The organism is Rhizobium sp. AP16 (genome assembly GCF_000281735.1).
Lineage (GTDB): Bacteria > Pseudomonadota > Alphaproteobacteria > Rhizobiales > Rhizobiaceae > Rhizobium > Rhizobium rhizogenes.
In genome coordinates this window covers 54,335-216,352 of sequence record NZ_AJVM01000008.1, presented here as the reverse complement: position 1 = coordinate 216,352, position 162,018 = coordinate 54,335, and the positions used below count along the sequence as shown (strand labels likewise).

157 protein-coding genes, 10 tRNA genes and 3 pseudogenes (1 of these 170 running past the window's edge) are annotated in these 162,018 nt (G+C 56.9%); 77 read left to right on the top strand and 93 right to left on the bottom strand.

The genetic code is table 11. From position 1 onward, the window contains the following. Nucleotides 1-1,825 precede the first annotated feature (1,825 nt). Entirely contained in the window at nucleotides 1,826-2,344 is a 519-nt protein-coding gene (locus tag PMI03_RS06710; RefSeq protein WP_039973659.1) for a helix-turn-helix domain-containing protein, read from the bottom strand. 154 nt (nucleotides 2,345-2,498) lie between these two features. Between PMI03_RS06710 and PMI03_RS06705 the strand changes: the two genes are divergently transcribed. The 3 genes from PMI03_RS06705 to PMI03_RS06695 all read left to right on the top strand — a co-directional run bounded on the left by PMI03_RS06705 (nucleotide 2,499) and on the right by PMI03_RS06695 (nucleotide 5,848). Beyond that, nucleotides 2,499-2,804, top strand: a complete 306-nt coding sequence (locus tag PMI03_RS06705) for a hypothetical protein (RefSeq protein WP_007691160.1) — start codon at nucleotides 2,499-2,501, stop codon at nucleotides 2,802-2,804. A gap of 20 nt (nucleotides 2,805-2,824) precedes the next feature. After that, nucleotides 2,825-4,813, top strand: coding sequence for an AAA family ATPase (locus PMI03_RS06700; RefSeq protein ID WP_007691159.1), 1,989 nt, complete (start codon nucleotides 2,825-2,827; stop codon nucleotides 4,811-4,813). A gap of 222 nt (nucleotides 4,814-5,035) precedes the next feature. Next, nucleotides 5,036-5,848 (top strand): metallophosphoesterase, encoded by an 813-nt coding sequence (locus PMI03_RS06695; RefSeq protein ID WP_007691157.1) that lies wholly within the window; start codon nucleotides 5,036-5,038, stop codon nucleotides 5,846-5,848. A gap of 202 nt (nucleotides 5,849-6,050) precedes the next feature. Here PMI03_RS06695 and PMI03_RS31545 read toward each other — a convergent pair whose 3' ends face one another. Further along, entirely contained in the window at nucleotides 6,051-6,326 is a 276-nt protein-coding gene (locus PMI03_RS31545; RefSeq protein ID WP_141685870.1) for a hypothetical protein, read from the bottom strand. A 262-nt stretch (nucleotides 6,327-6,588) separates the two neighbouring features. On the opposite strand from PMI03_RS31545, the gene PMI03_RS06685 reads away from it, so the two are divergent. Continuing rightward, nucleotides 6,589-8,028 carry a reverse transcriptase domain-containing protein gene (locus PMI03_RS06685; protein WP_141685872.1) on the top strand — a complete coding sequence of 480 codons (1,440 nt, stop codon included), beginning with the start codon at nucleotides 6,589-6,591 and terminating at the stop codon, nucleotides 8,026-8,028. A gap of 291 nt (nucleotides 8,029-8,319) precedes the next feature. Here the strand turns inward: PMI03_RS06685 and PMI03_RS06680 are convergent, their stop codons facing one another. The 3 genes from PMI03_RS06680 to PMI03_RS06670 form a co-directional block, all read right to left on the bottom strand. Beyond that, nucleotides 8,320-8,997 carry a hypothetical protein gene (locus PMI03_RS06680; RefSeq protein ID WP_007691152.1) on the bottom strand — a complete coding sequence of 226 codons (678 nt, stop codon included), beginning with the start codon at nucleotides 8,995-8,997 and terminating at the stop codon, nucleotides 8,320-8,322. Further along, nucleotides 8,994-9,989, bottom strand: a complete 996-nt coding sequence (locus tag PMI03_RS06675) for a hypothetical protein (RefSeq protein WP_234906977.1) — start codon at nucleotides 9,987-9,989, stop codon at nucleotides 8,994-8,996. Before PMI03_RS06675 ends, PMI03_RS06680 begins: the two co-directional genes overlap by 4 nt. Nucleotides 9,990-10,068: 79 nt before the next feature. After that, nucleotides 10,069-11,055, bottom strand: a complete 987-nt coding sequence (locus tag PMI03_RS06670; RefSeq protein ID WP_007691149.1) for a hypothetical protein — start codon at nucleotides 11,053-11,055, stop codon at nucleotides 10,069-10,071. A gap of 361 nt (nucleotides 11,056-11,416) precedes the next feature. Here PMI03_RS06670 and PMI03_RS06665 point away from each other — a divergent pair, with 361 nt between their 5' ends. Then, a complete protein-coding gene (locus PMI03_RS06665) occupies nucleotides 11,417-13,279 on the top strand; it encodes an SH3 domain-containing protein (RefSeq protein ID WP_007691148.1) in 1,863 nt (620 codons plus the stop codon). Here the strand turns inward: PMI03_RS06665 and PMI03_RS06660 are convergent, their stop codons facing one another. The 9 genes from PMI03_RS06660 to PMI03_RS06610 form a co-directional block, all read right to left on the bottom strand. Further along, complete coding sequence (locus PMI03_RS06660; protein ID WP_007691147.1) at nucleotides 13,280-14,440, bottom strand: hypothetical protein; 1,161 nt, start codon at nucleotides 14,438-14,440, stop codon at nucleotides 13,280-13,282. Nucleotides 14,441-14,463: 23 nt separating this feature from the next. Beyond that, nucleotides 14,464-15,111, bottom strand: coding sequence for a His-Xaa-Ser repeat protein HxsA (gene hxsA, locus PMI03_RS06655; RefSeq protein WP_007691146.1), 648 nt, complete (start codon nucleotides 15,109-15,111; stop codon nucleotides 14,464-14,466). Then, nucleotides 15,108-16,190 (bottom strand): His-Xaa-Ser system radical SAM maturase HxsC, encoded by a 1,083-nt coding sequence (gene hxsC / locus PMI03_RS06650; RefSeq protein ID WP_007691145.1) that lies wholly within the window; start codon nucleotides 16,188-16,190, stop codon nucleotides 15,108-15,110. The genes hxsA and hxsC overlap by 4 nt, the downstream gene beginning before the upstream one ends. Beyond that, nucleotides 16,187-17,593: a His-Xaa-Ser system radical SAM maturase HxsB gene (hxsB, locus tag PMI03_RS06645; protein ID WP_007691140.1), complete on the bottom strand. Its 1,407-nt coding sequence runs from the start codon at nucleotides 17,591-17,593 to the stop codon at nucleotides 16,187-16,189. The genes hxsC and hxsB overlap by 4 nt, the downstream gene beginning before the upstream one ends. A 970-nt stretch (nucleotides 17,594-18,563) precedes the next feature. Continuing rightward, on the bottom strand, nucleotides 18,564-19,079 hold the full coding sequence (locus PMI03_RS06630) for a hypothetical protein (RefSeq protein WP_007691137.1): 516 nt from the start codon (nucleotides 19,077-19,079) through the stop codon (nucleotides 18,564-18,566). A 212-nt stretch (nucleotides 19,080-19,291) separates the two neighbouring features. After that, complete coding sequence (locus tag PMI03_RS06625; protein ID WP_052034261.1) at nucleotides 19,292-19,843, bottom strand: phospholipase D family protein; 552 nt, start codon at nucleotides 19,841-19,843, stop codon at nucleotides 19,292-19,294. Continuing rightward, nucleotides 19,840-20,439: a hypothetical protein gene (locus PMI03_RS31540; RefSeq protein ID WP_309574331.1), complete on the bottom strand. Its 600-nt coding sequence runs from the start codon at nucleotides 20,437-20,439 to the stop codon at nucleotides 19,840-19,842. The genes PMI03_RS06625 and PMI03_RS31540 overlap by 4 nt, the downstream gene beginning before the upstream one ends. Then, nucleotides 20,406-20,708 (bottom strand): transposase, encoded by a 303-nt coding sequence (locus PMI03_RS06615; protein ID WP_081500794.1) that lies wholly within the window; start codon nucleotides 20,706-20,708, stop codon nucleotides 20,406-20,408. Before PMI03_RS06615 ends, PMI03_RS31540 begins: the two co-directional genes overlap by 34 nt. Before the next feature lie 23 nt (nucleotides 20,709-20,731). Continuing rightward, nucleotides 20,732-21,940 (bottom strand): trypsin-like peptidase domain-containing protein, encoded by a 1,209-nt coding sequence (locus tag PMI03_RS06610; protein ID WP_007691130.1) that lies wholly within the window; start codon nucleotides 21,938-21,940, stop codon nucleotides 20,732-20,734. Nucleotides 21,941-23,071: 1,131 nt separating this feature from the next. Between PMI03_RS06610 and PMI03_RS06605 the strand changes: the two genes are divergently transcribed. Then, complete coding sequence (locus PMI03_RS06605; protein ID WP_007691128.1) at nucleotides 23,072-23,326, top strand: hypothetical protein; 255 nt, start codon at nucleotides 23,072-23,074, stop codon at nucleotides 23,324-23,326. Nucleotides 23,327-23,428: 102 nt separating this feature from the next. Here PMI03_RS06605 and PMI03_RS06600 read toward each other — a convergent pair whose 3' ends face one another. Further along, on the bottom strand, nucleotides 23,429-24,181 hold the full coding sequence (locus PMI03_RS06600; RefSeq protein WP_007691125.1) for a hypothetical protein: 753 nt from the start codon (nucleotides 24,179-24,181) through the stop codon (nucleotides 23,429-23,431). Between the two features lie 245 nt (nucleotides 24,182-24,426). On the opposite strand from PMI03_RS06600, the gene PMI03_RS06595 reads away from it, so the two are divergent. After that, nucleotides 24,427-25,371 (top strand): aminoglycoside phosphotransferase family protein, encoded by a 945-nt coding sequence (locus PMI03_RS06595; protein WP_039973656.1) that lies wholly within the window; start codon nucleotides 24,427-24,429, stop codon nucleotides 25,369-25,371. 210 nt (nucleotides 25,372-25,581) lie between these two features. After that, complete coding sequence (locus tag PMI03_RS06590) at nucleotides 25,582-26,799, top strand: S41 family peptidase (protein ID WP_007691120.1); 1,218 nt, start codon at nucleotides 25,582-25,584, stop codon at nucleotides 26,797-26,799. 65 nt (nucleotides 26,800-26,864) lie between these two features. Here the strand turns inward: PMI03_RS06590 and PMI03_RS06585 are convergent, their stop codons facing one another. Continuing rightward, on the bottom strand, nucleotides 26,865-27,839 hold the full coding sequence (locus tag PMI03_RS06585) for an alpha/beta fold hydrolase (protein ID WP_174032226.1): 975 nt from the start codon (nucleotides 27,837-27,839) through the stop codon (nucleotides 26,865-26,867). A gap of 371 nt (nucleotides 27,840-28,210) precedes the next feature. Between PMI03_RS06585 and PMI03_RS06580 the strand changes: the two genes are divergently transcribed. From PMI03_RS06580 to PMI03_RS06570, 3 genes are all read left to right on the top strand, one after another. Next, nucleotides 28,211-28,741 (top strand): GNAT family N-acetyltransferase, encoded by a 531-nt coding sequence (locus PMI03_RS06580; protein ID WP_039973655.1) that lies wholly within the window; start codon nucleotides 28,211-28,213, stop codon nucleotides 28,739-28,741. Nucleotides 28,742-28,771: 30 nt separating this feature from the next. Further along, complete coding sequence (locus PMI03_RS06575; RefSeq protein WP_007691113.1) at nucleotides 28,772-29,179, top strand: hypothetical protein; 408 nt, start codon at nucleotides 28,772-28,774, stop codon at nucleotides 29,177-29,179. Between the two features lie 232 nt (nucleotides 29,180-29,411). Further along, nucleotides 29,412-30,233, top strand: coding sequence for a hypothetical protein (locus tag PMI03_RS06570; RefSeq protein ID WP_007691112.1), 822 nt, complete (start codon nucleotides 29,412-29,414; stop codon nucleotides 30,231-30,233). Between the two features lie 908 nt (nucleotides 30,234-31,141). Here PMI03_RS06570 and PMI03_RS06560 read toward each other — a convergent pair. The 5 genes from PMI03_RS06560 to PMI03_RS06540 form a co-directional block, all read right to left on the bottom strand. After that, a complete protein-coding gene (locus tag PMI03_RS06560) occupies nucleotides 31,142-32,257 on the bottom strand; it encodes a DUF4419 domain-containing protein (RefSeq protein WP_007691108.1) in 1,116 nt (371 codons plus the stop codon). A 192-nt stretch (nucleotides 32,258-32,449) separates the two neighbouring features. Next, nucleotides 32,450-32,896: a hypothetical protein gene (locus PMI03_RS06555; protein WP_007691107.1), complete on the bottom strand. Its 447-nt coding sequence runs from the start codon at nucleotides 32,894-32,896 to the stop codon at nucleotides 32,450-32,452. Further along, complete coding sequence (locus PMI03_RS06550; protein ID WP_007691105.1) at nucleotides 32,896-33,117, bottom strand: hypothetical protein; 222 nt, start codon at nucleotides 33,115-33,117, stop codon at nucleotides 32,896-32,898. The genes PMI03_RS06555 and PMI03_RS06550 overlap by 1 nt, the downstream gene beginning before the upstream one ends. 350 nt (nucleotides 33,118-33,467) lie before the next feature. Further along, complete coding sequence (locus PMI03_RS06545; protein WP_007691098.1) at nucleotides 33,468-34,505, bottom strand: low specificity L-threonine aldolase; 1,038 nt, start codon at nucleotides 34,503-34,505, stop codon at nucleotides 33,468-33,470. Nucleotides 34,506-34,673: 168 nt separating this feature from the next. Continuing rightward, complete coding sequence (locus tag PMI03_RS06540) at nucleotides 34,674-35,423, bottom strand: nucleotidyltransferase domain-containing protein (protein WP_007691091.1); 750 nt, start codon at nucleotides 35,421-35,423, stop codon at nucleotides 34,674-34,676. 36 nt (nucleotides 35,424-35,459) lie between these two features. On the opposite strand from PMI03_RS06540, the gene PMI03_RS31535 reads away from it, so the two are divergent. The 3 genes from PMI03_RS31535 to PMI03_RS31530 all read left to right on the top strand — a co-directional run bounded on the left by PMI03_RS31535 (nucleotide 35,460) and on the right by PMI03_RS31530 (nucleotide 37,162). Beyond that, nucleotides 35,460-35,960, top strand: a complete 501-nt coding sequence (locus PMI03_RS31535) for a hypothetical protein (protein WP_007691089.1) — start codon at nucleotides 35,460-35,462, stop codon at nucleotides 35,958-35,960. Nucleotides 35,961-36,149: 189 nt separating this feature from the next. Beyond that, nucleotides 36,150-36,653, top strand: coding sequence for a GrpB family protein (locus tag PMI03_RS06530; RefSeq protein WP_039973654.1), 504 nt, complete (start codon nucleotides 36,150-36,152; stop codon nucleotides 36,651-36,653). 86 nt (nucleotides 36,654-36,739) lie between these two features. Next, the gene (locus tag PMI03_RS31530) at nucleotides 36,740-37,162 is read left to right on the top strand and encodes a hypothetical protein (protein WP_065695752.1); all 423 of its coding nucleotides are present in this window, start codon (nucleotides 36,740-36,742) and stop codon (nucleotides 37,160-37,162) included. Nucleotides 37,163-37,205: 43 nt separating this feature from the next. Here PMI03_RS31530 and tnpC read toward each other — a convergent pair whose 3' ends face one another. The 3 genes from tnpC to PMI03_RS31520 form a co-directional block, all read right to left on the bottom strand. Beyond that, nucleotides 37,206-38,768, bottom strand: coding sequence for an IS66 family transposase (tnpC, locus tag PMI03_RS06520; RefSeq protein ID WP_007691087.1), 1,563 nt, complete (start codon nucleotides 38,766-38,768; stop codon nucleotides 37,206-37,208). Nucleotides 38,769-38,836: 68 nt separating this feature from the next. Next, the gene (gene tnpB / locus PMI03_RS31525; RefSeq protein ID WP_007691085.1) at nucleotides 38,837-39,190 is read right to left on the bottom strand and encodes an IS66 family insertion sequence element accessory protein TnpB; all 354 of its coding nucleotides are present in this window, start codon (nucleotides 39,188-39,190) and stop codon (nucleotides 38,837-38,839) included. After that, entirely contained in the window at nucleotides 39,187-39,573 is a 387-nt protein-coding gene (locus PMI03_RS31520; protein WP_007691083.1) for a transposase, read from the bottom strand. Before PMI03_RS31520 ends, tnpB begins: the two co-directional genes overlap by 4 nt. A 238-nt stretch (nucleotides 39,574-39,811) precedes the next feature. Here PMI03_RS31520 and PMI03_RS06505 point away from each other — a divergent pair, with 238 nt between their 5' ends. After that, nucleotides 39,812-40,714 (top strand): alanine--tRNA ligase-related protein, encoded by a 903-nt coding sequence (locus PMI03_RS06505; protein WP_007691082.1) that lies wholly within the window; start codon nucleotides 39,812-39,814, stop codon nucleotides 40,712-40,714. A 114-nt stretch (nucleotides 40,715-40,828) separates the two neighbouring features. Here the strand turns inward: PMI03_RS06505 and PMI03_RS06500 are convergent, their stop codons facing one another. After that, complete coding sequence (locus PMI03_RS06500) at nucleotides 40,829-41,821, bottom strand: carbon-nitrogen hydrolase family protein (RefSeq protein WP_007691081.1); 993 nt, start codon at nucleotides 41,819-41,821, stop codon at nucleotides 40,829-40,831. Nucleotides 41,822-42,036: 215 nt separating this feature from the next. On the opposite strand from PMI03_RS06500, the gene PMI03_RS06495 reads away from it, so the two are divergent. Continuing rightward, nucleotides 42,037-42,576 (top strand): hypothetical protein, encoded by a 540-nt coding sequence (locus PMI03_RS06495; RefSeq protein WP_007691079.1) that lies wholly within the window; start codon nucleotides 42,037-42,039, stop codon nucleotides 42,574-42,576. A 63-nt stretch (nucleotides 42,577-42,639) separates the two neighbouring features. Beyond that, a complete protein-coding gene (locus tag PMI03_RS06490; protein ID WP_007691077.1) occupies nucleotides 42,640-43,494 on the top strand; it encodes a patatin-like phospholipase family protein in 855 nt (284 codons plus the stop codon). On the opposite strand, the gene PMI03_RS31515 is transcribed toward PMI03_RS06490, so the two are convergent. Beyond that, nucleotides 43,491-43,859: a hypothetical protein gene (locus PMI03_RS31515; protein ID WP_174032218.1), complete on the bottom strand. Its 369-nt coding sequence runs from the start codon at nucleotides 43,857-43,859 to the stop codon at nucleotides 43,491-43,493. The genes PMI03_RS06490 and PMI03_RS31515 overlap by 4 nt on opposite strands. A 197-nt stretch (nucleotides 43,860-44,056) precedes the next feature. On the opposite strand from PMI03_RS31515, the gene PMI03_RS06480 reads away from it, so the two are divergent. Both PMI03_RS06480 and PMI03_RS06475 read left to right on the top strand, forming a co-directional pair. Continuing rightward, entirely contained in the window at nucleotides 44,057-44,908 is an 852-nt protein-coding gene (locus PMI03_RS06480) for a hypothetical protein (RefSeq protein ID WP_007691073.1), read from the top strand. 223 nt (nucleotides 44,909-45,131) lie between these two features. After that, nucleotides 45,132-45,482: a hypothetical protein gene (locus tag PMI03_RS06475; RefSeq protein WP_007691071.1), complete on the top strand. Its 351-nt coding sequence runs from the start codon at nucleotides 45,132-45,134 to the stop codon at nucleotides 45,480-45,482. A gap of 211 nt (nucleotides 45,483-45,693) precedes the next feature. Here PMI03_RS06475 and PMI03_RS06470 read toward each other — a convergent pair whose 3' ends face one another. Both PMI03_RS06470 and PMI03_RS31510 read right to left on the bottom strand, forming a co-directional pair. Then, entirely contained in the window at nucleotides 45,694-46,161 is a 468-nt protein-coding gene (locus PMI03_RS06470; RefSeq protein WP_174032216.1) for a hypothetical protein, read from the bottom strand. Nucleotides 46,162-46,344: 183 nt separating this feature from the next. After that, nucleotides 46,345-47,070 (bottom strand): hypothetical protein, encoded by a 726-nt coding sequence (locus tag PMI03_RS31510; protein ID WP_007691061.1) that lies wholly within the window; start codon nucleotides 47,068-47,070, stop codon nucleotides 46,345-46,347. A gap of 149 nt (nucleotides 47,071-47,219) precedes the next feature. Between PMI03_RS31510 and PMI03_RS30920 the strand changes: the two genes are divergently transcribed. From PMI03_RS30920 to PMI03_RS06440, 5 genes are all read left to right on the top strand, one after another. Further along, nucleotides 47,220-47,738: a GNAT family N-acetyltransferase gene (locus PMI03_RS30920; RefSeq protein ID WP_007691059.1), complete on the top strand. Its 519-nt coding sequence runs from the start codon at nucleotides 47,220-47,222 to the stop codon at nucleotides 47,736-47,738. 14 nt (nucleotides 47,739-47,752) lie between these two features. After that, a complete protein-coding gene (locus tag PMI03_RS06455) occupies nucleotides 47,753-48,415 on the top strand; it encodes a hypothetical protein (protein WP_007691057.1) in 663 nt (220 codons plus the stop codon). A 3-nt stretch (nucleotides 48,416-48,418) separates the two neighbouring features. Next, nucleotides 48,419-48,922, top strand: a complete 504-nt coding sequence (locus PMI03_RS06450; RefSeq protein WP_039973650.1) for an NUDIX hydrolase — start codon at nucleotides 48,419-48,421, stop codon at nucleotides 48,920-48,922. 248 nt (nucleotides 48,923-49,170) lie between these two features. Further along, the gene (locus tag PMI03_RS30700) at nucleotides 49,171-49,632 is read left to right on the top strand and encodes an N-acetyltransferase (protein WP_007691054.1); all 462 of its coding nucleotides are present in this window, start codon (nucleotides 49,171-49,173) and stop codon (nucleotides 49,630-49,632) included. 177 nt (nucleotides 49,633-49,809) lie between these two features. Beyond that, nucleotides 49,810-50,910: a lysozyme inhibitor LprI family protein gene (locus PMI03_RS06440; RefSeq protein ID WP_007691053.1), complete on the top strand. Its 1,101-nt coding sequence runs from the start codon at nucleotides 49,810-49,812 to the stop codon at nucleotides 50,908-50,910. A gap of 155 nt (nucleotides 50,911-51,065) precedes the next feature. Here the strand turns inward: PMI03_RS06440 and PMI03_RS06435 are convergent, their stop codons facing one another. Further along, a complete protein-coding gene (locus tag PMI03_RS06435; protein ID WP_007691052.1) occupies nucleotides 51,066-51,941 on the bottom strand; it encodes a hypothetical protein in 876 nt (291 codons plus the stop codon). A gap of 405 nt (nucleotides 51,942-52,346) precedes the next feature. Here PMI03_RS06435 and PMI03_RS06425 point away from each other — a divergent pair, with 405 nt between their 5' ends. Continuing rightward, nucleotides 52,347-53,318, top strand: a complete 972-nt coding sequence (locus PMI03_RS06425) for a site-specific DNA-methyltransferase (protein ID WP_007691051.1) — start codon at nucleotides 52,347-52,349, stop codon at nucleotides 53,316-53,318. 281 nt (nucleotides 53,319-53,599) lie between these two features. Then, nucleotides 53,600-53,905 (top strand): annotated as a pseudogene (locus PMI03_RS31505) (hypothetical protein); the annotation flags it as partial. Nucleotides 53,906-54,304: 399 nt separating this feature from the next. Here PMI03_RS31505 and PMI03_RS31500 read toward each other — a convergent pair. Continuing rightward, nucleotides 54,305-54,682: a hypothetical protein gene (locus PMI03_RS31500; protein WP_007691048.1), complete on the bottom strand. Its 378-nt coding sequence runs from the start codon at nucleotides 54,680-54,682 to the stop codon at nucleotides 54,305-54,307. Between the two features lie 122 nt (nucleotides 54,683-54,804). After that, the gene (locus PMI03_RS06415) at nucleotides 54,805-55,749 is read right to left on the bottom strand and encodes an aminoglycoside phosphotransferase family protein (protein WP_007691042.1); all 945 of its coding nucleotides are present in this window, start codon (nucleotides 55,747-55,749) and stop codon (nucleotides 54,805-54,807) included. 425 nt (nucleotides 55,750-56,174) lie between these two features. On the opposite strand from PMI03_RS06415, the gene PMI03_RS06410 reads away from it, so the two are divergent. Beyond that, a complete protein-coding gene (locus tag PMI03_RS06410; protein WP_007691040.1) occupies nucleotides 56,175-57,107 on the top strand; it encodes a ribose-phosphate pyrophosphokinase in 933 nt (310 codons plus the stop codon). Nucleotides 57,108-57,306: 199 nt separating this feature from the next. On the opposite strand, the gene PMI03_RS06405 is transcribed toward PMI03_RS06410, so the two are convergent. The 3 genes from PMI03_RS06405 to PMI03_RS06395 form a co-directional block, all read right to left on the bottom strand. Beyond that, nucleotides 57,307-57,774, bottom strand: a complete 468-nt coding sequence (locus PMI03_RS06405; RefSeq protein ID WP_007691033.1) for a hypothetical protein — start codon at nucleotides 57,772-57,774, stop codon at nucleotides 57,307-57,309. 263 nt (nucleotides 57,775-58,037) lie between these two features. Next, nucleotides 58,038-58,583 (bottom strand): hypothetical protein, encoded by a 546-nt coding sequence (locus PMI03_RS06400; protein WP_309574330.1) that lies wholly within the window; start codon nucleotides 58,581-58,583, stop codon nucleotides 58,038-58,040. 51 nt (nucleotides 58,584-58,634) lie between these two features. Beyond that, nucleotides 58,635-59,618 carry a phosphotransferase enzyme family protein gene (locus PMI03_RS06395; protein WP_007691028.1) on the bottom strand — a complete coding sequence of 328 codons (984 nt, stop codon included), beginning with the start codon at nucleotides 59,616-59,618 and terminating at the stop codon, nucleotides 58,635-58,637. A 929-nt stretch (nucleotides 59,619-60,547) separates the two neighbouring features. Between PMI03_RS06395 and PMI03_RS06385 the strand changes: the two genes are divergently transcribed. Further along, nucleotides 60,548-60,991, top strand: coding sequence for a hypothetical protein (locus tag PMI03_RS06385; protein WP_007691027.1), 444 nt, complete (start codon nucleotides 60,548-60,550; stop codon nucleotides 60,989-60,991). Nucleotides 60,992-61,084: 93 nt separating this feature from the next. Further along, nucleotides 61,085-62,137 (top strand): hypothetical protein, encoded by a 1,053-nt coding sequence (locus PMI03_RS06380; protein WP_007691026.1) that lies wholly within the window; start codon nucleotides 61,085-61,087, stop codon nucleotides 62,135-62,137. A gap of 275 nt (nucleotides 62,138-62,412) precedes the next feature. Here PMI03_RS06380 and PMI03_RS06375 read toward each other — a convergent pair whose 3' ends face one another. The 3 genes from PMI03_RS06375 to PMI03_RS06365 all read right to left on the bottom strand — a co-directional run bounded on the left by PMI03_RS06375 (nucleotide 62,413) and on the right by PMI03_RS06365 (nucleotide 64,104). Continuing rightward, nucleotides 62,413-62,766, bottom strand: a complete 354-nt coding sequence (locus PMI03_RS06375) for a hypothetical protein (protein ID WP_007691024.1) — start codon at nucleotides 62,764-62,766, stop codon at nucleotides 62,413-62,415. 298 nt (nucleotides 62,767-63,064) lie between these two features. Further along, nucleotides 63,065-63,463, bottom strand: coding sequence for a hypothetical protein (locus PMI03_RS06370; protein WP_007691023.1), 399 nt, complete (start codon nucleotides 63,461-63,463; stop codon nucleotides 63,065-63,067). Nucleotides 63,464-63,543: 80 nt separating this feature from the next. After that, nucleotides 63,544-64,104, bottom strand: coding sequence for an AAA family ATPase (locus PMI03_RS06365; RefSeq protein WP_007691022.1), 561 nt, complete (start codon nucleotides 64,102-64,104; stop codon nucleotides 63,544-63,546). A 697-nt stretch (nucleotides 64,105-64,801) separates the two neighbouring features. Between PMI03_RS06365 and PMI03_RS06355 the strand changes: the two genes are divergently transcribed. The 3 genes from PMI03_RS06355 (at nucleotide 64,802) to PMI03_RS32015 (ending at nucleotide 68,456) form a co-directional block, all read left to right on the top strand. Next, on the top strand, nucleotides 64,802-65,095 hold the full coding sequence (locus PMI03_RS06355; RefSeq protein WP_007691020.1) for a hypothetical protein: 294 nt from the start codon (nucleotides 64,802-64,804) through the stop codon (nucleotides 65,093-65,095). Between the two features lie 40 nt (nucleotides 65,096-65,135). Continuing rightward, on the top strand, nucleotides 65,136-65,930 hold the full coding sequence (locus tag PMI03_RS06350) for a class I SAM-dependent methyltransferase (RefSeq protein ID WP_039973663.1): 795 nt from the start codon (nucleotides 65,136-65,138) through the stop codon (nucleotides 65,928-65,930). Nucleotides 65,931-66,794: 864 nt separating this feature from the next. Continuing rightward, nucleotides 66,795-68,456, top strand: a complete 1,662-nt coding sequence (locus PMI03_RS32015) for a recombinase family protein (RefSeq protein WP_081500797.1) — start codon at nucleotides 66,795-66,797, stop codon at nucleotides 68,454-68,456. Here PMI03_RS32015 and PMI03_RS06345 read toward each other — a convergent pair. The 5 genes from PMI03_RS06345 to PMI03_RS06325 all read right to left on the bottom strand — a co-directional run bounded on the left by PMI03_RS06345 (nucleotide 68,415) and on the right by PMI03_RS06325 (nucleotide 70,364). Beyond that, nucleotides 68,415-68,491: transfer RNA gene (locus PMI03_RS06345), tRNA-Arg, on the bottom strand. The two genes, PMI03_RS32015 and PMI03_RS06345, sit on opposite strands and share 42 nt — an antisense overlap. A 95-nt stretch (nucleotides 68,492-68,586) precedes the next feature. Further along, nucleotides 68,587-68,892 carry an ETC complex I subunit gene (locus PMI03_RS06340; RefSeq protein WP_007691017.1) on the bottom strand — a complete coding sequence of 102 codons (306 nt, stop codon included), beginning with the start codon at nucleotides 68,890-68,892 and terminating at the stop codon, nucleotides 68,587-68,589. A gap of 177 nt (nucleotides 68,893-69,069) precedes the next feature. After that, a tRNA-Pro gene (locus tag PMI03_RS06335) sits at nucleotides 69,070-69,146 on the bottom strand. Nucleotides 69,147-69,271: 125 nt separating this feature from the next. Beyond that, complete coding sequence (locus PMI03_RS06330; protein ID WP_007691015.1) at nucleotides 69,272-69,784, bottom strand: DUF192 domain-containing protein; 513 nt, start codon at nucleotides 69,782-69,784, stop codon at nucleotides 69,272-69,274. A gap of 1 nt (nucleotide 69,785) precedes the next feature. After that, a complete protein-coding gene (locus tag PMI03_RS06325) occupies nucleotides 69,786-70,364 on the bottom strand; it encodes a cold-shock protein (protein WP_007691013.1) in 579 nt (192 codons plus the stop codon). 195 nt (nucleotides 70,365-70,559) lie between these two features. On the opposite strand from PMI03_RS06325, the gene PMI03_RS06320 reads away from it, so the two are divergent. From PMI03_RS06320 to PMI03_RS06305, 4 genes are all read left to right on the top strand, one after another. Further along, on the top strand, nucleotides 70,560-71,000 hold the full coding sequence (locus PMI03_RS06320) for a VOC family protein (protein ID WP_007691012.1): 441 nt from the start codon (nucleotides 70,560-70,562) through the stop codon (nucleotides 70,998-71,000). A 208-nt stretch (nucleotides 71,001-71,208) separates the two neighbouring features. Next, nucleotides 71,209-71,997 (top strand): hypothetical protein, encoded by a 789-nt coding sequence (locus tag PMI03_RS06315; protein WP_007691011.1) that lies wholly within the window; start codon nucleotides 71,209-71,211, stop codon nucleotides 71,995-71,997. Nucleotides 71,998-72,152: 155 nt separating this feature from the next. Continuing rightward, nucleotides 72,153-72,227, top strand: a tRNA-Glu gene (locus tag PMI03_RS06310). A gap of 83 nt (nucleotides 72,228-72,310) precedes the next feature. Next, nucleotides 72,311-72,385, top strand: a tRNA-Glu gene (locus PMI03_RS06305). 83 nt (nucleotides 72,386-72,468) lie between these two features. Here the strand turns inward: PMI03_RS06305 and PMI03_RS06300 are convergent. The 4 genes from PMI03_RS06300 to PMI03_RS06285 form a co-directional block, all read right to left on the bottom strand. After that, on the bottom strand, nucleotides 72,469-72,687 hold the full coding sequence (locus PMI03_RS06300; RefSeq protein ID WP_007691010.1) for a hypothetical protein: 219 nt from the start codon (nucleotides 72,685-72,687) through the stop codon (nucleotides 72,469-72,471). Between the two features lie 1,397 nt (nucleotides 72,688-74,084). Next, a complete protein-coding gene (locus PMI03_RS06295; RefSeq protein WP_085997436.1) occupies nucleotides 74,085-74,321 on the bottom strand; it encodes a hypothetical protein in 237 nt (78 codons plus the stop codon). A gap of 592 nt (nucleotides 74,322-74,913) precedes the next feature. Continuing rightward, nucleotides 74,914-75,459 carry an SMI1/KNR4 family protein gene (locus tag PMI03_RS06290; protein ID WP_007691004.1) on the bottom strand — a complete coding sequence of 182 codons (546 nt, stop codon included), beginning with the start codon at nucleotides 75,457-75,459 and terminating at the stop codon, nucleotides 74,914-74,916. 117 nt (nucleotides 75,460-75,576) lie between these two features. After that, nucleotides 75,577-76,074: a ribonuclease H gene (locus PMI03_RS06285; protein WP_034518344.1), complete on the bottom strand. Its 498-nt coding sequence runs from the start codon at nucleotides 76,072-76,074 to the stop codon at nucleotides 75,577-75,579. A gap of 319 nt (nucleotides 76,075-76,393) precedes the next feature. Between PMI03_RS06285 and PMI03_RS32010 the strand changes: the two are divergent. Further along, nucleotides 76,394-76,510, top strand: a pseudogene (locus tag PMI03_RS32010) (GntR family transcriptional regulator); the annotation flags it as partial. A 303-nt stretch (nucleotides 76,511-76,813) separates the two neighbouring features. On the opposite strand, the pseudogene PMI03_RS06280 reads toward PMI03_RS32010, so the two are convergent. After that, nucleotides 76,814-77,116, bottom strand: a pseudogene (locus PMI03_RS06280) (tyrosine-type recombinase/integrase); the annotation flags it as partial. Nucleotides 77,117-77,125: 9 nt separating this feature from the next. Between PMI03_RS06280 and PMI03_RS06275 the strand changes: the two are divergent. After that, a tRNA-Glu gene (locus PMI03_RS06275) sits at nucleotides 77,126-77,201 on the top strand. Nucleotides 77,202-77,320: 119 nt separating this feature from the next. Continuing rightward, a tRNA-Glu gene (locus tag PMI03_RS06270) sits at nucleotides 77,321-77,395 on the top strand. 59 nt (nucleotides 77,396-77,454) lie between these two features. On the opposite strand, the gene recJ is transcribed toward PMI03_RS06270, so the two are convergent. From recJ to PMI03_RS06250, 4 genes are all read right to left on the bottom strand, one after another. After that, complete coding sequence (gene recJ, locus PMI03_RS06265) at nucleotides 77,455-79,260, bottom strand: single-stranded-DNA-specific exonuclease RecJ (protein WP_085997435.1); 1,806 nt, start codon at nucleotides 79,258-79,260, stop codon at nucleotides 77,455-77,457. 56 nt (nucleotides 79,261-79,316) lie between these two features. Next, entirely contained in the window at nucleotides 79,317-80,636 is a 1,320-nt protein-coding gene (locus PMI03_RS06260) for a homoserine dehydrogenase (RefSeq protein WP_007690998.1), read from the bottom strand. A 63-nt stretch (nucleotides 80,637-80,699) separates the two neighbouring features. After that, the gene (locus tag PMI03_RS06255; protein ID WP_007690997.1) at nucleotides 80,700-81,920 is read right to left on the bottom strand and encodes an LL-diaminopimelate aminotransferase; all 1,221 of its coding nucleotides are present in this window, start codon (nucleotides 81,918-81,920) and stop codon (nucleotides 80,700-80,702) included. A gap of 222 nt (nucleotides 81,921-82,142) precedes the next feature. Then, nucleotides 82,143-82,592 carry a hypothetical protein gene (locus tag PMI03_RS06250; protein ID WP_007690996.1) on the bottom strand — a complete coding sequence of 150 codons (450 nt, stop codon included), beginning with the start codon at nucleotides 82,590-82,592 and terminating at the stop codon, nucleotides 82,143-82,145. Between the two features lie 159 nt (nucleotides 82,593-82,751). Between PMI03_RS06250 and phaC the strand changes: the two genes are divergently transcribed. From phaC to PMI03_RS31495, 7 genes are all read left to right on the top strand, one after another. Next, nucleotides 82,752-84,599 (top strand): class I poly(R)-hydroxyalkanoic acid synthase, encoded by a 1,848-nt coding sequence (gene phaC / locus PMI03_RS06245; protein ID WP_007690995.1) that lies wholly within the window; start codon nucleotides 82,752-82,754, stop codon nucleotides 84,597-84,599. Nucleotides 84,600-84,611: 12 nt separating this feature from the next. After that, a complete protein-coding gene (gene sfsA, locus PMI03_RS06240) occupies nucleotides 84,612-85,361 on the top strand; it encodes a DNA/RNA nuclease SfsA (RefSeq protein WP_007690994.1) in 750 nt (249 codons plus the stop codon). Between the two features lie 2 nt (nucleotides 85,362-85,363). Continuing rightward, nucleotides 85,364-86,200, top strand: coding sequence for a type I methionyl aminopeptidase (gene map / locus PMI03_RS06235; RefSeq protein WP_007690993.1), 837 nt, complete (start codon nucleotides 85,364-85,366; stop codon nucleotides 86,198-86,200). Nucleotides 86,201-86,203: 3 nt separating this feature from the next. Beyond that, nucleotides 86,204-87,055 (top strand): RadC family protein, encoded by an 852-nt coding sequence (radC, locus tag PMI03_RS06230; protein ID WP_034518348.1) that lies wholly within the window; start codon nucleotides 86,204-86,206, stop codon nucleotides 87,053-87,055. A gap of 260 nt (nucleotides 87,056-87,315) precedes the next feature. Then, nucleotides 87,316-87,912 carry a dual specificity protein phosphatase family protein gene (locus tag PMI03_RS06225; RefSeq protein ID WP_007690991.1) on the top strand — a complete coding sequence of 199 codons (597 nt, stop codon included), beginning with the start codon at nucleotides 87,316-87,318 and terminating at the stop codon, nucleotides 87,910-87,912. A 110-nt stretch (nucleotides 87,913-88,022) separates the two neighbouring features. After that, nucleotides 88,023-89,426, top strand: coding sequence for a Si-specific NAD(P)(+) transhydrogenase (sthA, locus tag PMI03_RS06220; RefSeq protein WP_007690990.1), 1,404 nt, complete (start codon nucleotides 88,023-88,025; stop codon nucleotides 89,424-89,426). 152 nt (nucleotides 89,427-89,578) lie between these two features. Continuing rightward, on the top strand, nucleotides 89,579-89,956 hold the full coding sequence (locus PMI03_RS31495) for a hypothetical protein (RefSeq protein WP_141684328.1): 378 nt from the start codon (nucleotides 89,579-89,581) through the stop codon (nucleotides 89,954-89,956). Between the two features lie 150 nt (nucleotides 89,957-90,106). Here PMI03_RS31495 and tig read toward each other — a convergent pair whose 3' ends face one another. The 4 genes from tig to PMI03_RS06195 all read right to left on the bottom strand — a co-directional run bounded on the left by tig (nucleotide 90,107) and on the right by PMI03_RS06195 (nucleotide 93,858). Further along, nucleotides 90,107-91,594: a trigger factor gene (gene tig / locus PMI03_RS06210; protein WP_007690986.1), complete on the bottom strand. Its 1,488-nt coding sequence runs from the start codon at nucleotides 91,592-91,594 to the stop codon at nucleotides 90,107-90,109. A 275-nt stretch (nucleotides 91,595-91,869) separates the two neighbouring features. After that, nucleotides 91,870-91,954: transfer RNA gene (locus PMI03_RS06205), tRNA-Leu, on the bottom strand. Nucleotides 91,955-92,098: 144 nt separating this feature from the next. Beyond that, complete coding sequence (locus tag PMI03_RS06200) at nucleotides 92,099-92,722, bottom strand: GDYXXLXY domain-containing protein (RefSeq protein WP_007690985.1); 624 nt, start codon at nucleotides 92,720-92,722, stop codon at nucleotides 92,099-92,101. Then, nucleotides 92,719-93,858: a DUF2157 domain-containing protein gene (locus PMI03_RS06195; protein ID WP_007690984.1), complete on the bottom strand. Its 1,140-nt coding sequence runs from the start codon at nucleotides 93,856-93,858 to the stop codon at nucleotides 92,719-92,721. The genes PMI03_RS06200 and PMI03_RS06195 overlap by 4 nt, the downstream gene beginning before the upstream one ends. Before the next feature lie 907 nt (nucleotides 93,859-94,765). Between PMI03_RS06195 and PMI03_RS30900 the strand changes: the two genes are divergently transcribed. From PMI03_RS30900 to trmFO, 3 genes are all read left to right on the top strand, one after another. Further along, nucleotides 94,766-94,912: a DUF1127 domain-containing protein gene (locus PMI03_RS30900; protein ID WP_007690983.1), complete on the top strand. Its 147-nt coding sequence runs from the start codon at nucleotides 94,766-94,768 to the stop codon at nucleotides 94,910-94,912. Between the two features lie 301 nt (nucleotides 94,913-95,213). Beyond that, entirely contained in the window at nucleotides 95,214-95,357 is a 144-nt protein-coding gene (locus PMI03_RS30895) for a DUF1127 domain-containing protein (protein WP_007690982.1), read from the top strand. A gap of 113 nt (nucleotides 95,358-95,470) precedes the next feature. After that, complete coding sequence (gene trmFO / locus PMI03_RS06190) at nucleotides 95,471-96,922, top strand: methylenetetrahydrofolate--tRNA-(uracil(54)-C(5))-methyltransferase (FADH(2)-oxidizing) TrmFO (RefSeq protein ID WP_007690981.1); 1,452 nt, start codon at nucleotides 95,471-95,473, stop codon at nucleotides 96,920-96,922. Nucleotides 96,923-96,929: 7 nt separating this feature from the next. Here trmFO and PMI03_RS06185 read toward each other — a convergent pair whose 3' ends face one another. The 5 genes from PMI03_RS06185 to yajC form a co-directional block, all read right to left on the bottom strand. After that, the gene (locus PMI03_RS06185) at nucleotides 96,930-97,391 is read right to left on the bottom strand and encodes a hypothetical protein (RefSeq protein ID WP_007690980.1); all 462 of its coding nucleotides are present in this window, start codon (nucleotides 97,389-97,391) and stop codon (nucleotides 96,930-96,932) included. Between the two features lie 76 nt (nucleotides 97,392-97,467). Continuing rightward, nucleotides 97,468-98,328 (bottom strand): phytoene/squalene synthase family protein, encoded by an 861-nt coding sequence (locus PMI03_RS06180; RefSeq protein WP_007690978.1) that lies wholly within the window; start codon nucleotides 98,326-98,328, stop codon nucleotides 97,468-97,470. 18 nt (nucleotides 98,329-98,346) lie between these two features. Next, nucleotides 98,347-98,733 (bottom strand): Mth938-like domain-containing protein, encoded by a 387-nt coding sequence (locus PMI03_RS06175; protein ID WP_012651316.1) that lies wholly within the window; start codon nucleotides 98,731-98,733, stop codon nucleotides 98,347-98,349. 4 nt (nucleotides 98,734-98,737) lie between these two features. After that, on the bottom strand, nucleotides 98,738-101,284 hold the full coding sequence (gene secDF, locus PMI03_RS06170) for a protein translocase subunit SecDF (protein WP_007690973.1): 2,547 nt from the start codon (nucleotides 101,282-101,284) through the stop codon (nucleotides 98,738-98,740). A gap of 169 nt (nucleotides 101,285-101,453) precedes the next feature. Further along, on the bottom strand, nucleotides 101,454-101,804 hold the full coding sequence (yajC, locus tag PMI03_RS06165; protein ID WP_007690971.1) for a preprotein translocase subunit YajC: 351 nt from the start codon (nucleotides 101,802-101,804) through the stop codon (nucleotides 101,454-101,456). A gap of 203 nt (nucleotides 101,805-102,007) precedes the next feature. Between yajC and PMI03_RS06160 the strand changes: the two genes are divergently transcribed. Continuing rightward, nucleotides 102,008-102,883 (top strand): ATP-binding protein, encoded by an 876-nt coding sequence (locus tag PMI03_RS06160; RefSeq protein ID WP_007690969.1) that lies wholly within the window; start codon nucleotides 102,008-102,010, stop codon nucleotides 102,881-102,883. A gap of 78 nt (nucleotides 102,884-102,961) precedes the next feature. On the opposite strand, the gene PMI03_RS06155 is transcribed toward PMI03_RS06160, so the two are convergent. The 13 genes from PMI03_RS06155 to PMI03_RS06095 all read right to left on the bottom strand — a co-directional run bounded on the left by PMI03_RS06155 (nucleotide 102,962) and on the right by PMI03_RS06095 (nucleotide 118,331). Next, on the bottom strand, nucleotides 102,962-104,680 hold the full coding sequence (locus PMI03_RS06155; protein ID WP_007690966.1) for a peptidoglycan DD-metalloendopeptidase family protein: 1,719 nt from the start codon (nucleotides 104,678-104,680) through the stop codon (nucleotides 102,962-102,964). 170 nt (nucleotides 104,681-104,850) lie between these two features. Further along, nucleotides 104,851-105,504 (bottom strand): protein-L-isoaspartate(D-aspartate) O-methyltransferase, encoded by a 654-nt coding sequence (locus tag PMI03_RS06150; RefSeq protein ID WP_007690964.1) that lies wholly within the window; start codon nucleotides 105,502-105,504, stop codon nucleotides 104,851-104,853. Then, nucleotides 105,501-106,274, bottom strand: coding sequence for a 5'/3'-nucleotidase SurE (surE, locus tag PMI03_RS06145; protein WP_007690962.1), 774 nt, complete (start codon nucleotides 106,272-106,274; stop codon nucleotides 105,501-105,503). Before surE ends, PMI03_RS06150 begins: the two co-directional genes overlap by 4 nt. A gap of 16 nt (nucleotides 106,275-106,290) precedes the next feature. Next, nucleotides 106,291-107,574: a serine--tRNA ligase gene (gene serS, locus PMI03_RS06140; RefSeq protein ID WP_007690960.1), complete on the bottom strand. Its 1,284-nt coding sequence runs from the start codon at nucleotides 107,572-107,574 to the stop codon at nucleotides 106,291-106,293. A gap of 100 nt (nucleotides 107,575-107,674) precedes the next feature. Then, entirely contained in the window at nucleotides 107,675-108,502 is an 828-nt protein-coding gene (gene tatC / locus PMI03_RS06135; RefSeq protein WP_007690958.1) for a twin-arginine translocase subunit TatC, read from the bottom strand. Continuing rightward, entirely contained in the window at nucleotides 108,499-109,185 is a 687-nt protein-coding gene (tatB, locus tag PMI03_RS06130) for a Sec-independent protein translocase protein TatB (RefSeq protein WP_007690956.1), read from the bottom strand. The genes tatC and tatB overlap by 4 nt, the downstream gene beginning before the upstream one ends. 55 nt (nucleotides 109,186-109,240) lie before the next feature. Then, complete coding sequence (locus PMI03_RS06125) at nucleotides 109,241-109,450, bottom strand: twin-arginine translocase TatA/TatE family subunit (protein WP_007690954.1); 210 nt, start codon at nucleotides 109,448-109,450, stop codon at nucleotides 109,241-109,243. Between the two features lie 251 nt (nucleotides 109,451-109,701). Next, nucleotides 109,702-110,391 carry an SMC-Scp complex subunit ScpB gene (gene scpB, locus PMI03_RS06120; protein WP_012651309.1) on the bottom strand — a complete coding sequence of 230 codons (690 nt, stop codon included), beginning with the start codon at nucleotides 110,389-110,391 and terminating at the stop codon, nucleotides 109,702-109,704. Between the two features lie 35 nt (nucleotides 110,392-110,426). Further along, nucleotides 110,427-111,278, bottom strand: coding sequence for a ScpA family protein (locus tag PMI03_RS06115; RefSeq protein WP_007690950.1), 852 nt, complete (start codon nucleotides 111,276-111,278; stop codon nucleotides 110,427-110,429). Between the two features lie 24 nt (nucleotides 111,279-111,302). Further along, a complete protein-coding gene (gene nagZ / locus PMI03_RS06110) occupies nucleotides 111,303-112,316 on the bottom strand; it encodes a beta-N-acetylhexosaminidase (RefSeq protein WP_007690947.1) in 1,014 nt (337 codons plus the stop codon). Nucleotides 112,317-112,447: 131 nt separating this feature from the next. Next, nucleotides 112,448-115,237: an SPOR domain-containing protein gene (locus tag PMI03_RS06105; RefSeq protein ID WP_007690945.1), complete on the bottom strand. Its 2,790-nt coding sequence runs from the start codon at nucleotides 115,235-115,237 to the stop codon at nucleotides 112,448-112,450. Nucleotides 115,238-115,299: 62 nt separating this feature from the next. Continuing rightward, nucleotides 115,300-117,060, bottom strand: coding sequence for an arginine--tRNA ligase (gene argS, locus PMI03_RS06100; RefSeq protein WP_007690943.1), 1,761 nt, complete (start codon nucleotides 117,058-117,060; stop codon nucleotides 115,300-115,302). 53 nt (nucleotides 117,061-117,113) lie between these two features. After that, nucleotides 117,114-118,331 (bottom strand): deoxyguanosinetriphosphate triphosphohydrolase, encoded by a 1,218-nt coding sequence (locus PMI03_RS06095; RefSeq protein ID WP_012651305.1) that lies wholly within the window; start codon nucleotides 118,329-118,331, stop codon nucleotides 117,114-117,116. A 210-nt stretch (nucleotides 118,332-118,541) separates the two neighbouring features. On the opposite strand from PMI03_RS06095, the gene erpA reads away from it, so the two are divergent. Together erpA and xth are read left to right on the top strand one after the other, a co-directional pair. Beyond that, nucleotides 118,542-118,874, top strand: a complete 333-nt coding sequence (erpA, locus tag PMI03_RS06090; RefSeq protein ID WP_007690938.1) for an iron-sulfur cluster insertion protein ErpA — start codon at nucleotides 118,542-118,544, stop codon at nucleotides 118,872-118,874. Between the two features lie 125 nt (nucleotides 118,875-118,999). Further along, nucleotides 119,000-119,791 (top strand): exodeoxyribonuclease III, encoded by a 792-nt coding sequence (gene xth, locus PMI03_RS06085; RefSeq protein WP_007690936.1) that lies wholly within the window; start codon nucleotides 119,000-119,002, stop codon nucleotides 119,789-119,791. Between the two features lie 51 nt (nucleotides 119,792-119,842). Here the strand turns inward: xth and exoR are convergent, their stop codons facing one another. The 6 genes from exoR to PMI03_RS06055 form a co-directional block, all read right to left on the bottom strand. Further along, nucleotides 119,843-120,646, bottom strand: coding sequence for an exopolysaccharide production regulator ExoR (exoR, locus tag PMI03_RS06080; RefSeq protein ID WP_007690934.1), 804 nt, complete (start codon nucleotides 120,644-120,646; stop codon nucleotides 119,843-119,845). A gap of 706 nt (nucleotides 120,647-121,352) precedes the next feature. Next, nucleotides 121,353-122,606 (bottom strand): OmpP1/FadL family transporter, encoded by a 1,254-nt coding sequence (locus PMI03_RS06075; protein ID WP_007690932.1) that lies wholly within the window; start codon nucleotides 122,604-122,606, stop codon nucleotides 121,353-121,355. 403 nt (nucleotides 122,607-123,009) lie between these two features. After that, entirely contained in the window at nucleotides 123,010-125,853 is a 2,844-nt protein-coding gene (locus PMI03_RS06070) for a valine--tRNA ligase (protein ID WP_012651301.1), read from the bottom strand. Between the two features lie 121 nt (nucleotides 125,854-125,974). After that, nucleotides 125,975-126,877 (bottom strand): PopZ family protein, encoded by a 903-nt coding sequence (locus tag PMI03_RS06065; protein ID WP_039973661.1) that lies wholly within the window; start codon nucleotides 126,875-126,877, stop codon nucleotides 125,975-125,977. A gap of 244 nt (nucleotides 126,878-127,121) precedes the next feature. Continuing rightward, on the bottom strand, nucleotides 127,122-127,793 hold the full coding sequence (locus tag PMI03_RS06060; RefSeq protein ID WP_174015610.1) for a protein-L-isoaspartate O-methyltransferase: 672 nt from the start codon (nucleotides 127,791-127,793) through the stop codon (nucleotides 127,122-127,124). A 154-nt stretch (nucleotides 127,794-127,947) separates the two neighbouring features. Continuing rightward, on the bottom strand, nucleotides 127,948-129,090 hold the full coding sequence (locus PMI03_RS06055) for an acyltransferase (RefSeq protein ID WP_007690923.1): 1,143 nt from the start codon (nucleotides 129,088-129,090) through the stop codon (nucleotides 127,948-127,950). 226 nt (nucleotides 129,091-129,316) lie between these two features. Between PMI03_RS06055 and PMI03_RS06050 the strand changes: the two genes are divergently transcribed. From PMI03_RS06050 to PMI03_RS06025, 5 genes are all read left to right on the top strand, one after another. Beyond that, a tRNA-Cys gene (locus tag PMI03_RS06050) sits at nucleotides 129,317-129,390 on the top strand. 316 nt (nucleotides 129,391-129,706) lie between these two features. Next, the gene (locus tag PMI03_RS06040) at nucleotides 129,707-129,958 is read left to right on the top strand and encodes a DUF982 domain-containing protein (protein ID WP_007690922.1); all 252 of its coding nucleotides are present in this window, start codon (nucleotides 129,707-129,709) and stop codon (nucleotides 129,956-129,958) included. Between the two features lie 164 nt (nucleotides 129,959-130,122). Beyond that, complete coding sequence (locus PMI03_RS06035) at nucleotides 130,123-130,386, top strand: hypothetical protein (protein ID WP_007690920.1); 264 nt, start codon at nucleotides 130,123-130,125, stop codon at nucleotides 130,384-130,386. A 520-nt stretch (nucleotides 130,387-130,906) separates the two neighbouring features. Beyond that, entirely contained in the window at nucleotides 130,907-132,010 is a 1,104-nt protein-coding gene (locus PMI03_RS06030) for a porin (protein ID WP_007690918.1), read from the top strand. A gap of 252 nt (nucleotides 132,011-132,262) precedes the next feature. Continuing rightward, complete coding sequence (locus tag PMI03_RS06025) at nucleotides 132,263-132,610, top strand: hypothetical protein (RefSeq protein ID WP_007690916.1); 348 nt, start codon at nucleotides 132,263-132,265, stop codon at nucleotides 132,608-132,610. A 174-nt stretch (nucleotides 132,611-132,784) separates the two neighbouring features. Here PMI03_RS06025 and PMI03_RS31490 read toward each other — a convergent pair whose 3' ends face one another. The 3 genes from PMI03_RS31490 to PMI03_RS06015 form a co-directional block, all read right to left on the bottom strand. Further along, nucleotides 132,785-132,955: a hypothetical protein gene (locus tag PMI03_RS31490; RefSeq protein WP_007690915.1), complete on the bottom strand. Its 171-nt coding sequence runs from the start codon at nucleotides 132,953-132,955 to the stop codon at nucleotides 132,785-132,787. Between the two features lie 225 nt (nucleotides 132,956-133,180). Then, nucleotides 133,181-133,429 (bottom strand): hypothetical protein, encoded by a 249-nt coding sequence (locus PMI03_RS06020; RefSeq protein WP_034518371.1) that lies wholly within the window; start codon nucleotides 133,427-133,429, stop codon nucleotides 133,181-133,183. A gap of 211 nt (nucleotides 133,430-133,640) precedes the next feature. Continuing rightward, nucleotides 133,641-133,715, bottom strand: a tRNA-Asn gene (locus tag PMI03_RS06015). 117 nt (nucleotides 133,716-133,832) lie between these two features. Here PMI03_RS06015 and PMI03_RS06010 point away from each other — a divergent pair. Further along, entirely contained in the window at nucleotides 133,833-134,147 is a 315-nt protein-coding gene (locus tag PMI03_RS06010) for a hypothetical protein (protein WP_007690914.1), read from the top strand. A 12-nt stretch (nucleotides 134,148-134,159) separates the two neighbouring features. Here the strand turns inward: PMI03_RS06010 and PMI03_RS06005 are convergent, their stop codons facing one another. Continuing rightward, nucleotides 134,160-134,717, bottom strand: coding sequence for a sugar O-acetyltransferase (locus tag PMI03_RS06005; protein WP_007690913.1), 558 nt, complete (start codon nucleotides 134,715-134,717; stop codon nucleotides 134,160-134,162). Between the two features lie 455 nt (nucleotides 134,718-135,172). Here PMI03_RS06005 and PMI03_RS06000 point away from each other — a divergent pair, with 455 nt between their 5' ends. The 4 genes from PMI03_RS06000 (at nucleotide 135,173) to PMI03_RS05985 (ending at nucleotide 140,541) form a co-directional block, all read left to right on the top strand. Then, complete coding sequence (locus tag PMI03_RS06000) at nucleotides 135,173-136,525, top strand: extracellular solute-binding protein (protein WP_007690912.1); 1,353 nt, start codon at nucleotides 135,173-135,175, stop codon at nucleotides 136,523-136,525. 93 nt (nucleotides 136,526-136,618) lie between these two features. Next, nucleotides 136,619-137,503 (top strand): carbohydrate ABC transporter permease, encoded by an 885-nt coding sequence (locus PMI03_RS05995; RefSeq protein ID WP_012651293.1) that lies wholly within the window; start codon nucleotides 136,619-136,621, stop codon nucleotides 137,501-137,503. 7 nt (nucleotides 137,504-137,510) lie between these two features. Beyond that, nucleotides 137,511-138,425, top strand: coding sequence for an ABC transporter permease subunit (locus PMI03_RS05990; RefSeq protein WP_007690909.1), 915 nt, complete (start codon nucleotides 137,511-137,513; stop codon nucleotides 138,423-138,425). 499 nt (nucleotides 138,426-138,924) lie between these two features. After that, nucleotides 138,925-140,541 (top strand): tannase/feruloyl esterase family alpha/beta hydrolase, encoded by a 1,617-nt coding sequence (locus tag PMI03_RS05985; protein ID WP_007690908.1) that lies wholly within the window; start codon nucleotides 138,925-138,927, stop codon nucleotides 140,539-140,541. A 120-nt stretch (nucleotides 140,542-140,661) separates the two neighbouring features. Here PMI03_RS05985 and PMI03_RS05980 read toward each other — a convergent pair whose 3' ends face one another. Together PMI03_RS05980 and PMI03_RS05975 are read right to left on the bottom strand one after the other, a co-directional pair. Continuing rightward, the gene (locus PMI03_RS05980; protein ID WP_007690906.1) at nucleotides 140,662-141,774 is read right to left on the bottom strand and encodes a sn-glycerol-3-phosphate import ATP-binding protein UgpC; all 1,113 of its coding nucleotides are present in this window, start codon (nucleotides 141,772-141,774) and stop codon (nucleotides 140,662-140,664) included. 133 nt (nucleotides 141,775-141,907) lie between these two features. Continuing rightward, entirely contained in the window at nucleotides 141,908-142,738 is an 831-nt protein-coding gene (locus PMI03_RS05975) for an SDR family oxidoreductase (RefSeq protein WP_007690903.1), read from the bottom strand. Nucleotides 142,739-143,036: 298 nt separating this feature from the next. Here PMI03_RS05975 and PMI03_RS05970 point away from each other — a divergent pair, with 298 nt between their 5' ends. From PMI03_RS05970 to PMI03_RS05950, 5 genes are all read left to right on the top strand, one after another. Continuing rightward, on the top strand, nucleotides 143,037-144,077 hold the full coding sequence (locus tag PMI03_RS05970; RefSeq protein WP_007690901.1) for a cysteine synthase A: 1,041 nt from the start codon (nucleotides 143,037-143,039) through the stop codon (nucleotides 144,075-144,077). Nucleotides 144,078-144,081: 4 nt separating this feature from the next. Further along, complete coding sequence (locus tag PMI03_RS05965; RefSeq protein WP_007690899.1) at nucleotides 144,082-144,819, top strand: alanyl-tRNA editing protein; 738 nt, start codon at nucleotides 144,082-144,084, stop codon at nucleotides 144,817-144,819. Nucleotides 144,820-144,883: 64 nt separating this feature from the next. After that, a complete protein-coding gene (sseA, locus tag PMI03_RS05960) occupies nucleotides 144,884-145,741 on the top strand; it encodes a 3-mercaptopyruvate sulfurtransferase (RefSeq protein WP_007690896.1) in 858 nt (285 codons plus the stop codon). Between the two features lie 57 nt (nucleotides 145,742-145,798). Further along, on the top strand, nucleotides 145,799-146,311 hold the full coding sequence (locus PMI03_RS05955; protein WP_042477387.1) for a GNAT family N-acetyltransferase: 513 nt from the start codon (nucleotides 145,799-145,801) through the stop codon (nucleotides 146,309-146,311). Nucleotides 146,312-146,382: 71 nt separating this feature from the next. Then, nucleotides 146,383-146,892, top strand: coding sequence for a DUF1203 domain-containing protein (locus PMI03_RS05950; protein WP_007690892.1), 510 nt, complete (start codon nucleotides 146,383-146,385; stop codon nucleotides 146,890-146,892). A gap of 16 nt (nucleotides 146,893-146,908) precedes the next feature. On the opposite strand, the gene ald is transcribed toward PMI03_RS05950, so the two are convergent. Then, entirely contained in the window at nucleotides 146,909-148,027 is a 1,119-nt protein-coding gene (ald, locus tag PMI03_RS05945; RefSeq protein WP_007690891.1) for an alanine dehydrogenase, read from the bottom strand. Nucleotides 148,028-148,159: 132 nt separating this feature from the next. Here ald and PMI03_RS05940 point away from each other — a divergent pair, with 132 nt between their 5' ends. Then, a complete protein-coding gene (locus tag PMI03_RS05940) occupies nucleotides 148,160-148,621 on the top strand; it encodes an Lrp/AsnC family transcriptional regulator (RefSeq protein WP_039973643.1) in 462 nt (153 codons plus the stop codon). A gap of 6 nt (nucleotides 148,622-148,627) precedes the next feature. Here PMI03_RS05940 and PMI03_RS05935 read toward each other — a convergent pair whose 3' ends face one another. Next, the gene (locus PMI03_RS05935) at nucleotides 148,628-149,437 is read right to left on the bottom strand and encodes an endonuclease/exonuclease/phosphatase family protein (RefSeq protein ID WP_007690887.1); all 810 of its coding nucleotides are present in this window, start codon (nucleotides 149,435-149,437) and stop codon (nucleotides 148,628-148,630) included. Nucleotides 149,438-149,680: 243 nt separating this feature from the next. Here PMI03_RS05935 and PMI03_RS05930 point away from each other — a divergent pair, with 243 nt between their 5' ends. Then, nucleotides 149,681-150,040 (top strand): PilZ domain-containing protein, encoded by a 360-nt coding sequence (locus tag PMI03_RS05930; protein WP_007690885.1) that lies wholly within the window; start codon nucleotides 149,681-149,683, stop codon nucleotides 150,038-150,040. A gap of 135 nt (nucleotides 150,041-150,175) precedes the next feature. Then, the gene (locus PMI03_RS05925; RefSeq protein ID WP_007690883.1) at nucleotides 150,176-152,164 is read left to right on the top strand and encodes a bifunctional 2',3'-cyclic-nucleotide 2'-phosphodiesterase/3'-nucleotidase; all 1,989 of its coding nucleotides are present in this window, start codon (nucleotides 150,176-150,178) and stop codon (nucleotides 152,162-152,164) included. A 51-nt stretch (nucleotides 152,165-152,215) separates the two neighbouring features. Here PMI03_RS05925 and PMI03_RS05920 read toward each other — a convergent pair whose 3' ends face one another. Further along, a complete protein-coding gene (locus PMI03_RS05920; protein ID WP_007690881.1) occupies nucleotides 152,216-153,184 on the bottom strand; it encodes a LysR family transcriptional regulator in 969 nt (322 codons plus the stop codon). Between the two features lie 135 nt (nucleotides 153,185-153,319). Here PMI03_RS05920 and PMI03_RS05915 point away from each other — a divergent pair, with 135 nt between their 5' ends. Further along, nucleotides 153,320-153,934 carry an FMN-dependent NADH-azoreductase gene (locus PMI03_RS05915; RefSeq protein WP_007690880.1) on the top strand — a complete coding sequence of 205 codons (615 nt, stop codon included), beginning with the start codon at nucleotides 153,320-153,322 and terminating at the stop codon, nucleotides 153,932-153,934. Between the two features lie 51 nt (nucleotides 153,935-153,985). Here the strand turns inward: PMI03_RS05915 and PMI03_RS05910 are convergent, their stop codons facing one another. Next, complete coding sequence (locus tag PMI03_RS05910) at nucleotides 153,986-154,573, bottom strand: TetR/AcrR family transcriptional regulator (RefSeq protein ID WP_007690878.1); 588 nt, start codon at nucleotides 154,571-154,573, stop codon at nucleotides 153,986-153,988. Nucleotides 154,574-154,679: 106 nt separating this feature from the next. Between PMI03_RS05910 and PMI03_RS05905 the strand changes: the two genes are divergently transcribed. Both PMI03_RS05905 and PMI03_RS05900 read left to right on the top strand, forming a co-directional pair. Continuing rightward, entirely contained in the window at nucleotides 154,680-155,456 is a 777-nt protein-coding gene (locus PMI03_RS05905; protein WP_007690876.1) for an SDR family NAD(P)-dependent oxidoreductase, read from the top strand. 218 nt (nucleotides 155,457-155,674) lie between these two features. Beyond that, nucleotides 155,675-156,151 (top strand): OsmC family protein, encoded by a 477-nt coding sequence (locus tag PMI03_RS05900; protein ID WP_007690874.1) that lies wholly within the window; start codon nucleotides 155,675-155,677, stop codon nucleotides 156,149-156,151. Between the two features lie 81 nt (nucleotides 156,152-156,232). On the opposite strand, the gene PMI03_RS05895 is transcribed toward PMI03_RS05900, so the two are convergent. Together PMI03_RS05895 and ilvA are read right to left on the bottom strand one after the other, a co-directional pair. Continuing rightward, a complete protein-coding gene (locus PMI03_RS05895) occupies nucleotides 156,233-156,574 on the bottom strand; it encodes an HlyU family transcriptional regulator (RefSeq protein WP_007690872.1) in 342 nt (113 codons plus the stop codon). A gap of 37 nt (nucleotides 156,575-156,611) precedes the next feature. After that, nucleotides 156,612-157,862: a threonine ammonia-lyase gene (gene ilvA / locus PMI03_RS05890; protein WP_007690869.1), complete on the bottom strand. Its 1,251-nt coding sequence runs from the start codon at nucleotides 157,860-157,862 to the stop codon at nucleotides 156,612-156,614. Nucleotides 157,863-158,269: 407 nt separating this feature from the next. On the opposite strand from ilvA, the gene PMI03_RS05885 reads away from it, so the two are divergent. The 3 genes from PMI03_RS05885 (at nucleotide 158,270) to rpe (ending at nucleotide 159,814) form a co-directional block, all read left to right on the top strand. Then, entirely contained in the window at nucleotides 158,270-158,620 is a 351-nt protein-coding gene (locus PMI03_RS05885) for a hypothetical protein (protein WP_007690867.1), read from the top strand. A 414-nt stretch (nucleotides 158,621-159,034) separates the two neighbouring features. Further along, a tRNA-Leu gene (locus PMI03_RS05880) sits at nucleotides 159,035-159,119 on the top strand. A gap of 29 nt (nucleotides 159,120-159,148) precedes the next feature. After that, nucleotides 159,149-159,814, top strand: coding sequence for a ribulose-phosphate 3-epimerase (gene rpe / locus PMI03_RS05875; RefSeq protein ID WP_007690862.1), 666 nt, complete (start codon nucleotides 159,149-159,151; stop codon nucleotides 159,812-159,814). 70 nt (nucleotides 159,815-159,884) lie between these two features. Here rpe and PMI03_RS05870 read toward each other — a convergent pair whose 3' ends face one another. Next, nucleotides 159,885-160,202: a hypothetical protein gene (locus PMI03_RS05870; RefSeq protein ID WP_007690861.1), complete on the bottom strand. Its 318-nt coding sequence runs from the start codon at nucleotides 160,200-160,202 to the stop codon at nucleotides 159,885-159,887. Between the two features lie 223 nt (nucleotides 160,203-160,425). After that, complete coding sequence (gene wrbA / locus PMI03_RS05865; RefSeq protein WP_007690860.1) at nucleotides 160,426-161,025, bottom strand: NAD(P)H:quinone oxidoreductase type IV; 600 nt, start codon at nucleotides 161,023-161,025, stop codon at nucleotides 160,426-160,428. A gap of 240 nt (nucleotides 161,026-161,265) precedes the next feature. Here wrbA and PMI03_RS05860 point away from each other — a divergent pair, with 240 nt between their 5' ends. Beyond that, nucleotides 161,266-162,018, top strand: partial view of a competence/damage-inducible protein A gene (locus tag PMI03_RS05860; protein ID WP_007690859.1) — the 5' portion only. Its footprint extends 21 nt past the window's final position; 753 of the gene's 774 nt are visible here — the first part of the coding sequence; it begins with the start codon at nucleotides 161,266-161,268; its stop codon lies off the right edge, out of view.

Below are 162,018 nucleotides of genomic sequence, written 5' to 3'. Positions count from 1 at the left end.
CATGTGTCCAGAACGGACCAAAATTGCAATGGCGACCCACTAGAGACGAAAATCTGAACCCGGCTAACTATTGGATTCTATTGATAGATCGCTAACTCAAGGCCGGTGAAAAAAATCCAGTTTTCGAAGCTTGGTCGATTAATTGCCGAAATTCAGAAAAAAAAGAAAATCTTTGGCTTCTGAAGTCACCCCTGAGGGTCGTACTAAAGCGACCTAACCAAGAGCAAGTATGCACTCTCTGGTGGTTCCGATCTCGGCTCGCCGTTTCCGTAAAGAGGTATACGGCGGCCGAGTTTCGACGATGCCTAATCGAGGTGGTAGAGCGCAGTGCACCTCAATTCCGGCATCGCGACTTTCCGGGACTATCATGGCTCCGCAGGCAGCAAGCGTTTTGCGGATGCGTAACGCTGATTGTTCTGGTATCCATTTGATACCGCTACCTTCTATCCGAAGGATAGTACACTTGTTTACCCCAGACTTCTCCGCCAGTTCCTTAAGCGTGATGCCCAACATCCGACGAGCGTGTCTCAGTTGACCGATCCAATTTTCGCCGCTTGGGCTATGCCCGGCGGTATCGAGCCGTCCTCTCGGAGACCTCTTTACTAACCTGTCTTTCAATGGGCTGTAGACCGGCTCGCAACTGATTTCGCAATACCTTGGGGAAGTCCATGCCGAAGAAAGCGTCAAAGGCCGCCACCTCCCTGCTTATCGGATGAAGAAACGTGCGACTGTGTTGGAGTGTCCGGTTCCTCCAGACTCCTTTGACCCTTTCACCGATCTCGATGCCCCCTTGAGGCCAGCTCCTAACGCCGCTGGTCGCCTCGTGAAGGCTTGCAGGCGACACGCTAGCGCCTGGAGTTTTGTTAGCCAGCCCGTCGAGAAGCCTAGCGATCAGAACAATAGATTCGAAAACCTGACCCCGCTGAAGAATTCGCAGGTCAGTATGCAGGCTCCGCACTACCTCGCGCCCATGTTCCAACTCCGGGTCGATAAGGGAGCACGCAAACTCGATGTTCTCAAAGCTTTCCAGTTCCACCTGAGACTGCGGAAAATCCCTAAGGTCAACCCTGTCACGCTCGACGTCATTGGGGTCGCCACAAGCATGGCAGAAATAGATGCCGCGTGTTTGGGCGAACGTCAGTTGGTCATTGCATACGGGACACGTCTCCAGCAAATATTCTCGATTGGCGGGATCAAAGCCGAGAGGCGAGACTGCCCAGATTGCTTTCTGATAGCCATACGATGCTAAGAACCTCGGCGACACCCGTCGATGCTTTGATAGTGACGATAGCTTTATTGAGGTCCCAAAGAAACCAATGCTGCCGTGCCGTGTTTTTGGTAGCTAAGTGCAGATACATCATTCGCACCGACAGGGGTTCCGAGAAACGCGCTGATCGCTTCGTCATCAACCTCCAAGTCTACGAAGTTGTAATGACCGAAGGCGTATCTGCGTGTCCCCACAACTTTAGGCCATAGCGTAGAAGAAAATCGTACTCCGTTCCTGGAAATCGCTCGAAAGTACAGATCTGGCAAGCCCTCGCCAGGTTGCGCGATACAGGAATCGCCAGCCGTCTACCCAATAGGCGAAAGCGCCTCGTTGCGGATTCGGCAGTCAGTTCTACCGGATGGCCGGATAGATCTGCTGCCATCAATTTTCTGTGCTCAATAGATTTCGTATCATGATCCTCAGGCAAATTTCTCACCTAATAAATAGTTGATCAGAGTCTGCTACCACATCCATGTGCTTGCCGAAGGCGCACCCAAATGCAGATATTCTCCTTTTCGCAATACGAAATTGCCGCGCAAGGTCTCTGGCACACCGAGTTCACGCATCCAGCAACGCCGGGTCAACAATCCACCGCACCCCAGCGCCTTTTGACAGGGTTTCCGGTGTCATCTCTACGTTGTGCGCTCTGAGACCAGCTTCGACCTTCCGAAGCGTGACCTCGTTAATCGCACCGTATCTGTTCTTCTCCAAGCGAGCGATGAAACTGGGATCAACATCTGCGGCCTCGGCCAGCTGTCGTTGCGAAAGGTTGGCCAAACCACGGGCGGCTCGCATTATTCGGCTCCCGAAGAAGTCCAGGGTATCGTCATCAAGTACGTTGCCTGGCTTGTTCCAACGAACTCCCGCCCCATACCCGTCAGTTGCTTCAGTAAATTCGACGCCAGCGTCTTGATAACGGCTTCTTAACACCAGGGCCTCGCGCGGCAGAAGCTTGTAATTTCCGGCCTCCAAGAGATGTATCGTCTTGGCCTTTATGTCGAACTCTTTGGCGGCCTCAACTTGGCTCAAACCAAGCAGGCACCGCGCAGCTCGCAATAGAGGAAAGACCTGATTCATAGCCCGAGAAAACGGCGACAGCCGAAAATGTCAACATTATTCCTTCCGCATCTAAAATTGGAATTTTGCGTCATTTTCCTTTGATTTTGAGTCGCGACTCAGTCTTCTATGCCGACGGCTACTTTCCGGCCTACGAATCAGAAGGAACCACTCAATGAACGACAGATGGCTCGGAACCCCACCCTCCGTGATCATTCCCAGGCTTCAAACACTGCTGGCCGATCTCGAACAGCTTGCCGCGCCCGGAGGTCACGCAGCACCGAATGACGTCGTCACAATCCGGAACTGCATGCTTGCGAGCCGGTCGGTCCCGTGTCTGATCGGAGAGTTTTCGGGACACCCATCGATCAAGGACGGCCCGGCGATTACGTCCGAACTCTTCTATCTCGACCGAAAGCGAAAGCTCGCGAGGACGCTCAGCCGCTGGTACCGTTTCGACCAAGGCCTTTTGGACATCTGACCCCTGCGCGGAGAACATCGATGGACAAGTCTTTGGCCAACCAACTTGATAATTACATCTATAAACTTCAGGAGGTATCACGGCAGCTGAAAGGCTCCCGATCTGCGAGCTTCTTGAGAACAGAGCACAGCGGCGCGGCAATCGCACGTGGTTCTGCGCGGGAGTTCCTTGCCTATTGTGCCCTGATAAGCCTTCTTCGGCGAAATATAGGTCCGATCTCGGAGCCCTCTTGCGTGGCATTAATTGCTGTACCCAGCCATTGGCGACTGGCGGACGTGAACGAAGCGGTCAAGATTATCTTTAAAGATGAGAATGTTCGCTATTTGATGCATCCAACTACCCAAAGACGGGGCAGTTGGGAAGTCGACGCAACCGACTACCTAAAGTCTGGTAAACTGATCGTATTTTTCATTGAAGGCTCGCCTATTCATGAGGATTTCGAGCTTGCAGCGACGATGCTCGACCGACTTAAGTTATGTGACATTCGGCATCTCCAGGCGCTCGGACGACTGCGAGGCTGCGGTAGTATTACTGACGACCAAGCTGCGATCATCGCGACGCAACCCTCGGAGAGAATGGAAGCGATCTTTCGGATAGGTCAGCCTGTCAGAAGGATCGCCGTCCGGCTTGCAGAGGAAAATTACCAGCGTTCGGGCTCCAACGATACCAAGCAACTCGATGTCTCCAAGGGCTTTGGAGAAGCCAGCGTTTGGGCGCGGGAGCTAAAGACCGACATCCATGAATGGCGCGATGGCAAACTACCTTGGTCCGAGGTCGACAAAGGATGCTTGCTATACGGCCCGCCAGGCACAGGAAAGACGCGCTTCGCGGCAGCCCTTGCAGCAGAATGCGGGATGCATTTGGAAGCGACGTCGATTGCAAAATGGCAAAGCAGCAAGGATGGGCATCTCGGCGATCTGCTCAAGCAAATGTACAAATGCTTTGCGGCTGCCAAGGAAAATGCGCCGAGTTTGCTATTTATCGATGAATTCGACTCGATTGGCGACCGGGCGAAATTTCCATCAAGGCATGCAGATTATTCCACCCAAGTCGTCAATGGGCTCTTGGAATGCCTCGATGGCGTTGAGGGACGTGAAGGCGTGATCGTCGTCGGCGCATGCAATCACCCAGAAAAGATCGATCCCGCACTGATCAGGAGCGGCCGTCTGGAAAAACACGTTTATTTCCCGATGCCGGACGCGAATGCTCGTGCTGAAATCCTTGCATTTCACTTGCCATCGCTAGTGGAAGACCCTGCCCTCAAGAAAATCGCGGCTAGACTTCCTGGAAAAAGCGGAGCGGATTTAGAGCGCCTGGCAAGAGAGGCCCGCCGGGTCGCCCGAAGGGAGCACCGGCCTGTAACAATAGACGACATCCGGAGTAAAATCGCGCCGCTGCCCGCACTGAACTTTGACCACCTACTGCGGATTGCCACCCACGAGGCCGGACATGCGCTCGTGGCGCACATGCTGAAGGTCGGTCGCGTCGAGAGGGTCGAAATTTTTGATAATATCGAGACCTTTTCAACTGAGCTTGACGCTCACGGCATTACCGTCATCGAGCTTCCTGAGCGACCGTTCTGGACGCGATGGGAGATGATGAAAATGATCACCTTTCATCTTGCTGGCGCTGCGGCAGAGGAGGTGTTTTTCAAGGATACCTCGACAATGTCTTCAGGAAGCAAAGACAGTGACTTCGCAAAGGCGACGTCGCTCGCTGTAAAAATGGTGACCGAGCACGGCTTTGGGAGTTCGCGCTACTATCTTCCTGGATCGGTCGATACCAACAGTCCTCTTGACCTTTGGCAGGACCAGCGTCTGGAAGCTGAGGTCAACGAACTGCTTCAACAACAGTACGACCGAGCTTTTGACATGCTCAGCGGCCTGGAAACGAGCCTGGTTCAGGTTGCCGTAAAGCTAGCCGAAATGAAAACCCTTCAAGGAAACGATCTGAAAATGCTCTGGCCGGGAGCAGACATTTCGGATGGGAACGAGGCAAGGAAATGTTGAGCACTATTTCTCGCTGCGTTTCCTTTGTCGAAACCCAAAGAGAGCCTTCTCAGGTCGTTGTCGTGATCCATGGTGCCGAACCTGAATTCCAGGCACATGGCGGACACGATGTGAAATCCGGCTGACGTAACCGGGGCCCCGAAAACTCAAAACTAAAGAGACAGCGGCGGAAATCCCGGCGCGTCACCACTCCCCCTTTGTCTTCATGAAAGGAACGGCCGAATGCGAGCATGGATCGTCAGCGACATCCACACCTCCCCTATGGACACTCTTTTGGGTACGTCCCTTCATATCCCGGACGCAGATATCTGCATCTGTGCCGGTGATATCTCGAACGATATCTCGACGAGCATCGCTTACCTGCAGCGGAATATCGAGCCGCATATGCCTGTCGTCTTAACGCTTGGAAATCATGATTTTTACGGTTCAAGTATCGATTTCGCGCTGGAAAGAGCCCGCCACCTTGTCCGGGGCAGCCGCATCCATCTCCTTGAAAATGAAAGCATTGAGATCGCGGGATGCCGGTTTGTCGGCGCTACCCTTTGGACGGATTTCTCTGTCCCGATTGGCGGCGACGAGCACATTCCGCCAGAGGAGCGGCGGGCGAAAGCCTTTGAACTCGTGCCATGGCAGATGGCAGATTTCCACGCGATATTCCGATCCGACGAACGCCAATCGGGTGAAATCGGGCTGGTAACTGTGCACGAGATTCTCAATCGCCACATCGCAAGCCGATCATATATCGATCAGCAATTGTCGAAGCCGTTCGACGGTCGGACGGTCGTCGTCACGCATCATGCACCGCTGATTGAAAGCTTCGATCCCCGGTTCTACGGCCACGCCACCAACGCTGCGTTTGCCAGTGATCTATCTGACCTGATTGCGCGGCGACGGCCGTCGGTCTGGATTCATGGTCATATCCATTCGGCCCGCGACTATATGGCGGACAAGACCAGGGTAATCTGCAATCCACGAGGATATAGTCGCGAGCGGGATACGTCAGGATTTCGCTCCGACTTAGCCATCGATTTATAGAAATTGTTTCGACGCGGCTGCTTCGCTTGCGCGACGACTCAAGCTTGATCAATAATCGGTCGACATAGCTCAGAGCAAACACTTCTACGTCTATCCGATAGTCCTCGGATGACTGAGGCAACTCCAACCTAATGATATTGGATGACTAGCTTAAGCGCCTTGCGATGAAGAGGCCTAAGGGCAGGCATGCGGACCAACCACCCTAAAAACGAGGATCGCGCTCCAGCCGCACAATGCCGTGCCGCTCATGCAAATCTGCTATTTCGCCGGAGGCAAGACCGGGAACGCAGGGCCGCTCTGTTCGGATGGCAACGATAACGCCTGCCGCCATCGCCCATTTGTCTCTCTCCGGGACTTTCAGCATACAAAAATCAACAGGCAGATTATTTGTCGCGGATCGCAAATTTAAGCTGAAAAATAACATATCGTTCACTTGAACGCCGGTTTGTTGATACTTATGTGCAACCAATCTGATCACGATGGGCAACCGGGGGGAGCAGAGTTTTGCTTGAAGCTGTCAAGCCCGAAAGCTGCCAGCAGTAGTGCGATGATGTCCATCCGGACCTCCGTGTGAAGCTGTATGCTGAAGGCCAGCGAAGACAATATCTTCGTCCAGCTATCATAGTATATATTCTCGATAATTGTGCCCAAGGGTAGGATAGACCCGTTATAAACAGTTGGGGGCAAGGGCATAACCGATGCACACGGTGCTCTTGCCGCCTCTCGCATCATCACAGGAGATGTTGGTGAAGCCTTGGACCGCTGTGATCAGGTTTTATCCACATTTTGATCCTGTAGTAACACCTGAAGCCGCTGGGCAGTTCGTAATGCAAGCGGCAAATGTGGCAACACACACATTTTACCCATTTCTCAAATATGATGAAGGCTGGACGCGTTTTGCCCGAAAGGGCTTCCACGGCGAGAGGAAAGATCGACCGATCAGATTTGCGGCACGGCTCGATAGCTGCATATTTTCATACTATAGATATCTGCTCTCTCAGCCTTACGAAGATCAACTGAATGCAGAGCGTCTCACGGATTCGGTCATAGCGTACCGGCGAATTCCCAAATCGACCGGAATCGGTGGAAAGAGCAATATAGAATTTGCTCTTGCTGCTACCGAGTGTGTACAGAATCTCAAAAATTGCTGTTCGGTCGCTCTAGATATTAGTAGCTTCTTCGAAAATCTCGATCACAGTCACCTGAGAGCGACTTGGGCAGGCTTAATTGGCCAATCGAGACTTCCCCCCGACCACTTCAAAGTCTTCCAATCCATAACTCAGTACGCTTTCATCAATGTTCAGGATGCGTACGAGCGATTAGGCTTTTACGGTATTAAGAAGGACCGGCACGGAAAGGAGCGCCCGGGCTATCTTTGTGCCCGCGATGAAATTCCAATCAAGCTTTGTGACGGTAAGACTTTCCGTGAGAAGATTGCATGGCCAACGCCGGATATTATACATGTCAACAAAACCGGCATAGGCGTTCCCCAAGGGGCACCGCTCTCAGACCTTCTAGCGAACGCCTATCTCCTGGAATTCGACAAATATGTCCGGGACATTTGTGAAAAAATAGGCGGCACCTATTTCAGGTATTCGGACGATATTCTTATTATTGCTCCTATTTCCAGCGATGAGGCTATTGCGCTAGAGGCCGACGTGCGCTCAGCGATCACCGACCTTGGTCACGGATTGATAATAAAGGAGAAAAAGTCCGCAATTCATCAGTTCGTGCAGGATGGTACCCGGCAAATCGTGACGGTGATTAAGGCGACAGGAAACGATGATAAGCCGACGTTTAATAAGCCATTCGAGTACCTTGGATTTCGCTACGACGGTCGTCAACTTTACATCCGCGACAAAACGATGAGCAACTTGCACCGCAAGATTGCCTCAGTAAGTCAGGCAGCTGCGATACGCTTTGTGAAACGCTACAGCGGCAAAACGGCAACCGACATTCTGGGCCGCGTCAACGTTGAGGAGCTGATCCAGGCTTTTGGCCCAGTCGAAGATTTCAAAAGTAAATCAGATGACTATCGTTCCTGGACATTCACCACCTACGCGAAACGGGCGTCAAAAGCGATGGGACCTCTGGGAAAGCCAATTCTGCGTCAGGTGTCTGGGCTACGGCATTCAATAATGGAACGCCTTGAAAGAGAGTTGGTGAAATTGGCGGGTTGAGAAAACATCCTTCGCATCAGCACAAAACCTGAAGCCAAACTAGTCGGCCAGCCGCCAACGAGGGAGCGTCGTATCTCTGTGAAGAAGGATCGTACACCGAGCGCCCCTGGCGCAAACAAAACCTTCGGTCATGTGTTTCCCTCCTTGATGTTCGAGAAGCTGCGATACGACATTTTCAGGCTAACTGACGCCAAGGATATGCTACGCGCATCAAATCTACCGATGATTTCCGTCAAGGTACGGGCGGCACGCCGCTTACGGATGATGCCAGGGCCGAAGCATCTCTTCGATTTATATTTTAAGCGCAATATCAAGAGTCTTCCTCGCAACCTCGATAAAAGGCAGCGTGTCTCGCGCTTTGACATCAATTACTGCGGAAGAAGCGAAGGTTACAGTGCCAAGTCTATCTTGCATACGAAGCCGGACCTTGTCAGGCACGAGATCACTCCGTCCGCTATATTCTATGAGTGCGGCGGTCAGGTCGGACGTACCTTCAATCTGCAGATGTGCGACGGCCCCCTCTCCGATTCGGATGTTTCTCGTATGGATGCTGTCCACTTTGGTTTTGATATCAATGGCCGCTTGAAACGCCTTGGCCCAGGCCTGAGGGTTAAGTGAGATAGGCGTAATGGTCAGATCGAAATTTGAAGCCTCTAACAACTGCGTTATCAAACGGTTCTGTTGGCGGCCGCTATCCCAGAACTCTATGCGATTCATCCCATCATTGACGGCAAACCGCATGCGCCGATATTCAAATCTTTCGAAGGTTTCCCGCTGACCGGCGGGGTCGATGACTTCTTCTGCATAATGAACACGCTGGATGTACTCGCCGGAAATGCTGTTGGCCCGAATTTTGTCGATCTGAAAGCCATCTCCAATGTCGCGATTATACTTCCGTTCACCAAGCCGCTCAGCGAGGGTCCGCATATGCATTTTTGTCTTCAAGTCGAACCAGCGAACCTTGGTCATTTCGCGTCATCCAGTTCGGCACGTAATGCTGCCACAACAGAATGGGCGGTGCTTTCAACCAAGCTGAATAGATGCCGTTTCCGCCCGTCGCTCGGAGCGCTAAAATTCTGCGGATAGGTGTGTCTCGATGATCTCTCTGCTATCCGCATGAGATAGCGAAAACCGGTGCCCGCACGACCATTTTCGAACGACACGTCGAACTGCACCCGATCCTGCGGCTCGTCCAATTGCGTTGCTCGCCAAGTCATAGATGTGACAAAGAAGCCGCTTTCGGTCAGTTGCCGATACTGGGGAGAAACGAGCAGGTTTTCGCCAGTCAGGGCAACATTCTGGACGAGATGAAGCATCTTTGATTCAGCCTCGTCGGTAGCATCGTCGTCGTCGTCTTCCGGCGCGGGATTTTTCGCGGCGACCTTGAGCTTCGTGACAGTATCCGTGCGATAGCCAGGCATCTTCGTCGTAAGATGTAGGAAAAACCGCGTGCGGTACTCCGGTGGCAGATCGTCGACAGTTACCTGCGTTTGCGGCAAGGTCGTCTTCTTGTCGCGTTCCACAAGATCAATAATCTTGGCGACAATATCCTTTGCCTTATCGGTAGACGGCAAACGAACACGGACCTGTCCATCGCTCATGCTGAACTCGATATCAGCCACCTTTGTCTGTCGCTGAAGAAGGTTGGTGCGGGAGTAATCAAACTCGTCGTATTGAATGCTAGTGCTAACCTTTGTTGCGCCCGATACGGGTTGCGCGACTATTTCGGTCCCCGCCGCCTTTGCGTATTCGTTGACGGCCCGTCGTATGCTTGCCGCGTCAATCTCCGCGCCAATTGTCAGGAATGTCGTTTTTTCCCCTCTTGTGCCGGACTCCCCCTGCTTGATGAGGCCTTCAACATCATTGAGGTCGTGGGTTAAGCCCGAAAGGTAGCTTGCCAACTCCTCTCTTGAAGCCTTGTGCGAGCAGAAAATACCCCTGTCACGGGCGAGTTCAAGCATCACACGTTCAGTGATCCTCTGCTTCGGAGAGATAAGTAGATCGAAAAGGTCTTTGTCGGTTGCATACAGCTGAGTTCTCTTATCTCGCATAATCCATACCTATCTGTATTTCAGAAAATGAACTTTTATTTTCAGGAACGAAATCCAGTTTAATTTTTTTCAGTAATGCTGCGATATCAGAGTCGGCATTCGAACCGCTTATATTGTCAATATAGCTGTTGATCGCCTTCTGAAGAATGATGGAGGCGTCTTTATCGGCTTCTGGAACCTTGATTAGCACTTCCAATTGGGGAATTAATAGTTCGTGTTGTCTGAGGTAATCTAGGAGATAGACCAAACCGTCCTGCGAGGTTGGCCTCTTGTGAAAAATTACCACACCCTTCCTTCCCGTCTTCTTGCTTTCGTGACGAAGCACGATCCACGGGGACGTCAGCATTTCAAGGGTCGCAGATCGAGCCTGCACGATTTGAACGTAAGGAGTTCGAACCAGCTGGGGATAATAAAAATACGTCGCCTCTCTATCCGGAAGCTCCGCCTTGCCGCGCATCATCTTGATTTCAGTGGCGACCCTGTTCAGCCAATTGATAAGCTCTGGTCCCATAATGAAAAGTCGCGACTCTTCATTTAGATTGAGTTCTTCGTTCTTAATATCGGCAAGAAGTCGGTCGAAATCCTTGTCAAACTCATCGTCATGATTATAGACAAAGAGCAGGCCCGCGATTGCTGCAGTAACATCCTTGTCGACGTACAGCTGTTGCCACCGCTCACTCGTCTCGGCACAGGTGACTTGCATCGCCAAGCTTAATGCTGCGGCCTTCATGCTAGATTTAGTGATCGAGGCCTTGGCGTAGCTCTTAAGATCGCACTGAATGTGACGACGAGCTTCTGAATAAGGTTCGTCATAGAAGAAAACCACGTCGGTTGGATGTTGAGACACGCCATGTGCCTCTTCATGTTCGCACGGCCAGTTTTGATTCATTGGCCCGGCCTTGCGCCACATGAACTCCTCGAAAATTTCGTCCGAAAGCTTTTCCGCCATGCGGGCTATATTAGCAGTCTCAGCCATTCATTTATGCCTTGCGAGAATCATTAGTGGTAATGAGCAACAGTGGCAGCGCAATTTCAAGTTGAATAGCCACGGTTTCCGTTAGCAAGCAAGCTGTCCACAAGATGACAATAGATTTTCGGCCTCCACGGCGCTTCGTTCCATCCGACATCCGGTCCCTGATGCAATTCCCCCAGGCGCAGGCCACACTCCAGATGGGAGCCCTTCACCTCTCGGAGGAGGGCTCGATTCCGATTATGGTACTGGTATGGTTTTCGAACCTGACCTACCTCGCCCAAAAAACTATTTCTTTGATCACAAAGCCATTCGTTGCAACGAGGAAACCATGTAACATCCATCCGTTGCAGTGCTGGGGGCGAGCGTGCCATTTTACATTCGAAAATCGGTCAAGGCGGGGCCATTTCGGTTTAATTTTTCCAAAGGTGGCGTCGGCGTCTCCGTCGGCGTGAAAGGGCTTCGCGTCGGTACCGGACCACGAGGTCATTATGTCCATGCCGGACGCGGCGGCCTTTACTATCGTGCGTCACTTGGCTCTGCGGGCAAGCGTCATCATGTAGCGCGACACCCCCCTCCTTCGGTGCAGGTCACTTTCGAAGAATCCACCGTGAACATGATGGAGATCGAGTCCGGCGACGTCATGGAGATGCGCGACGAGAAATTCAGCGATCTGCTCGACGAAATCAATGCGAAGGCCAGTCAATGGCGTTTGTCTGCACTTTTCGGATGGATTTTTGCTCTGCTCGGCATTTTGCTGGTTGTGAGAGCATCACCGGTAGGAATTTGGGTCCTAATCGCCGCCCTACCCGCCTGGGCTATCGGATCATGGCTAGACTCCTACCGTCGGTCGACTGTCCTATTTTACGATATCGATGGCCCTGTTGAGCAAGCCTACAAGGACATTGTCGCAGCGTTCGATGGCCTAAACGGCTGTGCCGGGAAATGGCATATTGAGGCTGGCGGTGCGATCAATGATCTTACGACTTGGAAACGGAATGCGGGTGCTTCCCATCTGGTCAAACGCACAGCGACGAAGCTCGGCTACGCTTTGCCGAAGGTCATCAAAAGTAACATCACGCCACCTTCGATGCAGGTCGGCAAGCAGGTCATATACTTTATGCCCGACGTTGCCCTGATCGCCCATAATTCACGCTTCGGAGCGGTATCGTACTCCGACCTTCGCGTTCGTTGGCAAGAATCGCGATTTATTGAAGATGGCCACGTCCCACGCGACGCAAAAATCGTCGATCACACCTGGCAGCATCCGAACAAGAGCGGTGGACCTGATCGACGCTTTCGAAATAACCGCCAACTGCCCGTTTGTCTCTACGACACCCTCCATTTACAAAGCGACAGCGGTCTGAACGAGGTGCTGGAATTTTCACAAGTTGGCAAGCTGTCCGGCTTTGTTGACGGCTGCCGGGCATTGGCGAGGGCAAAAACCGAAGCCTCGGAGGCTCTGAAAGCAATCCCGGCGATGGCGACACCGTCGTCGCAGCAATCCGCACCAGGTTCCGTTTTACCTACCGTGTCTCAGCCAAAGAATAGCGTTCGCGCTACAGCACTTATTGTCGCCGGTATCTTTGGTCTCCCTGTTGCAATTGCCCTGTTCCAAAACGCTGGGCATTCGACGAAGCCAAGTACAACACAGGCCGTTTTCGGCAACGGCGCAGGGCAAGTTCCACCGCAATCGTCCGCAGCGATGTCGACAACCTCTTCATCCAGCCCCGATCAAACTGTGCAACCCGCCAAAGCGTCGAGTACTCAAGCTTCAAGTACTCAAGCCTCGGCACCGACGGTTGATCAGGCGTCCTCCAGCCGCCTTCAACCAGAGCAGGAGCCAACTCCCGATCCTGCTGCCTTTGAAACGCTTGCGGCTGCCGCGACCGCACCCGACACGTCACCCGCAGTTGCATCAATCGAACCGCCTGCCTTGCCCTATGTCGTCCCGTCGGAGCCGAAATTCGCCTATCTCAAGCTACCCATCCAGCTGCGGGAAGGTCCGGGATCAAAATACGTTCCTGTCGGAGTGGTTGGGCAAAATGCTTTGCTCGCCGTCCTTGAGACAGAAGGCGGATGGGTCCACGTCTCGGGTGGTCCGTCAGCAATTGGATGGGTGCCGAAGGAAGTCCTTAGCCAACGTCCGGTCTCGCTTCAAACGGCCGCACCCGCGCAAAAAAAGACGCAGAACACGTACACGCCACCACCACGTCAAGGCGGTCGATAGCTACTGAAGGGTGCATTGACCCCAGGTCGCATCTGATTTTCGGCACCAACCGCCATTGGCCAGTTGAGTCAGTAGCAGCGATTGCGAGCTGCATGCATCCTGCGAGAAAGACAGCGAGCACGCAGCGCTGTCAGTCAACCATCGACGAATAATTCGATCAGGGCCAACCACGGACTTGTCGCTGGTCGTGACCTTACCGTTCTCTGCCAAAATCTTATGCGTCGTCGGATCCCAGGTCATCACGGCATTTACCGCGCCTGCGGACGATTTCTTACGAGATGGGCTGTAGGTGTACCAGTCGATAACCGCGAAGACAGCACAGGTATCAAAACACGATGCCTGCGCCGTACCGGGCCGAATTGCATATATACGAACCGGCCAGCGGGTCGCGAACTGCTGTTTCTCTTTCAGAACATCCGCCTTCAAGCGCAGAGAGCCATAATAGACAACGGAATCAGCGTAATTGTTTGTGAGGAACGACATTCCCTCATTGGTCGACCAAGTCCGCTGCATTTCCTGAAAGAACTGGAGTGCAGCCACATTTGATGATGCCGAAGGGGCTTCGTCGGAAACGGCGGTCTCCTCCATTGTCGGTGCCACATAGGGCGTAGGCTGCCCAGTTACGATACCGAAGCCAGCCATGTCGATCAGCGACAGCACCCACCGATCACCATCGGCAAGACCAGTAACGAATGTGAAAAATGTTGGGTCGAGGCCCATCTCTGTGAAATAGGTTTTCAATTTGTCCGCGTTTGCCTGCTGACCAGTAGGTCCAGGCGACAGAAGATTGCGGTTCACGATCACTGAACCGTCTTCAGCAAAACGCCGAACGCCACCGACGAACGCGAACAAGCATGCTGCATTGCATTTTGACCCTGAGACCTGAAGCGTCGAGAGTTTCAGGCGACGAATTGCCCGGCCGTATCCCATTGCGGCGTCGACGTCGCCGCCGGGTGAACTGAAAGCGATAAACTTCGGAGGGCTGCTCTTGACCTCGGCTTCGAGCTTGTCAGGGAGATCACTCGTTTCAAACGTTCCCTGGATCAGCAAGATATCGTTATTTGCGGCTCTTAAGTGGGCAAATGTGATGGCAGCGTGGCCAAGGCTTGGCACCAAGGTGATCGATGTGACGATAACGGAAAAGAACACAAACCACCGCATCGCGTCCGTCCTGATCCATCCGATCAATTTGTTGCAATCCCAAAAGCTGTCAGGACCTGCGGCGTGATTGTTCCCGTCATCTTCAGGCCATAGGCCGCTTGCATTTTATTTAGCCCGCCCCTTGTAGCCGCGTCGACCTGTCCTGTGATTGGGCCACCGAAATAGCCAAATGCGATCAGCGCGGTTTGCACCTGGATGACGATCCGACGGAACTTGCCGGAATTGCCAGGTAAAGTCTTCAAAGGCGCGGGATCATCGCTCGCTGAGGACGACTGAGGGGCCGTCTGTACTGGATAGGTGCCAGTTGAAGTCGTCGCTGGTATATTGGGTATAGAGGTTGGACTTCTGACCACTGGCCCTGGATTGGGCGTGTAGCGCGGCGTTGGGTCCGGCGGCGTATAGGTAGTGCCGCCACTGCCATAGTCGCCACGTGGTAAACTATAACCACCGCCGGAAGCGGAAGCATGGCTTGCGTGACTGGCATGACTTGCGTGGCTCGAATGCGAACTGTGACCCGCCAAAGTGTAGACCTGTTTGACCCGCAGCCGCTCGAAGAGAGTGTTCACGGGTTTCTTTTCGGTGAGGCCGGTAATGGGCGCTGCATCGCTTTTCGACGGCATGAACCCGGCCGCGATCAAGGACGACACTAGGTAAACCTTACGCTTCTTCATTGCGGAGAGAGTCCCCTAAACCCCTGATCAGTATCATACCACTCAAAAAATCCACCACAAGTAGATCGCAGCGAGCATCCGGCGCACTGATCCAGGAATTTGTTCTTCCAGTCTGAAATCGTACTCGGTGCCAGGTACCGGTACTGTGAAGGGACTGTGCAAAGCGGGAAATTATAAAGCAACGTTTGTACGCCACGCCCCATCGCGAGATTGATCGCCCGACGAATCTGATCGAAATCCAACGATGTATCCTTGAAAGAATGCGCCCAGTTCATCCGGCCGTAGCCAATATTTTCAAGCTGCATGATCGCCCAAACATCGATAAATGGCAGCCGCGTTGACACATAGTTCGCAAGCTCAGGCAATGCATCCCAGTTCTGCTGAAGGACAACTGTGCGAAGCTCAACGGCCGCTCCTGCCTTCATCAACGTCGCAAAACTCTGCTGCAACCTTTTGAAGGCACCTGACTTTCCAACGATACTGTCGTGAAGATCAGCCTGAGGTGCATAGAGCGGAATACCCCATAAAATGCGATCTCGCCCAACCTCGTCCAATACGGAAACATCATCCGGCTCGAAAAACTGACCATTCGTCAGAACGTGGAAAGAAATATCCGGCCGAGCTTTGGCGGCAACCATCAGGAACTGAAACAGCCTCTTTTTGTGCAGTAGCGGCTCGCCGCCCGATATCGTGATCCGCGTGTCTTGAGGAGCCAGTGTTGCAGCAACGATGAATTGGTCGAAGAGGTCGGCGTGGTGTTTCTTGGGAGGCTGCGAGCACATGACACAGAGTTGATCACACTGCTCCGTGACCAGGAAAGTGTTGTGCCGGGACCGTGATCGCACCAATCGATGAGCGGACTTTCGTCCTGGAATTAGGAGGAGAACGTCGCCGTCCAAATCGGTGCCGGGATCACATTGGACGCGAAGCGAATAGCCTGCGAGATCGAAGGTCTGACCCTCCTCATCACTTTCGATCAGGATTGCATCATGTTCGCTCTCGACAGCCTCCGTGCGTAAACGAACGATACACGGGTGGTCGATTGGGACGTCATCGATCCTGAGGCGCAAATCAATCATACGAGCACCGGGGCCAATGACGGCTCAAACTTCGGAAACCCAGCCCATATCGCGAGGCTCTTATGAACCTTTTCGTCATCCGAATAGAGAAGCTTAAAAATCCTCTCAAAGATCGCGGTGTGACGTCGGCAGAACGCGGTATCATGCTTCGGCATGTCGATGCGCCCGTATCGGGACAGGTCGTCAATCACATCGATGCCACAGGCCGCCTGGTATGGACAGTGGATGCAATCCGGATGGAAGGTGTTCGTCGCCTCCTCGTTCAGCACATCCAACTTTGATTGATCAATGCCGTCCCAGATGGTGCCAACGCTCAGATCAATTTGCCCGACCCGCGTGACCATCCGTGCTTCATCGGTCGGATAGAGGGTCCCGTCGAAATCGATGACCAGATAATCCATGCCAAGTACGTTTGGATTGCGAAGGTCCACATGATTATTGTGGCCGCCGCGCAGAACCCGTCGAAGACAATGCGTGAAATAGAATTCCTCTACTGGGACGGCCGCTGTCCAATTATGCTCGATCAACGCGTCGACGAAACGGCCGTGGTAGTCGTTCCATCGCTCCTCCTGGCCAATCGTCTGGTATCGTTTCCGGGCGAAACCTTGGTGGTTGATGGGGCGCAAGAAGACAGAGCGAAAGCCAAAGCTGCCGAAGGTTTCAATGATTTCCTTCGGTGCGGGCAGATTGTTGATGTCGAGCGTGGGCAACGCGGACACCCTGCTCTGCCCAAGGCGGGCAATGGCGTTTGTAAGGTTCGAAACAAATTGCTCCGTCTTAGCGGACGTGACCGTCCGCTGCCGTTGGTGGACGGAAAGGTCTCCATCCAGTGACGTACTCACAAACGTGTCTGGTGCATCGAGAAACGCCCAGGCTTCGTCGGAAACGGACTGCAAGTTGCTGCACACCGTGAAGGTGACATCCCTGAACTTGCTACGAGCAAACTCTCGAACCTTCTGCAGCAGGTCCAATCGCAACAACGGCTCCCCGCCCTGAAACTCGATCTTCGCATCTGTACAGTCCATGCCGTCGAGGAAGCGAAGAACTTGGGCCAGCATGTCGTCGGTCCAGTCGAAGCCGCTGGTCTTCTCGTTCACGCGGGACACCTGGCAGTAACCGCATGCCAAGTTGCAACGAAGTGTCGGCACGAGGATGACGTAGTTCAGCCCTTGGGGACGATGAAGCCTCTGCGCCCATCGATAGGAGAATCCCTGGTAGGCGGCGTCATCTACTTCTTCGAAGGCGTGTCCATTCTTCAGGAGAAAGTCGGCATCCGACCCTGTCAAATTGTCAGTGGCGTATCGGTCAAGGAAGTGGTGATCCGCGCGAAAATAGCCACCAGCATCGTCCACGAACAAATAATCAGCGGCCAATCGCGTGAACTTGAGAGGGAAGATGGTCATCGCCCAAGGACACCACTGATCAGCGCCCGTCGAAGGGGAAGCGTCTCGCTATAGACTTTTTCCCGGTAGAGACAGTGGTAGAAGTCCGCAATCAACGCGTCGACCAATGACGTGCCGTCATCAAAAAGCGTAATTTGGTCTGACACGGTAACGCTCGTCCCAGCATGCAACGCGTTGAAACGGATTATGGCGGCCGCGAGGTAACACCGATGTACTTCATCGATCTCGATTACCGTGCATCGACATTGTTGGCTCGGAGTGCTGAGTTCTGTTGATTCCATGGTCATACCGCAATCGATTCCCTCGGCTGTTCGATTGTAGTCATGCCGCCCAATAATCACCAGAGGGTTGTATCGTAGGTCGCTGGAACGGTCCACCCGACGCTCCCACCATCCGATAGATAGCACCGTTCTCAACCGGACGCGTAGGCTTTGAGCAAGACGGACGTGCGGCACGTTCGATGTCACTCGGCTGAACCAGGAGTTGGATAGGCTGAAACTTCGACCTGTGGAATTGGGTGCACGTCACGCGAGGACCTGGGCAAAGCTCTGGTCAGCGAGGTGTTCTCATACACAAGACACAATTTCAAACTTGTTCTCACGGGAGCAGACCCCCAACAGTGATGAGCTTTCGAAGGCGTTTGCTTTGCTAAACTTCTACCGATAGCAGAAAGCAATCCTCAGTTGTTTTCCGCTATCTTCTTCTCATGAGCAAGTTTGCGTTATTTGTCATTAGCAGTTCGGCAGCCATATTCCTGGCTTCTGGCGGATACACGCTCGTCCCGCGCGAGCTTTATAATTCAGCATGCAATATTAAAGGAAACATCTCGTACAACAGTGGCGAGAAAATCTACCACATGCCAGGACAAGAATATTACGTCGAAACCTTGATCACCTATAGCAAAGGCGAGCGTTGGTTCTGCTCGGAGAGCGAGGCAAGAGCCGCCGGATGGCGAAAGGCTGGGAAATAACTATTCTAAGCCAGGGCAGGCTTTACTCATGGCCATCAGCGCAGACGTAAACCCATCGGCCATAACCTTTTTGACTCCTGTGTCATCGGTAAGCTCTGGATGTATCAATTCGACGTCCAGACGCCTGCCGCGCCCGATTGAATTGTAGAGTGCTGACGACTGCTCAGCGGTCAGCTTTGCTCGGATGGCTACACCATCACCCGCCGACAAGACCGGCTCACCATTCAGGCCCATTTTCTTCGCTTCACCGTCTTTGGTTTTATACCCCAAAACGATTTTGGTACCGTGGTAGTCCGCAATATCAATCGCCGAAGCATTCATCTCGGTTAAGACCTCAACGCTCACAATACTGCCTTCGCAAGTAAGATAAACGGATGCAACCGACTGGTCTGGATTTTCAGCCACACCGGTCACGAGAAGCTTGCCTCCACTGTCAGTCCTGGCAAACCAGGTGGCTGAAGCTTCAGACGAAAACAAACAACTCGAAATTAGAGCTGCTAGAATTGCGCTCTTCATAAAAAAACTCCCCGGACATCACTTTCGTTCTGCAATCGATAATTGAGTAAAATAAAAGCAAAACAAACGGAGATAGTTAAAAACTGGCTTACTCCCTTGTTCCAAGTCCGCCGACGACGAGCAGTTTTAGGAAGACGAGGCATGACCGAAGACACGAACAGCCACGGTCATAAGCCGCAAATATGTAGTGTCTCATAAGCGTGATTGAATTGTCATTTGTCCGCAGCCTTCCCTTCGAAGGGTCGTGAGTCCTTCAGCCTGCTGTCCCAATTTCTGAGAAACTCCCTAGCAATCTCTCGGCTCACCGTGAAGGTGACATTCTCGGCATTCCGTTTTTGCGCCGAGGCCGTGTAATTATACGAGCCGCCCATGACAAGATGCTCATCAATGACAATGACTTTGTTGTGGGCGATAGTCGGTTCAAAATCGATCCAGACCGGTATTCCAGCAGCCTCCAGGAGTGTGGCACCGGAATATTTTCGTTCGTTGACCTTATCGAGAATGGCCAGCACCTCCACCCCACGCTCCGCCGCCTTTTGAAGAGCATGGATAATCGGCAATGACGTGAAAGCGTAAGCCTGCACTCGAATTGACGTTTTCGCCTTGTCTATTGTGTCGACTATGCGGCTCTCGCATCGCTCCGCTGGGGTGAAGCAGACGCTGACTTGAGCGGTCGTAGGCTGGCCCGAAAACGCGGGATTTATACTTAGCAATAAGACTGACAGGACTGCGGAAGATATGATGCGCCGAAGGTTCAAGCTCAAGGTCCCATCCTGCGGAAATCGCTTGCATAAACACCGTAGCTCGTACCGCGCCCCTCCACGATAATCGGCATGCCTGGCCTCAGGCTCTCTCTGAATTCTTCGGAAACCCCGCAAAGGCTGCTGAAAAAGAAAGGGAGATCCTGGAGATCCACCGGTGACCTGCACCCCTTGCGATCCTTTCCATTAGCTTGCGCCACCTTATAAGGAAGCTCAACATGATGGCCCGCGAATATAGCTAATATGATTGGAGCGCCAACAATAGACGCGCTTGCGAACGCGTAACCTATGAATGGCGCGATCAGAACTGCGCCGACCTTCTTTAACTCGCCTTCGTTGCTCTCGAACAAAAACTTCAGAGCCGCACCTAGTGCCAGCACTACTGAGATCAAGACAACAGCGAAGCGTAAGGAATTTGTGGCTTTCATCCAGTCTGTCGATGGGACAAAACCATGCGCGAATCCGCCTGCAAGAAAGGCCGTCACGGAAAGAAACGCTAAAATGAAGGCCACGAGTTTAGCGACCCCAATGCTCCAGCGTACAGCTTTTATTTTTAATGCGTCGTTCATAAAGCGATCTTTGCGTTCTTCTGAAGCCACACGGCAAACTGCGTTATCCTGTTGAACACACGCTCGATGCCGTTACGATCCTTATAAGCTGTGTAATCGCGAGGTGGCGGCTTTTTTCTAGTTGATCGCGATGGAATGACCGGACACGTGCCGTGCAGAAGCAACGCCTTGCGAATGGCGTCTGCGTCGTATCCTTTGTCGGCGAGCAAACGTCGTGGCTTATTGGCAAATCCGGCCAACAATTCGGGTACCGCCGTGTAATCAGAGGCTTCAACACCTGTTGGGATAAAGCAAAGCATGACTACCGACCATTCGCATCGCGCTATTTCACGCCTAGCTCAACACCCTTCGTGATGCGTGGATGGCCAAGCGAATCCTTGAGCCAGCATTCCGACTTCTTGGGGATGTAGGAGAACGCCTTGCAAGCGTTGTCACCGATACAGGCCGTGAAGCATTCCAGGTAGTTTGTGTCCCGCAACCGCTTATAGTCTCCGCCAGGAGTGTCCATGCCCGAATAGCTGCTGAAATCGGACAGTATGACACTGGCCGCCTTCGTAGAGGAGTAAGCCGCAATGGCATCGCTATTTCTGATCAAGGCGACGACGTTGTCTTTTAGAAAGCAGACGCCGTATTTTGTGTTGTAGGTAACCGCCTTGCAACGGTCCTCGCCTTCGCAAATTTGGTGGCAATCGGCATAGGTGACGTCCTTTACGGTCCTGTAGTCGAAGCCAATCGCATCATAACCACGGGCGTCGATAAGTGCAGCGACGGCGGGCGGAACAGGGAGACTTGTCGAAGCTTCGGGAGGTTTGGCGGACGCCTGTCCCTCCGGTTTGCCATAGCAGAGGATCTGAAACACAGAGGGCGTCAGTTTTTCGGCAAGATCGGCCGTGGAGATCGGCTGCAGATCTGCAGCTTTGTCGCCGAACTGGCTTACAATACTCTGCGACTGCATGAATAGGTCCGCGACCGAAGCCCGTATCGCAAAGTTCACATTCTGTGCGGTTATACCGATTTGGTCGGCAGTCTCCTTTGAAAGCGTCGCTGTGGTGATCCCCATTAGAAACCCGTCGTGATCAACTATCGGGCCGCCAGAATTCCCTGGCTGGATCGGCGTCGATATCTGGATGTACCTCGTATCGTTTCGCAGCCCGGCGAGCGCGTTGACGTTCCCGGTTGTTACCTTCACTGAGTCAGCCAGCAGGGTGGCAAGCGGGTAGCCGATGGCGACCAGATCCTCACCAAGTCTCGTCGGGGCGCGTCGAAAGACGATGGGCTTAAGCGGTTCCGGGGCGGCGATCTTGATCAGCGCGAGGTCATTGTTCGAGTCGATACGGGGATCGGTCGCATCGCCCTTCCCCTTCACTTCGATCCGCGTACATCCTTCGACGACGTGGGCATTCGTGAGCAGCCATCCGTCGCTGGTGACAGCAAAGCCAGTGCCAGAAAAGGTCGGGGTGTCGGCCAAGCAATTCGACGCGATGCTGGCGCACGAAATAAAAGCCAAAAAGACGCGAGACAAAAGCGACATACGAAGTTCCCCAGAGCACCAGGACACTAGAACTCAGCGGCGCGACAATGCAACCGTCTATTGTAGGCAGAGTTAAGTTTTTGGGGTTCGGAGTTCACCTTGGATAATAGCCCGACGCGCGGCGATAGCAGCTATTTGAACGAATGCAGCCATTACACTATTCGGAATAACCGAAGAATGATCGGACAACACACCATTTAGTTCGGATTTGTCGAATAAATCCCAAATAGCTATGCTGGGAAGATGCACGACAGACCTGGTCTCAGATCGTCTCGGCCGTAAGCGTTATTTCGGCATTTCCGGATAATCTGCGATTTTTTCCGCACTTGTTCGGCTTTAACGAATTCTGAGTGACACCGCCCGCCTCGGATTCTCTTGGAGACTTAAGGCCCGAGGTCTCCGCTTCGATTGTTCGAACCACCCGGAAAGTGCATCGACCCCTAACCTGTTAACCGTTGCGCTGTGCTGACGGTCTGGAACCGCGATTGTGCGAGATTGTCGATTAATCCAGCTGCGTGCTTTCGCGACTTCCCTGGGCACTTGGCGCATCTCATGGCTCGTCCAACCATTGCTTTCAGCATGGAAGCCCGGCCACATCGAGACCAAATTTTTTAGATTAGCCTTTTCGGAGGCTTAAGTTTGAACGGAATAGCCGAACAATAGGACATCGTCTGCAGATATAATTCGGATTCTTCGAAAAGAAGCTTCCGTAGGGTTCGGCTCTATTCTGTGTCAAAAGTTAGTGGATTGGCGTGAAATCTTAGTGGATTGCGCGAAAGCGACCTCCCGATCTCTGTGAAAAATCAGATATTTGACCCCCCTCCCGAATTTCTGGAATCTATAGAAATAGCGAAGATGCTGAGTTGGGCGTTTGCCGTAAGGGCTGTTGGCCCGCCGAATTCTTGCTACCCTGCCGACCATTGATGGCTGCGTAACTCCAATTCGGCCAGTGGCCATACCTTGCAGATGATTGTTGGCTCGGTAGCGACGGATATCGGCTTCCCACGAGCGTAAATTGGCGCATGCGGAGAACCCTCCGTTAACCAACGAATCCCTACCCTGCTATGGTGATTCCAAAGCCCGACGCTTGGCTCCAGGAGTCGGTCGTGCTCAACTTCGAAGGATTTCCCCATGGCTGACGATACCGCACAGATAGCACGCTCCGCCGACGAAATGGCGCAGGCGGATCACTTCTGCGAATTCCCAGGATGTGTGAAATGGGGCGGACTAGGATACGACGTTGGCCACGATGAAGCTCAATGGTTTTGTGTCGTGCACAGATGGAATGACTATCGTCTAGGGAAAGCACGCCGTTCCTTCTTCGAAGACGAGGCAGCCGGGATCGAGGCGATCATGATGGAACCTCGTACCGCTGCCGTTGGATGATATGTGGTCTCAAATCAGTCATCCGAATAGCCATCATCGTGATCGTCTCACGACGAGCTATCGATTCAGATTAGCGTTTCAAAAGATAACATGCCGAACGACTCACATTTTTATTGCGCCACTCACACGCGTCGGAGGCACATCGCGATATTTGACGGCTACTTCCTCATGTAGCTTGACAACATCATCGACTGCGACGTCCGGAAGCCTGCATTGGGTTTTAACTTCGAAGAGGAATGGCTCTCGGCAATCTGCGGATATCGGATAGTAGCGTTCGTAGATAACTTCAACAAAGGGTTCGCCGGTCTGAGAGTGGAGACCAAAGATCAAGCGCGAGCGCCCCTCTCGGACATCAGAAGGCACGCTTTCGAATGCTCCGATCCAATTCTCGTTACCTGATGCCTGTGCTTCGGGGAGCAAGAGGTCGCAGGCGTCATAAACCGTCATACCCTTCCAAGGCTCGCTGCTGCGGACCTCCATATGTGCGCGGTCTCCGTCTTGTAAACGTGCGCGTATCGCGTCGGTCTCGAAATTGCGTTCGGCTCGGATTTCCAACGGAGCGGTGCCGAAACGCAGAAGTCCCTTCTCATTTTTCTGAAACGCGCCAGCCAGATAATAGAGGTATTCCCCCCATGGTTCGATCTCCCAGAAAACTCCGTCATAAGTGGCAGGTTTGCTGTGATGCGCTGGGAAGTTGAACCAGACGGGAAGTGCCACCGGAACTTCCATGATGGATTTTGGTTGAAGATTGACCTGGGAGTGTGCGGCAAGGTTGGCTCTCGCATCACTAGGCAGTTCAACTAATTTCGCCTTCGATGAAGGGCCACGCAAAAGCCTCTTTATCCAACCAGGCATTCCACACCTCCAGTCCCCGTAAACTCGGCGCTCACTTTTTCTACTCCTTGCGGTATTAGCGCGAAGTAAAATATCAGTTCGCGCAAAATCCCCGATCCTGCTATCACGAAAACGCAGAGTGCCAGCGGTATATACTCCGCGAGGTTATCCAACTGGAGGGATCACGACTTCCATGGACGGCGGATTTTGCAGACCGCAAAGATGTCCGATAACGTGGATTTGACGCAATGGCACCGACACGACGGATGGATTTCGAACTGGACGCTGCAACGGTTTTGCGGCTGATCCGGCAACTTGACCCTGATCTCAAGCTCAACGGTTTCTCCCGACTGGAGGGCGGCAGCACGGAGGTCTATAAGATCGATCTTGCGGATCCCGGTCGTGGGTCACTGATCCTTAAAATTTATCCGGACAAGCCCGAATGGGCTCCCATGAAGGAAGCACTTGTGGCGGCCTGGCTCAAAGATTTGACGGTGCCAGTCCCTACCTGGCTGCGCGTCGATGAATCGAGGTCCTTCCTCCCATTGCGCTATTCTTTGCTGACGCATCTTCCCGGCTGCTCGCTCCGTCACTGGATGGCCGAGCCCGATATCAAGCAAGCCTATCGTCAGATGGGGAAGCTTCTGAGAAGCATTCATGCGATTCCGATGCCTGCATATGGCTATCTACATGACGACGGTATCGACAAACCGATATCCACGAACGAAGATTATATGACCACAGCGTTCGAGGATGTCTTTCGGCGGTTTCGCGACCTTAGCGGTGACTCCGAGTTGGTGCGCTGTCTGCAAGAGGCTGCCAAAGGTAGCTTCGATCTTCTCAGTGCGAGCGATGGTTCAGTCCTTGCCCACGATGATTTTCATCAGGGCAATGTGCTGGCGTTGCGTGGCAAGAGTGGCAAGCTGGAATTGAGTGGGCTTGTCGATTTTGGAAATGCACGCGCTGCCGATAGGCTATTCGACCTTGCCAAGGCTCTTTTCTGCTCTGCGCATGAAGACCCGCGCAGCTGTCAGCCTATTCTAGACGGCTACGGTCCGGTCGATCACCTTGATACCGAAAGGGCACTTTGGCTCTACACCCTTTTCCACAAGGTCAGCATGTGGTGTTGGCTAACGGAGCTTGGTGTTAATGCAGCCGCCGAGGACGGTCCCGGCGGACTCATCCGCGATCTGCGCGAGATGATTGTTTGAGGATAGACGCAGCAAAATAATGGCTTTCAAACAGGAGCAGTGTTTTGAAGCAATTGCATCTCGGCAAACACCAAGGATCAGGATCGCTGGCATTGTTGTCGCGGACGACGCTGCCGCTCGAAGCACACCGTTGATTAAATCTTCCTGAACCCTGTTGTGTCATGACCTAGCAAAAGGTGACATGCCGTAGCTGATGGCGAGACAGCCCATATGATCCAGTTTCGTGACCCGGATATCACAGATCGCGCCTATATCGCCGCAACGACCTACCATGCGATCAGGCGCTACTTTGCGCATGCGGAAGGATTACCTCCCGGTTATGACTTCGAGGCGCGTTACCGTTCCTATCTTGGAGAGGCATTGGAAGCGCCAGATCGGAAGTCTTTTTCCCTGGCTACCATGCGCTTCTTCGCAAGTCTGCGGAACGGCCATACCTCCTTTTGGGACGAAGAATTGAGGCAGCAGGCCGGATCGATACCGTTCAGGATGAGGCGGATCGACGGTCAGTGGACGCTTGTCCGATCAAAGATAGCTGAACTATACCCTGGTGACGTGGTGACCATGGTTGACGGCAAACCTATCGACGAATGGCTTGAGGCGGTGCGCGAACACATCGGTCAATCCAGCCTGGCGGCGCTTGATTGGATGACATGGCTCCGCCCGTTTCTGCTGCCGCAACGTTTTACACTCGGCACGGATGACGGCCGCCAGGTGCCAATCGATTTGACCGCATCACCGACTGGACCGGAAAGCGGCCTTGCGCTCGCAAACGAAGTCGAAACGGTTGAGCGCTCGGACGGACTTGTGGTGATCCGCATTCCAAGCTTTGACGATCCAAAATATGAGGAAGCTGCGATTGCAGCCATTCGAAGCGTGGAAAATGCTCGTGCCATCCTCCTCGATCTGCGCGACAACGGCGGTGGCAGCTCACCCGGCAACTTGCTGTCCGCCATTATGACCAAGCCCTGTCGCGGCACATTGGTATCCACGCCCATGACGATTGCCAAGTCCGATGCTTCCAACTCCTTCTACGGTAGCATCCCTGCATTGCCGACAACGATGATGCAGAGCGGCCCAGACGTAACGCTGCCTTGCCCCCACGCATGGAAGGGAAAGATAGCGCTGCTGATCAATGGTGGCAGCGCTTCAGCTTGCGAAGATTTCGCCTTGCGCTTCAAGGATGGCGAGCGAGGCCTTGTGCTCGGCGAACCTAGTTTTGGATCGACGGGACAACCATACTTTGTCAATTTCACGGAGTTCGGTATGTCGTTCAGAGTATCCTCCAAACGCGAATATTTTCCCGATGGTCGTCAATTCGAAGGCGTAGGCGTAAAACCTGACAAGTCAATTCCCCTGACGCGAGATGAGTTGAGGAGCGACGTCGACACTCAGCTCGAACTTGCAGCAAAAACGGCACTAGCCCAATAGCCCGCTGATCGGCGGAAATCTCTCCAACACAATGAGGACGGATCGCTTGGCTGACAGGGCGACTGTTAATTTGTGATCCTATTTGACTGCGGAGGCATTGCTCGTAAGGTCCGAAAGATTGCATCCGTCTCCGTCCCGTTGGCGCACATTCCGGTCGCTGCCTCTCCAAAATCGACGAGGCTGTGATATTTGGGGGCAGCAGCTTTTTTGAGCGCCAGCATGAATGCGGTGTGCCCTCGCAATTTCAGACCATCGAAATAGAGCTTCTGGGTGGAAAAAGGAATATTCGTCTCGCGTGGATCGGCCAGCATGAACACCCGCCGATCCGGCTGTTTAGGGATTTGATCGAGCGCATCGTAAGGATCGAAAAATACTTCCGTTTTCAAACGGCCTGCAAACCCGCGCTGCTTTAATCGTTCGCGATATGCAGCGGCAGCTGAGGACAAAATTACGCACTGAAGATCAATGCGCCGGGCAAGAAATTCGGCGGCAAGCGTGCCACCTCCGCTGTGGCCTCCCAATGCCCAGCGACCAATATGATAGCGGGCTTTCAGCGCGTCGATCTGAGCAGCCACCAGCTTTGCTTCCAGAGGTTTGTGCCTGATCGTGAAGTGCTTGCCACTGCTGCCGTAGCTGCCCGGCCGAGCGAGGAATATCCAAGGCACGCTATAGCGGTCGGACAGTGATCTTGACTGCTCAATCATCGTGGCAACGCCGATCCCCTCTTGATGACCGACGCTTTTCGGACCACCCATGACATCGCCAGGCATCCACGCGGCAACCACGGGATTTTCACCTTTTTGGTTGAGCCCGGCTGCGTAGTATCTGAGGCAATATCCTTTACCTTCGACATTTACCCAAACGGCAGTCTGCCGTGCTTCCATTTCCTGACACCCTGAACGATCTATCTGAATTCCGGCGATGACCTTAGCCGGGTCAAACATTTCATCATCCGGCATGGATTGTGCCATGACCAAGGTCGGCAAGGAGAATGTGAACACCATTACAAGCCCGAGCAGGGTGTTTTTGACGCTCTCCATCTCAATATTCGGCATGAACTGGGGGAGCAGAACGCGTGTCTGCTGGAAAATTCCGTCGTAGGCTGCGAGATAAGTTGGGCATTGTTCGCCACCCTGATGCTGATTTCATAGTGGCAAAATTATTAGTGCCGCAATTGCACAACAAGAAAGCTAAAATTCTACCAATTGGATTCATATTTAAGAAAGAGTTGATCCCTCACCTCTCGCAAAAGTCAGAGCTTCGTGACCGAAATTTGCGACACGCCGAACGACCGCATTGGGCCGAGGGCGGGAATGTCTAGGCGGCTTCGCGCCACCCCCTGACATTGCCAGATGCGATTGAGTTTGCCTAAAGTGGGGCCTATGGACCAATTCTGGTATCGGGTGGCGCTGTGGTTATTCTGAAGGGTGCAAACGTACTGCTAAGGCCTGCCTCTCTCAATGATGCCGAGGCCCGACTGGCCTTAGGGACGGACGTCGATATCGTTGAGATGTTTGGGATAAGTCGTTCGGACGCGAAGCCAATGACAAGAGAAGCAGCCCACAATTGGGCTCAAGGGCAAGCAGAAAATCCCCACGCCTGGATCATCGAAATCGAAGGACGTCTTATCGGGGAAATCAAGCTTCATAGCTTTAATGTCCAAGATCGCCGAGCATCCATGGCAGTGGGTATCTACGATCCTGCGCTCCTTGGAAAAGGAATTGGAAGTGAGGCGGTCCGTCTGCTGATACGGCATGCTTTTATGGAAATGAAACTGCACCGCATCGGGATAAGGGTGCTCGCCTACAACACACGTGCGATCCGAGCCTATGAAAAGTGCGGTTTCGTGGTTGAAGGACGTGAACGGGAAACCGCCTTCGTGAATGGCATGTGGCATGACGACCTCATGATGGGTCTACTTGCGACGGAGTATCGGACATAACCCAATGACCACTTAGGGCTGAGGGCGGTCATGGCGCAGATGAGCCAAACCCGGATAAAGCGGTCACGGGCGGTTTCTATTCTCAATTTCCCGAATTTGCTAAATGAATATCGTGCTCCAATGGAGGTATTGATGCTGATCGTGAAAGAATTGGATATTGTTGAGATCGGTGCCGCCATTCATCCGAGACGTCGCATAGTTATCCTCCAGCGAAAAGACGGCTTTTATGCCTATGCTGAGCAGTATTATTTTGTGTCGCAGTACGAGGGCGAGATCATATCGGAAGGTTGGTGCATGCTTCCCGCTGACGGCATCTATGCAAACTCGCAAATCGCCGAAATTGAGGGGCGAGCCGCTTTTTCGCGTTGGCATGGAGTGACTTATACACCGCAGGATCACGCTTGGTGGGCTCGCCGCTCCGCCCGATTAGGCGGCTAAAATAAACCTCCAGTAAATTCTCACCGGCTCGCACGCCACCCCGAACCGGGCAGCACAGCGTCCCCCGGCGGCCCGCAACCAGGCTGTCGGACGTGTCTCCATCATCTCGGCCACCTATTCAATGTAAGCTGGATTCTCCCGCCCCAATCGATACGATCAGTCAGCGTCCCTGACCAATCCTGTTCCCAGGGATGGCCGAGGGCTTCTACCTGAAAGGATAGGAGGAGCGAACATGCGCCTCATACAACGACATCTGCTGGTATATCGACTGACTCTTGTGGGTTTGACGTCACTCGGCCTGCATCTCTATTCCGATGTTTTCACAATCATACCGCTTATGCTGGTCCCGGCTGTTCCTGGTGCCCTCTTCAGTCCGTGGCGGGAAAAATATAAGAATAACTCACGGGTACGAGCAGCTATAGATTGGTACGACGGCGTGGTTTGGATTTGGCGCGGCTTTCCGGCGAAAGATGATAGTCCGCACTGGGCGCTCAAGCCCAGGATGGGCCTCGGTGGCATGTCCTTCGGCATGGATCGCGATACCGTAAATGCTCTAGCCGTTTACGGCCCGGCAACGAGCTTTCGCGATAGCAAGTCCCTCCCCGACGATGATGCAGCTTCCTTTCTCAAAGATATCGGGTTCCAGGATAGCGACATCGAGGGGGCGCTGGCAAAGGAGGCGACCCTAGCTCAGCCAGATGTTTTGACCGAAACACGTGCTGGCTTGGTATTGGCATATGACAATGCCGGACTGTTCGAGATACTGGGTGACGTTAAAGCCGATGGACTAAACTACGATGGTCGGTATATTTTTCGTGAGCCGCCGATGGAAGTGATCAAACACCTTGCAACGTCTTTGGGCGAGCGACCGATCATATTCGAAAACGAGGTCGTGTTCGCCAGCAACCTGATATTCTTGTTCGAATTCGTGACGGTTATGAACGATGGCCGATCCTATAAGGAAGGGAACTCAAGCGAAAGGTCGATTATCTGGCGTGCGAAGCCAAGATATATGGGCGAAGATCTATCGAAATATAGGCTAATGGATCTTTAAAACCTTCGAGGGCAGACAGGCTGGACACAAATCTGATCTGCCGACGAGGGTCTACGATCTCTCGTGTGCCACCAGGATCGCGCACCAATGTGTGGAAGTCAGCAACAGAGGAAGCAGCATCCCACTCCCAACGCCTTGTTAACTCGTGGTTCGTTCGTCAGTCCGATGTCCATCAGTTCGAATAGACAGGTACGTTTCTGGAGCGTCAGAAGCATATCGGCAGCCCGTTAGTCTTATCCGCATTCCTTTTTTATGCGGTGCACGAATATCGCTGCCTTGCCTTCTACAAATTCACGCCTCTCTTTTCTGTTTGTAAAATTGTGATTATTGTACACATCTGCGTCCAATATACCTTTATAAACCGCACTAAAGCTGTCTCTGTTCTTTGCATATTCAATGAAGATAAAAAGTACCGGGTCGTTTTCTGTCATTTTATTGGATGTTGTGATTATGCAATTGCAAAGATCCGTCGAAAATCCCTTGATGGAAACGCATTCGCCCATCGCACCCTTTATATATTCCCTTGAATATGTGGGATAGCTCGTCGTATCTCCCGCCGATGCTCCATCAAATGAAAGCATCAAGGTAGACAAGATCAATGTCAGCAATAACTTATGCTTCGCAACGCCCATCTCATATAAATACACCATTTTAAGTTTACTCAAGGAATGAGTGCAAAATATCGATTTGATAGAGGCGAGCACGACCAACTTTCGGGCTTCGTTACTGAACCCAGACAGGATCAGAAGCCTTGATTGGCGGCGTGGGATTTGAACCCATCGCATGAATCCGGTTTACATCGGCACGGGCCGCGTTCCGGGCATCCTCCCTCCAGGCTTATCCCGCTTTGCCTATCCGCACCGCTGCTGTGGTTCTAACAAGCGTCCTTCAAGCATTCAAGCACAGGGCTAGAATGTTACCTCCACGAACTGTCGGCGAGACCGGACTTCAGCATCATCATAGACCACGGACCAGCCGAAAGAGGCAGACAACGCATTGTTCTCAGGTGCTTGGGCAACACCGAACATCCCCGCCACAAGCCTCAAATTCGTTTTGCTTTCATCACGAACGTCGACGAACCGCAGCGGAGCGCTCGCAAGCGACTGCGGAAGAGCATCAAGACCTGGCCCCTCCGTTTCCATCATCCAGTCGCCAACGGGGCCGCTGCGTGCCAACGACCGTTCGAGACGGTCGCGCCACGCCGACAAGTATTCGTTCGGCCCCAATGCCCCCGTGCGCCAGTCAACGATCAGGTAAGGGAATAGCGTGACGATCCAGCCCGTGAGTTCGGCGGGACCGGAACCTGCGAGGTAACGGAAGAACGATAACCAGAATTCACGATCAAAGTTGCCCGCTGCCGTGTCGGCAATTTTCTCCAGAACGGGAACCAGGGTTGCGCACCATTCTTCCAATCCGTACTGCGCCATTTGCTGCAAACGAGGAATCATCGACCGCCAATCTTCCGCCGTTCCGTGCAGGATAATCTGTGGAATGCCGCAACCACATCGCGCTTCGTATTCGAAGTAGTCCTTGAACGCATCCATCCAGCACAGATCAAACGCCGCCGTCTCCATGGCTGTCGTCGTAGAAAAACGCACTCCCAGGACATCCCTCAACTGCGGAATGTTTTGAGCGATCTGCTCGGAAAACGCCGAAAACATTTCCGGCCACGGATTATCCTGTCCAAGAAAGAAATCCGGGCGCGAGACCAGAAATTTCTTTCGACCTTCATGTGCGACGAACCTGGACCGTAGCGCCTCGCTGTTTAGCGAAACATGCGTAGCCAGGCCTTGAGCGATACAGAACCAGATATCGTCTGGTCGAATGACCAAAGGATGATGATCGTAAAAGGCACGGCGAGCAGCTTCGGCAAATGCATGATTGGGTTCGCAGGAAACCAATGTGGGTGTGGCGCAACCGACGGCCTCAACGCGTTTGGTGCTGAGACCTCGCATGGCTTCGTGAGCATCGAACTGCTTGTATGGGCTGCCGGGAGCGACGTCTGATAAGTCAAAAACTCGCATGAATACAACGATCTCCTGAGTCAGCGATCAGGTAACGACGCTCCAACATCCACCGTGCCGATACCTGCGGTAAGCTGCATTGCTTATGGCGACAATCGTATCAACGCGTCAAGCGCTGGGGACGAAAGCTATCGAGCAACAGAAAGCAGACCTTTGCTTTGGAAGGGAAGCCGCGCTACGCCTTGGTGAGCCTTACCAGAATTTCCACCATGACCGCTTTGAAACAGACGCACCCGCATTGACGGGAGACGATGGACCATTGGTCGTCGTTTCGATCATCCCGCCATCCTGGCCATAATGCTCTCCCTCGTCTCCCTGAACTTTGGCACCAAGAGATTGCGCGATGTGCCACATTTTTTGACGGACATCCTCGTCTGGGTTCTTCGCAACAATGTTGCCTGCGTTCCACGAAAGCCAGACCATGGCTTCAGGATTTGCCTCACCTGAATAACCTTTCCAGATGCATATCCCCTGGCTCTCGATGCGCAACACGTCTCCCTTGGCGACGGGAGTTTCGGCAAAGCCATCATGCTGAAGATCGGGATCGCTGGCCACATATTCCAGCCACTCGTGAAGATCGATTGCTGGAGAGGCGTCAAACCAGTTTGTCTTTCGTGTGATGTGAAGATCGTATCCCATTATTGCGCCTCGCCTGAGTTGGGCGAAACGGGTGGTGCAGATCTCTCGACGCCGAACCTCTTCAACACCATGCTGGCGCTTTCACCGGAACCCCCGTCCAGCAAGCGTCCGTCGGCCAATACAATCGTCGGCCCCTGCCCGATAATCTTATACTCATCGTGCTTGGTTTCGAGCCATTTGAGCGTATTGAAGTAAAAGAGCCATCCTTCCGGATCGACCATTTCTTCCCGCGAAGGTGATCGCCAGAGGGCCAAGTTCAACCGGAATGCGGGTAATCTCCGCCTCTCTTAGAAACGCGTTCATGATTTTCAGGGCGTCCGATTTCTTCAATTGAATCCTCGTCTTCTAACCAAGGCTGCCTGCGGGGTAGCGAACGTACATCGGCATCGTTTTGCAATAGGCACGTATCCTACGTACAAAGACAACTTACAAGGGCACCTTACAAGGCGAGCTGAGTACGGCCTGTTTCGATTTTCCCTGGGGCCGGGGCTTCGGCCTTGCATTCGAAGATGAAGGCCGAAGTATACACTTCTGGGCACTCCCCCAAGGATCCGTTTCGCCAACGTAGAGGTCAGGTTGTGAACTCTTCAAGCTTGGCAGCAAACGCATCCACTTGCTCTTCCTGAGTTGCCCAAGATGTGACCAGACGTATAACGGACGAGGACCCGTCGTGGGGCTCCCAGATGTAGAAATCAAAGTGATCCTTCAGCTTTTCGATAAGAACGTTGGGCAGGATCGGGAAAAGCTGGTTCGTTTCGGTTTCCGCAGCAAAGCAGTAGCCTGCCGATGAAATCTTGGCGGACAAGCGTTGCGCCATGTCGTTGGCGTGCTGAGCAATATCGAAATACAGCCCATCCCGGAACAACTCCCTGAATTGGAGGCCGAGCACACGCCCCTTCGCAAGGAGTGCGCCGCGCTGTTTGATGTGGAACTTGAACCCGTCGCGCAGCTCGGGATTGGAAATAACGATGGCCTCCCCCAGAAGGGCACCGACCTTCGTGCCGCCTATCCAGAAGATGTCGGTCAGCTCAGCAATGTCCTTCAAACTGAGGTTATTCTTTTTCGCGGAAAGAGCCGCGCCAAGCCTTGCGCCATCCAGCAGGAGAAGAAGGCCACGCTCCTTGCAGAGCGTCGAAATCGCCTCAAGCTCCTCCTTCGTGTAAAGCGTGCCTACCTCTGTCGCATTGGAAAGATAGACCAGTCTAGGCTTCGTGATGTGCGGAAAGTGGGCGTTGGCCTTCAGGGCGGCCACAATGCTTTCCGGCATCAGTTTTCCATCAACCGGAGGCACAGTAATGATTTTGTGGCCCGTAGCCTCGATTGCGCCGGTCTCACGGACAACGATATGACCGCTTGCAGGAGCGATCACGGCTTCATGAGGCCGCAATGCGCTGGAGATGGTCAGGATGTTTGCAACCGTTCCGTTAGCAACGAACCAGATATCCGGTTCGACGCCACCCATATGCCTGCCGATCAGGGCTCGTGCTTCCTGCGAGTACGCGTCGTCACCGTATGCCGTTTGCTGAACCAGGTTGGTTTCGGCCAAGGCTTTGATTATCTCGGGATGCGCACCTTCGCTGTAGTCGTCTAGGAAGCTGTGTCGGTTCATCCTGATCTCCTTCTCTGTGTAAGATTTGCATATCGAATGCCAAGAGTTCATTGGGTCAACCGGTTCGGCTAGCCTCCTCCCATTTGCTATCCGGAAACATTATGCTGCTCATGAGGTCTCCTCGTCAGCATGAAGACTGAGGCTTTCGCCTTTGCGCGAAGGCAACAATCAGCCCAGATCCACAAAACTCGTTCGTCTCGCCTGTTGCGACGCCATGCGCTTGTCTCCGGCGAAGAACGGGCCGCCATGCCGGTCCAATTCGGCATGCGTCTGGTTGCACAACACTTCGACATTTCCACGCGAGACCTGCCGAAAGGCATCATCGAACCTATTGGCAAGCTCCTGGTCCGTCTCTCGAAGCAGGCGTGGAATCCATTCCCCCCTGCCCGACCATGCCCCTCGCCCCAGCAACATGAGGTCGGCTAGGGGCTGATAGAGTTGAGCGGCAATCGCGCGTATCTCTGGACCCACCCTGTCTCCATGCAGGTCATCAAGAAGATCAGTAATTTGGTATTTCAAAGCGTCCAGCTTCTCGCCTACCAGCTCTAGTGGACCGGCCCGGAGAACGCTGGCTGCATGGTCCTTCCAGACCTGCCCCTTGTCGCGATTAGGGCCGAGTACGTGGCCTGTAGCGACCATATGAATGATGACTGGGTAACCACGAGCAATATCGCTTTCGAAAAACCAGCTGAGCGTCTCGGGGTCCTGAACGAACACTTCGAATGGAAAGTCGCCCTCGATAAAGGTCTCGCGCCAAGCGGTTTCGAGCCGATCAAAGACCACAACGACATCGATATCAGAGCCTTTTGTCCCTTCGCCGCGTATGATCGAGCCGGAGGCGAATGCAAAGGAATAGCCTGGAAATCGGCTTGCCAGGACGGAGTTTGTTGCCTGTATTGCCGTTTCGAATACGCTCATCTGGCTCTCCAAACATCAACTTTGTGCTGGTTCGATATGTCCGCGCTGGTATTTGGCGGCCTGGAATCGAACGGCACTTCGCTCTCACGATACACGGTGGTGTACGTTTCATTGAAGGGCAAAATCGCGACATCAGCAGGGCCAAGCGGGACAACTCAGCTTGACTCGGTTCGGCTGCTGTCCAACTTTAACCTGACGAATTCTTTCGATTCTAGGATGACCGTGAGCGCCACGACAGATTTTATCGCCGAGCTGGTGCGGGCCGCTAATGAGGTCGAAAAGTTGTCACCGAACGAGGTCAGCAACATGCTGGATAGATCGGTGAGCACAATCAGAGAGCTTCGGCAAGAACTTGGGATCGTTCCGGTACCGGGAAAAGATGCGCTGATTTATATCCGCACCGTTTCGGCGGGAGCCGCGAGATTGCCACATGAAGAATGGCAACATGGGCTTTTGCATGCCGCCGAGATGATCCGCGACCTGCATATCGTTCACGATACTGGTACGGAGTTTCGAATTTCCGAAATTGAACTCTGAGCCGTTTCGTGTCTGGAACGTTCGTAAAGTCAATCGACTATGCTTATGCTCGTAACGAGCCGGTGGCTGAAGGTCGATGGTGGGTTCAAAAGTGCCATTAGCCGTCATCAGGACCTTCAGATAGCATGTAGATCGTAGCGCCTTCGTACGCTGCTGTGCGAAGACAATAGTTCGGATGGTGAAGTCCGTATGCCGACCCTAGTCGAAATCGTTCCTTACGATCCGAATTGGCCGAGAGATTTTTCGAGTGCCGACACTGTGCTGAGAAAGATTCTTGGGACAAGTGTTGTGGCTGTTGACCATGTCGGAAGCACCGCTATTCCACGAATGTCTGCCAAGCCAATCATTGACATCGACATTACGTTGTCGAGTCTGGCAGCAGTTCCCAGCGCCAGCAGGAAACTTATTGATGCAGGCTATGAGCCTCGTGGAAATCGGTACGACGACGTCTGGGCATTCATATTGAAAAGCTCCGCACCTAAGCTCCGCGTCTATCTTTGCCCACCACAAAATCGCACTCATGAGCGCCGAGTGATGTTTCGCGATTATCTCCGTCACCATGACGAAGCCGCTGAAGCGTATTCGACTTTAAAGAAGCAACTCGCGGAGCAGTTTCCATATGATGGAGATCGTTACACGGCAGAGAAGAGTAAGCGATGTTTTCAGGCCACCGCTATGAGATTGCGGCAGTAGCTTTCAATTCTGTGGACATGCTGATTGCCTTGACCCACCTCGTTTCATAAATTGAGATTTTTCCACCGGAAATGTATTGAACGTCAATGAGCTATCCAGGACGGAGACTTCCTTTCGCGGTTGAATTTGGGGCTCATGCAGAGCCTCCTCCGCTCAATGTCTCTCATCTATCAGAGGGTCGCATCGTTCTCACGGGGGGTAGACGGATATCGGGCACGCATGAACTCCGGCAAGAAATTGCCTTTGTTGACGAAGGCAAGCTCTGGGAGAACGCGGACCTGTATTCCAAGCTGATTGATCTCAATTCGAGGGGAGTTCCGTTTCAATATCAACCAAAAGAAATGGAATCTCCTGATATCCTGATGGTCTGGTGGCAAGACATCGGAAGGCTCAAAGTAAGCTTCAAGGAGATTTCTTGGCGTAATCCAGATGAATGGCTCATCACAACAATCGAACCTCCGGTCATCGGGACCCATGGTTGGGCCGGTCCCAAACCTTTTGGATGTTGATTTAATCAATCGCCTCGCCAGCAAAGCCGACGACCCGTGCAACCTACTTTCGGGCCATGACCTTGGAGTTATGCATTACGGGGTAGTTCCAGGGAAGCAGATCATCGATCCGCCTCTGTTTATGGCCATTGACGATGGCAGTGAGCGTGCTGGTCATGTAGGTTAGCGGATCGACGGCATTGAGCTTACACGTCTCGATCAGCGAGGCGATGGTCGCCCAGTTCTCCGCTCCCGCGTCATGCCCGGCGAAGAGAGCATTCTTGCGGTTGAGGGCTATCGGCCGGATGGTTCTCTCGACGGTGTTGTTGTCGATCTCGATGCGACCGTCGGTCAGGAAGAGTTGGAGACCATCCCAATATTTGGCGATATAGGCAAGCGCTTCGCCGAGCGGCGATTTGCCAGCGACGCGGGCGCGATGGTGCGTCAGCCAGGTACGCATGTCGGCGATTAATGGGGCTGATCGTTCCTGCCGCCCGGCGAGGCGAGCTTCTGGGGAAAGACCGCGCAGCTTGTCTTCGATGCGATAGAGTTCGCCGATCCGCTTCACGCCTTCCTCGGCAATCGGCGTCGAACCAGTGCGGGTGATCTCGACCAGCTTGCGCCGAGCATGGGCCCAACAATAGGCGAGCTGAATGTCCGGGCCCACGCGATCCGGTGCGATCAACCGGTTATATCCCGCGTAGCCATCGACCTGAAGCACGCCCGTGAACCCTTGCAATATCCGTTCGGCATGTAACCCGCCGCGACCTGGAGCATAAGTGAAGGCTACCCCCGGCGGCGTGCCGCCGCCCCACGGTCGGTCATCACGGGCCAGCGCCCAGAAGTATCCGGTCTTGGTTTTGCGGGAACCGGGATCAAGCACTGGCGCACGGGTCTCGTCCATGAACAGCTTCGTCGAGCGCTTCAGATCGGCAATCAAAGCGACGAAGACCGGGCGCAATTCAAATGCTGCTCGACCAACCCAGTCGGCCAATGTGGAGCGGTCGAGATCGATGCCCTGGCGGCTCATGATCTGGGCCTGTCGGTAAAGCGGCAGATGATCGGCGTATTTGGACACCAGCACATGCGCGATGGTTGCCTCGGTGGGCAATCCGGCGTGGATCAGTCGAGAGGGTGCTGGAGCCTGAGCGACGCCGTCGGTGCAAGCACGGCAGGCATATTTGGGACGCCGGGTGACAATGACACGGAACTGTGCCGGGACGACATCCAGGCGCTCGGACACATCTTCGCCGATGCAATGCAGACCTCCACCACATGCGCAGATCAGGCTTTCCGGCTCGATGATCTCTTCGATACGAGGAAGATGGGCGGGAAGAGAGCCGCGATTGGCGGCGCGTGGTTTGGCCTGCTGCTTACCCGAGGGGCCATCCGCCTCGTCTTCGGCATGGACGGCAGCGATGGCTGTCTCAAGGTCCTCCAGTGCGAGATCGAACTGCTCGGGATCAGCTTTCTCGGATTTGCGGCCGAAGGCGGCTTGCTTGAAAGCGGCAACAAGCTTCTCCAGCCGCTCGATCCGCTCATCCTTGCGGACTTCACGTGCTTGCGCCGCGATCAGCATCGCCTTCAAAGCTGCAATATCGTCGGGAAGATCGGCGGCGTCCAACATGGTGAAAGTCTATCAAAACCAACGCCGCTTCGCCGTTGGAATTTACCGCCCGAGTCATCGTGCCGCATCTATTCGATGGCGTCCGGCGGTCTCGCCTCCACGGAACGGACTCGACGCCAGTCGAGGCCTGCAAACAGCGCCTCGAACTGTGCGTGGCCCAAGGTCATCAGACCATCCTTGATACCCGGCCAGGTGAAGGTGTGTTCCTCCAGCCGCTTGTAGGCCATTACCAGACCGCTGCCATCCCAGTAGATCAGCTTCAATCGGTCTGCTTTGCGCGACCGGAATACGAAGATCGTGCCGGTGAATGGGTCTTTGCGCAGCTCATTCTTGACCAATGCCGCCAATCCATCATGACCTTTACGGAAGTCGACCGGCTTGGTCGCGACCATGATCCGTACACGGTTCGACGGAAAGATCATGCCGGAACCGCGCAGGCACGCGCAATAGCGGCAATGCGGGCGGCAGACGCACCTTCTTCCAGGCGGATGGTGACAGCGCCGACGATGATCTCAGGGCGGCTAGTTTTATTGATCAGCGGCTCCGCAACGGGTGGATCGATGACTACCGCTGCGAACTCCACTGGGTCATCGGGTGCAGGCAGAACAAGCTTGCCCTGCCGCGCCATCGTTCGCCAAGTCGAAAGGCGGTTCGCCCGCAATCCATAGCGCTCGGCGACCTCATTCACCATCGAGCCAGGTCTCAAGCTTTCCGAAACGATCTGCGCCTTGACCTCGTCCGGCCAATGCCGGTGAACCTCACGTCCAGACTTCCTGGTTGTGAGAAACTCCAATGTACTCTCCATGGAGAAACTCCCGTTGCTCGTCCATGGAAAGCCGATCACAGATTAGGGCGGCGAGAACAACGTGGGGGTAGGACATCGGTTACAGAGAAGAGCATGTTCGTGCAGGAGATCTTGGTCAGGGCTCAGTCTGAACGCTCATGGCCGCATTGAGCCGACGTTACCGCTGGTGGCATTTGCGACGTAACACCGGAAATATCTGCTCCAAAGTAGCGGATTGCCGTTTGCGACAGATGACATTATGTTTGTCGAAGGCACACGAACAACGAAGGAGGTTGCCTATGTCATCGCGGGACGCCTGATCCAGCAATACCAAGACTTCTGCCTTTCCAAGGGCATCAATTTTACGCGCATTGAATCCGTACGGCCACATGACGATACCACGCTCTTCTGCAGCGCTGGCATGCAGCAGTACAAGCCCCTATTCTCCGATCCTTCCTACATTGGGACAGTCGCAAACAGCCAGGCCTGCCTGCGCATGGGCGACCTCGACGAGATCGGCGACGGAACGCACTTTCTCCACTTCACGATGATCGGTCTTTTCTCCTTCAGGGAGATGAGCGTCGGCGACGCTATCGACTTCTGGATCGAGTTTCTCGGAACGCTCGGTCTCGTACCCGATCATGTCACCATCCATCCCGACCGGCTGGACGAATGGACGCCGCTTTATCGTGGGCGTTTGCCCGTCGTTTCAGATGCGGAATGCATATGGAGTGATGGCAGCATCAGCGGATACTGCACCGAGTTCTACAAAAACGGCATTGAGATCGGAAACATCGTCAATCCGCTCGGGACTTGCATCGATGTCGGTTTCGGTGCCGAACGTCTGGACATGATCGTCAACGGCACCCCACCAGACGACGCACTGCGGACGCTGCGTGACACTGTCATGAAGGTCGTGGAGAGCGGCTACCGACCGGGCAACAAGGAACAAGGATACGTTCTGCGAAAGTTGCTTCGTCGCATCCATATGATGGGCGGCACGCTCAATCACCCCTATTTCGAGCAGGAGGTCGAACGTCAGGAGCGGTTACGCTCCAAGTATTTGCGTCTTCGCGACAAACATCCTGACATGAGTGCGGAATGGTGGTTCGACACTCATGGTATCGACGTCGCCGATATGCGGGAGATCGTGGATCAGTAGCAACGGACAGGGCCTCCCGGAGTGACCATTGGGAGGCCCTGTCCTTGTTCTTAAAGCCGAACGTTATAGCGATGTCAGTGGGACGAAGTCGCCCCACTGAGCATTGATGCTTCCTCAGAAGAGATTGCGACCGTCGCTGCGGGGATCGTCATTCACCTGATGGGGAATGTAGAGATCGGAACGGGCCTTTCGTCTCCACGGTCGGGACAGATTCTCCGGATCGGTTTTGATATCCGCAAAGGCGATACCCGGCATTGCAGTCGCTGAACATTGAGCGGCCCAACGGCCATCTGGAGCGGCAATTCCGGAAGGCATTGTGACGCTTTGCGGCGCATGCGCTGCATAGCTTACCCAGAATGCATTGCTGGCAGCATGCCCCAATGCCTCTGCTGCGAACGCAGGGGCGGCTTTTGGAAGTTCACCTGTCGTAGAAAACAGGACGCAATCGACACCGAGCCGTTCGTATTCGATGAAAATCTCCGGGTAATGGGACTCCATCCCCAACGCGCAGCCAAAACGAAGGCCGTCAAGTTCGAAGGTGATTGGTAGTTTGCCGGGCGAATACATGAAGGAAATCTTCGTGTGCGACAGCAATCGCTCGTCGTAGCGGGTTGCGATCTCACCCTTGTCGGAAACGACGTAAAGACTGTTATGCGGCCGATGCGGTGACGTGAGCTGATGAACGGAACCGAACACCGTCCAAAGCTTGAGGCGCTTTGCGAGTTTGATCGTCTCTTTCAACTCTTCCCGCAGGACATCCCATTCGACACGGCTCCAGTCGGAAGGACCGATTTCCCTCGTGCCGAGTTCCGACATGACGCGCTTGTTCGGCGAGCATGTCGTACCTTCAGGAAAATGAATAAGCCGCGCACCCGCAGCCTTTGCCTCGTGCATGAGACGTCGCATTTCCATTCCGCTGGCGCGAAGTGCGTCGACATCACGAGGGTCATCGACCAGGGAGGTTTGAGCTACCGCCAGCCGTAGTGTTTTGGCGACAGGGATATCCGTTTCAGTCCGGCGGATATGCATGAGTGCCGTGGTGTAGGACTCGCCAGTTTTGGTCGCGCGAGCACGGACGCGACGTTTGAGGTTTCCATTCTCAGTCATTGTCAGGCCTTTCACGTTCGAACGAAAGCTCCCCAGCAACAACGCTCAAACGATAGGACCAAGACAACAACCTGAGACGAAAGTCCCTTTGCCTCCGTTGAAGACCATGCTGGGGAAGGCCTTGAGAGGTTGGGCGCAGGTCACGCCGAAACAGAGATTGTTTTGTTGACGCCGATTCGTCAAGTTGCCGCAGCGCCAGCATTTGAGAGAAGAGAATGAACGGATATTTTAGAGATTTGGTCGGCAACTTTACGGCGATAACTCGGTTCGCGCCATCCGACACCAGATTGGAGAAATTGCTCCGTCTCATTCTTTCAGGTGCCGTCATCGTCCTTGGCCTGTACTCCCTCAACCAAGGTTACGAGGTGGCTTATGGCGACGGTGACAATGTATTCCTTCGTCCCGACGGCAACGCTGATCACTATTTTTTCGACATGATGGGCGCTCTCGCCTGGATCATGTGTCTTCTTGGCAATCGCCTGAGAATTTGGTCCTGGGCATTCGCAATATTTCTCGCCTGGTGGTGCTATACGGCGACCGGCTACTATCTCGCAAATCGCTACTATGTGATGGGCCAAGATGGCTGCCTTCCTTGTGGGGAAAGAGCTGCAGAGCTTCATTTGGGCAGCGGGGCCTTCGGTGTCGCCGCAATCTTGATTTCAGCATTTTTTATCAAGCAGACCAGCGCCTGGCGTTTTATTGTGGGAGCGGCTGTAGCATTCATTTGGTTTTTCTTGCTCGCAGAGTTTGCCTAACGGCGCAATTCTGTCCGCAAGCCCAGTTTTCTTTCCGTGGTGTTGTCAGTTCGAAGGTCGACCATGTCGAAAGCATTGGTACTAAGTGGCGGCGGCCCGCTTGCTGTCGCCTGGGAGTGCGGCGTTCTCAGCGGACTGGCACAGTCAGGACTTACCATGTCGTCGGCCGATTTCATTCTCGGAACGTCGGCCGGGGCAATCGTCGGAGCCCAGATCGCATCGGGCCGTGACCCCACGATGATGGCGAAGACGCTTATCGCAGAAGGAGAAAAGGCCTCAACTGGGAAGGCCGGATCAGTTTATCCTCCCGAGGCGGTTGGCAAGCTGCCAGAACTCTTCGCAAAGTCGCAGACTGGTGACACGGGGCGCGTCGAAGTTGGTGCTTATGCCCTGGCAGCGTCCACTCCGGACAGTCCAGCGGCCTACATTGAACACATGAGTTCAATCGTCGGCTTCGACACCTGGCCCGAAAAAGTCGGACTTGTTGTCGTCGACATTGCCGTCGGAAAACCTCGGGTGCTGCGTCGAGATTGCGGGGCCACGCTCGGAACAGGGGTCGCAGCAAGTTGTTGCCTGCCAGGTCTTCACCCGCCCGTCTTGATCAACGGAAAACACTACATGGATGGCGGCCTACGTTCCCCTGCCAATGCCGATCTTGTCGGACGGTTCGACACCATTCTGGTTTTAAGCTTCAATCCACCCGGTCCCGTCGGGCAGCGAATGATATCTCGCGTAACGGCACAGGTTGATGAACTCATCGCCTCGGGCGCAAGGACTTCGGTGACTACCCCGGATGAGGCATGCCTCGAAGCGATTGGACCAAACACGATGGACTTTGCTCGACGCCCAGAAGTGGTGCGGCAGGCAATGGCGCAGGGCATCGCGATTGCAGGCCGCATTTCAGAGGTATGGCTTTAGGGACCGCCGCACACATCACCTCGCTCGTCTTTCAGAAGAAGCGAAAAGGGAATACGAGACCAGTCGCCTACCCGGAGGGAAAAGAACGCATCTTTTTTCTGAAGGTATTTTAGACAAGGTAACTTGGCTGGAATTCCGTGCCCATAACCGATTGCAATAAAAATCGGTTGGCTTGGATGTGGACGAACTGGGAGAACGGTGAGTGCGAAAAGTTTTGGGAGCATTTCGTGTCGAAATGCCACAATGGGACGATGATCATCCTTGAAGGAACGTCCGACCTTCCATTCGACTGTAGGCTCATCGCGAACGTGCACACTCCCGGCAAAGAAGTGCGAGAGGCTACCGCCATCAAGGATCGGCTTCATTCACGTCCCCTCGCGCCCATGTTAAACGAGGGCTTTCTTTTAATTGGGGTAGATAAGTCCGATCTCGAAGACGGAACGCAGATCGAGATTTGATGCGATGCCAGCTAGCCCCCCATCGCTTGCCGAGCGGTTCGAAGCCAGAGTGACAAATCCGATAGCATGCCGGAGCGTTTAGCGGTCCAAAGGAAGATATGAAGATGCCTATATTTGATCCGATAGCTCTGCGACACAATTGCCTCCGCGAAGAAGTCCCTCTCCGCTTCTATCTGGATACGCAGTATGACGAAACGAAGCCGATGGGTAATTATGCTGTCTGGCACGTGGAGGAGGTCATCAAATGTTGGTTGCTGTGGCTGGAGACGGAGATTGCGCCCGTTCTTCCGCGTGCGCTTCAATGGTTGGATAGGGCCATCGAAGGGGGAGAAGAGCAAAGGTTCGGAACCCCTTGTTCCCACCGAAGGACTTTGCACTGGGCCAAAGCCCTTGGCCAATGGATGTACACCAAAGAAAATGACGAAGCGACGTGGGAGGTCGCCCAAGACGCGCAAATTGAACACATGCGGACGGGCTTTACGAAGGTACTCGGTCCCGACAAGTTTGATTATAAGCTGCAGCGCTTCATTCCTCAGGAAGTCAAAGGACTGCCATTCACTTCCAGGAAGCTCATAATCGACGGAATTCTCGATGATTTCATGGCGCTCAGCTTCCAGGCTGGCCAGTACGAAACCGCCGTTGAGGAATATGAGCGACATCTGGTGCCGAAAACTCCGTCGCTCAAAAAGACGTTAAAACCACGTGAGTTTGCTTATGCCATCTGCCTGCAAAAACTGGGGCGAGCGCAATTCGACAAAGATGACCTCTTGGATGCTGGGCGGCGGATGCTGCAGGCAAATCTGCAGGACATATGGATCGGTCGCGGACAATATACCCGGGCGGCCACCTGGCTAAAAATCGTGTACTGGCATCATGATCAGAACCTGATGCCGCTAAAGGTGGTTCTCCGCGCCTACGACAACATGCCAGACGTGCCACGTCCCTATTTTCTGTGAGCCCAAAGGCCATGTTTCTACCAGCTCCTCTGAGACAACGAATGTTGCTGGGGCTGCGGAACTCACTGGCGGTTCAACAAAGGGAGTTGTCATGCTGATTGAACCGAATGGGTGTCCCTATATCGCTTGTCAAAAATACAGGTAGAACATCGTCTAGTCTGAAGACCTGTCACCCGGCTGGTCGCGGCGGGTCCGATAACATTGCCAGGGGAAAGGCTCGGGAATGAAGGTTTGGAAAATCGCGAGTGTAACTGTCCTGTTTGCGTTGGTCTCGGTCTATGCCTACCAAGAAATCCAGGTCAACCAAGAAATCCAGTTCAGAAAGCCGCTAACCACAGCCGAAGTCGACGGACTTGCAGCGATTACTGCAGGGCAGATGGACTGCAACTGGAGCTATGAATCGACCGACGAAGGCGAGTGGCTGAGGCTAAGATCAGTCGCCGAACGAAAAGTAGACGTGACATTCCAAGCAAGGTTCATGGCAGCGATGGGAAAATATCAGGGGCTCGACCCAGACAAGCAATGCGACTTGTTGGATAAGTATCCCAATCTCGTTCGACGGTGGCATGATTAGGTTCTGCAGGCGGATCGATCTAACCAAATTACCGATCATCCGATCAACATGATCGATGAGATATTGCCTTGGAATAAAACGAAGGCCGACGATAAAGCCTGACTGGACGCTTACGAAGGAGTAGCCATGCTGATTGAACCGAATGGGCGTCCCTATATCGCTTGTCCAAAATGCAAGTAGAACGTCGTCTGGCCTGAAGGCTTGTCGCTGTCTACCTCACAACGCCCAGCGTTACGACAAACCAGATCGGAATGAGTGCACCGCTGGTGAAGAATTTCCAAAGCGATGGCGAGATCGCGTTTGGCCTTCTGGATCGGATGAACACCAGAATTGCGGCGGTAAACCCAAACAGCGCCAGCACAAAACTTAAATTTAGCATCCAATTGCCATAAGAAACGCGCGTCCAGAAGAGACCTTGGTCCGCCAGTGCCTGGCTTATAATCCACCAGCTGCCCCCAGCGCAGAAGACAACAAAGCTCCATGACCAAATCCGAAGCCTTAGTCCCATATAACCGACGACACACGTCAGCACTGGAAGAGCCGCGAAGAAAAGTAGGTCACGCATTTCCGGCAGCGGTCCGCCGTTTTGAGGCCGCGCCCACCGATAGCGAACATTAACGACATAGGCCTGAACTGCCATAGAGAGCAAAATAGCGCAGAGCCGGATGGTCTGCTCCATGGGACTATCGGAAAAAGGTATTCGCACATGGTTTTTGAACCGCAGCGCTATCTGGCGAACGAGATCCAAAGCTGAAATTGGCTTAAACTGCCTCGAAGGCATGGTCGACATTTCCGTTCATATCTTTGGCAAGCTGCCCATTCCTGTCTGGTGCCTGATGTGCTCCGAAGACGGCAGTGGAGATCACGTGACATTAACAGCGCCCGCCGGGGCAAGTTGCTGTACTCGCCTTTCACGTCGGCGCAGTGTCGCGAGTTCATCCACGACGCAAAATCCGCCCATGATCAACAACAAACCATGGATCGATTTCATCGTGTAAAAATAGCCGACCGGACCCAACGCTTCGTAAAGGCTACGATAGGAAGCACCCGGATTTTCGGCGCGATTGAACATGAACACCAGCATCAGCACGGCAAAGACGCCGACATAAAACTGAAGCGACCGATAGCGTCGCAACATGCCAAAGGTGGTGGCAGAGGAATATCTGACATCCAAAGTCGACGGTGTCTCAACAGCGGAAGCGCCGGTCCAAGCGGCCTCGTCGTGACCGTATCGCCAGACGGCGATCCATTTGAAGAAAAGCACGCTCACTATCGTTGCAAACCGCACACACGTGCCCACAGGGTCGTCACCATCGGGAAAACGATAAAACCATCCACGCGCGTCGTGTCCCAACTTAAGAGCTAAAGCGATTGAGTAGGCAGAGTAAAACCAAGAAAAGATATGCCAGTGATTGCGTTTTCCCACCGGGAACTTGAACACGTAGCAACAGACTGCGACAACCACCGGAAACGACAATACCCAGTTGATCAAACCGAACGGAGTCGCTGCCTGCAATCCGCTATAGGCAGTGACGATGGCATCCAGTTGGGCATAGACAATGCAAATCGCAAACAACTTCCAGAACATCTATTCACCCCTTTGTCTTGCGCTTTGTAGCGGCGAGCCATTTAAGGAGCGTCAAAATCTATCGTTAAAATTGCATCAGTGGCAGGATCGCGATAGCGATGTCTACTAGATGGGTCTCGCAGATTGCAGAGGAGCCACCAGGGGCGTAAATGGCAGACATTGAAATCTCATCGACCCGAACTGTCGCCAGACCTTTTACCCCGGAGGACGCCATCGAGGTTTTCTCTTGCATATCGCCCGAAATAACTCGGTTCATGGCTTGGGAACCTCCGGCTTCATTGGCCGAATTCGCTAAAGTTTGGCAAACTTGGCTTCCCTTGATCAAGAGCCAGTCCGATCTTCATCTGGTCGCCCGCGAAAAAAGAGACGGTCGCTGCCTCGGCATTGTAGGCCTACATGCTCTGCAATCCAGTACTCCAGAGCTTGGGATATGGCTTCGATACGATGTTCACGGGATGGGGTTTGGCCGCGAGCTGATTGACGCAGTCTTGATATGGGCAAGCAAAACCACTGCCATTGACTATTTCGAATATCCGGTTGCAGAGGATAACATTGCCAGCAGGTGTATTGCTGAAGCATACGGTGGCCGTATAACAGAGCGACGCACGAATCCAAAATACAGATCGATTGTCTACCGCATTCCCCCCATTTGCTCGCAACGGATATAACTTGGTTCATCTTCATGACGCATGTTGCCGGTATTGAAGGTCCAATTCCACATCGGGACGCATTTAAATTTTCATATACGTTGTGGGCCGCCCTTCTCTGCATCTACCTGGAGGCCATGTCGGGTATCGCCCTGGCGTACGAACTCTATTGGCGTGGTGATATGTTATCGCTGCTCCCTGCGCTCATTGCCTTCGTCGCATGGTCCTTTCTTATCGTATTTAACCTCGTCAAGTGGCGTTGGCGGCGGGCATTGTCTCTAGTCGTTGCACCGTTCATAGCCGTCGCGCTGGTGTCGATGCTTAGCTACCTTGGTCTCAACTCAGACAAGCTTCGGTTCGAATATCGAAAGTCTGACCTTCTGAAAGACGTTGCGGAGAGCGCCACAGCCCACGGCCATCCAGTTCTGATTAATTGGGGGTGGGGAGACATGGGCGGCGGGTTTGGAGGCGCAAGTACCGAAATCGGCTTGGTCTATGATGAGACCGATCAGATAATGTCGCCACCATCGACTTGGTCCGCTGAGTTTCGAAACAGGTTATTCGACCAATCGCCCCGCGAACCTGGAAGGGACTATAACCAGCTCGGCGGCCGAATTCCGCCGAACGATTACACAACAGAACCCGACATCAGAAAGCTGGGCGATCATTTCTATCTCGTTTCACAGACAGTAGGTTAATCGATGACACAAGGCGCACGAACAATGATCGTTATGGACGCGGGGGATTCCCGCTTCCAGTTCCGGGCCGGTGCCTTGATCCATTCTAACGGACATATTCTCATTCATCGCGCCGTCACAGACCCGTTCTGGGTCCTGCCGGGTGGACGTGTGGAGTTTCACGAGGCGGGAGCGGAAACACTCGCACGCGAAATTGAAGAGGAAATTGGCAGCTCGGCAGTGATCGGACCCTTGCGTTTCGTCGTCGAGAACTTTTTCGAACTGGCGGGACGAAAGGTTCACGAGGTCGGGTTCTATTATGAAGCCGAGCTTGCCAGACCCCTGCCCTTCCACGAGAGTGACATCGTGCACCGTGTCCGGGATGGCAGCGCGGACCTCGAATTTCGCTGGGCGCTCCCAAGTAAGGCTGTGCTAGATCAATTCGATTTAATGCCTCTGCCACTGCGTGGATTGATCGAGACTATGCCCTCTGGCGTCCAGCACATGGTGCGTCGAGGTACGACATGATCATCAGCTTCTTTGGTCCGTCGTTCATCCCATGTCGCGCATCGTCATCCTGGGTAATACCAGAGGGGAATTCACGCTCGCTCGCAAGCTGAGCAAACGGCGGGGCCTCGCCCATTTCGGAATCAACAAGTTCCTTTGGTAGGAAGGCTGGGTTCCTGCGCCAATTGATCTCTGTTCTACACAATACGAACAGATCATATCCGGCGAAAACTGAGTCATCGACGAGTTCCTGCAGGAGTTAAGCTGAAATGGAATTCCAGATCGATCTGGCCCAACACGCTGACATAGCGCCGTGGGTGGAGCTTTCGGAAGAGGTTGCTGACCTTTTCGGCCCGATGCCTGGCTTCACTTCCATCCTGACGCGAAAGATCAATCAAAAGCAGGCGTTCTGTGCTCGGATCGCCGGGAGGAAATCGCTCCTGGGCGGCATGCTAATGGGAGGTTCAGGCGACACCTTTTGGATAAGGTGGCTGGCCGTCGCGCACGAGTATCGACGGTTTGGCGTTGGCCGGGCGCTGGTGGAGAGGGCAATCGCTTTTGCTCCCCCTCAGTCTATTCTTCAGGTGGATACGTTCACTGAAGGTAGTGCTGGAGGAGCAGCGGCTCGGCGGCTCTATGAAAGTTCTGGATTTGCGCCGGGAGAGGTATGGCAGAACGAGGGCGCGATCAGGCAACGGTACGTTCGGGCAGTTGAACATTTGAAGTCCTGATGGCCGCAGCGTCCCCACATACGGCAAGACGATGGCCGTGGTTTGCAACCACGCTTGGCTCATTTGAGATCTATCGTCCGAACAAATTTAAGCCGTTCAGTAGCAAGCTTGGTAAATCTTCGCGCAAGGCATGCGGTTTACCTGATCGTTGCCGGGAGCAATGTAGAAGGTGAAGACATGAAATGGCTGATCTTACTTGCCACCCTGTTTGGCGCAATGAGTTGTGCGGGTGCCGCGAACGCCCTCGACTGCTCGGAGGAGAGTGCGAAAGACTATCGCGTCGCCGCGATTTGCCATTCGCCAAAGCTGCTGCAGGCTGACCGCGATCTCAACGACGCCTATCAGAAGCTTTACAACGGCCGTCCGAAGGACGAGCAAGTCGTTCTGGTCCACATGCAGCGCGAATGGTTGCTCGGTGATCGCGAAGCAGGATGTTCGGCTACCAAAGACCATTCGGTAGATGAGGAATGCCTCTACAATAACATGCAACGGCGGATCGATTTCTTCCGCAGCGCCGACGGGACTGGTCCCTCGACGCAGGGTCGACTGGTTTTCAAGGGTTATTACCTACCGAAGAAGAAGGATTCCGATATCAGCATCGAGGTGTCGGTGTTCGAATTCGCCGAACCGGACTCCGTGGGAAAGAAGGCGTTCAACAAATATTCAGAAGATCTGCTGGGCGACGGAAACAAACACGGAACTGACGACAATCAAGGGGACGAATCTTGCACTGGCTCCTGCGAAGAGACGATAATGATGTCACAGCCATTCCAAAGCGGAGGGTTCATCTCTACCCCTATCGACAGCTCGGAATATACAGGTGGCGCTCACGGGCTTGGAGGCACATCCTATGAAAATCGCCGCCTGAACAAGCAGGAACTACTTTCCTTCGCGGATATGTTTCCAGAATATTATGCCGCCGAGGTAGCCAAGTTATGCTGGGAGCAAGTGGCTCCCGATGGCAATGGCCCCAGCCTCGCAACCGACGGAAATTACACTCTTGACGGAAAGGAATACCCGCCGTTTCCGTCTGACAATTTCATGAAAGCATTCAAAGATCCTGCTGGTTGGTCCTTTGACGGCAAAGCCATCACCGTCATCTTCGGGGAACAGGAACTTGGCGCATACCAGGAAGGAGTACAGTCCTGCGTCCTGCCTTATGACACCATTTCGCAGTTTTCCAGGCTGTCCCCCCTGCCCGGATCACCCGAAGATTTGGCTCTACAGGCACGTATGCGCGAAAGGACCGAACACGCAAAGGCTCCAGGCGCAAAATAGTGGGGTTCCGATATCCTCTCTGATCCCAAATTTGAGTATCCCCCTTGCTGAAAGGGCTGTTAACCGCTCGAAGCCAGCAAGTAAGCATGGGTAAAAAGATGCCTGCCGCTGAAGTCTCGCAGCACCCATCACGCCTTCGTGGGCAGATATGATGCTCACAGCCGACGATCTGGCTCAGATATTGAAGGGCTGGCCCCGTCACAAGGGTCCCCATACGGCCCAGAAGGGGCGACTGGGTCTTTCAGCTTGCAAATCGCCGACAGCAATCTGGGAAAATCCTCGATTGGACCAAGCCCGTGGAGGACGAATTGCCTGATCGCGTGCCCTTCACGTTCTGCCTGCCGCGCATGTGGCTCACCCGGACCGTCCCAAACCGTCCACACCGCAATCAAATGCTCTTTGATACTTATCGCCGCCGTGCAGAACTTTCTATTCAACGAACTTTTGGCATCACAGACAGTCGGCGCCTCCTCGTTATTCAACCGCATCTCATCAAGGTGGTCCCCAACCCTCTCTTTGCCTACAGTCCAGTGGTTGTTGAACGCATCCAGTTTTCGGTCATCGGCAAGAAAGAAATGATTATTGCCGCGTGGCATGGCCTGCTGAAACGGGGACCATGGATCGTCGCATACGGACCGCGACCATTGCCGGGTCAGGCGAGAGCAAACACGTATGATTGATATATCAAAATCGTTCCACCCATAGGTTCTCAGCGAGATTTCCAGGGTATCAATTGTTGGTGCTGTTTCCGGGCTACCGGTAGATTCGCGAAACGCGGCCAGCCGCTCCGTCGCTGCTTCCCGATCCTTCTGCTTGTGCAGAGAGAACGATTGTGTCTGATTTAGCAGACCCGGCAATGCGATCATCGGCACTGTCAGCGGTACATCGCCGACGACCACATGCGCGTCAGAGGCGAGGAACGTGATATCAGCGTCCGAATAGCCCTTTTTCGTGGGCCAGCACGCTACGACGATGGCAGCGACTATCGGGAACACAATCAAAATCGAGATGATAGGGCGGCGCGACTGCATGCGCTCAGTGCTATCGCATACAGATTGCAGGACGGTTACCACAAAGCTTATAATTGTGGCGATGGCCGACTATTTGAATGCCTCGTTCAATAAGTTAGCCAGACGATAACCACCCAGCGCAATCTGAGATTCCGCTACCTTTCGCGCAGCCGTTTCGTAGTCCCGGGTCAATAGCACGGCTTGCGGCGCACCCAAATCCTGAAAGTAGGGTTGGCCACTGGAGCCTCTCGTGGTTTGGCCCACAGCGACCGCGCGGCCATTATCGTTGCATGGCGTGCCGAGCCGGTCACGATCCATGATGATGACAAGCCGTTCTTTGAGGGCCCTGTCTTCCGGCTCGATGATCTCGGCTGGGGATGCGGGGGCGCACCGGAGACGCGATGAAGAGCTAGGAGACATGGCTCCTTGGAAATCGTTGCTTCTCTCCGTAGGACGCCTGCCACCGATTTTCCGCTTGCGCATCTCCTGGATTTAAATGACGATTCTTTTAACGCAACGTTTTCATCACCAATGTTCATATCGAAAGCATCCGGGAATCCAGAGGCCGCCCGTCTCTGCACCCTTTACAACGGCGACTGCGCCGAAATCCTTCCCACTTTGCCCGACGCCTCCGTCAACCTCATTGTTACGTCACCCCCGTATAACATCGGAAAGGCTTACGAACGGCGGGCTCGCCTCGACGATTACGTAGCGTTCCAGCGCTCGGTTATTACCGACTGCCACCGCGTACTCAGAGCAAACGGCTCCATCTGCTGGCAGGTCGGCAACTATGTCGATGACGGCGAAATCGTGCCGATAGACAGTCTGGTCATACCGATCTTCCGGGAACTCGGCATGAAAATTCGAAGCCGCATCATCTGGACTTTTGGCCACGGAATGCATTGCACTCGTAGGCTATCCGGCCGACACGAGACGGTCGTCTGGGCAACGATGTCCGACGACTATCTGTTCGATCTCGATGCCATCCGGGTACCGCAAAAGTATCCGCAGAAGCGCCACTACAAGGGACCCAAAAAGGGCGAACTCAGCGGGAACCCACTTGGAAAGAACCCCGGTGACGTCTGGGAGATTTCCAACGTCAAGAACCGCCATCCCGAAAAGACAGCTCACCCCTGTCAGTTTCCGGAGGAGCTGGTCCAGCGGCTAGTACTCTCGCTTACAGCGCCGGGCGAAATCGTTCTCGATCCTTTTGCGGGCTCTGGAACTGTCGGCAAGGTTTGCAGTCGGCTTGGCCGTCCTTCGATATTGATTGAACGCGACGAAGCCTACTGCGACCTTATCCGCGAGCGGCTTGCGGAGGGCAATGACCATGCCAGTAAAAGAATGAGAACGGCTGCTCCGGCACATGCTCCAGACTTAACCGCGTTCACGGCGTAGGCGGTGGCGGAAACCTTGATGCCGTACGACCAAATTGCGGATCGTCGTCAGTTCGTCGCGGATTTGGCTCGTTCCGTTATCCAATCCTGCAGGCTATCTTATGACACCATCTCGCAGTTTTCCAGGCTTCCCCCCTGCCCGGATCACCCGAAGACTTGGCCTTGCAGACATGCAGGCGCGAAAGGAAGGAACATGCAGAAGCTCCAGTCGTAAAACAGGCAAGTCGTGGGCATACTTCTCCTCTGGCGGCACACCCTAGCGTCAGCTTTATTGAGGTCTTCATGAAGGTTGGATTCAGAACAGGCCGCAGCTTTGACGCGTTGCGATCAAATTGGGACGGAACTGACTATCGCCCCCTGGCATGGACCGTTTGGTATCCGGCTGACGAAAGTTCCGTTGTTGGAGTTCCCGTTGAGAGATCGTGGTTCAAGAAGGAGCCCGTCGCGGTTAATGCACCAGTCGCTCGCAGTGCTCGCGCCCTACCCCTGGTACTCCTATCCCACGGCACGGGCGCTACGGCAGCAGCATTGGAATGGCTTGGTTTTCGATTGGCTCAGCGGGGCTTTGTCGCTTTGGCCGTGAACCACCATGGTCACACTGGCTCCGAGCCACATCGTCCCGAGGGTTTCCTGTGCTTGTGGGAGCGAGCGGCTGACCTAACGGCAATCCTCGATGACAGGACTTGGCGACGTGAGCTTGGGACCGAGATCGATGATAGCGCCTCAGTTGCTGGTTTTTCGGCAGGAGCTTACACGGCTCTTTTACTAGCAGGGGCACGTGTCGCCTTTTCGCAGTTTGAGCCAGGTAATCCAGTAAAGAGCCCGATCCGGGGACCACGTGAGTTTCCCAACCTCGCCGATGAACTGCCGAAACTCAGCAAAAACCCGGCGTTCAAAGTTGCTTGGGAGCGAAGACGCGCCGATTTCTCCGACGAAAGGATACGAAGCGCATTCGCGATAGCTCCGGGCCGATCTGTGCTTGGTTTCTCACAGGATAGCCTTCGCGCCATTGAGAAGTCCGTTCAAATTGTCGGAGGGGATGCAGACATCGTCGCCCCGCCGAGCGATTGCTGTCGATGGCTGTACGAAAACATCCCAGACTGTAAGCAGGAAATTCTGACTGGTGGCGTCGGCCACTACACCTTTCTTCCCGAAGGATCGGAAGTCGGGTTCGATGCGGCCCCTGAACTCTTTATCGATCCTGAAGGACTGCGGCGAGGTATGATCCACGATTACACCGCTGAACGGGCTGTAGGGTTTTTCCAGGGCGGGCCCTGAGACTCCGGAAAAATCGTTTTTGTTGATGATACCCTCACCAATGTCGAAGCCGCTCGCTCTGCAGGATGGGGGCATTGCATCCACCATCAATGGCCTCCCGAAACCATAGCGCAGATCGCGACGATCCTTGCATGACAGGTCAAGGGCTCAGGCATCGCCCTTTTTGATAACCGTGCAATAGCCCATTGCACGCTGGTCAGCGGCCAAGTCTACCGAATTTTCAAAAGGAAACGGCGCAGAGCTTCGCCAATATAACCACGGCAAGGCTCGAACTCCTTCGCGGTTGTCATTCGAACGACGCGCCTGAAATTGAAGGCAAATTCTATGGGACGGAGAACCCGCGCGATCTCGAAAACGTGCTCTTGTCGTTCCAAGCTTTCGAGGTCAAGCCAGACATCGAAATAGGTGCGCTTGAGGCCAGTATAGACCGGCGAACCGACATCCATTCCATGATTTCGCGTTGCACTGTCCAGAAAACCAACCAAGGAAAAGAACGGATGGGAGATGACCGCATCACCCCAGTCGTTGATAAGGAAGCCCTCTGCATCCACCAGGACGTTGTTGTCGTGAAAATCGCAATGTTCAAGCGTTTCCGGAATTTTGAATTCAGCCAAGGCGCGGCATAGGCGGCGAACGTCGTCTCCGCTCCGTTGTAACTGCTTGATCTCGGCCGTTTCCAGACCTTCCCGCCCCAGCAGCCCTTCGTCATGAACCAGCTCATCATACAGAGTGGGAAAGACAACCATGCGCCAGTCGTCAATTCCCAACGCGAGAAGCGCATCTACATTAGAAGCTGTGGCGCTCTGAATGCGGGCATATTGGCCGATGACTATGCCGACGAGTTGCTGATCATAGGATTCTTTGAGCTTGACACGTAGTGGCTCACCACCATCAGGCATAAGAAATGCGTCAATGGCCTGGTTCCAGGCAAGGACCGGGAGAATGGCGGCTGGGAAGCGTTCGGCCAGATGCTCCATCAATGCCGCCTCGCGTGCGTAAGCGGACGCACTCCATTTCAGGTAGATGTTTCCCCGACTGGTGGCGAAACGGTAGATCTTTGACCATGGTACGGCACGGATAAGTTCCGGCCCGTTAAATACCTGATAGTTATGGGCCGTGAGCCAGCTTTCAGCCCAATTAATCACTGTATCCATGGTGCTCTAGTGCTCCTGAGGCCGCCGCTTGTGGGCGTACACGAGGGTCAGAATTCGATATCGCGCCCGACACCAACGCAGTAGGGAATATCTGCCAGCCCGACCCCACTCTCGACAGCAAGTACAGTCAATCCCACAGCTGCAAGGACTCCATCTGTCATTCGAACAAACATCGCCGGACAAGCGGGATCGCTCCATCCAGTCATGACGGCCTTCGGCCCAACCTGATAGTTAGGCTACCGCAAAGGTCAGTCCTGAAACGCCGCTTTCTGCGACGGATGAATCTTGGTCGTTCCATGATTTTCTTGCCTCATTCGCAAGTAATGCAAGTTGCTCCGTTGCAAGTCCAGTGGCAAGGCTCTAAAGGTGCCCGCGAAACTGGAAGGTTTTTCCTCTCGTAGGCTCCTTGAAACAGGATCGCGCTAATGAAGCTGGTGACCGGTAACTCCAACCGCGCCCTCTCACGAGCCATTGCAAGCTACCTAGAACTTCCCCTCGCAGACTGTACGGTCAAGCGCTTCGCCGACCAGGAAATCTACGTTGAGATCCATGAGAATGTACGCGGCGAGGACGTGTTCATTCTCCAGTCAACGAGTTCACCCGCCGACGGCAATCTGATGGAGTTGCTGATCCTGACAGATGCGCTGCGCCGCTCATCGGCCCGCCGGATCACTGCCGTGATCCCTTATTTCGGCTATGCTCGGCAGGATCGCCGCGTCATCGGTCGCACTCCGATCTCGGCCAAGCTGGTGGCCAATCTGATTACCGGCGCGGGTGTTAACCGGGTCATGACAGTCGATCTCCATACCGACCAGATTCAGGGCTTTTTTGATATTCCAACCGATAATCTCTATTCAGCACCAGCGATCACCCGCGATATTGAAGAGCGCTACGACACCAAGAGCTTGATGATCGTCTCGCCCGACGTGGGCGGCGTGGCGCGGGCTCGCGCCATTGCCAAACGCATTGGTGCCGATCTTGCCATCGTCGATAAACGGCGACCCCGCGCAGGAGTCTCGGAAGTGATGAACATCATTGGCGATGTATCTGGGAAAAGTTGTCTTCTGATCGACGATATCGTGGATAGCGGTGGCACGCTGATCAACGCGGCCGAAGCCCTGCTGGAAGCCGGTGCAAAGGAGGTTTCCGCTTATATTACCCATGGCGTACTGTCCGACGGTGCCTGCGGACGCATTGGAGGCAGCAATCTCAAGGAATTGGTGGTGACTGATTCTATTGAAGAAACCGACGCTCACCGTCAGACCGCCAATATCCGACGCGTCACTATCGCGCCGCTGATCGGCGAAGCGCTCATCCGCACCTCCAAGGAGCAAAGCGTCTCAAGCCTTTTCTACTGATCCGGCTCATGGCGCAATACTAACCGCAAGCCAGATCACAATCGTTGTCCTGATTTCCGTGACATCGCAGAATAGGCTGTTTCGCGACAACCGCGCTGGCGGTTAGTGGGGCGTTCCAGCCGACGGCCCGAGTCCCCTGTCTGCACACTGCGGAAATGCAGCCGTCCGTCAACGATCAGAAAGACAAATAGTTCGGCAGCTAGTAAAACCCGTTTGGAAGCATGTCACCGAGGTAATCTTCCTTGGATTTGCCGGACATTACCGTCGAAACCCAGGCGCGGCGCTCGAAATCAATGGCGACAAGTTCGTAGGCACAAGCCATTAGGTCTTGATTTGCAGGCTTAAACTCCACCGGCCCTGTATATTCGGACTGAGCAACGTGTTGCAGACAAACGCATTCGTTCGCCCACCACTGTGTCAAAAGAGACTTCGCGCCGCTACCGTGATGAAGAATAGCGAAACCAAGAGAGTAATGCGGCGTTTCATCCATTCTTCCAAGGTTTTCCGATAGATAGGCCTGTGCTTCCTCTATCAAGGACGCATCAAGAAAGGGGCCCTCTGTTTCAGGAGAATGAACTGAAATACCGTACGCCTTGATAGCCCAATCCCCGAAACGCCAAATCCCCAGCTGACCAAAATGCCGCCTGCTATAGTTTGGAATAATCATTTCTTACCCCCACTGGAAAAAGATATCCGTCGGACGATTGGTCGGGATCTCTGACGATAGGAGGTCTTCGGCTGGGTGATATCAGGGATCATTACCACGTCCATGAAACTGCTCGAATACGCATCAGATCGCAGAATTGCCGGTTCATGCGGCACTTACTATCCCAATTTTTGCAGCCATCGAAAATAGCGAGCTTCGCTATCGCTGTAACGGCCGCCCTCAAGCTATTCCAGTCGAGAACCTGTTTATCGAACGGTCCTTTATTATTGCGGCCATGCCTTCAATACTTGCACGCTTTCCAATTCGACCCCAGGCCAAAGCTGCACGAGGTAGTGGTCATCCCCTTCGAGCCCGTTTTCTCTTAGAGTGTCGAGACCCGAAAAACTCGCACGGACGCCGAGTGGCCCTGCCCTCACCGCAAGTCGCAGAGCAGTAGGATCGTAGTCCGTCAGACCGGCCAGAACGAGTTGGCCTGAAGGGCAATTGAAACCCGCCTCGACCACGTGCTGGTAAGCATCGAGGTCGGGCGAAGGACGCCTATCGTGCCATTCGACACGGACCGGCACGGTCGTATTGCGCACCGCGTGTAGGATGATGGCATACGGCCCAGCCGCCAGACGTCGTGCAATCGTTTGATCCGTGTAGTTGTCGGGTAGATCAGGATGGCCCTCGTCACGCAGGTAGATTTGAAAGTAGTCGGCAAAAAGATTGCCCTGATACAGGACTTTAAACTTGGAAGCCCCAAAGGCCGCCGAACCGATCATTGAAACTCCTCCGGTTGCCAAAAATGTGCGGCGAGTTATCGTCATGCTTTGCCCCTTTCACCGTTTTCCTTCGGCGGACCAAGCTGAAATCAGGATTTAAAGCAGACGATCACCGAATTGCTCGGATTCCCAGGTTTTCAGAAAATTCGTTTCGGTCGCAACCCAACCGACAGCGTTGCTTCCCCACTCTTGTGCCCGGCTTGCATACTCGCCCATGAGCCAAAAGTGCCGGACGATCACAAACCGATGCGCTGCCTCGAAGTCGTCTGGATTGATTGGTCGGACTGTTCGGTACCCTTCGATGAAGGCGTCCCACATGCCGGTCAACCTCCGCCCAAAAGATACCTTCGCCCAAAGGAATACCGACAAATCGTAAGCGAGGTATCCCGGACCTCCGTCATCAAAGTCGAAAAATACAGCTTCACCGGCGTCGTTGATGCGTGAATTGAAGCCGTGGCAGTCTCCATGACAATAAGTCCACGATAGATTAGGGAAGGCTTTAATCGCTTTACCGGTCCGAGCAGCGATGCTTTCGAGATCGCTGCGGACTTCCGGGTCACCCACGATTCCACTGTCGAATATTCGCTCCAGGGGCCGGTGCAGCAAGTGTTCGAGGTCAAGCCGATAGCCCGCTCCGTGAGATGAGAATGTCTCGGCAGCATTGTGCATCAGCGCAAGGGTCTTCCCGTTGGCCCAGGCATCGCGAGCGCCCGTCGCTTGCGGTTCTCGGCCATCTAGCGCCTGGAAGAGCACTCCCTCACGCCAGCCCTCCGGCGCATACCCCCCGGTGAACAAGGTGCCATCGCGTGTCGGAATGGGTGCGGCGACCGGAACTCCTGATTGCGAAAGATGAGCCAGGAAATCTGTTTCGGCTTTTACGTTAGCAGAACCACGCGCACGGCGGTGGGAAAGGCGAAATACATAACGCTCGCCGTAACTCCCCACGACAAGATAGACATCATTCAAGCCGCGCTGAAGCATTCGGCAGGAAATCGGGGCCAGAATCGCATAATGCCTATCGATGAATTTCTCGATTGCCTCGATCTGAGGGGTCGAATATCGCGGTTCAAAATCGAGCATAGTCGATGTTCCATTGACGAAGCCATGAGAGACCGTTCTGGCCTGTTGCAGTCGCTTTTTACAGCGTTGCAGAATAAGGAGTTCTGAGAAGGCTGCAATGACTACACCAGCGAGTTGTAGCGAAGAGCGTGCCTAAATGCCACGTGGAGCGACATTAGAGGATGCTTCAGCTGGCACGTCCTATTCGCGAGCTGAAGCACCACAGAGGCTGGTGGAAGCCTTACAGTAATGGATGAAGAAGCAAGCTAGAGATCGCGGCCTTTATGTTGGCCGACCGTCAAAAATGGCTCTGGAGAGTCGGTCAACGGTGCGTCTGAGAAAACTTACTGTAGATCGCAGCAAGCGGCATCACCCGGATCCGGCCGCTACCTGGGGACGAACGGAACCTAACTGCCAATAGCTTCCGAAGTCCCGAATTCGGCATTTCGGCCTCTGAGGTCCGATAACATTCATTATCGGACATTTGCGCCGTTCGCTGCGAGGCAGGCGTTTGCGACCCAGCCTCTTCTTTAAGAACAATCAACCTTCGCGCCCGTACGCCGATCACCGCACGCTTATTTGTAAGAGCAATTTCGGCTTAGCCTATGCCCTGCGAAGATAGCATTCAGGAAAAAATCGAACGCGCGGAGCATATTGATCGGCAATGGGATAGATATTTCGGGCGATACCTAGACAAACCGATAAGTTCGGCAGACGAGGCATGGGATATCCTCGCCAAACAAGTTCGACAACAGAGGCTGACCGAGCGTCTCTCTCGCGTCGAAGATATCTTCCATCCGGACTTGATGTAGATGTAACGGCAAAAGACGGTGGCGCTGTGAGTTATCCCGTCGATCCGGACGCCGGACCCTGGGATACTCTTGACGATACGTAGAGCGGCTGCACTTTATCCTCTGTCTGCAGAGGTTCGTCGCCTGGTGAGGTCCCCTATGCCGAAAAGCACGCAAGAGAAGCTGCCGAAATTCGCCTGGCCGGAGGTGGAATTAGGAAATTGGGCTGGAGAATTCGCCCAGCGCCCATCAGGCTCCATCGGCCAGCACATCCAGCCCGGACCTCCGGAGATGTCAGTAGAATTCACGTACCTCATCGTAGGCGCGGCGGTGATCTCGCCTAGCTCAAAAATGCGCTGGCCCGCAGTCGTATCGTTTTGGGTACGAACGCCTTTTACCCCGGAGCGGATTGAAGCTGGCTTTATGTTCAAGTCGGAAAACATGCCATCTTTCAATCTGGGCCTGGAGGTTACACGGCAGCAATTTACTGAGGTGGCTTGGCTCTTCAGAGAGAAACTGCTGAACAACTTCCATTTCATTTTAGGCCCAGGGCGTGGCAACCATTGGCCAATTACCAGCTGGGGTGCCAGCTTTGAGCTGTAGCCTGTTCGTATTCTAAAGGATCGCATGCCGAGTTGGTTCACTCGGCATTGCTGCCTCGCGCCATACGATTAAAATCACCGCTTTGGAGCTGCGATGTTCAAAATCTACTCACAGGCCTTCGACGGCAGCATTTACGATGAGACCAACAAAACCATTTTTTTCTCCTTCGAGAAATTCCAGAGTGAAATCTGCAAAGAGGGACATTGTTTTGTCTGCGGCGCGAAACCCGACAGAGCTTTCAACGACGAACATGTCTTCCCGAACTGGCTCCAGAGATACTGCAACATTCAAAAGGAAGGGCTCGATCTCCCGAATGGCCAACAGGCGACGTACGCCACGTATAAGATTGCCTGCTGCAGCGGATGCAACTCTCTGCTGGGCGACGTGTACGAGACGCCGATCAGTGAAATCATAAAGGGCGGCCAAGCGGCGGTTGTCGATTTCGTCCAGAATGGTGGAATGTCACTGTTTTGTGGATGGCTCAGCCTCATTTTCCTAAAGGTTCACCTTCGCGACTTCAGAAATCGCGTGTCGCTGGACTTGCGAGCCCCCGCCGAGACTATCGGCGACAGCTATGAGCTTCACGAGCTTCATCATGTCCACGCAGTCGCGCGAGCTGTCACCGCTGGCGTCGAAATAGATCCGGACGTCCTGGGCACGCTGATGATACTAGACGTTGGATCCCATGCCGGTCTCTTCGATTATTGTGACAATCTCGCAGGAAGAACCCTACTTCTCCAGGTCAATAATATGGCTTTCGTCTACGTGATTGACGACTGTGGAGCGACGTCCACCATGTTGCGCGACCAGATGAAGGTCCTCCCCCATCCTCTTAATCGAATCCAGGTGCGTGAGGTTTACGCTCGACACCTCACTGCCAATATGCATATTGCGTCAAGCCCAACGTTCGGTACTGTCATCTCAACGAAAACAGGGAAACCTCGCATTACCGTCGATCTTCCTGAGTTCAAAGCCCACGATTTCGAGCCCAAGGTCTTCGGCGAGATGTTTCGTGGCTCGATGGGAAACCTGGCTTCCGAGATCGAAGTCGACGGAAAACGAGGGGAAGCCGCAATCGAAATCATCGCAACCGGCCGCATATCATCTCTCGTTGATGACCAGGGGAATCCCAGAAACTCGACTTGAGGTATCCTCCAATGCCCGATCTATGAGGACGAAGCCAACACATTTGCGCGGTTCTTCGTAGTCATCGGTTCCGAAGAACAGGGCCACGATCACGGTCGCGATAGACATATTGATCTCGTCACCCCGCGAACGGACCTCTTTGGTCAGTTGCTTTGCCAGCTGGCGGACGAACTTCGTATCATTGAAGTAGATGCGCTTGGCGCTCCGCTTTGGGTGACCGCCGACATCGATGCAATCTCAGCGACATGAAGAAGGGAACTTCGCGGGCGATGCCTCTAGTTCCGGGTGATATCAGTCGGCGGGATGTCTTTAACGATCAGGAGATGAATGCGCTTGGCTCCTATCACACCGGAAGTGACGTCTGGGGTCCCTGTGCTCATGCCCATCCGAGCACCGACACTCATGCAGCCTCCGATAACACCTGCCATCCACGAGCTGCAGAGGTCGTGAGTGTCGAAATCCAGGTAGCTGCGGGTGACAAGCGCGTACTCGCCGTCAAAAAGCGCATACCCTTCCGCAAGAGCGCCTTCATGGGGTCCGAAGTCGTATTCTTGATATTCCATATTGGAATTCCCCGCGCGAACGCCCTCTTCGTAGCCAATCGCGTACCAGTCTTCAGTTGTCTTCAATGTCGTGCTCCCTGTTCAACTCGCATGAAGTAGGGCACGCCTGGCGCGGTCGCAATACTTAGTCGACCTTCGTTTGCCGCAACAGATCAGTCAGCGCGAGCAAGAAGTCCTGCACCATGGAGACGGGCGCTGTCGGGCGTTTGGCGTCACCTACCGGCGACATGCGGCCAACGACAAAGAACAGTTGCTCCCGTAGGATGGGTCTTATTGCACCGAACCGCGCGGTGGACGCTATTGCCTCACGGATAACGGCTCGAAAAGCTAATTGCGGAACTAAGAGCTGATCTCGGCACTCTCCTCAGTCGGGTTTACCGGGTGCCAGGTTGATCCGTGCGTGCTTGGCGATGACCAAGCCGGTCACACCGTAGCTTGCACTCCACTCGACATGGAAACGCTGATCCACCTTGGTGATCTCCAAATCGAAGATGATGCCCGGTACCATGTCGAAATCGGTACAGTTGATTGCACTCACTCCCTCAAGCGCAAGAGTGACTATCGCATGTTTGTCGAGGACGAAGTAACCCTTGGCGTCCAGCTCATCCGTCATGTTCCACGCATGGATGCGTAACAGGCCCGCTCCGTTGCCGGGGAAGCTGATCTCAAGCAGTTTGGCATCATGGAAGCGGGGTTCCCGCCCAAACCACTCAAGCAGCGACTTGCCGCCGGGAATATCGCTCATTACGGACGCGGAAGACATTGTGGCTCCCCAGTGATTTGGGATGAAGCTGATAAAAGCTACCTTTGAAACTAGGGAATCTATGAGGTTCCTCAATTTGCCTAAAGAGAATTCGTCATGGTGATCCCCTGGAGCCAGGCAATAACGGTGTCGGCGCATCTATCCGGCGAAAGGTTGGTATTATCGATTTCCACAGAAGCGGTTGCTCCCTCGTTGAACAGTTTTCGTGTCCGAAGCAATTCCGCCAGCAGATCGGGATTGCGCTTCTTCCGATGCGCCTCGCGGTCTTCATTGCTCATGCGCCGGGCGTTTTCCTCCTCCGAGCATGACAGCGTGACGGAATAGACTGCACAGTCTCGATATTTGGCCAATGACAAGATCGCTCGCCAATTGTCGATGAGGAAATTATTGGTACCACCGGAAGCCACAACGCCGGTCATCACCACCGGTTCACTTGACGGCAACCTCGATATTGCTTCGAACGCCAAGTCTCGCGTTTTCGTCGCCAGCTCGTAATAGGCTGGCGTGCCTCGATCCGTCAGTGCGATGGCGATATTCAGCAGGGTGTGATTGTCGAGAAATCGAGCATCCAGCCGCTCAGCAACAATCTTGCCGACGGTATATTTGCCAACCCCAGGCCACCCATTGAAATGAATGATCATATTACGCTCCGTTCGGAGGCAAGGAAGATATTAGCCGCCGTCGTTCATGATGTGGGGCAAGGAGGGATCACAACAAGAACCGCTGGGACGATGTGCCGGAAAGTCAGGTATCTATGAAAGCTGGCTGTGCGATATCGGGCAGGTGACGCAAAACCAATACCTGCCCGGCTGTCCGGCAGGTTGGCTGCGCGACGCCACAAGATCTCAACTCATAGTAAATATTCGATTACCTCCGCTCAGTATCTGCGATCCCTTTGAAATTCCCCGCGACGGCTCCCATGTCTATGCCGCCTGCTTTGGGAGGGAAAATGCGACACTTTGTGAATGCAACGTTCGGTTCGGTTGAACTCGATATTATCAGCCAAGCGCTGGAAGAGTGGCGGGATACAACAGGCATTAGCCGGGACGCACCCGAGTATGAACTCGCGGCGGCCGCAATCGTCTCCCTGTTCAGAGAAGGCAATCGCACACTTCCAGAGCTTCGAGCCGCAATTTCGGCCCACCAGTGGCTCTCTCGGGATGCTGTAGAATTGGAGCGGACCTCGCCGCGTTCCGAAAACAAAACTTCATAGGCAGACGGGCTCCCCGCAGCCAATAAATTGAACTTTCGGGGTTGGCATGTCCTTAGATGCCGATACATATCGGGGCGAATTGCTTCACCAAATGCACCGAGATCAGGTTTGAATTCGAGGCCTCAATGGACAGCGATAGCAAAGGCAGAAAGATTTTCGAAGGATTGAATGAGGCCCGACGGCTCAACCTGATAGATCGCTTCATCGTCCAACTCCGCTCTGCTTCGAAAACGATGGCTGCGAATGGACGTCTCGATTTCGTTGAAATGCTGGACGAGGTTGTCAACGATTTGACGGCCAACGCCCGCGAGATCGCTTCGACCATGATTGGTATCGAAATCCTGGTTCACGCGGCAGGGCTTTTGGAGATGGCCAAGGTGTTGGCGTCAGGTAGCGATGAGCCGGTTACGCTGCATTGACCGCAGCGAACGTCTCAATGAAATCCAGAAGGAGCAAGACGTGACCACACTTTCCGAAGAGGATGTCGCTAGCCACTGGAACAAGAATGCCGATCAATGGGCTCGTGACGTCCGCAGTGGTTACGACGTCTATCGCGAGCATTTCACCCTCCCCGCCTTCCTTGACTTTCTACCTTCGATCAGCGGTTTGGACGTGATCGATTTTGGCTGCGGCGAAGGATCCAACACCAGGCGGTTCGCATCGATGGGAGCCCGGGTGACGGGAATCGATCTGTCTGAACGGATGATCGGTCACGCGCAGGAAGCGGAAGCCCGTCAGCCTCTCGGTGTCCAGTACAGAGTTTCCTCCTATGGCCAGCATACCGGATTCGCTGACGCCTCCTTCGATGCCGTTGTCTCGACCATGGCCTTGATGGACGGGCCTGATTTCCCCGCTGCAATGCGAGAAGCATTCCGGCTACTGCGTCCCGGCGGCTTCATCGCCTTCAGTATCCTGCACCCATGTTTCATCACTCCTGGCCTGCAATGGCAGAAGGATGCCAACGGCAAAACAACGGGATTGGTATCGTCACACTATTTCGATCAGACCAATTTCGTCGAAAATTGGCGTTTCGGCGCAGGCGTGAACAGTGAGGACGTCGTTCCCTTCGCAATCCCTCGATTTCCGCGAACAATCGGAGACTATTTAAACGGACTCAGCGACGCCGGATTTCGGATCCGCGAAGTCCGTGAGCCACGCCCGACACCGCAAGCCTGCGAGGCAATACCTCGTTTCACGAGGTGGCGCGATCTAGGGGCGTTCCTTCTGATGGTCCGCGCAGAACGCGTTCTATAAGTGACAGCACAAGCCATTATATGGGACGTGGCTGCAGGTAGGCATCCCATCGCCTATTGCGACGAATTCTAAGACGCGCTTGCCACCGCTTCGCTTGTCGGACGGCTGCCTCTGGGTGAGAGTACCCGCGACAAGCGGCCGATTTCTTATAAGCTCTACATAATCATTGAGATCGCTGTGCCTTAACCGACGCCCGCGCGATTGAACCCGGTCAGCCAGTTGAAGCGCTGTTGCGTCTCTGCCCGGCTGAGGTCCATCGGAGAAAGGTTGAGAGCGCTGCAGCTTCCGAGAAACAAACCTCGAAAAGCGGAAATCTGACGGCTGCCAGGCTAAAACTGATCACGTTCTCGTGATCATCTGGTTTTGATATTTAAGGAGAAAATTAGCTTCTATGCGCGTTAGCAAGCGCTCAAAATGAAGTTAAGTAGGACATTAACTTCACTTAACCAAGGAAATTTGCAGATGAATGCCGACTCTAATTTTCTGATATTTCCTTGAACATCAATAACTTGAGTGTCAGTGGTGATCCGTTCGAGCGTTTGACTCGAACCGCTTAATGAATAAGCATGCCCTCATCAATCAATACTGTCGTGAGTTTGAATGATGAAAAACTATAGAGAACAATACGAGGGACAGATCGCAATAAGGTCCCGGTCACCGAAGAGCGCCTCCCGACATATTGGGCGCAAGCATTCGACCGTGACGGACGTTAGTATGTACATAATATCTGCGGAGTGGCCCGAGGGATCACCGGTCTATGCGCAGGAGATTCAGGTCGTTCAAGATTATCTAAGTATCGAGATTGACGGTATCTTGCCGTCCTCGTCCATAACTTGCCGCTCGCGCTAGACGAAAGTGGAAAAAATGGAAAAAGTTGAGTCACGAGAAAGCTCGGCAATCAAACGAGCCGTTGGCTATTTCAGAGTATCTACAGGCAGACAAGCAGAGAGCGACTTGTCTATTCCGGACCAGCGAAAGCAAGTGATTGAATATTGCAACCGAAAAGGATGGGAACTCGTTCAAGAGTTTGTTGAACCTGGTCAATCGGCAACAGACGACAATCGTCCAGCTTTGCAGGAAATGATCGCACAGGCCACCACCCATGGAAGCCCGTATGATGTCATATTAGTTCACTCATACTCACGTTTCTTCCGCGATAGCTTCGCGATGGAATATTACATTCGAAAACTCGCTAAGGCTGAAGTTGAAGTCGTTTCGATCACCCAGGAACTTGGCAATGACCCCGCACAGATAATGATGCGACATATAATTGGACTTTTTGACGAGTACCAATCCAGGGAGACGGCAAAACACACCCTGCGGTCGATGAAAGAAAATGCTCGCCAAGGATTCTACAATGGTGCTCCGCTGCCGCTTGGTTACAAAGCAGTCGAAGTTGAAGTGCGCGGCCAGCGAGTAAAGAAAAAAATCGTTGTCGACCTGACAGAAGCGGAAACAGTACGACTGATTTTTCAGCTTTATCTTCGCGGCGACGGCACGAGTGGTGCGCTCGGGTGCAAGGCGCTTGTCAGTTGGTTGAATGAGCGAGGCTATCGAACAAAGACGAGCGCAAGATTTGGTGTCGGGTCAGTAGCTTTCATATTGAAGAACCGCAGCTACACAGGTGAATTCCTGTTCAACCGGATGGAGGCAAAGACCCGCAAATTGAAGCCCGCCTCCGAGCAAGTAAGCGTAGGCGTCCCTCCGATAGTCTCGCTTGAGGAGTTTGAGGCCGTTCAGGCCACCTTACATGCAAGAAATCCCAGGGTGACAGCACCGCGAACCGTCACAGCACCAACGCTTTTGTCAGGCTTGGCATTTTGCTCACAGTGTAACAGCAGCTTGATTCTGCGAACAGGAACCTCGCACACCGGCAAAGTGCACAGATACTACTCATGCCGCGCGAATTTGCGGTCGGGCAAAGTTGCCTGTGAAGGGGTTTCAATAAAAATGGAAACACTGGACACTGAAGTAGTTCAACATCTGTCCGAGCAAATGCTAACTGTTGGAAGGCTAACAGAGCTGATTTCATCCATATCTCTGGCCAGAAACGAGAACAACGCAGGCGCTAGCAGGCGGCTGTCGGACTTATCATCAGAGCTTGGCGACACAGAAGCTCGGTTAAAGCGAATTTATCTTTCTATTGAGAATGGAACAGCCGAGGTAGACGATCTATTCCGATCTAGAATTGCCCAACTGCAGACCGAACGCCAACGGACTGTAGACGCACTCGCTCGATTGAGAGCTACCACTAAAATCGTCGAGGTGGTGACGCCTGAAGCAATTGTAAAATTTTCCGGCGTGATGCGAGAGAACATTGCAGATGGCGAACCGAGTTTCCGTCGAGCCTACATGCGATCTGTGATTGAGCGAATTATGGTCGGATCAGACACAATCAAAATCATCGGCCTGAAATCCACACTCGAAAACGCGGTGGGAACTGACTCGCTGCCATACATTCCGGTTCGCAGTTTTGAACGTAAATGGCGACCCCTGCAGGATTCGAACCTGCGACCACCTGCTTAGAAGGCAGGTGCTCTATCCAGCTGAGCTAAGGGGCCTTGAAGCCAAATCGCCGCGAGCTGGTCGCGGCGGGCATTACATGCCTGAAACTGCCACCAAACTCAATGGGCGGCGAATTTAATCAGCGCCGGCCTCAGTGAGTCCAGGGCTGGATGCGGCTGAAGCGGAAATTATCGGTGTAGGAGACCACTTGGCGGTTGGCGTCCTTCGGAGCGATGACACGGTATTCGATGCCCTCGCGCTGGGCATAGGCTTCAGCCTGTTCCTGCGTGTCGAAGGTCAGCTTGAGCTGCTGGCGCGTATCGGCCGAGGAGGTGTAGCCCATGATCGGATCTATCTTGCGCGGGATTTCCTGGTCGAATTCCAGAACCCAGAGGTGGGTCTTGGCCTTGCCGGACTGCATGGCGGTCTTTGCGGGACGGTAAATCTTGGCAGGCATCGCTGCAGCGCCTCCGAATAAGCGGGACAGCCCGCATCCTTGCTTCTCTTGTCTTCGCCCGGCCCTTTCGGGTAGAGCGAATATGGGATTCTGCTTAGCCGCGAATCCCTTGGTTATCAAGCGAAAAGGCGGCACAGCCTCATCTCAATCCATCGATAGTTTTGGGGGATTTTAAAATGGTCGGAGTGGAGAGATTCGAACTCCCGACCCTCTGGTCCCAAACCAGATGCGCTACCAGACTGCGCTACACTCCGTACCCTTCCGCAATCTTCCGAAGATCGCGTCGCTCTGCTTGGCAGAACGAGTGGGGAGATACACGGTTCGCCCCGATGCTGCAACAGCTAAAATGGCGTTGAAGCAACGATCACCGGGGATAAAGTTATTTGCCGTGCTTGGCGGAAAGGGCGGCGCTCGTTGCTTTATCGCCAACGGCAAGGCCAAGTTTCTTCACGACGCCGCCATTCAATTCGATGACGTAATCCACCGGACCGCCGGAACCGATGATCGCTTCCGAATAGGGTACGGCATTTTCCTGGATATGGGTGATGACACCGTTCCTGTCCAGGAAGAGCATGTCCAGCGCCAGCTTGGTGTTTTTCATCCACATCATCACGGGACGTGTTGTGCCGAAATCGAACAGCATGCCGTGATCGGCCGGCATCGTGTCGCGATACATCAGGCCATATTCCAGCTGCGGTTCGGTCAGCGCCAATTCCACCGTGAACTTGAGCGTCTCACCCTTCGCGGTCTTGATCGACAAGGGTTCGGATTCAAACTTGACCGTTTGCTCACTCGCAGTCTGCGCGGCAAAGGTGGTCGGGACGGCGCCGCAAACAAGAAAAAGCGCCAAAGCGGCGCTTTTCAAAACGGTAAAAGACAGTCTTCCGGTCATCTCAATGCGGCCGCGTTGCCGGGCTCGGCGCATCCGGATGGATTTCCGCCGCCATCAAGCCCTTTTCGCCCGGTCCGAAGCGAACAAGAACCACCTGCCCCGGCCGCAGTTCTGCCAGGCCGAAACGACGCAGCGTTTCCATATGCACGAAGATATCCTCGGTGCCCTCGCCGCGCGTCAGGAAGCCGAAACCCTTGGTGCGGTTGAACCACTTAACCAAGGCGCGCTCAAGGCCGCTCGTCGCGGTCACCTGGACATGCGTGCGTACCGGCGGCATCTGCGACGGGTGCACGGCGGTCGACTGATCCATGGAGAGGATCTTGAAAGCCTGATAACCACGCTCGCGGCGCTGGATCAGCGCGACGATGCGCGTTCCCTCGAGAATGGTCTGATAACCGTCGCGACGCAGGCAGGTCACATGCAACAAAACGTCCTGCATGCCGTTATCCGGTACGATGAAGCCAAAACCCTTGGCAACGTCGAACCATTTTACGACGCCCGAGATCTCAATGAGATCGACGGCTTCGCCCGATAACTCTCCGAAGTCGGCTATTCCCTTCGATGAAATTCTGTCACTCATCCTGGCCAGCCCTCGATTACGCGTCACACTGTTACGGTTAACTGATTCCTTGAAATCAAGTTTAACATCTTGGTAACGGAAATGCGCAAGTCCTAGTTTTGTTTATTCCCACTCTTGATTATCAAGCCAAAGTCTTGCCTGAAGCTGGTGTCCCGTTTCATGATCGGTCCAGCACAACATTAGAGAGGAAATAGAATGCGTTATCTCCACACCATGGTCCGCGTGACGGATCTCGAGGCGTCACTGCATTTTTATAGCACTCTATTCGGCCTCACAGAAACCCGCCGCTATGAAAACGAGAAAGGCCGATTCACGCTCGTTTTCCTCGCCGCCAGCGACGATGTCGAATCATCACGCAACAGCGGCGCGCCCAGTCTCGAGCTGACTTACAACTGGGATCCGGAGGAGTATACCGGAGGACGCAACTTCGGTCACCTCGCCTATGAGGTCGACGACATCTACGCGACCTGTCAGAAGCTCCAGGACAACGGCATCACGATCAACCGGCCGCCGCGCGACGGTCACATGGCCTTCGTGCGCTCGCCGGACGGCATTTCCATCGAGATTCTCCAGAAAGGCGCCAACCTTGCGCCTGCCGAGCCCTGGGCTTCGATGCAAAATACCGGCGCCTGGTAAAAGCAAGCTTTCGCGAGGCTTGCGGCACGCGCGGAACCATCGGTTTCGCGCTTGCCGGCCATACCCGCTCTCCTGCATGCTTGGACGACTCGAAGCATCATGCATCGGATTTCGCGGGGTCCCATCGTTCCCAGTCAGCGTCGCGCGACATCATCGTCCCTCGCAAGAGGCCGTTCCGGTGCACACTCTTTAAAGCGGGGAACGTCCTTTGTGCGATCGGCAGATTCTATCCGGCAATGAGACGCGCGCAAGCGCTATTGCAATCGCCCTATCGTTTCTGATGCTCTCCGGCTGCGCGACGACAGCCGACAAGCCAAAGCTGGCGGCGGAGACCGCACCACCACCAAGCGCCGCCGAGCAGCTTGCCGATTCTCTCAACAGCAGCGCCGAGGCCAAGCGGCTGAAAGGCGACGCCGCCTATCGTGATCCGCTGGTTCGCAGCGTGCATGATGTGCGCCGGCAGATCGTCACCGAACAGGCAAACAATCAATCCGGCTACCCGCCAGCTCCCGCCACCGACGCGCCAGCCGGCATTGCCGGGCTGGTGACGCAGCCGACGGCGGTAAACGCCAGCAGGAGCAGCATCTATGCAGCCCCCGCCCCCATCGCCGTCAATCCGGACGGAACACTCGCTAAGTCGCAGCCGGACGCCGCGCAGCAGGGAATCACGCCATTCATGCGCAGCGTCTATACCTTGCCGCCGGGTGCCGCACAGAATGTCGCACCGCCGCAGAATGATGGTGGCATGCCGGTAGGCCGGACCTCCGAATCCGTGCTTCCCCCACCCGTTATCCGCAATGCCGCTCCCCCATCGACAAGCCCGATGAAGCCGACAGCGGACGCCACCCCCTCGAAAATCATGCCCGCCCCCGGCTCTTCGGCCCACACGATCGACAGCAAGGAAGCGCTGATGCTCGCGCATATCGCCGCGTCGAAGGGCCAAGGCCCGGGCGCCAAGTCGCTGATCACGCCAACGCAAGGCGCATCGGGGCTTTGAGCCGCCCCTCCGCAGATCTCCACAACGTCCTGTTAAGGCAGGCTTATTCAAATTTCGCTGTCGCTTCATGCACCTGTCATTTTTTCGAAGAAAAAGCGAAATAGGCGCTTGCGGGAATGAAATCACCCCGCTATAAGCGCGCCACACAACAGCACGCGCCCTTCGTCTATCGGTTAGGACGACAGATTTTCATTCTGTAAAGAGGGGTTCGACTCCCCTAGGGCGTGCCACTGTTGCTCTCTCCTCTTCACAAGAATGCTTGTTCCGCTTGCGACGGCTTTGCGCTATTCCTATATGCGAACGAGCGCATCATGCGCCCTTCGTCTATCGGTTAGGACAACAGATTCTCATTCTGTAAAGAGGGGTTCGACTCCCCTAGGGCGTACCACTTAGGTTCAAAACTATGAACCGGAGAGGCTGGTCTTTTTGGGCTGCTTATGACCCTCTCGATTGTGCTTTTTTCCAACGATCCTAATAGCTGCGCCACCCCCGCTCGATCGAGTCGTACAATCGTTTAAGATGCCCCTCGTATTCGGTTACCTGTTTGAGCAATCCGCTCGCTCTAACGTCAACCTCCTTCGCTTTGATTGCCCTCTTACTCGACACCTCAGCAATAATTTTCTGCAAACGCTCGCCGGTAAACAGGCGCTGGGTCAAGTAGTCGGTCACCAATTCATCAAGGCTGTCCATCGGTATTTTTTGACGCCCACAAGCAACAGGTCCTTTTTTTCATAAACAAGACGCAACAGTAGTAGCGATGCACTTTGCCGGTGTGCGAAGTACCTGTGCGAATAGTCATAGCGCCGCCGCATCTGTTGCATCGCGTCAGTTCGGTTAGAAATATAGGCCCGTTGACGATGCGCGGCGGCGTGTTTGCTGGCGCTCGAGATTTCAGCAGGCCTGGACCTCATTAAACTCCGAGCGGTCAATGATCGCCTCGACTTGCACAATGATGCGGTCCCCTGGCGTCGGGCATCGGCGGTTACCCTCATACAGTAAGCAGCCACCAAAGCAGCCCGGTCAAATTCCACTGTATTTCGACCAGGACGCGCTACGCTTGAGCGACGCACCGTGTTCTATGCTGCATCTTGTCGGTTCGTCGGCACGGAAAGGAACCGATCAGCGCGCTTACCTTCGCACAATTTTAAGCTGTTTAGTATACGGATATATTAGAATGCTTTTTGCTGCCGTTGACCTGTAGAAATTTTCGAAAATAGTTTACAATAATAGACAGTTATCGTCTTATACTAAGGCGAAATCAAAGACTCTGAATCAAAATTTATTTTCAAATGAAGACTTCAACCTTAAGAAGAATTCACGTAAGCGTGAATGCGTTGCATCCGCTGTTAGTTTCGATTCCAAAGATTTTTCTCAGGTCAGCGCTGCGCTTCGAGAAGCCGATATAGAAGCCGCCTCACGTCCGGCGATCCAGCGCCCTCAAACTCCCTGGGGATTTCCGTATTGAACGAGGGCGTGGAAAACATGGCGGTGATCTACAAGTAACTGGCCTGTCATGGAAAGGCGACCATAGATTAGGGCGGCGAGGACAACGTGGGGCCAGAGCACCGGTGACTGTCCATCACTCGGAAATCCGAATACCCTCTAGTTTCCACTCGATGAGAAATCGAATAACATCTCTACTCTATTACAGATGATCAAAGAGAGCATTAGAGATGTCTATGCAACCGATCTACTACGGGCTTACGAGGGCGGTTGCCTTAAGCATTCTGATTATTTTTCCCGCTGTTTTCTTTGTTTCCTGCTCGACGGTCGGCGGAACTCGCGGTCAATCTGGTCCCGCAACCGCGAGCAAATCGGCAGATTCCGCCAACGCCAAAGAAAAAGCGGCCGAGCGTCGGCGATGGTCTGAGAGAGTCGAACGCGATAATCAGCTAGATCCAAGCGGGTCGGCACCGGGTTCCTATGGCTCTTTCGGTCCTCGTTTCACTTGGTGAGCGATAGGTTTTTCAAACTGCTCTGTTGATGTCCAAACCCGATTGAACGGATTTCGTTCAACAATGAGTGGATACTTGTGCCGTGGTGGATAGACTTCGCGCAGCACGGGCGAAGAACCGTAATGGGAGGCGTCACGAGGCGTTGAATTTCACCGTCACGCCACGCTGCCGAAAGTAAGCCTGCAGTAGCTTCCTGCCAGAACGATTGTTATGCGCGAGCCTAGCCGGGTCGAATACGGCTTCCTTCAAACCTGCCCGCGTCAAGGCTGCCTTGAGATTCGTGATATATAAGTCGATGTCGGCATTGTCCGCCTGGAGCGATTCATAAATGCGGTTGATTGCATCTGCTACGGTCGGCTCGCTCACTATTACACTCCTGTTGTTGTTTCGGTGGCGCTTACCACATTTTTCGGCTTGACCTTATTGTGGTTAAGCATGTCCACGTCAATGAGTGACGATGGCGTGAACGCCGCATTCGCTGTAGGAGGTGGGACACCACAAGCCGACGAGCGGCCTGGCCTGCCCCCCGCGTTTCACACGTCACGACTGCTTCGCGCCAGAAGCGGTCACCAGCTTGCTAGGTTAAACAACCTGTCCGGAAACATGGGGCAAGCCCACTCATGCCGTGTGATGGGAATGTTATGATCTCATCTGCGTCAACATGGCTGATGTTGTATGCAGCAGTTTTGAGGTAGTGCTCCCTCACGATAGATAGTGTCAATTAATAGCCTGGAAATATCCGAAATGTGGGATTGGTTCCCTATAGTCTTCTTTCCGCTCAAGCTTCTCGTGTTAGGCACGGGGATGTTCTTCGCCATCAAGTGGCATCGCGATCAAGAGAAGAAGAAATAACGAAACCAGCGGACCGTAAGCGCCCGCCGATTAGAGAAGCGCCGCCCATTTGGTCCGCTTAGGGCCAAGGGCGGCCGAACGTCTTGGCGGCGGCGGACGGCAACTGCCATCAGACCAGTTTGCCATACATCTCCAGCAAAGCGTTGAACGAGGGAGCAATCGGCATGAAGAAGCCATGCTCGATGAACGTGCTAATCAGCGCATCGGGCGTATTGGTCCAATCGGTATCGGCCTCTTCGAAATAGCCCCAATACATCTCGCCGTCCATGTACATGATCTCGCCAACCCGTGAACCCTCCGTGATTTCTACAAAGGTACAAAAGTCGCCTCCGACGGCGATGGGCGGCGCGAAGCCGAGCAATTCTCTTCCGGATGCATCCATCTTCGGAATAATGGTCAGAAGATCAGCGTAGTCGCGCCCATTTTCGACGCCATAGAAGGTATTGATGTCCGCCAAGGCCATACTCAGGCCAACCCGCTTTACCTCATCGAAGTCGAACGTCGTGCGCAAACCGTTGCAGCGGGTCAGAAAGTGTATGTAGTCCTGTGAAAGATATACGCCGTGTTCATTCACCAAGCGTTCCAGAGCTGCTGAGGTTGCTTTCCCGAAAGATTCGACCCTGCCGGATCGGAGAATTGCATCCAGTGTTGTCATAAGCTCTCCTTTGGGCGGTTATCTCGAATTTTGTCAGACTTTTGCACTTGATCAAAGCACCGACGCAAAATCAGGAGCGTTATGATTGCATCCTGTGCCGTACCCAGATGGCGCTCTTCATTCACCGATCAACCGCCCACGCTGAGCCAATCCATCCGCTACTTCGTTGCCCTCAACACCGACGTGACCCTTGCACCACTTAACTTTGATAGTCGGGTTCTGATTGAGTAATACGTCAATCGCTCGCCAGTATGCAGCATCTGCGACAGATCGACTGCGACCCTGCCCGTTCGGCGTCCGCTTTCGCCATTTGTTTGAACGCCAGATGTGCCGCCATCGAACGCAGCCGTTCACGGCATATGCGGAGTCGGTGTGAATGACTGCCTCCTCCCCCGCCGAATTATCGGCAAGCCACTCACACGCCTGCAAGATCGCCAGAAGCTCCATTGCATTGTTTGCCGTTCGCGCCTCGCCTCCAAACGCCGCAAAGACCTGAGCGGATCCGCGAAAAACCGCAAATGCCCAGCCACCAGTTTTGGACACGGGATCGAACGAGCCATCAGTAAATACGTGGAGGAGTAACCCGACATCGGTGTAATCCAGGGTATCGCTCATAGCTGCTTCCGCATTCGTCAAAATTGTATAAATCTCGCTCAGGTGATGTAAAGAACGTTTGATGCACCGCGAGACGCCTCGTGGACTGCAAGTTGACGTCATCACGGCTGAACTCTGCAAGCCAAATCGAGATTGTATTCGAGTGCGAGCAGCATGGTTGCCCGAACTGCTGGGGCCGATGGCGTCTCGTTGCCGTTGAAAACGTTGCCGTGCTCTCCCATGAGGTCCAACAGGAGGACACTTGTGTAAAGCCGGAAAAGCCGGTCGTTGGCAAGCCCAGCATGTCGAAGCCATGCAGAGACGTAGCTCACGGGGCCACGCGAAGGCGCAGCAACTGATGGATCACCACTTGGTTGATATCGAGGGCCGCGTGCGGCTGACTGAAGGGCAAGGCGATCGGCATACCTTCCTTGCGGTGTTGGAGAGCTTCTCCTGATCACACAAAGGTGGCATCCAACGTTGCGCACGATGGGAAAACATAGGGAATTTCAAGGGCATTTTGTTAAGTCATTGCAGTCATGTGAGAGTCTATGATCTGCTGGGCATCGACGCTGATATTAACAATCGAGATAGGACGGGATCCATGGCGAGGCGTGGAACCGATCGCCTGGCAAGTGACCGCTTTGGGTGACACACGCGTCCCGCTTAGTGGCAGCCATGAGGGCGCATAGCTGCTAGATCGAACTGCTAAAACTGGAAACCTTTTCCCCGATAGGTGCGGTCGCGGGGTCGCACTCGGTCAAATCTCTACATGCTCCGCTAGTTCCAGCGCATCCTCGATGTCCACACCAAGGTACCTGACCGTGTTCTCGATCTTGGTATGTCCGAGCAGGATCTGGACCGCACGAAGATTGCCCGTCGCTTTGTAGATCATCGCGGCCTTCGTGCGTCGAAGCGAGTGTGTGCCGTAGTCTTCGCGTCTTAGCCCGATTGCAGTCACCCACTCATCGACCAATCGGGCATACTGGCGAGTGCTGAGATGATCGACTCGACTGGGAAAGGCGTAGTCATCAATTGTTCCGCCTCTTCGCTCAAGCCATGAGCGCATCACGCGCCCTTCGTCTATCCGCTAGGACAACAGATTCTCATTCTGTAAAGAGGGGTTCGACTTCCCCTAGGGCGTACCAAACGGAACTGCCTCGAACTTTTCCACAATCGCATCGAAAAATCTGCCTCTAGCCGTGGATTTTTCTCGATTTTCCGCTTGCGGGATCAAAAGGTGCTGACTATAAGGGCGCCACAGCACGCGCCCTTCGTCTATCGGTTAGGACGACAGATTTTCATTCTGTAAAGAGGGGTTCGACTCCCCTAGGGCGTGCCACTGTCTTTCCCCTGAAATCATTGAATTCGCATCGCTATCGCGGCGATACCGCTTTGCGCTCAAGGTGCCTTTGCCGCGTCCGTGACACGCAGCTGAACGCGGCGGTTGCCCTGCCAGTGGTCGGCGCCGAGCGTGCCGGCGACGTGGATCTGCGATCCGCGGGACGACATCAGAAGTTCGCCGAGCGGCGTCTCGGCGGCGCGGAAGGCGATGCCGTCGAGGCGGCCGCCGTCCTGTGCTTCCAGCGTGATCTTGATGTGGGACTGGCCGACCAGGCGCGAATCGCGCAGGCGGTGGCTCGGCAGGGCGAAGATCGGCTGCGGATGGCCGGAGCCATAGGGGCCGGCAGTTTCGAGCTGGTCGATCAGATCCACGGTCGCGCCGCTGGCGCCGAGCGCGCCGTCGATCTTCAGCGTTTCGTTGGCGACGAGGCCTGGTACTTGCCTCTCGGCCTTCTCGGTGAAGAAGGCGCGCAGTTTCCCGAGATTGCCGCGCTCCACCGTCAGGCCCGCCGCCATGGCGTGGCCGCCACCTTTGACCAGCAGACCAGCATCGACGGCGGCACGCACCATGCGGCCCATGTCGAAGCCATTGATGGAGCGTCCGGAACCCGTGCCCTTGCCGTTGGGATCGAAGGCGATCGCGAAGGCCGGGCGGCGGAACTTGTCCTTCAGCCGCGATGCGATCAGGCCGACGATACCCGGATGCCAATTTTCCCGTGCGGTGACGATGACGGAAGCGCCATCACCATTGCCGTATTCCGCCAGCGCCTCAGCTTCCGCCTCCTGCAGCATGGCGGCTTCCATGGCCTGGCGCTCGCGGTTCAGCTCGTCCAACTTCTCGGCGATGATCTCAGCTTCGTTGGTATCCTCGAGCGTCAGCAGGCGCGCGCCGAGTGCTGCATCGCCGATTCGGCCGCCGGCATTGATGCGCGGGCCGATCAAGAAGCCGAAATGATAGGGCGATACCGGCCCGCCGAGCCCCGCCTTGCGGAACAGCGCCGCAAGGCCTGGATTGCCCTGATGGCGCGCGGCGATCAGGCCCTTGACGACATAAGCGCGGTTGAGCCCCTTCAGCGGCACGACATCACAGACCGTCGCCAAGGCGACGATATCGAGCCAGGCAAGCAGATCAATGGAACGGACACGAGCATCGCCCGCCTCGCGCAGCTGCCGCAAGGCCGCGACCAGAACGAGGAAGACGACGCCTGCAGCGCAGAGATGCCCCTGCCCCGACAGATCGTCCTCGCGATTCGGATTGACCAGCGCATGGCAGTGCGGCAGCTCGTGCGCGACCTGATGGTGGTCGATGACGACGACGCCGATATTTCGGGCCTTTGCCGCCCCCAGCGATTCAAAGCTGGTGGAGCCGCAGTCGACGGTGACGATCAGCGTCGCGCCGTTGTCGATGAGCTGATTGATGGCGGCAGGGTTGGGGCCGTAGCCTTCGAAGATGCGGTCGGGAATATAGATGCTGGCCGGCACGCCGAAATGGGTGAGAAAGCGGTAGAGCAGCGCGGAAGACGCGGCACCGTCGACGTCGTAGTCGCCGAAGATCGCGACGGTCTCTCCAGTCTTGACTGCGCGCAGCAGGCGCCCGGCTGCTTTTTCGCAGTCGGTCAGCAGATAGGGATCCGGCATCAGGCTGCGGATGGTCGGATCGAGAAACGCCATGGCCTCATCGACGCCGACGCCGCGGCCGGCAAGGACGCGGGCGATCAGATCCGGTAGACCGTGGGTCTGGGCCATGGCCAGCGCCCGGTTCTGGCCGGCCTGGTCGAGCCGGGAGACCCAGCGATTGCCGGAAACGGAGCGTTCGACGCCCAGAAATGCCCGCTGCACAGGATCTGCCGGTTGTTCCACCATGTCTCCCAGAATTGAGCGGTCCCGCTCCGCTTTACCGGAACTGGCCGCGTGTCTGATTATTCCTTTGGCCGCTCGATGCGGATGACCTGCGGCTCGCCGACGAGATAGCCCTCGTTCTTGATCGCGGCGACCGCCTTGCGCACCGAATCCTCCATCGTCGCATGGGTGACGAGGATGATCGTCTGGTGATGGGACGGCGACAGGTGCTGTGTCGAGCGCTGCACGATCGATTCCAGCGAAATGTTGTTTTCCGCCATGCGGGTCGCGACGCTGGCAAAAACGCCGGTACGGTCAAGAACGGTCAGGCGGATGAAATAGCCGCCCTCATGGCTCTGCATCTGCGCCTTGCGATAGGGCTCCAGCGCCTTGGCAGGGTGGCCGAGCACCGGCACGCGCTGCGCACCCGGCTGGCTCTTGGCGATATCGGCGATATCACCGAGCACGGAGGAAGCTGTCGCATTGCCGCCGGCGCCTGGGCCGACCATCAGCAGTTCGCCGAGGATGTCGGATTCGATCGCCACGGCATTGGTGACTCCATCGACCTGGGCGATGACCGAATCGAGCGGCACCATCGTCGGATGCACGCGCTGTTCAATGCCGGTTTCGGTGCGCTGGGCGACGCCGAGCAGCTTGATGCGGTAGCCGAGGTCGGCCGCGGCACGAATATCCTCGATGGAGATATTGGTGATCCCCTCGAGATAGATATCGTCGGCCGCGATGCGGTTGCCAAAGGCCAGCGTCGTCAGGATGGCGAGCTTGTGCGCCGTATCGTTGCCCTCGATGTCGAAGGCCGGATCGGCTTCGGCATAGCCGAGACGCTGGGCTTCCTTCAGGCAATCGGCAAAGGGCAGGCCCTCCTTCTCCATCCGGGTCAGGATGTAGTTGCAGGTGCCGTTCATGATGCCGTAGACGCGCGAAATCGTGTTGCCGGTCAGGGATTCCCGCAGCGCCTTGATGACGGGAATGCCGCCGGCAACCGCCGCTTCGAAGTTGAGCAGCGCGCCCTTCTCCTCGGCAATCTCGGCAAGCTCGACGCCGTGATAGGCGAGCAGCGCCTTGTTGGCGGTGACCACATGCAGGCCACGCGCAAGTGCCGCGCGCACGGCAGCGTTGGCCGCCCCTTCGGAGCCGCCAATCAGCTCAACGAACACATCGATATCGGCCTTCTGCGCCAGATCAACCGGGCCACCGAACCATTCGATATCGGTGAGGTCGATGCCGCGATCCTTGGTGCGATCGCGCGCCGTGACGGCGACGATCTTGATCGGGCGGCCGCAGGTGACGGCAAGCTCGTTGGCGCGGCTCTGAATGATACGAACGAGCGAGGCACCAACGGTGCCCAAGCCCGCAACGCCGATTTTGAGGGCATCTGCCATGGATAGTTCCTGATCAATATCTTGGGGCACGGCAGCCGCGGGAACGGCTGCCGCGAAAAAAAATTAAGAACGATGAGCGTTCAGCGAAACCACATTATGCATGGTCTCATCCGCAGTCGAGAGGAAGCGCTTCAGATTGCGCGCCGCCTGACGGATGCGATGCTCGTTCTCAACGAGCGCGATACGAACGTAATCGTCGCCCATTTCGCCGAAGCCGATGCCCGGAGCCACTGCAATATCGGCCTTTTCGACCAGCAGCTTGGAGAATTCCAGCGAGCCGAGATGGCGGAATTTCTCAGGGATCTTGGCCCAGGCGAACATGGTCGCGGCCGGCGGCGGCACCTCGAAGCCAGCCTTGCCGAAGCTGTCGACCAGCACGTCGCGACGACGCTTGTAGATGCTGCGCACTTCCGCGATGTCGGAACCGTCACCGTTCAGCGCATGGGTTGCCGCCACCTGGATCGGCGTGAAGGCGCCGTAATCGAGGTAGGACTTCACGCGCGTCAAGGCGGCGATCAGGCGCTCATTGCCAACGGCGAAGCCCATGCGCCAGCCGGGCATAGAGAAAGTCTTCGACATTGAGGTGAACTCGACGGTGACGTCCATAGCGCCCGGCACTTCAAGAACCGACGGCGGCGGGGTGTCGTCGAAATAGATTTCCGAATAGGCGAGATCCGACAGCACGATGATGTCGTGCTTCTTGGCGAAGGCAACGACTTCCTTGTAGAAATCGAGCGTCGCGACATAGGCCGTCGGGTTGGAAGGATAGTTGATGATCAGCGCCAGCGGCTTCGGAATCGAGTGGCGCACGGCGCGCTCGAGCGGCGGGAAGAAGCTGTCGTCCGGCTCAACCTGCATGGAACGAATGACGCCGCCCGCCATAAGGAAGCCGAAGGCGTGGATCGGATAGGTCGGGTTCGGGCAGAGGATGACATCGCCGGGCGCCGTGATCGCCTGCGCCATATTGGCGAAGCCTTCCTTGGAGCCGAGGGTGGCGACCACCTGCGTATCCGGATTGAGCTTCACGCCGAAACGGCGGGCATAATAGGCGGCCTGCGCGCGGCGCAGACCGGGAATGCCCTTGGAGGAGGAATAGCGATGCGTGCGCGGGTCCTGGACCACTTCGCACAGCTTGTCGACGATAGCCTTGGGGGTCGGAAGGTCCGGATTGCCCATGCCGAGGTCGATGATGTCGGCCCCGCCCGCTCGCGCGCTGGCCTTCAAACGGTTGACCTGTTCGAAGACGTAAGGCGGCAAACGCCGGACTTTATGAAACTCTTCCATTTATTTCCCCATGGGACAGCGGCCCTTGCAACCGCAATGAAGTTCGTCGATCTCCCGGTGACCCGCGATACGAACTCCGGAATCGCGGCACCGCACTCAAGCTGACACGAAGGATACGGTGAATCTTGGGCGGCTGGGGACGCAAAGCGTTCTCAACCAGGAAGAAACATCGAAATTCGGCCTATCCGAACGCTTTGCGTCCAAATTGCTTGAAACGCAAGGCTAATTCTGCGTCTGACCGGGCTGTGCGCCCCCTTGCTGAATTTCCGACAGCGTATCCTGGCCGTGCTCGGCGGCAAGCTTGCGCATGTCGGCAACGCGCTTCTGGTATTCGGCTTCCGAAATCGTGCCGGCCTTGCGCTGTGCGCCGAGCGACGTCAGCTGCTTGCCGATATCGGATGCCTGCTGGTCGTTGATCTGGACATTCGCCGCAGTCGGCGGAGCGTTGAAGGAGGGATAGCCGTCCTTGTAATGCTGCTGCGTGCTGCCCTCGTCGACGGGCTTGCCATCGACGGACCTGACCACCACGGCCTGCGGCGCCTGCTTGCGCTTGGCAAAGGCGGCCTTTTCCTCAGGGGTCGAGCAACCGGCGAGCGCCAGCGCGAGAATGCCGAAGAAAGCACCGCTAAGTACGGAATACCGGTTTAGTCTTGCCACCATGCCGCCGCCCATATTGTCGTCCTGCCCTATTCCCTTGCTGTGGGATGCGACTGTTAAATTTGTCGCAGCGGCAAAGCAAGAGCAGGGTTGCGTTTCATTCGACTTGTATTCCTTTTCCCGCAAGATGTACAAATGGAAAACAAAAGAGATTTGCCGCCGGGAGGATGATGCGTGACCGACAGCAAGCGGGACAAAAGTGAAGGCAACGGCGCCTTTCCCGGTTTCGATCCGAAATCGGTCGAACCCTATATCGTCAGGGATCCTGAGGCGATGGCCGTGAACTTTGCCCGCGCGCTTGAAAACCTCGGCAAGGCCGCTTCCGCTTGGCTTGCGCCGCGAGAACGCGGCGAAAAGGTCGACACCGTCGCCGACCCGGTCACCGATATGGTTAAGACGCTCTCCAAGATCGGCGAATACTGGCTTTCCGATCCGCGCCGGACGCTGGAGGCGCAAACCTATCTGCTGTCTGGCTATTTCGGCCTGTGGACGAAAACCATGCAGCGCCTCAGCAGCGATTCGCCCGCCGTGGCTGAAGCCGAGCCGATCAAGGACAAGCGTTTTGCCGATGAGGACTGGCAGAAGAACCCCTTCTTCGATTTTCTGCGCCAGACTTATCTGTTGACTGCGGGCTGGGCGGAGAAGCTGGTCACCGACGCCGAGGGGCTGGACGAGCATACGCGTCACAAGGCTGCTTTCTACACCAAGCAGATCACTGCGGCGCTGTCGCCGGCTAATTTCATTGCCACCAATCCACAGCTCTACCGCGAAACGGTCGCCTCCAATGCGGAAAACCTGGTGCGCGGCATGAAGATGTTTGCCGAGGACATCAGCGCCGGGCAAGGCGAACTGCGCGTGCGCCAAACCGACATGACGAAATTCGTCGTCGGACGGGACATGGCGCTGACGCCGGGCAAGGTGATCGCGCAAAGCGATGTCTGCCAGGTCATCCAATATGATGCGGCAACGGATAAGGTGCTGAAACGGCCCCTGTTGATCTGCCCGCCCTGGATCAACAAATTCTATATTCTCGATCTCAACCCGCAGAAATCCTTCATCAAATGGTGTGTCGAACAGGGGCACACCGTCTTCGTCATCTCCTGGGTGAACCCGGATCGCCGTCACGCGGCCAAGGACTGGACGTCCTATGCACGCGAGGGCATCGATTTCGCGCTGGAGACGATCGAGAAGGCGACCGGGGAGACGGAAGTCAATGCTGTGGGATATTGCGTCGGCGGCACGCTGCTCGCTGCCACGCTCGCCTTGCACGCCAAGGAAAAGAACAAGCGTATCCGCACGGTGACCTTCCTGACGACTCAGGTCGATTTCACCTTTGCCGGCGACCTTAAGATCTTCGTCGACGAGGAGCAGATCGAGGCGCTGGAAGAGCAGATGAACGCGATCGGCTACCTCGAAGGCTCAAAGATGGCCGCCGCCTTCAACATGCTGCGCGCCTCGGAGCTGATCTGGCCCTATTTCGTCAACAGCTATCTGAAGGGCCTGGATCCCCTGCCCTTCGATCTCCTGTTCTGGAACGCGGATTCCACACGAATGGCTGCCGCCAACCATTCGTTTTATCTACGCAATTGCTATCTCGACAATGCGCTCAGCCAGGGCAAAATGGTCCTCGACGGCAAGAAGCTGTCGCTGAAGGACGTCAAGATCCCCGTCTATAATCTGGCGACGCGCGAGGATCATATCGCGCCGGCCAAATCCGTCTTCGTCGGCAGCGGATTCTTCGGCGGGCCGGTGGAATTCGTCGTGACGGGCTCCGGCCATATTGCCGGCGTCGTCAACCCTCCGGACAAGCACAAATATCAGTTCTGGACCGGTGGCCCCATCAAGGGCGAATATGATCAATGGCTGACCGAAGCCAGCGAAACGCCCGGTTCCTGGTGGCCGCACTGGCATGCCTGGATCCTCAAGCAGGACAGCCGCATGGCCGAGGCCCGTAAGCCAGGTGGTGCTGCCCTCAATGCTCTCGAGGAAGCACCCGGCAGCTTCGTGATGGAGCGCGCCTGACCGGCAGTACCCATGCTCTTCAACCCGCCCCTCGTTCCCGCGCGGCTGATCGCCCGCTACAAGCGCTTTCTCTTCGACGCTGAGCTGGAGAGCGGTGAGATCATCACCGGTTCCTGCCCGAATACCGGCTCGATGCAGGGCCTGACGACGCCTGGGTCCCGCATCTGGCTGTCGGAGCACGAGGGTGCGAAGCGGAAATATCGCCATGTCTTCGAATTGATCGAAGCCGACGGTACCACGGTCGGGGTCAACACCGCGATGCCGAACCGAACGGCGGCGGAAGCCATCGCGCTTGGCCAAATCTCCGATCTCGGCGACTATACGACGGTTCGGCGCGAACAGAATTACGGCCGCAACTCCCGCATCGACCTGCTCTTGACCGACCCGCTCAGGACAACCACCTATGTCGAAGTCAAGAATGTGCATTTCATGCGCGAGCCGGGTCTTGCCGAGTTTCCCGATACGGTCACGGCGCGTGGCGCCAAGCACCTCGAAGAACTGGGCGATATGGCGGATGCGGGGCACCGCGCCGTCATGCTGTTCGTGATCCAACGGCACGATTGCGACCGCTTTCGGGTCTGTGGCGATCTCGATGTGGTCTACGCCACAGCGTTCCAACGGGCCTTGAAGCGCGGTGTCGAAGTCTACGCGCTGAAATGCAGGGTTTCGCCCACGGAAATAACGCCCGCAGGGTTGATCCCGATAGACGAACCCGGCATAGCTGCATTAAATACCAAGTATAAAATTTCTGCTGAAGGCTGATCATGGTGAACTACATTGAGGCGGCGACCGCGCCGGCGAAGAATACGGGCGCAATCCGCCTCTACGGCCCGGATGCCTTCGCGGGGATGCGCAAGGCGTGCCAGCTCACCGCCCGCTGCCTCGACGAACTCGCCGCGATCGTCGCGCCCGGCGTGCCGACCGATGTTATCGATCGCTTCGTTTTTGAATTCGGCATGGATCACGGCGCCTATCCGGCGACGCTGAATTATCGCGGTTATACGAAATCATCCTGCACCTCGATCAACCACGTCGTTTGCCACGGTATCCCCAACGACAAGCCGCTGCGCGACGGCGATATCGTTAACATCGACGTGACCTATGTGCTCGATGGTTGGCATGGCGATTCCAGCCGCATGTATCCGGTCGGCGAAATCAAGCGTTCGGCGGAGCGGCTGCTGGAAGTCACCTACGAATCGCTGATGCGCGGCATCGCGGCCGTACGTCCCGGCGCCCGGACCGGCGCCATCGGCGAGGCGATCCAGACCTTTGCCGAAGCGGAGCGCTGCTCTGTCGTTCGCGACTTCTGCGGCCACGGCGTCGGCAGCCTCTTCCACGATTCTCCGAACATTCTGCATTACGGCCGCGCCAGCGAAGGCCCGGAAATGCGCGAAGGCATGATCTTCACCATCGAGCCGATGATCAATCTCGGCCGGCCGCATGTGAAGGTGCTTGGCGACGGTTGGACCGCCGTCACCCGTGACCGCTCGCTCTCAGCGCAATACGAACACACCATCGGCATCACGGCCACCGGCTGCGAGATCTTCACCCTGTCGCCCGGTGGTCTCGACCGTCCCGGCCTGCCGCCGCTGCAGGCATAATTCATGGCGAAACGCCTCGCTCCTTCCTCCGGACATGGTGACATGCCCTTCGATGGCGGCGGGGTGACGGATGGGCTTGAGGATGCGTCGCTTTTCGACGAGCGGCTGTTCTTTGCCCCTCAGGCCGCCAAGCCCACCCAACGCAACAAACCGGCGAAGCCGCCGAGCACGCCGGTAACGCCCGAGGCCCATTATCACGGCCACCGCGAGCGCCTGCGCAATCGCTATCGCGACAGCGGCGATACGGCGCTCGCCGATTACGAGATCCTCGAGCTGCTGCTCTTCAGGCTCATTCCGCGCCGCGATACCAAGCCGATCGCCAAGGCGCTGCTTGCGCGCTTCGGCACGCTCGGTGGCGTCTTCGGTGCGTCGACCAATCTGCTGCAAGAGGTGAACGGCGTCGGCGAAGCGGTGGCGCTGGATCTGAAGCTGGTGGCAAGCGTTGCGCAGCGCATGCTGAAGAGCGAGCTGACGGGCAAACCGGTGCTCTCCTCCTGGAAGGCGCTGATCGATTATTGTCACACCGCGATGGCGCACGAGACGCGCGAGCAATTCCGCATTCTGTTTCTCGACAAGCGCAACGCCCTGATCGCCGATGAGATACAGGGCCTGGGCACGGTCGACCATACACCGGTCTATCCGCGCGAAGTGGTCCGACGGGCGCTCGAACTCTCGGCCACCGCCGTCATTCTCGTCCACAACCATCCTTCGGGAGACCCCACGCCCTCGCGCGCCGACATCGACATGACGAAGACGATTGTCGAGACCGCCCGCCCCTTGGGCATCGCCGTTCACGATCATATTATCATCGGCAAGAACGGCCATGTCAGCTTCAAGGCGCTCAGATTGTTCTAAATCGCTTTCATCAGCATAAGAAGTTACATTAGAATATATTCATATCATTTTATTTCTAATGATCTTTTTCCAGGTAGATGGCACCGCCGGCTGCCGGCGGCACCTTCCATCTCCACTCCACGATCTCCATCGGCATTTTTCAGGTAGGCGTCAGGATGATCTGGCAAAAGGACGATGCTTCTACATCGGCGGGCCTGCCGAAGGAAGCCGTTGTTTTGATTGCGCCTTGTCGTTCCTGGTTCGACGCTCACGGAGATCACATGCCGAAGACCCCATCGCCGCTTTTTCGTCGCTTGCGCCGTATCGGCCGCGGTGTGCTTCTCGCACTCTCCCCCTTCGCGCTGATCGCCACCGGCTTCTACGCGCATATGCTCTGGACGACGAACTTTCATCCGGTCATCGCGGGCGAGGTCTACCGCTCATCGCAGCCGTCAGCATCGACAATTGCGGAATTGCAGAAGCAATATGGCATCAAGACCATCATCAACCTGCGCGGCAACAATACCGGCCACGCCTGGTATGACAGCGAAGTCGCCCAGGCCAAGGAACTGAATATCGATCATATCGATTTCCGCATGTCCTCCGCCCACGAACTGACCCAGGCCCAGGCCGCCCAGCTGGTCGAGATCATGCGCGATGCGCCCAAGCCGTTATTGATCCACTGCCAGGCGGGTTCAGACCGCACCGGACTGGCTTCGGCCCTCTATCTCGCCGCGATTGCCAAGACCGGCGAAGCGACCGCGGAGAGCCAGATGTCGATCATTTACGGGCACCTGCCGTTTTCCTTCACCCGTGCCTATGCGATGGATCGGACGTTTGAAAAGCTGGAGCCGTGGCTCGGCCTTTCAAACTCCTGAGTATCGGACCTTTCCCGTTAGATAATCTGTAACATTGAGCAGCTACCGGTTGACGGACAGCATGTTGCATTGCGACATTGATTCCGTAATCAAACATCCGAGGCTTCCCGATGGACCAATTCGATCTCCTCGTCGTGGGTAGCGGCCCTGCCGGCCGCAGAGGCGCCATTCAGGCTGCCAAGCTTGGCAAGAAGGTGCTTGTGATCGAACAGGGCAAGCGTGTAGGCGGCGTTTCCGTTCACACCGGCACTATTCCTTCAAAGACGCTGCGCGAGACCGCACTCAACCTCTCCGGCTGGCGTGAGCGCGGCTTCTATGGCCGCGCCTATCGGGTCAAGCAGGAGATCAGCGCCGAGGACCTGCGCCGCCGCCTGCTGATCACGCTGGATCATGAAGTCGAAGTGCTGGAGCATCAGTTCGCCCGCAACCGTGTCCAGCACATTCGCGGCAAGGCGAGCTTCATCGATCCCCAGACCATGCAGGTGGTCAAGGACGATGGCGAAGTCATTCATGTCACCGGCACCAGCATCCTGCTTGCGGTCGGCACCAAGCCTTTCCGTCCGGACTACATGCCCTTCGACAACAAGACCGTTCTCGACAGCGACGAACTGCTGGAGATCGAGACACTGCCCCGCTCGATGGTCGTCATCGGTGCCGGCGTCATCGGCATCGAATATGCGACCATCTTCAGCGCCCTCGACACGCAGGTGACGCTGATCGATCCAAAGTCGACCATGCTCGACTTCATCGACAAGGAAATCGTCGAGGATTTCATCTACCAGCTTCGCGACCGCAACATGAAGCTGCTGCTGGGGCAGAAGGCCGAGAAGGTCGTCCGCCAGGACGGCAAGGTGGAGCTGACACTCGACAATGGCCGCCGCATCGTCACCGACATGGTGCTGTTTGCCGCCGGCCGCATGGGCGCCACCGACACGCTGAACCTTGCCGCTGCCGGGCTCGAGGCCGACAATCGCGGCCGTCTCAGCGTCAACCCCGAAACCTTTGCCACCAAGGTTCCCCATATCTTCGCCGCCGGCGACGTCGTCGGCTTCCCGAGCCTTGCGTCCACCTCGATGGAACAGGGCCGCATCGCCGCCCGCGTCGCCGTCGGCGCCATCGCCAAGGAACCGCCGAAATACTTCCCTTACGGCATCTACGCCGTGCCGGAAATCTCTACCTGCGGCCTCTCCGAAGAAGAGGTCAAGGAACGCCACATCCCCTATGAATGCGGCATCGCCCGTTTCCGTGAGACATCGCGCGGTCATATCATGGGCCTCGATACCGGCCTCCTGAAGATGATCTTCTCGCTGAAGACCCGCCGTCTCCTCGGCGTCCACATCGTCGGCGAAGGGGCGACCGAACTCGTCCATATCGGCCAGGCGGTCCTGAACCTCAAAGGCACGGTCGAATATTTCGTCGAGAACACCTTCAATTACCCGACACTCGCCGAAGCCTACAAGATCGCCGGCCTGGATGCATGGAACCGTATGGGTGATATCAAGTCGGAGCTTTGAGAGGGGGCGTAAATAGTCTCCTCTCCCCGTCCAGACGGTGAGCGAAAGCCCAATTCGGCGAAGTTTTGAAGCAAATGCCGCCTATGGCCACCTTCGGTCCAAAGCGGACGATCACGTTTTTAGAGCATTATCAAAGCAGCTCGGGGTAGCTGGTGGCAAAATTGCGTAGAAAACTCTTTGGCCGAGGATGGGAGCTCAGTGTCTTTGAGGATGACATTGGCTTGGTTCTCTCGATCCCGGTCGATTCAGGCTTTTTGGCACATAGCTTTGAATTTTACATCAAGAAGCCCGATCTCGAGGCTCTTCAGGGCAGTCAACTGCGGCACAAAGTATTGGAATTCATTCTGCATGAGCGTCTTCAATGTCGAATGAATGAAGAAGCCCTTCGGAGCGTTGAAGAAGAAATAGGCCCAGTGATCCAAGCCGTTCTGCATGGAAATATAGGCCATCTTATTGAGGCGGTATCAGCCTCTCCGAATTCAGAGCATATTCGGTATCGATTGAACGGGGCTGGATTAACTCTGGAATGAACGGCAGCAATTGGCCCAATGCCGCCATTGGCACTACCGCCACTGCCAAGACATCTGCTTCCGAATTTTGCAATCCCCATCACCCGACACCAACGAAAAAAGGCCCCGCCGCGAACGGCAGGGCCTGATTTCATTGCAAAATAGAACCGATTACTCGGCGCTGTCTTCAGCGGCCTTCTTCTTCGGAGCAGCCTTCTTCTTCGGAGCGGCAGCTTCTTCGCCTTCGGCAGCGGCTTCCGTTGCTTCGGCCTTGGCAGCCTTCTTCTTCGGAGCAGCCTTCTTTGCAGCCGGCTTGTCTTCGGATTCGTCGTCAGCCAGTAGCGCTTCCTTGGAAACGGTCTTGTCGGTGACGTCGACTTCGGTCAGCAGGTGGTCGATGACCTTTTCTTCGAAGATCGGCGCGCGCAGGTTGGCGGAAGCGCCTGGCGTGTTGCGGAAGAAGTCCAGGATTTCCTTTTCCTGGCCCGGGAACTGCTGGAGCTGCGAGTAAAGCGCGCGCTGCAGTTCGTCTTCGCTGACTTCGACGCCCGCCTTTTCGCCGATTTCGGAGAGAACGAGGCCGAGGCGGACGCGGCGTTCAGCCAGCTTGCGGTACTCTTCGCGAGCCTTTTCTTCCGTCGTGTCTTCGTCTTCGAAGGTTTTGCCGGATTCGGCAAGATCGGTCTGGATCTGGCGCCAGATGCTGGCGAATTCAGCGTCGACCAGCTTCTGCGGGGTGTCGAACTGGTACATCTCGTCGAGCTGGTCGAGGATCTGACGCTTGACCTTCTGGCGGGTAACCGAGCCGTACTGGCTTTCGATCTGGCCGCGAACGATTTCCTTCAGGCGGTCAGCCGATTCGAGGCCGAGCTTGGAGGCGAGTTCGTCGTTGATTTCGACTTCGCCCGGAGCTGCGACTTCCTTGACGGTAATGTCGAAGGTGGCTTCCTTGCCGGCGAGGTTCTTGGCCGGGTATTCAGCCGGGAACGTCACGGTGATGGTCTTCTCGTCGCCAGCCTTGACGCCGACGAGCTGCTCTTCGAAGCCCGGGATGAAGCGGTTGGAGCCGATGACCAGCTGGGAATCTTCGTCCTTGCCGCCGTCGAAGGCTACGCCGTCGACCTTGCCGAGGTAATCGATGGTAACGCGGTCGCCGTCGGCGGCCTTGCCCTTCTTGGCTTCGTAGCTGCGAGCGCTTTCAGCGATCTTCAAGATCTGCTCGGTCACTTCGTCTTCGCCGATCTCGGCGACTTCGCGGGTAACCTTGACGCCCTTGACCGACTTCAGTTCGATCGCCGGGATGACTTCATAGGAAAGCGTGAATTCGAAATCGGCTTCAGCGGCCAGGATCTTTTCAGCTTCGTCCTTGTCTTCCGTCATGGCGACTTCCGGCTGCGTTGCCGACTTTTCGCCGCGCTCGGTCAGGATTGCCGGCGGCTGGTCACGAACGATCTCGTTGACGAGATCGGCCATGATCGACTTGCCGTAGACCTTCTTCAGATGCGAAACCGGCACCTTGCCCGGACGGAAGCCGTTGATACGGACCTTGTCCTTGACCTCGGCCAGGCGCTCGTTCATCCGGCCTTCCATGTCCTTGGCGGAGATGACCACCTTGATTTCGCGCTTCAGCCCTTCAGCGAGCGTTTCGATAACCTGCATTGTCCTACCTTCATTCATGGCGGCCGTGCCCAGACAGCCGTTCGTTACGATGAGCACGACGCCGGAAAATCCCGAGCGTGGCTTGGATGCAATTCCTTATCATTCTGCTAGAGCGCCGCGCGTTCGAACGAACGCGCAAAGGCCGCTCTACCTCTTTGAATCCGGAACATCTTGTCCGCTTTCAATTTGAAAACGGGATGCTCCAGGCAGAATGGCGCTTCCAACAGCGGGCCAGGAGACAGGCCGTTAAGCCTCCCCCGTCCACAAGGCAGCCTTGGTGCGGGTAGAGAGACTTGAACTCCCACGCCTTGCGGCACCAGAACCTAAATCTGGCGTGTCTACCAATTTCACCATACCCGCGTTCCCAAAACCGCATGGCAATGCCTGCTCATGGGGCCTTCCGGAGCGCGGCGTCTCTATAACACCCGTTTTAAACCACGCAAAGGAAAAATGACGGTTCCACGACCGTCCGGGAAGGTTGTTCGGTTTTATAGTGCAAGCCGGTCAATAAAGCGGCTCTTCATACAGCGGTTTGCCGTCGAGAAGCAGGCTTCGGATATGGGCAACACCATCGGACGAGACGCGGGCAGCAATCGCGACGCGATGTTCGTTGCGCGCACTCTCGATATCGCGCCCCTGGCCTTCGGGCACGTAATAGCGCTCAATGCCATAGGTAACCCCGATCATCGCCTGCGACGGATCGGTCGGCTCGCTATCGAAAACATAACCGACGAAAGGCAAGCTTTTGAGGACGACCGTGTCAGGCTTCGGATCGAGCGCTCCAAATGATGATTCGACAATGCCCCAGTAACCGTCGTCCTGCTTCTTCAGGCGAACGGACAGGATCGGAGCATTCAGGCCCTTCTTCGGCGGGCCGTCCACCAGCGTCGAGATGGGAACCCGGGAGATATCGTAGTTCAAGGTGACGTAGTCGCCACGCAGTAGATCGCGCGGATCGACCGGCGCTGTTTTCAGCAAAACTTCGACACCGCTTCTCAAGCCCCAGGCCCGTTCGCCAACCATATAGCCGAGCACGACCGTCTGTAGGGCGGCAACGATAATAGCGGCGATCCACATGCGGCGCGCGAAACTGCCGCCGGTGGCTTTCGTATCAGCGATCAACGTCATGCCTTGTCCCCCTGCCCGTCACCATGGGAAAATCGCCGCTCCAGCCGGATGACCAGCCAGGCGGCAATCGCAACCAGCATGCCGCTGATCAGGAAAAAGCCCGACGTGCCGATGATCGAGCCGACCGTTTCATTCGCGAGATAGAGGATCTCGCAGGCAAAGACGAAATAGGCGAGATAACGCAGGGCACCATTGTCGCGACCGCCGAGAATGATCGCGATGATCGCGCTTGCCAACGTTATAAAGGCGAGCACGACGAGCGGCAGCTTGTTTTGAACCCAGATGTCATTCTCAAAAAAACCGCCGGAAATCTCTCCGTGGATCGCCAGGAGTCCGATGGCACCCACAAGGAAAGCATAGAAGGCGGGTGCCGCGCCTGCCGTCCGGGCGATCCGCGCCAAGGGCGAAACCGGAAGGCTAACCGCCAGGAAGGCGATCAAGCCCGCAGCGGCCAGCAAGATGGCAGCGTGCAGGCCCTCATACTGCGCGAAAAGCCATGTCAACCAACCGACCAGCATGAGATAAGCGAGATGCCGCGCCCGGGGCACATCGACATATCGAACGAGAACGATGATGATCGCCGCCATGATCGGCGGAACCCAGGGCATGACACCGTACCACTCATCGGAGTGATCCGAGAGATAGAAGCCGCAGAAGCCCCATGCGAGAAAACCGGCAAGAGCCACCTGCGCAGACGAACGAAACAGCGCTGCGGCAATACCGGCGGCTGCGAACCAGACGATCATCATCGTCAGCACATCGCCGGATATATTGTACATCTGGCCGACCAGCGACATGGCGCCGCCGAAGGTCATTGTCCCCAGAATCAGCAATGCCGAGGCGATAGTCGCGCGGCCACGGGCAAACAGATAGGCGGCGCCAAGATAAAACGCCCAGATCAGCGCGACGAGCCCGAGCAGGCGGACGATCCTTGGAATCGCTTCCCAATTCGAGGCGACGAAGAGCAGAATCGCTGCACCGACCAAGAGCGCCGCCATCACAGTCAGCACGCGACCGGCGCTGAAGCTTGCGGGCCGGCTGTCATATTCGCCCAGGATAGCCGAGGCCGCCGGCGCATCGACCAGCCCCTTGTCGACCCAGATCTTCAGATCACGCTCAAGCCTACCCCGATACATCGCGCGCTCCCGACTGCGATTCCCTTACCTCAACGTGTCCTATCCCATAATGGAATGCAATCGAGGCCACATGCCCGCATCCCGCCTCCTGAAAATTGCCGGCGAACCGTCTCATATTAATGCAGCATTAAGACTCCATTCGCCATTATGTTCGCTGGTGCGCAAAGCTCGACAAAGACATGCGCAACCAACATACCTCCCATGAAATTATTGCGTTGCACAAAATTCAAAAGTCATACTATTGATATCCCATCAAAGGAGGGCAGTGGCGCGCCGCTTCGGCGCAAGCTGGAAAGAGCCTGAGGAATGATTTTCTCATATGGAATTCGGGGCCGCACACTCCTCCTCCCAGTGCACTCCGATAGATTGACGACACTCCTCCTCCCAGTCGTCAATCACCACAAATGACGCCCACCGCATCCTCCTCCCGCGGTGGGCGTTATTTTTTACCCCGATTAAATCGTTTAGCTCCCTGAAGATCATCAATTCTCGTCCGTGAGTCATTTTTCATCGTGACGACGCAAGGCGAGCCGACACGAGAGCCGCAAGGCGCGAAATTTTCGTCGACCCGCCCTCAGCGATCTTTTCGACACAATATGGTTCGAAAGAGCTCAAGGATCATGGCAGGACGCGGACAATATCCGGGCAATTGCCCGCCAACTGGGCGTAAGTACTTATATTTGGTCGAATAAACGATCCGAGAGCCGCCGTCACGCCGCCGTGATATGCACATAAAGCAGCCATCATCTTAGGCAGAACGCCCTTGAGGATTGCACTTTATGCATAGGTGACATGAAGCATTCGCGCTTTTAGTTTTCGCGCCGCAACAATATATTTAAATCCATTAGATCGAGGCCGGAACCATTCGCGGAACCGCCGATCTCCAAACCCTCGAAAGGGAATTACGATGAACCTGACCCGCTCTTTCAACAACTGGCGCAAGTATCGTCAGACCGTTACCGAACTCGGCCGCATGAGCACCCGCGAACTGCACGACCTCGGCATCGACCGTTCTGACATCCATCGCGTAGCTCGCGAAGCCACCGGCCGCTAATCGCCGGACTGGCTTCGCCCAACAGCGACAGCCTCACAACGCCCGTTGCGGACAACCGCGACGGGCGTTCTTTTTGCGCGCTATTCGCACCTGCACAATTGGCAGGCTCCTTCCAAGCCATTCGCCACGCGCATGTCGGATAAAATTTAGGCGCTGATGGCTTTTTAGGCGTCACATTGCACAAATGCATAGCAGATGCTTTTTATTCGCACTGCAAAATCGGCGCCCTTATGTATATATGTATCTCAAGCGCTGAGGCGGCAATCGCGCCGCTCGCAACTGACTACTTGAGGACAAGACCATGAACCCGATTCGCATTGCTAAGAACTGGATCAGCTACCGCCGCACTCTGAACGAACTCGGCAACCTTTCCAGCCAGACCCTGTCGGACATCGGCGTTAGCCGTTACGAAATCCGCAACATCGCTTCCCGTTCTTTCCGTTAATCGCAACGGACTGAACGGACTGCCTCAAGACGGCGCCTTTCGGCGCCGTTTTTGATTCCGGGCCTTGCGTAAACCAATTGGATCATCGGCCTGCCCGTGATAATGACGCGCCCATGACAAAGACCAGCTCCTTTTCTCCCATCCATGTAATCGGCGGCGGCCTCGCCGGCTCCGAAGCCGCCTGGCAGATCGCCAGCGCCGGCGTACCGGTCATCCTGCATGAAATGCGCGGCGTGCGCGGCACCGAAGCGCACAAGACCGACGATCTCGCGGAACTCGTCTGCTCCAACTCCTTCCGCTCCGACGATGCGACCAGCAATGCGGTCGGAGTCATCCATGCGGAAATGCGCCTGGCGGGTTCATTGATCATGGCCTGTGCCGACAAGCACCAGGTTCCGGCCGGCGGCGCGTTGGCGGTGGACCGCGACGGATTTTCCGCAGCAGTCACGCAAGCGATCGACAGCCATCCGCTGATCACCGTGGTGCGCGAGGAGATAGAGGGCTTGCCGCCGCAAGAATGGGATCAGGCGATCATCGCAACCGGTCCGCTGACGGCACCTGGGCTCGCCAGCGCCATCCAGGCCGAAACCGGCGCGGATGCACTTGCCTTTTTTGACGCCATTGCGCCGATCGTCTATCGCGACAGCATCAACATGGACATTTGCTGGTATCAGTCCCGCTACGATAAGGTCGGGCCGGGCGGCACGGGCAAGGACTATATCAACTGCCCGATGGACCAAGCTCAATACAATGCCTTCCTCGATGCATTGATCGCCGGCGATGCCGTCGGCTTCAAGGAGTGGGAAGGCACGCCCTATTTCGACGGCTGCTTGCCGATCGAGGTCATGGCCGAGCGCGGACGCGAGACGCTACGCCACGGGCCGATGAAGCCGATGGGCCTGACCAACGCCCATAACCCGACCGTCAAGGCCTATGCGGTGGTGCAGCTGCGCCAGGACAATGCGCTCGGCACGCTCTACAACATGGTCGGCTTCCAGACGAAGCTGAAATATGGCGCACAGGCCGAGATCTTCCGGCTGATCCCGGGCCTTGAGAATGCCGAATTCGCGCGCCTCGGCGGCCTGCACCGCAACACCTATATCAATTCACCAACCCTGCTCGATCGCTCGCTAACACTGAAGTCCCGGCCGGGCCTGCGCTTCGCTGGCCAGATCACCGGCTGCGAGGGCTATGTCGAGAGCGCCAGCATCGGCCTGCTCGCCGGCCGTTTCGCTGCCGCCGAGCGCAAGGGCGAGGCACCGTCCGTGCCGCCCGCCACCACGGCGCTGGGATCGCTGCTCAGCCATATCACCGGCGGCCATATCGTGTCCGACGAAGAGCCCGGCAAGCGCTCCTTCCAGCCGATGAACATCAATTTCGGGCTGTTCCCGGAGCTGGAACCAGGTTCGATCGTCAAGCCGGAAGGCGTCAAGCGCTTCCGCGGCAAGGATAAGACGATCATGAAGCGGCAACTGATCGCCAAGCGGGCACTCGCAGATTGTGCCGCATGGCTGGGCGTTCAGGCGCCGGTCTTCCAGCCGCCTGTGGTCGCCGAGAGCGCGTGAGGTTTTCTCAAGCCTTTGCCGTCGGCATCAGTGTCGACGGTTTGAGATCTTCGCCAGCAACATAATTTCCAAGCAGCCAAAGCGACACTTCGGCGGCCTCCGCCGAGGTCGCGAATTCGAACGTGCCATTGTGATGCGGGGCGTCGAGGAAATCGATCGTCAAGCCACGGCCGCTCCCCGAATCCTTGGCGCGCGCCCTGCCCGGTTCTATCAGATGAACGCTGTAGTGATTGCGCAGGCTGCGCATGAAGCCGGCCTTGTCGTCATGCAGGCGCACGAACACCGCCTGGCCATTCGCCGTCGTCTGCAATTGCCGGATCGCTTCCGTCGGAAAGGCGCGCCCGAATTCAAGAATGGCAAGACCGGTATCGTGCAAACCGTCTTCCTTATTCTGCGACGTCATGCGCGCTATAAAGAAGGCAAAGAAGACGACGATCGCAAAGAGTGTACACCAGACGATAATGCCCATGGCGGCTCCTCCAGGAATACGGGCGGCAGTTCGGCAATCTCCATAAACCTCGAGACTTGCGCGAACTTGGTCGATTTCAGATTTTCTTCGTCATGGCAGCAAGCGCCATACGCATCTGCCGGCGCCACTGCGGCGGCTGGAAGGCTTGATCGAACACCCTGGCGCCCAGCTTTTGAGCGCGCTTCAGCACAGGCTCGGCCAGGACTACCGGCAGGAAGGCTGGAAATACCGCGGGCGAAATACTGCCGGCAGCCCTTGCCTTCGCCAGATGCTCCCGCCCAAGGCCGGCGAAAGCTTCGATGGCCGCCGATATCCGCAGCTTGTCCTCACCGGTGAGGAATGTGTCGCGATCGAGACCGGTCGCCGTCAGGATTTCCAGCGGCAGATAAAGCTGGCCGCGACGACGGTGCAGCGGCGTAAGCAGCAGCAGCCCGGCAATCGCCTGCGCCACGCCGGCATGGCCGGCGGCATCGGCGGAACGACGGGCGTCTTCGGCCGACAACACCAGACTTGCAAGCTGGATCAGCGCCGAGGCGGTCTCGCCGGCATAGCCTTCCAGCGTGCCGCGCGTCTCCATCGGATCGTCGTAGAGGTCGAAAATGCGCGCATCGATCATGTCGATCAGCGTCTGCGTTGGCAGGCGGTATTGGTCGATCGTCGTGAGCAGTTCAGCGGCGACCGGATTGGCCGCGCTCGATCCATGCGCCTGCCCTTCGAGCAGATCGCGCCAATATTGCATGCGTACCTCGCCCGGCAGCGGCTCGTGCACAAGATCGCGAATGCGCGCCAGCTCGGCGTTGAAGGCATAGAGCGCCGCAAGAGCGCCGCGTTTGTCCTCCGGTGCCAGAAGGCAGGCGAGATAGCGATCACGGTCGGTGTCGCGAAGCGTCGCCAGGCAAAGATCCTGGTTGCTACGGGGCGCAGCGTCTGTCGTCATGCTTGGCCCGATCTTTCGTCAAACGGCAATCAGTGCCGCGGCCACAGCACGCGACTCGGACAGCATGATATTGAATGTACGCACAGCAGCCCCCGTGCTCATCGGATCGGAGGAAATCTGCCTGGCGCGCAGCGCCGTCTTCAATTCCGCCGGCAGTGGGCGCAGCTCCGTGCCGGTGCCGACCAGAAGCACTTCGATCTGGGCGGCTTCGTCGAGCACCCTCTGGAAATGCGCTGAAGTCAGCGCATCCTCCATCGTCATGTCCCAACCATAGATGCCGGAGGGCAGGCAAAGCAGCGAGCCGCGATGCGACATGTCAGCAAAGCGGAAACCACCATTGCCGTAAGCGTCGATCGGCGCGCGGCCGGGAAAATGCGCGCTTCGGATTTCTATACCTTTTGCCACTCTGTCACACCGCTGGTTTTTCTGATTGCATGTCGCTCCCTGCGTGGCCCTTGCTTTCGCCACCGGCCTGGAATTTATCCGGGCGCAGCTTGAAGACGATCAGGACCGGCGCCGCAATATAGATCGACGAGAAAGTGCCGACCGCGACGCCGAAGAGCAGGACGAAGGTGAAGGAGCGGATCACCTCGCCGCCGAATATATAGAGCGCGAGCAGCGCCAACAACGTCGTCGCGGATGTCAGAACCGTGCGCGACAATGTCTGATTGATCGAAGCGTCGATCAGGATCGGCAATGGCATCTGCGAATAACGCCTCAGATTCTCCCGCATACGGTCATAGACCACGACCGTGTCGTTCAGCGAATAGCCGACAATGGTCAGGAGCGCTGCAATGCCGGTCATGTTGAATTCCATGCCGGTCAACACGAAAAGGCCGAGCGTCAGGATCACGTCATGCAGCGTCGCGATAATCGCGCCGACTGCGAACTGCCATTCGAACCGCACCCAGATGTAAATAAGGATCGCTGCCAGCGCCGCCAGAACGGCGAGCGAAGCCGTCTTGGTGATTTCGCCGGAAACGGAGGGGCCGACCACTTCAACGCGGGAAAAATCATAGTCCTTGCTCAGTTCATCGCGAACGAGGGTCAGGGCGGATTGTTCGGCATTCTCGCCGCCCTCCTGCGCATGCACGCGGATCACGGCCCCTAGCCGGTCATCCAGCCGTTCGACCTGAACGTCACCCGGAATAGTCTCCTGCAAGCGCGCTTGAATATCGGCGGTGTCGGCAACGCCCTGCTTGGCGCGAACCTCGATGATCGATCCGCCGGTGAAATCGATGCCGAGATGCATGCCGACTGCTGCAAATGCAAGCAAGGTCGCCACTGATAATGCCGCCGAAACCGTGAATGTGTAACGGCGGATGCCCATGAAGCGGATATTGGCGCCATCGAAAATGCCGCTGCGAACGCCGGCCAGCAGCACGCGCGGTTTGCGATGCGAAATCCAGGCACTGACGAGCGATCGCGTGACAAAACAAGCAGTGAAGAAAGTGGTGAAGACGCCGACGATCAGCGTCGCGGCGAAGCCGCGCACTGCACCGCTGCTGACATAAAACAGGATGGCCGCGATGATGAGCACCGTGAAATTGGCATCGGCAACTGTGGATACCGCCCTGTTGAAACCGTGGCGCAGAGCGTCGACGAGAAGATGGGTCTTCTTTTCTTCCTCCCGGACGCGCTCATAGATCAACACATTGGCGTCAAGAGCCATACCGATGATCAGCACGATTGCAGCGATGCCTGGCAACGTCAGCGTGATGCCGAATACTCCCATCAGCGCCAGAACCATGACGATGTTGATAATGAGCGCGATCGTCGCGGCAACGCCGAGCAGTCCATAAAAGCCGATCATCAGTGCCGCGACGAAGATCGCTGCAATGACGCAGGCCATGACGCCGGAGCGCATCGTCTCGTTACCGAGACCGGGCTCGATGGTCCGTTCCTCGACAGTGGTCAGCGTCGCCGGCAGCGGCCCGGATTTCAGCATGACGGACAGATCCTGCGCGCCCTGGGCCGTGAAGTCGCCGGGAATATTGATCTCACCGGTGGTGATCGCGTTTTTTAACGACGCTGATGAAAGGACCTGACCGTCAAGCACGACGGCGATGACTTTGCCGAGATTGGCGGCCGTTGCTTGCGCAAAGCGGCCGGTCGCCTCCGGCGTCAGCTTGACTGTGACATTGCCGTCGTTGTTCTGAGTGTTCGACACCGCCGCGGCATCGGCAAAGTCGATATTCGAAAGAAGGGGCTGCTTTTGCAGAAGATAGCCGGCTGGCGGATCATCCTCGGAAAACAGCACTTCCGAACCGGCCGGCGGACGGCCATTCATGGCATCCTGTACCGGCATCGATGAATCGACCAGGCGGAAGCTGAGCTCGGCGGGCTGGTTCAGGAGGTTCTTCAGGCGCTGTGGATCGCCAAGACCCGGCACCTGTATCACGATACGGTCGGCACCCTGCCGACGGATCAGCGGTTCGCCGACATCGAGTTGCACGATGCGATTGCTGATGACCTTGAGCGACCGGGTCACAGCGGCGGACAGACCGTCTTTGATACCGGCGTCGGTGATATCAATGCTAAGCGCACCATTGTCGCCCTGCGATAGGGTAGCTTCCGGCTTGCCGGAAGCCGCATCGGTAATCGGCTTCAAGGCATTGACGGCTGCCTGCACCTGGGCGGGGTCGTTGATGCGCAACTGGATCTTCTGACCGGTGCCCGTCAAACCGGAATAGGGAATATTGACGGTACGCAGTCTGGCGCTGATGTCGCCGACGACAGTCTCCAAGCGGTTTCTGACGACATCGTCACGCTCGATCTTGAGCATGATATGCGAGCCGCCCTTGAGATCGAGACCAAGCTCGACCTTTCGTTGCGCAAACCAGTTCGGGAAGGAAGCAAGCCGCTGCTCGTTAAGCAGATTGGGCACGGCAAAGAGAACGCTCAAGAGAACGGCGAACCAGATCAGGACGGTCTTCCACCAGGAGACGTGCAGCATCGCTCTCTCGAGTTTGGTCTTTTCTTACTGCGTCCCGCATGCGCCACGGCATGCAAAGGACGCAGTAACACTTTGAATTTGCGCACAATCCCGTCCGAAAGTCGATTCCGATTTTCGAAGCCATGCACAAGGAGGGCGAGCCTTGCCGGCCGGCCCTCTCATCAAGTTCTTATGCGGCGTCTGCCTTGACGGGCTCGCCCTTGACGCGCACTTCCGAAATGGCGCTGCGGACGACGCGGATTTTCACGCCTTCAGCGATTTCCACTTCCAGCTCCTTGTCGTCGACAACCTTGGTGACCTTGCCGACGATGCCGCCGCCCGTGACGACCTGATCGCCGCGGCGAATGTTCTTCAGGATCTCGTCACGCTTCTTCGCCTGCGCGCGCTGCGGACGGATGAGGAGGAAATACCAAACGACCATCAGCGGCACAAACAGGATGATCATTTCAAAGCCGGAACCGCCGAAGACGCTCGCGGCTGAATCTGTTGCGCTCTGCGCATATGCGTTGGTGACAAACATCAAAAACTCCCTTGAACTCCTTGCGGGAACGGGGCCCGCGTCAGGTTGCCGGAATATAGTTGCGATCATAGCGATTGCAACAAAAACAGCCGCGAACCGTACCGTTTTCCCGGCCTCTTAGCCTTTCAGCCCCAAGAGGAGCATGATACCCGACAGAACGAGGTGCATTTTACAACTTTCTTGACTAACGTTCTGGAGGAAAAATGGTGATCGAAAATCAAAACGCCCTGATCCTTGCGGAAGTCCGCCGTCTTGCCGATGCGCTCGAACGCCTGGCGGGCCCGCCGCCCGCCGTCAACGACTGGAGCGCCGCCGACTGCTTCGTCTGGGCGCCTACCCGGCTACATTTACAACCGGTTTCGCGGCCGAACCGCGTGGCGCTTACCCTTATTCGCGGTGTCGATCATGTGCGCGATATCCTCCACGAGAACACGCTGCGCTTCGCCGAAGGCTTCGCCGCCAACAACGTCCTGCTCTGGGGCGCGCGCGGCATGGGCAAGTCCTCGCTCGTCAAGGCCGTGCATGAGGACGTGCGCCGCGCCACCGGGATTTCACTGAAGCTGATCGAAGTCCACCGCGAGGATATCTCCTCGCTGCCCGCGCTGCTCGATATTCTGAAAACCGCACCGCACCGCATCATTCTCTTCTGCGACGACCTCTCCTTCGACCATGACGATACCGCCTACAAGTCGCTCAAGGCGGCGCTCGATGGCGGTGTGGAAGGACGGCCGGACAATGTGCTGTTCTATGCAACGTCCAACCGCCGCCACCTGCTGCCGCGCAACATGATGGAGAACGAGCAATCGACGGCCATCAATCCGTCGGAAGCCGTCGAGGAAAAGGTTTCCCTTTCCGACCGCTTCGGCCTCTGGCTCGGCTTCCACAAATGCAGCCAGGAAGACTATCTGCAGATGATCGATGCCTATGCCGATCACTTCAAGCTCAGCCTCGAGCGCGCCCAGATGCACCATGAAGCGCTGGAATGGGCCACCACCCGCGGCGCCCGCTCCGGACGCGTGGCCTGGCAATATATCCAGGACCTCGCCGGACGGCAGAGGATCGTGCTCGAACGGGACTGATCGCGTTTTCCAAAGGCCTCAAACGACAAAAAGCCCGGCGGTGACCGGGCTTTTTGCAGACTCCTTGAGACGCACTACCTATTCAAGGAAGGTCATTGGGTTGACCGGGGCCGAATTCTTGCGGACTTCGAAGTGAAGCTGCGGTTGCTTGACGTCGCCGCTCATGCCGGAGGTGGCAAGCGTCTGACCGCGCTGGACCTTCTGGCCGCGAGCAACGCTGAGTGCGTCCGCATGGCCGTAGACCGTAACCGTGCCGTCGTCGTGGCGGACGAGAACCGTGTTGCCAAGCTCTTTCAGGCCGTTGCCTGCATAGATGACGACACCGTTTTCGGCAGCTTTGATCGGCGTGCCTTCGGGAACGGAGATGTCGATACCGTCGTTGCGGCTGCCGTTGACGTTGGAGCCGTAGCCGGCGATGACCGCACCACGAACCGGCCAGCGATATTTGCCGATACCGGTTGCTTCCGGTGCGTCAGCCGAGACGTCGGATTTGGTCGCGGCGTCGCTGACGGACTGCGTCGGCGCAGCACTTGCAACAGCCTGCGGCTTGGCCGCATCCGGTGCGGCGTCAGCGGCAGCCTTGGGCGCTGCCTTTGCTGCCGTTTCAGCGGCGGCGGCCTTGGCGTTCGCCTTGGTTACCGGAGCTTCGGCAACTTCCTTCTGTTCAGCGAGCGACTTGGCGGCAGACTTCTGCGGCTCGATGGAGGCGGTTCTGATCGGGTCGGCACCGGCATGCGGCAGTTTCAGAGCCTGTCCGACGCGGACGCCCTCACCCGACTTCATACGGTTTGCCTGCTTCAACTCATCGACACTGACGCCGGTGTTGCGGGCAATCCTGGCGAGCGAGTCACCCGGCTTGACGACATAGGTGCCGTCGCCCTTCGGCAGCGGACCCTTGCCGTTGCCGGCGGCGAGCTTGTTCGGATCGGCGAGGCCGGCCTGCGACTTGCCGCGTAACTGGCCGTTGGACGGCAGCACGGCGGCGTCCTGCTCGGGAGCCTTGGCTGGACCAGGCATCTTGCCGCCCCTGGAAAGATCGGTCGCCTCCGAAGCAACCTTCGCCGGGCTCGACCCCCCTGCGCCGTTCATGGTCGGAATGATGATCTGCTGACCGGGCTGGGCGCCGGCGCTGTTTCTCAAGCCATTGGCGCGCAGGATTTCCTTTGCCGGCACACCGTACCGACGTGACAGGAGATCGATGTTTTCGCCCTGCTGCAGGGTAACACTTGGTGCGTTGACCGTCGTCCAGCCTGAAGAAGTCGTCGAAGTGGAAGGCGCCTTCAGCGTACCAGCCGACGTCGTGTCCGAAGCCAAAGCCGGCTCCATACGGGACGCCGCCTGCCTGCCACGGGATGCCGGCAGAGGCTGAGCGAGCGCCTGATCTTCGGAATTGGACACTCCGCGCGAACGGGCCGGTGCCGCAGAGGCCGTCGGGGCCGCCAGATCGGAACGCTGGATCGCGACCGGAGCGGTCGATACGCGGGCGCTGGAGTAGGAAGGATTGTAGCCGGCCGGAGAATTCGGATAAGTCCGCGCGGCTGGCGCGTTCTGCTGCGAATAATCCTGTTGCTGACCGCCGCCCTGGGCAACATCTGCCCTCGGTACGGCGCTATCATCCAGGTTGCTCGACCCACCGCGATTGATGGAACCTGTCGTCGTCCGATCCGGCGAGCCAGCGAAGAGCCCGCCGAAGCGCGTCGTGTCTGAACTGCAAGCTGTCGCTGTGCTCGCCAGGAGAATGGCCACCAGGACTTTCCCTGCCGATTTACCGAAGTTTGACGAAAGACTGAAACCCATGACTCGACCCACTTGAGACGCAACTGTTTATGGGTCGATTAAAGCGCGTTAATCTTACCATGCGGTTAAAGCACTGGCACCACATGTGTTTTTTTGAGGAATTGCTAACCATAGAAAATGAATCCGCCGCGCATGCGGAATGCGCCGGGCATTTCGATCCAAATTTGGTCTTAAAGATAAGAGGCGAGCATCGGGACGATCGGCTGATACGGAACGTCGAAGAGTTCCTCGCGCTCGAAGCGGCTGCCGGTCTTGGTGAGACGCACCATGCGGCAAACATCGTCCGAAAGCATCAGCGGCGCGATCATCGACCCGCCGGACACCAATTGATCGGCGTAGAAACGCGGCATAGCGGTAAAGGCCGATGTCACCACGATGCGATCGAAGGTGCCCTCGCCCGGCAGACCGACGCTGCCGTCCGCTTGACGGATGATGACGTTGCGCAAGCCGAGCGTATCCATGCGCTGCTGCGCGGCCGTCGTCAGGGTCTTGTAGCGATCGACCGTCAGCACCCGCTCGACAATGCGCGCCATGACGGCGGCGGTGAAGCCGCTGCCGGTGCCGATTTCGAGAACGCGGTGGCCCGGCTTGATCTTCAGACTGTGCAGAATGCGAACCACGAGATCGATGCCTTCCATGAAGGCCCCGCACTCGATCGGGATCGTCCGGCTAGAATAGGCGTCATCGGTAAATTGCAGCGGCACGAACGGCAGGCGCGGCGTCTGCTCGACGGCCGTCATCAGATCGATATCCAGTATGCCTTCGGCCCGCAGACGCAGCACAACGGCTGCGAAGCCTTCCTTCTCGACCAACCGAGGTGTCAATCCGCTACTCCATGCCCAAGCGCCCGCGCCACGCGGTCTTGCACCGAATAATCCGTCAAATCGAGTTTCAAAGGAGTTACCGAAATACGATTTTGTTTCAGTGCGTGGATATCGGTGCCGGGGCGAAAGATGCCGCTGCGCTCGCCGAAGCGCAGCCAATAATAGGGAAAGCCACGGCCATCGGCGCGCTCGTCCACCTGCAGATTGAAGGCGAGATTGCCCTGCGCCGTAACTTCGGTGCCGGAGACTTCGTCCGGCCGGCAGTTCGGGAAGTTCAGATTTAGGAAAGTGCCATCCGGCAGGTCGATATCGATGAGCTTGCCGAGGAGCGCCGGCGCATGCGCCTCGACCACCTCCCAGGGAACGACGCGTGTGCCGTTCTCGTGCACATAGGCCTGGCTCAGGGCAAAGGAGCGCACGCCCTGCAGCGTGCCCTCGATCGCGCCGGCGATCGTTCCGGAATAAGTGACGTCGTCGGCAACGTTGGAACCGGAATTAACACCCGACAGGATCAGGTCCGGCTTGATGTCCATGACCTGGCGGATACCCATGATGACACAATCCGTCGGCGTGCCGCGCAGCGCATAGTGCTTGTCGGAGACCTTACGCAGACGCAGCGGCTCGGAAAGGCTCAGCGAATGGGCAAGCCCGCTCTGATCCGTTTCCGGCGCGACAATCCAGACATCGTCCGACATGGTGCGGGCGATACGCTCCAACGCTGCCAGCCCTTCGGCATGAATGCCGTCGTCATTGGTCAGAAGTATCCGCATCGCCCCACTCGCTTATTTACGCTGCCCGCTCGATCCTTTTCAGACCACCCATATATGGCAGCAGTACGTCGGGTACAGTCACCGAGCCGTCGTCGTTCAGATAATTCTCGAGAACCGCGATCAGGCAGCGGCCAACCGCGGTGCCGGAACCATTGAGCGTGTGCACGAATTTCGTGCCCTTGTCGTCCTTACCGCGATAACGCGCATTCATGCGTCGGGCCTGGAAATCGCCGCAGACCGAGCAGGAGGAGATTTCGCGATAGGTATCCTGCCCCGGCAGCCAGACTTCGAGGTCGTAGGTCTTGCGGGCGCCGAACCCCATGTCGCCGGTCGAGAGCGTCATGACGCGATAATGCAGGCCGAGACGCTTCAATACTTCCTCGGCGCAGGCGGTCATGCGCTCATGCTCGGCAATCGAGCTTTCGGCATCGGTGATCGACACGAGCTCGCATTTCCAGAACTGATGCTGGCGCAGCATGCCGCGCGTATCGCGACCGGCGGAACCCGCTTCCGAGCGGAAAGACGGCGTCAGCGCGGTGAAGCGCAACGGCAACTTCTCCTGGTCGAGGATATCGCCGGAAACAAGGTTGGTGAGCGTCACTTCGGCGGTCGGGATCAGCCAGTGGCCACCCGTGGTCCTGAACGAATCCTCGGCAAATTTCGGCAACTGGCCGGTGCCGAACATCGCCTCGTCACGCACCATCAACGGCGAGCTGACTTCGGTATAGCCATGCTCGCTGGTATGCAGGTCGAGCATGAACTGTCCGAGTGCCCGTTCCAGGCGGGCGAGCTGCGAGGTCAACACGGTGAAGCGCGAACCGGAGAGCTTGGCAGCTCGTTCGAAATCCATGTAGCCGAGCTCTTCGCCGATTTCGTAATGCTCTTTCGGCTTATGGTTCCAGGCCGGCTTGGCGCCCCAGGAGTGCTTGACGACATTGTCGTGTTCGTCCTTGCCGACCGGCACGTCATCGAGCGGAATATTGGGGATACGCGACAGGGCGTCGTTGAGCTCAGCGGTCAGCACGCGCTCTTCCTCTTCCGCAGCCGGAAGCGACGTCTTGATGTCGGCGACTTCGCCCTTCAATTTCTCGGCAAGCTCGGTGTTTTTCTGCGCCATGGCAGCGCCGATCTCCTTCGAGGCGGCATTGCGGCGAGACTGCATATCTTGGACGGACTGGATAATGGAGCGGCGCTTCTCGTCGAGCGCGATGAGGCCTTGCGACAAAGGCTCGGCACCGCGCTTGGCAAGCGCTGCATCCAAAACCTCGGCATTCTCACGGATCCATTTGATATCAAGCATCGTCGTTCCAGGTCGTTAGACATGACTACAGCTCCGACCGAGAGTTCGGTCGGAGATCGAATTGGCAAACCCTTGTGGAAGGACGTTTCCGACCCGCCGCTCAGACACTATCCGTCTTGGCGACATCGGAATTCTCGTCATTCTCCTCAGCCGTCTGCCGGGCACGCTGGCGTTCCACGAGTCGCGCCGCGTAGATGGAAATCTCGTAGAGAATGATCGTCGGCACTGCAAGGCCGATCTGGGACATCGGATCCGGCGGCGTCAGCACGGCGGCAACGATGAAGGCGAAGACGATCGCGAATTTGCGTTTTTCCGCCAGCCAGGTCGATGTCAGCAGACCCACGCGCGCAAGCAGCGTGGTGATGACGGGTAATTGGAAAACGAGGCCGAAGGAGAAGACCAGCGTCATGATCAGGCTCAGATATTCCGAGACCTTCGGCAGCAGCGCGATGCCGATCTGACCGTCGGCCGGCACCTGCTGCATCTTCAGGAAGAACCACATGACCATGGGAGCAAAGAAGAAATAAACCAGCGCCGCGCCCATGATAAACAAGATCGGCGATGCTATCAGGAACGGCAGGAAGGCGCCACGCTCGTTCTTGTAGAGGCCGGGCGCCACAAATTTGTAGATCTGCGCGGCGATGACCGGGAAAGCGATGACCAAGGCGCCGAACATGGCGACCTTCACCTGCGTGAAGAAGAATTCCTGCGGCGCGGTGTAGATCAGCTCGGCCTTGGAGACATCGAGATGCGCCCAGACGACAGCCCATTTATAGGGATAAACCAGATAGTTGAAGAGATGCTTGGCAACGGCGAAGCAAGCGATGAAGGCGATGAAAAACGTCACCAGCGACCAGATCAGCCGCGTGCGCAGTTCCATGAGGTGTTCGATAAGCGGCTGCGGCTTATCGTCAATGTCGCCCGTCATGCCTTATCCTTCTTTTTAGGCGTTGCTTTGGCGACCGGCGTGGTCTTGGCGGCCGCGACACGCTTCTTGGGAGCCGCGACAACGGGAGCCTCAGGGGCAACCACGGCGACCTTGCGCGGCGCACGCCTCGGCTTTTCCGCGACGATCGGCGTATCGACCACCGCGACAGCGACCTCTTCCGTCTTGGCGGGTGCCTTTGCCCGCGGCTTGCGCACGGCCTTCGGCTTTGCAGGCGTTTCCTGCGCGGCGGCAACAGGTGTAGGCGCGACCACCGTAGGCGCTCCGCCAATCGCGGGGGCGACGGACGGCGTTTCCGGCAGTCCCATGGATGGTTCGGAAACCGGTTCAGCGGGGGTCGATGTGGCAGCAGGGCTGTCCGACGTCGTCGAACGCTGCAGATCCGCCTTGATATCGTTGCCCATCTGCCGCAACGGGTTCATTGCTTCACGCAATGAATTGACCGGATTAAGCTTCTGGGCATCCGAGATCGTCTGGCGTACGTCGTCCAGCTCGGCTTCACGCATGGCCTCGTCGAACTGCGAGCGAAACTCACCCGCCATTTTCCGAGCCCGCGCCGTCATCTTGCCAATCGTTCGTAACGTCGCCGGCAATTCCTTCGGGCCAATGACCACAAGCGCCACCACGGCGATAATCAGCAGCTCGGACCAGCCTATATCGAACATAAAAAGGCTCCTGGGCCGACAGCGAGCATTTCAGCCCCTGACGCGCCCGACATGATTACTTCGACTCGTCGGCCTTGTGTTCGACGGTACGGGACGTTGTCGACTGCGCCGGCGGCGGCGTCTCTTCGTCGTCGTTCATGCCTTTTTTGAAGCTCTTGATGCCCTTGGCGACGTCACCCATCAGCTCCGGGATCTTTCCACGGCCGAACAACAACAGCGCGATGGCCAGGACGATCAGCCAGTGCCAAATGCTTAGAGAACCCATTGCGATAACTCCGATTTCAGTGTCTTCCCGATGTAAGACGTTTGTGAATGTTTTTCAAACACCAAAATGTACTGCATCGACGCTTATGGGGATAGCGAGCGACAATGCAATAGCCAAACGTCTCCAACTCGGAGAATGAGCTCCATATTCGCATCAGCTAATGGCGAAACAGAGGCTTGGGCTATTGTTTTGAAAAAAGCTTTATGGGCCAGCAAGCGGCCCAAAACATGCCAAGAGTGCCGATTTTGAGCTCAATCGTCCGAAGCGCCACCCGGCGCCAGGAGGCCGAGCTCCTCCAGATCCATCTGCGTGATCGGATCCTCATCTTCGGTCAATTCATCACTCATCAGCGGCGACGGCACGTTGAAATTGGCCGGGATCCGGCCGGAAAGCAGGCCTGCCCCCTTCAACTCCTCAAGGCCGGGCAAGTCGCGCAACTCCTCCAGACCGAAATGATCAAGGAAATCCCTTGTTGTACCGAGCGTCACCGGCCGGCCGGGCGTGCGCCGGCGACCGCGAAAACGAACCCAGCCGGACTCCATCAGCACGTCGAGCGTACCCTTGGAGGTCTGCACGCCCCTGATGTCCTCGATCTCGGCGCGGGTCACCGGTTGGTGATAGGCGATGATCGCCAGGACTTCGAGCGCAGCGCGCGACAGTTTCCGCGCCTCGTTATCATCGCGGCGGATGACGAAGGAAAGATCGGCGGCCGTGCGAAAGGCCCAGGCACCGTCGACCTGGATCAGATTGACGCCGCGCATCGCATAATCGGCCTTCAGACGCTGCATGATGGAGCTGATATTGACGCCCTGCGCCACCCGCTCGGCTATAAAACCTTCCGAAACCGGCTGGGCGGAGGCAAAGACCAGCGCCTCGGCGATACGTTCGGCTTCACGCAGAGCGCGCTCATCGATCGCCGGCGCGACCGCATCGTCATCCATGTGCTGATCGTTATCAGGACCGCTCACACCCGCACCTATTCCGCAGCCTCGAGTTCATCGACGTCATGCTTCGGCCCGCGCCGCATGTAAAGCGGTTGGAATGCGCCCTCCTGGCGAATTTCCAGCTTGCCTTCGCGCGCAAGCTCCAGCGAGGCGGCGAAAGCGCTGGCGATGGCGGTGACGCGCTCGCTGGGACTGGTCATATAGCGCAGCAGATAATGCTCCAGAGCCGTCCAGTCGGTGATCTCGCCGATCATCCGGTTGAGGATTGTACGGGCATCACCCAACGACCAGACCTGGCGTCGCTCGATCGTCACCTGTGTGACGGCCTGGCGTTGGCGCAGGCCGGCATAGGCGGTCAGAAGATCGTAGAGGCTAGCGTCATAGGCGGACCGGCGCCGATCCGGAATGTGTTCCGGCGCGCCGCGCACGAAGATGTCGCGGCCGAGACGGTTGCGGTTGACGAGACCCGTCGCCGCATCGCGCATGGCTTCAAGGCGCTTCAGGCGGAAGGCGAGCGTTGCAGCCATTTCCTCGCCGCTCGGGCCGTCTTCCTTGCTCTGCTGCGGAATGAGCAGCTTCGACTTGAGGTAGGCAAGCCAAGCGGCCATGACGAGATAATCGGCGGCAAGCTCGATGCGGATTCGCCGGGCGGTATCGATGAACAACAGATATTGCTCGACCAGTGCCAGCACGGAGATGCGCGACAGATCGACCTTCTGGGTGCGGGCAAGATGCAGCAACAGGTCGAGCGGGCCTTCAAAGCCGGCGATATCGACGAGCATGGTTGGCTCATGCATGCCGCGCTCGCCATTGCCGTCCTGCCACAGCTTGTCCATCGGCGCTGCCGCCTGTTGGCTCTTTTCCGTGCCGCTCACCTTGTTCACCCGTCAGATCCCCGGAGTTCGGTCCTAAGCCACCGCAAACATCGCATCGAATTCAGCGCGAATCGACGCTTCGTCCGCACCGTCATCATAACCGAAAGCTGCTTCCACCGCTTTGGCCCGCTCAAGCGCGCCGCCGCTCAGGATCGGCACGTTGCGCACCACCTGCTGCATCTCGTCCATGATACCATTGCAATGCAGCACGATATCGCATCCGCCGGCAACAATATTCGCCGCCCGCTCGCCGATCGTACCGGCCAGCGCATTCATCGAGCTATCATCGGAGAGAAGCAAGCCCTTGAAGCCGATATGGCCGCGGATGATCTCCTCGATGACCTTGCGCGAGGTCGTCGCCGGATTGGCGGGATCGATGTCGGTAAAGACGACATGGCAGGTCATCGCCATCAGTTCGTCCTTGAGCGCGACGAAGGGCGGAAAATCATGGGCTTCCAGCTCGGCGCGGGACACCGTGACGACCGGCAATTCATGGTGCGAATCGGCAAAGCCGCGACCGTGGCCCGGCATATGCTTCATCACCGGCAGGACGCCGCCGGCCTTAAGACCATCGGCAGCAGCGCGGCCCATTTCGGTCACTGTGACAGGATCACCGCCATAGGCGCGGTTGCCGATAACATTGCTTGACCCTTCAACCGGCACGTCGAGCACCGGCAGGCAATCGGCATTGATGCCGAATTTCAGAAGGTCGAAGGCATGGAGCCGCGACATCAGCCAGGCAGCGCGCAGGCCCTGCTCGCGGTTCTGGCGATAGATATCGCCCAGCGCCTGGCCGGAGGGATAATGCGGCAGGATCGGCGGACGGATACGCTGCACCCTGCCCCCTTCCTGGTCGATGAAAACAGGCGCATCGCGACCGACGCTATCGCGCAGGGACGCGACGAGATCGGCGATCTGCGCCGGCTCGGAAATATTGCGTCCGAAAAGGATGAAGCCCCATGGCTGTTCCGCCTGATAGAAGGAACGCTCTTCGGGTGTGATGGAATGGCCGCTACAGCCGAGGATCATGGATTTTGATTCGGTCATGTCCGAATCATAGCGGCCGCTTCGTGAAATGCGAAGCACGTCAAGGCGAGATACATAAAAAGAAGCCGGTTCAAAGGAAAACGGCGGGCTCTCGCCCGCCGTTTTCAGCTGATATCCCGTGCTCTGATCTTTTATTTCGAGATCAGGCAGGTGCCGCCTGCGGCACGTAAGCGTACGCAGAGGTCGGCAGCATCATCCTTGGAACCGGCGACGACACGGACGCGATAGTAGGTGCCCTTGCCGGCGATATCGGCCTTGCGGATTTCAAGCGGGTGGCCGCCGATGACACTGGCGAACTTCGTCTTCAGGTTCGCCTGCGACCGCTGTGCTTCGGCCTCGGAAGGCAGCGAGGCAATCTGCACGCCATAGGCGCCGCCGGCACTTGCCGAGGCGACCGGAGTTGCCTGCGTTGCGGCCGGGCTTGCCGAAGCAACCTGCTGCGGCTTCGGCTGGGCCTGTGTCGGGTGGGGAGCGACGTTCTGGGTAGCCACAGCCGCCGTCTTGGCCGGCTGCTGTGCCGGGCGCGCGGTCGGAAGCGGAGTGGTCTTGACGACGCGGATCGGCGTGCTCTCGGCACTGGCAGCATCATTGGCATCAGCCGGTTGCGATACCTGCGTATCCGTGCTGGCCGGACGAAGATCGGCGGAGGCTACCTGATTGTCGGTAGCCGGCTTGGCCGCTGCCGCCTTCGGCGCCAAAGCCGGAGCTGCTGCCGTCGTGGTCTTGTCGACGGCCGGCTCTTCGCGAGCAACCAGCGAGCCGTCAGGCTTTACGATCATCGTGCGAACCTTGCGCGGCGAGACCGACGGAACCTGTCCGTCATCATTGGCGGCCATATCGGCATTATCGCCGCTCTGGCTCGGCAACAGCCGCGGATCCTGAGTTTCACCAACTGGCGTCGGCGTGACCTGATCGGCACTGCCATCATCGGGCGAAACAGCTTCAGGGATCAACGTCTTCTGGACGACATCCACCGGCTGCTCATTGGAAGACACAAGCTGCTTCTGCTTCGGCGCGGCGGCGCCATCACCGGCGACGCGGTCGTAGACGGCCTTGTCCTGATTCGGCACAACGGTTCCGCCCGGATTTTCCGGAGCGACCTTGATCGGTTCGGCATCGGCCGTGATCACACGCGGCTCACCGGAGAAGCTCGAAATCGGCGAACCATGACGAACCCAGCCATAAACGCCATAGGCGCCGAGGCCGAGAACCGCAATGAGCGCGGCGGCGGTTGCCATGCCGCGGAACGAACGCGCCGGACGCCGGATGGCCTGCACGGCCGGGTTCAGCGTCATGCGGGCGACATTCTCGACCGGACTGGATGCCTCGCGGTAGCTGCGGCGGAAATCTTCTTCCAACGCCCGCTCGAACTCGTCGAACTCTTCGACAGGCTGTTTGGCGGCTGCGGCAACAGGCTGTGCCGCCGCATTCTTCGACCAGGAGGCAGCAGCCATTGCACCGCCGAGAGCGGCAGCAGCCTGCTTGATCGGCTCGGGAGCAGCTTCCTTGGCGGGCGTGCCGAACAGGCTCGCCATCTCGGCATCGATATCGAAATCATATTCCGAGGGAACCGCGATCGGCGCTTCCGGTTCGACAGGCGGCAGGTTCGGAACATGCGAGCCTTCGAAGGTCTCGACACGGTCTTCCGTATCGGAGATCTCCGACGGGTCGAAAGGCAAAGCCTGATCGATATCGAGCGTCGGCGCTGCCTTTGCAACAATTGGCGCGGCTGCAACAACGGGAGGCTGGACCGGCGCAGGCCGCGGGGTTTCCGCGACGAACGGCGCGGCAACAGCAGCCACCGGAGCCGGCACTACAGGTGTGGCTCTCGAAACGATCGGCGCAGGCTGCGACGCAACGGCCGGTGCGGGCGTCGGCGGCGTGACGGGAACTGACTTATTCGCTTCCGCCAAATCAAGTTCGGCAAGCTCCATCTCGATATCAGCGAGATCGAATTCGAAGTCCTCGCCGGCGAAGGGGTCTTCATCCTCCAGCAAGATCGGCTTCGGCTCTTCGCGTTGCGGGGCGACGGAGGCCACCGGAGCGACAAAAGCTTCTACGGTAGAAACTGCCGGTGTTGTGGGCTGCGAGGCAAAAATATCGAAATCCGGCTCGACCCTTGCCGCCGGCTCATTGCCTCTGGCAGGAACGGGATAGCGGTCGACATCGGCCAACAGGTCGTCGATCTCGGCAGAAAGAGCCGCCGCATCAAAGCTTGCCGGCTTGACTGGTTCCGGCGCCTTGGCGACCGGCTGAACCGCGACGGGCTCGACGCTCCGAGCATCCCCCATCGTCGGCAATTCAAAATCGAGCGCATCGACGATTGGCTGTGCTTGAGCGACCGGCGCAGCCACGGGAGCCGGGACGACGGGCGTTGCCTGTGTGGACGGAGGCGCCACGGTGAAATTGGCAATTGGCAAACGTACAGTGGCCGCAGCGTGCTGCGGCGTCGGCTTGACGACCGGCGGAGCAACAGGTTGCGGGACTGGGGTTGGCTGTGGAGCCGGGGCGGCCTGCAATGCCGGCGCGATCGACATCTCAAGTTCGTCGATCAGATCGCGCGCACCGACGGTCGGCTTAATCGCCGGCGCAGGTTGCTGCTGCAATTCGACAGGCTGAGGTTCAGCGATTGCCGGCTCGGCGGGACGCGACAGTTCGGCCTCACCAGCGAAGGGCTGATCTTCCGGCAAGACCGGAATGTCATTCGCAGGACTCAAACGAGGCGCATCATAGCGCTCGAATTCCCGCAGGAGCTCGTCTTCGAGATCGAAGGCCGGCTCTTGCCGTTGAGCCGCAGGTGCCGCCTGGGCGGCAGGCCGCGGCTCGAAACCGACGATGCGGGCGAGTTCGGCGAGCGGATCATCATCCGCAAAGAACCCGTCGTTTCCGCTTGCGCGATACGCCAACTGTTTTTCTGCCATCACCCAATCCACTCGCAAACGCTACAGTTAAATGCCAGTGCAATGTGGGCAAACGGTGACGTTTATCGCATTTCATCCGGTGCGGCGGTCCCGGTTATACCAAGACCCGACTTCAAAACCGACGCGACAGCGTGCACCAGCCCAAGTCTGGCAATGCTCAATTCTCGGTTCTTATCGTTAACAAATCGTAATTCAGGTAAATCTTTACCTTTGTTCCAATGTCCGTGGAACGAACTTGCCAGATCGTAAAGATAAAAGGCGATGCGATGAGGCTCCTGAGCCTGCGCCGCAGCTTCAATGATTCGCGGGAATTCCGCAATCTTCGCGACGAGCTGCAACTCGGCCGGATCCGAGATCACGCCGCCCACCGCCTTCGCCAGATCGAGCGAGGCGATATCGAGATCCGGAAAGGCTTCCTGGGCCTGCCGGAAGATCGACATGCAGCGCGCATGTGCATACTGCACGTAGAAAACCGGATTGTCCTTGGACTGCTCCGTCACCTTGGCAAAATCGAAATCAAGCGGCTCGGAGCTCTTACGATAGAGCATCATGAACCGGACGGAATCACGGCCGACCTCGTCGACCACTTCGCGCAGCGTGACGAAGTCGCCGGAACGCTTCGACATCTTCACCGGTTCGCCATTGCGGAACAGCTTGACCAGCTGGCACAGCAGCACCGTGAGCTTCGCCTTGCCTTCCGAGACGCCGCGCGCAACGGCTTCCAGACGCTTGACGTAGCCGCCATGGTCGGCGCCGAGAATATAGATCATCTCGTTGAAGCCAAGGTCGAACTTGTTCTTGAAGTAGGCGACGTCGGCGGCGAAGTAGGTATAGGAACCGTCCGACTTGATCAGCGGACGGTCGATATCATCTCCGACTTCCGTTGAACGGAAGAGTGTCTGCTCGCGATCCTCCCAGTCCTCAGGCAACTGTCCCTTCGGCGGCGGCAACGCGCCCTTGTAGACATAGCCCTTGAAGGTCAGGTCGTTGATGGCGGTGCGGATCAGGGCGGCGCCATTGGCGTGCAGGGTCCGCTCCGAGAAGAAGACGTCGTGATGGACGTTCAGCGCCTCCAGATCGGCGCGGATCATCACCATCATCGCGTCGATGGCGCGTTCCCTGATGATCGGCAGCCACTGCTCTTCCGGCATGCCGCGAAGCTTGGTGCCGAATTCCTTGGCCAGCGACTCTCCGACCGGAACCAGATAGTCGCCGGGATAGAGGCCGGCCGGGATTTCACCGACCTGTTCGCCGAGCGCTTCGCGGTAGCGAATGAAGACAGACCGCGCCAGCACGTCGATCTGCGAGCCGGCGTCGTTGATATAATATTCCTTGGTGACGTCGTAACCGGCAAAGCCGAGCAGGTTCGCCAGCGCGTCGCCGACGACGGCGCCGCGGCAATGGCCGACATGCATCGGCCCCGTCGGATTGGCGGAGACATATTCGACATTGACCTTCTGACCGGCGCCGACCGTCGAGCGACCGAATTTCTCGCCTTCGGAGATCATCGTCGCCAGCAGGCGCTGCCAGTAGCCGACAGACAGCCGAATATTGATGAAGCCCGGACCGGCCGCCGAGACATCGGCGACGTCGGCATCTTCCTGCAATTTCGCGATGATGATCTCGGCAAGAGCGCGCGGGTTCATGCCCAGCGGCTTTGACAGCACCATAGCCGCATTGGTGGCGACATCGCCGTGGCTGGCATCGCGCGGCGGCTCTACGCCGATGCGGCCGAAGTCGAGTTCGGATCGCTTTTCCCGCACAATATCAATTTGCTCGAGAGCGTTCTTAATTCTTACTTCGAAGTCGGTGAAAAGGTTCATCATATTGTCCACGCATAGCTTGTGCGGGCCCTGTCGACCCGCGCCGCCGCTGCCTACCGCAAATCGGGAGTCTGGTCAAACAGACGCCTATGGGCGCTGATGGCATAGGTATCGGTCATGCCGGCCAGATAATCCCCCACATGGCGCGCCTTGGCGGCGACGGCAAGGCCGGCGATATGGTCAACCCAATAATGGCTCTGCATCTCTTTGGGATTGTCCATATAGGCCCGGAACAGATCGGTGACGATCTGTGCCGCGCCGGTGCGGATACGCATGATATCAGGGTGACGGTAGATGCGCTTGAACAGCATCTGCTTGATCCGCTTATCCGTTTCCGCCATCTCGGGAGAAAAGGCGGCGATGACGCGGCCGGCAGCGCGAATGTCGGCAACGCTACCCGGCTTGACCTCGCTCAGTGCCTGCTGCGCAACGGAGATCACGTCCTCCACCATGCGGGTAATCTGCCGGCGCATGATCTCGTGCGTGAAGCGGCTTGCCTCCAGATGCGGATAGCGCGCCCTCACCTCGGCCATCAACTCCGAGAGAAACGGTATTTCCTCCAGCATGTCGAAGGTCAGATAGCCCGAACGCAGGCCGTCATCGATGTCATGGGTATTGTAGGCGATATCGTCAGCTATCGCCGCGACCTGCGCCTCCAGGCTGGCATAGGTGGCAATCTCGAGATCGTGGATTTCGCAATAATCGAGGATCGGCTGCGGCACCGGGCCGCGCGTGTCCTTGCCATCCGGCGTCAGCAGCGGGCCATTGTGCTTGACCAGACCCTCCAATGTTTCCCAGGTAAGGTTCAAGCCATCGAATTCGGCATAGCGCCGCTCGAGTTTTGTGACGATGCGCAGGGACTGCGCATTGTGGTCGAAGCCGCCATAGGGCTGCAGCATCTCGTGCAGCGCGTCCTCGCCGGTGTGACCGAATGGGGTGTGGCCGAAATCGTGAACGAGCGCTACGCCTTCGGCCAGATCCTCGTCCAGCTTCAAGGCGCGCGCCAGGGCACGGGCGACCTGCGCCACTTCGATCGTATGCGTCAGGCGTGTGCGGTAGTGATCGCCGTCCTGGGCGATGAAAACCTGCGTCTTATGCTTCAGACGCCGGAAAGCGGTCGTATGCACGATGCGGTCACGGTCGCGCTGGAAATCGGAGCGCGTCGGGCTCGACCCCTCGTCATAGAGCCGTCCACGCGATGTCCATGGGTCGCTCGCATAGACCGCCTTCTCACCATAACCGAAACCCAATGCATGCCTATCGATTGTCATCATCCATCCATTCAGGCGCCAGCCCATTGACGCCGCCTCGCGGCCTTCATACCTATACCGAATACAAACAGCAAAATGGCACATGGCTCAACCATGAAACCATAGCTGTCACCCGCCGTGCTTTCATGATAAAGGCTATTGATATCAGCCGTTTGAAAGTCGGACGGCCCATTGGTTCTCTCCGGATCTTGACCCCGGCAGGAGGAAAGCATGACAGAGACGAGTGTAACCCTATCGGACGCAGCGGCAAAGCGAATCGCCGCGATCGTCAGCGCCGAAGCCGGCAAGCGAGCGCTTCGCGTTGCGGTCGAAGGCGGTGGATGTTCCGGGTTTTCCTATAAATTCGATCTGGCCGAAGGCCCGCAAGACGATGATATCATTGTCGAAAAAGGCAATGCCACCGTGTTGATCGATCAATTGTCGCTGGTCTATATGGCCGGCTCCGAGATCGATTTCGTCGACAATCTGCTCGGCCAGTCCTTTCAGATAAAGAATCCGAATGCAGTCGCAAGCTGCGGATGCGGAACAAGTTTTTCGATCTGACGCTCCCGTTTTTCCACAGATTGATCACCGACCGGAAGCCCTCGCTCCCGGCCGGTTTTCATTTGGGCGTGGTCAAGGCCGATTGCTGCGGATAAAAGAAGGCGAAGCAGAGGAGCCGCCCCGTCATGAAGATCGCCACCTGGAACATCAACGGCGTCAAAGCGCGTATCGAAAACCTCTGCCAGTGGCTGAAGGACTCCGATCCCGATATCGCCTGCCTGCAGGAAATCAAGACGGTCGATGAAGGCTTTCCGCGCCTGGAGATCGAGGCGCTCGGCTATCACGTCGAGACGCACGGGCAGAAGGGTTTCAACGGCGTGGCGATCCTCTCCAAAGCGAAGCCCGACGAAGTGACACGCGGCCTTCCCGGCGACGACAGCGACGAACAGGCCCGCTTCATCGAAGCGGTGTTCTCCGTGCCGGACCATGGCGCACTGCGTGTCTGCTGCCTTTACCTGCCGAACGGCAATCCCGTCGACACTGAAAAATATCCCTACAAGCTTGCCTGGATGGAGCGCCTGCGGAAATTCGCGGCCGACAGGCTCGCTCTGGAAGAGCCGATCATTCTTGCCGGCGACTATAATGTCATCCCCGAGCCGCATGACTGCTTCGATCCGAAGGTCTGGGAAAATGACGCGCTGTTCCTGCCGCAGACCCGTCAGGCATTCCGTCAGCTCGAAAATCTCGGCTTCACCGATGCGGTGCGCGCCACGACGGACGCGGTCAAATTATATTCGTTCTGGGATTATCAGGCCGGCGCCTGGCCGAAGAACAACGGCATCCGCATCGACCATTTGATGCTGTCACCGGAGGCGGCCGATCGCCTGACTTCCACGGCTATCGCGAAACATGTGCGCGCCTGGGAAAAGCCGTCAGACCACGTTCCAGTCATCGCGCATCTCGATTTTCAGAATTAGCGCGCGGTCAATATCGCGCACTCAGAGAGAATCGGTCTCGTTGAAAGACCGTCACTCGGCGCCGGCGACATCCAGTTGATGCGACATGGAGACGGCGACGCGGCGGTCGTTCTCATTGGCGACCGAGAAGGCCTGCTCCTGCAGGTCTTCCATCCAGCCGCAATCCTTCGGCTTACACTTGTCGAGCGCCGCCGTCATGAAGGCGAGGCCACGGACGGTCTGGCCTTCCTGGAATAGAATATTACCGAAGACAGCCATGGCACCGGGATGGCCGCTCTTGCGGGCCTGGTTCAGCCACTTCTTTGCCTGCTGAACGTTGGGTGCACCGCCCTCGCCCGTCAGCATCATCTGCGCGAGCTGGAACTGGGCCTCGGGAACGCCGAAGGTCGAGGCGACCTGGAAATAAAGCTGGCGTGCCTGATTAAGGTCGATCTTGACCGGGCTGTTTTGAATGCCGCTCTTGTAATAATTCGCAAGCGCAAGCAGCGCATTGATGAAGAAGCCGGTATCTTCCGAGCCGGGCTCCACACCCTGCTGGGCGATCTCGCTATAGATCTTGAATGCTTCGAAATCGTCCTGCGTCACGCCATCGCCGTCGGCATACATATTGGCCAGCGCCCAGCGTGAACCGGTATGGCCCTTTTCGGCTGCATAACGATAGGCTTCGACAGCCTCTTCCTTCTGGCCGTTCTTATAGGCTCGAAAGCCGAATTTGAAGAGATCGAAAGGACCGGATTCCTTGGTGACGCCGGCATTGATATCGAATGCCCGGCACTGGCCTGTAAGCACCACCAAGGTGGCAAGCGACAGGCTCAGTATCATGACTCTCGCTGATATGAACTCGGACTTAAACATAACAGTCGACTACTCTCGCTCCATCCGCATTCGTCACGGCAACCCCATCTGCGCCGCAAGGTTTGCGAATGTATTCCCTACCCGCGCGCGAACCAGCGAAACCTCCCGTCAAGAAGGTTCGCATGGCACCTGCCAGAGGCCGTTTGCCACATTTCCGAGCATAGTTCGAAATTATGTCCAAACGAGCATTCCTGCCGCCGCGTTCGCACGTCGCCGCCGAAACAGCACACCATTCAACTGCCCCAAAGGAGAGACTTGAGATCGGGAGATTTCTGGATTCCCGCGAGAAATAAAGCCTTTCCGACCCCATCGGAAACGTCGCCGTTCCGATCCCGGATTGCTCTTTCTGCCAAAGTGGAAACTGAACCATCAACCGTTTACGCACTCTCTATTAGGCCTGCCCCTGTGCCCGTATAATCGCTGCTCCTCATTTGTGGCGGGAAATGGACAAATTGGGCGGCGGACACGCACCTGTAACCGGTTGAAATAAAGTGTTGCCGATTCATCACAAGGATGATTGCCAATCGTGAGGTTTTGTTAACCATAAAGCGGCTATGCATGACTGTTTTGCACACTGCATCCGCAAATAATCTTGGCCTGAACTTGATAGTAAAGCGCCGCGAGACCGAATGGGGCTCGCGGCGAGGGAATCACTTGAGGTAACGACGATAATTTTCGGAAGTTACTTCAATTCAATGGGTTAGGTTCAGAATCTCACCTTCATCGAGGTCGACAGGGCAGCTACGAGATCATTGCCGTAGCTGTAGCTGGCGTCGTTGCCGAACGTAAGGCCGTTATAAGTGGCCTGGCCGGATTTGCCGCTGGTCAGCAAGCCAAGCGCACCGCCGAAGGTGAATTCGACATGTTCGGTTGCCTTGTAGTTGACGCCGGCGCCGAGCGTCCAGGTATCCGAGTTCATGCCATAACCCTGGCTGGTGCCGCGATCCCAGGTCAAGCTGAGCGCGCCACTCCATTTGTCATTGAACTTATGACCGATACCGCCAGAGATCGTCCAGCCGTCTCGATAGAGCAGATCCAGCGAGGTGAGCTCGGTCGCCCCACCCGGACGGCAGGATATGCCGCGCGTGGAGGTCGGGCAAAGCGCGATGCTCTGCAGGAGGCTCCAGTTGGTCCACTTGACCGAACCGAAGGCCAGCCAGTCCGGAGCGATACCGGTCTGCACTTTCCATTCCAGCGAGTCCGGCGCATCTGCCGAACCAAAGACGGACGTGGTCTTGCCAAAGAATGCACGGATCGGCGGTAGCTCCGTCAGATCGACCGTGCCCTTGAGGTTGTCGTACTTGACGCGGCTGTTATAGACGAGGCTGGTACGGAAAGCGTATTCCTCGATCTCGTAGGCAAGACCAGCGCGCCAGCCCCAGCCGTGACCGTCGACGTCCAGCGAACCGACACCGTCATAGACGGCGGAAAGCGGAGCGGGAATGGCCGAGACCAGGCGGGACTTGTAGCCGGTGACCTCCTGATAGAAACCGCCGCCGATCAAACGCAATTGGCCCGGACCCGCATCGAACTTGTAGGAGCAGGTCGCCGCATAATTATGCGTGCGCAGCTTGGTCTCGATTTCATTGTTGGCGCCGGCCCAGTTCAGGCCCGGATTGCTATGACCGCCGAACGGTTCGGAATAGTCGGCCATGCAATCGAGGTCATCGGTGATGCCGATCTTGAAGCCGATATACGGGATGGCATAATTCTCGGTGACATCCGTAGAACTACTGCGCCCGTTGAGATTGCCATCAGCCGCATTGGTATCCTTGGCATTCTTGAACTTGCGACCGGGCATGACATAAGTCACACCGGATTCGAAAGCGTAACGACCCTTGTCGAAGAGCAGATCGATATCGTAACCGCCGCGATCAAGCCCACCCGCAAATGCGGCGCTTGCAAACGACGAGGTAATAACGAGCGCGAACGCACCCTTCAACGCAATACGAAATGCCATTGTGTCTCCCCCACTTGTGCATCTATGTGTCTGATTGTTGCGACGATCATCCCAATTGGCAATGCACCGCTGACGCCCTGGGAGCTCGCGATATAGTGACTGATTTACGTAAGAAAGTGAGCTACATGCTCCATTACGGTTCGCGTTAGTTATTTTTTTCTTCTTCAAAAACATTTTATGCCCCACATAGATTAATATTCTCTACTGAAACAATTCTGTCACAATCCGACAACAGTTTCGCTTTTCGAGAAAGCTATCAATTTAGGGGTAATTGTTTTTGCCTGCGTGAAGCTGGCGATGGGCGAGATCGGCTGTTTTGATGATTCCATCGAATCGATGGCGCAATAAAAAAGGGCACGCGACCTTTGTTCGCATGCCCTTTTTATTTGGATTATCTGCGACCTCAGCCGGCTTCGCTGACCCTGGCGAGAGCGACCTTCAGGCTGGCAAGCTGCCCCTGGAGTTCGTCCAGACGCTCGCGCTCGGCGGCAACCACATCCGGATTGGCGTTGGCGACGAACTTCTCATTCGACAGCTTGCCGACGATGCGGGCCATTTCCTGCTCGTTCTTGGCGATCCCCTTCTCCAGACGTGCCTTCTCGACAGAAAGGTCGATGAGGCTGCCGAGCGGCAGGCAGGCGGTCGCTTCACCGACGACGATCTGCGCCGCGCCCTTCGGCGCGGTATCCGAAAGTGAAATCGCCTCGACACGCGCCAGCCGCTTGATCGCCGCATCGTGGCGGAAGAGACGTTCGCGGGTCAGGCTGTTGGCACCAACGATCACCAGCGGGGCGGTGGCGGCCGGCGGTACGTTCATTTCCGAGCGTACGGAGCGCAGACCGGAGACAAGATCGATCAGCCAGTTGATCTCGTCGGCCGCGACATCGTCGGCATAGGAGGGAACCGGCCACTCGGCGTGGCAGATCAGGCCGTCACGCTCCTTGCCCTCGCCCGCCGTATGCGCCCACAGCTCTTCGGTCATAAAGGGCATGAAGGGATGCAGCAGCTTGTAGGTCTCTTCGAGAACATAGGCCGCGCAGGATTGCGCCTCCGCCTTGGCGTTCTCATCATCGCCGCTGAAGACGGGCTTCAGGAGTTCGAGATACCAGTCGCAGAACTGGTTCCAGATGAAGCGATAAAGCGTGCCGGCGGCATCGTTAAAGCGATAGGCTTCGATCGCCTCGGTGACGTCGCGCTCGGTGCGGGCAAGCTCGGTCAGGATCCAGCGATTGATGGTGAGCTCGGCTGCTTCCGGCACGAAATGCGGGTCGCTCTTGGCGCCGTTCATCTCGGCGAAGCGCGTGGCGTTCCACAGCTTGGTGCCGAAATTGCGGTAGCCGGCGATGCGGGACGGATCGAGCTTCACGTCGCGGCCCTGTGCGGCCATGATCGCCAGCGTGAAACGCAGGGAATCGGCGCCGTACTGGTCGATCAGCTCGAGCGGATCGATGACGTTGCCCTTGGACTTCGACATCTTCTGCCCATTCTTGTCGCGCACCAGAGCGTGAACATAGACCGTGTTGAAGGGCTCGACCGGATCGCCGTTCTTATCCTTCATGAAATGCAGGCCCATCATCATCATGCGGGCAACCCAGAAGAAGATGATGTCAAAACCGGTGACGAGCACGTTGGTCGGATAGTAGCGCGCCAGTTCCGGCGTCTCATCCGGCCAGCCGAGCGTCGAGAACGGCCAGAGAGCGGACGAGAACCAGGTGTCGAGCACGTCTTCGTCGCGCGTCAGGATTTCACCCGGCTTGAAGTTTTCCAGCAGATCCTCGACATAGGCCTTCATCGGCCCTTCATGCGAGAGATAGTGCTGGATTGCCGCCTGCAGCGCTTCTTCCTCGGTCTTTTCGACGAAGACCTGACCGTCCGGGCCATACCAGGCCGGGATCTGATGGCCCCACCAGAGTTGGCGGGAAACGCACCAGGGTTGGATGTTTTCCATCCAGTCGTAATAGGTCTTGTCCCAGCTCTTCGGAACGAGCTTGGTGCGGCCTTCGCGGACGGAGGCGATCGCCGGTTCGGCGAGCGTCTTAGCGTCGACATACCATTGCTCGGTCAGGCGCGGCTCGATCGGAACGCCGCCACGGTCGCCATGCGGGACCATATGCTTATGCGGCTCGATCTTGTCGAGCAGACCGGCCTCTTCGAAGATGCGGACGATGATCTTGCGCGCTTCGAAACGGTCCGTGCCTTCCAGCTCATCCCAGGCGCCATGCAAAGCGGCTGGATGATCCAGGCCTTCGAGGAAGTCCTCGTTGTCCTTGATGGTGATGGAAGCTTCCGGCGTCAGAATGTTGACGACGCGCAGGCCACGGCGCTTGCCGACATCGAAGTCGTTGAAATCATGCGCGGGCGTCATCTTGACGGCACCGGTGCCCGCGGTCGGATCCGGATATTCGTCGGCGACGATCGGGATGCGGCGGCCGACGATCGGCAGGACGACATGCTTGCCGACGATTGCCTTATAGCGTTCGTCTTCCGGATTAACGGCAATGCCGGTATCGCCGAGCATGGTTTCCGGACGGGTGGTGGCGACGACGAGATAGTCGCGCGTTTCCCATTCCGTCGCCTTGCCTTCCTCGTCGAAGGCAATCGGATGCTGATAGGTGACGCCTTCTTCCAGCGGGTAGCGCAGGTGCCAGAGATGGCCGTTGATCTCATGCTGCTCGACTTCGATATCCGAAATCGCCGTCAGCATTTTCGGATCCCAGTTGACCAGCCGCTTGTCGCGATAGATCAGGCCTTCCTTGTAGAGCGTGACGAAGACTTCGAGAACGGCCTTCGAGAGCCCCTCGTCCATGGTGAAGCGTTCACGCGACCAATCGCAGGATGCGCCGAGGCGCTTAAGCTGATTGAAGATCAGCCCGCCGGACTCTTCTTTCCATTCCCAGACCTTGTCGATAAAGGCTTCGCGACCCATGACATGACGACTAGGCTGCTGTCTTTCGGCAAGACGCCGCTCAACGACCATCTGCGTGGCGATGCCGGCATGGTCCATGCCCGGCTGCCAGAGTACATCCTTGCCGCGCATGCGCTCGAAGCGCACCATGATGTCCTGCAGCGTATTGTTCAGCGCATGGCCCATGTGCAACGAACCGGTGACGTTCGGCGGCGGGATGACGATCGTGAAGGTTTCGGCGCCAGGCTTGGCGTTCACACCGGCGCGAAAGGCGTCGGCCTCTTCCCATTTCTGGGCGATCTTCGGTTCGACGGCGGCGGAATCATAGGTTTTGTCGAGCATTTTGGGACCGGATCTAGAGGGTTCGGTGATGCGGGTTGTAAATAGGATGGTCGCAGGCAAGTCAATAAAAAAGCCGCCCCGGAAGCCGGAGCGGCGGATCATCTACCCGAAGCTCGGGCTGTCAGCGGCGCGGGCCGCGGGCCACTCGTTCGATTTCTTCACGCACGAGACGCTCGACCAGCGTCGGCAGATTGTCGTCCAGCCAATCCTGCAGCATCGGCCGCAACATCTCCTCTGCGATCTGATCCAACGACCGGCGCTCGCTGCCGTCGATCGCAGCGGCGAGCTGTCCGAAGGACCGTGCAACCTGCGCACCGGCTGCTTCCGACATCAACGAAGACGAGAGTTCGGCCTGTACCTGCGGCAGGAAACGATCGGCGGTGGCCACTGCCGGCTGTTGTGGCGACGGATTGAAAACCGGGGCTGCGGCCGGGCGCTCTTCTACTTGTTTCGGTTCGGCGTCGTCCTGCGCCTCGACCTTGGCCGCATGCAGCGCAGCCTCGGCGAGAAGTGCGGCCGTCGGCGCGGTTGCGGCCGATGCGGGTGCTTCAGTAACGGTATTGCGCAGCGGCACACCAGCGAGCGGCTCGACGCGGGCCTCTGCAAGGCGCGCGACCATGGCTGGCGGCAATTCACGCAGCTGCGGTGCTTCGCGAGCCGGGTTCAGTTGCGCGGCATTGCGCTCGGAAGCGGCACGAACGCGCGCGGCGACATCGGCAAGTGACAGGGTGCGAGCGGGCGCTTCCGGCTCACGCATCGGCATCTGCGAATTGGCGGCGACGAAACGCGGTTCGGAGTCGGCGGCTGTAACCGACGATGCATTCGCCAGGTCCGCGGCGGCGAATTCCTCATCGACCGTCAGGTGGATATCGTCATCGCGCTCATCGTCGGCAGTGGTGTAGACAGCAGGCAGGGACGGCGAAATGGAATGGGCGGCGCCGGGCTCGTTGCTCTCGATGATCCGGCGGATGGACGCCAGGATCTCCTCCATGGACGGTTCACGCACGACACTTGGCTGAGCCATATTCATCCCCGTTTTCCCAGATACAACGACCGGAATCCCGTCAAAGGAGCGCCCGAATCAGCGCCACCCTAGAATACTACCCTTGGGAAAAAAATCACCGCGAAAGCACTAAGCCCGCTGATGCACAGTTTTGTTACGGTCGGCGCGAATCGCGTGCGATTACCGATTTCATTACTGGAGAGCCCAACGAAAAACGGGCGCCTGAAGCGCCCGTCTCAAAAGGATCATTCGGCCATACTGCCGATCAGAACACGAATTCCTTGGCCTTGGCAAAGCCCGGCAGCGGCTTGATCGACGCATTGAAGAAGACGTTTTCCGAAAGAGCTCCGCGCTCGCGCATGAAGACGGTGGCGCGAGCGGCATGGCCATAGCCCAGCACCACGATCAAACGACCGCCTTCGCCGAGCTGATCGAGCAGTGCCTGCGGCACTTCCTGAACCGAACCATCGACAAAAATGACATCGTAGGCGCCGCTGGCGGCATGGCCTTTTTCCAACTCGCCGGTAACGACCGCGACGTTGTCATGGCCGAGCGCTGCGAGATTGGCCTTGGCCGTAGCGGCCAGCGCCTCGTCGGATTCGAGCGCGACGACCTTGCCGGCCAGGATCGACAGGAGCGCCGAGACGTAACCCGTACCGCAACCAACGTCGAGAACCTTGTCTTCCTTGGTAATCGCGCCGAGCTGCAAGAGCTTTGCCAGCGGCGACGCTTCCATCAGAAAGCGCGCCGGCGCGCCTGCAGCCGCCGGACAGACCTCGATATCATTGTCGACATAGGCCAGGAGCTTCGACTTCTCCGGCACGAAATTTTCGCGCGGCACCGTCAGAAACGCATTCAACACGGAATGGGAGGTAACATCCGTCGTGCGGATCTGGTTCTCGACCATCTTCACGCGTGCTGCTTCGAAATCCATCATATCCTCTCGCGCCCGAAGGCTAAGCCGGTTTTGCTTCTATGCTTAGCGTGTCTTAATCGCGTGCGGCTACGCTTTCAAGGCGTTGCTGCGGCAGACGCAGAGATTCATGATGATGCGTCGCGCCGCAACAACAGCGGCCTTGGTGATGCACGGATCAGACCGCTCTCTTTTTATTGATTGCAGCAGGTTCCGACGCAACGGGCTCGCGTCTACCGAGGCCACGGCCGAACTCGTGAAACGGCTTCTCTATATAAAGATAGGAGAGCCTCGAAACGATCAGCGATCCGACAAGCGTCACCACCAGCAGGTAACCGGCCTGCGCCCAGGGCGACGAAATCCCAAGCCTCGGTAGCGTGGCAAGCGCCAGAAGCAGAACCAGCATATGCGAGAGATAGAGCGAATAGGCCATGCTGCCCAGCCATTGTAGCGGCCGGCCGCAGGCAATGGCAGACATCCGTTCAAAGACGGCACCCCTACCCTCACGCGCCGAAATGATAACCAGGATCGCCGTCAGCCAGATGGCGAGCGGCAGATAGTCGACGGAACGCTGGAATATGCACAGGCCGACTCCGATCAGCCAAAGCTGGGGCAACGGCAAGGATTTCACGAAGGGGTCGTCGAGGGCGCGGCGTTTCATGAAATAGAAGCTGGCGATGCCGACACCGAAATCGACCAGCCATTTGCTCAGAAAGCTTTCGGGTAGCGCCGGTGAGACCACGGCAACCGCGAAGGCCAGAAGAATAAGAACGGCGATTCGCGACCACGACACCGGTCTCGCGAGCAATCCGATCAAGAGCGGCGCCATCAGATAAAACTGCCATTCGAGCGAGATGCTCCATGCCTGACCGAGAAAAGCATAATCTGTGAACGGCAGAAAGCGCGGCGGCACCAGCCCATGTAGGCCCGTGACATGCACCAAAAGGTGCCAGGGCCAATAGGCGAGCGTATCACTGGCAATGCCGACCCGTGCCGCTTTCATCGAGCCGTCGGGTGACGCCGCCCATATCTGCACCGCAACGCCTGCGACCGCGACGGAGATCGCCAGATAAAACAGATAGGCCGGGAAAATCCTCAGAGCGCGCCGGGCGATATACAGGTGATAAGGTTCCGGCCGTTTATCGATCAACGCGGTTATGGCGAAACCGCTGAGGATGATGAAAACATCCACTGCATGTTCGTTATAGAACCGCTCCTGAAACAGCCGTCCATGAATGGCGACGGCGGAAGCGACATGGCCGACAAGAACCCAGATCGCCAACATGCCCCTAAGGGCTTCGAATTCCCTGACATATTTCATAAACTGCTCCACCAGCTTATCCGAATGTTCGGTCGGAAATAGAGGAGCAATCTATTTTTGCAATGCAGCAACATTTCCGCAAATGCGTTGTCGCGGCGTTTGCCCCCTGAAACACACCCTACCGGCGCCAATCGACAAGTTATTTGATCATCGACCGCGATAGGTCTTGCACTCTCCTGAGATTCGTTCTAAACGCCCGCCATCACTCGCCTTTACTAAATCGGATGGCCTCGTGGCGGAGTGGTTACGCAGAGGACTGCAAATCCTTGCATCCCGGTTCGATTCCGGGCGAGGCCTCCATTTATTTTCCAGTAAAATCAATCAGATACGAGATGGTCGGGCTGGAAATTTCCGGCTCCATGTTGCGCGCTGTTCCCGTTGATTTTCAAGCTGCCCACAAGGGCACGGCAAAGCACCATACCGACCGGGCTGTGATGTCATCGAAGCGTGTCGGGGCGCCAGTCTGGATGATGGACATTGATTCCGTTTTGTCTCGTCATCCCACCGGCCCCGAAACATTCCAGCGAGCGTCGATCCCAGACGAAACCGCCTCGCCAGGCGAAATGAATCGGCCTATGAGACAGGCTATAAGCATCCACAAATTTGAGAGTTTCCGATGACGGAGAGAAAATGGAGCAAGGCGGTCACGATCGCTCTTGAGAAACCCGAAGAGTGGGTAATCATCGACACGACCCAGGCAGCCTCCTGGGCGCTGATCGAGGATTGGCCTATCGAGGAAGCCCCCGCGTTGGACCGGGCGCTGTCCATCTGTGCCGATGTGATCAGCGGCAAGCGCACTCCCGAGGATGCACGGCAGGCGTTCATCGCCGCAGTGAAAGAGGCCAAGATACCGATGAAGGAGGGGTAAGATCCTCATTCTCCGCAGACCGCTCCCGGCGCTGCCGAGCTTTCTGACTGTCGGCGGATTGTAGCGTCAACCTTATCTAGCGGATGTGGTGTGGCAACCAAATTCGGAACAATCAAGCTGACGACGACGTTGGGATACTGCCCATATGAAGAGGAGTATTTCTTATGCGTCACGTTATTGGTTTTACGAAAAAGGTCACGGAACAACCGTTCCACCTCGTTGAGACTGACAGTCAGGCACCGCAGTTCACCATTGGCCAGGCCGTGAAAATCGAACCCTCCGCTAACTTGCTTCAGATTTACCAGATCGGAACACGGGTCTATCCAGACCAGCTGTGCACGACGGTCATCGTCGGCGACTCGTCGCCCGCCGGAGCTCTCAGTGATGGAGAAAATTGGTCCGGTGCTCCTGACTGGGATAAAGAGTAATAACCTTCTACCGCCATCAACCTCATGCGGCATCCATCTTAAGCTTTACCCGCGCTGGCAGGCCTCACTTTCGCGATGGATGTCGCTCACAACGAAAGCCATGGACTGTCAAAGTCCTGCGTTCGCCCATCCGGCCGAGGTCTCCAAAATCTTCCCAATCGTTTCTCGATCGCAGCTAGTTTCGCCGATACGGCGGGTTACGATTGCGCGATTCCATGGCATTCCCCTTCCCTTACCCTCCCTCAGGTTACAGACGCACCCTGTTCGCAACCCCTGGAAAGCCTGCAATATAAGGCGAACCCGCGATTTGCGTCATTTTTGCAACAAAGATTTTTTTCGAGTAGCGTACATATAGTTCGCCAATCTTAGTAACTTGCCAAATCAGCGAAGCGGGTTCACCAAATAGTTCGTGAAGCTTACTACTTCGCACCTACTGATAGGGAACATGAACGGGATGGGTTGGGCACGTCATTATTTGGCGCGATATCTCATGCCCAATCGGGAACAGATTGGAGTTATTATGAACATCAAGAGCCTTCTTCTTGGCTCCGCTGCCGCGCTCGCAGCAGCAACCGGTGCTCACGCGGCTGACGCTATCGTCGCCGCCGAGCCGGAGCCGCTCGAATACGTTCGCATCTGCGACGCCTACGGTCCTGGGTATTTCTTCATCCCGGGCACGGAAACCTGCCTCAAAGTCGGCGGCAAGCTTCGTACCGAAGGTGAATGGTACAACGCATATAATCGCGCCAGCAGCCAAGGCACTCTCTGGCATACCCGCGCCGAGTTGAACGTCGACACCGCGACCGACACCGAATACGGCCCGCTGAAGACCGAAACCATCGTTCGCTGGGACTGGAACGACGGCGGCTCGACCAGCACGAACCTGCTGTGGTCGTATATCAGCCTCGGCGGCTTCACCGTTGGTAAGAAAGACTCGGCCTATAACCTTTATATCGGTTACGCCGGCGACGTCATCAACGACGACGTGATCTATGACGGCCCGTACGAACTCAACCAGTTGACCTACAACTACGATGCCGGCAACGGCTTCACGGCTGTAATCTCGCTCGAAGACAGCAACTCCGGCGGCTCGAGCAACTCCTATGGCGCAAGCTGGTGGGTTGATCAGAGCACGGACCACTACGCTCCTGACGTTGTTGCCGGTGCAGGCTACAAGGCTGGCGCATGGTCCTTCAAGGTTGTCGGCGGTTATGACTCCATCGTCGAAGAAGGCGCTATCAAGGCTCGCGTCGATGCCGACTTCGGCGGCTTCACGGCCTTCTTGATGGGCGGCTACAATACGGATGGCGACAAGCTCAACAAGTATGCTGGCACCAACCAGGATATTTCCGCTTGCACGGCGCCGAACGGCACCGTCAACGAATCCAAGTGCGGCTGGGGTGACTGGGCCGTTTGGGGTGGCGTTGGCGTTCCGGTCAACGAAAAGCTGAAGTGGAACCTGCAGCTCGCCTACACCGACTCGAAGATCTTCGAAGCTACGTCGAACCTGAAGTTCAACCCGGTCAAGGACCTGCTCATCGAGCCGGAACTGACCTACGTTCACTACGACTATGCCAAGGACGACACCGTTTCCGGTATCCTCCGCTTCGAACGCAACTTCTGACCTGATCTGACTTGACCTCCGATCAGAGAAGAGAGGGGCCTGGCTTTCCCTGCCAGGCCCCTTTTTTATGCTGATCCGACCCCCGCAAGCCGCTGCGGCCGATTGCATCACCCTCCGCCTCCGCAAATCAGCGCATCGCAATCGTATTGCGTGTTGCCGGCGAAACCATATCAACCTTAAAGTGGAACATTACCGCGCTCGCGGCGTTTACTCACCGAAAAGGGATATGGTTCAAATAAAGGAGTCGGTGCTTTGAGAAAATTTGCTGCGATTGCCCTGGCAGCTTCGCTGACCATGGGAACAATGCTGGCCGCCGCAGTTCCGGCAAGGGCGATGCCGGTGACCAATTCACCCTCGACCAGCGTTTCCGACATCGTTCTGATTCAGGAACGCGGATCTCGGCGTAACCAGGATTTCGATCGTGGACGGCGGGATTGGCGCGAGCGTCACCATGATCGCCGCCATTGGCGCGAGAGCCGCGACCGTCGCTGGGATCGCCGTTCGGACCGTCGCCGCTATTGGGGTGACGACCGGCGCTATTATGACCGGCGCGACTACCGTCCGCGCCGCGGCGGCATCATCTTTGAAATCCGTCCGTGATCTAGGATGGTAGGCGCGATGAATTTCGCTAGCGATTGATCGATCAAACAACGATCATCGATCCGGCCTGCTTGCATACCCCACAAAACATTCCGGCCGCTGTCGAAAGAACTCGACAGCGGCCGGTTTAGTTTGCCGCCGGTAAGCGCCACCGGCGTAAACACTGACGCCGAATTAACGGCAGACGCGTTCCTTGCGAATGACCCAGTGGCCATGAACCTTGTGCTTCACGGTCTTCACGAAGCAATCATGATGATGGCGATGGAACGGAGCAGCCTGCGACGGCGCGCTAACGGCGACGACGGATACCAGGGCAACGGCGGAAGCGAGAATCAGGTTTTTCATGTCGAACCTCTAAAGCATTGGGGGACTATGCTGCGCGATTGCGCCCGCTGTTGATGCGCTGATTCACCTTAACGTTACATGAATGCATCCTCACGTTTTCGAGAGCGGTGATGCCGTGCGATCGAATCTGCTGGAATGATGAAGACCGCGGCCGTCGGCGGAAATGCCGGCGGCTTTCTTTGCGCCCATCTGACCTCCATCTGGAGATCTCTGAAATATGGAAATCTACTTCCGGCGGCGATCCCGTAATGCATCGATCAATCGGTGCACCTTCTCGGTCGCGTAAACGATATCTTCCCTGGGCAGATGCACGGTGATTTCGATCTCCTGCCATCGCCCGCCGTTATCTTTTGCATAGCGGACGGCAGCTTTGAGGGAATTGAATTCAACTGCAGGAGCGTCAGCAATCCAGAACTGCACGGTGCATGTCGCTTCACCATAGTCTGAAAGGGCTTTGAGTGGGTCTAGGGCCATGCCGCGAGCTTTACACTGTTGGCAGTTCGTTGGCTACCGTGGACGAAACCGCTGGCTTCCTCTCGTCATGGTACGGCGATGGGCCGCCACCGATCTAGCCGAGCGTCAATTATGCACAGGCTAAAAGGAAGTCTAAAAGCGGGGAGAGAAAGAGGAGAAATAAGTGCCTGCTACCGAAAATATCAAGATAACAGGCACCTAAGTCTGAAAATGGCTCCCCGGGCCGGATTCGAACCGGCGACCTGTCGATTAACAGTCGAATGCTCTACCGCTGAGCTACCAGGGAATACCGCTTGGCGCGGTGTGAGTGGGCTAATACAAATGCTTTCCCGATTTGCCAAGCGATTTTTTCAAAAAAGTTCATTTCCCTTGTATTATTTTGTCGCTTTACCATCTCCTGTGGATGACCAATCCAGGCAGAACCACAGAAAATAGCGGTCGCAAAGCGGGCGAAAAGGCCCGTCGTTTCGGCATAGACCCCAGCACGCGCGAGCTTGTCATAGGCTCCATCCGCATTCCACTCCCGAGATCGCGGCTCGCTCGCGTCGGCCTCGGCGTCGCGTTGATTTTCGGCGGCCTGCTCGGCTTCCTGCCCATCCTCGGCTTCTGGATGCTGCCGCTCGGCTTCGTCGTGCTGTCGCATGACCTGCCGCTGGTGCGGCGCTGGCGCCGTCGTTTTGCCGTGTGGTGGACAAAACGGCGTCGCCCGGCGAACTGATTCCTCGCTTCTTTACTTTGAAGGCAGAGCCCTGGCCGGGTTTCCAACCACGGCCACGCCCGCTTGCACGCTTTTCGTGACCACTGCCCCGGCTCCGACGATCGCGCCGTCGCCGATCGTCACACCGCCGAGGATGATGGCACCGCCGCCGATCCAGACAGCCTTGCCGATCTCGACCGGCCGCGCGATTTCCTGCCCAGCGCAACGTAGTACCGGATCTCTGTGATGTTCCGGGCAATAGATCTGGACGCCCGGTCCTAGCATGCTGCCTTCGCCGATCCGCACAGGGGCGCTATCGAGAATGGTGCAGCCGGCATTCAAATAGACCTTGGGACCAAGCCAGATATTGATGCCGTAGGAGCAGTGAAATGGTGCCTCGATGAACACACCCTCGCCGGCGCCGGCAAAAAGCGTCGACAGCGCCGGGCCGAAATTGCCGCGCTGGAGGGGCGGCATAATGTTGTGCTGATGCACGGCATTGCGGGCCGCCACACGCAGGGCATCCAACTCGGGATCGAGGCAGCAATACCATTCGCCCGCCGCCATCTTCTGCCGTTCGCTCTGCGCCATGGATTCGCTCCTCAATGCTTCCGTCGTTATATCTGCGTGATCATGCATCAAGGCGCAGGCCCACGGCAAGGAAAGCCCGTCGGCGCCATCGACATTCCCCCAGCCATAAACATCAGCGGACCGCGCCTGATCAGGGCAAGTATAATGATGATCAGTGACAGCTCCTTCATCATATAGCGCACCATCCCGACAAGACACGGGATCGACGACGCATGTGCATCCTTCCTGAAATTACCAATATTAGACACGCATCAAGTTACGCCGGCCGTGGCAACTGCCCTGTCCTTCCGGTTCATCCGCAACAGGTCTTTGAAAGCGCCTGTAGAGACGAAAAACCACCCTTGAACGCGAGATTCGTACCCACAACAAACTGTCACACAGCATCTCTATAACGCCGCTACCGCGGGCTTGCCCAAGACCACCGGTTCCGAGCTTTCAAGAGGGAAATAGGGATTATGTCGACACTTAAAAACTGCATTTCGGCCGCCGCCGCCGGCGTCATGAGCTTAGCGCTGGCCCTGCCTGCTGCTGCCGCTCCGACCAAGTTCGATTTCTGGTTCGGCCTGTCGGGCGATCTGGAGCGCGTCGTTCAGACGATGTGCAAGAATTTCAACGAGTCGCAGAAGGACTATGAAGTCGTCTGCACCAGCCAGGGCAATTACGACGCGACCCTGCAGAACACCATTGCCGCCTTCCGCGCCGGCAAGCAGCCGGCAGTCGTCCAAGTCTACGACGCCGGAACCGCGACCATGATGCTCTCCGGCGCCTATTATCCGGCCGGCAAGCTGATGTCCGAAAATGGCTACAAGATCGACTGGAACGACTATTTCCCCGGCATTGCGCGCTATTACGCAACGTCGAAGGGCGAGCTGCTCTCCTTCCCGTTCAACTCCTCGACCGCCCTGCTCTACTGGAACAAGGACGCCTTCGCGAAGATCGGCAAAACCGCCGCTCCGAAGACCTGGGAAGAAGCCGCCGACGACATGAAGGCGCTCAAGGGTGCCGGCTATGATTGCCCAATGGCCATCAACATCTCCGGCAACGAAAGCTGGCAGCTGATGGAGCAGTTCTCCGCGCTCCACAACCAGCCGATCGCCACCAAGAACAATGGTTATGACGGTCTCGACGCCCGTCTCGAGGTCAACAAGACCAAGTTCGTCAAGTACGTGACCGACCTCAAGAGCTGGTACGATCAGGGCCTCATCAAGATCAAGTCGAAGGAACTCGGCCAGGATATGGTTCAGGCCTTCGCATCGGGCGATTGCCAGATGATCATGACCTCCGTCGGCGACCACGGCACGGTCGGCAAGACGCAGAAAGCCGGCATGAACTGGGATGTTGCCGAGCTTCCGGTATACGCCGGTACCGAGCGCAAGAACTCTCTGGTCGGCGGCGCTTCGCTCTGGGTTCTCTCCGGCAAGTCCGCCGATGAATACAAGGGCGCCGCCGCGTTCCTGAACTTCATCCACGACCCCAAGACCGCTCTCTTCTGGTCGACCAACACCGGCTACATCCCCGTCACGAATTCCGGCTTTGAATTCATGAAGTCCTCCGGCTTCTACGACAAGGCTCCCTACAAGGGCCGCGAAGTCGCCATCGCCAGCCTGACCGCCTCCGAGCCGACCCCGATCACCCGCGGCATCCGTCTCGGCAACTTCACGCAGATCCGCGCTGAATTCGGCAACCAGATGCAGGCGATCTTCGCCAACAAGGTCAGCGTCCAGGAAGGCATCGACAATCTCGCCAAGAACAGCAATGCCGTTCTCGAGCGCTTCGAAGCCACCTACAAGGGCAAGCAGCTCCCGTAAGCTGCAAGCTAAGCCAGACAGCGTCCGCCGGGATTTTCCCGGCGGACGTTTGTCATGACCGAGAATGGCATCAGACCAAAGCCGGAAGAAGCAATGGAAAAGCGTACGACTTTCAGTAAGTGGAGTGTCGGCATCCTGTTCGCAGTGCCGCAGCTCCTCCTCATATTCACCTTCTTCTATTGGCCGGCCGGCCAGGCGATCTACTGGTCGCTGACGCTGCAGCAGCCCTGGGGCGGCGGCAATATCTGGGTCGGGCTCGACAACTTCAAAGCCATTCTCGCCAGTGCCGATTACTGGAATTCGGTGACGATCAGCATCATCTTCGCTGCCATCAGCACTGCCATCTCCATGGGCGTTGCGCTGATCCTCGCAGCCCTGACCGACCGGCAGCTTCGCGGTTCGAAATTCTACAGCGTCGTGCTGATCTGGCCCTACGGCGTCGCAGCCCCCGCATCGGCGATGGCCTTTCGTTTCATCCTGGCGCCGGAAGCCGGTTTCATGTCGGTCGTCAATCACTATTGGCCGGGGTTTTGGGACCCGGGCCTCAACGGCAATGCCGCGATGGCTTCCATCATTGCCGCCTACTCGTGGAAGTATATCGGCTACAGCTTCATCTTCTTCCTTGCCGCCTTCCAGGCCATTCCGCGCTCGCTGATCGAAGCTGCCGCGATGGACGGCTCCAGCGTGCTCCGGCGCCTCTGGGATATCCAGTTCCCGCTGATCACGCCGACGATCTTCTTCCTGCTGGTGATCAACATCACCGAGAGCTTTCAGGATTCCTACGGCATCGTCGACATCATGACATCAGGAGGACCGCACAACGCGACCAACCTCATGGTCTACAAGATCGTTTTCGACGGCTTCAGAGGTCTCGATTATTCCGGCGCGGCGGCGCAGAGCATCATCCTGATGCTACTGATCATCGTGCTCACCATCTTCCAGTTCCGCTTCATCGAGCGGCGCGTGCATTACCGTTGAGGCTGACATGGTCGAGCGCACCCCAATTCTGAATTTCTTCACGCATGTAATCCTGTTCCTCGGCTTCGTCGCGGCGATGGCGCCGCTGGCCATCGTTGCCATCGCCGCATCCCACAATATGACTGATGTCAATCAGGTACCGATGTCGTTGATCCCCGGCACCGATTTCTGGGTCAACATAAAGACGGCCTGGACGACCGCCGATCTTGGTCCGAAGCTGCTGAACAGCCTGATCTTCGCCGGCGGTGTGGCAGCCGGCAAGGTGATCCTTTCGGCCCTCACCGCCTTTTCGCTGGTGTATTTCCGCTATCCGGGCCGCCACTTTATCTTCTGGCTGATCTTCATAACACTGATGCTACCGCTCGAAGTGCGTGTCGTGCCGACCTATGCGGTTGTCGCCAATGTGCTGTCGCCCTACCAGGCGATCCTCGATGTCACCGGCATCAGCTGGCTCATCGAAAAGGTTTCGGGCATTCACGTCGAGCTGAACCTGGGACTGCTTAATTCCTATCCCGGCCTGATCCTGCCGCTCGTCGCCACGGCGACCGGTACGTTCCTCTACCGTCAGTTCTTCCTGACAATACCGGACGAGCTGACCGAGGCAGCGCGCATGGACGGCGCCGGATCGCTGCGCTTCTTCATCGATATCCTGATGCCGCTGTCACGCACCAATATGGCAGCGCTCGGCACCATCATGTTCCTCTGGGCCTGGAACCAGTATCTGTGGCCGCTGCTGATCACCACCGATCCGTCGCACGCAACCGCGGTAACCGAACTCAAGCAGCTCATCCCGAACGTCGGCGGCCTGCCCGAGTGGCATATCGCCATGGCCGGCACGCTGATCGTCATGCTGCCGCCGCTCCTCGTCGTGGCGCTGATGCAGCGCTGGTTCGTTCGCGGCCTCATCTCCACCGAGAAGTGATCGAAGCCTGTCGCGCCTCATTGGTAGGCGCGGCAGCTGCCGACGCAGGCGGTGTTGACAGAATCAAATCCACCGCATGATCGACATCAGCGCTTTCGTCGCCAGCTCGCTGCATGTCCCGGCCCTATCCATCGTTTGTGAAGCGCCTCAAATGGAGGCACCGGCTTCAGGGCGATTTCATTTCGCCGGGAAGCTGGTGGCGAGTTCCCCTGCCGATGTTCGATTAATACAATTATTTGCTTGAAAAATGCATTGTGACGTTCCTCCGTTGCCTGCATTTTTCCCTAGCTTAATCGGTTGGAGGGACTGATTACGGGAGTCGTCAAGCGTCCGCCTGCTGCATGTTTTTCGCCGTGATCTCGCCATACCCCATGGGTGCAGCGAGTTTACGCGATGAAACGATGCGGCATGCGCGAAATTTCCGGAGCGAATACCGGAATTCGCCGGGGCGACAAATCCAACAGTGCGAGCCCATCGAAATTGCAAGGAGGAGGATGCAATGAGACTTTGGCAATTGATCACGGCGAATGCAGTGCTTTTCTTGAGCGTAGGTGTCGCTGCTGCCCAGCAAATGCCGACACCTGAAGAAGCGCATTGCATGGCTCTGCGGGGAATGTTGATCTCTCGCGACAAGATCGGCGCGCCGGCTCGTCGCGCCGTCGTCTATTCCGCCGACCTTGTCAAAGGCGACCAAGCTGCCGGCGGCGGCTTCTGCAAGGTGCTCGGCGGGATCGAACCCGTTGATCCCAAGGCGCCGAACATCAATTTCCAAATCAATCTGCCGCTGACCTGGAACGACAGGATTATCCAGTACGGCGGCGGAGGCTATGACGGAACCCTGATCGAAGCGGTCAAGAATGTTTCCTTCGGATCTGACGCGGTTCAAACACCCCTACAGCGCGGCTATGTTACCTTCGGCAGCGACAGCGGCCACCAGTCGCCATCAGTGCTCGACGGCAAATTCCTCTTGAACGATGAGGCCCTGGCCAACTTCGGCGGCCTGCAAATCAAGAAGACCCACGATGTCACAACGGTAGTGGTTGCCGACTATTACGGCAGGAAGCCGCAAAAGACCTATATCCAAGGCAATTCGCAAGGCGGACACGAATCCCTGATTGCGATCCAGCGCTGGCCAGCCGATTACGATGGCGCCATCGTTACCCATCCAGCCAACCCCTTTTCGGCATTACAGCTTTCCGGCAACTATCTCGCAAAGGCTTTCTACCGCAAGGGGGCCTATCTGAACCCCGCGAAAGTCGAGCTGCTCAACGCGGCCGTTGCGAGAGCTTGCGACAAGCTCGACGGTGTCGAAGACGGTCTCATTTCGAATACGGAAGCGTGCGACGCGACCTTCAAGGTCGAAGACCTTCGCTGCGGAAACGGAAAGGATGAAGGCGATACATGCCTTTCAGACACCCAAATCGAGGTTCTGAAGACAATCAATACGCCCTACAAGTCTCCGGTCAGGCTGGAGGACGGTGTCGATGGCTTCGCGCGCTGGCCGATTTTTCAAGGTGGGGATCTCTATGGCCTGTGGGGTTTCGGCTCATCGCCAGACCTGACAGACCCGCCGACCCCTGTTGCCAATTTCGGCCTTGCCGTCCTTGCCGATCCATTGATCCGCTACGCCATCGTGCGCGATCCGAAATTCAACACGATAACGTTCGACCCGGCAAAATATGCCAAGCGGATTGCACAGGTTTCCAGGCTGACCGATGCAAACAATGCCGACTTATCCGCCTTCGAGAAACACGGTGGCAAAATGCTGCTGATGCACGGCACCACCGATTTCGCAATCTCGCCCTACAATACGGTTTCCTATTATGAGCGCGTGGTCAAAACGATGGGGATGGAGAATGTCCATGGCTTCATGCGCTTCTACCTCATACCGGGTTTCGGTCATGGCAGCGGCAAGTTCATCGCCGCCTGGGATCCCCTGACGGCTTTGGAGAACTGGGTCGAAAAGGGAAAAGCGCCGGAGAATCTGACCGTCAGCGATGCCGGCAAGGATGGTGCCGGCCGCACGCGGCCAATGTGCGAATATCCGTCCTATCCGAGATACAAGCCGGGAGCGACGGATATGAACAAGGCGGAGAATTTCGAATGCACGAAATGATCTGCGGGCAGGTTTAGAGTCCGGATCGCGGCCGCAGTCGATGACAGCTCAGCATTATAGAAAAAGCCCGGAAATCGGTGAGGATTTCCGGGCGCACTTGCTGAAAATTGATATCTGAAATCAGTGCGCCATCACCTTGAGAGGCGTGACGGTGGCGATGGCGTCAAGTCTCAGACCAGTGTCCTGGGCGAAGAGATGGATGTTGTCTCGCGGCAGCTCCAGCGCCACGGCCTGACCCGTTTCACCGGATGTATGGTTGGCGACAGCAACGGCGAAGCTGGAGCCGTTGATATCGCAATGGATGACACGGCCGGCGCCAAGCTCCTCGACGAAATCGACTGTTGCCGGAACAGCGCCGGGCGTACCCACCGGCACCAGACGCGCATGTTCAGGGCGGATGCCGAGGGCGACGGGCTGGCCGGCATGGCGCTTGCCGATATTGGCGTCGATGGAGAACGGCAATCCGTCGAAAATGAACTGCTCGCCATTCGCCGAGAAAGAGCCTTCGAGGAAATTCATGGCCGGCGAGCCGATGAAGGAGCCGACGAAACGGGTGCGCGGCGTGTTGTAGACTTCCAGCGGCGTGCCGACCTGCTCGACATTGCCCTTGTACATGACCACCAGCTTGTCGGCGAGCGTCATGGCCTCGACCTGATCGTGGGTGACGAAGACGGACGTGGCCGACAGGCGCTTATGCAGGCGACGGATCTCGACGCGCATCTGCACGCGCAGCTTGGCGTCGAGGTTGGAGAGTGGCTCGTCGAAGAGGAAGACCTTCGGTTCGCGAATGATGGCGCGGCCCATGGCGACGCGTTGGCGCTGGCCGCCGGAAAGCTCGGCCGGCTTGCGGTCGAGGAAATCCTCCAGGCCGACGATGCGAGCGGTTTCCTTGATGCGGCGGTCACGCTCCTCGCGCGGCACGCCCGCCACCTTCAGGGCATAGCCCATATTGGCGGCGACATTCATGTGCGGGTAGAGCGCGTAGTTCTGGAAGACCATGGCGCAGCCGCGTTCACGCGGCTCGAGCTGGTTGACGACCTTGTCGTCGATGACGATCTCGCCCGAAGTGATATCCTCAAGTCCAGCGATCATGCGCAACAGGGTGGACTTGCCGCAGCCGGAAGGGCCGAGAATAACCACGAATTCACCGGAACGGAAATTCAGGTCGACGCCATGCACGACCGGATTGCGTCCATAAGCCTTGCGAACCTGCTCGATCCGGATTTCTGCCATCTTATTTTCCCTGCCTGTCAATTCTGGGCATGCCAGTCGGCTGGACTGCTAGCGAACTTGCATTACAGAACGGTGACAGGATCAGGCGAATTGGCTTGAGCGCAGGCTTTTCAGCGTATCCGGCGCATCAAGGCTACTCCGCGGGGTGTGGAGTCGGATGATGGCCCGGGGCCTGTCGTGGACGACGGTCGCCCGTAATGCGTCTGACGACACGGAAATACAGGCTGTAGGGCAGGAATCTCATGAGTTTCATCTTGTAGGTGAAGCTCTTCGGGAAAGTGATTTCGAATGACGGTGATTTGAGCCCGGCGGCTATCGCCGTGGCCGCGTCGTTCATCGACATCAGCCCCGGCATTGGAAATTTGTTCTTCGCCGTCAGCGGCGTTTCGACGAAACCCGGCGTAACCAGCTGAATGCGGATGCCGACGCGATCCAGGTCGAAATTCAGGCTTTCGGCCATGTTGATGAGTGCCGCCTTGGTGGCGCCGTAAGCAGCGCCTCCCGGCAGGCCGCCATAGCCTGCCGCCGAGGAGACGATCGCGATCTGGCCGTGCCCTCTCGCCCGCATATGACGCACCGCCGGCACCAGACAGTTGACGACGCCGTGTAGATTGACGGCGAAGCTGTGGTCGAACACATCATGGTTCAAATCCTCGGCGCGCGCCGGCAGATAGATCCCGGCATTCAGAACGACCAGGGCCAGCGGGCCATGTTGATATTCGATCGCCGCAACGGTGTGCTCCATGTCCTCGGCACTGGTGACGTCGCCATCGAGCACGACGATGCTGCCGGACAGCTTGCTCGCTTCCGCCTGCAGCTCAAGCAGCTTGTCGTGACGACGTGCGGTGACGGCAACCTTGTAGCCCTCGCCGGCAAGCCTCAGCGCCAGCGCACGGCCGATCCCGGAGCTCGCGCCGGTGATCCAGGCCACTCCATGTTCGGGACGGGCGATGAATGGGCTCATGGCTTTTCTCCTCGGCTGGTGACCTGCCCGGATGCCGCATTCAGGCGGTCTTCCTCAGCATTTTAGGACTAGCGCATCATTGTGGCCTCTTTCGGCCAACATAGGGTACGCATGGGAGAAATCCGTGCCGGCCTGACGGAGGAGCGGACTTTCCGATGGCAACCCGCCAAGTCTTTTGTCGTCCAAGTGGAATTTTGCGGCCCGGACGGGGAGCGTGGAACAGAATTTCTTGCCTAGACTGCCTTGTGAAGGGAAAAGACCGTTCTTACAGTAGTGCTGAACAGAAGGCAGAGATTCCATGACCGTCCATCCCTCCGTCCTAGAAGCAATCGGCAACACGCCATTGATCAAGCTCAAGGGAGCCTCCGAGGCGACGGGCTCGACCATTCTCGGCAAGGCGGAGTTTTTGAACCCCGGCCAGTCGGTCAAGGATCGCGCTGCGCTCTACATCATCCGCGATGCGGAGAAGAAGGGCTTGCTGAAGCCCGGCGGCGTCATCGTCGAGGGTACAGCCGGCAATACCGGTATCGGCCTGACCCTCGTCGCCAAGGCGCTCGGCTACCGCACCGTCATCGTCATTCCGGAAACGCAGAGCCAGGAAAAGAAGGACGCGCTGAAGCTGCTCGGTGCCGAACTCGTCGAAGTGCCGGCGGTTCCCTACAAGAACCCCAACAATTACGTGAAACTCTCCGGCCGGCTTGCCGCGCAATTGGCAAAGACCGAGCCGAACGGTGCGATCTGGGCCAACCAGTTCGACAACGTCGCCAACCGGCAGGCGCATATCGAGACGACCGCCAAGGAAATCTGGGCCGACACCGACGGCAAGATCGACGGCTTCATCTGCTCGGTCGGCTCCGGCGGCACGCTGGCCGGCGTCGCCATGGGCCTGCACGCCTTCAACAAGGACATCAAGATCGGCATCGCCGATCCGGAAGGCGCCGCGCTCTATGAATTCTACAAGAATGGCGAGCTGAAATCCTCCGGCTCCTCGATCACCGAGGGTATCGGTCAGGGCCGCGTGACGGCAAACCTGGAGGGGTTCACGCCCGATTACGTCTATCAGGTCACCGATGCCGAAGCCCTGCCCTATGTCTTCGATCTCGTCGAATATGAAGGTCTTTGCCTCGGCGGTTCGACGGCCATCAACATTGCCGGCGCGGTGCGCCTCGCTAGGGATCTCGGCCCCGGCCACACGATCGTGACGATCCTCTGCGACTACGGCAACCGCTATCAGTCCAAGCTTTTCAACCCGGACTTTTTGAAATCGAAGGGTCTGCCGTTGCCGTCATACCTTGCGAAGAGCTCCGATATTCCGATCCCTTACGAAAACCAAGCGTGACGTCATGCCCGTGAATGCCCTTTATCGTGACGACTTTTATCTTTCGACCGCCGAAGCCGTCGTCACTGCGATTCACGAGGATGGGGGCATTGAGCTCGACCAGACCTGCTTCTACGCCACCTCGGGCGGACAGCCGGGCGACACAGGTTTCTTCGAGCGCGCCGACGGTTCGAAGATCATGCTGGGACAGACGAGGCATGGGCCGATCAAGGACATAATCATCCATGTGCCGCTCGAGAGCGAGGCGCAGCCTATCCTCGGCGAGAAGCTGGTGCTGCATGTCGACTGGCCGCGTCGCTACAAATTGATGCGTATGCACACGGCCTGTCACCTGCTCTCGGTGGTCTGCCAGTTTCCAATTACTGGTGCAGCCGTCGGCGAGGATGAAAGCCGTGTCGATTTTGACATGAGCGAGACGATCGACAAGGACGAGGTGACGGCGAAGATGATGGCGCTCGTCAACGAAAACCATCCCGTCTTCGTCCAATGGATCACGGATGAGGAGCTGGCGGCCAATCCGGGCATCGTCAAATCCAAGAATGTGCGCCCGCCCGTCGGCCTCGGCCGCGTCAGCCTCGTCTGCATCGGCGAGAATTCCGCCGTTGACAGCCAGCCCTGCGGCGGCACACATGTGTCGGAGACGCAGGAAGTCGGGGCAATCCATATCGCCAAGATCGAGAAGAAGGGCAAGGAGAACCGTCGCTTCCGCATTCGTTTCGGCACGCCCACGGACGACGCGTAAAGCCGGCCAAGTCCCACATCCTGACACACCCCCCAGAATCAAAAATAGGCAGGGAGAGATCATCATGACAGCGGAGAAAAGCCGTTTCGTCGTATCCGCCGATTGGCTGCAGAACGAATTGGGCGCCAAGGATCTGCGCATCCTCGACGCGTCCTTCTATCTGCCGGCGCAGAAGCGTGACGCCGATGCCGAATATGCCAGCGGCCATATTCCCGGCGCCATCCGCTTCGATCAGGACAAGATAGCCGATCACTCCACTGGCCTGCCGCATACAGTTCCCTCGCCTGAGTTCTTCGCGGCCGAGGTCGGCAAGCTCGGCATCAGCGAAAACGATCGCATCGTCGTCTATGACGGCCCCGGCCTCTTTGCCTCACCCCGCGTCTGGTGGCTGTTCCGCGCCGTGATGGGCGCAAAGAACGTCTTCGTGCTGGACGGCGGCCTGGATGGCTGGAAGGCCGAAGGACGGCCGCTGGAAACCGCCCTGCCCGCATTCGCGCCCGTCACCTTCCAGCCGAACTTCAATGCCGCCCGCGTCGTCTCCTTCGACGAGATGCGCGGCATTGTCGACAGCGGCTCCCTGCAGATCGCCGATGCCCGCAGCGCCGGCCGTTTCGCCGCTGCCGAGCCGGAACCGCGCGAAGGTATGCGTTCCGGCCATATGCCGGGCGCCAAGAACCTGCCATCCGGCGTCTTTGCCGTGAACGGCAAGTTCAAGTCGTTGCCCGAACTGCGTGAGACGATCGAGAAGGCTGGCATCGATCTGGAAAAACCCGTCGTTACCACCTGCGGCTCCGGGATCACCGCCGCCATCATTACGCTGGCGCTGGAATCGCTCGGCCACGACGCCAACCGGCTCTATGACGGCTCCTGGTCGGAATGGGGCAGCCGTCCGGATACGCCCATCGTCACCGGAAAGGATTGAGCGTTGCGGCCCGTGAAGACGCCCTCGTCGCTCAAGGTTCATATCACCCGTCTGGAAATGACCGCGCCACCCAAGGCGAGCTTGGCGGTGCCCGTCAACATCCAGACAGCGATCATGCGTTCACCCGGCATTCCGCTGCCCTTCTACCGCTATCTCTATCGCCAGGTAGGCGCGCGCTGGCACTGGGTCGACCGGCTTCGCATGTCCGACGAAGAGCTGACGGCTGTCCTGCACAATGAGCGCAACGATATCAGCGTCCTCTACGTCAACGGCGCCCCGGCAGGATTCTTCGAATATTTCCGCCAGGATGACGAGACGATCGAGCTCAGCCATTTCGGCCTGATCGAGCACGCGCTCGGCCTCGGCATCGGCAAATGGTTCCTGCTGCAGTCGCTCTACGCCATATGGACGCTGAACCCGCAGCGCGTCACCACGACCACCAACAATCTCGATCATCCGCGCGCACTGCAACTCTACCAGATGTTCGGCTTCTCGCCGGTCTCGACAGGCGAAGGAATCGTGCGGCCACTGAGCGACAAGGAATTGCTGGAGCTGGCGAAAAAGGCCTGACGGCAGGAATCGGGTGGCTTCCGCCTTCCTTGCAGCGCATCACATGACGAACCTCAACAAGGAGATTTGTCATGTCCACCATCGCTTTTGCCGCCATGCCCACGTCCGATGCAGAAAACCTCTGGAACGGCGGCGCTGATGCTTACGGTCACCGACCGGAGACAATGATCTCCGACGGCCCCGGCCATCCCTGCCGTCATTGCCTGCGCAATATCGATGCTGGCCAAGAATTTCTTGTCTTCGCCTATCGGCCGTTTCCTGAGTTGCAGCCCTATGCCGAAACCGGGCCGGTCTTCCTGCATAAGGTGCCTTGCGCGCGCTATGCAGCCAAGGAAGTGCTGCCGCCGATGCTGACAACCAGCCCCGATTTCATCGTACGCGGCTATGGCAAGAATAACCGCATTGTCTACGGCACCGGCGCCGTGACACCGATCGGAGATATCCCCACCTATGCAGCAGAACTGCTGAACCGCGATGGCATCGCCTATGTGCATGTCCGCTCGGCACGCAACAATTGCTATCAATGCCGGATCGATAAAAAAGAAGCGCCGGCACATGAGAATGCCGGCGCCTCCATCTGACGTAACGCGATGGGCTTTACGCTACGTTCAAGACGCTTTCCGGCGCGAAGGCTTCATAGCCCAGCGCCTCCGCCACCGGCTTGTTGGTGACGCGGCCCTTGTGGACGTTGAGGCCATTGCGCAGATGCTTGTCCTCGGCGATTGCCCGCAGGCCGCGATCGGCCAGCGCCAGGCCGTGATAGATGGTGGCGTTGTTCAGCGCATGCGCCGAGGTGACGGGAACGGCGCCCGGCATGTTGGCGACGCAATAATGTACGACGCCGTCGACCTCGTAAGTCGGCTCGGAATGGGTGGTGGCATGCGAGGTTTCGAAGCAGCCGCCTTGGTCGATGGCAACATCGACGATAACCGAGCCCTTCTTCATGCCGGACAGCATTTCGCGGGTGACGAGCTTCGGTGCGGCGGCACCGGGGATCAGCACGGCGCCGATGACGAGATCGGCGGAAAAGACCTCTTCTTCCAGCGCCTGGATGCTGGAATAGCGGGTGTGGACACGGCCGTTGAAGATGTCGTCCAGCTGTCGCAGGCGCGGCAGCGAGCGATCGAGGATGCTGACATCGGCGCCGAGGCCGGCCGCCATCTTGGCGGCATGCAGGCCGACGACACCGCCGCCGATGATCGCCACTTTGGCCGGCAGCACGCCAGGCACGCCGCCCAGGAGGATGCCGAGGCCACCATTCGCCTTTTGCAAAGCTGTCGCACCCGCCTGGATCGACAGGCGGCCGGCGACCTCCGACATCGGCGCCAGCAGCGGCAAGCCACCGCGCTCGTCGGTGACGGTTTCATAGGCGATGGCGGTGACGCCGGAGGCAATGAGGCCCTTGGTCTGCTCCGGGTCTGGCGCGAGGTGCAGATAGGTGTAGAGAAGCTGGCCGTCGCGCAATTGCGCCCATTCGGAAGGCTGCGGCTCCTTGACCTTCACGATCATGTCGCACTTTTCGAAGATGTCCTTGGCGCTGGCGGCGATCTTCGCACCGGCGGCAATATAGGCGTGGTCATCGGCGCCGATGCCGGCACCGGCCTTGGTCTCGACCCAGACCTCGTGGCCGTGGGCCACATATTCGCGGACCGACGCGGGCGTCAGGCCGACGCGGTATTCGTGGTTCTTGATCTCTTTCGGGCAACCGACACGCATATCATTCCTCCCTGAATGCTTCACAGGAATGAGACCACCTCCGCTTTGAAATGTCCTTGCAAAGAGAATTTGCCCGACAGTCATTTTTCGTGGATTATTGCGCATAAGGAAAATTCTTCGAAAGATCTTCGAATGTCGGACCTAGACGCCATGGATCGTTCGATCCTGCGGGTGCTGCAGCAGAACGCCAGGATCACCAACGCCGAGCTTGCCGAAAAGGTCGGCCTGTCGCCGTCGGCCTGTTCGCGCCGCCTCGATATTCTGGAGAAGGACGGCGTCATCAGCGGCTATCATGCGCGGTTGTCGCACAAGGCGCTGGACTACAAGATGATCGCCATGGTGCATATCTCGCTGTCCGGCCAGTTCGCCAAGACGCTTTCGGAATTCGAGGCGGCGGTGAAACTTTGCCCGAACGTGCTCGGCTGCTACCTGATGTCCGGCGAATATGACTATATCCTGCGCATCGCCGCCCGCGACCTCGAGGACTATGAGCGCATCCATCGCGACTGGCTCTCCGCGTTGCCGCATGTGGTGAAGATCAATTCCAGCTTTGCCCTGCGCGAGGTCATCGACCGGCCGAATGTCGGTCTTTGAGCTGGACTACCGTAGATCCAGAAGCAAGGCGCGATGATCGGAGACTTCCGGCTCGGCGACGGCGTCGAATGCGACCACCTCGACCATCGGCGTCACCAGCATGTAGTCGGCGAAGCGCGGCTCCTTGCGGTAATGGGAGGTGCGCGTGTCGCGATGTCCCCGCGAGGTGATGAGATCGGAAAGTCCCAGGGCTGCCAGAGCCTCGAAGGTCACGCTTCCCGGTAGCACGTTGAAATCGCCGCAGACGACCAGCCGCTCCTCTCCAGGCCACAGCTGACGGATCAGATCGACCAGCGCCCTCGCCTGGTGCTGACGCGCCGGCGTATCTCCCTTGCCCTCGGGATCGCGCAGGCCATGCATCTGGGCGATGGTAATCGGATAGCCGGCTTCATAGTCGAACAGACGAATGCAATGGGCGTTGCGCGACCGGGGATGTGGACCCCAGCCATCTGAAGAGAACGCCCCATGCACGAAGCCCAGGGCCTGGCCGATGACCGGATAGGATTTGCGGACGAAGGTCGCCAGACCGAATTCGGAAAAGAGCCGACGATCGCCATCGAAAAGCTCGCCCCGCGCCACAGGGCAGAAGAAGGCGTCATGCGACGGGAGAGCCGCCTTGATCTCCTCGAACAGATTCGCCCGCTGCGGGAGTTCCATACCGGTATCGCGATAGATCAGCCAATCCGATTGCGTGCTTGATGCGCGCACGACTTCCTGCAGGCAGAGAACATCCGCATCGACGTCGACCAGATATCGCATCAGCGGTTCATGCAGCGCGCCGCCCCATGCATTCAAAGAAACGATACGCAATGTCATTTCCCTCTCTCTCGAAACTCAGACTTGGCGGCGTCGAATGCCAGAGTTCACCCGATTCGCGGCGATGACGGCAATAGCCAATCTCACTTCTATCGCAAGGGTGCGCAGGTTCGTGTCGAAGCAGTGAGACAAACCGCTCCGAATCGATACGGATGACTGCAATTTTACCGATCTCGCTAAACACCTTTCAATGGATACCCGCTATCCGTGAAAGGAGTGAGACGCACGCGTCGAGGTGAGATCATGCAGTCATCTTCAAAACCGCCGGCCCAATATAATCTGAAGATCAAGGCGAGGCGCTCACCGCGCCGCCGTGTCCGGTTGATGGGTCAGGTATGGTATCTCGCAAAGGCGGTGACCGGCCGCGTGGTCGATCTTTCCGCCAGCGGCATCGCGCTCGACTTGCAAGCTCCTATCCATGCAGCCGCCGGCAGCAAGGTTCGCGTCGAGTGCACCGACATCGGCATGCTTGATGGTATCGTGCGCTGGGTTCATAGCGGCCGAATCGGCATCGAATTCGATCCCTCCTCCAATGCCTCGGCTCTGGTCGCCTCCTATTTTCGCTTTTTCCACAAGGACATACAGCCGGTTCTTCGGCGCTGACGGCCTGTTTCCTCACTCGACGCGGGAAGCACAATAAGCCTGTCATAATACAGGTGCACACCTTCAAAATTCGTCCTAATCTCCCTCATCCCCAGAGGTGATCGAGAACCATAATAATCGTTGAAGGAGTGTTTCATGTCTTCCATTCTGGAATTGCCCAGCATGTCGCGTCGTTCCCTGCTGCAGGGCCTGAGCGCCACCGCCGCGCTGATCGTGCTGCATCCTTTCGCTGCCCGCGCGGCCGGCAATCAGGCGCATCTGCGCCTCATGGAAACGACAGACATTCACGTCAACGTCTTCCCCTACGACTACTATGCCGACAAGCCGAACGACACGATGGGCCTGTCGCGCACCGCGACAATCATCGACAACATCCGCGCCGAAGCGACCAATTCGCTGTTGATCGACAATGGCGACGTGCTGCAGGGCAATCCGATGGGCGATTACATGGCCTATCAGCATGGCATGAAGGAGGGCGACGTCCATCCAGTGATCAAGGCGATGAACACGCTCGGCTATGAGGTCGGCACGCTCGGGAACCATGAGTTCAACTACGGCCTAGACTTCATGTTCAAGGTCTTGGGCGGCGCGAACTTCCCCTTCGTCTGCGCCAACCTGACCAAGGGCCAGCTCGCTTCCGACCCGAAGAAGGACGACCTGTTCTTCAAGCCCTATCTGATCCTCGAAAAGAAGATCAAGGACGGCGCCGGCAATGAGAGCCCGATCAAGATCGGCTTCATCGGCTTCGTGCCGCCGCAGATCATGCTCTGGGACATCAAGAACCTCGAAGGCAAGGCGCAGACGCGTGATATCGTCGAGGCCGCCAAGGCCTGGGTGCCGGTCATGAAGGAAGAAGGCGCCGATATCATCATCGCCCTTTCGCACTCCGGCATCGACGGTAGCGCCCCCTCCGACAAGATGGAAAACGCCTCGCTCTACGTCGCCGCCGTTCCCGGCATCGATGCCGTCTTCACCGGCCACCAGCATCTTGTCTTCCCCGGCCCGAAGACCTGGGACGGCATTAAGGACGCCGATCCGGTCAAGGGCACGCTGCATGGCAAGCCGACGGTCATGGCCGGCTTCTGGGGCTCGCATCTCGGCCTGATTGACCTGCTCTTGGAAAAGGACGGCAATAGCTGGAAGATCGTCGACTTCACCTCGGAAGCACGGCCGATCTATCACCGCGACGACAAGAAGAAGGTCATCGCCGATGTCGCCGACAAGAAGGAAGTGGTCGAAGCCGCCAAGGCTGAGCACGAAGCGACGCTCGCCTATGTCCGCACGCCCGTGGGCAAGACCTCGGCACCGCTCTACTCCTATTTCGCGCTCGTCGCCGACGATCCCTCAGTGCAGATCGTCAGCCAGGCGCAGATCTGGTACATCAAGGACATGCTGAAGGAGACGCAGTACAAAGATCTGTCGGTGCTTTCGGCAGCCGCGCCCTTCAAATGCGGTGGACGTAACGGCGTCGACTACTATACCGACGTCCCCGCCGGCAATATCGCCATCAAGAACGTCGCCGATCTCTATCTCTATCCGAACACTGTGCAGGCCGTCGTCATCAACGGCGCGCAGGTGAAGAACTGGCTGGAAATGTCGGCGGCGATGTTCAATCAGGTGCAGCCGGGCGCCAAGGATGTCGCTCTGCTCAACGACAGCTTCCCGTCCTACAATTTCGACGTTATCGACGGCGTCACCTATCAGATCGACGTGTCGCAGCCGCGCCGCTTCAGCGATGACGGCAAGCTCCTGAATGCCGATGCAAACCGCATCCAGAACCTGCAATTCGATGGCAAGTCGATCGATCCCACCCAGAAATTCGTCGTGGTGAGCAACAACTACCGCGCCGGCGGCGGCGGCAACTTCCCGGAAATCGCAGCAGACAAGGTCATCTACAAGGCCCCGGACACCAATCGCGACGTCATCGTCCGCTATGTTCACGAACAGGGCACGATCAACCCGACAGCCGACGGCAACTGGACCTTCAAGCCGCTTCCGGGCACCACCGTCCTGTTCCCAAGCTCGCCCAAGGCCAAGGACTTCCTTGCCGAGGTAAAGAGCGTGAAGATCGAGGACGCCGGCGAAGGTACTGATGGCTTCAATAACTTCCGGCTCGTTCTGTAGTCGGCTACACAACTCCAGACATGAAATGGGCGCCCTTCGGGGCGCCCATCTTCATTCCGCCGCCAGCGGGTTCTCGGCGGGATGGTACACTTCCATGGCCGCCTTGAAATCAACCCGGTCCGGGCATTGCGACAGACGATCACGGAAGGCCTCGATCATCCAGGCCGCCGCCGGCCCCGGGGGATTGGAGAGCTTGCGCACGGCATAGATCGGATATTCGCCCTGCTCATAGGCATCGAGATCAAGATGCACGAGCCGGCCCTTTTGCAGGTCTTCATAGATCAGCGAAGCCGGCAGCCCACCCCAGCCGAGGCCGCCGCGGATCAGCTGATGCTTGGTTGCGATATCGCTGAGGTGCCAAATCTTGTAGGACAGGACATTGAAATCCCGGCCCTTGGTGAGGTTTGAAGCGTCGGTGACGACCAGTTGCACCTCTTCGCGCACGTCGGCGAGGGTCAGCGGCCGCTTGATCTGGGCAAGCGGATGGAGTGGTGAGGCGACCGGCATCATGAACGAATGTCCGAGGCGCTCGATCACCATGGAATCGTCCTGCTTTATGACTGCGCCGCCTATTCCGATCGTCGATTTGCCGCTGGCCACCAGCTCCATCATCGTGCCGAGCTCGCCGGCATCAAGCCGCAGCGACACGGACGGGAAGCGGTCACGGAACTCTCTCAGGACGTCGACCGTGGCATTGGTCGGCACCATGACGCTGATGGCGACGGCGACCTCCGCCTCGAGCCCGGTCTTCAAGCCCTTGACCCTGGCGCGCATCACCTGGAGATCGGAGAGAATGCGGCGCGCATCCTCCAGCATTACCCTGCCCGCATCCGTGAGCTTCGGCTGGCGCGAACCCGAACGCTCGAACAGCGGCATTTCAAGCTGTGCCTCGAGATTGGCGATCGTATAGCTGATCACCGACTGCGCGCGGTTGAGCACGCGCGAAGCCGCAGAGAAACTGCCGGATTCGGCAACGGTCAGAAAAACCTGCAATTGGTCAAGCGTGGGGTTGGGAAGCATGGGCTATCCATTTTATCGATCATTCCAATCCATATTATCACAGTTTTTCTCGATAGCACTGAAGACTTATCTATGGATGCGAAACGTGGCCGAACTCCCATCCGGCTATCGCAACCCATTGATAAGGAACATAGCATGTCCTCCATTCTACTTCTGACATCCAGCCCGCGTGCCGATTCCCTCTCCACCAAGATCGCGACCGAACTCGCCGACAAGATCAAGGCACAGAACCCGGGCAAGACGATCGTTCACCGCGATCTGTCGTCCGCTCCCCTGCCGCATATCGATGAGCTTTTCACCGGCGCCATCCGCACGCCGGCCGACGCCCGCACGGCTGAACAGGCCGAAGCCGTCAAGGTTTCCGATGCGCTGGTCGACGAGCTGCTGGCCGCCGACACGCTGGTCATCGGCACCGGTCTCATCAACTTCAACATCTATTCGTCGCTGAAGACCTGGATCGACAATATCGCCCGCGCCGGCCGCACCTTCACCTACACCGAGACCGGCCCGAAGGGCCTGGCCACCGGCAAGAAGGCCTATATCGTGCTCGCATCCGGCGGCGTCTATTCCGAAGGCCCGGCCGCTCCGCTGAACCACGCCGTTCCCTACCTGAAGTCGGTTCTCGGCTTCATCGGCATCACTGATGTGGAAACGGTCTATATCGAAGGCATCGCCTTCGGTCCGGAAGCCGCTGAAAAGGCAATCGGCGCCGCCCAGGCCCGCGCCGCCGAACTGGCGCTTGCCGCCTAATTTGCAAGTACGACTAAAAGTCATGGCGGCCGGTTTTCACCGGCCGTCTTTTTATGTCCCGTTGCCGTTCGCCAGCTCTTTCATGAAGCTCCGAGCTGCTTCCAGAAGCTCGTCGGAAAGCGCCTCGTCATTCGCAGCGCGCGCAAGGCCAACCGCACCGGCCATCAGGCAGGTGGCGATAAGGGCATTGCGCCGCGCCTCGGCGGCATCCGCTTGCGGCATCCGCGCCGTCATCGTCTCGATATTCTTCCGCATTCCTTCCGTGGCGATCGTCCGGACTGTTTCGCCGCTGCGTGCAATATCGGCGGTTAGAGCCGCATAGGCGCAGCCGTCGCCGCAATGATCGCGATGAAAAGCGCCGAGATAGTTCTCGGCATAATCCGTCAACGAGACATCGGCCGGATCGATCCCCCTCTCCTGCATCTGCCGTCGTTGCCCCTCCACTGCCGCCTGGACGGCCTCGGCCACCAGCTCGTCCCTTGAGGCGAAATGCTTGTAGAAGCCACCGACCGTCAGCCCCGCTTCCTTCATAAGATCGGCAACGCCGATGCCCTCCAGCCCCTCCTCGCGTAGGCGCTTGGCCGCTAGCGTGACGATCCGCTCGTGCGTCTTCTGTTTTTCCAGCTGCGAATGGCCCATCGAAGAATCCTCTTAAGCCGCCTTGACGAATGTGGATTATCATCATAATCCTTATGGAGAACGATCATAATCCAGATCGCGATTGAAGCCAATAGGAGTTACCAACATGCGCCTCAAGAACAAGGTTGCCATCATCACCGGCGGCAACAGCGGCATCGGCCTTGCCACCGCCCGGGTCTTCCTCGCCGAGGGCGCCAAGGTCGCCATCACCGGCCGCAACCCACAGACCCTTGCCGCCGCCGTCGAAGAGCTCGGCGGTGATGTCCTGGCGTTGCAGGTTGATGTCACCGACGTTGCAGCGACTGAGAAAGCCTTTGCGGAAGTGGCTGAAAAGCTTGGCAATATCGATATTCTCTTTGCCAATGCCGGGATTGCCGGCGAAACCGCAGTTGGAAAGACCATGCTCGAACAGTTCGAGACGGTGGTACGCACGAATTTCACCGCCGTCTTCTTCACCGTGCAGGCGGCGCTGCCGCATCTCAATGACGGTGCGTCGGTGATCCTGAACGGTTCCGTGCACGCTGTTCTCGGCATCCCGGGCTACTCTGCCTATGCCGGCACCAAGGGCGCCGTCCGCGCCATGACCCGCAACCTGGCCTCCGAACTCGCGCCGCGCGGCATCCGCGTCAACCAGGTGACGCCAGGCGCCACCAAGACGCCGATCTGGAATACCCGGGCGATGACCGAAGACGCCAAAGATGCTCTGGAAGCACGCTTCGGCAGCCTTAGCCCGCTCGGCCGCATGAGCGAAGCGGAAGAGATCGCCAAGGCGGCCCTCTATTTCGCATCTGACGACTCGAGCAACGTCACCGCCATCGAAATCACCGTCGACGGCGGCGCCACCAGTGCTCCGTCGGGCGCCAAGCTGTTCCGGGGGGCCTGAACGCCGCTTCCCACATGATGACAAAGGTCGCTTGATGCACGATGCTGATGGCGGCCTTTTCCATATCGGGGATATCACCGGCCGGGGCTGCCGGACCTTGACGGTCGAACAAGACCGGACTGTCATTTATCACGAAAGTGGTTTTAGCCTTCGGATGATCCCTTGCGATATATGCATCCCCCGGGCAGAGACATTCCAAATGCAATCGGAGGATTCCAGTGAGCGACAAGAAGCACAGTTATCACGTCAACGTCGTCTGGACCGGCAATGACGGTACGGGAACGTCGAGCTATCGCAGCTACAGACGGGATCATGAGATACGTGCCGAGGGTAAACCGACGATCCCCGGCTCTTCCGATCCGAGCTTTCGCGGCGACCCCACTCGCTGGAACCCCGAGGACCTGCTGGTCGCATCGCTGTCGGCCTGCCACAAGCTTTGGTATCTCGGCCTTTGCGCCCAAGCCGGCGTTATCGTCCTGTCCTATGAGGACGCAGCGGAGGGAACCATGCTGGAAGAGAGTGGCGGCGCCGGGCAATTCACCTCGGTCGTGCTGCGCCCCAGGATTGTCATCGATGCCACATCGGACGCAAGGACGGCGCTTGAGCTGCATCACAAGGCGCATGAGATGTGCTTCATCGCGCGCTCGGTGAATTTTCCTGTTACCAACGAGCCACAGATCTCGACGTCGGCATAGCGATAGCAAGCCATTGAAAGAACATTCAGTTCCTTCAATGGTGATCGCCGTTCACGGCTCATCACCAACCAGCTTTGGAAATCAGACCTGGCGAACCTTTTCGCCATCGCCGAACAGCGACGGACCGTTCTGGTCGATGATCTGCCGCGCCTTGCGGAAAGTCGATTCGAGCGCATCGTCGGCCGAGGTGAAGACATCGGCGCGGATGAAGTTGCGCACCAGCGTTTCGCCGTTCACATCCTTCTCGATCCGGCCCATCAGGCGGAACTGATTGCCCTCGCGCTGCGGCGTTGCATGGATCGTGCAATCCCCATGGGCCTGCGGCTCGGCGCTGAGGGTGGAACCACCGGTCTTCTCGGCGCTCGTCGTCGAAGCGCCGCCGCCGGTGAAGATCGAGAGAATATTGGACAAGATCGAAGCCATGAATCGCCTTTAGCATGAAGGACGTGAGGTCGCAAAGTTAAATGATCAGGTTCGCAAGGATCTCATTCTCGGTGATATCCTCATAGCCCATGCCGGCGCGCTCGAACTTTTCGACCAGCTGCTTGAAATTATCGGAATCCTTGGTCTCGATGCCGATCAGGATGGAGCCGAAATTGCGCGCGCTCTTCTTCAGATATTCGAAGCGGGCGATGTCGTCGTCCGGCCCAAGCAGATTGAGGAAGTCGCGCAGCGCACCTGGACGCTGGGCAAGGCGCAGGATGAAGTATTTCTTCAGCCCCGCGTAGCGCATGGCGCGCTCCTTGACATCAGGCAGGCGCTCGAAATCGAAATTGCCGCCGGAGACGACTGTGACGATCGTCTTGCCGCGGATGGCATCGGGATCCATGGTCTCCAGTGCGGTGATCGCCAGCGCGCCGGCGGGCTCCAGCACGACGCCTTCGACATTCAGCATATCCGCGATCGTCACGCAGATGGCGTTTTCCTCGATCAGCCTGACCTGCTCGGCGGCAAAGCCCTTTAGCGCAGCGAAATTAAGGTCACCGATACGGCCGACCGCAGCACCGTCGACGAAATTGTCGACCTTCGTCAGCGTCACCACCTGCCCCGCCTCGATGCTGCGCCTGAGGCTCGGCGCTCCCGCCGGCTCTGCGAAGACGAATGTCTCCTTGGCAAGGCGATCGGCAAAATAGCCGGTGATGCCGGCCGCCAATCCGCCGCCGCCGACCGGCAGGATGATGTGGTCCGGCAAAACGCCGTCCGGCAATTGCGCGGCGATTTCGTCGGCGACTGTCGCCTGCCCCTCGATGATATCGGCGTGATCGAAAGGCGGCACCATGACGCCGTCGATATGCTGCACATGTTCACGCGCCGCCTGATAGCACTGGTCGAAGAAGTCGCCGAAGAGCTTGATGGTGATGAATTCACCACCGAACATGCGGGTCTTGTCGATCTTCTGCTGCGGCGTCGTTACCGGCATGAAGACCACGCCCGGCACGCCGAAATGGCGGCAGACGAAGGCAAAGCCCTGAGCGTGATTGCCGGCAGACGCGCAGACGAATGTCTTGCCTGTGCCGCCCGCGGCGATCACCTTGCGGAAGAAATTGAAGGCGCCGCGGATCTTGTAGGAGCGCACCGGCGTCAAATCCTCGCGCTTCAGCCAGATATCGGCGCCATAACGAGCCGAAAGATGCTCGTTCAGCTGCAGCGGCGTTGCGGAAAAGAGGCCACGCATGGCCTCGGTGGCGTCGAGAACATCCTGCTTGTCCACGGGCTTCGTCCATCCTTGTTCAATTCGCCTTCGCTATGACACAGGAAAGATGAGTAACGAAAGCCTGTTTATGGCAGTTTCCGACCTGTCCGAGTAAGATTGCCACGCTTGCCGGAGCAAGGCTGCGACCATCAAACGCGCAACTGCCATGATTTTCGCCAGCGGTTCCCTCAGGTCGCAACCCCAAAATCTGCGAATTGACAGGACGAAACCGTCCGTCTCCAATACGGCCAGCCATCATGATGATGGTTAGAGGCCCGCTTCAATCCGGCTTATCCGGTGCCGGCGGGCTTCGCTTTGCGGCGCGTTCAGGCCCACACATCATTCTTAACCTTAAATTGCACGAACGCATTGAGAAGCTCGCCTGCTGCGGATATCTCTATCCTGTTTTCTCAGGAGCCCCCAAAATGAAATTCATTCGCTATATCGGCGCGACCATAGTGCTCGCGATGCTCGCCTCCTGCTCGCCAGCGCTGCCTTCTCAAGAAAAATATGACGTCATGAAGACACTGCTGCAAGGCAGTCCGGCGCTGAAGGCCAAGATGATCGAATTCTGCGCTGCGAATAAGGGCTCGCAGCAGGAAATACTCGGCATGTCGTTGATCGCCAATGTCCCGACCTCGCAAGCCAAGAAAGTCACATGCCAGAGACTTGCAAACGGCATCGCCTCGGGACGAGTGACCTACAACGATTTTCAGACCTCGTTCCGCACCCGCCTACCGACGCCAGCGCTCATTCGTGTGTTGCAGGGCCGCTGAGTTTGGCTATCACAATGTCGGAGCAATTTCGCTTATCCTGTCGGGAGAGCACTGGAAAAATGACACTTGGGTTCTCCGGCAGTTTAAGCATACGTCTTATTTCAATGGTGGTCATCTTGGCCCCTTTGCTGGCAGCATGCGAAACACAAGGTCAAAGATCAACAAGAACGGTCATCGTGACACCGAAACAGGCGAGAGCATTATTGGTGGACGCCGAAAAGACCTGTTCATATCTGGGCAGCGACAAGAACCCTCTCAAGAACTATTGCCTGCAAACGTATCTTAACAATCGCCTGAGGTATTTCCCCACCGAAGGAGCTGTCGCCAAACCCACCTTCTCTAAATCCACGAGCAAGCACATATAAGCGAACAACCGCTTGACTGAATCGCTCAAGTGCTTGAAGGGAAAGGCACGCGGACGTGGCGAAACTGGTAGACGCAAGGGACTTAAAATCCCTCGGAGTGATCCGTACGGGTTCGACCCCCGTCGTCCGCACCACTTGCACGAACAAATGCGGAAAGCCGGCTTTGAAACCTGACAATCGGATTGCGCCGTCGATCTTAGCCTGCAATCTGGCACGCCTTGCGGAAGAATGCAGTGCAGCTATTCGCGCCGGCGGCGATTTGATTCATTTCGATGTCATGGACAATCGCTTTGTCCCGAACCTATCCTTCGGGGCGCCACTTCTGAAATCGCTGCGTGAAGACGGCTTTGACGGCTATGTCGATGTGCATTTGATGACGTATGAAGCCGATGGTTTGATAGAGAGCTTCGTCGAGGCTGGTGCCAACAGCATCACCATTCATTATGAAGCGACACCACATGTACATCGCTCATTGAACCGTATCCGAGAGCTTGGATGCGATGTCGGCCTCGCCGTGAACATATCCACTCCGCTTGATTTCCTTCCCTATCTGAAGGATCGGCTGGATATGTTGCTGGTCATGACAATCAACCCCGGCTTCGGTGGCCAAGCGCTCATCCCCGCAGCCTTGCCGAAGATTGAAATGGCTCGAAGCCTGTTCGAGGCGGATCGGTTATCAACTCACATCCAGGTCGATGGCGGCGTGAAACTGTCGAATATCAGGACAATTGCGGATGCGGGCGCCGACACGTTCGTCGTTGGCAGCGACTTCTTTTCCGCTGACGATTATGCCGAGCGGGTTGCCCAGTTCCGGGCACAACTCGCCTGATCGGCCTCCACCCAACAAGAAAGGCGACCCGCTGGGCCGCCTTTTTTTCGTCTGCTCTAGCGTTGGACGCTTAGCGAATCTGGATTCTGAAAGCAGCACCCGGATACCACCAGCCATCGCTGTGGCGGCGGTAGCCCGGGCGGGGACGCTGGTAGCCGTGATAGCCATTCCACGAACCGGGACGATAGTGCGGCTGACGACGGTTCGGGCGATGCCTTCTGTCGTCCCAACGCCGGCGGTCGCCTTCACGGTATTGCACCTGTTCGACGGCAGTGCTCGCTGCCGGCTTGGCCGTATTGAGCGGCGCGGCGACCGAAGGCGTAAAGGATGCGAGTCCCATGATCAGCGTCAACGCGCCTGCGCCGACGATATTGAAAATTTTGCTCATGACGTCTCCATTCAAAGTTTACAGCCCATCATTGAACCCTAATTGATGAACGCTTCATGAATGCCACCAGAAATAGCGATCACATCAAAGGCATGACCTCCATCGCACTCTGCAGTGGTTTTTTTGCTGACGAGACCGGTTGTTCGCACTGACTCCTGCCGGCTCCCAGGCGCAAAAAAGCGCAGCTTTCGCTGCGCCTTTTAATGGATTGGCAAAGTGCGAATCAGGCGACGAGCTTGGCCGCGATCTTGGCGACGTGGGCGCCCTGATATTTGGCGGCTTCCAGTTCGATCTCCGAAGGCTGGCGCGAGCCATCGCCATTGGTGATCGTGGAAGCGCCATAGGGCGAGCCGCCCTTGACTTCTTCCGTGCCCATCTGGCCGGCGAAGGCATAGGGAAGGCCGACGACGGCCATGCCGTGGTGAAGGAGGGTCGGGATGAAGCCGAGAATGGTCGACTCCTGGCCGCCATGCTGGGTCGCGGACGACGTAAAGACCGAGCCGACCTTGCCGACCAGCTTGCCTGAGAACCAGAGGCCGCCGGTCTGATCCCAGAAATTGCGCATCTGCGACGCGACCGTGCCGAAACGGGTGCCGGCGCCGACGATGATGGCATCGTATTCGGCCAGCTCATCCGGCGTTGCGATCGGCGCTTCCTGGTCGAGCTTGAAGTAGGAAGCCTTGGCGACCTCTTCCGGCACGAGCTCTGGAACACGCTTGACGGTTACCTCGGCGCCAGCCGACTTGGCACCTTCGGCAACGGCATAGGCCATCTTCTCGATGTGACCATAGGCGGAATAGTAAAGTACCAGAACCTTAGCCATGAATATCTCCCGTTCGTTGGACGCGTTGATTGTCGGCCCAAGTTGTATCAGCGACGGGACAAGGACGCAGCCCCCGCAACGGGAACGGACTGTTCACCTGACGAAGACGAAAATTCATTTGCGGTCGCTTTCGTTCACTGCCGTGGACATGAAAACGGCAGTTTTCATTCGCTGCAAACGGCGCTACCTATCTCAAACGCTTTTTCGAACGCGCGCCTGCGCAATTCCACGGATACTTCCATGACCAATGAAACCATTGTCACAGCCGCCATGCTGGCCATCGGAGACGAACTGCTCTCCGGCCGGACGAAAGACAAGAATATCGGCCATCTCGCCGATGTCATGCTGCTGTCCGGCATCGACCTGAAGGAAGTCCGTATCGTTGCCGACGACGAAGACGCCATCGTTGCGGCGCTGAACGCGCTGCGTGGCCAATATGACTATATCTTCACCTCCGGCGGCATCGGCCCGACGCATGACGACATCACGGCTGACGCGATCGCCAAGGCATTCGGCGTGGCCTGCGAGCATGATGCGGAGGCGATGCGGATCATGGCAGAGATGTATGCCAAGCGCGAGATGGAGTTCACCGAGGCGCGCCAGCGCATGGCGCGCATGCCGGTCGGATCGAAGCACATCGCCAATCCGGTCTCGACCGCCCCGGGGTTCAACATCGGCAACGTGTATGTCATGGCCGGCGTGCCGCAAGTTTTCCAGGCGATGCTCGACAATGTCGTGCCGACGCTGCGCTCCGGCACCCGCATGTTGTCGACGGCGATTTCCTGCCCTTACGGCGAAGGAGAGATCGGCACGCCGCTCGGCGCCATCCAGAAAGCACACCCGGATACCAGCATCGGCTCCTATCCGCGCTATGTCGGCCAATCCTTCTCGACCGAGATCGTCGTGCGCGCCCGTTCCGCCGAGCTGGTTGAAAGTGTCGCAGCCGAGGTGCGGGCGATGATCGAAACCATCAGACAGTCGAAAGCCAAGGAA

What these genes read in the sequence shown, in the direction of transcription:
- PMI03_RS06710 (WP_039973659.1), bottom strand. Translation starts at nt 2,344, where the DNA reads ATGAATCAGGTCTTTCCTCTATTGCGAGCTGCGCGGTGCCTGCTTGGT.
- PMI03_RS06705 (WP_007691160.1), top strand. Translation starts at nt 2,499, where the DNA reads ATGAACGACAGATGGCTCGGAACCCCACCCTCCGTGATCATTCCCAGG.
- PMI03_RS06700 (WP_007691159.1), top strand. Translation starts at nt 2,825, where the DNA reads ATGGACAAGTCTTTGGCCAACCAACTTGATAATTACATCTATAAACTT.
- PMI03_RS06695 (WP_007691157.1), top strand. Translation starts at nt 5,036, where the DNA reads ATGCGAGCATGGATCGTCAGCGACATCCACACCTCCCCTATGGACACT.
- PMI03_RS06685 (WP_141685872.1), top strand. Translation starts at nt 6,589, where the DNA reads ATGTTGGTGAAGCCTTGGACCGCTGTGATCAGGTTTTATCCACATTTT.
- PMI03_RS06680 (WP_007691152.1), bottom strand. Translation starts at nt 8,997, where the DNA reads ATGACCAAGGTTCGCTGGTTCGACTTGAAGACAAAAATGCATATGCGG.
- PMI03_RS06675 (WP_234906977.1), bottom strand. Translation starts at nt 9,989, where the DNA reads ATGCTTGAACTCGCCCGTGACAGGGGTATTTTCTGCTCGCACAAGGCT.
- PMI03_RS06670 (WP_007691149.1), bottom strand. Translation starts at nt 11,055, where the DNA reads ATGGCTGAGACTGCTAATATAGCCCGCATGGCGGAAAAGCTTTCGGAC.
- PMI03_RS06660 (WP_007691147.1), bottom strand. Translation starts at nt 14,440, where the DNA reads ATGCGGTGGTTTGTGTTCTTTTCCGTTATCGTCACATCGATCACCTTG.
- hxsA (WP_007691146.1), bottom strand. Translation starts at nt 15,111, where the DNA reads ATGAAGAAGCGTAAGGTTTACCTAGTGTCGTCCTTGATCGCGGCCGGG.
- hxsC (WP_007691145.1), bottom strand. Translation starts at nt 16,190, where the DNA reads ATGATTGATTTGCGCCTCAGGATCGATGACGTCCCAATCGACCACCCG.
- hxsB (WP_007691140.1), bottom strand. Translation starts at nt 17,593, where the DNA reads ATGACCATCTTCCCTCTCAAGTTCACGCGATTGGCCGCTGATTATTTG.
- PMI03_RS06630 (WP_007691137.1), bottom strand. Translation starts at nt 19,079, where the DNA reads ATGAAGAGCGCAATTCTAGCAGCTCTAATTTCGAGTTGTTTGTTTTCG.
- PMI03_RS06615 (WP_081500794.1), bottom strand. Translation starts at nt 20,708, where the DNA reads ATGCTTTGCTTTATCCCAACAGGTGTTGAAGCCTCTGATTACACGGCG.
- PMI03_RS06610 (WP_007691130.1), bottom strand. Translation starts at nt 21,940, where the DNA reads ATGTCGCTTTTGTCTCGCGTCTTTTTGGCTTTTATTTCGTGCGCCAGC.
- PMI03_RS06605 (WP_007691128.1), top strand. Translation starts at nt 23,072, where the DNA reads ATGGCTGACGATACCGCACAGATAGCACGCTCCGCCGACGAAATGGCG.
- PMI03_RS06600 (WP_007691125.1), bottom strand. Translation starts at nt 24,181, where the DNA reads ATGCCTGGTTGGATAAAGAGGCTTTTGCGTGGCCCTTCATCGAAGGCG.
- PMI03_RS06595 (WP_039973656.1), top strand. Translation starts at nt 24,427, where the DNA reads ATGGATTTCGAACTGGACGCTGCAACGGTTTTGCGGCTGATCCGGCAA.
- PMI03_RS06590 (WP_007691120.1), top strand. Translation starts at nt 25,582, where the DNA reads ATGATCCAGTTTCGTGACCCGGATATCACAGATCGCGCCTATATCGCC.
- PMI03_RS06585 (WP_174032226.1), bottom strand. Translation starts at nt 27,839, where the DNA reads ATGGAGAGCGTCAAAAACACCCTGCTCGGGCTTGTAATGGTGTTCACA.
- PMI03_RS06575 (WP_007691113.1), top strand. Translation starts at nt 28,772, where the DNA reads ATGGCGCAGATGAGCCAAACCCGGATAAAGCGGTCACGGGCGGTTTCT.
- PMI03_RS06570 (WP_007691112.1), top strand. Translation starts at nt 29,412, where the DNA reads ATGCGCCTCATACAACGACATCTGCTGGTATATCGACTGACTCTTGTG.
- PMI03_RS06560 (WP_007691108.1), bottom strand. Translation starts at nt 32,257, where the DNA reads ATGCGAGTTTTTGACTTATCAGACGTCGCTCCCGGCAGCCCATACAAG.
- PMI03_RS06555 (WP_007691107.1), bottom strand. Translation starts at nt 32,896, where the DNA reads ATGGGATACGATCTTCACATCACACGAAAGACAAACTGGTTTGACGCC.
- PMI03_RS06550 (WP_007691105.1), bottom strand. Translation starts at nt 33,117, where the DNA reads ATGGTCGATCCGGAAGGATGGCTCTTTTACTTCAATACGCTCAAATGG.
- PMI03_RS06545 (WP_007691098.1), bottom strand. Translation starts at nt 34,505, where the DNA reads ATGAACCGACACAGCTTCCTAGACGACTACAGCGAAGGTGCGCATCCC.
- PMI03_RS06540 (WP_007691091.1), bottom strand. Translation starts at nt 35,423, where the DNA reads ATGAGCGTATTCGAAACGGCAATACAGGCAACAAACTCCGTCCTGGCA.
- PMI03_RS31535 (WP_007691089.1), top strand. Translation starts at nt 35,460, where the DNA reads ATGTCCGCGCTGGTATTTGGCGGCCTGGAATCGAACGGCACTTCGCTC.
- PMI03_RS06530 (WP_039973654.1), top strand. Translation starts at nt 36,150, where the DNA reads ATGCCGACCCTAGTCGAAATCGTTCCTTACGATCCGAATTGGCCGAGA.
- PMI03_RS31530 (WP_065695752.1), top strand. Translation starts at nt 36,740, where the DNA reads ATGAGCTATCCAGGACGGAGACTTCCTTTCGCGGTTGAATTTGGGGCT.
- tnpC (WP_007691087.1), bottom strand. Translation starts at nt 38,768, where the DNA reads ATGTTGGACGCCGCCGATCTTCCCGACGATATTGCAGCTTTGAAGGCG.
- tnpB (WP_007691085.1), bottom strand. Translation starts at nt 39,190, where the DNA reads ATGATCTTTCCGTCGAACCGTGTACGGATCATGGTCGCGACCAAGCCG.
- PMI03_RS31520 (WP_007691083.1), bottom strand. Translation starts at nt 39,573, where the DNA reads ATGGAGAGTACATTGGAGTTTCTCACAACCAGGAAGTCTGGACGTGAG.
- PMI03_RS06505 (WP_007691082.1), top strand. Translation starts at nt 39,812, where the DNA reads ATGTTTGTCGAAGGCACACGAACAACGAAGGAGGTTGCCTATGTCATC.
- PMI03_RS06500 (WP_007691081.1), bottom strand. Translation starts at nt 41,821, where the DNA reads ATGACTGAGAATGGAAACCTCAAACGTCGCGTCCGTGCTCGCGCGACC.
- PMI03_RS06495 (WP_007691079.1), top strand. Translation starts at nt 42,037, where the DNA reads ATGAACGGATATTTTAGAGATTTGGTCGGCAACTTTACGGCGATAACT.
- PMI03_RS06490 (WP_007691077.1), top strand. Translation starts at nt 42,640, where the DNA reads ATGTCGAAAGCATTGGTACTAAGTGGCGGCGGCCCGCTTGCTGTCGCC.
- PMI03_RS31515 (WP_174032218.1), bottom strand. Translation starts at nt 43,859, where the DNA reads ATGAAGCCGATCCTTGATGGCGGTAGCCTCTCGCACTTCTTTGCCGGG.
- PMI03_RS06480 (WP_007691073.1), top strand. Translation starts at nt 44,057, where the DNA reads ATGCCTATATTTGATCCGATAGCTCTGCGACACAATTGCCTCCGCGAA.
- PMI03_RS06475 (WP_007691071.1), top strand. Translation starts at nt 45,132, where the DNA reads ATGAAGGTTTGGAAAATCGCGAGTGTAACTGTCCTGTTTGCGTTGGTC.
- PMI03_RS06470 (WP_174032216.1), bottom strand. Translation starts at nt 46,161, where the DNA reads ATGGAGCAGACCATCCGGCTCTGCGCTATTTTGCTCTCTATGGCAGTT.
- PMI03_RS31510 (WP_007691061.1), bottom strand. Translation starts at nt 47,070, where the DNA reads ATGTTCTGGAAGTTGTTTGCGATTTGCATTGTCTATGCCCAACTGGAT.
- PMI03_RS30920 (WP_007691059.1), top strand. Translation starts at nt 47,220, where the DNA reads ATGGCAGACATTGAAATCTCATCGACCCGAACTGTCGCCAGACCTTTT.
- PMI03_RS06455 (WP_007691057.1), top strand. Translation starts at nt 47,753, where the DNA reads ATGACGCATGTTGCCGGTATTGAAGGTCCAATTCCACATCGGGACGCA.
- PMI03_RS06450 (WP_039973650.1), top strand. Translation starts at nt 48,419, where the DNA reads ATGACACAAGGCGCACGAACAATGATCGTTATGGACGCGGGGGATTCC.
- PMI03_RS30700 (WP_007691054.1), top strand. Translation starts at nt 49,171, where the DNA reads ATGGAATTCCAGATCGATCTGGCCCAACACGCTGACATAGCGCCGTGG.
- PMI03_RS06440 (WP_007691053.1), top strand. Translation starts at nt 49,810, where the DNA reads ATGAAATGGCTGATCTTACTTGCCACCCTGTTTGGCGCAATGAGTTGT.
- PMI03_RS06435 (WP_007691052.1), bottom strand. Translation starts at nt 51,941, where the DNA reads ATGCAGTCGCGCCGCCCTATCATCTCGATTTTGATTGTGTTCCCGATA.
- PMI03_RS31500 (WP_007691048.1), bottom strand. Translation starts at nt 54,682, where the DNA reads ATGGTGGATGCAATGCCCCCATCCTGCAGAGCGAGCGGCTTCGACATT.
- PMI03_RS06415 (WP_007691042.1), bottom strand. Translation starts at nt 55,749, where the DNA reads ATGGATACAGTGATTAATTGGGCTGAAAGCTGGCTCACGGCCCATAAC.
- PMI03_RS06410 (WP_007691040.1), top strand. Translation starts at nt 56,175, where the DNA reads ATGAAGCTGGTGACCGGTAACTCCAACCGCGCCCTCTCACGAGCCATT.
- PMI03_RS06405 (WP_007691033.1), bottom strand. Translation starts at nt 57,774, where the DNA reads ATGATTATTCCAAACTATAGCAGGCGGCATTTTGGTCAGCTGGGGATT.
- PMI03_RS06400 (WP_309574330.1), bottom strand. Translation starts at nt 58,583, where the DNA reads ATGACGATAACTCGCCGCACATTTTTGGCAACCGGAGGAGTTTCAATG.
- PMI03_RS06395 (WP_007691028.1), bottom strand. Translation starts at nt 59,618, where the DNA reads ATGCTCGATTTTGAACCGCGATATTCGACCCCTCAGATCGAGGCAATC.
- PMI03_RS06385 (WP_007691027.1), top strand. Translation starts at nt 60,548, where the DNA reads ATGCCGAAAAGCACGCAAGAGAAGCTGCCGAAATTCGCCTGGCCGGAG.
- PMI03_RS06380 (WP_007691026.1), top strand. Translation starts at nt 61,085, where the DNA reads ATGTTCAAAATCTACTCACAGGCCTTCGACGGCAGCATTTACGATGAG.
- PMI03_RS06370 (WP_007691023.1), bottom strand. Translation starts at nt 63,463, where the DNA reads ATGTCTTCCGCGTCCGTAATGAGCGATATTCCCGGCGGCAAGTCGCTG.
- PMI03_RS06365 (WP_007691022.1), bottom strand. Translation starts at nt 64,104, where the DNA reads ATGATCATTCATTTCAATGGGTGGCCTGGGGTTGGCAAATATACCGTC.
- PMI03_RS06355 (WP_007691020.1), top strand. Translation starts at nt 64,802, where the DNA reads ATGGACAGCGATAGCAAAGGCAGAAAGATTTTCGAAGGATTGAATGAG.
- PMI03_RS32015 (WP_081500797.1), top strand. Translation starts at nt 66,795, where the DNA reads ATGGAAAAAGTTGAGTCACGAGAAAGCTCGGCAATCAAACGAGCCGTT.
- PMI03_RS06340 (WP_007691017.1), bottom strand. Translation starts at nt 68,892, where the DNA reads ATGCCTGCCAAGATTTACCGTCCCGCAAAGACCGCCATGCAGTCCGGC.
- PMI03_RS06330 (WP_007691015.1), bottom strand. Translation starts at nt 69,784, where the DNA reads ATGACCGGAAGACTGTCTTTTACCGTTTTGAAAAGCGCCGCTTTGGCG.
- PMI03_RS06325 (WP_007691013.1), bottom strand. Translation starts at nt 70,364, where the DNA reads ATGAGTGACAGAATTTCATCGAAGGGAATAGCCGACTTCGGAGAGTTA.
- PMI03_RS06320 (WP_007691012.1), top strand. Translation starts at nt 70,560, where the DNA reads ATGCGTTATCTCCACACCATGGTCCGCGTGACGGATCTCGAGGCGTCA.
- PMI03_RS06300 (WP_007691010.1), bottom strand. Translation starts at nt 72,687, where the DNA reads ATGGACAGCCTTGATGAATTGGTGACCGACTACTTGACCCAGCGCCTG.
- PMI03_RS06290 (WP_007691004.1), bottom strand. Translation starts at nt 75,459, where the DNA reads ATGACAACACTGGATGCAATTCTCCGATCCGGCAGGGTCGAATCTTTC.
- PMI03_RS06285 (WP_034518344.1), bottom strand. Translation starts at nt 76,074, where the DNA reads ATGAGCGATACCCTGGATTACACCGATGTCGGGTTACTCCTCCACGTA.
- recJ (WP_085997435.1), bottom strand. Translation starts at nt 79,260, where the DNA reads ATGGTGGAACAACCGGCAGATCCTGTGCAGCGGGCATTTCTGGGCGTC.
- PMI03_RS06260 (WP_007690998.1), bottom strand. Translation starts at nt 80,636, where the DNA reads ATGGCAGATGCCCTCAAAATCGGCGTTGCGGGCTTGGGCACCGTTGGT.
- PMI03_RS06255 (WP_007690997.1), bottom strand. Translation starts at nt 81,920, where the DNA reads ATGGAAGAGTTTCATAAAGTCCGGCGTTTGCCGCCTTACGTCTTCGAA.
- PMI03_RS06250 (WP_007690996.1), bottom strand. Translation starts at nt 82,592, where the DNA reads ATGGGCGGCGGCATGGTGGCAAGACTAAACCGGTATTCCGTACTTAGC.
- sfsA (WP_007690994.1), top strand. Translation starts at nt 84,612, where the DNA reads ATGCTCTTCAACCCGCCCCTCGTTCCCGCGCGGCTGATCGCCCGCTAC.
- map (WP_007690993.1), top strand. Translation starts at nt 85,364, where the DNA reads ATGGTGAACTACATTGAGGCGGCGACCGCGCCGGCGAAGAATACGGGC.
- radC (WP_034518348.1), top strand. Translation starts at nt 86,204, where the DNA reads ATGGCGAAACGCCTCGCTCCTTCCTCCGGACATGGTGACATGCCCTTC.
- PMI03_RS06225 (WP_007690991.1), top strand. Translation starts at nt 87,316, where the DNA reads ATGCCGAAGACCCCATCGCCGCTTTTTCGTCGCTTGCGCCGTATCGGC.
- sthA (WP_007690990.1), top strand. Translation starts at nt 88,023, where the DNA reads ATGGACCAATTCGATCTCCTCGTCGTGGGTAGCGGCCCTGCCGGCCGC.
- tig (WP_007690986.1), bottom strand. Translation starts at nt 91,594, where the DNA reads ATGCAGGTTATCGAAACGCTCGCTGAAGGGCTGAAGCGCGAAATCAAG.
- PMI03_RS06200 (WP_007690985.1), bottom strand. Translation starts at nt 92,722, where the DNA reads ATGACGTTGATCGCTGATACGAAAGCCACCGGCGGCAGTTTCGCGCGC.
- PMI03_RS06195 (WP_007690984.1), bottom strand. Translation starts at nt 93,858, where the DNA reads ATGTATCGGGGTAGGCTTGAGCGTGATCTGAAGATCTGGGTCGACAAG.
- PMI03_RS30900 (WP_007690983.1), top strand. Translation starts at nt 94,766, where the DNA reads ATGAACCTGACCCGCTCTTTCAACAACTGGCGCAAGTATCGTCAGACC.
- PMI03_RS30895 (WP_007690982.1), top strand. Translation starts at nt 95,214, where the DNA reads ATGAACCCGATTCGCATTGCTAAGAACTGGATCAGCTACCGCCGCACT.
- trmFO (WP_007690981.1), top strand. Translation starts at nt 95,471, where the DNA reads ATGACAAAGACCAGCTCCTTTTCTCCCATCCATGTAATCGGCGGCGGC.
- PMI03_RS06185 (WP_007690980.1), bottom strand. Translation starts at nt 97,391, where the DNA reads ATGGGCATTATCGTCTGGTGTACACTCTTTGCGATCGTCGTCTTCTTT.
- PMI03_RS06180 (WP_007690978.1), bottom strand. Translation starts at nt 98,328, where the DNA reads ATGACGACAGACGCTGCGCCCCGTAGCAACCAGGATCTTTGCCTGGCG.
- secDF (WP_007690973.1), bottom strand. Translation starts at nt 101,284, where the DNA reads ATGCTGCACGTCTCCTGGTGGAAGACCGTCCTGATCTGGTTCGCCGTT.
- yajC (WP_007690971.1), bottom strand. Translation starts at nt 101,804, where the DNA reads ATGTTTGTCACCAACGCATATGCGCAGAGCGCAACAGATTCAGCCGCG.
- PMI03_RS06160 (WP_007690969.1), top strand. Translation starts at nt 102,008, where the DNA reads ATGGTGATCGAAAATCAAAACGCCCTGATCCTTGCGGAAGTCCGCCGT.
- PMI03_RS06155 (WP_007690966.1), bottom strand. Translation starts at nt 104,680, where the DNA reads ATGGGTTTCAGTCTTTCGTCAAACTTCGGTAAATCGGCAGGGAAAGTC.
- surE (WP_007690962.1), bottom strand. Translation starts at nt 106,274, where the DNA reads ATGCGGATACTTCTGACCAATGACGACGGCATTCATGCCGAAGGGCTG.
- serS (WP_007690960.1), bottom strand. Translation starts at nt 107,574, where the DNA reads ATGCTTGATATCAAATGGATCCGTGAGAATGCCGAGGTTTTGGATGCA.
- tatC (WP_007690958.1), bottom strand. Translation starts at nt 108,502, where the DNA reads ATGACGGGCGACATTGACGATAAGCCGCAGCCGCTTATCGAACACCTC.
- tatB (WP_007690956.1), bottom strand. Translation starts at nt 109,185, where the DNA reads ATGTTCGATATAGGCTGGTCCGAGCTGCTGATTATCGCCGTGGTGGCG.
- PMI03_RS06125 (WP_007690954.1), bottom strand. Translation starts at nt 109,450, where the DNA reads ATGGGTTCTCTAAGCATTTGGCACTGGCTGATCGTCCTGGCCATCGCG.
- scpB (WP_012651309.1), bottom strand. Translation starts at nt 110,391, where the DNA reads ATGGATGACGATGCGGTCGCGCCGGCGATCGATGAGCGCGCTCTGCGT.
- nagZ (WP_007690947.1), bottom strand. Translation starts at nt 112,316, where the DNA reads ATGACCGAATCAAAATCCATGATCCTCGGCTGTAGCGGCCATTCCATC.
- PMI03_RS06105 (WP_007690945.1), bottom strand. Translation starts at nt 115,237, where the DNA reads ATGGCAGAAAAACAGTTGGCGTATCGCGCAAGCGGAAACGACGGGTTC.
- argS (WP_007690943.1), bottom strand. Translation starts at nt 117,060, where the DNA reads ATGAACCTTTTCACCGACTTCGAAGTAAGAATTAAGAACGCTCTCGAG.
- PMI03_RS06095 (WP_012651305.1), bottom strand. Translation starts at nt 118,331, where the DNA reads ATGACAATCGATAGGCATGCATTGGGTTTCGGTTATGGTGAGAAGGCG.
- erpA (WP_007690938.1), top strand. Translation starts at nt 118,542, where the DNA reads ATGACAGAGACGAGTGTAACCCTATCGGACGCAGCGGCAAAGCGAATC.
- xth (WP_007690936.1), top strand. Translation starts at nt 119,000, where the DNA reads ATGAAGATCGCCACCTGGAACATCAACGGCGTCAAAGCGCGTATCGAA.
- exoR (WP_007690934.1), bottom strand. Translation starts at nt 120,646, where the DNA reads ATGTTTAAGTCCGAGTTCATATCAGCGAGAGTCATGATACTGAGCCTG.
- PMI03_RS06075 (WP_007690932.1), bottom strand. Translation starts at nt 122,606, where the DNA reads ATGGCATTTCGTATTGCGTTGAAGGGTGCGTTCGCGCTCGTTATTACC.
- PMI03_RS06070 (WP_012651301.1), bottom strand. Translation starts at nt 125,853, where the DNA reads ATGCTCGACAAAACCTATGATTCCGCCGCCGTCGAACCGAAGATCGCC.
- PMI03_RS06065 (WP_039973661.1), bottom strand. Translation starts at nt 126,877, where the DNA reads ATGGCTCAGCCAAGTGTCGTGCGTGAACCGTCCATGGAGGAGATCCTG.
- PMI03_RS06060 (WP_174015610.1), bottom strand. Translation starts at nt 127,793, where the DNA reads ATGATGGATTTCGAAGCAGCACGCGTGAAGATGGTCGAGAACCAGATC.
- PMI03_RS06055 (WP_007690923.1), bottom strand. Translation starts at nt 129,090, where the DNA reads ATGAAATATGTCAGGGAATTCGAAGCCCTTAGGGGCATGTTGGCGATC.
- PMI03_RS06040 (WP_007690922.1), top strand. Translation starts at nt 129,707, where the DNA reads ATGACGGAGAGAAAATGGAGCAAGGCGGTCACGATCGCTCTTGAGAAA.
- PMI03_RS06035 (WP_007690920.1), top strand. Translation starts at nt 130,123, where the DNA reads ATGCGTCACGTTATTGGTTTTACGAAAAAGGTCACGGAACAACCGTTC.
- PMI03_RS06030 (WP_007690918.1), top strand. Translation starts at nt 130,907, where the DNA reads ATGAACATCAAGAGCCTTCTTCTTGGCTCCGCTGCCGCGCTCGCAGCA.
- PMI03_RS31490 (WP_007690915.1), bottom strand. Translation starts at nt 132,955, where the DNA reads ATGAAAAACCTGATTCTCGCTTCCGCCGTTGCCCTGGTATCCGTCGTC.
- PMI03_RS06020 (WP_034518371.1), bottom strand. Translation starts at nt 133,429, where the DNA reads ATGGCCCTAGACCCACTCAAAGCCCTTTCAGACTATGGTGAAGCGACA.
- PMI03_RS06010 (WP_007690914.1), top strand. Translation starts at nt 133,833, where the DNA reads ATGACCAATCCAGGCAGAACCACAGAAAATAGCGGTCGCAAAGCGGGC.
- PMI03_RS06005 (WP_007690913.1), bottom strand. Translation starts at nt 134,717, where the DNA reads ATGGCGCAGAGCGAACGGCAGAAGATGGCGGCGGGCGAATGGTATTGC.
- PMI03_RS06000 (WP_007690912.1), top strand. Translation starts at nt 135,173, where the DNA reads ATGTCGACACTTAAAAACTGCATTTCGGCCGCCGCCGCCGGCGTCATG.
- PMI03_RS05995 (WP_012651293.1), top strand. Translation starts at nt 136,619, where the DNA reads ATGGAAAAGCGTACGACTTTCAGTAAGTGGAGTGTCGGCATCCTGTTC.
- PMI03_RS05990 (WP_007690909.1), top strand. Translation starts at nt 137,511, where the DNA reads ATGGTCGAGCGCACCCCAATTCTGAATTTCTTCACGCATGTAATCCTG.
- PMI03_RS05985 (WP_007690908.1), top strand. Translation starts at nt 138,925, where the DNA reads ATGAGACTTTGGCAATTGATCACGGCGAATGCAGTGCTTTTCTTGAGC.
- PMI03_RS05980 (WP_007690906.1), bottom strand. Translation starts at nt 141,774, where the DNA reads ATGGCAGAAATCCGGATCGAGCAGGTTCGCAAGGCTTATGGACGCAAT.
- PMI03_RS05975 (WP_007690903.1), bottom strand. Translation starts at nt 142,738, where the DNA reads ATGAGCCCATTCATCGCCCGTCCCGAACATGGAGTGGCCTGGATCACC.
- PMI03_RS05970 (WP_007690901.1), top strand. Translation starts at nt 143,037, where the DNA reads ATGACCGTCCATCCCTCCGTCCTAGAAGCAATCGGCAACACGCCATTG.
- PMI03_RS05965 (WP_007690899.1), top strand. Translation starts at nt 144,082, where the DNA reads ATGCCCGTGAATGCCCTTTATCGTGACGACTTTTATCTTTCGACCGCC.
- sseA (WP_007690896.1), top strand. Translation starts at nt 144,884, where the DNA reads ATGACAGCGGAGAAAAGCCGTTTCGTCGTATCCGCCGATTGGCTGCAG.
- PMI03_RS05955 (WP_042477387.1), top strand. Translation starts at nt 145,799, where the DNA reads ATGACCGCGCCACCCAAGGCGAGCTTGGCGGTGCCCGTCAACATCCAG.
- PMI03_RS05950 (WP_007690892.1), top strand. Translation starts at nt 146,383, where the DNA reads ATGTCCACCATCGCTTTTGCCGCCATGCCCACGTCCGATGCAGAAAAC.
- ald (WP_007690891.1), bottom strand. Translation starts at nt 148,027, where the DNA reads ATGCGTGTCGGTTGCCCGAAAGAGATCAAGAACCACGAATACCGCGTC.
- PMI03_RS05940 (WP_039973643.1), top strand. Translation starts at nt 148,160, where the DNA reads ATGTCGGACCTAGACGCCATGGATCGTTCGATCCTGCGGGTGCTGCAG.
- PMI03_RS05935 (WP_007690887.1), bottom strand. Translation starts at nt 149,437, where the DNA reads ATGACATTGCGTATCGTTTCTTTGAATGCATGGGGCGGCGCGCTGCAT.
- PMI03_RS05930 (WP_007690885.1), top strand. Translation starts at nt 149,681, where the DNA reads ATGCAGTCATCTTCAAAACCGCCGGCCCAATATAATCTGAAGATCAAG.
- PMI03_RS05925 (WP_007690883.1), top strand. Translation starts at nt 150,176, where the DNA reads ATGTCTTCCATTCTGGAATTGCCCAGCATGTCGCGTCGTTCCCTGCTG.
- PMI03_RS05920 (WP_007690881.1), bottom strand. Translation starts at nt 153,184, where the DNA reads ATGCTTCCCAACCCCACGCTTGACCAATTGCAGGTTTTTCTGACCGTT.
- PMI03_RS05915 (WP_007690880.1), top strand. Translation starts at nt 153,320, where the DNA reads ATGTCCTCCATTCTACTTCTGACATCCAGCCCGCGTGCCGATTCCCTC.
- PMI03_RS05910 (WP_007690878.1), bottom strand. Translation starts at nt 154,573, where the DNA reads ATGGGCCATTCGCAGCTGGAAAAACAGAAGACGCACGAGCGGATCGTC.
- PMI03_RS05905 (WP_007690876.1), top strand. Translation starts at nt 154,680, where the DNA reads ATGCGCCTCAAGAACAAGGTTGCCATCATCACCGGCGGCAACAGCGGC.
- PMI03_RS05895 (WP_007690872.1), bottom strand. Translation starts at nt 156,574, where the DNA reads ATGGCTTCGATCTTGTCCAATATTCTCTCGATCTTCACCGGCGGCGGC.
- PMI03_RS05885 (WP_007690867.1), top strand. Translation starts at nt 158,270, where the DNA reads ATGAAATTCATTCGCTATATCGGCGCGACCATAGTGCTCGCGATGCTC.
- PMI03_RS05870 (WP_007690861.1), bottom strand. Translation starts at nt 160,202, where the DNA reads ATGAGCAAAATTTTCAATATCGTCGGCGCAGGCGCGTTGACGCTGATC.
- wrbA (WP_007690860.1), bottom strand. Translation starts at nt 161,025, where the DNA reads ATGGCTAAGGTTCTGGTACTTTACTATTCCGCCTATGGTCACATCGAG.